This window comes from Streptomyces sp. NPDC007896, from assembly GCF_042959425.1.
Classification (GTDB): domain Bacteria; phylum Actinomycetota; class Actinomycetes; order Streptomycetales; family Streptomycetaceae; genus Streptomyces.
Genome location: NZ_JBIBKX010000001.1, coordinates 617,113 through 801,983, shown reverse-complemented (window position 1 = coordinate 801,983; position 184,871 = coordinate 617,113). Strand labels below are relative to the sequence as shown.

General features: G+C 70.8%; 172 protein-coding genes, 1 other RNA gene, 4 pseudogenes and 2 riboswitches. Of the genes and pseudogenes, 70 read left to right on the top strand and 107 right to left on the bottom strand.

The genetic code is table 11. From position 1 onward, the window contains the following. Nucleotides 1–60: 60 nt before the first annotated feature. The gene (locus ACFZDJ_RS03680) at nt 61–816 is read left to right on the top strand and encodes a UTRA domain-containing protein (RefSeq protein ID WP_391055837.1); all 756 of its coding nucleotides are present in this window, start codon (nt 61–63) and stop codon (nt 814–816) included. A gap of 372 nt (nt 817–1,188) precedes the next feature. Here the strand turns inward: ACFZDJ_RS03680 and ACFZDJ_RS03675 are convergent, their stop codons facing one another. Beyond that, nucleotides 1,189–3,159: a SpoIIE family protein phosphatase gene (locus ACFZDJ_RS03675; RefSeq protein WP_391055835.1), complete on the bottom strand. Its 1,971-nt coding sequence runs from the start codon at nt 3,157–3,159 to the stop codon at nt 1,189–1,191. Nucleotides 3,160–3,269: 110 nt separating this feature from the next. On the opposite strand from ACFZDJ_RS03675, the gene ACFZDJ_RS03670 reads away from it, so the two are divergent. Both ACFZDJ_RS03670 and ACFZDJ_RS03665 read left to right on the top strand, forming a co-directional pair. After that, the gene (locus ACFZDJ_RS03670; protein WP_390927754.1) at nt 3,270–3,494 is read left to right on the top strand and encodes a hypothetical protein; all 225 of its coding nucleotides are present in this window, start codon (nt 3,270–3,272) and stop codon (nt 3,492–3,494) included. A 62-nt stretch (nt 3,495–3,556) separates the two neighbouring features. Then, on the top strand, nt 3,557–4,084 hold the full coding sequence (locus ACFZDJ_RS03665; protein WP_391055832.1) for a GNAT family N-acetyltransferase: 528 nt from the start codon (nt 3,557–3,559) through the stop codon (nt 4,082–4,084). A 148-nt stretch (nt 4,085–4,232) separates the two neighbouring features. Here the strand turns inward: ACFZDJ_RS03665 and ACFZDJ_RS03660 are convergent, their stop codons facing one another. Beyond that, nucleotides 4,233–5,120 carry a nuclease gene (locus tag ACFZDJ_RS03660; RefSeq protein WP_391055829.1) on the bottom strand — a complete coding sequence of 296 codons (888 nt, stop codon included), beginning with the start codon at nt 5,118–5,120 and terminating at the stop codon, nt 4,233–4,235. Between the two features lie 74 nt (nt 5,121–5,194). Continuing rightward, entirely contained in the window at nt 5,195–5,536 is a 342-nt protein-coding gene (locus tag ACFZDJ_RS03655; RefSeq protein ID WP_121416268.1) for a hypothetical protein, read from the bottom strand. Between the two features lie 109 nt (nt 5,537–5,645). On the opposite strand from ACFZDJ_RS03655, the pseudogene ACFZDJ_RS03650 reads away from it, so the two are divergent. Then, a pseudogene (locus ACFZDJ_RS03650) lies at nt 5,646–5,984 on the top strand (alpha/beta hydrolase); the annotation flags it as partial. Here ACFZDJ_RS03650 and ACFZDJ_RS03645 read toward each other — a convergent pair. After that, nucleotides 5,946–7,475, bottom strand: coding sequence for a hypothetical protein (locus ACFZDJ_RS03645; RefSeq protein WP_391055826.1), 1,530 nt, complete (start codon nt 7,473–7,475; stop codon nt 5,946–5,948). The pseudogene ACFZDJ_RS03650 and the gene ACFZDJ_RS03645 overlap by 39 nt on opposite strands. 145 nt (nt 7,476–7,620) lie before the next feature. On the opposite strand from ACFZDJ_RS03645, the gene ACFZDJ_RS03640 reads away from it, so the two are divergent. The 3 genes from ACFZDJ_RS03640 to ACFZDJ_RS03630 are packed head-to-tail and all read left to right on the top strand — an operon-like array spanning nt 7,621 to nt 10,132. After that, nucleotides 7,621–8,127: a MarR family winged helix-turn-helix transcriptional regulator gene (locus tag ACFZDJ_RS03640; RefSeq protein WP_384905219.1), complete on the top strand. Its 507-nt coding sequence runs from the start codon at nt 7,621–7,623 to the stop codon at nt 8,125–8,127. Next, on the top strand, nt 8,127–9,539 hold the full coding sequence (locus ACFZDJ_RS03635; RefSeq protein WP_391055823.1) for an MFS transporter: 1,413 nt from the start codon (nt 8,127–8,129) through the stop codon (nt 9,537–9,539). Before ACFZDJ_RS03640 ends, ACFZDJ_RS03635 begins: the two co-directional genes overlap by 1 nt. Nucleotides 9,540–9,541: 2 nt before the next feature. Then, complete coding sequence (locus ACFZDJ_RS03630; RefSeq protein WP_390927766.1) at nt 9,542–10,132, top strand: hydrolase; 591 nt, start codon at nt 9,542–9,544, stop codon at nt 10,130–10,132. 13 nt (nt 10,133–10,145) lie between these two features. Here ACFZDJ_RS03630 and ACFZDJ_RS03625 read toward each other — a convergent pair whose 3' ends face one another. Continuing rightward, nucleotides 10,146–11,120, bottom strand: a complete 975-nt coding sequence (locus tag ACFZDJ_RS03625; protein WP_391055821.1) for a 2-dehydropantoate 2-reductase — start codon at nt 11,118–11,120, stop codon at nt 10,146–10,148. Between the two features lie 117 nt (nt 11,121–11,237). Here ACFZDJ_RS03625 and ACFZDJ_RS03620 point away from each other — a divergent pair, with 117 nt between their 5' ends. Continuing rightward, a complete protein-coding gene (locus ACFZDJ_RS03620) occupies nt 11,238–11,471 on the top strand; it encodes a DUF2277 domain-containing protein (protein WP_101405402.1) in 234 nt (77 codons plus the stop codon). A gap of 69 nt (nt 11,472–11,540) precedes the next feature. Here ACFZDJ_RS03620 and ACFZDJ_RS03615 read toward each other — a convergent pair whose 3' ends face one another. From ACFZDJ_RS03615 to ACFZDJ_RS03595, 5 genes are all read right to left on the bottom strand, one after another. Then, nucleotides 11,541–12,176 carry a DedA family protein gene (locus tag ACFZDJ_RS03615; protein ID WP_384905211.1) on the bottom strand — a complete coding sequence of 212 codons (636 nt, stop codon included), beginning with the start codon at nt 12,174–12,176 and terminating at the stop codon, nt 11,541–11,543. 259 nt (nt 12,177–12,435) lie between these two features. Continuing rightward, a complete protein-coding gene (locus ACFZDJ_RS03610; protein WP_168491019.1) occupies nt 12,436–12,891 on the bottom strand; it encodes a DoxX family protein in 456 nt (151 codons plus the stop codon). Nucleotides 12,892–12,977: 86 nt separating this feature from the next. Further along, nucleotides 12,978–14,936: an FAD/NAD(P)-binding protein gene (locus ACFZDJ_RS03605; protein WP_391055819.1), complete on the bottom strand. Its 1,959-nt coding sequence runs from the start codon at nt 14,934–14,936 to the stop codon at nt 12,978–12,980. Between the two features lie 277 nt (nt 14,937–15,213). Continuing rightward, complete coding sequence (locus ACFZDJ_RS03600) at nt 15,214–16,899, bottom strand: alkaline phosphatase D family protein (RefSeq protein ID WP_391056819.1); 1,686 nt, start codon at nt 16,897–16,899, stop codon at nt 15,214–15,216. Between the two features lie 145 nt (nt 16,900–17,044). Next, entirely contained in the window at nt 17,045–17,689 is a 645-nt protein-coding gene (locus ACFZDJ_RS03595; protein WP_168491015.1) for an HNH endonuclease family protein, read from the bottom strand. A gap of 453 nt (nt 17,690–18,142) precedes the next feature. On the opposite strand from ACFZDJ_RS03595, the gene ACFZDJ_RS03590 reads away from it, so the two are divergent. Further along, nucleotides 18,143–18,724: a TMEM165/GDT1 family protein gene (locus ACFZDJ_RS03590; protein ID WP_391055816.1), complete on the top strand. Its 582-nt coding sequence runs from the start codon at nt 18,143–18,145 to the stop codon at nt 18,722–18,724. A 287-nt stretch (nt 18,725–19,011) separates the two neighbouring features. Next, nucleotides 19,012–19,671, top strand: a complete 660-nt coding sequence (locus ACFZDJ_RS03585; protein WP_384905201.1) for an HAD family hydrolase — start codon at nt 19,012–19,014, stop codon at nt 19,669–19,671. A 613-nt stretch (nt 19,672–20,284) separates the two neighbouring features. On the opposite strand, the gene ACFZDJ_RS03580 is transcribed toward ACFZDJ_RS03585, so the two are convergent. Continuing rightward, nucleotides 20,285–21,250 carry a peptidoglycan-binding protein gene (locus ACFZDJ_RS03580; RefSeq protein WP_391055813.1) on the bottom strand — a complete coding sequence of 322 codons (966 nt, stop codon included), beginning with the start codon at nt 21,248–21,250 and terminating at the stop codon, nt 20,285–20,287. Between the two features lie 189 nt (nt 21,251–21,439). On the opposite strand from ACFZDJ_RS03580, the gene ACFZDJ_RS03575 reads away from it, so the two are divergent. Beyond that, nucleotides 21,440–23,572 carry a DHA2 family efflux MFS transporter permease subunit gene (locus ACFZDJ_RS03575; protein ID WP_391055810.1) on the top strand — a complete coding sequence of 711 codons (2,133 nt, stop codon included), beginning with the start codon at nt 21,440–21,442 and terminating at the stop codon, nt 23,570–23,572. Between the two features lie 62 nt (nt 23,573–23,634). On the opposite strand, the gene ACFZDJ_RS03570 is transcribed toward ACFZDJ_RS03575, so the two are convergent. Further along, a complete protein-coding gene (locus ACFZDJ_RS03570; RefSeq protein WP_391055808.1) occupies nt 23,635–24,138 on the bottom strand; it encodes a GNAT family N-acetyltransferase in 504 nt (167 codons plus the stop codon). A gap of 133 nt (nt 24,139–24,271) precedes the next feature. On the opposite strand from ACFZDJ_RS03570, the gene ACFZDJ_RS03565 reads away from it, so the two are divergent. Together ACFZDJ_RS03565 and ACFZDJ_RS03560 are read left to right on the top strand one after the other, a co-directional pair. Beyond that, nucleotides 24,272–24,940, top strand: a complete 669-nt coding sequence (locus tag ACFZDJ_RS03565; RefSeq protein WP_390927778.1) for a hypothetical protein — start codon at nt 24,272–24,274, stop codon at nt 24,938–24,940. Between the two features lie 13 nt (nt 24,941–24,953). Beyond that, on the top strand, nt 24,954–25,679 hold the full coding sequence (locus ACFZDJ_RS03560; protein ID WP_391055805.1) for a hypothetical protein: 726 nt from the start codon (nt 24,954–24,956) through the stop codon (nt 25,677–25,679). A 102-nt stretch (nt 25,680–25,781) separates the two neighbouring features. Here ACFZDJ_RS03560 and ACFZDJ_RS03555 read toward each other — a convergent pair whose 3' ends face one another. Next, a complete protein-coding gene (locus ACFZDJ_RS03555; RefSeq protein WP_168491002.1) occupies nt 25,782–26,186 on the bottom strand; it encodes a DUF1992 domain-containing protein in 405 nt (134 codons plus the stop codon). A 141-nt stretch (nt 26,187–26,327) separates the two neighbouring features. On the opposite strand from ACFZDJ_RS03555, the gene ACFZDJ_RS03550 reads away from it, so the two are divergent. Next, a complete protein-coding gene (locus tag ACFZDJ_RS03550; protein ID WP_168508422.1) occupies nt 26,328–26,723 on the top strand; it encodes an FHA domain-containing protein in 396 nt (131 codons plus the stop codon). Between the two features lie 46 nt (nt 26,724–26,769). Here ACFZDJ_RS03550 and ACFZDJ_RS03545 read toward each other — a convergent pair whose 3' ends face one another. Both ACFZDJ_RS03545 and proP read right to left on the bottom strand, forming a co-directional pair. Then, nucleotides 26,770–27,441 carry a class I SAM-dependent methyltransferase gene (locus tag ACFZDJ_RS03545; protein WP_390927782.1) on the bottom strand — a complete coding sequence of 224 codons (672 nt, stop codon included), beginning with the start codon at nt 27,439–27,441 and terminating at the stop codon, nt 26,770–26,772. Nucleotides 27,442–27,496: 55 nt separating this feature from the next. Continuing rightward, nucleotides 27,497–28,876 carry a glycine betaine/L-proline transporter ProP gene (gene proP / locus ACFZDJ_RS03540; protein WP_384905183.1) on the bottom strand — a complete coding sequence of 460 codons (1,380 nt, stop codon included), beginning with the start codon at nt 28,874–28,876 and terminating at the stop codon, nt 27,497–27,499. Between the two features lie 376 nt (nt 28,877–29,252). On the opposite strand from proP, the gene ACFZDJ_RS03535 reads away from it, so the two are divergent. After that, nucleotides 29,253–31,304, top strand: coding sequence for a phosphatase PAP2 family protein (locus tag ACFZDJ_RS03535; RefSeq protein ID WP_391055802.1), 2,052 nt, complete (start codon nt 29,253–29,255; stop codon nt 31,302–31,304). Here the strand turns inward: ACFZDJ_RS03535 and ACFZDJ_RS03530 are convergent. Both ACFZDJ_RS03530 and ACFZDJ_RS03525 read right to left on the bottom strand, forming a co-directional pair. Then, nucleotides 31,258–32,883, bottom strand: coding sequence for a hypothetical protein (locus ACFZDJ_RS03530; protein WP_391055799.1), 1,626 nt, complete (start codon nt 32,881–32,883; stop codon nt 31,258–31,260). The genes ACFZDJ_RS03535 and ACFZDJ_RS03530 overlap by 47 nt on opposite strands. Before the next feature lie 199 nt (nt 32,884–33,082). Further along, nucleotides 33,083–34,318 carry a cytochrome P450 gene (locus ACFZDJ_RS03525; RefSeq protein WP_391056816.1) on the bottom strand — a complete coding sequence of 412 codons (1,236 nt, stop codon included), beginning with the start codon at nt 34,316–34,318 and terminating at the stop codon, nt 33,083–33,085. Between the two features lie 292 nt (nt 34,319–34,610). Here ACFZDJ_RS03525 and ACFZDJ_RS03520 point away from each other — a divergent pair, with 292 nt between their 5' ends. Beyond that, the gene (locus ACFZDJ_RS03520; RefSeq protein WP_168508418.1) at nt 34,611–35,780 is read left to right on the top strand and encodes a steroid 3-ketoacyl-CoA thiolase; all 1,170 of its coding nucleotides are present in this window, start codon (nt 34,611–34,613) and stop codon (nt 35,778–35,780) included. Here the strand turns inward: ACFZDJ_RS03520 and ACFZDJ_RS03515 are convergent. Together ACFZDJ_RS03515 and ACFZDJ_RS03510 are read right to left on the bottom strand one after the other, a co-directional pair. Further along, nucleotides 35,764–36,039, bottom strand: coding sequence for a DUF397 domain-containing protein (locus ACFZDJ_RS03515; protein WP_390927788.1), 276 nt, complete (start codon nt 36,037–36,039; stop codon nt 35,764–35,766). The two genes, ACFZDJ_RS03520 and ACFZDJ_RS03515, sit on opposite strands and share 17 nt — an antisense overlap. Continuing rightward, nucleotides 35,999–36,847 carry a Scr1 family TA system antitoxin-like transcriptional regulator gene (locus ACFZDJ_RS03510; protein ID WP_390927790.1) on the bottom strand — a complete coding sequence of 283 codons (849 nt, stop codon included), beginning with the start codon at nt 36,845–36,847 and terminating at the stop codon, nt 35,999–36,001. Before ACFZDJ_RS03510 ends, ACFZDJ_RS03515 begins: the two co-directional genes overlap by 41 nt. 93 nt (nt 36,848–36,940) lie before the next feature. Here ACFZDJ_RS03510 and ACFZDJ_RS03505 point away from each other — a divergent pair, with 93 nt between their 5' ends. Beyond that, nucleotides 36,941–37,402, top strand: coding sequence for an ATP-binding protein (locus ACFZDJ_RS03505; protein ID WP_391055796.1), 462 nt, complete (start codon nt 36,941–36,943; stop codon nt 37,400–37,402). 131 nt (nt 37,403–37,533) lie between these two features. Next, nucleotides 37,534–38,814: an esterase/lipase family protein gene (locus tag ACFZDJ_RS03500; RefSeq protein ID WP_391055794.1), complete on the top strand. Its 1,281-nt coding sequence runs from the start codon at nt 37,534–37,536 to the stop codon at nt 38,812–38,814. Nucleotides 38,815–38,888: 74 nt separating this feature from the next. Here the strand turns inward: ACFZDJ_RS03500 and ACFZDJ_RS03495 are convergent, their stop codons facing one another. Further along, complete coding sequence (locus ACFZDJ_RS03495; protein ID WP_391055791.1) at nt 38,889–39,575, bottom strand: DUF1275 family protein; 687 nt, start codon at nt 39,573–39,575, stop codon at nt 38,889–38,891. Between the two features lie 205 nt (nt 39,576–39,780). Here ACFZDJ_RS03495 and ACFZDJ_RS03490 point away from each other — a divergent pair, with 205 nt between their 5' ends. Next, nucleotides 39,781–41,517 (top strand): PE-PGRS family protein, encoded by a 1,737-nt coding sequence (locus ACFZDJ_RS03490; RefSeq protein WP_391055788.1) that lies wholly within the window; start codon nt 39,781–39,783, stop codon nt 41,515–41,517. Between the two features lie 115 nt (nt 41,518–41,632). Here ACFZDJ_RS03490 and ACFZDJ_RS03485 read toward each other — a convergent pair whose 3' ends face one another. From ACFZDJ_RS03485 to ACFZDJ_RS03460, 6 genes are all read right to left on the bottom strand, one after another. Then, nucleotides 41,633–42,049, bottom strand: coding sequence for a transglycosylase SLT domain-containing protein (locus ACFZDJ_RS03485; RefSeq protein WP_168490979.1), 417 nt, complete (start codon nt 42,047–42,049; stop codon nt 41,633–41,635). A gap of 374 nt (nt 42,050–42,423) precedes the next feature. Next, nucleotides 42,424–43,245 carry an ECF transporter S component gene (locus tag ACFZDJ_RS03480; protein ID WP_391055786.1) on the bottom strand — a complete coding sequence of 274 codons (822 nt, stop codon included), beginning with the start codon at nt 43,243–43,245 and terminating at the stop codon, nt 42,424–42,426. Beyond that, nucleotides 43,242–44,900 carry an ATP-binding cassette domain-containing protein gene (locus ACFZDJ_RS03475; protein WP_391055783.1) on the bottom strand — a complete coding sequence of 553 codons (1,659 nt, stop codon included), beginning with the start codon at nt 44,898–44,900 and terminating at the stop codon, nt 43,242–43,244. Before ACFZDJ_RS03475 ends, ACFZDJ_RS03480 begins: the two co-directional genes overlap by 4 nt. Beyond that, a complete protein-coding gene (locus ACFZDJ_RS03470) occupies nt 44,897–46,012 on the bottom strand; it encodes a CbiQ family ECF transporter T component (protein WP_391055781.1) in 1,116 nt (371 codons plus the stop codon). Before ACFZDJ_RS03470 ends, ACFZDJ_RS03475 begins: the two co-directional genes overlap by 4 nt. Nucleotides 46,013–46,027: 15 nt before the next feature. Next, nucleotides 46,028–46,729 (bottom strand): SCO2322 family protein, encoded by a 702-nt coding sequence (locus tag ACFZDJ_RS03465; RefSeq protein ID WP_391055778.1) that lies wholly within the window; start codon nt 46,727–46,729, stop codon nt 46,028–46,030. Then, nucleotides 46,726–47,961 carry a prenyltransferase/squalene oxidase repeat-containing protein gene (locus ACFZDJ_RS03460; protein WP_391055775.1) on the bottom strand — a complete coding sequence of 412 codons (1,236 nt, stop codon included), beginning with the start codon at nt 47,959–47,961 and terminating at the stop codon, nt 46,726–46,728. The genes ACFZDJ_RS03465 and ACFZDJ_RS03460 overlap by 4 nt, the downstream gene beginning before the upstream one ends. Nucleotides 47,962–48,072: 111 nt before the next feature. Further along, nucleotides 48,073–48,202: riboswitch (cobalamin riboswitch) on the bottom strand. Nucleotides 48,203–48,438: 236 nt separating this feature from the next. Between ACFZDJ_RS03460 and ACFZDJ_RS03455 the strand changes: the two genes are divergently transcribed. Then, complete coding sequence (locus ACFZDJ_RS03455) at nt 48,439–49,605, top strand: M48 family metalloprotease (RefSeq protein WP_391055772.1); 1,167 nt, start codon at nt 48,439–48,441, stop codon at nt 49,603–49,605. Nucleotides 49,606–49,617: 12 nt separating this feature from the next. On the opposite strand, the gene ACFZDJ_RS03450 is transcribed toward ACFZDJ_RS03455, so the two are convergent. Continuing rightward, nucleotides 49,618–50,727, bottom strand: a complete 1,110-nt coding sequence (locus tag ACFZDJ_RS03450) for a SpoIIE family protein phosphatase (protein WP_391055770.1) — start codon at nt 50,725–50,727, stop codon at nt 49,618–49,620. A gap of 159 nt (nt 50,728–50,886) precedes the next feature. Between ACFZDJ_RS03450 and ACFZDJ_RS03445 the strand changes: the two genes are divergently transcribed. Beyond that, nucleotides 50,887–52,980: an NB-ARC domain-containing protein gene (locus ACFZDJ_RS03445; RefSeq protein ID WP_391055767.1), complete on the top strand. Its 2,094-nt coding sequence runs from the start codon at nt 50,887–50,889 to the stop codon at nt 52,978–52,980. 210 nt (nt 52,981–53,190) lie between these two features. On the opposite strand, the gene ACFZDJ_RS03440 is transcribed toward ACFZDJ_RS03445, so the two are convergent. Further along, nucleotides 53,191–54,228, bottom strand: a complete 1,038-nt coding sequence (locus ACFZDJ_RS03440; protein ID WP_391055765.1) for an MBL fold metallo-hydrolase — start codon at nt 54,226–54,228, stop codon at nt 53,191–53,193. A gap of 181 nt (nt 54,229–54,409) precedes the next feature. Here ACFZDJ_RS03440 and ACFZDJ_RS03435 point away from each other — a divergent pair, with 181 nt between their 5' ends. Further along, nucleotides 54,410–55,867, top strand: coding sequence for an aldehyde dehydrogenase family protein (locus ACFZDJ_RS03435; protein WP_391055763.1), 1,458 nt, complete (start codon nt 54,410–54,412; stop codon nt 55,865–55,867). 2 nt (nt 55,868–55,869) lie between these two features. After that, nucleotides 55,870–56,103: a ferredoxin gene (locus ACFZDJ_RS03430; protein ID WP_054230941.1), complete on the top strand. Its 234-nt coding sequence runs from the start codon at nt 55,870–55,872 to the stop codon at nt 56,101–56,103. Between the two features lie 103 nt (nt 56,104–56,206). Beyond that, a riboswitch (TPP riboswitch) is annotated at nt 56,207–56,382 on the top strand. 23 nt (nt 56,383–56,405) lie between these two features. On the opposite strand, the gene ACFZDJ_RS03425 is transcribed toward ACFZDJ_RS03430, so the two are convergent. Further along, nucleotides 56,406–57,065: a TetR family transcriptional regulator gene (locus ACFZDJ_RS03425; RefSeq protein WP_390927821.1), complete on the bottom strand. Its 660-nt coding sequence runs from the start codon at nt 57,063–57,065 to the stop codon at nt 56,406–56,408. Nucleotides 57,066–57,315: 250 nt separating this feature from the next. On the opposite strand from ACFZDJ_RS03425, the gene ACFZDJ_RS03420 reads away from it, so the two are divergent. From ACFZDJ_RS03420 to ACFZDJ_RS03410, 3 genes are read left to right on the top strand one after another with little or no spacing between them, the layout of a single operon-like run. Then, entirely contained in the window at nt 57,316–58,893 is a 1,578-nt protein-coding gene (locus ACFZDJ_RS03420; protein WP_391055761.1) for a glycosyltransferase, read from the top strand. Further along, a complete protein-coding gene (locus ACFZDJ_RS03415; RefSeq protein WP_054230938.1) occupies nt 58,887–59,633 on the top strand; it encodes a class I SAM-dependent methyltransferase in 747 nt (248 codons plus the stop codon). Before ACFZDJ_RS03420 ends, ACFZDJ_RS03415 begins: the two co-directional genes overlap by 7 nt. Further along, nucleotides 59,630–60,706 (top strand): prenyltransferase, encoded by a 1,077-nt coding sequence (locus tag ACFZDJ_RS03410; RefSeq protein ID WP_391055759.1) that lies wholly within the window; start codon nt 59,630–59,632, stop codon nt 60,704–60,706. The genes ACFZDJ_RS03415 and ACFZDJ_RS03410 overlap by 4 nt, the downstream gene beginning before the upstream one ends. A 28-nt stretch (nt 60,707–60,734) precedes the next feature. On the opposite strand, the gene ACFZDJ_RS03405 is transcribed toward ACFZDJ_RS03410, so the two are convergent. Further along, entirely contained in the window at nt 60,735–61,028 is a 294-nt protein-coding gene (locus ACFZDJ_RS03405; RefSeq protein ID WP_390927826.1) for a hypothetical protein, read from the bottom strand. Nucleotides 61,029–61,184: 156 nt separating this feature from the next. Between ACFZDJ_RS03405 and ACFZDJ_RS03400 the strand changes: the two genes are divergently transcribed. Continuing rightward, on the top strand, nt 61,185–61,748 hold the full coding sequence (locus tag ACFZDJ_RS03400) for a hypothetical protein (RefSeq protein WP_168508401.1): 564 nt from the start codon (nt 61,185–61,187) through the stop codon (nt 61,746–61,748). Nucleotides 61,749–61,810: 62 nt separating this feature from the next. Here the strand turns inward: ACFZDJ_RS03400 and ACFZDJ_RS03395 are convergent, their stop codons facing one another. The 5 genes from ACFZDJ_RS03395 to ACFZDJ_RS03375 all read right to left on the bottom strand — a co-directional run bounded on the left by ACFZDJ_RS03395 (nt 61,811) and on the right by ACFZDJ_RS03375 (nt 67,532). Next, complete coding sequence (locus ACFZDJ_RS03395; protein WP_384905131.1) at nt 61,811–62,821, bottom strand: LLM class F420-dependent oxidoreductase; 1,011 nt, start codon at nt 62,819–62,821, stop codon at nt 61,811–61,813. 129 nt (nt 62,822–62,950) lie between these two features. Continuing rightward, nucleotides 62,951–63,784 (bottom strand): DUF5336 domain-containing protein, encoded by an 834-nt coding sequence (locus ACFZDJ_RS03390; protein ID WP_168508399.1) that lies wholly within the window; start codon nt 63,782–63,784, stop codon nt 62,951–62,953. Nucleotides 63,785–63,941: 157 nt separating this feature from the next. Continuing rightward, nucleotides 63,942–64,943, bottom strand: coding sequence for an N-acetylmuramoyl-L-alanine amidase (locus ACFZDJ_RS03385; protein WP_391055756.1), 1,002 nt, complete (start codon nt 64,941–64,943; stop codon nt 63,942–63,944). Nucleotides 64,944–64,965: 22 nt separating this feature from the next. Then, nucleotides 64,966–65,616, bottom strand: a complete 651-nt coding sequence (locus tag ACFZDJ_RS03380) for a class I SAM-dependent methyltransferase (RefSeq protein ID WP_168500983.1) — start codon at nt 65,614–65,616, stop codon at nt 64,966–64,968. 170 nt (nt 65,617–65,786) lie between these two features. Next, nucleotides 65,787–67,532, bottom strand: a complete 1,746-nt coding sequence (locus ACFZDJ_RS03375) for an MFS transporter (protein WP_391055754.1) — start codon at nt 67,530–67,532, stop codon at nt 65,787–65,789. A gap of 208 nt (nt 67,533–67,740) precedes the next feature. Between ACFZDJ_RS03375 and ACFZDJ_RS03370 the strand changes: the two genes are divergently transcribed. The 4 genes from ACFZDJ_RS03370 to ACFZDJ_RS03355 all read left to right on the top strand — a co-directional run bounded on the left by ACFZDJ_RS03370 (nt 67,741) and on the right by ACFZDJ_RS03355 (nt 71,962). Beyond that, the gene (locus ACFZDJ_RS03370) at nt 67,741–68,934 is read left to right on the top strand and encodes a beta-ketoacyl synthase N-terminal-like domain-containing protein (protein WP_390927831.1); all 1,194 of its coding nucleotides are present in this window, start codon (nt 67,741–67,743) and stop codon (nt 68,932–68,934) included. A 95-nt stretch (nt 68,935–69,029) separates the two neighbouring features. Then, a complete protein-coding gene (locus ACFZDJ_RS03365) occupies nt 69,030–70,457 on the top strand; it encodes a DHA2 family efflux MFS transporter permease subunit (protein ID WP_391055751.1) in 1,428 nt (475 codons plus the stop codon). A gap of 129 nt (nt 70,458–70,586) precedes the next feature. Continuing rightward, nucleotides 70,587–71,126 (top strand): SigE family RNA polymerase sigma factor, encoded by a 540-nt coding sequence (locus ACFZDJ_RS03360; protein WP_101405446.1) that lies wholly within the window; start codon nt 70,587–70,589, stop codon nt 71,124–71,126. Continuing rightward, a complete protein-coding gene (locus ACFZDJ_RS03355; protein WP_391055748.1) occupies nt 71,126–71,962 on the top strand; it encodes a hypothetical protein in 837 nt (278 codons plus the stop codon). The genes ACFZDJ_RS03360 and ACFZDJ_RS03355 overlap by 1 nt, the downstream gene beginning before the upstream one ends. A 34-nt stretch (nt 71,963–71,996) precedes the next feature. Here ACFZDJ_RS03355 and ACFZDJ_RS03350 read toward each other — a convergent pair whose 3' ends face one another. Then, nucleotides 71,997–72,629 (bottom strand): response regulator transcription factor, encoded by a 633-nt coding sequence (locus ACFZDJ_RS03350; protein ID WP_168500982.1) that lies wholly within the window; start codon nt 72,627–72,629, stop codon nt 71,997–71,999. A gap of 326 nt (nt 72,630–72,955) precedes the next feature. Between ACFZDJ_RS03350 and ACFZDJ_RS03345 the strand changes: the two genes are divergently transcribed. Beyond that, nucleotides 72,956–74,470 carry an arabinofuranosidase catalytic domain-containing protein gene (locus ACFZDJ_RS03345; protein WP_391055746.1) on the top strand — a complete coding sequence of 505 codons (1,515 nt, stop codon included), beginning with the start codon at nt 72,956–72,958 and terminating at the stop codon, nt 74,468–74,470. Here ACFZDJ_RS03345 and ACFZDJ_RS03340 read toward each other — a convergent pair. From ACFZDJ_RS03340 to ACFZDJ_RS03330, 3 genes are read right to left on the bottom strand one after another with little or no spacing between them, the layout of a single operon-like run. Then, complete coding sequence (locus ACFZDJ_RS03340) at nt 74,448–75,728, bottom strand: histidine kinase (protein WP_391055743.1); 1,281 nt, start codon at nt 75,726–75,728, stop codon at nt 74,448–74,450. The genes ACFZDJ_RS03345 and ACFZDJ_RS03340 overlap by 23 nt on opposite strands. Nucleotides 75,729–75,757: 29 nt before the next feature. Then, nucleotides 75,758–76,477, bottom strand: coding sequence for an ABC transporter permease (locus tag ACFZDJ_RS03335; protein ID WP_391055740.1), 720 nt, complete (start codon nt 76,475–76,477; stop codon nt 75,758–75,760). Further along, the gene (locus tag ACFZDJ_RS03330) at nt 76,477–77,388 is read right to left on the bottom strand and encodes an ATP-binding cassette domain-containing protein (protein ID WP_391055738.1); all 912 of its coding nucleotides are present in this window, start codon (nt 77,386–77,388) and stop codon (nt 76,477–76,479) included. Before ACFZDJ_RS03330 ends, ACFZDJ_RS03335 begins: the two co-directional genes overlap by 1 nt. A gap of 254 nt (nt 77,389–77,642) precedes the next feature. Here ACFZDJ_RS03330 and ACFZDJ_RS03325 point away from each other — a divergent pair, with 254 nt between their 5' ends. Genes ACFZDJ_RS03325 through ACFZDJ_RS03315 form a run of 3 tightly spaced genes read left to right on the top strand, consistent with a single transcriptional unit; the run spans nt 77,643 to nt 80,614 of the window. Continuing rightward, nucleotides 77,643–78,500, top strand: a complete 858-nt coding sequence (locus ACFZDJ_RS03325) for a MaoC/PaaZ C-terminal domain-containing protein (RefSeq protein WP_391055734.1) — start codon at nt 77,643–77,645, stop codon at nt 78,498–78,500. A gap of 45 nt (nt 78,501–78,545) precedes the next feature. Beyond that, on the top strand, nt 78,546–79,622 hold the full coding sequence (locus tag ACFZDJ_RS03320; protein ID WP_351697536.1) for a Zn-dependent alcohol dehydrogenase: 1,077 nt from the start codon (nt 78,546–78,548) through the stop codon (nt 79,620–79,622). A 53-nt stretch (nt 79,623–79,675) separates the two neighbouring features. Beyond that, nucleotides 79,676–80,614, top strand: a complete 939-nt coding sequence (locus ACFZDJ_RS03315; protein WP_391055732.1) for a 3-oxoacyl-ACP reductase — start codon at nt 79,676–79,678, stop codon at nt 80,612–80,614. Nucleotides 80,615–80,641: 27 nt separating this feature from the next. On the opposite strand, the gene ACFZDJ_RS03310 is transcribed toward ACFZDJ_RS03315, so the two are convergent. The 3 genes from ACFZDJ_RS03310 to ACFZDJ_RS03300 all read right to left on the bottom strand — a co-directional run bounded on the left by ACFZDJ_RS03310 (nt 80,642) and on the right by ACFZDJ_RS03300 (nt 82,624). Beyond that, entirely contained in the window at nt 80,642–80,896 is a 255-nt protein-coding gene (locus ACFZDJ_RS03310; RefSeq protein WP_391055729.1) for a helix-turn-helix transcriptional regulator, read from the bottom strand. Between the two features lie 211 nt (nt 80,897–81,107). Further along, complete coding sequence (locus tag ACFZDJ_RS03305; RefSeq protein WP_391055726.1) at nt 81,108–81,275, bottom strand: hypothetical protein; 168 nt, start codon at nt 81,273–81,275, stop codon at nt 81,108–81,110. Nucleotides 81,276–81,337: 62 nt separating this feature from the next. Then, on the bottom strand, nt 81,338–82,624 hold the full coding sequence (locus ACFZDJ_RS03300; RefSeq protein WP_391055723.1) for a hypothetical protein: 1,287 nt from the start codon (nt 82,622–82,624) through the stop codon (nt 81,338–81,340). A 256-nt stretch (nt 82,625–82,880) separates the two neighbouring features. Here ACFZDJ_RS03300 and ACFZDJ_RS03295 point away from each other — a divergent pair, with 256 nt between their 5' ends. The 3 genes from ACFZDJ_RS03295 to ACFZDJ_RS03285 are packed head-to-tail and all read left to right on the top strand — an operon-like array spanning nt 82,881 to nt 85,768. After that, nucleotides 82,881–83,747 carry a Nif3-like dinuclear metal center hexameric protein gene (locus tag ACFZDJ_RS03295; RefSeq protein ID WP_391055720.1) on the top strand — a complete coding sequence of 289 codons (867 nt, stop codon included), beginning with the start codon at nt 82,881–82,883 and terminating at the stop codon, nt 83,745–83,747. After that, nucleotides 83,744–84,487: a C4-type zinc ribbon domain-containing protein gene (locus tag ACFZDJ_RS03290; RefSeq protein WP_391056814.1), complete on the top strand. Its 744-nt coding sequence runs from the start codon at nt 83,744–83,746 to the stop codon at nt 84,485–84,487. The genes ACFZDJ_RS03295 and ACFZDJ_RS03290 overlap by 4 nt, the downstream gene beginning before the upstream one ends. A gap of 12 nt (nt 84,488–84,499) precedes the next feature. Continuing rightward, complete coding sequence (locus tag ACFZDJ_RS03285; RefSeq protein ID WP_391055718.1) at nt 84,500–85,768, top strand: bifunctional RNase H/acid phosphatase; 1,269 nt, start codon at nt 84,500–84,502, stop codon at nt 85,766–85,768. Nucleotides 85,769–85,814: 46 nt separating this feature from the next. On the opposite strand, the gene ACFZDJ_RS03280 is transcribed toward ACFZDJ_RS03285, so the two are convergent. Next, entirely contained in the window at nt 85,815–86,627 is an 813-nt protein-coding gene (locus tag ACFZDJ_RS03280) for a helix-turn-helix domain-containing protein (protein ID WP_390927852.1), read from the bottom strand. 115 nt (nt 86,628–86,742) lie between these two features. Between ACFZDJ_RS03280 and ACFZDJ_RS03275 the strand changes: the two genes are divergently transcribed. Further along, a complete protein-coding gene (locus ACFZDJ_RS03275; protein ID WP_390927854.1) occupies nt 86,743–87,759 on the top strand; it encodes a zinc-binding dehydrogenase in 1,017 nt (338 codons plus the stop codon). Here the strand turns inward: ACFZDJ_RS03275 and eda are convergent. Together eda and yaaA are read right to left on the bottom strand one after the other, a co-directional pair. Continuing rightward, complete coding sequence (eda, locus tag ACFZDJ_RS03270; protein ID WP_390927856.1) at nt 87,743–88,393, bottom strand: bifunctional 4-hydroxy-2-oxoglutarate aldolase/2-dehydro-3-deoxy-phosphogluconate aldolase; 651 nt, start codon at nt 88,391–88,393, stop codon at nt 87,743–87,745. The genes ACFZDJ_RS03275 and eda overlap by 17 nt on opposite strands. A gap of 86 nt (nt 88,394–88,479) precedes the next feature. Next, nucleotides 88,480–89,262 (bottom strand): peroxide stress protein YaaA, encoded by a 783-nt coding sequence (gene yaaA, locus ACFZDJ_RS03265; RefSeq protein WP_390927857.1) that lies wholly within the window; start codon nt 89,260–89,262, stop codon nt 88,480–88,482. Between the two features lie 138 nt (nt 89,263–89,400). On the opposite strand from yaaA, the gene ACFZDJ_RS03260 reads away from it, so the two are divergent. Then, nucleotides 89,401–90,837 (top strand): RNB domain-containing ribonuclease, encoded by a 1,437-nt coding sequence (locus ACFZDJ_RS03260; protein WP_391055715.1) that lies wholly within the window; start codon nt 89,401–89,403, stop codon nt 90,835–90,837. Here ACFZDJ_RS03260 and ACFZDJ_RS03255 read toward each other — a convergent pair. Then, nucleotides 90,788–91,390, bottom strand: a complete 603-nt coding sequence (locus ACFZDJ_RS03255; protein ID WP_391055713.1) for a hypothetical protein — start codon at nt 91,388–91,390, stop codon at nt 90,788–90,790. The two genes, ACFZDJ_RS03260 and ACFZDJ_RS03255, sit on opposite strands and share 50 nt — an antisense overlap. After that, nucleotides 91,387–92,163, bottom strand: a complete 777-nt coding sequence (locus tag ACFZDJ_RS03250) for a MerR family transcriptional regulator (protein WP_391055710.1) — start codon at nt 92,161–92,163, stop codon at nt 91,387–91,389. Before ACFZDJ_RS03250 ends, ACFZDJ_RS03255 begins: the two co-directional genes overlap by 4 nt. A gap of 113 nt (nt 92,164–92,276) precedes the next feature. Here ACFZDJ_RS03250 and ACFZDJ_RS03245 point away from each other — a divergent pair, with 113 nt between their 5' ends. The 4 genes and pseudogenes from ACFZDJ_RS03245 to ACFZDJ_RS03230 all read left to right on the top strand — a co-directional run bounded on the left by ACFZDJ_RS03245 (nt 92,277) and on the right by ACFZDJ_RS03230 (nt 96,178). After that, a complete protein-coding gene (locus tag ACFZDJ_RS03245; protein WP_390927864.1) occupies nt 92,277–93,104 on the top strand; it encodes an AraC family ligand binding domain-containing protein in 828 nt (275 codons plus the stop codon). Between the two features lie 49 nt (nt 93,105–93,153). Next, nucleotides 93,154–93,981 (top strand): annotated as a pseudogene (locus tag ACFZDJ_RS03240) (DMT family transporter); the annotation flags it as partial. A gap of 94 nt (nt 93,982–94,075) precedes the next feature. After that, nucleotides 94,076–94,491, top strand: an RNA gene (gene rnpB / locus ACFZDJ_RS03235) — RNase P RNA component class A. An 871-nt stretch (nt 94,492–95,362) separates the two neighbouring features. Beyond that, on the top strand, nt 95,363–96,178 hold the full coding sequence (locus ACFZDJ_RS03230) for an SAM-dependent methyltransferase (RefSeq protein WP_391055708.1): 816 nt from the start codon (nt 95,363–95,365) through the stop codon (nt 96,176–96,178). Nucleotides 96,179–96,198: 20 nt separating this feature from the next. On the opposite strand, the gene ACFZDJ_RS03225 is transcribed toward ACFZDJ_RS03230, so the two are convergent. Next, nucleotides 96,199–96,363, bottom strand: coding sequence for a hypothetical protein (locus ACFZDJ_RS03225; RefSeq protein WP_391055706.1), 165 nt, complete (start codon nt 96,361–96,363; stop codon nt 96,199–96,201). 141 nt (nt 96,364–96,504) lie between these two features. Here ACFZDJ_RS03225 and ACFZDJ_RS03220 point away from each other — a divergent pair, with 141 nt between their 5' ends. Further along, nucleotides 96,505–97,044, top strand: a complete 540-nt coding sequence (locus ACFZDJ_RS03220) for a hypothetical protein (RefSeq protein WP_391055704.1) — start codon at nt 96,505–96,507, stop codon at nt 97,042–97,044. 155 nt (nt 97,045–97,199) lie between these two features. Here the strand turns inward: ACFZDJ_RS03220 and ACFZDJ_RS03215 are convergent, their stop codons facing one another. The 14 genes from ACFZDJ_RS03215 to ACFZDJ_RS03150 form a co-directional block, all read right to left on the bottom strand. Further along, nucleotides 97,200–98,003 (bottom strand): hypothetical protein, encoded by an 804-nt coding sequence (locus ACFZDJ_RS03215; RefSeq protein WP_391055702.1) that lies wholly within the window; start codon nt 98,001–98,003, stop codon nt 97,200–97,202. Between the two features lie 48 nt (nt 98,004–98,051). Then, complete coding sequence (locus tag ACFZDJ_RS03210; protein ID WP_391056811.1) at nt 98,052–98,510, bottom strand: hypothetical protein; 459 nt, start codon at nt 98,508–98,510, stop codon at nt 98,052–98,054. A 113-nt stretch (nt 98,511–98,623) separates the two neighbouring features. Beyond that, nucleotides 98,624–99,913 (bottom strand): MCE family protein, encoded by a 1,290-nt coding sequence (locus ACFZDJ_RS03205; RefSeq protein WP_390927871.1) that lies wholly within the window; start codon nt 99,911–99,913, stop codon nt 98,624–98,626. Next, nucleotides 99,910–101,199 carry an MCE family protein gene (locus ACFZDJ_RS03200; RefSeq protein WP_390927873.1) on the bottom strand — a complete coding sequence of 430 codons (1,290 nt, stop codon included), beginning with the start codon at nt 101,197–101,199 and terminating at the stop codon, nt 99,910–99,912. The genes ACFZDJ_RS03205 and ACFZDJ_RS03200 overlap by 4 nt, the downstream gene beginning before the upstream one ends. Then, nucleotides 101,196–102,320, bottom strand: coding sequence for an MCE family protein (locus ACFZDJ_RS03195; protein WP_391055700.1), 1,125 nt, complete (start codon nt 102,318–102,320; stop codon nt 101,196–101,198). The genes ACFZDJ_RS03200 and ACFZDJ_RS03195 overlap by 4 nt, the downstream gene beginning before the upstream one ends. Further along, complete coding sequence (locus ACFZDJ_RS03190; RefSeq protein WP_391056809.1) at nt 102,317–103,297, bottom strand: MCE family protein; 981 nt, start codon at nt 103,295–103,297, stop codon at nt 102,317–102,319. Before ACFZDJ_RS03190 ends, ACFZDJ_RS03195 begins: the two co-directional genes overlap by 4 nt. Nucleotides 103,298–103,578: 281 nt before the next feature. After that, nucleotides 103,579–104,679, bottom strand: a complete 1,101-nt coding sequence (locus tag ACFZDJ_RS03185; protein ID WP_391055697.1) for an MCE family protein — start codon at nt 104,677–104,679, stop codon at nt 103,579–103,581. Continuing rightward, a complete protein-coding gene (locus ACFZDJ_RS03180) occupies nt 104,676–105,911 on the bottom strand; it encodes an MCE family protein (RefSeq protein WP_391055695.1) in 1,236 nt (411 codons plus the stop codon). Before ACFZDJ_RS03180 ends, ACFZDJ_RS03185 begins: the two co-directional genes overlap by 4 nt. A gap of 5 nt (nt 105,912–105,916) precedes the next feature. After that, on the bottom strand, nt 105,917–106,720 hold the full coding sequence (locus tag ACFZDJ_RS03175) for an ABC transporter permease (protein WP_121416332.1): 804 nt from the start codon (nt 106,718–106,720) through the stop codon (nt 105,917–105,919). Between the two features lie 3 nt (nt 106,721–106,723). Beyond that, the gene (locus tag ACFZDJ_RS03170; RefSeq protein ID WP_391055693.1) at nt 106,724–107,494 is read right to left on the bottom strand and encodes an ABC transporter permease; all 771 of its coding nucleotides are present in this window, start codon (nt 107,492–107,494) and stop codon (nt 106,724–106,726) included. Further along, nucleotides 107,491–108,435, bottom strand: coding sequence for an ATP-binding cassette domain-containing protein (locus tag ACFZDJ_RS03165; protein ID WP_390928684.1), 945 nt, complete (start codon nt 108,433–108,435; stop codon nt 107,491–107,493). The genes ACFZDJ_RS03170 and ACFZDJ_RS03165 overlap by 4 nt, the downstream gene beginning before the upstream one ends. A 191-nt stretch (nt 108,436–108,626) precedes the next feature. After that, a complete protein-coding gene (locus tag ACFZDJ_RS03160; RefSeq protein WP_391055690.1) occupies nt 108,627–109,670 on the bottom strand; it encodes a sigma-70 family RNA polymerase sigma factor in 1,044 nt (347 codons plus the stop codon). A 54-nt stretch (nt 109,671–109,724) separates the two neighbouring features. Then, on the bottom strand, nt 109,725–110,783 hold the full coding sequence (locus tag ACFZDJ_RS03155; protein ID WP_390927883.1) for a lytic murein transglycosylase: 1,059 nt from the start codon (nt 110,781–110,783) through the stop codon (nt 109,725–109,727). Nucleotides 110,784–111,187: 404 nt separating this feature from the next. After that, complete coding sequence (locus tag ACFZDJ_RS03150) at nt 111,188–112,000, bottom strand: LysR substrate-binding domain-containing protein (protein WP_391055687.1); 813 nt, start codon at nt 111,998–112,000, stop codon at nt 111,188–111,190. A 118-nt stretch (nt 112,001–112,118) separates the two neighbouring features. On the opposite strand from ACFZDJ_RS03150, the gene ACFZDJ_RS03145 reads away from it, so the two are divergent. Then, nucleotides 112,119–112,997, top strand: a complete 879-nt coding sequence (locus tag ACFZDJ_RS03145; RefSeq protein ID WP_391055685.1) for an NAD(P)H-binding protein — start codon at nt 112,119–112,121, stop codon at nt 112,995–112,997. A gap of 155 nt (nt 112,998–113,152) precedes the next feature. Here the strand turns inward: ACFZDJ_RS03145 and ACFZDJ_RS03140 are convergent, their stop codons facing one another. Further along, a complete protein-coding gene (locus ACFZDJ_RS03140; RefSeq protein ID WP_391055683.1) occupies nt 113,153–114,157 on the bottom strand; it encodes a Gfo/Idh/MocA family oxidoreductase in 1,005 nt (334 codons plus the stop codon). 146 nt (nt 114,158–114,303) lie between these two features. Further along, entirely contained in the window at nt 114,304–115,068 is a 765-nt protein-coding gene (locus ACFZDJ_RS03135) for an SDR family oxidoreductase (RefSeq protein WP_168508335.1), read from the bottom strand. A gap of 178 nt (nt 115,069–115,246) precedes the next feature. Here ACFZDJ_RS03135 and ACFZDJ_RS03130 point away from each other — a divergent pair, with 178 nt between their 5' ends. Continuing rightward, nucleotides 115,247–116,284, top strand: coding sequence for a substrate-binding domain-containing protein (locus ACFZDJ_RS03130; protein WP_390927889.1), 1,038 nt, complete (start codon nt 115,247–115,249; stop codon nt 116,282–116,284). A gap of 32 nt (nt 116,285–116,316) precedes the next feature. Here ACFZDJ_RS03130 and ACFZDJ_RS03125 read toward each other — a convergent pair whose 3' ends face one another. From ACFZDJ_RS03125 to ACFZDJ_RS03110, 4 genes are all read right to left on the bottom strand, one after another. Next, nucleotides 116,317–116,982 (bottom strand): histidine phosphatase family protein, encoded by a 666-nt coding sequence (locus tag ACFZDJ_RS03125; RefSeq protein WP_391055679.1) that lies wholly within the window; start codon nt 116,980–116,982, stop codon nt 116,317–116,319. A gap of 218 nt (nt 116,983–117,200) precedes the next feature. Next, nucleotides 117,201–118,595 carry a hypothetical protein gene (locus ACFZDJ_RS03120; RefSeq protein WP_391055676.1) on the bottom strand — a complete coding sequence of 465 codons (1,395 nt, stop codon included), beginning with the start codon at nt 118,593–118,595 and terminating at the stop codon, nt 117,201–117,203. A gap of 103 nt (nt 118,596–118,698) precedes the next feature. Then, the gene (locus tag ACFZDJ_RS03115; RefSeq protein WP_391055674.1) at nt 118,699–119,031 is read right to left on the bottom strand and encodes a MazG-like family protein; all 333 of its coding nucleotides are present in this window, start codon (nt 119,029–119,031) and stop codon (nt 118,699–118,701) included. A 59-nt stretch (nt 119,032–119,090) separates the two neighbouring features. Continuing rightward, nucleotides 119,091–119,636 (bottom strand): DoxX family protein, encoded by a 546-nt coding sequence (locus ACFZDJ_RS03110; protein WP_168508330.1) that lies wholly within the window; start codon nt 119,634–119,636, stop codon nt 119,091–119,093. A 142-nt stretch (nt 119,637–119,778) separates the two neighbouring features. Between ACFZDJ_RS03110 and ACFZDJ_RS03105 the strand changes: the two genes are divergently transcribed. After that, nucleotides 119,779–120,105 (top strand): nuclear transport factor 2 family protein, encoded by a 327-nt coding sequence (locus ACFZDJ_RS03105; protein WP_384905035.1) that lies wholly within the window; start codon nt 119,779–119,781, stop codon nt 120,103–120,105. Nucleotides 120,106–120,219: 114 nt separating this feature from the next. Here the strand turns inward: ACFZDJ_RS03105 and ACFZDJ_RS03100 are convergent, their stop codons facing one another. Both ACFZDJ_RS03100 and ACFZDJ_RS03095 read right to left on the bottom strand, forming a co-directional pair. After that, nucleotides 120,220–120,936, bottom strand: a complete 717-nt coding sequence (locus ACFZDJ_RS03100) for an ABC transporter ATP-binding protein (RefSeq protein WP_101405487.1) — start codon at nt 120,934–120,936, stop codon at nt 120,220–120,222. Nucleotides 120,937–121,045: 109 nt separating this feature from the next. Beyond that, nucleotides 121,046–122,521: an ABC transporter permease gene (locus ACFZDJ_RS03095; protein WP_391055672.1), complete on the bottom strand. Its 1,476-nt coding sequence runs from the start codon at nt 122,519–122,521 to the stop codon at nt 121,046–121,048. A 337-nt stretch (nt 122,522–122,858) separates the two neighbouring features. Here ACFZDJ_RS03095 and ACFZDJ_RS03090 point away from each other — a divergent pair, with 337 nt between their 5' ends. Continuing rightward, complete coding sequence (locus ACFZDJ_RS03090; protein ID WP_391055669.1) at nt 122,859–124,067, top strand: D-alanyl-D-alanine carboxypeptidase family protein; 1,209 nt, start codon at nt 122,859–122,861, stop codon at nt 124,065–124,067. A 299-nt stretch (nt 124,068–124,366) separates the two neighbouring features. On the opposite strand, the gene ACFZDJ_RS03085 is transcribed toward ACFZDJ_RS03090, so the two are convergent. Further along, nucleotides 124,367–125,152: an SDR family NAD(P)-dependent oxidoreductase gene (locus ACFZDJ_RS03085; RefSeq protein WP_391055666.1), complete on the bottom strand. Its 786-nt coding sequence runs from the start codon at nt 125,150–125,152 to the stop codon at nt 124,367–124,369. 166 nt (nt 125,153–125,318) lie between these two features. After that, entirely contained in the window at nt 125,319–126,326 is a 1,008-nt protein-coding gene (locus ACFZDJ_RS03080; protein ID WP_391055664.1) for a Gfo/Idh/MocA family oxidoreductase, read from the bottom strand. A 110-nt stretch (nt 126,327–126,436) separates the two neighbouring features. Here ACFZDJ_RS03080 and ACFZDJ_RS03075 point away from each other — a divergent pair, with 110 nt between their 5' ends. The 3 genes from ACFZDJ_RS03075 (at nt 126,437) to ACFZDJ_RS03065 (ending at nt 130,263) form a co-directional block, all read left to right on the top strand. After that, nucleotides 126,437–127,783 carry a Bcr/CflA family efflux MFS transporter gene (locus tag ACFZDJ_RS03075; protein WP_391055661.1) on the top strand — a complete coding sequence of 449 codons (1,347 nt, stop codon included), beginning with the start codon at nt 126,437–126,439 and terminating at the stop codon, nt 127,781–127,783. Beyond that, nucleotides 127,738–128,910 (top strand): serine hydrolase, encoded by a 1,173-nt coding sequence (locus ACFZDJ_RS03070; protein WP_390928686.1) that lies wholly within the window; start codon nt 127,738–127,740, stop codon nt 128,908–128,910. The genes ACFZDJ_RS03075 and ACFZDJ_RS03070 overlap by 46 nt, the downstream gene beginning before the upstream one ends. A gap of 357 nt (nt 128,911–129,267) precedes the next feature. Beyond that, nucleotides 129,268–130,263: a small ribosomal subunit Rsm22 family protein gene (locus tag ACFZDJ_RS03065; RefSeq protein WP_390927903.1), complete on the top strand. Its 996-nt coding sequence runs from the start codon at nt 129,268–129,270 to the stop codon at nt 130,261–130,263. A 74-nt stretch (nt 130,264–130,337) separates the two neighbouring features. Here the strand turns inward: ACFZDJ_RS03065 and ddaH are convergent, their stop codons facing one another. Beyond that, on the bottom strand, nt 130,338–131,159 hold the full coding sequence (ddaH, locus tag ACFZDJ_RS03060) for a dimethylargininase (RefSeq protein ID WP_384905021.1): 822 nt from the start codon (nt 131,157–131,159) through the stop codon (nt 130,338–130,340). Between the two features lie 261 nt (nt 131,160–131,420). On the opposite strand from ddaH, the gene ACFZDJ_RS03055 reads away from it, so the two are divergent. Both ACFZDJ_RS03055 and ACFZDJ_RS03050 read left to right on the top strand, forming a co-directional pair. Then, nucleotides 131,421–132,077, top strand: a complete 657-nt coding sequence (locus tag ACFZDJ_RS03055) for a TetR/AcrR family transcriptional regulator (RefSeq protein ID WP_168508321.1) — start codon at nt 131,421–131,423, stop codon at nt 132,075–132,077. A gap of 195 nt (nt 132,078–132,272) precedes the next feature. Continuing rightward, the gene (locus tag ACFZDJ_RS03050; protein ID WP_391055658.1) at nt 132,273–133,010 is read left to right on the top strand and encodes a bifunctional DNA primase/polymerase; all 738 of its coding nucleotides are present in this window, start codon (nt 132,273–132,275) and stop codon (nt 133,008–133,010) included. A gap of 28 nt (nt 133,011–133,038) precedes the next feature. On the opposite strand, the gene ACFZDJ_RS03045 is transcribed toward ACFZDJ_RS03050, so the two are convergent. The 4 genes from ACFZDJ_RS03045 to efeO are packed head-to-tail and all read right to left on the bottom strand — an operon-like array spanning nt 133,039 to nt 137,326. Then, the gene (locus ACFZDJ_RS03045) at nt 133,039–134,052 is read right to left on the bottom strand and encodes a hypothetical protein (protein ID WP_391055655.1); all 1,014 of its coding nucleotides are present in this window, start codon (nt 134,050–134,052) and stop codon (nt 133,039–133,041) included. Continuing rightward, on the bottom strand, nt 134,009–134,884 hold the full coding sequence (gene efeU / locus ACFZDJ_RS03040) for an iron uptake transporter permease EfeU (protein WP_384905015.1): 876 nt from the start codon (nt 134,882–134,884) through the stop codon (nt 134,009–134,011). Before efeU ends, ACFZDJ_RS03045 begins: the two co-directional genes overlap by 44 nt. Before the next feature lie 3 nt (nt 134,885–134,887). Next, the gene (gene efeB / locus ACFZDJ_RS03035; protein WP_391055652.1) at nt 134,888–136,165 is read right to left on the bottom strand and encodes an iron uptake transporter deferrochelatase/peroxidase subunit; all 1,278 of its coding nucleotides are present in this window, start codon (nt 136,163–136,165) and stop codon (nt 134,888–134,890) included. Nucleotides 136,166–136,177: 12 nt separating this feature from the next. Continuing rightward, nucleotides 136,178–137,326 (bottom strand): iron uptake system protein EfeO, encoded by a 1,149-nt coding sequence (gene efeO / locus ACFZDJ_RS03030; RefSeq protein ID WP_391055649.1) that lies wholly within the window; start codon nt 137,324–137,326, stop codon nt 136,178–136,180. A gap of 703 nt (nt 137,327–138,029) precedes the next feature. On the opposite strand from efeO, the gene ACFZDJ_RS03025 reads away from it, so the two are divergent. Further along, the gene (locus ACFZDJ_RS03025) at nt 138,030–138,677 is read left to right on the top strand and encodes a PhzF family phenazine biosynthesis protein (RefSeq protein ID WP_355487905.1); all 648 of its coding nucleotides are present in this window, start codon (nt 138,030–138,032) and stop codon (nt 138,675–138,677) included. A 353-nt stretch (nt 138,678–139,030) separates the two neighbouring features. On the opposite strand, the pseudogene ACFZDJ_RS03020 reads toward ACFZDJ_RS03025, so the two are convergent. Together ACFZDJ_RS03020 and map are read right to left on the bottom strand one after the other, a co-directional pair. Next, nucleotides 139,031–139,159 (bottom strand): annotated as a pseudogene (locus tag ACFZDJ_RS03020) (biliverdin-producing heme oxygenase); the annotation flags it as partial. Nucleotides 139,160–139,283: 124 nt separating this feature from the next. Next, nucleotides 139,284–140,141: a type I methionyl aminopeptidase gene (gene map / locus ACFZDJ_RS03015; RefSeq protein ID WP_067363301.1), complete on the bottom strand. Its 858-nt coding sequence runs from the start codon at nt 140,139–140,141 to the stop codon at nt 139,284–139,286. 59 nt (nt 140,142–140,200) lie between these two features. Here map and ACFZDJ_RS03010 point away from each other — a divergent pair, with 59 nt between their 5' ends. Further along, nucleotides 140,201–140,431, top strand: coding sequence for a hypothetical protein (locus tag ACFZDJ_RS03010; protein WP_075026519.1), 231 nt, complete (start codon nt 140,201–140,203; stop codon nt 140,429–140,431). A gap of 319 nt (nt 140,432–140,750) precedes the next feature. On the opposite strand, the gene ACFZDJ_RS03005 is transcribed toward ACFZDJ_RS03010, so the two are convergent. Next, nucleotides 140,751–142,115: an MFS transporter gene (locus ACFZDJ_RS03005; protein ID WP_391055645.1), complete on the bottom strand. Its 1,365-nt coding sequence runs from the start codon at nt 142,113–142,115 to the stop codon at nt 140,751–140,753. Between the two features lie 132 nt (nt 142,116–142,247). Then, nucleotides 142,248–142,850, bottom strand: a complete 603-nt coding sequence (locus ACFZDJ_RS03000) for a hypothetical protein (protein ID WP_384905007.1) — start codon at nt 142,848–142,850, stop codon at nt 142,248–142,250. 80 nt (nt 142,851–142,930) lie between these two features. Between ACFZDJ_RS03000 and ACFZDJ_RS02995 the strand changes: the two are divergent. The 3 genes and pseudogenes from ACFZDJ_RS02995 to ACFZDJ_RS02985 all read left to right on the top strand — a co-directional run bounded on the left by ACFZDJ_RS02995 (nt 142,931) and on the right by ACFZDJ_RS02985 (nt 145,114). Further along, nucleotides 142,931–144,099: pseudogene (locus tag ACFZDJ_RS02995) on the top strand (exo-alpha-sialidase). A gap of 47 nt (nt 144,100–144,146) precedes the next feature. Then, nucleotides 144,147–144,851 carry an NADPH-dependent F420 reductase gene (gene npdG, locus ACFZDJ_RS02990; protein ID WP_391055642.1) on the top strand — a complete coding sequence of 235 codons (705 nt, stop codon included), beginning with the start codon at nt 144,147–144,149 and terminating at the stop codon, nt 144,849–144,851. A gap of 83 nt (nt 144,852–144,934) precedes the next feature. Next, on the top strand, nt 144,935–145,114 hold the full coding sequence (locus ACFZDJ_RS02985; RefSeq protein WP_101405507.1) for a hypothetical protein: 180 nt from the start codon (nt 144,935–144,937) through the stop codon (nt 145,112–145,114). On the opposite strand, the gene ACFZDJ_RS02980 is transcribed toward ACFZDJ_RS02985, so the two are convergent. Further along, complete coding sequence (locus ACFZDJ_RS02980; RefSeq protein ID WP_168490819.1) at nt 145,104–145,907, bottom strand: site-2 protease family protein; 804 nt, start codon at nt 145,905–145,907, stop codon at nt 145,104–145,106. The two genes, ACFZDJ_RS02985 and ACFZDJ_RS02980, sit on opposite strands and share 11 nt — an antisense overlap. Before the next feature lie 130 nt (nt 145,908–146,037). Here ACFZDJ_RS02980 and ACFZDJ_RS02975 point away from each other — a divergent pair, with 130 nt between their 5' ends. Beyond that, on the top strand, nt 146,038–149,418 hold the full coding sequence (locus tag ACFZDJ_RS02975; RefSeq protein WP_391055640.1) for a BTAD domain-containing putative transcriptional regulator: 3,381 nt from the start codon (nt 146,038–146,040) through the stop codon (nt 149,416–149,418). A gap of 53 nt (nt 149,419–149,471) precedes the next feature. Here ACFZDJ_RS02975 and ACFZDJ_RS02970 read toward each other — a convergent pair whose 3' ends face one another. The 3 genes from ACFZDJ_RS02970 to panB all read right to left on the bottom strand — a co-directional run bounded on the left by ACFZDJ_RS02970 (nt 149,472) and on the right by panB (nt 152,427). Further along, entirely contained in the window at nt 149,472–150,296 is an 825-nt protein-coding gene (locus ACFZDJ_RS02970) for an ABC transporter permease (protein WP_168490818.1), read from the bottom strand. Beyond that, the gene (locus ACFZDJ_RS02965; RefSeq protein WP_391055637.1) at nt 150,293–151,321 is read right to left on the bottom strand and encodes an ATP-binding cassette domain-containing protein; all 1,029 of its coding nucleotides are present in this window, start codon (nt 151,319–151,321) and stop codon (nt 150,293–150,295) included. The genes ACFZDJ_RS02970 and ACFZDJ_RS02965 overlap by 4 nt, the downstream gene beginning before the upstream one ends. Before the next feature lie 218 nt (nt 151,322–151,539). Then, a complete protein-coding gene (gene panB, locus ACFZDJ_RS02960; protein ID WP_060902016.1) occupies nt 151,540–152,427 on the bottom strand; it encodes a 3-methyl-2-oxobutanoate hydroxymethyltransferase in 888 nt (295 codons plus the stop codon). Nucleotides 152,428–152,654: 227 nt separating this feature from the next. On the opposite strand from panB, the gene ACFZDJ_RS02955 reads away from it, so the two are divergent. The 4 genes from ACFZDJ_RS02955 (at nt 152,655) to ACFZDJ_RS02940 (ending at nt 157,607) form a co-directional block, all read left to right on the top strand. After that, nucleotides 152,655–154,247, top strand: coding sequence for a DHA2 family efflux MFS transporter permease subunit (locus tag ACFZDJ_RS02955; protein ID WP_390927922.1), 1,593 nt, complete (start codon nt 152,655–152,657; stop codon nt 154,245–154,247). Nucleotides 154,248–154,299: 52 nt separating this feature from the next. Continuing rightward, a complete protein-coding gene (locus tag ACFZDJ_RS02950; protein ID WP_168490806.1) occupies nt 154,300–154,920 on the top strand; it encodes a TetR/AcrR family transcriptional regulator in 621 nt (206 codons plus the stop codon). 213 nt (nt 154,921–155,133) lie between these two features. Then, entirely contained in the window at nt 155,134–156,192 is a 1,059-nt protein-coding gene (locus ACFZDJ_RS02945; RefSeq protein WP_391055635.1) for an endonuclease/exonuclease/phosphatase family protein, read from the top strand. A gap of 191 nt (nt 156,193–156,383) precedes the next feature. Beyond that, entirely contained in the window at nt 156,384–157,607 is a 1,224-nt protein-coding gene (locus ACFZDJ_RS02940) for an MFS transporter (protein ID WP_390927926.1), read from the top strand. Nucleotides 157,608–157,786: 179 nt separating this feature from the next. On the opposite strand, the gene ACFZDJ_RS02935 is transcribed toward ACFZDJ_RS02940, so the two are convergent. From ACFZDJ_RS02935 to ACFZDJ_RS02920, 4 genes are all read right to left on the bottom strand, one after another. Continuing rightward, complete coding sequence (locus ACFZDJ_RS02935) at nt 157,787–159,541, bottom strand: NAD+ synthase (RefSeq protein ID WP_391055632.1); 1,755 nt, start codon at nt 159,539–159,541, stop codon at nt 157,787–157,789. A 248-nt stretch (nt 159,542–159,789) separates the two neighbouring features. After that, the gene (locus tag ACFZDJ_RS02930) at nt 159,790–161,736 is read right to left on the bottom strand and encodes a protease pro-enzyme activation domain-containing protein (protein ID WP_391055629.1); all 1,947 of its coding nucleotides are present in this window, start codon (nt 161,734–161,736) and stop codon (nt 159,790–159,792) included. Between the two features lie 758 nt (nt 161,737–162,494). Continuing rightward, the gene (locus ACFZDJ_RS02925) at nt 162,495–163,127 is read right to left on the bottom strand and encodes a DUF305 domain-containing protein (RefSeq protein ID WP_390928687.1); all 633 of its coding nucleotides are present in this window, start codon (nt 163,125–163,127) and stop codon (nt 162,495–162,497) included. A gap of 5 nt (nt 163,128–163,132) precedes the next feature. Then, complete coding sequence (locus tag ACFZDJ_RS02920; RefSeq protein ID WP_168508304.1) at nt 163,133–163,801, bottom strand: DUF3105 domain-containing protein; 669 nt, start codon at nt 163,799–163,801, stop codon at nt 163,133–163,135. Nucleotides 163,802–163,996: 195 nt separating this feature from the next. Here ACFZDJ_RS02920 and ACFZDJ_RS02915 point away from each other — a divergent pair, with 195 nt between their 5' ends. Then, nucleotides 163,997–164,452, top strand: a complete 456-nt coding sequence (locus tag ACFZDJ_RS02915) for an Rrf2 family transcriptional regulator (RefSeq protein WP_168508303.1) — start codon at nt 163,997–163,999, stop codon at nt 164,450–164,452. Nucleotides 164,453–164,596: 144 nt separating this feature from the next. Here the strand turns inward: ACFZDJ_RS02915 and ACFZDJ_RS02910 are convergent, their stop codons facing one another. Beyond that, a complete protein-coding gene (locus ACFZDJ_RS02910; protein WP_391055627.1) occupies nt 164,597–165,787 on the bottom strand; it encodes a globin domain-containing protein in 1,191 nt (396 codons plus the stop codon). A gap of 328 nt (nt 165,788–166,115) precedes the next feature. Between ACFZDJ_RS02910 and glnA the strand changes: the two genes are divergently transcribed. Continuing rightward, entirely contained in the window at nt 166,116–167,477 is a 1,362-nt protein-coding gene (glnA, locus tag ACFZDJ_RS02905) for a type I glutamate--ammonia ligase (RefSeq protein WP_054230834.1), read from the top strand. A 75-nt stretch (nt 167,478–167,552) separates the two neighbouring features. Here glnA and ACFZDJ_RS02900 read toward each other — a convergent pair whose 3' ends face one another. The 6 genes from ACFZDJ_RS02900 to ACFZDJ_RS02875 all read right to left on the bottom strand — a co-directional run bounded on the left by ACFZDJ_RS02900 (nt 167,553) and on the right by ACFZDJ_RS02875 (nt 172,644). Next, a complete protein-coding gene (locus ACFZDJ_RS02900) occupies nt 167,553–168,821 on the bottom strand; it encodes a tyrosine-type recombinase/integrase (protein ID WP_391055623.1) in 1,269 nt (422 codons plus the stop codon). Nucleotides 168,822–168,899: 78 nt separating this feature from the next. Then, nucleotides 168,900–169,145: a helix-turn-helix domain-containing protein gene (locus ACFZDJ_RS02895; RefSeq protein WP_391055621.1), complete on the bottom strand. Its 246-nt coding sequence runs from the start codon at nt 169,143–169,145 to the stop codon at nt 168,900–168,902. A gap of 88 nt (nt 169,146–169,233) precedes the next feature. After that, a complete protein-coding gene (locus ACFZDJ_RS02890; protein WP_391055618.1) occupies nt 169,234–170,655 on the bottom strand; it encodes a phage/plasmid primase, P4 family in 1,422 nt (473 codons plus the stop codon). Continuing rightward, nucleotides 170,652–170,993: a hypothetical protein gene (locus ACFZDJ_RS02885; protein WP_391055615.1), complete on the bottom strand. Its 342-nt coding sequence runs from the start codon at nt 170,991–170,993 to the stop codon at nt 170,652–170,654. Before ACFZDJ_RS02885 ends, ACFZDJ_RS02890 begins: the two co-directional genes overlap by 4 nt. Before the next feature lie 86 nt (nt 170,994–171,079). Further along, complete coding sequence (locus tag ACFZDJ_RS02880; protein ID WP_391055612.1) at nt 171,080–171,994, bottom strand: bifunctional DNA primase/polymerase; 915 nt, start codon at nt 171,992–171,994, stop codon at nt 171,080–171,082. A gap of 89 nt (nt 171,995–172,083) precedes the next feature. Further along, nucleotides 172,084–172,644, bottom strand: coding sequence for a hypothetical protein (locus tag ACFZDJ_RS02875; RefSeq protein WP_391055609.1), 561 nt, complete (start codon nt 172,642–172,644; stop codon nt 172,084–172,086). A gap of 158 nt (nt 172,645–172,802) precedes the next feature. Here ACFZDJ_RS02875 and ACFZDJ_RS02870 point away from each other — a divergent pair, with 158 nt between their 5' ends. After that, on the top strand, nt 172,803–173,174 hold the full coding sequence (locus ACFZDJ_RS02870; RefSeq protein ID WP_391055607.1) for a hypothetical protein: 372 nt from the start codon (nt 172,803–172,805) through the stop codon (nt 173,172–173,174). Between the two features lie 7 nt (nt 173,175–173,181). On the opposite strand, the gene ACFZDJ_RS02865 is transcribed toward ACFZDJ_RS02870, so the two are convergent. From ACFZDJ_RS02865 to ACFZDJ_RS02825, 9 genes are all read right to left on the bottom strand, one after another. After that, on the bottom strand, nt 173,182–173,652 hold the full coding sequence (locus ACFZDJ_RS02865) for a hypothetical protein (RefSeq protein ID WP_391055604.1): 471 nt from the start codon (nt 173,650–173,652) through the stop codon (nt 173,182–173,184). A 204-nt stretch (nt 173,653–173,856) separates the two neighbouring features. Then, the gene (locus ACFZDJ_RS02860; protein WP_391055602.1) at nt 173,857–175,986 is read right to left on the bottom strand and encodes an ATP-binding protein; all 2,130 of its coding nucleotides are present in this window, start codon (nt 175,984–175,986) and stop codon (nt 173,857–173,859) included. Nucleotides 175,987–176,093: 107 nt separating this feature from the next. Further along, nucleotides 176,094–176,411 carry a hypothetical protein gene (locus ACFZDJ_RS02855; protein WP_143614645.1) on the bottom strand — a complete coding sequence of 106 codons (318 nt, stop codon included), beginning with the start codon at nt 176,409–176,411 and terminating at the stop codon, nt 176,094–176,096. Nucleotides 176,412–176,413: 2 nt separating this feature from the next. Beyond that, nucleotides 176,414–176,599 carry a hypothetical protein gene (locus ACFZDJ_RS02850; RefSeq protein WP_385383164.1) on the bottom strand — a complete coding sequence of 62 codons (186 nt, stop codon included), beginning with the start codon at nt 176,597–176,599 and terminating at the stop codon, nt 176,414–176,416. After that, nucleotides 176,596–177,000, bottom strand: coding sequence for an RRQRL motif-containing zinc-binding protein (locus ACFZDJ_RS02845; RefSeq protein WP_358241931.1), 405 nt, complete (start codon nt 176,998–177,000; stop codon nt 176,596–176,598). The genes ACFZDJ_RS02850 and ACFZDJ_RS02845 overlap by 4 nt, the downstream gene beginning before the upstream one ends. Further along, nucleotides 177,000–177,869, bottom strand: a complete 870-nt coding sequence (locus ACFZDJ_RS02840) for a protein spdB (protein ID WP_391055598.1) — start codon at nt 177,867–177,869, stop codon at nt 177,000–177,002. The genes ACFZDJ_RS02845 and ACFZDJ_RS02840 overlap by 1 nt, the downstream gene beginning before the upstream one ends. After that, the gene (locus tag ACFZDJ_RS02835; RefSeq protein WP_391055596.1) at nt 177,866–178,135 is read right to left on the bottom strand and encodes a DUF6284 family protein; all 270 of its coding nucleotides are present in this window, start codon (nt 178,133–178,135) and stop codon (nt 177,866–177,868) included. The genes ACFZDJ_RS02840 and ACFZDJ_RS02835 overlap by 4 nt, the downstream gene beginning before the upstream one ends. 185 nt (nt 178,136–178,320) lie before the next feature. Next, a complete protein-coding gene (locus tag ACFZDJ_RS02830; RefSeq protein ID WP_391055593.1) occupies nt 178,321–178,539 on the bottom strand; it encodes a hypothetical protein in 219 nt (72 codons plus the stop codon). Between the two features lie 115 nt (nt 178,540–178,654). Then, nucleotides 178,655–179,038 (bottom strand): ATPase, encoded by a 384-nt coding sequence (locus tag ACFZDJ_RS02825; protein WP_391055591.1) that lies wholly within the window; start codon nt 179,036–179,038, stop codon nt 178,655–178,657. 457 nt (nt 179,039–179,495) lie between these two features. Between ACFZDJ_RS02825 and ACFZDJ_RS02820 the strand changes: the two genes are divergently transcribed. Further along, on the top strand, nt 179,496–180,254 hold the full coding sequence (locus tag ACFZDJ_RS02820) for a helix-turn-helix domain-containing protein (RefSeq protein WP_391055588.1): 759 nt from the start codon (nt 179,496–179,498) through the stop codon (nt 180,252–180,254). A gap of 2 nt (nt 180,255–180,256) precedes the next feature. After that, nucleotides 180,257–180,730, top strand: coding sequence for an NUDIX domain-containing protein (locus ACFZDJ_RS02815; RefSeq protein ID WP_391055585.1), 474 nt, complete (start codon nt 180,257–180,259; stop codon nt 180,728–180,730). On the opposite strand, the gene ACFZDJ_RS02810 is transcribed toward ACFZDJ_RS02815, so the two are convergent. Both ACFZDJ_RS02810 and ACFZDJ_RS02805 read right to left on the bottom strand, forming a co-directional pair. Further along, a complete protein-coding gene (locus ACFZDJ_RS02810) occupies nt 180,718–181,284 on the bottom strand; it encodes an HD domain-containing protein (RefSeq protein ID WP_391055582.1) in 567 nt (188 codons plus the stop codon). The genes ACFZDJ_RS02815 and ACFZDJ_RS02810 overlap by 13 nt on opposite strands. A gap of 1 nt (nt 181,285) precedes the next feature. Next, complete coding sequence (locus tag ACFZDJ_RS02805; protein WP_391055579.1) at nt 181,286–181,747, bottom strand: GntR family transcriptional regulator; 462 nt, start codon at nt 181,745–181,747, stop codon at nt 181,286–181,288. 214 nt (nt 181,748–181,961) lie between these two features. Here ACFZDJ_RS02805 and ACFZDJ_RS02800 point away from each other — a divergent pair. Next, nucleotides 181,962–184,871, top strand: a 2,910-nt coding sequence (locus ACFZDJ_RS02800) for a tetratricopeptide repeat protein (RefSeq protein WP_391055578.1), incomplete at its 3' end; no start/stop codon positions are given.

Sequence of the window (184,871 nt, the reverse complement as noted above, 5' to 3'; positions counted from 1 at the left end):
GGCGATCACTTTGAGTGAAGCTAGTTAACTAGATTAGAGCTAGTGGACTAGATTTTCCACATGTCTGAGCAACCGCCCTACCTCCGCATCGCCGACGAGCTCCGGCGGCGGATCGGGGAGCACGTGTGGGAGCCGGGAGACCGACTCCCCTCTCGCGCCCAGATCGGCCAGGAGTTCGGCGTAGGCGAGAACGTGGTCCGTCGGGCGCAGGAGCTGCTGATCTCCCAGGGACTGCTGGAAGGCCGTGCCGGATCGGGCACGTACGTCGCCGAGCCTCAGCAACGGGTTCGAGTTGTTCGGTCCTCAGCGCGCGAGCAGCCCAACGGATCGCCGTTCCGCGCGGACATGAAAGCCGTCGGCAAGCTGGGCGACTGGGAAAGCCGGACCGATGCGAAAGTGCCGGCCCCTGCGGACATCGCGGCACGGCTGGGTGTCGACGAGGGTGCCATGTGCGTCCGGACGTCGTACGAGTTCCTGGCCGACGGCAGGCCAGTACAGCTGTCGACGAGCTGGGAGCCCTACGACCTCACCGCAGGCACGCTCGTCGTCCTCCCTGAGGGAGGGCCGCACGCCGGGGCAGGCGTCGTGAACCGCATGGCCGCGATCGGGATCACCGTCAGCCACGCCGTGGAGCAGCCGGAACCCAGGCAGGCGACCGCCGAGGAAAGCTCGCTTCTCGGCATCCAGAAGGCCGCGCTCGTCACGCACATCCGGCGGACCTACTACAGCAACCAGGGGCGACCCGTAGAGACGGCGGACATCGTGGTGCCCGCCGCTCACTGCGAGATCGTCTACGAGATTCCGATCGGTCGTTAGCAGCGTCGTCAGTGGCTCAGTTGGCTCAGTGGGGAAGCGGGCGTACTCAGCCCAGGACGTGCCAGCTTCGTGCCACATGCGTGCCAAATCGTGCGGTCAACCACGGTCAACGGCGGTTCGCCGCAGTCGGAATGCGCGGACGACCTGGGCAGCTGCTACGGCGGGATTGACCTGCGCCGTCCCGATCAACAGTCACGCCGCCCTTACAAGGCGGATGTCGGCGGTTCGAAACCGTCCGCGCCCACCAGTCTCAGGACACGAGAGAGGCCCAGATCAGCGGGTGGGTACCCGGAGATCTGGGCCTTGGTCTTTACTTGGCGAGATCGAGCAGCGCTCGACGGGGGCGGCGGGGGTGTGAGGGCGAGGGTGCCGTCATGCGCGTCGGATGACCAGCACGGCCACGTCGTCGAGGTGGTCTACCGCGACCGCGGCGTCGAGGACGCGGTCGGCGGTCTGCTCGGCGTTCAGTCCGTCATGGAGGGCCGCGCCGGCCAGTGCTCCGGCTCGCTCCAGTCCGGCGTCCAACGTGAGGCCCGGTCCTTCGACCAAGCCGTCGGTGACCATGACCAGCGCGGCGTCCTTGTCCAGGGTGAAGGTCTCCTCGCGGTACTCGGTGCCGGGCACGATTCCAAGGACCGGGCCGCCCGGCAGCTCGCGGATGCTGTGGCTGCCGTCCTTGCGCGCACACAGCACCGGCACGTGGCCGGCGCTGGCGCCGGTGACCTGTCCGTCGACCGGGTCGATATGCAGCATGGTGCAGCTGGCGAACCGTGCCGCCTCCATCGTGACCAGCAGTTCGTTGGTGCGCGTCAGCACGGTTGCGGGATCCGTTTCGTGGGCGGCGATCGTGCGCATGGAGGCGCGTACCTGTCCCATGGCTACGGCGGCGTCCACGTCGTGCCCTTGGGCGTCGCCGATCTCCAGGGCTACCGCGCCGTCGGGCATCACGAAGGCGTCGTACCAGTCTCCGCCGATGTCCAGCCCGTCCCGGCTGGGCCGGTAGCGGGCGGCGACCTCCAGGCCCGCGAGGTGCTCGGGCAACGTGGGGAGCATGGTCTTCTGCACGGCCGTGGCCAGCTCGACTCGCGCCTGCTGCAACCTGATGCGCCTCAGTGCCTGGCCTGCCAGGTCGGCCAGAGTGCCCATGAGGGTCTGCTTGTCCAGCGACGGCCGGTATCCGCTGCCGTAGGTCACCAGCCACGCCCCGAGCGGTTGATTGCCGTGCTCGCTGAGGGGGGTGATGGAGACGGCGTAGTCGGAGCCGAGTCGGCCGAGCCGCGGAAATTCGGCCCCGTCTGGCCAGCGGTGGATGTAATCCTTCCGGTCGGCGATGAACTGCGGCTTGCCGGTGCGGATCGCTTCGGGCAGGGCGCTCGGATGGTTCAGCGGCAGGCCGTGCAGGGCTGTGACCTCCCACATGGCTATCCCGGCATCGGTGGAGACGCGCAGGCGGCCTTCGTCGACGAGTGCGAGCAGGGCGCCGGTGGCGCCGAAGGTTGCGGCGAGCCGGGTCAGGGCGACCTGCTGCAGTTCCTGTTCCGTGGCTGCGGTGATCAAGGCGGAGGAGAAGTCGGCGATGTCTTTGGCGCGTTGTCGCTCGGCAGTCAGTGCGGCCTGCGCCTTCCTCTTGCGTTTCTCCTGCTTGGTGTCGTCGCGGACCACCCCGAAGACCCTCTCGGGGCCGTCGTATCCCAACTGGATCCGACGGGTCTGGGCGGCCAGTTGGTGCCAGCCCTCGTGCCGGGGAAGGTACAGCAGCCTCACCCAGGGAGACTGCTGGGCCGAGGCCGAGCGCAGGAGTTGCTGCAAGGCCTCCCGGTCGTCAGGGTGCACTGCCGAGATCACACTGGTGAGCGACGTAGTGGGATCCGGGAAGAGCGCGGCCACGGCGGGTGCGCCACCGAGCCACTCCAGCAGGCGTCCCTGAGGTGAGTACATCCACAGGCCGAGGTTGGCGGCCGTGGTGGCCATCCGGAACGGGATCAGTAGGCTGGCCAGGTCGTTTCGCGCATCCAGTTCGTGCACCCAGACCAGCTGCTCGTCACCGGTCGGATCCTCGACCGTCCGCGCCTCGATCAAAGAGGTAACGGGTGCTCCGGCGCGCCCGGGGAAGTCCAGCACCCGCATCGCGACCGTCTTCGTCCTGGCGGCGTGGGTCACGAGACTCTCGGCCGACGTCTTCTGGTTTGCGGGCCACATATCACCGAAGTCACGTCCCAGGCACTCCTCCGCCGACCTGCCCAGCGCCGTGGCCATCGCAGCGTTGAGACTGCGGATGGCACCGTCCAGCGTCAAAAGAGCCGCTGGCTCAGCCCTTCGAAGGAGATCGTCCGAGGCGTACATCTGTGACTCCCTGGCACAGAACAAAACAGCCCTTTCGTCCATAATCGCGCATTTTTCCGCGCCTTTGGGTCCACCAGGTTCAGGACGTGAGTTGGCTATGCTCGTCCGCCATGCGTGCTGCAGTGATCGTGTCCAAGGCCGTACTTGTCGTTCTCGGCACGTGGACCGTTCTCGTCGTGGGCTTGGGGCTGGTCGCGCTCCTGCCTGAGCGCGTGCAGTACTACGCGATCTCCCCCTTCACCATGTTCCTCTGGGTCTGCGCCCTTGTCGTGTGCCCCGTGATCTCCTGCCTGGTGCTCCGCCGCTGGATCAGGACCGTGCCGGGCATGCCGTAGCGGGACCCGTGGGCCCCGGAAATTCGGTGGTCGCGCCCGTGGGTGCTGGCCATACTGCTGCCATGGATCCCGTGACTCTGGAGACCGCGCGACTTCTGCTCAGGCCCTTCGGCCTCTTGGACGCGGACGCGGTGTACGCGGCCTGTCAGGACGAGGACATCCAGTTCTACACGCCGGCGCCGTCGCCGTTTCGGCGTGAGGATGCCGAGAAGTACGTCGGGGAGACCGCGCCCCAGGGCTGGGCAGGGGATCGCGACCACATTCTGGGTGCCTTCCGATCGGACAACGGTGCCCTGGTCGGTTCGTACTGTCTGACGAGGCTCTCCGAGGGGGTCTACGAACTCGGCTACTGGGCGGCCAAGGAACAGCGCGGCCGGGGGTACTCCGCGGAAGCGGCCCGGGTTCTGTGCGACTGGGGTTTCGCCGTGCTCGGGGCGCACCGGATCGAGTGGTGGGCGATGGTCGGGAACGTGCCCTCCCGCGCACTCGCGGAGAAGCTCGGCTTCACCGTCGAGGGAACCCTGCGCCGTCGCACCGTGGTCCGGGGTGAACCGCGTGACTGGTGGGTGGGCGGACTTCTGAAGTCCTGACGGTCGAGAGTCTTGACGGTCGAGAGTCTTGACGGTCGAGAGTCTTGACGGTCGAGAGTCCTGACGGTCGGGAGTTCGGACGGTCGGGAGTTCGGACGGGCGAGAGTTCTGGCCATCGAGAGTTCTGGCAGTCGAACGTCCGGCCTCGTCATTCCTCGGCGAAGACCAGATCCTCGATCGGGTGGGTCATGCGTACCGTTCCGGCGTTGACCTCGACCACGTGGTGCAGGCCGGTGAGGGTCTTGGCGGTGGGGCCCTGGGAGAGGATGCGGAATCGGTCGGCGCCGCCGAAGAGGTAGCTGGGGAAGCAGTCCAGCGAGGAGTCGGGCGCGAAGCGCAGATGGTCCGCGAGGCGGCGGAAGAGCTTCGGGAGCAGCACCAGGTCGTCCGTGAGGGAGGACAGGCCGGTGATCGCCGCGCCGGCGGTCGTCCTGTCCTTGGCCCATACGCCGAGCCCCGCCGACCTCGCCTGCTGGGACACCGCGGTCAGTTCGGTGCGCAGGTCGGGGAAGAGGTCCGAGTAGAAGGTCGGGAAGACCAGGCCGAGCGCGAGCAGGTGGTGGTTGGCGGTGGTGCGCAGCAGCGGTACGTCCACGGTGATCCAGTCGCCGCTCTTCTTGCCCGCGGGTGGCGCGCCGCGACCTGCCAGCGCGACGCAGCGGCTGTGCACGTCGATCGCGCTCGCCAGGACGAAACCGGGCACGCTCTCCGGGGTGCTGGCGGTGACCTTCTCGCCCGCGTGCTGGACGGTGGTGAATCCGAGCCAGTCGAGCAGCTCGTCGCGGGCGGCGTGGGCGAGGTCGAGTGGCTGGTGCACCTCGTGCGGGCCCGCGCCCAGATAGTGGGTCTCCAGCGCGTCGATCGCGTCGAGCCGCAGGTTGGCGCCGCCACGGCTGTTCCGGTGCGTCTTGTCGATCTTGTGCGTGCCGGGGATCTCGTACCAGAAGGCCGCGTCGTGTGGGTCGAAGCGGACGGTGTCGCCGTCCGGTTTCGCGTTCAGGATCCGGTAGTCGCCCTCGATGAGGAGCATGGGCATGAGTACCTCCGCGTCAACGCCGGTGACTCATTGTTGCCGCGTGGCGGCTCCCTTGTACCCGGAGTGACGCGGATTTACGACGTTTGTGGCGGGCCTTCGTGGGCGTGCTTCAGCTTCGCGCGGGCGTCCACCGTGTCCGGTGGGGCGACCTCCGACCAGAAGCGGTGGCAGGTGACGAAGACGGCGAGTTCTCGTTCGCGCTGGCGGAGCTTCTCGACCTCGGCCTGTTCGTCGGGTGTCCAGCCGGGGGAGGCGGGGCGTTCCACCTTGCGCCAGCCCTTGTCGTCGCTGAAGCCGTCCAGGGGCTCCACCGACCAGGGGAGCTTCTTGAGCAGGGCCAGGAGCTCCGCCCGGACCTGATGCAGCTCCTCCTGGCCGGCCAGGAGGTCACTCGGGAAGTCATAGGTCGCAGCCACGCGGCAATGGTACGCCTGTTCGAATTTGAGGTGCGAGTTCCTTCGGGGACTTCACGCGAACGGGTAGGGCGTCCACGTCGGACGGCGTCCTGTCGCGGCGGCCCGAACTGTCCGTGACGCCTTCGTCCACGCGTACACCGGGACCGAGGCCCTGCGCTGCGCCTTCTCGTACCACCGGGCCCTGCCCGAAAGCGCCCGGCAGATCCAGGAAGCCGTCCGGACGGTCCGGCCGGCCGTGCCCACCACGGCCATCGGCGCCCACCCCGTGGGCAGCGCGCTCGAACGACAACTGCGGCCGGTGGCCGACCACTTGATCGGCCACGTCATCGAGAACTGCGGACACATCATCCCGCTGCACCGCCCGGAGCGGCTCCTCGGCCTGCTGGAGCCGCTCCTCGGCCTGGAGGGATCAGGGGGTCAGCTTCGCCATCACGGCCCGCGGCAGTGACGGATTGGCCGCGGCCGCCTCCGCCACCCGCCCCTCGTCGTCGCCGAGCAGTTCGACGATGACCTCCGCGGGGAGGGACGGGTGGGCGGCGGCTGCCGGTCGCGCCTGTCGGTCGGTCAGACAGGCGAGCAGGGACGGCGCCGTCGCGCCCGGGTGGCGGGCCACCTCGCGGAACGCCTTCTGGACCGGTGGGTCGTGTCTCGTCACGTGCTCCAGGAGGGACGGCGACGCGTCCGGGTTCGTCGCCACCCTGGCCAGCACCCGGACTCCGTGACGGTCGATCATGGCGCGCAGCCTGGCCTCGGAGAGGCCGGGGTGAGGGGCGATGGACTTGAGCACCTTCGCGTCGGTGTCGGCGGCCAGCGCGTCGCGGATCCCGGGCGGCAGATCGCGTCGTGCGGCGAGGAGCATCCGTACGACCGGGTCGCGCGACTCGGCCAGTTCCTCGACCTCGGTAGGGGTGGCGGCGGCGATCCGCGGCAGCAGGGTCGCGCCGATCTTGGCGGTGCCCGCCAAGGAGGTCAGCACGTCCAGTGGTACCTGGGGATTGTGGGCCACGCTGCGCCGTACGTCGGGACTCACGTCGGTGGCCAGCGCGCGCAAGTGGGCGGCGTCGAGCGCGGGGTTCTCGGCGAGGTCGGCCCGTACGCCGGGCAGAGGGTCCTCGGCCAGCCGGCGCCCTGCCTCCGGGGGCAGGTCGGGGCGGGCGGCGAGGGCCCAGCGCAGCAGGCCGGAGGAATGGTCGGCGAAGCCGGCGGCGGCCCGGGCGGGAGTAGCCGGGTTGCTCAGTGCCTGCCGCCCCATCTCGTGCAGGGTGGACTCGTGGGAACCGGTGCAGAACGCGCCCGGCGGCAGGTCGTCGGCCGGGCGCGGGCGAGCGTGGGCGGCCGGAGTCCGCTCTCGGTCGCAGACCAGGCAGCGCCGCGCCGGAGGCAGCCCGTCCCCGGTCAGCAGCATCTCCAGTACGGCCGGTGGTGTCGCCTCGTTGGCCGCCACCGCGCGGCGGACCTCGGCGTGCGGGTGTCGCGCGAGCCGGGCGGCCATGTCCGGCGTAGTCCACAGCGCGAGCTCGGCCACGACCGCGATCTTGGAGTCGGCGGCGAGCGTGTCCGTCACATCGGGTGGCAGGTCCGGGCAGGCGGCCAGCTTCTCGCGGCGCTCGGTGACCGGATCCGTCGCGAAGCGGCGTGCCCACTCCGGGGGCCCGGCCCCCGTGTCGAGCAGGGCGAGCGCGGCCTGCGGCTGGGCCACGGGATCGATGTCGGCGGACGTCAGCCGTCCCTCGTACGCGAGGTGTACGGCGATGTCCTCGGCGTGTGCGGCCAGCGCGCGTGCCTGTGCGTGGCCGAGGTCCGGGCGGGCGGCGAGTTCCGCGGCGATCTCCGCGCCCGCGCCCGCGTCCGCGTCTGCGATCGCGACCGCGATCAGTCGGTCGACCAGCTCGGCGGGGAGGGCCGGGTTTGCGGCGAGCCCGCACAGGATGTGGTTCACGGGGGCACATCCTGCCCGGGGCGTGCGGGAAGCGCCCGTGGATTTCTCTTCGGCTCCGTCGGCTCTCCCCGTACCACGGAATTGCTCAGCCCAGGCTGCGCAGCCTCAACTGGACAGTCTGGACTGAAGGTCCTAGCGTGGGGGCATGGACGGCAGCAGTGACAGCAGTGACAGCGGAGACAGCAGGGATGACACCGAAGGTGTCGACGGCGTCTCCGGGTCCGCCGCGCGTGCCGCGCGGGATCTGCGGGTCGCGTTCAACCGGCTGCGGCGGCGGATCCGGGAGGTCGCCGAGACGGAGGGGGAGGCGCAGGACCTCACGCCCTCCCAGGTGTCCGCGCTCACGCTGGTGAGCAAGAGCGGCGCCGCGACGGCCAGTGGACTGGCGGCCGCCGAGGGGGTGCGCCCACAGTCGATGGCCGCCACGCTTGCCGCGCTCGACCAGTACGGGCTGATCGAGCGCAACCCCGACCCCGGGGACGGCCGGCGGCAGCTCGTCACACTCACCGACGCGGGGCGCGAGCGCATCGAGGGCACCCGGCAGGCCCGTGCGGAATGGCTGGCCAGGGCCTTCGAGGACCGCTGCACGGAGGCCGAGCGGCAGACCGTCATCGAGGCCATGGCGGTACTGGAACGGCTCACCCGGCCGTGATGCCGAAGATATCCGGACTCACTCGCTCCGACCGGCCCTCGCGCCCCCGCCCCGCGGACTCCTTCGACCTGCGGCTGATCGCCCCGATGGTCCTGGGGTCCGTACTGAATCCCATCAACTCCGCCATGATCGCGGTGGCGTTGGTGCCGATCGGGGCCGCGCTCGGGGCACCGCCCGCGCAGACGGCCTGGCTGGTCACGGGGCTCTACCTGGCCACCGCCGTGGGGCAGCCCGTCATCGGACGGCTCGTGGACACGTACGGACCTCGTCGTCTCTATCTCATCGGGACGGCGCTCGTGGGGATCGCCGGGCTGCTCGGCGCCCTCGCTCCGAGCCTCGGCGCGCTGGTCGCCGCCCGGGTGCTGCTCGGATTCGGCACCTCCGCCGCGTACCCCGCCTCGATGAGCCTCACCCGCAGTGAGGCCGAGCGCACCGGGCGGGACAGCCCGGCCGGGGTACTGACCGCGCTCGCCGTCTCCGCCCAGACCGTCTCCGTCGTCGGCCCCACCCTGGGCGGAGTGCTGATCGGCGTGGGCGGCTGGCGCACCATCTTCCTCGTCAACGTGCCGCTGTCGGTGGCCTGTCTGGTCCTCGGTGTGCTGCGGCTGCCGAAGAGTCCGGGCGGGCGGCGGGAGAAGCGGAGCGTCGACCCGCTCGGCATGGCGCTGTTCGCCGGCCTGCTCGCCGCCCTCATGTTCTTCCTGATGAAACCGCGGGCCGACCACTGGTGGCTGCTCGTGCTCGCCGTCGGCGCGGCAACGGGCTTCGCCCTGCGGGAAGTTCGCGTCGCCGAGCCGTTCATCGATCTGCGGGTGCTCGGCGGCAACGTCCCCATGCTGGCGACGTTCCTGCGTCAATTCCTCAGCTTCACGACGGCGTACGCGTTCCTGTACGGCTTCACGCAGTGGCTGGAGGAGGGGCGGGAGCTGTCCGCCGCCACCGCCGGACTCGTACTGCTGCCGCTGTCGCTCAGCGCGCTGGCCGTCTCCGCCGCCACCGGGCGCCGCGAGGCGATCCGGGGCAAGCTCGTCGTGGGCAGTCTGGTTCAGATCGCCGCGTGTGCCGCGCTGTTGGGCGTGGACTCCGACAGTGCGATCTGGCTGCTCGGCGCCGTCGGGATCGTCATGGGCATCCCGCAGGGCCTCAACGGCCTCGCCAACCAGAACGCCCTCTACCGGCAGGCCGACCCCGCCCGCATGGGCTCCGCGGCCGGACTCCTGCGCACCTTCATGTACCTCGGCGCGATGGTCGCCTCCGCCGCCGACGCGGCCGTCTTCCCCCATGGCGCCGACACCGGGGGCCTGCACCACCTGGCTCTCTTCATGCTCGCCGGAGCCGCGCTGCTCCTGGCGGTGACCCTGCTCGACCGATCCCTGCGCACCCTCGCGCCCTCCACCCCCCGAAAGGCCTGACCATGGCTGTCACCACGCTCGACCCGAACACCGCGCTCGTCGTCATCGACCTGCAGAACGGCATCGCCGGAAACCCGGGCCTCGCCCCGAACCCGGCCGCCGAGGTCGTGGAGCGGGCGGCCCGGCTCGCGGACGCCTTCCGCGAGCAGAGCCTCCCCGTCGTCCTCGTCCGGGTCACCGCCGCCGCCGACGGCGCGGACGGCGTCCCCGGGCGCATCGACGGCCCCGCCCGCGCCCCCCGTGTCTGGCCGGAGGGCTGGGACGTCCTCGTCGACGAGCTCGCCGGTCACCCGGAGGACATCGTCGTCACCAAGCGGAACTGGGGCGCGTTCTACGGCACCGACCTCGACCTGCAGCTGCGCCGCCGCAAGATCACCCAGATCGTGCTGGTCGGCATCGCCACCAGCATCGGCGTCGAGTCCAGCGCCCGCGCCGCCCACGAGCACGGCTACCACGTCACCCTGGCCACCGACGCCATGTCCGACATCGACGCCGAGACCCACCGCAACAGCGTCGAGCGGATCTTCCCGCGTCTCGGTGAGACGGGCACGACGGACGAGATCCTGGAAGTGCTGGCCAAGACCCACGCCTGAGCCGTAGGCAGGGTCAGCGGCGGCGGTTGCCCTCCAGCTCCTCCAACTCCCTCACCAGCCCCCGCGCCACCGGCACGGCCACCCCGTGCCGGTCCGCGGCCCGCAGCAACGCGCCGCCGATCGCGTCGAGTTCGAGCGGACGGCCCGCCTCGGCGTCGCGCTGCATGGAGGACTTGGTGTCCGGCGGGAAGGCGTCGTAGCGGGCGAGGGCCACGGCAGGGTCCGCCGGGGCGCCGCACGCCCGGCTGACGGCGGCCGTCTCCGCCACCAGGGACGTCAACTCCTCGCGGTGGCGCGCACGGACCTCGCCGAGCGGCACCCCGTAACGGGTCGTCAGCAGCGCGAACGGCGCGAGGAACGACATCTTCGCCCACAGCGTGGCCGCCTCGTCGTCCAGCACGCGGACGGTGGGGCCTGCCGCAGCCAACACCCCGGCGAGCGCGTCCAGCCGGCCGCGCGGCACGTTCTCGCCGGTCAGGTCGATCTCGGCGAAGGGGCTGCCGTGTTCGATCACCCCGGGGGCGGTCCGGGTCGACTCGACACGGATGACGGCAGGGGCGACACGGGCGGCACCGTAGCGGGCTCGCAGGGCCGCCGGGTGTTCGACACCGTTCAGGAACGGGACCAGCAGGCCGTCGCCGAGCACCTCCGGCCGTACCCGCTCCAGGGCCGCGTCCAGCGCGGTGTGCTTGACCGAGATCAGGCAGGCGTCGACCGGTTCGCGCAGTTCGGTGTCGGCCTCCACGGCCGCCGTGAAGTCCCCGAACCGGCCGCTGCGGACGCGGATGCCGTCCGTGCGCAGCGCCCGCGCCGTCTCGTCCCCGGCCAGACAGATCACCCGGTGTCCGGCCCGGGCCACCAGCGCGGCCAGCAGTCCGCCGACGCCGCCCGGGCCCAGTACCGCCACGGTCGACCGGTCTGCGACCCGTTCCGCGTCCCGTTCCTCGGCCTGTTCCGCGGCCCGTTCCTTCGACTGGTCCTTGGTCATGACTGTTCGATCCTCTCGTCGGTCGGCCCCGGAAGGTGGCCGCCTCGACGTAGATCATCCCGCTACGGCAGCAGGACCGATGCCCCGGGTTCCGACCGGCCGCGCGAGACTGGACGCATGTGCCGCAGCATCAAGACACTCCGCCCGCCCGTGCTCCCCGAAGAGGCCACCGAGGAGGAGATCCGGGCCGCCGCCCTCCAGTACGTCCGCAAGGTGTCCGGCTTCCGCGCCCCGGCCGCCCACAACCGTGAGGTGTTCGACCGCGCGGTCGAGGCGATCGCCGCCGCCACCGCCGAACTGCTGGACGGCCTGGAGGTACGCGGGGCCGCTCAGCCCGGCCGCGCCGGATAGCGCCCCGCGTGTCCGCAGGTCCGCATATCCGCAATATCCGCAATATCCGCAGGTCCGTGCGTTCGTGGGTCAGGCGCCGGTGCCCGACTCCTGGGGTGCGGGACGGCGCATCAGGTAGGCCGCGCCCGCCCCCGCGCCGAACAGCGCCAGGAACGACACCCCGGTCGCGAGCCAGCTCGCGCCCAGCCACTGGCCGCCGAAGTAGCCGAGAGCGACGCTGTAGGCGGCCCAGGCCAGGCCCGCCACGATCGACCACGGCAGGAACTCGCGGACCCGGCGGTGGGCCGCGCCCGCGCCGAGTGAGACGACCGAGCGTCCGGCGGGCGCGAAGCGGGCGAGGACGACCAGCGCGCCCCGGGCGCCGCCGCCGCGCGCGAGGACCGCGCCGAGACGTTCCTGCGCGCTGGACAGCCGGCGCGAGCGGGCTATGGCCCGGTCCAGGCGTTCGCCGCCGCGCCAGGCCAGCCGGTAGGCCACCAGATCACCGAGGACCGAGGCGGTGGCCGCGGAGAGGGTGAGCGCCATGATGTTGGGCACCGCCTGCCCGACGACGGCCCCCGCCGAGCCCGCCGCCGCTGCCGTGGCCGCCGTGATGACGAGGACGCCGCTCGGCAGGACCGGCAGGAAGACGTCCAGCAGGACCGAGACGGCCACCGCCGCGTAGATCCATGGGCTGCCCGTCAGCGGCCCCACACTCTCCAGCACCGAAACTCCCCCGTACTCCCCCGTTGGCACGACCTCGCCGCTACTCGCGGGGAGCGGCAGGCGGCCTGTGACAGCCATACAGCGTACGCGGCGGGTGTGACAGGAGGGTCACTGGGGGTTCATGTGCTCCTCACGGCGGGAGCGACCGGTCACCCGCAGCCCCACGGTCGTGGCGCCGGGACGGCCTGAGGGAGCGCGGTACGGGACGGCGCCCACCTCCGGGTGCGGGAGGCGGGCGCCGGGCCGGGCGGTGGCAGGGTCAGGCCGCGACGGGCTCCGAGGCCCGCTCGTCCGCGCGGGACGCGGCCGTGCGCCCGGCGAGGAGCCGGTCGAGGCCGAGCGCGCCGGAGCCGGTGAAGACCAGCAGCAGCATGGTCCAGCAGAACAGCACGGAGAGCTCGCCGCCGTTCTGGATCGGCCACAGGGCCGTCGACTGGTGCACGTCGAAGTACGCGTACGCCATCGAGCCCGACGCGATGAACGCCGCGCCGCGGGTGCCGAGGCCCAGCAGCACCAGGGCACCGCCGACGAGCTGGATCACGGCCGCGTACCAGCCCGGCCAGGTGCCGGACGGGATGGAGCCGCCGTCGGTGCCGGCCGCGCCGCCGAGGACACCGAACAGCGAGGCGGCGCCGTGCACGGCGAAGAGCAGGCCTATGACGATGCGCAACAGGCCGATGGCGTACGGCTGAGCGCTGTTGAGGCGGTCGGTCATGTGGGGGACTCCTTCGGTCTGGTCCGGTCCGTGGGGAACCGGATCCTGGGGGGCGGAACCGAGTGAGTCATCAACGTTAGGGGAACCTAATCAATGCTTGCAAGTTCAACATTTAGCCATGGTCCAGGTTCCGCTTGGGCTTCCGTTTCGGCTGTCGCCGCACGTAGTGAGGCCCGCGCCACCGCGTCGGCGTCCGAAAGCGTGACCGAATCCACACCCGGCCGGGCCCCGGCCGCGGTCACCCAGTGCACGCCCTCCGTGGGCACCCCGAAGGCGAACCGCCGTTCGTGCGGCCGACCTTGACGGTCAATCAGGCGGTAGGGGCGCGGTGTTACGTCCAGCCCCCCGGTTTCGTAACCGTCGCTCGTGTGCGGGCGGCACTCGCCCGTCCTCAGCAGCCGGGTGAGCAGTTCGTCGCCCGTCCGCCTGAGGTCCGGTTCCGGCAGCCGCGCCTCTATCAGCGTCGTCGCGCGGACGGTCGAACCCGGCACGTCGGGGGAGTGCGCGACCCATCCCCCGTCCTCGGCCCGCACTTCCAGCCGGGGGCCCAGGACGTCCAGGACACCCGCCTCGATCAGCGCGGCCATCTCCTCGACGCGGCGGCGGGGCGGTCCGATGGAGAGGAAGGCGTTGAGCGGCGTGTACCAGCGGTCCAGGTGCTCGCGCCGCGAGCCACCCGGCAGGCCCCCGTGGTCCACGATCCGCCGCACCTCGTTGCGCAGGTCGCGCAGCACGTCCAGGGCGGCCTTCAGGGGACCGTCGACGTTCCCGAGCGCGGCCTGCTCGGCGTCCTCGCGCAGATGCGCCAGCAGCCAGGAGCGCCAGGCGTCCGGCGTGGCGAAGTCGTGACCGGCGTACGGGCGCGAAACGCGGTCCCAGCACCAGCGATCGCCCTGCGGGATGCCGAACTCGTCGAGGACGCGGGCCTCTTGAGGGCTCCGGTGTGCGGCGGCGAGGAAACGGTCCCTGAACTCCAGCAGCCTCGGACGCTCCCACCGCCCGACGCACACACCCTCGTAGTAGACGGTCTCCACCTCCTTCGCGATCAGCGGCCATATCTCGCCCAGGAAGTCCGGCGCCTCACCGGAGTCGGCGCGCTTGCGGAAGCCGGCGATGACCTCGTCGGTGAGGACGAGGGGCAGATGGCGGCCGTAGGGACCCTTCGCGTTGTCGCCGCGGGCCTGGTACGGGACACCGCGGCGTGAGCCCGCGTACAGGCGGGGCTCGTGGCCGGAGGGGAGGTAGCGCAGGCCCTCGGCGGTGCGGGTGAAGCGGCCGCCGCGGCCCGTCGTGAGCAGGGCCATGTGGTCGAAGAAGTTGAGACCGAGGCCGCGCAGCAGGACCGGTTCGCCGGGAGCGGGGGCGGACAGGTCGACGTCCGCCGGGTTGGCGGGCGGGATGTGGCGCAGGCCGTGCCGTTCGGCGTACGCCGTGAGGTCGCGGTGGGCGCGGTCCGGGGCCGTCGGCAGATGGCCCTGGGCGAGGACGACCGCGGACAGCTCCGGCAGCGCGCGCCCGTTGTCGAGGGTGAGGGTCTGGCGGCCGTCGGGAGCGTCGTCGAGCCGTACCGCGCGCGCCGCGTGCACCTCGACGCGCACTGCGGGCGGCGCCCCGCGCACCACCTCGGCGAACACCCACTCCAGGTAGCGGCCGTAGTGCGCGCGGGTCGGGTAGTCGTCCGGGCCCAGTTCGCCGCCCGCCCAGGTGTGCAGGCTCGGCCCGGGGCGGACCGGGCCCGAGCAGTCCACGCTGTCGTCGGTGAAGAGGGTCACCTGCGAGGCCACGGTGTTCATCAGTAGATGCGGCGACTGCGCGGTGCGCCAGACGCGGCCGGGGCCGGGCGGCGACGGGTCGACCACGTGGACCGTCAGCCGTGCTCCGGGCGGGAGCAGCTCCGGCGCGGAGGCGCACAGGCGTTCAAGGACGCTGGTGCCCCGCGGTCCCGCGCCGACGACGGCGAGGGACACATCGACGGCAGGGGTGGTCCCGGAGGGCGCGGCGCTCACTGCAGACAAAGGTGTGACTCCCGGGCATGGGGGGCGCATGACGGCGAACCGCCCGCTGGGAGCTCCACGGGAAGGTCCCCTGGAAGCGGACGGTCCGCCTCATCATGCCGTCGGCGAGAACCCGAACCGAGCCCCGGGCGGGAGGATCGCCGTCCGCTGTGGGATGCGTCACGGGTATCTCACGGGTCCCTCACGCACCCCTCGCACCGCTATCACGCTTGCTTCACAGGCGCGTTGCGGACGACCGAGGGCGACCGAGGGCGACCGCTGACGCTCACGAACCGATCTGGGACGCTCATGAACCGATCTGGCACGCTCATGAACCGATCTCGGACGTTCGTGAACCGATATCGGACTCCATGACCGTCCGCAGCCGGGCGGCGCCCCCGCCCTTCCCCGCGCGGGCCTGCTCCAGCCGCAGCCGGGCCGAACGTCCGTGCAGGGTCAGGGTCATGAGCTGGTTGCCGAACCAAGGGCCTCCCGTCTTACGCCAGTCGACGGGTGGCCGGTCGCACTTGCCGTGCCCGGCGAACCGGCGCCCGATCGCCCGCCCGACCGCGCTCCACCCGAAGCGGAAGCCGAGCCGTATGGAGAGGGGGATGGAGTTGTGGACGGGGGAGCAGGTCAGCTGGAGGACGCGGGCGTCGGGGGAGCGGGAGTCGGGCGTCCCAGAGGTCCCGGAAGGCCACTGGGGCTCGGCGATGTAGGCGTGGTGGACGTCTCCGGACAGCACGGACACCGTCGCCGGGGCGTCCGGCCCGGAACCGGCCTCGGCGATCAGCTCCGCGAGCGCGGCGAAGGACGCGGGGAAGGCAGCCCAGTGCTCCAGGTCGGCCCGGCGGCGCAGCTTCTCCCCGAACCGGGCCCAGCGCGGGCCCCGTTCACCCCGGCACAGGGCGGCGTCCCATGCCTCGGCGTCGTGCACGAGGTGGGGGAGCAGCCAGGGCAGTGAGGTGCCGATCAGGAGGTGGTCGCAGGAGCCCGGCGCGTCCAGGGCCTGCTCGCGCAGCCACCGCTCCTCGCCCGCGTCCAGCATCGCCCGCCGGTCCTCGGCCAGCACGCGGGCCGCCCGGGTGTCCACCATCAGCAGCCGTACGCGGCCGAAGTCGCGGCGGTAGCTCCAGCGGACGGAGGCCGGATCGGCGTCGGACTGGGCGGCGAAGGCGCTCAGCACGTCGGTGCCGTCGGGGGTCTCGCGGACGGCGGCGTACAGGGCGTCCTCGGCGAGTTCGCGCGGTGAGAGGTTGCCGAGGTGCTGGTGGACCCAGTACGACATCAGGCCGCTCATCAGCCGCTCGCGCCACCACACCGTGGCCCGCATGTCGGCGAGCCAGGAGGCGCTGGTGTTCCAGTCGTCGATCACGTCGTGGTCGTCGAAGATCATGCAGCTGGGCACGGTCGACAGCAGCCAGCGGACTTCCGGGTCGAGCCACGATTCGTAGTAGAGGCGGGTGTACTCCTCGTAGTCCGCGACCTGGTCGCCCGGGGGGTCCGCGAGGTTGCGGCGGGCGGCGAGCCAGCGCTGGGTGGCCTTCGAGGTCTCGTCGGCGTACACCTGGTCGCCCAACAGGAGCAGGACGTCCGGCCGTTCGCTCCCGGGCTCGCTCGCGACACGGGCCGCCAGCGTGTCCAGCGCGTCGGGCCCGACCGGGTCCTTCTCGTCCGCGGGCGGCGCGGCCCAGCGGCAGGAGCCGAAGGTGACACGGACGGCGTCTCCCTCGCCCCGGGTGCGGACGACCGAGGGCGGGAAGGGGGAGCCGGGCAGCGGCCAGACACCAACGCCGTCCAGCAGTACCTCGTAGGCGGTGTCCGTGCCCGGGGTCAGACCGCTCACCGGCACCAACGCGTAGTGGTGCCCGGCGACTTGGAAGGTGCGGGCCGAGCCGCGGGCGCCGTCGGCGCAGCGCACCTCGGCGGTGCACGGACGGCTCGCCTCGACCCAGAAGGTCGCGGACGAGCCGTCGACGTACCTCAGCAGCGGTCCCAGGCGCAGTTCCGCCAAGGTGATCACCCCTCTCCGTCGCCCCGTACGGTACGGAACGACGGAGATGAACGGGGAGGTTCCGGGAACTGCGCCGGATTCCGTGGGGGGAGGGGACCGGTGGGGAGATCCCGTGGGGGGAGAGGTGCGGGGATCGGTGCGGGGATCAGCAGCCGCTGAGGACCGAGCTGAGCTTGCTCTTCTCCGCCGAGTCGACCTTGAGGTTGTAGTAGTACTTCACCTGGACCCAGGCGCGGACGTAGGTGCAGGCGTAGGAGCTGAGCGGGGGCATCCACTCGGCCGGGTCCTGGTCGCTCTTCTGCTGGTTCACGTTGTCCGTGACGGCGATGAGCTGCGGACGCGTCACGTCGTTGGCGAAGGCCTGGCGCTGGGCGGTCGTCCAGGCGCTGGCGCCGGAGTCCCAGGCCTCGGCGAGCGGGACGAGGTGGTCGATGTCCAGGTCGGAGGCGGCGGTCCAGGTGGCGCCGTCGTAGACCGAGTACCAGGTGCCGCTGGTGGCGGTGCAGGCGGAGTTGGTGACGACGTTCGAACCGTCGCGCTTGAGGACGTACTCACGGGTGTTGCAGGTGCCGCTGATGGTGATCCAGGTGGGGAAGAGATCACGGTTGTAGCCGGTGCGGTTCTCCGTCGCCACGGTGAGCGAGGCGAGGTAGGTGCGCGCGGTGGCGGCGCTGACCGGGGTGGGGAGCGCGGCGGAGGCGGTCGGGCCGTTGAAAATCCCGACCATGGCTATCAGGCCGGTGAAGGCTGCGAGTATGCTCAGCCGTCGACGCGCGTAGACCTTTGGCATGCGAACTCCCTTGAGGTGGGGGGACGTTGGGGCGAGCGGGCCCATGCTCGCGGTGCCGCATTTCCGGAAGGTGTGAGGCAGGTAAGAAGCTAGTGACGTGGGCATGACATGCCAAGGGGTTCGGGGTCATCGTTTTCTGTGGATCGGGGCGGGTGTCGAGGTGTGCTGTGAGGGGCTTGGGACCTATGGCCCTGTCCGGCCCGTTTCGTCATCCCGTACGATGGGTGGCGCAGAAGGGGAGTAGCTCTTCGCCGGACCGTCGACATACTGCTCAGCTCGTCTGAGCCGGCGCCCGGAGGCAGACCGTCACGGTCGGCCAGCGAGACCTTCGGCAGAGCAGTGCACTGTCCGCGCGTACGTCCTCGTGCGGGCGCCGATGTGTGCTGCCGTGCCGAGGTGTCGCGCAGCAGTCACAGCACTCTCGGTGGGGCAGCCCCGACCGATTGAGGGATTTTGATCAGCATCACCGTGATGGCGCTCGTCTTCGGCGTCGTCTTCCTCGCCGAGCTGCCGGACAAGACCGCGCTCGCCGGGCTCGTCCTCGGCACCCGCTACCGCGCCTCGTACGTCTTCGCCGGCGTCGCCGCCGCCTTCGCCGTGCACGTCGCGCTCGCCGTCGCCGCGGGCAGTGTGCTGACCCTGCTGCCGCAGCAGATCGTGCACGCGGTCACGGGTGTGCTGTTCCTCGCCGGTGCCGCCGTGCTGCTCCTGAAGAAGGGCGAGGACGAGGAGGAGATCCGCGATCCCGCGAACCAGAGCTTCTGGAAGGTCTCGGGGGCGGGCTTCATGCTCATCCTGGTCGCCGAGTTCGGTGACCTCACGCAGATCATGACGGCGAACCTCGCGGCCCGGTACGACGACCCGCTCTCGGTCGGCCTCGGTGCGGTGCTCGCGCTCTGGGCGGTGGCCGGACTCGGCATCGTCGGCGGCAAGGCCCTGATGAAGCGGGTTCCGCTGGAGCTCATCACCAAGGTCGCGGCCATGCTGATGCTGGCGCTGGGGGTCTGGAGTCTGTACGGGGCGGTGGCGGCCTGAGCCGTCGGCGCCCCGCTCTTCGGGGTGTCGTCGAAGGGTCCGAGGCTCGTCCGTCGGGGTGGCGTCGATGGGTCCGAGGCTCGTCCGTCGGGGTGTCGTCGATGGGTCCGGCGCTCGTCCTGGTCGGAGGTGGTGGCGCCGGTCCCCCTCGTTTTGTATCGTAGAGAAACAAAGTGGCTCCCGTCCGCACTCCCTGACCGGCGGGCGGGGCCGCCTTGTCCCCGGGGGACCCGGTGCTGATCCAATGGACGCCCCCGGCCCCTTCCCCCGCGCCCTGGAGCCTGCCGATGACGGCCACCACCGTTCTGACCGCCCGCGCCCTCCTGCTCGACATGGACGGCACCCTCGTCAACTCGGACGCCGTGGTCGAGCGCTGCTGGCGCCGCTGGGCAGAGCGGCACGGGCTGGACGGGGACGAGGTCATGAAGGTCGTCCACGGGCGGCAGGGGTACGCGTCGATGGCGGTGCTGCTGCCGAACCGGCCGATGGAGCAGAACTACGCCGACAACGCGCGCATGCTCGCCGAGGAGACCGCCGACATGGACGGGGTCGTCGCGATTCCGGGTGCCGCGGAGTTTCTTGCCTCGCTGGGCGGGGTGCCGCATGCCCTTGTCACCTCAGCGGATGTGGGGCTGTCCACGGCGCGGATGGCTGCCGCCGGGCTGGGGCTGCCCGATGTGCGGGTCACCGCGGAGTCCGTCGGTGCGAGCAAGCCTGATCCCGAGGGATTTCTGAAGGGTGCTGCCGAGTTGGGTGTGGCGCCTGAGGACTGTGTGGTCTTCGAGGACTCGGGGGCCGGGATTTCCGCTGGGCGGGGTGCGGGGATGCGGGTGGTCGGGGTGGGGCCCCGGGCCGGCTTCCATCGTCCGGATGTCGTCGTGCGTGATCTGACGCAGGTGCGGGTGGAGGTTGTCGGGGACGGGACGATACGCCTGCACGTCGGCTGACACCGGGTTTCCTCGCCCCCGCCGCCCCTACCCTCCCCCAAGCTCTCGGCTTCGCTCGAGCAGGGGGACCCCCATCATCCCTACCTGGGGGCTCCGCCCCCAGACCCCCGGGGTGTGTCCGTCGGCTGCGGGCGGGTGGGGGCCGATCGCGCAGTTCCCCGCGCCCCTGGGCCACGGGGCTACGCCCCGGCCCTCCCATCGGCCTGAACGGCCTCGTCCTCAACGCCGGGCAGGCTGCACACACGAACCGGCGCCGACAAGAGCCCCCGCCTCAGGGGCGCGGGGAACTGCGCGCCTAGCCCCCACCGGCCGACAGTCGAACGGATCGGGCGGGTGGGGGATGGGGGGCGCAGCCCCCTCTTGGGGGCGCGGGGAACTGCGCGCCAAGCCCCCACCGGCCGACAGCCGAACGGATCGGGCGGGCGGGGGATGGGGGGCGAAGTCCCCGCCTCAGGGGCGCGGGGAACTGCGCGATCGGCCCCCATCGCCCCGCAGCCAAACCAATCGCGCGGGCGGGGGATGCGGGGCGCGGCCCCGTCTTGGGGGCGTGGGGAACTGGGTGAACGGCTCTCGGCGGGCCGCAGTCGAGGAATTCACCGAACCCGCCGGACCGCTACGGCGTCCTCGTCTCGCCCTCGAGGCTCGTCCGTGTCGCCGCCCCGTACACCCCGGACTCGTCGCCCCTGATGCCACGCGCCCACTGATAGCGGCGTACCGCGTCCTCGACCTGGCCGGAGTACGTACCGTCGGCCTTGCCGGTGTAGAGGGACAACTGGCGCAGGCGCAGTTGGAGTTCGGTGACCTCGGAGCCCTTGTCGCCGCGGCGCAGGGTCCGGGCGGGCTGATCGCCCGTGGAGCCCTGGCCCGGCGCCAACGACGCGGCCGCGGTGGGCGTGGGTGTGGATGACGGTGAGGGCGTCGGCGGCTGTGATCGCGTCGCCGACGCCGACGCCGAGGGGGACGGGCTTCCGCTGGGGGACGGGGGTGGCGCGGTCGTTGTCGTTGCCGTGGCGGTGGGGGACGTGGCGCCCTCGGGGGCCGACCCCGAGTCTGATCGTGACGACGGGGACGACGGCGCCGACGTCGACGTCGACGTCGGTGACGGGTCCGGCACGCTCGCCCGTACATCGTCCGGCAGTGCCCTGTCCCGCGCGGGGGCGTCGTACGAGAACAGCCCGCTCGCGAACCCCGCCGCCGCCACGACCGCCACCGCGGCCCCGGTCACGGCCAGCAGGGCCGTACGCCGTCGGCGCCGGGGAGGTTCCTCCAGGAAGGGGGCCGGGGGCGGGTACGGGGGTTCGTTCCCGGAGTCGACGTGTCCTGCGGCGGTGGCGGCCTCCGACGGCACCGTACGCAGACGCATGGTGGCGGGGGAAGGGGAGGGCGAGGACTCGGTCGCCGGCAGATCCACGTACGGGCGTATGCGCAGGGGATCGAAGTCCTCCGCCGCTGCCGCCTCTGCCGTGCGCGCGTCGCGCAGGGCGTCGGACGCGCGCCGGGTGCAGGCGCAGGACGGGGTGCCGTCCGGCGTCCGGGGCGCGGCGCACTCTGGGCAGACATGCCCATTCGGTTCAGTCACGCGTTGGGTCCCTCCCCCTGAGACTCGCCCCCTCGGAACTCCCGAGGTTAGCCACATCCACCACACCATCTCCCAGGAGCCCCCGGAATCCCGCCTTCCGCACCCGTTACAAGCTTCAACAGGCCATAACCCGCCATACCGACCACCATGGAGGGTGACCGGCACCCCAGGGGCTCATGGGAGGTCCGCATGACGGGCGAGACACCCGGTGATGTGCACGACCCGGACGCGCCGCCGCACGACCCCCCGTACGGTGTGAACGAGTCGGCCGTGCGGAGGCGCTCGGCGGCCGCCGTCGACGCCAAGGAGGCGCCGGTGCACGGCAGCGTCGTCGTCTCGATCGGCGCGCTGCTGCTCGGCATGCTGCTGGCCGCCCTCGACCAGACGATCGTGTCGACCGCGCTGCCCACCATCGTCAGCGACCTGGGCGGGCTGGAGCACCTGTCGTGGGTGGTCACCGCGTATCTGCTCGCGTCGACCGCGGCCACTCCGCTGTGGGGCAAACTCGGCGACCAGTATGGCCGGAAGAAGCTGTTCCAGGCCGCGATCGTGATCTTCCTCGTCGGGTCCGCATTGTGCGGAATGGCGCAGAACATGGGTGAGTTGATCGGCTTCCGGGCCCTTCAGGGCCTCGGTGGCGGTGGGCTCATCGTGCTGTCCATGGCGATCGTCGGCGACATCGTCTCGCCGCGCGAACGGGGCAAGTACCAGGGGCTGTTCGGAGCTGTCTTCGGTGCGACGAGCGTGCTCGGGCCACTGCTCGGCGGGCTGTTCACCGAGCACCTCGGCTGGCGCTGGGTCTTCTACATCAACCTGCCGGTCGGCGTGGTCGCGCTCATCGTGATCGCGGCGGTCCTGCACATCCCGAAAAAGTCCGCCAAGCACGTCATCGACTACCTCGGCACGTTCCTCATCGCCGCGGTCGCCACCTGTCTCGTTCTCGTGGCCTCGCTCGGCGGCACCACCTGGCGGTGGAGCTCGCCGCAGATCATCGGTCTCGCGGTGCTCGGTGTCCTGCTCGCCGTGGCCTTCGTGGCGGTGGAGCAGCGGGCGGCCGAACCCGTCCTGCCCCTCAGGCTCTTCCGCGTCCGCACCTTCACCCTCTCCGCCGTCATCAGCTTCATCGTCGGTTTCGCGATGTTCGGCGCGATGACCTATCTGCCGACCTTCCTCCAGGTCGTCCGGGGTGTGAGCCCCACCCTGTCCGGCGTGTACATGCTGCCCATGGTGTTCGGGTTGCTGCTGTCCTCGACCGTCTCCGGGCAGATCGTCAGCCGTACCGGACGCTGGAAGGTCTTCCCCATCGTGGGCACCGGTGTCACGGCGCTCGGTCTGCTCCTGCTCCATCAGCTCGACGAGCACAGCAGTACCGGAGAGATGAGCGTGTACTTCCTCGTCTTCGGCCTGGGCCTCGGCCTGGTCATGCAGGTCCTGGTCCTGATCGTGCAGAACGCGGTCTCGTACGAGGATCTGGGCGTCGCCACCTCGGGCGCCACCTTCTTCCGGTCCATCGGCGCCTCGTTCGGCGTGGCCATCTTCGGCACCGTCTTCGCGAGCCGCCTCGGCGACAACCTGGTGGCCGTGCTGAGCGGAAGGCAACTCCCCGCCGGCATCACGCCGAACAGCCTCAAGGCCGACCCGAAGGGCATCGCAGACCTGCCGTCCGCGCTCCGCCAGCCCGTCCTGCACGCGTACGCCTCGTCGATCACCGACGTCTTCCTGTACGCCGCCCCGGTCGCCCTGCTCGGCTTCGTCCTGGCCTGGTTCCTGCGCGAGGACAAACTGCGGGGTTCGGTCACGGCACCCGACATCACCGAGACGCTCGCCACCAATCCCGTGGAGCGGTCGTCGTACGACGAGGTGTGCCGCGCGCTTTCCCTGCTCGGCACCCGGGAGGGGCGGCGGGAGATCTACGAGAAGATCACCGTGCGGGCCGGGTACGACCTGCTGCCCGCCGCGAGCTGGCTGCTGCTGCGGATCAAGAAGTACGGCTGGGCGGAACCCGCGCTGCTGGCCGAGCGCAGCACCGTACCGCTGCCCGTCGTACTGGCCGCGGCCCGGCAGTTGGAGGAGCGCCGCCTCGCCGCCCGCGAAGGGCTCGACCTCGTCCTCACGGACGAAGGCCGCGAGGTCGCCGGGAGGCTGGCCGAGGCCCGTGAGGAGTCCCTGGCGGAGCTGCTCGGCGACTGGTGGGGTCCGGACCGCCCGACCGATCTGACCAAGCTGGTCAAGGAGCTGAACGGCGAGCTGTGCGGCTCCGACGGGGAGCGGCCGCACGACGGGACGGTGCCGCGTGCGCATCCGCGCGGGACACCGGCGTGAATCCGCACACCGCCGTGAGTCCTCCGTCGGACTTCAGGGCGTCGGCCTCGTCGTGAACCGCTTCAGGGCGTCAGCTTCTTCGTGAACCAGTGGTCGGCGTAGGTCTCGTCGTTGTGCGGCTCGGTCTCCTCGTAGCCGTGCCGCGCGTACAGGGCGCGTGCCTCCGTCAGGTCGCCCCGGGTGTCGAGGACCAGCCGCTCGGCGCCGAGGCCGCGCGCCGCCTCCTCGGCCGCCGCGAGCAGCAGTGGCGCGCCGCCTCTGCCGCGCAGTTGCTCGCGCACGAACACGCGCTTCAGCTCACCCGTCGTGGCGTCGAGCATCCGCACCCCGGCCATGCCGCCGGGGGCGCCGCCGTACCGTGCGACCAGCAGCACCCCGCCGGGTGCCTGGAACTCGGCACCCGTGGTCGCCGCGATCTCCCGCTCCAGTTCCTCGGGGTCGGTCGGGTGCCCCTCGTGCAGCAGGTACCAGCGGTCGCTGACCTCCGTGTAGTACGCGCGCCACAGTGCGGCGGCGACGGAGGAGTCGAAGGGCTCGGGGGCGATGGTCCAGGTCATGGCGGTCATTGTCGGGAGGCGCGGCCCCTGGTTCGCAAGCGGATTTCGGCGGGGCGCCGGTGAGGGGTTCGTTTGAGTGCGGGGTTCCGGGCAACCCGGTCCTCGAACCGGCCCGTCGGGTCGAGAACCCCGGAAGGCACCCATGTCCACAGGCCTCATCATCGCTTTGATCGTGATCGTGGCGGTCGCCGTCGTCGCGGCCGCGCTGATCCTTTTGGCCCGCAGGCCGCAGGGCGGGCGCACACTGCGGCGGCGCTTCGGGCCCGAGTACGACCGTGCCGTCGCCCAGCACGACGGCGACGCCAGGGCCGCCGAGCGTGATCTCGCCGAGCGGGTGAAGCGGCACGGCTCGCTGCGTGAACGGCCGCTGGAGCCAGCGGCCCGCGACGAGTACGCGGCCCGCTGGGGGGCCGTTCAGGAACGCTTCGTCGACTCGCCCCAGGAGGCGGTGGCCGAGGCGGACCGGCTGGTCGCCGAGCTGGCCGGCGTACGCGGCTTCCCCGACGGCGAGCGCTACGAGGAGCAGCTCGACGCGCTCTCCGTCCACCACGGACACCATCTGCACGGCTACCGGCGCGTCCACCAGGCCACGTACGCCCCCGCCTCGGGTGCCGACGGCAGCACGGAGGAGCTCCGCGCGTCCATGGTGGACGCCCGCGCCCTCTTCGAGGAGCTGCTGGCCCCGGTTCGCGAGGACGCCCGCCAGGACACCGCCGACACCGCCCCGGCCGCGGAATCCGTCCCGGACGAGCGTTCCCACCGCGCCCATGTTCCGTCGGTACTGACCAGGCGTCATGCGAAGGGGAGTTGAGGAAGTGAAGAGGATGACTTCGGACAACGGGAATGAGAACACTCCGCGTCGCGAGGCGATGACGGGTCGCGGGGACGTCGACCCCCGCGTCCATCGGCACGCCCAGGACGCCCAGGTCGCTCCGGCGACCGGACCCGGCACCCCGGCCGACCCGGCCGTCCGCGACCCCGGTGAGGCCCCCGGCGGCATGGGCTCCCGCGAGACAGCGAACCCGTCCCGCTCGACAGCCGGCGGCGCGCCGGGTATGCGCGGCGAGGACCGCGCGACCCGCGACACCCGCACGGGGAGGGAAGAGCCCACCCGTACGGGAATCGACGAGCCCACCGGCAGGGGAACGGGCGACGCCTCCCGCGCCGCGCAGGGCGACCGCATGCGCGCCATGCAGCCGGATTCCGCCCGCGCCGGGCAGGGCGACCGCACCCGGGCCGGGCAGCGCGACACCGGTCCGCAGGGCGACGGCCACGGGGCGCTGCTGTCGCACGACGAGTGCGACAAGTACGCGTTGCGGCTGCAGCACGCGGTCGGTGGGTTCGTGGACGGCCCGCGGGCGTCCGTCGAGGAGGCGGACCACGTCCTGGAGGAGCTGACCACAGAGTTCACGGACGCCATGACCCGGCGCCGCCGCAACCTGCGGACGACCTGGCAGGCGGCCGGTGAGAGCGACACGGCCGACACCGAGAAGCTGCGGCTCGCCCTGCGCGACTACCGCGAGGTCACCGAGCGGCTCCTGCACCTGTAGGAGACAGAACAGGAGGCCGGACAGGAGGCCGAACCGTCGAGTGCCACAGCGAGGCCGCGCCCCGGACCATGTTCCGGGGCGCGGCCTCACCCGTCGACGGGGTCATCCGGCCCGGCGCTCGCGCCACTCCCGGACGATCTCGTCCACGTCGTACGGCTTGAGGCCGAGGGGAGGTCCCGGCGGCGGCTTGAACATGACCTCGCGGATCTTGGCGTTGATGTCCTCGACGATCCGGCGCACGACCCGCTCCGAGGGCGCCACCGACGCCGCCGCGAGCGCGTCCTCGGCCTCCTTGCGCAGGGCCAGCGTCGGCGGCAGGACCGACAGGCCCTCGCGGGCCATCTTCCGCTTGATCCACCACAGTTCGTCGTACGACGTGTCGGTCACCTCGGGCATGGGCTTGCCCGCACCGGGCAGGTCCGCGAACTCGCCGCGGGCCTCCGCCTCACGGATCTGTCGGTCGACCCAGGTCTCGAAGCTGACCCCGGGTGGCTTCCGTTCGGTCATGCGTCCATTGTGCCGTACGACACACGATCGGACGATCGGGCGAATTATCATGCGGCGGCGGCGCGTCAACCACACTCGGTACCAGGAGGGTTGAAGCGTCGCGCCGCGACCGGACGAACGCTGTAACTCGAAGGAGCGCACGTGCTCGAACTCACCATGGCCTCGGTCACCGGGGCGGACGCTGGTGCGACGGCCGGAATGCTGATGGCCGACGCGCCGAGCGACCCCGGAGCCGTGCTGAGGGTGGGCCGGGACCGGGCCGTGTGCCGGCTCGCGACCCCCGACGACTGGCTGTTCGTCTCCCGGGTCCACCTGGAGTTCCTGTGCGGCCCGGACGGCACCTGGCAGGTCACCTGGCTGCACGGGTCACGCCCGGAGCCCTCCGCCGAGGTACGGCTGACGCTGGCAGGACTGCCGACCCGGGCCGTCCCGTACGGCGGGACGGCGAAGCTCCCCGCGGGCGGTTCGGGGGAGATCGTCATCCTCGACCGCACAGGACCGCACAGCGTGAACGTGGGTTTCTACCACGAGACCTGAGCGCCCCCGGAGGGGGACCCGAGCGTCCCGGAGGGGGAAACGCGCGTCAGGCGAGCACGCGCGCCAGCGCGAAACCGTCGTACCCCTTGCTGCCCACCGTCTGGATCGCCGTACCGCTCAACTTCGGGTGGGTGGCGATCAGTTCGAGGGCGGCCCGGGTGCCCCGCACGCTCGGTTCGGCGCTGCCCGCCTCGGTGACCCGCCCGCCGCGCACGACGTTGTCGACGACGATCAGGCTGCCGGGGCGGGTGAGCTTGAGGGCCCACTCGACGTAGTGCGGGTTGTTCACCTTGTCGGCGTCGATGAACACGAAGTCGAACGGCTCCGGGTTCTCCTCGGCCAGCTTCGGCAGCGACTCCAGCGCGGGGCCCACCCGCACCTCGGCGATCTTGTCGAGGCCCGCGCGGGCGAGGTTGCGGCGGGCGACCTCGGCGTGCGTGGCGTCGTACTCGAAGGTGATCAGCCGGCCGTCGGCCGGGAGCGCGCGGCCCAGCCAGATGGTGCTGTAGCCGCCGAGGGTGCCGATCTCCAGGATGCGGCGGGCGCCCTGGATCTCGGCGAGCAGCTGGAGCAGCTTGCCCTGGTTCGGCGCGACAGCGATCTGCGGCAGCCCCGCGGCGTCGCTGTCGCGCAGGGCCGCCGTCAGTGTCTCGTCGGCGGGGGCGAGGAGGGTGGCGAAGTAGTCGTCGACTTCGTTCCAGAGCTGCGACTCGCTCATGAACCATGCCTTTCGTATGCCTAGTTAGATGCGCTAACTAGTCCCACGGGCAAAGTTACACGGCGGGTGCGGAGCCCGGCAGTGGGCGCCCCGCCGATTCGGTCATGAACCACACCGCGACACCACCGATCACGGCCGCGGCCATCATGTAGTAGGCGGGCATCATCATGTTCCCGGTCGCCCCGATGAGCGCCGTGGTCACCAGCGGGGTCGTACCGCCGAAGAGCGAGACGGAGACGTTGAAGCCGATGGACAGCGAGCCGTAGCGGACCTTCGTCGGGAAGAGCGCGGGGAGCGCGGCGGGCATCGCGGAGGTGAAGCAGACCAGCAGCAGGCCCAGCGCGCCCATGCCGAGCGCGACCGCGAGCAGACTGCCCTGGCGGATCAGCAGGAGCGCCGGGACGGACAGGGCGAGGAAGCCGACGCAGCCCGCGGCGATCACCGGGCGGCGGCCGATCCGGTCGGTCAGCGCGCCCGCGAAGGGCTGGACGACCATCATCAGCGCCATCACGCCGAGGACGACCAGCAGGCCGTGCGTCTCGTCGTACTTCAGCTCGCTCGTCAGATAGCTCGGCATGTACGACAGCAGCATGTAGTCGGTGACGTTGAAGACCAGCACCAGGCCGACGCAGAGCAGCAGCGCGCGCCACTGGCCCGCGACCATGTCGCGCAGCCGCACCTTGGGGCGGTCCGCCTCCTTCTTGGAGGCCTTCGCCAGCTCCGCCGCGAACGCCGGGGTCTCTTCCAGGCGCATGCGCAGATACAGGCCGATGATGCCCATCGGGCCCGCGATCAGGAACGGGACGCGCCAGCCCCAGGACAGCAGGTCCTCGGTGGACAGGAAGGCGGTCATGAGGGTGACCAGGCCGGCGCCGCCGATGTATCCGGCGAGCGTGCCGAACTCCAGCCAGCTCCCGAAGAAACCGCGCTTCTTGTCGGGCGCGTACTCGGCGATGAAGGTGGAGGCGCCCGCGTACTCGCCGCCGGTGGAGAAGCCCTGGACGAGCCGGGCCGCGAGCAGCAGCAGGGGAGCGCCGACGCCGATCGTGGCGTACGAGGGGATCAGGCCGATCGCGAAGGTGCCCGCCGCCATCATGATCATGGTGAGGGCGAGGACCTTCTGGCGGCCGACGCGGTCGCCGAGCGGGCCGAAGACCATGCCGCCGAGCGGGCGGACGAGGAAGGCCGCGGCGAAGGCGCCGAAGGTGGACAGCAGCTGCGCGGTGGGGTTGCCGGAGGGGAAGAAGACCTTGCCCAGCGTCACCGCGATGTAGCTGTAGACACCGAAGTCGAACCACTCCATCGCGTTGCCCAGGGCCGCCGCCTTGACGGCCCGCTTGACCAGGGCCGGATCGGTGACGTAGGCCTCGGGCGGCGCGGGGGTCCGGGGTCGGGGCACGGCGGGGGTGACTGCTGTGGCGGACGGCAAGGGCATGCCTTTCGTAGGGGACGGGGGCGTGGCTCACCCGGAAGTGGGCCGAAAAGCGACCATAGGGGCACTTGTCCGCGTTACGTGCCGTAGGCAACTCGATGCATAGTGCAAGTAAATGCGCCGTACGCAGGGGTGCAGGCCTGGCCGCGCACCGCTTTTCCGGGGCCTGTCTGTGAGCTATGTCGCGAACGAAGGGGGGAGCCGGAACCGTGCGCGCACTATCGTCATCCGGACAAAAGGCGGGAGGCCGTCAGGTGAAGAGGGGGTTGCCTGCGTCTCTCGATCGGGGCGTGCGAGCCTCGTAAGGGTCCGGGCGGAGTCCGGCCGCACGGGACGCACGGGGTGAACGGGACAAACGGGGTGGGAGGGTCGGCGGGGCGTGGCGAACGTTGAGCACGGCGGGACAGTGGGCAATGCCTTCGGGGCGGGGGCGGCGGAATCGGCGAGAGCGAGACTGCGCGCGATCCGCATCGGGCTGTGGGTGATCGCCGCGGTCCTCGCGATACGGCAGGTCACCGTCGTGCTCAGCACCCCGAAAGGGGAACGGCTGACGGACCTGGAGACCTGGGTCGGACCCAACGGCGTCCTGCATGTGAAGGGATCGCTGTACGACTCGACGCAGTTCACCGGCACCCCCTTCGGAGGATTCGTCCTCAAACCCCTCACCCGCGCCGCCGAACAGGCGCTCGGCTGGGGCTGGACCTTCGGCAGCCTCTCGCTGGTCGTCGTGCTCGGCCTGGTCGTCGCACGGGCTCTGCCCCAGCCGGTGAGCCGGCGCACCGCCCTGCTCGCCGCGCCCGTCGCGATCAGCCTGTTGATGCTGTCGCTGCCGGTGCGCAACGCCCTCTACCTCGGCCAGACCAGCATCATCCCGGTGCTGCTCGTCCTGCTGGGCTGCTTCGGCGTCCGGGGCGAGCGCGCCGGCGGCCTGCTGATCGGCGTCGCCGCCGCCCTGCAGCCCACCATGCTGCTCTTCGCGCCGCTGCTCTGGTTCACCGGTCGCCGCCGCGCCGTCGAGTCCACCGCGATCACCTTCGCCGGCCTCGGCGCGCTCGCCTGGGCCGTGATGCCGCACGACTCCACCACCTACTGGGTGCACCACCTGGCGGGCGTCGGCCTCGGCGGGGACGCGGACGACCTCTCCAACCAGTCGCTGCACGGCGCGCTGCTGCGGCTCGGCCTCAACGGCCCGCTGGAGATCGCCCTGTTCCTGCTGCTCGGCGCCGCGGTCGCCGCCCTCGGGCTGCGCCGCGCCATCCGCTACGCACGGGACGGGCAGCTGCTGCTGGCCGTGGCGATCACCGGCTGTGTCGCCGTCGTCGTCTCGCCCACGTCCTGGCAGCACCAGTTGCTGTGGGTGCTGCTCGCGCTGGTCGGCAGGGTCGGCAAGAAGACCTCGGACCGCCCCATGTGGCCCGTCGCCGTCATCCTTGTCATGACGCTGCCCGCGAAGATGATGCTGCCGAACATGGCGGCGCTCTTCCCGCTGCGCGACAACGTGGTGCTGCTCGCCGCGCTCGCCGCCGCCACGATCGTGCCGTTCCTCTCCCGCACCTCGGAGTACTACCGGGCGCCGATCCCCACCGACTACGCCCGGCCCGTCCCCACACGCTGGAAGCGGTTGCCGCTGCTCCCCTTCCTCGGCCGCGTGTTCACCCGCCCGAACCTGCTGCTCGAACTGCTCCTGATCCGCGTCGGCTACTCCGCCTACCAGCGGGTCAGGCTCGCCGCGACGGGCGGCACCAACGCGGGCGGCCGGACCACCGCCGAACACCACGGCGCCCAGATCCTCTCCATCGAGCGGTTCCTGCACATCGACATCGAGCACTGGGTCAACCACACCGTGTTCAAGGTCGAGTGGCTGCGGGACTTCTTCGACTTCTATTACGAGTCGTTCCACTTCGTCGTCCCGCTCACCGTTCTCGGCGTGCTCTACGTCCGCCGCCCCGGCGACTACCGCTGGGCGCGCTCGGCGCTCGGCTTCGCCACCCTGATAGCGCTCCTCGGCTTCTGGCTCTTCCCGCTCGCCCCACCGCGCCTGATGCCGGGCCTCGGCATCATCGACACCGTGCACGGCGTGCAGGACTTCTCCAAACCGGACTACGGCACGCTGACCGCGCTGACCAACCAGTACGCGGCGATGCCCTCGCTGCACTTCGGCTGGTCCCTGTGGTGCGGAGTCGTCATCGCGGTCCTTGCGCCCAAGTGGTGGATGAAGGCGCTCGGCCTGCTGCACCCGCTGTTCACGGTCTCCGCGATAGTGGCGACCGGCAACCACTGGGTGCTGGACGCGATGGGCGGCGCGGCCGTCGTCGGCGCGGGCTTCGGCCTGACCCACCTCCTCCAGGGGCCGCGGCCGAGGCCGCTGATGAAGCCCGTGGAGGTCAGCACGAAGGACCCGGTCCCCGTGACGGGGCGTACCCCGAGCTGATCCGGTACTCGCCCGGCTCGGTCACCGTCAGCCGCGTGAACTCGCCGTCCCGTGTCAGACAGCCGCCCGGCGCGCGCAGCCACGGTGAGTACGCGACCCGCACGGTCACCGGGCCGGGCACCGGCACCCGTACGTCCACCTCGGCGCTCGTCGTGCGCAGCACGGTGGCGGGCGCCGACACCAGCGGTACGGCGTCGCGCACCCGCAGCACCTGCCAGTTGGCGTCGCTCCACACCGGTTCCAGCCACGCGGGCCGGCTCCTCACCAGCCGCGCCTCCGCCTCGGCGAACCCGTCCGGCTTCCCCGCCGGCAGTACGACGAATCCCACCGCCCAGCGGTCCAGCCAGGCCCGATAGGTCGCCTCCGAGAACGAACCGTCGTAGAACAGCCGCCCCCGCTCCATGTCCAGCTGACGGTTCCAGCCGCGCGCCAGGTTCACATGCGGGGCGAGCGTGGAGGCCTCGCGGTGGTTGCGGGCCGGGACCACCTCGACACGGCCACGGCCGGCGCCGAGCCGCTCCAGCGTCCGTACGACGCCGTGGGTGTCGGCGGCCCAGGCGGGCACGGACGTGGACACCTCCAGGTCGTCGATGGTCTTCTGCCCGACCCAGACGACGGAGAGCACGAGCGCCACCACCAGCGCGATCCGCCGCACCAGGTGCGGCCCGGGCGCGGTGAGCAGCGCCGCAAGCAGCGCGGCGGGCGCGAACAGCTCCGCGAACCGCTCCACGTTCGTCCCCACCGGGGAGGCGATCAGATACGTCAGCACGGTCCCGGCCGCGTACACGACCCCGCACCACCGGGCCACCCGCCAGCCGCGCGGGGCCAGCGTGGCGAGGGTCAGCCCCAGCAGCACGGGCGGCCAGATCCGGCCCGAGGGCATCAACTGCTGTCCGGCGAAGGGGAACAGCAGCGTGGTCGCCCCGACGACGACCACCGGCGGCACCAGCAGCACCCCGGCCCGCACTCGGTCCCGTACGGCGAGATGTCCGGCGCCCACCACCACCAGGAACAGTCCGGCCACCGGGCTCGCCATGGTCGCCAGTGCCGCGTACGCCGCTGCCGACAGTGCCCGCCGCTCGCCCGTCAGCAGCACACAGGCGGCGAGACCGAGGGCGACGCCGAGCGCGAAGGTGGTGCGCCCCGAGGCGACGTTGCACCACAGCGCGAGCGAGGCCAGCAGCGCGGGGCCCACAGGCCGCCGTATCCCCGTGCGGGCGATCAGCACGGCGGCCAGCCAGGTGGCGGCGAGCCCGGAGACCACCGTCACCGGGCGCACGCCCAGCGCGGCCATCAGATACGGCGAGATCAGGCTGTAGTTGGCGGTGTGCATCCCGCCGTACCAGAAGAGGTTGTACGCCGATCCGCCGTGCCGCGCCACGAACTCCGCCCACGCCACCTGGGCCGCGAGATCACCACCGCCGGTCGCGAGGAAGGCCCACCACACCGCGTACAGCGGCAGCACGGGGAGGGTGACGAGGAGGGGGAGGCGGTGGCGCAGCCAGAACGCGTGATGCGGGCGTTTTCGGCGTACGGCCGGGTGGTCGGGCCGGACGGGGGTCAGCTCGGCAGAGACCACGGTGCACCGGTTCCGTTCGAAGCGTGGGTTGTCTTCGGAGGTGGGGGGATGGCTGAGCCACCGGTGAAGACGCGAAACGGAACGGTGACGTTCATCGGAGGTTCGTCTCGGGGGAGGCAGGGCCTGGGGGGATGCTCCTGCCTCCCGAGGGACGGGCCGACGGGCACCGGGAGTCCGTCGGCCCGAGCGTGCGGTGCGGTCAGCCGGCGTCGACCTGGAGTTCCTTGACGCCGTTGATCCAGGCGGAGCGCAGTCGGCGCGGGTCGCCGACCAGGGTGAGGTCCGGCATCGCGTCGGCGATCGCGTGGAAGATGAGGTCGATCTCGAGGACGGCCAGGGACTTGCCGAGGCAGTAGTGGGGGCCTCCGCCGCCGAAGCCGAGGTGGGGGTTGGGGTCGCGGGTGATGTCGAAGGCGTCCGGGTTCTCGAAGACCTCGGGGTCGTGGTTGGCGGAGGCGTAGAAGATGCCGACGCGGTCGCCCTTCTTGATCTGCTTGCCGCCGAGTTCGGTGTCCTGGGTCGCGGTGCGCTGGAAGGAGACCACCGGGGTCGCCCACCGCACGATCTCCTCGGCCGTGGTCGCCGGACGGGTGCTCTTGTACAGCTCCCACTGCTCGGGGTGGGTGAGGAAGGCGTGCATGCCGTGGGTGATGGCGTTGCGGGTGGTCTCGTTGCCGGCGACCGACAGCATCAGCACGAAGAAGCCGAACTCGTCGGAGCCGAGGTTGCCCTCGTCCTCGGCCGCCACCAGCGTGCTGACGATGTCCTTCGCCGGGCACTGCTTGCGGTCGGCGGCCATGTTCATGGCGTACGAGATGAGCTCGGCGGCCGACTCGGCGCCGACCTCCTCGGTGATGGCGTACTCCGGGTCGTCGTACGCGATCATCTTGTTGGACCACTCGAAGATCTTGATGCGGTCGTCCTGGGGGACGCCGATCAGCTCGGCTATCGCCTGGAGGGGCAGTTCGCAGGCGACCTCGGTGACGAAGTCGAAGGGGCCCGAGTGGGCGCGGGCGCCCTCGACGATCGCGAGGGCACGGGAGCGGAGCCGTTCCTCCAGCGCCCGGATGGCCCTTGGCGTGAAACCGCGTTGCACGATCTGGCGGACGCGGGTGTGCTCGGGTGGGTCCATGTTGAGCAGGATCAGCCGCTGGGCGTCGATCGCGTCGCGCTGCATGTGCTCGTGGAAGCGGATGATCGCGGTGTTGAGGGAGGAGGAGTAGATCTCCGGGTGCGTGGAGACGTACTTGACGTCCGCGTGCCGGGTGACCGCCCAGTAGCCCTCGTCCTGGAAGCCGGCCAGACCGGCGGGCTGGGGGATCCAGCGGACGGGTTCGGCCCGGCGCAGTTCGGCGAACTCCGGCAGAGGCACGCGGTGGTGCAGCAGATCGGGGTCGGTGAAGTCGAACCCGTCGGGCAGCGCGGGACAGGGCATCGGCGACCACCCACCATTCTGACGGTCCATCAGGAATCCGGAATTGCCGTGAAGGTAGTAACGGGTTCTATAAGTCGCAAGAGGTACGGCGCCCCGAATTCCGTGGGGAGTTCGTGCAGATCACGACTTCGAGCGCTGCACGACCCTTGCGGCGCGGGGGCTCCGATCCGCAGACTGCACACAGAACTGGTACGCGTTCTAGTTCTGCGCGGTGGGTGGGCCGGGACGCCCCGCGCTGCGCGGGTCAGCAGGGCCTGGCCGCCGGGCAGGCCTGAGGAGAGGACGAGCCCCCATGGCCGCGGAACCCGTGATCGTCGAAGCCGTACGCACCCCCATCGGCAAGCGAGGTGGCGCGCTCGCCAACCTCCACCCCGCCTATCTCCTGGGCGAGACCTACCGTGAACTCCTCGGCCGCACCGGCATCCACGCCGACTGCGTCGAGCAGATCGTCGGCGGCACGGTGACGCACGCCGGCGAGCAGTCCATGAACCCCGCGCGCACGGCCTGGCTCGCCATGGGCCTGCCGTACGAGACGGCGGCGACGACGGTCGACTGCCAGTGCGGCTCCTCGCAGCAGGCCTCGCACATGGTGGCCAACATGGTCGCGGCGGGCGTCATCGACGTCGGTATCTCGTGCGGCGTCGAGGCGATGTCGAGGGTGCCGCTGGGCTCCGGCTCCAAGCACGGCCCCGGAAAGCCGTTCCCGGACGAGTGGAACGTGGACCTGCCCAATCAGTTCGAGGCCGCCGAGCGCATCGCGCGGAACCGTGGATTGACGCGCGAGAACGTCGACTCGCTGGGGCTCGTCTCCCAGGAGCGTGCCGCGAACGCCTGGTCGGAGGAACGCTTCAAGCGCGAGACGTTCGCCGTCCAGGTGCCGACCACCGAGGACGAACAGCGGGCCGGACAGGGCATGTGGCGCCTCGTCGACCGCGACGAGGGACTCCGCGACACGTCCATGGAAGCACTGGCCGGCCTCAAGCCGGTGATGCCGACCGCCGTCCACACCGCGGGCAACTCCTCACAGATCTCGGACGGCGCGGCGGCGATCCTCTGGGCGTCCAAGCGGATGGCCCGGGCGCTGAAGCTGCGCCCGAGGGCGCGGATCGTGGCCCAGGCCCTGGTGGGCTCGGACCCGCACTTCCATCTGGACGGCCCGATCGACGCGACGCGCGCGGTGCTGGGCAAGGCCGGGATGTCCTTGAAGGACATCGACCTCGTGGAGATCAACGAGGCGTTCGCTTCAGTGGTGCTGAGCTGGGCCCAGGTCTTCGAGCAGGACCTGGAGAAGGTCAACGTGAACGGCGGTGCGATCGCGCTCGGGCACCCCGTCGGGGCGACGGGTGCCCGGCTGATCACTACTGCCCTGCATGAACTGGAGCGACGGGACAAGGAGTTCGCGCTGATCACCATGTGCGCGGGCGGTGGACTGGCCACCGGGACGATCATCCAGCGGTTGTAGTCCAGGAGACGAAGGTGGCGAAGGCGGCGGGGGCGATCGTGAGGATCGGGCCGGTGGGGTTTTTTGAGTCTCGTACGGCGATGGTGGTGTCCAGGGTTTCGGCGATCTCTAGGCAGTCGCCGCCCTGGTCGCCGCTGTGCGTGGACTTGCGCCAGGCCAGGGGGCCGAGGGGCGCGCATTCGATGCAGTCGCCGCCCTGGTCGCTGCTGTAGCTGGACTTACGCCACCGGGCCCCGGCCGGAATCGCGTTGATCGCCATACTCTTCCTCCATCACGCGCCGGATCAGCTCCGCCGAGTCCCTGAGGGAGAGCGCGGCGGCTCGCAGATGATCGTAACGGAGCGAACAGTCCCTGACGGTGTCCGGGTTGGCGGTCGGATGCCCGCTGCCGTACCCCTCGGTGTAGACGATGGTCGGATCGCTCGCGAAGCGGTAGAGGTTGAATGAGCCGGTCAGTCCCGCGTGCGCTCCGACCCTGTACGGCAACACCTGAATGTTGATCCGGGGATTGCTCTCGAATGACAACAGGTGGGCCAGTTGCTCCCGCATGGTCTCCGCTCCGCCGATCTCCTGGCGTAGAGCGGCCTCGCTGATGACCGCCCAGAGGACGGGCGGCACCTCCTTCTCGAAGATGCGCTGACGGGCCAGTCGTACGGCGGTTCGGTCGTCGAGGTCGCTGTCGTCCAGTGCGCCGAGCACGGCACGTACGTACGCTCCGGTCTGGAGAAGGCCATGGACCATGTGGGTCTGGAACGTGCAGATCTCGACCGCCCGCGCCTCCAACTCCGCCACCTGTTGGAACCAGGCCGGAAGTTGACTACGCATCACCAGTCCGACCAGCCGGGACAGTAACCCACCCGTTCCCAGCGCCGCGTCCACCCGCTCGCTGAACTCCGGCGTCGGTAGCTTCCTCGCCGTCTCGATCTGGCCGACCAGTGAGCCGGTGTAGTTGACGATGTCGCCGAGCTGCCGCTGTGTCAGGCCTGCGGACTCACGATGGCGCCGCAACTCGAACCCGTAGTAGTCGAGCGGGGACGCGCCCGGGTCGAGGATGTTGATATGGGTCACGTACGGCCCCTCTCGCGCGCAACTCGGTCCACTCCAGGACCCGTTGTATTCGGTCCGTAGCCGAGCGTAGTCGTGCGAGGTCAGTCTCGTAGCGTGAACGAACACATTCCCCCCACCCTCCTGGGCCCCCGCCCCGCCCAGTACACGATGCGGATCACCGTCGGCGCACACTCGGCCCGGCACGTCCGGCGGATCGTCAGGTCGCTGCTGGAGGAGAGGGACTTGGCCGAGCTGACCGACTCCGTGGAGCTGGCCGTGACCGAGCTGGTCGCCAACGTCGTACGCCATGTCCCGGACCGGCGCTGCGCGTTGCTGGTGCTGCGGCAGGCGGCCGGAGTGAGGGTGGAGGTCGCGGACGGCTCCCCGCAACCACCCCGCGTGCCCACCGAGTTGTCGCCGGAGGCGGAGGGCGGTCGCGGGCTCGTGCTGCTCGACGCGGTGGTCGACAAGTGGGGTGTGGGGCCGGGGCCCGGGGGCGGCAAGACGGTGTGGTTCGAGTGCCGACCGGCTCGGCCGCCGGGCCAAACCCGTGGGGCTGGGAATCACTCATGGTGATGATGATCGTGCGAGGGAACCCGAACATCCGTTTTTGTCCCCTGATGATGAGCCCCACATCCAAGTCGCACGACCCCGGGGCATATGCCCTCGGGGTCTTCGTGCGGCCCGAAGGAAGGGGATCGACCGCAGTGAGCAATGAGAAGGCGGCCCGCGAGCAGCAGTACGTCGGTTCGATCGGGCTGATGGCCCCGCTGGACCAGCCGAAGCCGCCGCCGGCTAAGGAGCCGGACGAGACGTGGCACTTCGGCCGTCACCTGAACCCTCATGAGGAGGGCCAGGAAGGCTACGTGCCGGTCTACGACGGCACCGCCTGGGTGTACTACGGCAAGGGCCACAGCGGTGTGCAGCGGCCGGTGCTGATGTCCGACGGCTTCAACATGGGGCCCAGCAGTCTGGACGAGCTCTACGACGGCTTCGAGCGGGGCGAGTACCCGCTGATGAGCCAGTTGCACGAGCGCGGGCGGGACGCGGTCATCTTCGGCTACGGGGAGCGCTCCGCGTCGATCCTCGACAACGCCGGGTACGTGATCGAGGCGATCACGAGGCTGATCGACGAGCGCAAGGGCAAGGAACCGCTGGTGGTCGGCGGGTTCAGCATGGGCGGTCTGGTCACCCGCTATGCCCTGGCGCGGATGGAGACCCAGAAGATGGACCACCAGACCGGGATGTACTTCTCCTACGACAGCCCCCACCGGGGCGCGTGGGTGCCGATCGGTCTGCAGGCGTTCGCGCACTACATCAAGCGCGGCAACCCGGCCAACAGCGCCCTGTCGGACCAGATCAACAGCCCGGCCTCGCGCGAGCTGATGTGGCGGCACATCGAGACGGTGGACGGCACTCCCGGGCAGGACAAGGCCCGCTCCGACTTCCTCGCCGCCCTGGAGGGCGTCGGCAACTGGCCGAGGCGACCGCGGAAGATCGGTGTCGCCAACGGCACCGGGAACGGCCGGGGCACGGGGATCGCGCCCGGCGCGGAAGCGTTCCGCGCCACCGGGATTCTGTTCCCCGGCACCACCATCTACACCCAGTCCGAGGGCGACGACGCCGTGGTCGCCGAACTGAAGGCGAACTTCGGGAAGGACGAGACGATCACCACCGACGGGTTCCCGGAGATCGACGGCGCTCCCGGCGGGACGCTGGCCTCCTTCGGTATCGCCGCCAACGTCATCAACAAGCTGATCCCCGGCAGCGCGGTGGCCCCGGTCCCCGAGATCTGTTTCGTGCCCTCGGTCAGCGCGGTGGCCGTCCGCGACGTGGACACCACCGCCCTCCTGAACACCGACATCGACGCCCTCGACCCCAGCGAGAGCGAACTCGACGCGTTCCTGTGCGCCTCCCAGAACGAGGAGCACACCAAGATCACCGAACGGCTGTGCACCTGGCTCCTCGCCGAACTCGACCAGCGGTAGCCCCGCCCGGATCAGTAACGGTCACAGCCGCCCGGCCGCGGCAGCACGCTGGTGCTGCCACGGCCGGTTTCGCGTCACTCCCGCCCCGAAGTAGCGACCGCCAGAACCCCCGCCAGCACTGCCGCGAGCAGCAGGGGGATGCCCAGGCCGTGGTGGATCACCAGCCATGCGCCGAGCGTCGCGCCCGCCAGCATGGCGAGGACGGCCGCCGTGCGGCGGGGGGAGCGGTGGCCCGAGCCGTCGCCGGCCGCGGACTCGGAGGCGAGGCCGGTCAGGGTCATCGTCAGGACGGTGGTCGTGAGGTCCGGCACGCCGAGTTTGCGCACGGTCGCGTTGCGCAGGCCCATCGCGAAGGCCGTGAGGGCGATCAGGGCGTAGGTGGTCGCGGTGGCGCCCGGCGCGACGATGGCGACCACCGCGGAGGCGCCCACGAACACCGCCTCCGCGGTGAGTGTGACCCGCGCCCAGGTCCGGCGTGAGCCGCCGCCGTACCGCCCCGCGATCCGGCCCCCGGCCGCGGCGCCCGCCAGGAAGAAGGCCAGCGAGGTCGAGGTGTGCGGGATCGAGAAGCCGGGGGCGCCGGCCGCGGCGAAGCCGAGTACCACCACGTTGCCGGTCATGTTCGCCGTGAAGACGTGCCCGAGTCCGAGATAGCTCACCGCGTCGATCAGCCCGCTGACCACGGTCAGCGACAGCAGCACCACCACCAGACGCACCCCGCGCGCCTCGGGGTCGTGCGTCTTCTTCGTCTCGGTGCTCATACGGCCTCCGGTCAGCGGGACGGGCCCGGCGCGCCGCGCCCCTGGGGCAGCCGTGCCCGTGGGGTCCTGCGGGCTGCCCCTTGTGTCCTTCCCTGCGCGCGTGTCCCGGAGCCACCATGACCCCTTACACCTTCGGGGGCAACGGAAGCGGGCGCTCAGGCGTACGACGGGAGCCCGGTGGATGAAGAGGTGGGTGGAGGGGCGTATGGACAGGCGGCAGTACGGCGAGGGCGGGCGCTCACGGGCGGGATCACCGGCACGTACCGCGCCCCTGCCGCGCCCCGCCTCTCCGGGCCCCCACCGGACCCGGACCGGGTCGGACGCCACGCCCAGGACGCCCGCCGAGATGGCGGCGATCCAGCGCACGGCCGGCAACCGGGCGGCGTCCGTCGCCGTGCAGAGGGTGGGGGAGTCGAGCACGAGCGCGCCTCCCGCCGCCGAGGAGTCCGGCCGGGAGGTGCAGGGCGCGGCCGTGATCACGCGGCTGAGCCGGTCGATCGAGGGCCATGTCGTCGTGGCGAAGATGAAGGTGAACCCCCTGGCGCCGGGCACGTGGTGGCCGGAGCACTGGATGCCGGAGGGGCCCGCGCGCCTGAAGCGCACCCTGGAGCGGCGGGTGATCAGCGGCGAGCTGTTCGGCGCCCAGGACCTGGAGGACATCAGGACGCTCTCCCAGGTGAACCCCCAGTGGCTCGCGAAGGTGGGTATCGGCACCTTCAAGGAGTCCGAGGAGTACATCAAGGGCGACCACAAGGACTGGCTGAGGAACCTTCCGGGCAAGCGCATCCTCGCCGCGACCCTGGCCTTCCAGCGAAACGCGCCGGGCACGCGCCCGGTGGGCGCGCCCACCCCGATCGCCCCGGACTACACCCTCGGCCGTTTCATGACCACCAAGGCTCCCGGAGTCCCGGACGAGGAGAAGCAGCCCCTGCGGGCCGAGCGGGACGAGCAGATACGGCAGACCGCCGTCGACACCCTGTACCCGGCCGGACTCCCGTCCGAACGCCTCCACCCCGACGCGGACAAGGCCGAGACGGTGAAGCACGCGGCGAGGGACGCGAAGGCCCGTGATGTCTTTACCTCCGTCCTTCTCCTGCTGCAGCACGGACTGAAGACCTACGACCCGGGGGCGGGCGTGGCCGCGCATGTCGACTACCGCGAGGGTGACGTCGTGCGGGCGCTCGCTCACGGCGGCCGGGTCAACATCCGCATCCCTGCCCTGCGCGGGGGCGAGTCGCCCCAGTCGTTGACGGACTTCCTGGGCGTCACGGACCGGGGCCGGCGCGCGGGGTTCGTCGACAAGCGTGATTTCGCCACGCACCGCACCGCCATCGAGAAGAACAAGGAGGGCGGCGAGCCGGGCAAGTTCCAGGAGAAGGGCGGTATCGGCGCGTCCGTCGCGAACTTTCTGACGCCGGCCGTGCCCCATGTCGGGCCCGAGCGTCCGCAGCTCATGGGCATGGACATCTCCGGCGGCGGGTTCGGCTCGCAGGACTGGAACGGCGACGTGGTCCTGCCGAACGGCTCGTACGGCCACATGCTGCTGATTCTCACCCCGCCGACCGCCGCCAAGGACGGCTCCCTGCTGGTCGGCATCGAGACGATCAAGCCCCATGCCGAGAGCCCGGTCGGCTATGTGCACAACGCCCGGTCCACCGAGGCCACGGCCAACCCCGAGTCGGTCCTGCACGGTCACAAGGGGGACAAGGTCGGCACCGGCGGGTTGAAGCACAACGAGCGCCTGGTGGAGCTGCGGGAGCTGGGGAAGGCCCAGGGAAGCGGGGACTGGCGGGCGTTCCTGGACCGGATCAAGCGGGAGTGGCTCGACGAGCTGGAGAAGAACAAGGGCGACGTCGCCGGGCAGCGGAAGATGTACGAGCGGCTCGTCGGCCGACGGCGGCACTTCTACGAGCAGACCGAGCAGGGCGAGCAGGCCGAGTAGGCCGATTCGTTCGACGTTCGGTGGGCATGGCGAAGGCGGCGGCCCCGGGGATCGGGGGGCCGCCGCCTTCGCGTATACGGGTGCCGTGTGGCTCCGGTGGTCACCGGTGGGCCGCTCAGTACCAGTTGTGGGCCTGCCAGAAGTTCCAGGCGGCGGCCGGGCTGCCGTAGCGGGAGTTCATGTAGTCCAGCCCCCACTTGATCTGGGTGGCCGGGTTCGTCTTCCAGTCGGAACCGGCAGTCGACATCTTCGCGCCGGGCAGGGCCTGGACCAGGCCGTAGGCGCCGGAGGAGGAGTTCGTGGCGCTGGGGTTCCAGCCGCTCTCGTGCTCGACGATCTTGCTGAAGGCACTGAACTGCGCGGCGTCCGGGATCATCTTGTGCGCGATCGCCTGGGCGGAGGAGGCCTGGCCGGTGGCGGCCTGAGCGGGGCTCGCGGCGAGGACCATGCCGGTGGCGGCGGCGGCCACGGCGGCGGTGGTGAGGACCTTCTTCGGGGAAGCGGCGATGTTGCGGATGAAGGAGACGGACACGCGGAGAACCTCTCTTAGGAAACAGGGCGGTCGCGGTGCGCCGTGACCACACGACGTGTGGTGGGGGCGTACATCGGCGCCGCGGCCCGGGTGGGCTCGTGGCGCCTGGCGACTGCTCCAGAGAAACAGGCTCAGGGGGCGTCCGCAATGACCCCTTTTACTAGTGGTGGTCGCATCCGGGGGAAACGTCCCTTGTGTGACCTGGGTCTCAAACCCCAGGTCAGAGGGGTTGACGACGCGTCCATGCCACGCCTTCAGGGCTACTAGCCCGCTTCGTATGTGACGTGGGTCCTATGGGGTGCTTCACCCCGCGACTGACAGAAGGTGTGCGGGTGCCTACGGGGCGCGTCCGGACGGTGTGACCTGGACCGCACTCACCGGGGTTCGAAGGTGACCGGTGTCTCAAAGGCGGCCCGTCGCGTTGCCCTGCGCAGCGCCTTGAGGAGGGGCGCGCCGAGCGTGAGGGTCAGGACGACGGTGACGACGGCCCGGCCCAGGTCCCAGCCGAGGGAGGTGGCCAGGCAGTAGGCGAGGAAACGGGCCAGGTTCGCGGTCACGTCGGCATGCGGGTCGAAGGCGACGTTCGAGGCCAGCGCGCCCATGAAGGGCCAGCCGGCCAGGTTCATGACCGTGCCGTACGCGAACGCGGCGCAGAACCCGTACGCCGCGAGCAGGGCCAGTTCCCCGCGCCCGCGTAGCTGGTCGGGGCCCGGCAGCAGCCCGGCGCCCATCGTGAACCAGCCCATCGCGAGCATCTGGAACGGCAGCCACGGACCCACCCCACCCGTGAGCAGCGCGGAGGAGAACATGGTCACGGACCCGAGCACGAACCCGAACCCCGGTCCGAGCACCCGGCCGCTCAGCACCATCAGGAAGAACATCGGCTCGATCCCGGCCGTCCCCGCGCCGATCGGCCGCAGCGCGGCGCCGGTCGCGGCCAGCACCCCCAGCATGGCCACCGCCTTCGGACCGAGCCCGGACTCGGAGATCGTCGCCGTGACGACGGCGACGAGCATCACCAGCAGCCCCGCGAACAGCCAGGGCGCGTCCTGCGCGTGCGCGACGACCTGCGAGGTGGGGTCGGCGAAGAGCGGCCAGCCGAACCCGGCGACCCCGACGGCGCTCACGAGGCAGAGGGCGGCGAGGGAGCGGGGGCCGAGGCGCACGGCTCTGGTCCGGACCTCCGGTGTCGTCATGTGAGGGCCTCCCTGACCTGGGTGACCGTGAGCCACGGCTGCGGCGCGAGCACCTTCGTGACCTGGGGGGCGAAGGACGGGGAGGCGACGACCACCTCGGCCGTGGGGCCGTCGGCGACGATCTCGCCGTCCGCGAGGACGACGACACGGTGTGCGAGCTCGGCGGCGAGTTCCACGTCGTGGGTGGCCAGGACGATCGCGTGACCCTCGGCGGCCAGGCCGCGCAGGACCGTGACCAGGCGGGCCTTCGCCGCGTAGTCCAGGCCGCGGGTCGGTTCGTCGAGGAGCAGGAGCGGGGGGCGGGCCGTCAGGACGACGGCCAGCGCGAGCGCCAGCCGCTGCCCCTCCGACAGGTCACGGGGGTGGGTGGCGTCCCCGATGTCCGGCAGCAGCTCGGACACCAGGGCCCGGCAGGTGCCGGGCTCGGCCCCCGCGTCCTCGTCGGCCGCCGCGCACTCGGCGGCGACCGTGTCGGCGTACAGCAGGTCGCGCGGTTCCTGCGGTACGAGACCCACCCGGCGTACGAGGTCCCGTGGTGCCGTGCGATGCGGGACCGCGCCCCCGACCAGGACCGAACCGGCCGCCGGTTGGACCAGGCCGACCAGCGTGCCGAGGAGGGTGGACTTCCCGGCTCCGTTGCGGCCCATCAGCGCGATGATCTCGCCGGGGGCGGTGGTGAGGTCGACGCGCCGGAGCGCCTCGACGCGGCCGTGGCGGACGGCGAGGGCTTCGATCGAGGCCGGGGCCGTCGCCCGTGGAGTTGTCGGCTGCGGAACGCTCGCCCGCGGAACTGTCGGCTGCGGGGTCCTAGGTTGCGGGGTCCTCGGCTTCGGGACGAGTTCCGCGAGCCGCTCCCGCAGGGACCCCGCCCTGCGCCGTGCGTCGCGCACCGTGAGGGGGAGCGGGGACCAGTCGGCCAGCCGGCCCAGGTCCACCACCGGCGGGTACACCGGGGACACGGTCATGATCTCGGACGGGGTGCCGAGGAGCGGCGCGGCGCCCGGGGACGGGAGCAGGGCGACCTGGTCGGCGTACTGGATGACGCGTTCGAGGCGGTGTTCGGCCATGAGGACGGTCGTGCCGAGGTCGTGGACGAGGCGTTGCAGGACGGCGAGGACCTCCTCGGCGGCGGCCGGGTCCAGGGCCGAGGTGGGCTCGTCGAGGACCAGGACCCGCGGGTGGGGGGTCAGGACCGAGCCGATGGCGACGCGCTGCTGCTGGCCGCCGGAGAGCGTGGCGATCGGGCGGTCACGGAGGTCCGCCAGGCCCAGCAGGTCCAGGGTCTCCTCGACGCGTCGGCGCATCACGGCCGGCGCGAGGCCCAACGACTCCATGCCGTAGGCGAGTTCGTCCTCGACCGTGTCCGTCACGAAGTGCGACAGCGGGTCCTGGCCCACCGTGCCGACCACGTCCGCGAGCTCGCGCGGCTTGTGGGTGCGGGTGTCCCGTCCGGCGACCGTGACCCGGCCCCGCAGGGTGCCGCCCGTGAAGTGCGGCACGAGACCGGAGACCGCGCCGAGCACGGTCGACTTGCCGACGCCGGAGGGCCCCACGAGCAGCACGAGTTCACCCTCCGGGACCTCGAAGTCCACGCCCTGGACGGTGGGTTCGACGGCTCCGTCGTACGTCACGGAGACATCCTCGAAGCGGATCATGAGGGGTCCTTGGGGGTGGAGGGTTCCCGTGAGGGGGGTGTCGGGGCCACGAAGGCGGGGAGCAGGCCGAGCATGATCGCCGCCGCGGGCCAGAGGGGCAGGGCCGGGGCGGTCAGCGGGAGGACGCCGGGGCTCAGGGCCGCGGCGTCGTACGTGGCGGAGACGATCAGTCCGGCGGCGACCGCGACTCCGGAGCCCGCCACCAGCCAGGCCCTTACGCCCCACACGTCCGGGCAGTAGCGCGTACGGACCGAGCGGCGCCCGCCCAGCCACAGCCCGCCGAGCGCCGCGGCCACTCCGGCGAGCAGCACGGGCAGGCCGTAGGTGCCGCCCTCGGCGGTCAGCACTCCGTACGTGCCCGCGCAGACGCCGAGCAGACCGCCCAGCGTCAAGGCGGTGGTCGTACGGCGGACGGCGGGCGGTACCTCGGCGGTGCGGCCGTAGCCGCGGGCGTCCATCGCCGCCGCGAGGGCGACCGAACGCTCCAACGCGCCCTCCAGGACCGGGAGTCCGACGTGCAGCAGGCCGCGCAGCCCACGGTCGGGGCGGCCGCGCAGACGGCGGGCGGCGCGCAGTCGCCGGCCGTCCGCGATCAGGTTCGGCGCGAACGTCAGCGCGACGACCACCGCGACGCCCGCCTCGTACAGGGCGCCCGGGAGTGACTTCAGCAGCCGTGCCGGGTTCGCGAGGGCGTTCGCCGCGCCGACGCAGATGAGGAGCGTGGCCAGTTTCAGGCCGTCGTACAGCGCGAACAGCAGGCCCTCGGCGGTGACCCGGCCGCCGATACGGATGCCCTGGGCCCAGTGGGGGAGGGGGAGTTCGGGGAGGGTGACGAGGAGGTGGGTGCCGGGGATGGGGGAGCCGAGGAAGACAGCGAACGCCAGCCGGATTCCGAGGACGGCGATACCGAGTCTGACGAACGCGGTGTAGGAGCGGGCCCAGGGGGCGTCGGTCCGGCGGGCGGCCACCACATAGCCGGCCACGGCTATGAGGAGGGCGAGCAGGAGGGGGTTGGTGGTGCGGGAGGCGGCGGTTCCCAGGCCCAGGGCCCAGATCCACCAGGCTCCTGGGGGGAGGGCGTTGGAACGGTGTGCCTTCGGCGCGCGTGTCATCGTCGGTCGCCGTACTCAGGGCCGGCGGCGGCGGGTCTGCCAGACCGCCGCCCCGCCGAGCGCGGCGACCGCGACGACTCCCGCGAGCAGGCCCAGCGACGGGCCGTGCCGGTCCGGCTCGGACTTGGCGTCGGCCTTGGCGTTGTCCTTGGCGTTGTCCTTGGCGTTGTCCTTGGCGTTGGCTTTCGAGGTGGCGGAAGGCGCAGTGTGTGACGTCGCGACCTGGTCGCCGCAGCCCGTTCCGGGGTAGCCCGCGATGGCGCACAGGAGGGCGTTGGTGTCGTACCGGAGGGGCTTGGCGACCGTCGCGAGCGCCTCGGCCGTGGTCGCGTCGGCGGGGACGCGGGCACAGACCGTCCGCGGAGCGGGCGGCGTCTCGCCGCCCGGGGCGTCCGCGGTCGTGCCGGAGTCGATGACGAGGGCCACCCGCTTGTGGCCCGCCTGGGCGGGCGTCTTCGCGCAGATGGACGCGAAGTCGGCGTCGCCGCGCGGCTTGGAGGCGTCCTGCGAGTCCGCGCTCACCGCGAATCGGAAGCCCTGTACGTCGCCGTCGGACGGCCGCGCGGTCGACGGGCCCTGCGTCGCGTACGTCCACTTCCCGCCGGTCAGGTCCCAGAACGACCAGTAGCGGTAGCCGACGGCCTGGGCCTGTCCCGCGCCGCCGAGTACGAGCAGGAGCAGGGACAGGACCAGTGCGCACGTCCGACGGCGGCTCACGGCTGCTGCTTCTTGTTCCGGGCGCTGATCAGGAAGCCGATGCCGATGCCGCCGACGAGACCGACGCCGATGATCCACCAGACGCTGACGCCGCTGTCGTCCTTCTTCTTCGCGGCTTCCGCGGCGGACGCGGAGGCCGTGGGCTCGGCCGGGAGGGACGCGGGCGCGGGGCCGGTGGCGTTGAGCTGCTTGACGAGGTCCCGGCCGCCGAAGTCGCGCGGGTCGAACGTCGCCGCGTCGGCGGCGAGGACGAGCTGCGCGTACGCGGCGGGTCCGCTCTGCTCGGCCCACTGCGCGGAGTGGGCCTCCAGCCAGCGCATCGCGTCGGCCGCCTTGTCGCCGTGCCCGGCGGTCGCGAGCGCGACGACCGCGTCCGCCGTGTTGCCGTAGTCGGGCTGGTTCTTGGCGCCGGGCATCACCGACGTGAGGTGCTGGTCCTTGGCGAGTGCCTTGACGAGGTACGCGGCGCCGTTCCGGGCCGTCTGTTCGGCGCTGGTGGCGGCCTTGCAGGAGAGGGGGTCGGCCACGGGCTTCAGGGGCTCACCGGCGAGGCCCTTGCCCAGGGCTCCGACCACGGCCGCCGCCGTCGCGTCCGCGTTGGCCGCGAGCTTGCCCTTCTTGTCCGGCTGGTAGGCGAACGCGCCCCCGTCGGCCCCGCCGCACGGGATCGACAGCTTCGAGAGTGCGTCGTACGGCGACTTGCCGCCCTTGGAGACATCGTTCGGCTTCTTGCCCACCGCCGCCAGCGCCCCGATCACCACGGACGTGGAGTTCGCGTCGCTCGCGCCGCCCGCGGTGTAGCCCCAGCCGCCGTCCTTGTTCTGTACGGACTCCAACCATGCGACGGCCTTGCCCGTCTCGCCGCCGTGGCCGCCGAGCGCGGCGAGGGCCTGCACGGCCGCCGAGGTGCTGTTGGTGTCGACCATCGTCTTGGCGTCGCACTTCGCCGACGCGTCGGCGCGGTACGCCGCGAACGCCCCGTTCGCGCACTGCTGCCCGGCCAGCCAGTCGACGGCCTTCGCCGCGGGCTTCACACCGACGGTGTGCTGGGCGAGCAGCGCGAGGGACTGCCGCCAGACACCGTCGTAGGTGGGGTCGGTGGTGCCGTAGAGGCCGGAGGGTATCGCCGGGGCAGGCGAAGGCGAGGCGCCTTCGGCCACGGCGGCCGGGGCCAGGGCCGTACCGATCACTACGGTGGCGGCCAGTACCGCGGCGCTGCGGCGAACAATCATGACTCTCCCTGCGGAAGCCGGGCAGCACCGGGCGCAGGCTTGGCCCCGAGCGGCTCCGGCCCCGTATCCCTCGACGGTGCCGGCCACCGACGGGCTGCCGGTGGCACGAGCCGGTCACGTCCCGGACGAGGCGATCCGGCTTGCCACGTTTGTGGGTGGCTCACGGTTGCGGGTCAGCGCCGGAATTGCACCGGCTTCTCCGCGTACGGGTGTGATGACGACCTGCTTACTGTACCGGCCCGTAGGAATCGCCTGAGGAGTGGCTGCGAGCGCCGACTCGCGGGCCTATGCTGCGCTCTCGATGTGCTCTGTTCGAACACGTCGACATTCGCCGGTCCCTGGGGGGAACCGGGGTCCAGGGGGGACACGAAGATGCGCGGCACTGTGGACGAGAAAGCTCAGTCGTGCCCGGAATGCAGCACTGAGGTGCGCACCGACCCGCGGTTCACGGCGTGGTGTGCGGCCTGCGGATGGAATGTGGATCCCGGCGAGCCGGAAGAGAGATCGGGGCGGCTGGAGGGACTGCGGCGGTCGCTGGCCCGACAGCACGGGGAGGCACTGCTGGCCGAGGTGTCGGCCGACGGCGATCCGCGTCCGCGCCGCGATACGGCCGCTGTCCTGGCGTACGCCGTCGCGCTGGCCATCCACGGCGCCACGATCGCCCTGCTCGGAACGGGGATCCTGCTGGTGATACTCGGCTGGGGCACCGCTCTGCCGGTGGTCGGAGTGATCCTTCTGCTGCTGGCCTGGCTCCTTCGGCCCCGCTTCGGACGGCTGCCGGACGACGCGCCCGTGCTGCACCGGGCCGAGGCGCCCCAGCTGTTCGCCCTGGTCGACGAGATCGCCTCCGTCGTCGGTACGACCGGGGTCCACGCCATCGCCCTGACGACCGACGTCAACGCGAGCGTGACCACCTACGGAGTGCGCCGACGTCGCCTGCTGACCATCGGGCTCGGACTCTGGGAGATCACCACCCCGCAACAGCGGATCGCGCTGCTCGGACACGAACTCGGTCACTACGCCAACGGGGACACCCGGCAGGGACTGGTCATCGCCAACGCGCTCCAGTCCCTCGCCACATGGCGCTACCTGATGCGCCCGATCTCTCACCCCACCGTCCCCGAGATGGCGCTCAACGTGCTCTATCTGCTGCCCTACGGAGCCGCCCAGGGCCTGCTGATGCTGCTCGACCAGCTGACGATGCGCGCGAAGCAGCGCGCCGAGTACCTGGCCGACGCCGCCGCGGCCCGGGCCGGTTCCAGCGAAGCCGCCGTGGCACTCATGGACCGCCTCCTCGTGACCGACTCGGCGGAGACCCTGCTGCTCCGCATGTCCAACGTCGGCCAGGTGATCCGGGCCCAGGACGCGGAGCGTCGCGAGCCGTGGCGCGATCTGTGGGACCAGTTGGCCGCTCACGTGGACTCGATCCCCGAGCACGAGTACGAGCGCCAGCGCCGCGTCGGAATCCTGCGCGGACACAGCGTCGACTCCACCCACCCACCGACGCACCTGCGCCGGGCCTGCCTGCTCGCCAGGCCCGCCGTGGCCGCCGCGGTGGTCACGGACGACGAACGACAGCACGCCCTCGACACCGAACTGGCCCCGTCCCGAGCCCGCCTCGCCCGCCACGTACTCGCCCGGTAGTAGTTCCGTCGGTCACGGCACGGGTGCCGGAATCGTTGCCTCCGTGGGCTGGCACAGGACCAGGGCGAGATCGTCGGCGAGGGCGGTGCCGGTGTGGGCGAGCAGGCGGGCGTGCAGGGACCGCAGAGCCTCGTCGGGGAGCGGCTCGCGCAGGGCGAGCGTCGCCTCGCCGAGGAGGGGGAACGGGGCGCCCTGCGGGTCACGGGCCTCGGTGAGGCCGTCGGTGTAGAGGAGCAGCCGGTCGCCGGGCTGGAGCCGTACGCGGTACTGGCGCGGGTCGGGACCGAGGCCCAACGGCGGGGTGGGGACGAGGGGTTCGAGGAGTTCGATGCGGTGGCCGGAGCGCAGCGGGGGCGGATGGCCGCAGTTGACGAGCCGCACCTCGCCGGGCGCGAACTCGGCGAGCACCGCGGTGACGAAGTCCTCGGGGCCCAGCTCGGGGGTCAGGCGGGCGTCGAGCTCGGCGGTGAGGGTCACCAGGTCCGGTGCGGTGTAGGCGAGTTCACGGAAGGCCGTGATGGTGTCGGCGGTCAGCCGGAGCCCGTCGACGCCGTGGCCGCGTACGTCACCGACGAGGACCCGCAGGCCGTACGGCGTCACCGCGACGTCGTACAGGTCGCCACCGACGGTCGATTCGTGGGAGGCGCTGTGGTACCGGGTACAGACCCGGGTGCCGTCGAAGGTGCGGGAGATGGGCCGCAGGATCGCCGTCTGGGTGACCCGGGCCACCTCGCGGGCCCGCGCCAGCCGGTCGCGGAGGCGGTCGCGCTGCCGGGCCGCGTACACGGTGAGCGCGCAGCCGACGAGGAGCCCGCCCCAGCGGATGCCGAAGCCGGTGCTCGGCACCGCGTCGTTGCCGATCCCCATGGCCAGGCCCAGGACCGCCGACCAGCAGCACACCAGCACGGTGTGCCGGACGCCGAGCCGGGCGCTGGCCAGCAGCGGGCCGATGAGCAGCAGGGTGATGAGCGGCGGTACCTGGTCGAAGAGCAGATCCGGCACGGCGATCAGCAGACAGGTGACGAGCGGCGCGAGCAGCGCCCGCCGCTCCCGCTGTTCTTGACGTCCTCGGTCTTCTTGGTGTTCCCGGCGATCTCGCCGCCCCTGCTCCTTCGTGCCCATCACCCGACGATCTCCGAACATCGACCGCCGCACCCTCACCAACAGGGAGTTGATCGCATCTCGTCGAAAGGTGCCCGGAACTGTCGTAGTGCCGACGCTCTTCTGTCCGAGTTCTCGGACAGCCGCCGGAGCCGGTGTGATCCGTCCAGACTGGTTGTTGTGTCCGACAAAACGACCGAGCCGACGCATCCGACCGGCGGCGGGCCCGGCAATCTGCCGCCCGAGACGCACAGCTTCGTCGGGCGACGGGAGGAACTCCACTGGCTGGAGACGGAGCTGGACCCCTCGATGGGCACATACCGGCTCCTGAGCCTCGTCGGCGTCGGCGGAGTCGGCAAGACCCGGCTCGCCCTGCGCGCCCTGGGCCGGGTCCAGGAGGCCTACCCCGACGGCGTCTGGCTGGTGGAACTCTCCCCCCTGCACACCGCGGGCCTGGTCGGCCTCGCCGTCGTGGAGGCGCTGCGGCTCGCCGACCAGTCCACCGGCCCCGTCACCGAGGTGGTGGCCGAATGGGCGGAAGACAAACGGCTGTTGCTGGTGCTCGACTCCTGCGAACACGTCCTCGCGGAGTGCGCCGCACTCGTCGAGACCCTGCTGCCCGCCCTCCCCGGCCTGCGCGTCCTCGTCACCAGCCGCGAACCGCTCGGACTGCCCGGCGAACTCGTGCTGACCCTGGACCCGCTGCCGATCGCCGACGACGCGGTCACCCTGTTCGCCGACCGTGCCACCACCACCGGGTTCACCCTCGACGACATCAACCGCCCCACCGTGGAGGCCGTCTGCCGCCGCCTCGACGGCATCCCGCTCGCTCTCGAACTCGCCGCCGCCCGACTGTCCGAACTGTCCCTGGCCCAGCTCCACGGCCGGCTCGGCGAACGCCTGCCGTCCCGGCTCGACCTGCTCAGCGCCCCGCGCGACGGCGCCGGACCGCCACGCCACCAGACACTGCGCACGGCGATCGGCTGGAGCCACGAACTGTGCGCACCGCTGGAGCGGCTGCTGTGGGCGCGGCTCTCGGTGTTCGCGGGCGGCTTCTGTGTGCGCGCCGCCGAGGAGATCTGCGCGGGCGGCCCGCTGCCCGCCGGGCGGATCGCCGCACTGCTCGCCCGGCTCGTCGAGCAGTCCATCGTGCAGCGCCACCGCACCGACCCCGCCCGCTTCCGACTCCTCGACACCGTCAGGGAGTTCGGCGCCGACTGGCTGCGCGCCCTCGGCGAGGAACACGCCGTACGGCTGCGCCACCGCGACCACTTCCGACGGCTGGTCCGCCAGGGATGGACCGAGTGGAACACCGGACGGCAGGTCGCCTGGTGCGAACTCACCCTCACCGAGCACGCCAACCTCCGTGCCGCGATGGACTGCGCGCTCGCCGAACCCGACAGCCGTTTCGTCCTGGAGATGGCGACCGACGTCGGTTTCCTGTGGCGGCACTGCGGCTATCTGCGCGACGCCCAGCACTGCCTGGATCTCGCGCTCGCCGCCCACCCGGGGCCCGGCCCCGACCGGACCCGCGCGCTGTGGGTACGCGGCGCGGTGGCGCTGCTCCAGGGCGATCTGGAGGCCGCGGCCACCTGGGCGGAGCGCTGCACGGACGCGGCGGACGCGCGGGCCGATCCGGCGACCGTGGTGGCCGCCGCGTGCCTCACGGGCAGCCAGTTGGCCCTGAGCGGGCGGCTGGCCGAGGCGATCGACGTGCTGTCCGCCATGCCCCGACTGCCCATCAGGGAGGACGGGTTCGGGGGCGCCCAGCTCCACGTCCGGGTGGTGCTCTCCTTCGCGTACCTGCTGAGGGGCGAGTACGGCCGGTCGCGCGCGGTGGCAGAAGAGGCGCGCGAGGCCAGCGTGGCGTGCGGGGAGTCGTGGGCGGCCGCTTTCGCCGACGTGATCGTGGCGCAGACGGACCTGGCCCGCGGTGACGTCCACGCCGCCGTCGACAACGCCCGCACCGCGCTCGCCGGGCACGGCCTGCTGCACAACACCGTCGGCACGGCCATGGCGCTGGACGTCCTGGCCGCCGCGGTCGTCGCGGCCGGCGACGGCCTGCGCGCCGCCCGGCTCCTCGGCATCGGCGAACGCGTCTGGGAACTCACCGGCCGCGCCCAGATGGACTCGCCCGACCTCCTCGCCACCCGCCGTTCCCACGAACTGCGCATCCGCGCCGAGATCGGCGACAGCGCCTACCGCGCGGCGTACGAGGAGGGGTTCGGGATGCCGTACGAGGAGGGGCTCGACTACGCGGCGCAGGGCCGGTGACGGGGGGTGGGGCCGCCGAACGGCAGGAACAGGGTGCGGGCCGAGAGCAGCCACTGCCCGTCGACCCTGCGGAAGGTGTCCTCTCGGCGAGAAGCTGTTCGAGGGCGGGCTGTTCGAGAGGGTCCATGAGCTGTTGCTGTCAGCCCCGGGCTTGCCGTCACCAACGCATGACAACGCCACGCGAACGCGGTACAGCGGCACGCGAACGCGTTACAGAGCCACGTACGTCACCGGATCACTCCCCGTCACCGCCTCCGCCCGGCCCAGTTTCACCAGGCGGCGCACATGGGCCTCGGCCTCCGACACCGCGATGTTGCGGGAGGTGAAGGGGATCTGGTCCCACGGGCGGTTCCACTCCATGCGCTCGGCGAGCTGCCAGGAGGTGAGCGGGGTCGACAGCAGGGCGAGCAGGCCGGTGAGCCGCTCCTCATGGTGGGCGAGCAACTCCCGTACGCGGCCGGGCGCGTCGGTGAACGCGTGCTGGTGGGCCGGGAGCACCTCGGCCGGGTTCAGCCGGCCGACGCGCTCCAGGGCGTCCAGATAGTCCCCGAGGGGATCGGCGACGGTGGCGTCGTCGGGATCCTCGTACAGGCCGATGTGCGGGGTGATCCGCGGGAGCAGGTGGTCGCCGGAGAAGAGGCGGCCGTTGCCGGGGAGAGCGGCCGGGTGGGTCTCCTCCAGGTGGAGGCAGACGTGGCCGGGCGTGTGGCCCGGGGTCCAGATCGCGCGCAGGCGGCGGCCCGCCAGGTCGAGGAGCTCGCCGGGGACGATCTCACGGTCGGGGAGCGCGGGGGCGAAGGCGGGCAGGCCGGTGGAGAGCCGGGCCGTGCGGGCCTCGCGCAGCAGCGCCACGTGCTCCTCGGGGGCGCCCGAGGACGCCAGCTTGTCCGCCATGTAGGAGAACCAGCGGTCGGGCCGGTTCTCCCGGGTCCGCCGCACGATCGCGGCGTCCAGCGCGTGCATCGCGATCCATGCCCCGGACGCCTCCCGCACCTTGCCCGACAGACCGTGGTGGTCGGGGTGGTGGTGGGTGATGACCACGCCGTGCACCTCGGCGACGGAGACGCCACAGGCGGTGAGCCCGGCGGCGAGGGCGTCCCAGGAGGCCGGGTCGTCCCAGCCGGTGTCGATCAGCACGGGGCCCAGATCGGTGTCGACGAGATGGACCAGCGTCGTGCCGAGCGGGTTGTCCGGGATGGGGACCCTGATCGACCGTACGCCCCCGCCGTGATCGGTCACCTGCGTCATGGATCCCCACCAATCGCCGTGTTCTCGCCACTATAACTAGAACCGATTCCATTGGGTGCTCGAACCAACCGTTCTGTGGGCGGTACGCGCGTCATGAGTCCGGCCCGTGGACTCCGTCGACCGGAGCTGGTATCAGTTCTCATATCTGATGAAGCGTCAGAAACCAGGGAGGCGGTCGGCCATGACCGAGCTCGTGGAGCACGGACAGCTGTTCATAGGCGGGGAGTTGACGGACCCCCTGGGCAAGGACGTGATCGAGGTGATCTCGCCGCACACCGAGGAGGTCATCGGGCGCGTCCCGCGCGCGTCGACCGAGGACGTGGACCGGGCGGTCGCCGTCGCGCGCCGGGCGTTCGACGAAGGACCCTGGCCTCGGATGAGCCTCGACGAGCGGATCGAGGTCGTCACCCGGATCAAGGACGGGATCGCGGTACGGCACGAGGAGATCGCCCGGGTCATCTCCTCCGAGAACGGCTCCCCGTACTCCTGGAGCGTCCTCGCGCAGGCCCTCGGCGCGATGATGGTGTGGGACGCGGCGCTCACGGTCGCGCGGAACTTCACCTACGAGGAGACACGCGACGGCGTCCTCGGGCGGATCCTCGTCCGGCGCGAGCCGGTGGGCGTGGTCGCGGCCGTGGTGCCGTGGAACGTGCCGCAGTTCGTGGCGGCCGCCAAGCTCGCGCCCGCGCTGCTGACCGGCTGCACGGTCGTACTGAAGCCGTCGCCCGAATCGCCCCTGGACGCCTATCTGCTGGGTGAGATCGCGAAGGAGGCCGGGCTGCCGGAGGGCGTCCTGTCGATCCTGCCCGCCGACCGCGAGGTCAGCGAGTACCTGGTCGGACACCCCGGCATCGACAAGGTCTCCTTCACCGGATCGGTCGCGGCCGGCCGGCGCGTGATGGAGGTGGCCTCGCGCAACCTCACCCGTGTGACGCTGGAGCTGGGCGGGAAGTCGGCCGCGGTGGTCCTGCCGGACGCGGACCTCGCCACCGCCGTCCCCGGAATCGTCTCGGCGGCCTGGATGAACAACGGGCAGGCGTGCGTCGCGCAGACCCGGATCCTGCTGCCGCGCTCGCGCTACGACGAGTTCGCGGACGCCTTCGCCGCGGCGGCGGGCGCGCTGGTCGTCGGGGACCCGCTGGACCCGGCCACCCAGGTCGGACCACTGGTCGCCAGGCGCCAGCAGCAGCGCAACCTCGACTACATCCGCATCGGCCAGGAGGAAGGCGCCAAGATCCTCACGGGCGGTGGCCGTCCGCACGGGCTCGACCGGGGCTGGTACGTCGAGCCGACCCTCTTCGGAGACGTCGACAACTCCATGCGGATCGCTCGGGAGGAGATCTTCGGGCCGGTGATCTGCCTCCTCCCCTACGGCGACGAGGACGAGGCCGTGAAGATCGCCAACGACTCCGACTACGGGCTGAGCGGCAGCGTCTGGACGGCGGACGTCGCGCACGGCATCGACGTCGCGCGGCAGGTCCGTACCGGCACGTACTCCGTGAACACCTTCAGCCTCGACATGCTCGGCCCCTTCGGCGGCTACAAGAACTCGGGGCTGGGGCGGGAGTTCGGGCCCGAGGGGTACGGCGAGTTCCTGGAGCACAAGATGATCCACCTGCCGGCCGGCTGGGAGGCCTGAGCATGGGCGACCGCTGGGGGGTCGAGGTCGACCGCTCCGTCTGCATCGGCTCCGCCCAGTGCGTCCACCGCGCCCCGGAGGCCTTCCGGCTCGACACCGCCATGCAGTCGCATCCGGCCGAGGCGGAGACCGACGCCAACGAGAAGATCCTGGAGGCGGCGGAGAGCTGTCCGGTGGAGGCCATCATGATCACGCTGCTGGGCAGCGGGGAGCCGGTGTTTCCACCGGAGGACTGAGACGGGGATCGAGGCCGGGACCGAGGCCGGGCGCGGTCTCGAAAAAAAGTCCTCTTTGAGTGGTTCCATCCGGCCGTGGGCGTTCTATTCTGGTAGTGGCCTACGAGGCGAGTGAGGGAGTTCAACCGGAGTAGCCGACTTTGGCGAGAGGCAGCAACTTCCGCCGGGGCCGACGTCGACGGTCGGGCTGAGAGGCCTGAAGGTAGTAGTCGGACCGGAAGGCGACCTCCATCACCTGATCCGGACCATGCCGGCGAAGGGAACCCGTCTCGTAGGTTTTCGCGTGCCTCCGTGCGCCGACATCATGCCTGGGGCTTCTCGGTCGGCTCCGTCGGCTCCGTCAGGTCGATCAGGCGGCACACCGTCTCGATGTCGATCTTGACCTGGGCGATGGAGGCGCGGCCGGAGAGCCAGGTGATCAGGGCCGAGTGCCAGGTGTGCTCGATGACCCGGACCGCGGAGAGCTGCGCGGGGCTCGGGTCGTCCAGCCCCATCGCGTCCAGGATGATCACCGTGGTCTGCCGGGACACCTGGTCGACCTCGGGGCTCACACTGCGGTCCGCGAAGGTCAGCGCGCGGACCATGGCGTCGGCGAGGTGCGGCTCGCGCTGCAGGGCGCGGAAGGCCCGCATCAGCGTCTCCGCCACCCGCTCCGCCGCCGTGTCCCCGGCCGGCGGCTTCTTGCGGAGGGTGCCGTGCATGTGCTCCAACTGGTCCTGCATGGTGGCGACCAGCAGATGGACCTTCGAGGGGAAGTAGCGGTACAGCGTGCCGAGGGCGACCTGCGAGGACTCCGCGACCTCGCGCATCTGCACCGCGTCGAAGCCGCCCCGGCTGGCCAACTGCGCGCTCGCGTGCAGGATCCGGCGGCGGCGTGCCTCCTGCCGCTCGGTGAGCGGGGGAGAGGCCGGCTGCGCGGCGGGTCGCGCGGACTTGGCTTCCACCTTGACTTCCGCAGGCATGGGTCCCGTTCCGTGGTTCAGCTGGAGGAGCGACGAGACAGCATGGCAGACACTTCCGTGGGTCAGAACACATCCGTCATGTCATCCGTCCCGACGCTTTCGTCGTGGCGCGGATCACCTGATCCACTGCTCACAGAGACGCTACCTGCCGGTAGATTCAGTGCTCCTCGAACGATCAAGTCTGAAACTTGTTCTAGATTAGCGTCCCGGCGTAATCTCGCGGGAAAGTGCAGGGAGAAGGGGGCCGTAAGTGACCGCTGAGGCCATGGAGGCGGGCCCCGGAGCGGGCGCGGCCACCAACGGTGACGGACCGTTGCGCATCGCGCTCCTCACGTACAAGGGGAACCCGTTCTGCGGCGGTCAGGGCGTGTACGTACGGCACCTCTCGCGCGAACTGGCCCGCCTGGGCCACCGGGTCGAGGTCATCGGCTCCCAGCCGTACCCCGTGCTGGACGAGAACCTCCCCGGGCTCAGCCGCAACCTCACCCTCACGGAACTGCCCAGCCTCGACCTGTACCGCCAGCCGGACCCCTTTCGCACCCCGAAGCGCGAGGAGTTCCGCGACTGGATCGACGCGGTCGAGGTCGGCACGATGTGGACCGGCGGCTTCCCCGAACCCCTGACCTTCTCCCTGCGCGCCCGCCGCCATCTGCGCGCCCGGCGCGGGGACTTCGACGTCGTGCACGACAACCAGACGCTCGGGTACGGGCTGCTGGGCGACGTCGGCGCGCCGCTGGTCACCACCATCCACCACCCCATCACCGTCGACCGCCAGTTGGAGCTCGACGCCGCCGAGGGGCGCCGGCGCCGCGCGTCCGTACGCCGCTGGTACGCCTTCACGCGCATGCAGAAGCGGGTCGCGCGCCGTCTGCCGTCCGTGCTCACCGTCTCCGGCAGCTCGCAGCAGGAGATCGTCGACCATCTGGGCGTCGCCCGGGACCGTGTCCACGTCGTGCACATCGGCGCGGACACCGACCTCTTCTCGCCCGATCCGTCCGTGCCGCAGGTACCGGGCCGGATCGTCACCACGTCCAGCGCGGACGTGCCCCTCAAGGGACTCGTCCACCTCGTCGAGGCGCTCGCCAAGGTGCGCACCGAGCACCCCGGCGCGCATCTCGTCGTCGTCGGCAAGCGTGCCGAGGACGGGCCGGTCGCCCAGGCCATAGAGCGGTACGGCCTCGAGCGCGCCGTCGAGTTCGTCAAGGGCATCTCGGACGCGGAGCTCGTCGACCTCGTGCGGTCCGCCGAGGTCGCCTGCGTGCCGTCCCTGTACGAGGGGTTCTCCCTGCCCGCCGCCGAGGCGATGGCCACGGGGACGCCGCTGGTGGCCACCACCGGCGGGGCGATCCCGGAGGTCGCCGGACCCGACGGCGAGACCTGCCTCGCGGTTCCGCCCGGCGACTCGGGGGCGCTGGCCGCCGCGCTGGGCCGGGTGCTGGGCGACCCGGAACTGCGGGTACGGCTCGGCTCCGCCGGACGCGCGCGGGTACTGGACCGCTTCACCTGGGCCCGCGCCGCCGAGGGCACGGTGGCCCACTACCGCGAGGCGATGGCGCTTTCCCACGCTCGGCTTCGCTCGCGCGGGGGGACCCCCGTCGCCCCGACGGCCACTGCGCCGGGCGCCGCCCTGTCGGGCGCTGCCGCGCGGGGGGCCTTCGCGCCGGACGCCCCCGCCCCGGCGGTCGTCGCCACGGTCGGTGCGGGCACTGTTTCCGCCCCCGGCGCCGTCTCCACTCCCGGCCCCGCAGGGACCCCCGGCCCCGTTGATTTCGGCCCGGCCACGGGCGTCACCCCCACCTCCGATCGTGAAAGCAGGGCCACGTGCTGACCGTCGACTTCTCCCGGTTCCCGCTCGCCCCGGGCGACCGCGTACTGGACCTCGGATGCGGTGCCGGCCGGCACGCGTTCGAGTGCTACCGGCGCGGCGCCCAGGTCGTCGCGCTGGACCAGAACGGCGAGGAGATCCGTGAGGTCGCCAAGTGGTTCGCGGCGATGAAGGAGGCGGGCGAGGCCCCGGTCGGCGCCACCGCGACCGCGATGGAGGGCGACGCGCTCGCGCTGCCCTTCCCCGACGCCTCCTTCGACGTCGTGATCATCTCCGAGGTCATGGAGCACATCCCGGACGACAAGGGCGTCCTCGCCGAGATGGTGCGCGTGCTGAAGCCGGGCGGACGCATAGCGATCACCGTGCCGCGCTACGGCCCGGAGAAGGTGTGCTGGACGCTGTCCGACGCGTACCACGAGGTCGAGGGCGGTCACATCCGCATCTACAAGGCGGACGAACTGCTGGGCAAGATGAAGGAGGCCGGGCTCAAGCCGTACGGCACCCATCACGCCCACGCCCTGCACAGCCCCTACTGGTGGCTGAAGTGCGCGTTCGGCGTCGACAACGACAAGGCGCTGCCCGTGCGGGCGTACCACAAGCTGCTGGTCTGGGACATCATGAAGAAGCCGCTGGCCACCCGGGTCGCCGAGAACGCGCTGAACCCGCTGATCGGCAAGAGCTTCGTGGCGTACGCGACCAAGCCCCACCTGCCCCTCGACTCCGCCGCGGTGGACGCTTCGTGACGACTCCGCGCACGCCCCGGACAGAACACCTCGTCCTGCCCGGGGTCCTCACCGCCGAGGAGGCGGCCGCCACGGTGCGGGCCGTCCTCGGGGTGCAGCGACCCGACGGCGCCATACCGTGGTTCCGTGGGCACCACCTCGACCCGTGGGACCACACCGAGGCGGCCATGGCACTGGACGCGGCGGGGGAGCACGAGGCGGCCGAGCGGGCGTACGAGTGGCTGGCCCGGCACCAGAACCAGGACGGTTCCTGGTACGCGGCGTACGCCGACGGGGACGCGGACGACGTCACCGACCGCGGCCGGGAGACCAACTTCTGCGCCTACATCGCGGTCGGCGTCTGGCACCACTACCTCGCCACCGGCGACGACGCCTTCCTCGACCGGATGTGGCCCGCGGTCTACGCGGCCGTGGAGTTCGTGCTGCGCCTCCAGCAGCCCGGCGGTCAGATCGGCTGGAAGCGCGAGGACGACGGCACGGCGGTCGAGGACGGCCTGCTGACCGGGAGTTCGTCCATCCACCACGCGCTGCGCTGCGCGCTCGCCATCGCCGATCAGCGTGAAGAGCCGCAGCCCGACTGGGAGTTGGCGGTCGGTGCGCTGCGGCACGCGATCCGCAGGCACCCCGAGCGGTTCCTCGACAAGGACCGCTACTCGATGGACTGGTACTACCCGGTGCTCGGCGGCGCGTTGACCGGCGCCGAGGCCGAGGCCCGGATAGCGGAGGGCTGGGACCGGTTCGTGGTCCCGGGGCTCGGCGTGCGCTGTGTGGTGCCCAACCCGTGGGTGACCGGCGGCGAGTCGGCCGAACTCGCCCTGGCGCTGTGGGCCGTGGGCGAGTCCGACCGTGCCCTGGAGATCCTCCAGTCCATCCAGCACCTGCGCGACCCGAAGACGGGCCTCTACTGGACGGGCTACGTCTTCGACGCCCGGACGATCTGGCCCGAGGAGCTCACCAGCTGGACGGCCGGCTCGGTCCTGCTCGCCGTCGCCGCGCTCGGCGGCGACGAGGCGACCTGCGCGGTCTTCGGCGGCGAGCGCCTGCCGCTGGGGCTCGACGCGGAGTGCTGCTGAGCCCTGCCGGCAGCCGGGCGGGGACCGCTCAGTGGCGGTGCATGCGGTTGGCGATGGCGTGGCCGACGAAGAGGTACACGACGGCGGCCAGGCCGTAACCCGCGACCACGCGTGCCCACGCCCTGTCGAAGGTGAACAGGTCGCGGGACCAGCCGGCCAGCCAGCTCGCCACGTTGTGGACGAACTGGACCAGGTCGTTGGCCCGGTTCGCGTCCAGGAGATACATCAGGATCCACAGGCCGAGGATGACGGCCATCACGTCGGCGACGATCGCGATGACCATGCCCGCTTGGTTGGAACCGTTGCGATATCGAGGGGACATGCCCTCCGGGTTGCCGCGTATCCGTGGATGAAACCCGCGGGGTACGGCACCCGAACGGGTCGCTCGAGTGGCGCAGTGACCGTGTTCGGGTGAGCCTGCTGGAAGAGCCGTGTCTCCCGGAAACCGGGAGAACCGTTCCCTTCCCCGGAGGACCCCGTGCCCGTACCGATACGGCGCCTCGTCGTGGCGCTCACCGTCTGTTGCGCCCTGCTCGCCGGCGCCACGGCCTGCGGCAGTGGCAGCAGCGCCACCAAGGACACCGCCGCCGTCGTGGCGGCCACCACCCCGTCCAGCAGCAGCACCGTGGAGAAACAGAAGCTCTCCAAGACCCGCTTCGTGGCGAACGCGGGCCTGGCCGCCGGAGCCACCTACCAGTGGATCGTGAAGCCCTGGAAGGCCGGCAAGTTCAAGAAGGGCGCCAAGGGCCGCAGGACCGCCCTGATCAAGGCGGCCGTCGCCGGCACGTTCGCGTACAACCGGCTCAAGGCCGCGAGCAGGAACGCCCAGGGCGACCCCACGCTCTCCAAGGCCGTCGCCCCGCTCACCGCGGGCATCGACGCCCTCAAGAACCTGCCGTCCAAGCTCCGCAAGGGTGACTCGACGGACGCGACCGTGGGCTCGTTCGACGACATCATCAACAAGGTGAAGGACGCGGGCAAGAGCGCGGGCGCCCCGGTCACCGACAAGGTGCCGTCGGCCTCGCAGCTGTCCGGCGGCTGAGCCCCGACCGCCGTGCCGTTCCAAGAAGTTGAGCTCGGCGAGGACCGTGGACCGTACCGCCCCTAGGAGTTGAGCTCGGCGAGAACCCGCAGCGAGTGAGGGTCCGGTGACAGCGCCAGCAGGTCTGTCACCGGGCCCTTGCGCCACAACTCCAGCCGCTCGGCGATGCGTTCACGCGGTCCGACGAGAGAGATCTCGTCGGCGAACGCGTCCGGGACGGCGAGCACCGCTTCCTGGCGGCGCCCCGCGAGGAACAGCTCCTGGATGAGCCGGGCCTCCTCCTCGAACCCCATCCGTGCCATCAGATCGGCGTGGAAGTTGCGCGCCGCGTGCCCCATCCCGCCGATGTAGAAGCCGAGCATCGCCTTCACGGGCAGCAGCCCTTTGCTGACGTCGTCGCAGACCCGGACATGGGCCATGGGTGCGACGAGGAAGTCGGCGGGGAGATCGCTCAGCGCGGCCTCGTAGGCTCCTGGGCGGGTCGGCGACCAGTACAGCGGCAGCCAGCCGTCCGCGATCCGGGTCGTCTGCGCAATGTTCTTCGGCCCCTCGGCGCCGAGCAGGATCGGCAGGTCGGCGCGGAGCGGATGCGTGATCGGCTTCAGCGGCTTGCCGAGCCCGGTGCCGTCCTCGCCCCGGTAGGGGTGCTTGTGGAAGCGGCCGTCGAGCTCGACGGGACCTTCGCGTCTGAGGACCTGGCGTACGACATCGACGTACTCCCGGGTCGCGGTCAGCGGCGACTTCGGGAACGGACGGCCGTACCAGCCCTCCACGACCTGTGGCCCCGACAGCCCGAGGCCGAGCATCATGCGCCCGCCCGAGAGGTGGTCGAGGGTGAGCGCGTGCATCGCGGTGGTGGTGGGGGAGCGGGCGGCCATCTGCGCGACGGCCGTGCCGAGCCGGATGCGGGTCGTGTGCGCGGCGATCCAGGTCAGCGGGGTGAAGACGTCCGAGCCCCAGGACTCGGCGGTCCACACGGAGTGGTAGCCGAGCCGCTCCGCCTCCTGGGCGAGCGGCAGATGGTCCGCGGAGGGGCCGCGCCCCCAGTAGCCGAGTGCGAGGCCGAGCCGCATGAACCCTCCAGGAGTTAGGTTCTGACGATGCGTCAGTCATGTGCACGCGCGAGCCGACTGTACGGCAACGGCCCCCCGCCCGGAAGGACGAGGGGCCGTGGGAGGCCGTAGGGGAGCGGACGCGGCCGGTCAGCCGCGCTGGATCCCGGAGGTGTCCTGCAGCACGCCGCGACGGCCGTCCTGCGTCTGCGCCACCAGGTTCGCACCGCGCTGTTCCACGGCCAGGTACCAGGTGCCCGGCGCGAGTTCGGCGATCGGCGCCTGCGAACCGTCCTCCGCGAACAGCGGACGCGGCACCGGCACGGCGAACCAGAACGGCGAGAAGTCGCCGGCGGGCGGCTGCGGTTGCGGGGCCGGCGCCTGCTGCGGCTGGCTGGGCTGGCCGCCGAACGCCTGCCCCTGCTGCGGCTGACCCCCGAAGGCCTGACCCGGCTGCTGGGCGCCGGGGTAGCCGTAACCCCCGGGCGGCTGGGCGCCGTAGGGCTGGGGCGCGGCGGGCTTGGGGGCGGGGACGAGCGCGGCCTGCAGGGCCGGGACGAGCGGGGTCGCGATGGCGGCGCCGGCCATGATCAGCGTCGCGATGAACGCGAGGATGAGGCCGGTGCCGGCGCTGACGCCGCTGTCCCCGCTGCCGGCGTTGTCGACACCACCCATCGGGTCGAAGACGTTCCCGAGCGCGCTCCACGCGGCGAAGACCGTGAAGGCGACGCCGAACTGGCCGAGGTCGAGTCCGACGATCTTGGGCACCTGCGGCAGGCCGTGGGAGACGACGACCAGCGCGGCCCCGATGAGGCCGGCCAGGACGACGCTCAGCAGGAGCGGTCCGCTCGACCAGGCGCTGGGGATCTTGGCACTGCTCAAGGCCCCGTCGATCGAAAAAATGTCGAGGAACGACGCGATGAACAGCAATACCGCTGCTCCGATCACCACGCCGTCGCCTCGAGTGAGGGAGCGGATATTCACTTCAGGTCCTTCGTCAGTCGTCTCGTCGTCGGTGGAGGCGTCGCTGACACCATGTCGCCGTGAGGCCCTGGTGTGAAGCGGCGGGGGGCCCCTCATCGTAGGGACGACACTATCGCCCGTCCGATCTGGGTGTCCGTCGGGTTCGATCCGCCGATCACTACCCGTGCAGGAAACTCACGATTCCCTCAGAGATCCCACGCGCCGCCTTCTGCCGCCATGCGCCGCTGGTCAGCAACGCAGCGTCCTTGCTATCGCGCATGTTGCCGCACTCGATGAACACCTTCGGAACCGTTGACAGATTGAGACCGCCGAGATCACCGCGGACGTCGAGTCCGGTGCCGCCGCCGATGTAGTTGGAGGGCGCGCTGCCGGTGTCGCGGACGAAGTTGCCCGCGATGCGCTCGCCGAGATCGCGGGAGGGGGCGACGATCGCGCGGGTGTCGGCGGTGCCGGAGTGGACGGACGCGGGGAGGATGACGTGGAAGCCGCGGTTGCCGGCCGCGGAGCCGTCCGCGTGGATGGAGACGACCGCGTCGGCGTGCGCGTCGTTGCCGATACGGGCCCGCTCGTCGACGCACGGGCCCCAGGAACGGTCGCCGTCCTGGGTGAACTTCACCGTGGCGCCCTCCTGTTGCAGGAGCGTGCGCAGCCGGCGGGCGACGTCGAGCGTGAACCGGGCTTCCGTGTAACCCGCGTTGGTCGACGTGCCGGTGGTGTCGCACTCCTTCCAGTTCGTGCCGATGTTCACCTTGCGGTTGATGTCGGCCGAGTGCTGGAAGTTGCCGGGGTTGTGGCCCGGGTCGATGACGACGACCTTGCCCTTGAGGGGCCCCGCGGCGGCGGGCAGGTCCGAGGCGGCGGGAGCGGCGGGGCCGGAGAAAGTCGAGCTCGGCGGCTTCCCGTCGTCCGTCCCGGACGCGCTCGGTGTCCGCGTCGCGGCGGAGGCGGACCCGGGTGCCGCGGAGGAGGACCCGGGTGCGTCGGCCGAGGTCGTCGACGTGGCGGACGTACTGCCCCCGCTGCCCGGGTCACCCACCGCCTGCCACACCAGCCACCCCACCAGCGCACCCGGCACCAGCGCGGCGACCGCCACCGTCATCGGCCCGCGCCGGGAGCGACGGGGGCCGGGAGGATCGAAGTCAGGACCTACGTACGACACGTCAGCGACTCTAACCGCGCTCTCAGATCCCCGCTCCCGTTCGCCGCAGGACGCGCAGCGAGTCGGTCACCGAGACCTCGGTGAACGCGCCGGACTCCAGGGCGCGGAGGTAGACGCGGTAGGGGGCCTGGCCGGTGAACTCGTCGGCCGGGTCGGGGAACACGTCGTGGATGAGGAGGAGGCCGCCCTCGGCGACGTGCGGAGCCCAGCCCTCGTAGTCACCGGAGGCGTGCTCGTCCGTGTGGCCGCCGTCGATGAAGACGAGACCGAGGGGCGTGCGCCAGAAGGCGGCGATCTGCGGCGAACGGCCGACCATCGCGACCACCTGGTCCTCCAGGCCCGCCTTGTGGAGGGTGCGGCGGAAGGTGGGAAGAGTGTCCATCCGGCCGATCTCGGGGTCGACCGTGGCCGGGTCGTGGTACTCCCACCCGGGCTGCTGCTCCTCGCTGCCCCGGTGGTGGTCGACGGTGATCGCCGTCACCCCGGCCGCGCGCGCCGCGTCCGCGAGCAGGATCGTGGAGCGCCCGCAGTACGTGCCGACCTCCAGGAGGGGCAGTCCGAGCCGGCCCGCCTCGACGGCGGCCTCGTACAGCGCGAGCCCCTCACGGAGCGGCATGAACCCCTTCGCGGCCTCGAAGGCGGCCAGGATCTCCGGCTTGGGCGCCGCGGGCATGGGGTCCTGCATCGGGGTCCTCCGTCGGGTGCGAACGGCAGCGTCGCACGTCTGCCTGTGCGGGTCCGCGTGTACGTGCCTGTGAGCGCCCCATGGTGCACCACACCCCCGCCGCGTCGGCGACGGGGGTGTGGTGCGGACGGGCCGGGCCCCAGGGCCTTTCGTTCGGATCAGGCCTGGGCCGGAACGGTCTCGCTCGGCAGCGCGAGGTCCAGTTCAACGGGGCGGTCGTCGCCGGAGTGGGTCGCCGAGGAGGCGAGCGGGCCGTGGCCCGGTGCCCTGGCGGCGAGGACGTACGCGCCCTCGGCGGGCACGGCGAGCGCGTAGCTGCCGTCCGCCTCGGAGAGCGTGGCGCCCGCCTGGCGGCCCCGCCGGTCGATCAGGGTGACCTTGGCACGGGCGACCGTGCCGCCGTCGGCGTCCAGCACCCGGCCGCGGAAGCCGCGGAGCACCTCTTGGGCGCGTTCCAGGGCCGCGTCCTCCTCGCTGCTCGCGCGCAGCTGCGGCTTGGTCGCCGGGCGTCGGCCAGGCAGCAGCAGGGCGAAGAGCAGACCGATGGCGACCGCGCCGGTGGCGATCAGGAAGGAGACCCGGAAGCCGTGCATGGTGGGGACCGCGACGCCGCCGACGTTGTGCGCGGTGTTGGCGAGGACCATGCCGATGACGGCGCTGGAGACCGACGTACCGATCGAGCGCATCAGGGTGTTGAGGCCGTTGGCCGCGCCCGTCTCCGAGGCCGGGACGGAGCCGACGATCAGCGCGGGCAGCGAGGAGTAGGCGAGGCCGATGCCCGCGCCCAGGACCACCGAGATCACGATCGTCTGCCAGGCGGCGCTCATCAGACCGAGGCCGGCGCCGTAGCCGATCGCGATGATCAGCATGCCGAGGATCAGGGTGACCTTGGGGCCGTACTTGGCGGAGATCCGGGCGTAGACCGGCGCGGTGAACATCATCGTCAGACCGAGCGGCGCCACGCACAGACCCGCGACCACCATCGACTGGCCGAGGCCGTAACCGGTGGCCTTCGGCAGCTGGAGCAGTTGCGGCAGGACGAGCGAGACGACGTAGAAGGAGACGCCGACCATGATCGAGGCGAGGTTGGTGAAGAGCACCGAGCGGCGGGCGGTGGTGCGCAGGTCGACCAGCGGCGCCTTCACGCGCAGCTCCATCACGCCCCACAGGAGCAGGACGACGGCCGACGCGGCGAACAGGCCGAGCGTGGTGGTCGAGGTCCAGCCCCAGTCGCTGCCCTTGGTGATCGGCAGCAGGAAGAGGACGAGGCCCGCGGAGAGGCCCGCCGCGCCCAGCCCGTCGAAGGTGCCCTCGGCGCGCATCGGGGACTCCGGTACGGCGACGAGGGTCAGGACGATCGCGACGGCGCCGAGACCGGCGGCGAGGAAGAAGAGTGCGTGCCAGTCGGCGTGCTGCGCGACCAGGGCCGCGACGGGCAGCGCGAGTCCGCCGCCGACGCCGATGGAGGAGCTCATGAGGGCCATCGCCTCGCCGAGCTTCTCGCGGGGCAGCATGTCGCGCATCAGGCCGATGCCGAGCGGGATCGCGCCCATGGCGAAGCCCTGCAGCGCGCGGCCGACGATCATCACCAGCAGTGTGCTGGTGAAACCGGCTATGAGCGAGCCGACGACCATCACGGACAGGCTCGCGAGCAGCATCCGCCGCTTGCCGTAGAGGTCACCGAGCCGGCCCATGATCGGCGTGGCCACGGCTCCCGCGAGCAGCGTCGAGGTCATCACCCAGGTGGCGTTGCTGGGTGCGGTGCCCAGCAGCTCCGGCAGGTCCTTGATGACCGGAACGAGCAGGGTCTGCATCACCGCGACAACGATGCCCGCGAAGGCCAGTACCGGCACGATCGCGCCGCCGGGCCTCCGGGTGGGCTGGTCGGTCGTCGTGTGCGTCATTGCGTGAGGCCTCCAGGCCAGAAGAGAGAGGGAGGAAGGTGGAGAAAGGGGGTGGGCGATCCGTGCGGGATACGTGCATCAGGAACCCGGTGTGCCCGGGCAACTATTCCGATGCTTCGGCGTACTAACAAAATCTTGACCTTCCCGTGAAGAACTGATCCGGCGTCAGGCCTGGCGACCAACTGAAACGTGTTCTAGTCTGCGCGCCATGAAGGCCTACGTCGCCGGGGTCGGGATGACCAGGTTCGAGAAGCCCGAGACCCGTGATTGGCAGTACTGGGACATGGTGCGGGAGGCGGGGGGTGCCGCGCTCGCGGACGCCGGGATCACTTACGCCGAGGTGGAACAGGTTCCTGTCGGCTACTGCTTCCAGCCCTCGACCGCCGGCCAGCGCGCCGCGTACGAACTCGGCCTGACCGGCGTCCCCGTCTACAACGTCAACAACAACTGCGCCACCGGATCGAGCGCGCTGATGCTGGCCCGGCAGTTCGTCGAGGGCGGGGTCGCGGACTGTGTGCTCGCGCTGGGCTTCGAGAAGATGAAGCGCGGGGCGCTGGGGGGCGGTGCGGACGGGGGAGACTTCTCGACGTCCCCGGTGGCCCGCCACTACGGCGTCATGGCCGCCCGGCACGGCTTCGAGATGTCCCCGCCCACCGCGCAGATCTTCGGCGACGCGGCGCGCGAGCACATGGAGAAGTACGGCACCACCGAGGCGCAGCTCGCCGCCGTCGGCGCCAAGAACCACCGCCATTCGGCGAACAATCCGTACGCCCAGTTCCAGGACGTGTACGGGGTCGACGAGATCCTCGCCGCCCGGGTGGTGCACCGGCCGCTGACGAAACTCCAGTGCTCGCCCACCTCCGACGGGGCCGCCGCCGCGGTCGTCGTGTCCGAACGGTTCGTGGAACGCCATGAGCTGGCGGACAAGGCCGTCGAGATCGTCGCGCAGGCCATGACCACCGACACCGAGGAGTCCTTCGCGTCCGGCTCCTGCGTCGACGTCGTCGGGCAGCCGATGTCGCGGGAGGCCGCGCGCCAGGTGTACGAGCGGTCGGGACTTTGCATCGACGACGTGGACGTCGTGGAACTGCACGACTGCTTCTCCATCAACGAGCTGCTGACGTACGAGGCGCTCGGGATGTGCGAGGAGGGGGAGTCCGGCAAGCTCGTCGAGTCGGGGGCCACGACGTACGGCGGGCGGTGGGTCGTGAACCCGTCCGGCGGGCTGATCTCCAAGGGGCATCCGCTGGGGGCGACCGGGATCGCCCAAGTGGCCGAGCTGGTGTGGCAGTTGAGAGGCGAGGCGGGGCCCCGGCAGGTGCCGGGCGCGCGGGTCGGACTCGCCCACAACATCGGGCTGGGCGGGGCGGCGGTGGTCACGCTGCTGCGGGCGGCGGGCTGAGTCACCGCCCGACCGACGCGGCCGGGCCTAGGTCCCGTGGCCGAGGAGCGGGTGCGGCGAAATCCCGATGCAAGGACCGTAGGGCGGTTGAGAGCATGACACCCATGCTTCGAGCCGCGGAAGACACCCGAATATCAGCTCGCGTCGCGCCGCCCACCTGGCTGGTGGTGGCGCTCGCCTGCGCCGGACAGTTCCTCGTGGTGCTCGACGTGTCCGTCGTGAACGTGGCGCTGCCGTCCATGCGGACCGACCTGGGGCTGAGCGCGCCGGGCCTGCAGTGGGTGGTCAACGCGTACGCGATCGCCTTCGCCGGGTTCATGCTGCTGGGCGGGCGGGCCGGTGACCTGTACGGGCGCAAGCGGATGTTCCTGGTCGGGCTCGCGCTGTTCACGGTGGCCTCGCTGGGCGGCGGGCTCGCCCAGGCGGGCTGGCAGCTGCTGGTCGCGCGGGCCGCGCAGGGGCTCGGGGCGGCGGTGCTCGCGCCCTCGACGCTGACGATCCTCACCTCGGCGGTCCCGGAGGGCGCCGCCCGCGCGCGGGCCATCGCGACCTGGACGGCGGTCGGCGCCGGGGGCGGGGCGGCCGGTGGTCTGGTCGGCGGACTGCTGGTGGACGGGCTGTCGTGGCGGTGGGTGCTGCTGATCAACGTGCCGGTGGGCGCGGTGGTGCTGGCGGGCGCCGCACGGTGGCTCGTGGAGAGCCGGGCCGGGGACGGGCGGCGGCTCGATCTGCCGGGCGCGCTGCTGGTGACGGCGGGGCTCGCGACCCTCGCGTACGGGATCGTGCAGACCGAGGCGGAGGGGTGGGCGGCGGCCGCGACCCTCGTGCCGTTGTGTGCCGGGCTCACGCTGATCGGCCTGTTCCTCCTGGTCGAGGCGCGGACGCGGGTGCCGCTGATGCCGCTGCGACTGCTCGGTGTGCGGGCGGTGGCGTCGGCGAACGCGGCCATGTTCGTGTGCGGCTCCGCGATGTTCTGCATGTGGTTCTTCATGACGCTGTACGCGCAGAACGTGCTCGGCTACTCGCCGCTGGGCGCCGGGCTCGCGCTGGTGCCGAGCTCACTGGCGGTGGTCCTCGGCTCGAAGCTCGCACCGCGGCTCATGCCGGTGGTCGGGGCGCGCAACGTCGCCGTCATCGGGTCGCTGGTCGCCGCGGCGGGCTTCGGCTGGCAGTCGACGATGACGGCCGACGGCTCGTACCTGACGGCGATCATGTTCCCCGGGATCCTGATGATGGCGGGCGCGGGGCTGGCCGCCACCCCGCTCGCCTCGCTCGCGACCTCGGGCGCGGCGCCGGGGGACGCCGGTCTGGTGTCGGGGCTGGTCAACACCTCCCGCACGATGGGCGGTTCACTCGGACTCGCCGTCATGTCGACCATCGCGGCCTCGCGTACGGGAAGCGGCTCGTCGGCCGAGGCGCTGACGGCGGGGTACGCGCTGGCCTTCCGCACGGGCGGGTACGTGCTGCTCGGCGGGGCGGTGCTGATGCTGCTGTGGCTGCCCTCGAAGGTCCCCGCTCGCTGAGGCGAGGAAAGATCTCCGCTCGCCGAGGCGAGGAAAGATCTCCGCTCGCCGAGGCGGCGAAAGATCTCCGCTCGCCGAGGCAACGAAATCCGGTCCTCGTGGACTCCTTTGTACATCTAGGAGGTGCCCATGGGGGATCGGAAGCAGGCTCGGGACGAGGAGTTCCAGCGCTTTGTCATCGGCCGCTGGCCGCGGTTGATGCGTACGGCATTTCTCCTTACGGGGGAGCAGCACGCCGCCGAGGACCTGGTCCAGACGACGCTGGAGCAGGTCTATGTGGCCTGGCGCAGGGTCGGCGCGGCCGACGACCCGGAGGCCTACGTACGGCGCGTGATGATCAACGCGCACGCCCGGAAGCACCGCAGAAGGCTCAAGGAGTTCCTGGCGCCGAAGGACGACTCGGGGCTCACGCACGAGCTGCCCGACCACGGTGACCGCATCGCCCAGGCCGACGACCGCAGCGCCCTGCTGACCGCGCTCGGCCAACTGCCGCCGCGCCAGCGGGAGGCGGTGGTCCTGCGGTACTGGGAGGACCTGAGCGAGAGCCAGGCGGCGGAGGCGATGGGCTGTTCGGTGGGCGCGGTGAAGAGCAACGCGGCGAAGGGGATCGCGAAGCTGCGCGCCATACCGGGCCTGGCGGACATGGTGACGCACGGAGGGCGGAAGTGATGAGCGCGGACCGGGAGACGAACCACGACATGACACACAGGGACATCGCCTTTCTGCTGGCCGACGCCGCGGACGAGGCGGAGATCGGCATAGCCCCCTACCAGGCGGTGATCCGCGGCGGCCGCCGCCGCAAGGCCCGCCGCTGGGCACTGGCGGCAGCGGCGGCGCTGGTGATCGCCGGTTCGACGGGGACGCTGGCGCTGGCCGGGGCGACGGACGGTGACGCACGGCGGGTCGCGCCTGCGGCGACGCGGCCGCCGGTGAGCGACGAGCGGCATCTGTACGAGCCGCAGCACAGCGACCTGGCCAGGGGAACCGAGCACGGCAAGAAGTGGAAGGTCGTCATCGACGTCTGGGGAGCGCCCCGGAACAAGGCGGAGGCGCAGGGCCAACTGGACGCGATGACCGGGTCCGGGCTCGGCAAGCCGTGGGTGAACGTGCGCGATGCCTCCGAGCTCATCGGCAAGAGTTCGTACTTCGTCCGCCTGACCTTGGACGGCAAGACGTCGATCAAGTTGCTGGGGGCGTTCGAGAAGGGCGACACCATGGCGGGCACGGACCTCAAGTCCGGCGCGATGCCCCTGGAGACCAGCAGGACGGCGACGAGCGGGACCGATCAGCGGCTCGTGGTCGGTCAGGTCGCCACGAGCGCCCAGGAGGTCACCTGCACCTGGGACGACGGCACGACGACCGAGGCGTCGAGGCCCGCCCCGGGCACGGGCATCGTCGGGGACTTCGAGGATGCGATCCGCCCGGCGGACGGTTCCCGGTCCGACTGGTTCGTGTGCCTGGGACCGGAGGGAAGGACCTTCAAGGCGGTGGCGGTGACGAAGTAGGAGCTTCGCGAGCGGTGAGGCGGGAGGCCGGCGGTCAGAGCCAGCCCTGCTGGCGGGCCTCCCGCATGGCCTCCATGCGGTTGCGGGTGCCCGTCTTGCCGATCGCGGAGGAGAGGTAGTTGCGGACGGTCGACTCGGAGAGGTGGAGCTTCGAGGCGATGTCGGCGACGGTGGCGCCGTCCACCGAGGCCTTCAGGACGTCGCACTCACGGGCGGTGAGCGGATTGGGTCCGGCGCTCAACGCGGCGGCGGCGAGCGCCGGGTCGATGACCGTCTCGCCGGTCAGCACCCGCCGGATCGCCTCGGCCAGGTCCTCCACGGGGCCGTCCTTGACCAGGAACCCGGCGGCGCCCGCCTCCATCGCGCGCCGCAGATACCCGGGCCGGCCGAAGGTGGTGAGGATCAACACCCGGCAGTCGGGCGCCTCTTCGCGCAGTACGGCGGCGGCGTCCAGGCCGCTCATCCCGGGCAGTTCGATGTCCAGCAGGGCCACGTCCGGGCGGTGCGTCAGCGCCGCGTCCACGATGGCGTCGCCCGCCGCGACCTGGGCGACGACCTCGATGTCCGGCTCCATCCCCAGCAGCAGGGCGAGCGCGCCCCGCATCATTCCCTGATCCTCGGCGAGCAGGACACGTACGGACTTCGTGGGCCGGTGGTCCCGGGGCATCTCGTTCACGGGGCCAAGAGTAGGGCGAGGGAAGGCGCGTGACCCGTCGTGGTGCGCACTTCGCCGGTCGTTAAAAACTCTCCATGGTTCGACTCCGCGCGTCTTGACGGCCCTTGACTCCGGGCAAACAATCGCCTCGACATTCCGTGATCGCTTTTGCCGTTCCTGTGCCGAGCCGATATTCGCAAACGTTCGACATTTCGACCGGGAATGGGTTCGGTATTTCGATCGAACGACGTCCGGTATTTCGACCGGTACCCGCACTGTCCTACCAGGAACGGAAGAGGTACACCGTGTTCCCAAGATCGTCGCGCTTAAGAAGTGCCGTGCTCGCTGTGCTGTCGGTGCTGGCGGCCGTCGTCGCGCTCGCCGTCGGCGCCCCGGCGGCCACCGCCGCGGGATCGCTCCCCTGTGACGTCTACGCCGCCGCGGGCACCCCCTGTGTCGCCGCGCACAGCCTCGTCAGGGCGCTCTACTCGTCGTACAACGGCTCGCTCTACCAGGTGCAGCGCGCCTCCGACAGCGCGACCGCGAACATCGGTCTCCTGGCGGCCGGCGGATACGCGAACGCGGCGGCACAGGACTCCTTCTGTACCGGCACCACCTGCATCATCACCAAGATCTACGACCAGTCCGCGCGCCACAACGACCTCACCGTCGAGGGTGCGGGCGGGGCGGGCGCGGCCGATGTCGGGGCGCCCGCGGACGCGCTGCCGGTGACCGTCGGCGGCCACCAGGTCTACGGCCTGGAGATCTCGGCCGGTATGGGCTACCGGGACAACTCCACCTCGGGCGTGGCCACCAACGGGGCGGCCGAGGGGATGTACATGGTGACCTCCGGCACCCATGTGAACGGCAGCTGCTGCTTCGACTACGGCAACGCCGAGACCAACAACAAGGACACCGGCAACGGCCACATGGACGCGATCAACTTCGGCACCGAGTGCTGGTTCTCGCCCTGTTACGGCCAGGGCCCCTGGGTGCAGGCCGACCTGGAGAACGGGCTGTTCCAGTCGGACTCCGGCTACAGCAAGAACACGTCGAACACCGGAACCGGGTCGATGCCGTTCGTGACCGCTTTGCTGAAAAACAACGGTCAGGACCATTTCGCGCTGAAATACGGCAACGCCCAATCGGGCAGTCTCACGACCACTTATTCCGGGGGTGAACCCACCACGAGTGGTTACTCGCCCATGCATCAGGAGGGCGCGATCGTCCTGGGCACCGGCGGCGACAACAGCAACGGCTCCATCGGGTCCTTCTTCGAGGGCGTCATGACCTCGGGCATTCCGACGGACGCCGCCGACGACTCCGTCCAGGCCAACATCGTCTCCGTCGGCTACGGCGGTGCGACCGGCAGCACCGGTTCGCTGACGGCCGGGTCGGAGATCTCGCTGCGCGCGACCACCTCGTGCTGCACGACCGACTACATCCGCCACCAGAACAACGCGGCGGTCATCTCGGCCATCACGTCGAGCAGTTCGGCGCTCGACAAGAGCGACGCCACCTGGATCGTGCGCAAGGGCCTCGCCGACAGCTCCTGCTATTCCTTCGAGTCACGGAACTACCCGGGCGACTTCCTGCGGCACTACAACTACCAGCTCTACCGGCAACCCATGGTCGGCACCACGCAGTTCAGACAGGACGCCACGTTCTGCGCCGGGACCGGCAAGAGCGGGACGGGGACCTCGTTCGCGTCGTACAACTACCCGACGAGATACCTCCGGCACTACAACTACAACGTCTACATAGCGAGCAATGGCGGCTCGAACACCTTCGACAGCGCCACCTCGTGGACGGACGACGTGAGCTGGGCGGTCACGGCTCCCTGGGCGCCGTAGCCACCGAAGAAGACGCCAAGTCCGCCGCTTCCACCGGGAGTTCGGCGGTGACCGTGAAGCCGCCGCGTGGCGACGGGCCGGCCCTGAGCGACCCGCCCGCCGCCGCGAGGCGTTCCGTCAGGCCCTTCAGACCGGTGCCGCCGACACCCTCGGCGGGACCGGTCTCAGGGGCGCCCGTGCCGGCGCCGTCGTCCGTGACGGTCAGGCGGACGTGGCCGTCCAGTACGCCCTCGACGGTGATCTCGCAGCGGGTCGCGCCGCTGTGCCGTACGACGTTCGTCACCGCCTCCCGGACCACCCAGCCCAGCAGGGCCTCGTTCTGCGGGGTCAGCGGGGCACCGGACTGGCGGACCACGGGGTCGACGCTCGCCGCGGACAGGGCGGAGCGTGCCCGGTCCAGTTCTGTGGTGAGGCTGCCCTCGCGGTAGCCGGTGACCGCCTCGCGGATCTCGGTCAGCGCCTGCCGGCCCACGGACTCGATGTCCGTGATCTGGGTGAGGGCCGCGTCCAGGTCGCGCGGGGCCAGCCGACGGGCCGCCTCCGACTTCACCACGATGACGGAGAGCGTGTGACCGAGCAGGTCGTGCAGGTCGCGGGAGAAGCGCAGCCGCTCCTTCTCGACGGCACGGCGGGCCAGCTCCTCGCGGGCGGCACGCAGTTCCCGTACCGCCTCGGAGAGGGAGAGGATCGCCGCCGTCACCATCGTGGACAGGAAGGTGCCGTACGCGACGTTCACCGCGTCCCAGCCCGCCCGGACGAAGGAGACCACCGCCGCCAGCACGGTCAGGCCGAGACCGATCTGACCGAGCCGCGGGCCCCGCAGCACCGCTCCGGTGGCCAGGCCGAGGAGCGGGAAGAAGTACAGCCAGCTGCCGCCGTACCCGAGGGCCAGCCCACAGGTGACCAGGCCCATCAGGACGAGCGCCACCCTGGTGGAGCGGGCCTCGCGCGCTTCCTTCACGAAGGCGCGGAACGTCACGTAGATGTAGAGGGAGTTGAAGGTGAACAGACCCAGGCCGCCGATCCAGGGGTTCGCGGTCTTGCCCTGGAGGAGGTTGGAGAAGGCGCCCATCCCCATCAGCAGCCACGGCAGCAGCGCGAAGCCGGTGGGCGGAGGGCCCGGGTCCTCGGGCATCTTCCCGCCGCTCTTGCGGGCGGCCCGCCGCTCGGCCTTGAAGCGCTCCATGTCGGACCGCCAGCGCGCCCGCGCCGCCCGCCACTCCTTCACCTGGCAGGTGACCTCTCGCATCCAGGACATGTCCCCGCTCCCCCTTCGGACGGTCCGCTTCAGATGGTCCGCGTGGCCCTGCGGTACGAGACCACAGCGTACGAACCGAAGACCAGTAGCCAAGCCGTGAGAACCACCACCGCATCGAGCGCCGGTGCGGTGCCGTCGGCGACGGAGGTGCCGAGCTGGGCGATGCGGTTCGTGGGTGTGAAGCCGGACAGGGACCGGAGCCAGCCCGGGAAGAGCGTGAGCGGGAACCACAGGCCGCCGACCACCGAGAGCCCGAGGTTGCACACCATGTTCGCGACGCCGGTCGTCTGCGCGGTGAGCCGGTAGCCGTTGCCGAGGCCGAGCAGGGTGAAGGGCATCGAGCCGAGCCACAGCAGCACCGCGACCGCGGCCCACTGCCAGACCTCCAGCCGTACGCCGTTGACCAGGCCGCCCGCAGCCAGCACCGCGGCGATCGCGGGCAGCACGGTCACCGAGCCGGTCAGCGTCCGCCCGAGCACCACCTCGCGCGGGGTCATCGGGGTCACCCGCAGCTGCCGCAGCCAGCCGATCACCTTGTCCTCGGCGACCCCGCCGCCGGTGTTCAGGGCTGAGCCCACCGCCCCGTACGCGGCCATGCCGATCATCGAGCCGGTCTTCCAGCCGCCGTCGCTGCCGTCACCGAGGTTGGTGAACAACAGGTACATCATCACGGGCATCGCGATGCCGCCGATGACGAAGCCGGCGTCGCGCAGCGTCCGGCGCACTTCGAGCCGCAGATAGTCCAGCATCACACCGTCTCCAGAACATGCGAGGTGAGCGCCATGAAAGCGTCGTCCAGGGACGTGGGGACGACCTCCAGGCCGCGGACCGCACCGAGCTCCGCCAGCGCGAGCACCGTCGCGTCCGAGTCGTCCGTGCGCAGCCGGGCCCGGTCCCCGCGCACCTCCACCGACACCACACCGGGCAGCAGGGTCAGCCCCTCGGTGCCCCGGCCCGCGAGGTCGAAGGAGACCAGATTGCCGCCCACCGACCGCTTGAGCTGCTCGCCGGTGCCGTCGGCGACGAGCCGGCCGTGGTCGATGACGAGGATCCGGTCGGCGTGCGCGTCGGCCTCCTCCAGGTAGTGCGTGGAGAACAGGACGGTGTGGCCACGTCGCGCATAGGACCGCATCGAGTCCCAGAACGCGCGCCGCGCCTCCACGTCCAGCGCGGCGGTCGGCTCGTCGAGCACGATCAGGTCGGGGTTCCCGGCGAGCGCCACCGCGAACCGCACCCGCTGCGCCTGTCCGCCGGAGAGCCGGTCGACGCGCCGCCCGGCCAGATCCCCGATCCCCGCGAGCTCCAGCGCGTCGGCGACCGGGAGCGGCGCGGGATAGCGGCCCGCGACGAAGGAGACCAGCTCGCGGACGGTCACGCGGGGCACCGGCCGGGTCTCCTGAAGCATCGCGCCGACCCGCCCGGCACGCACCGCCGCCTGCGGGGGGCCGCCGAAGAGCGCGACCGTCCCCTCGTCCGGCTCGTTCAGACCGAGCAGCAGGGAGATCGCGGTCGACTTCCCCGCGCCGTTGCGCCCCAGCAGCGCCACCGTCTCGCCGCGTCCGATCTCCAGATCCACCCCGTCCACCGCGCGCACCGCGCCGAACGCCTTGACCGCCCCCGTGAAGGACACGGCACGCTCTGTCCCACCTGTCTGTGTCATGCCTCAGACGGTACGAATCCGCGCCCCCTGCCCGGCAGATGCGCTTGTACGGACTCCGGCAGGACAAATGTCACGGCCGGGCGGACGGACCGTTGACCTGACGCAGCGTCAGGAGCCTTCACAACTGCCGAGTGCTGGGCTATACAAGGGTCGCCGGACTGGAACGCGTTCTAGATCGGCCAGTGTCGACCTCGGTGCGGCCGACGGTGCGGACGGCCGCACCGAGGTCTTTCGCGCTACTGATCAGGAGCCCCATGCCCATCGACGCCGCCAAGGCCCTCGCCGCCGAACCCCGCAGCAGTGAGCTCACCTGGGACCGCAAGGACGTCCAGCTCTACCACCTCGGCCTCGGAGCGGGCGTCCCGGCGACGGACCCCGACGAGCTGCGCTACACCCTCGAATCGAAGCTGCACGTCCTGCCGAGCTTCGCCACCGTCGCGGGCGCCGGTTCCCCCGGAGTGATCAGCGGCCTGTCCATGCCCGGCGTCGACGTCGACCTCGCCCGCGTCCTGCACGGCGGCCAGACCATCGAACTGCACCGCCCGATCCCGGTCGAGGGCGAGGCCGTGGCCACCGGGCGGATCGCCGCCGTGTACGACAAGGGCAAGGCGGCCGTCCTCGTCATGCGCACCGAGGTCGCCGACGCCGAGGGACCCCTGTGGACGAACGACGCCCAGATCTTCGTACGGGGAGAGGGCGGCTGGGGCGGCGACCGCGGCCCCTCCACCCGCCTGGAGGAGCCCGCCGGCGCGCCGGACCGCACCGTCGAGCGCCCGGTCCGCGAGGAGCAGGCGCTGCTCTACCGGCTCTCCGGCGACTGGAACCCGCTGCACGCCGACCCCGAGTTCGCCAAGCTCGCCGGGTTCGACCGGCCGATCCTGCACGGGCTGTGCACGTACGGGATGACGCTCAAGGCGGTCGTCGACACGCTGCTCGACGGGGACGTGGCGCGCGTCCGCTCGTACACCACGCGCTTCGCCGGGGTCGTGTACCCGGGGGAGACCCTGCGCATCCGTATGTGGCGGCGGGAAGGCAGCGTCCGGGTGGCCGTGAGCGCCGTCGAGCGGAACGACGCGCCGGTCCTCGCCGACACCGTCGTCGCACACTCCTGAGCCCAGCCCATCAGTGACCAGCCCGTTGTCGAGGGGAGCCGCACCATGCGCGCAGCCGTACAGCACGAGATAGGCCAGGACAAGCTGGAAGTCCTCGACGACATCGAGGCGGTGGGCTTCGGGCCGGGCAGGGTGCGGATCCGGGTACGGGCCACCGGGCTGTGCCACTCCGACCTGTCCGCGATGAGCGGCGTACTGCCGCAGCCCGCGCCGTTCGTACCCGGCCACGAGGGCGCCGGGGAGATCGTCGAGGTCGGCGAGGGCGTCACCCACCTCAAGCCCGGCGACCGGGTCGTCGTCTGCTGGCTGCCGGCCTGCGGCGTCTGTCCCGCCTGCAAGCGCGGCCAGAGCCAGCTGTGCCTGGCCGGGTTCATGAACGCAGGCACGCCCAACTTCCGGCGCCCCGGCCAAGACGTCTTCGGCTTCGCCGGTACCGGCACCTTCACCGAGGAGGTCGTGGTCGACGCGGGCTGCGCCGTGCCGATCCCGGACGACGTGCCCTTCGACATCGCGGCCCTCATCGGCTGCGGAGTGACGACCGGCCTCGGCGCCGCCCTCAACACCGCGGACGTGGCGGCCGGTTCGTCGGTCGCCGTGATCGGCTGCGGAGGCGTCGGCATCTCCGCGATCCAGGGCGCGCGCCTCAAGGGCGCCGCCGAGATCGTCGCCGTCGACCCGGTCGCCTCGCGCCGGGAGGCCGCGCTGCGGTTCGGTGCGACGAAGGCGGTCTCGCCCGACGAACTCCCGGGCGCGAAGCAGTCGGTGACCGGCGGCGAGGGCTTCGACTACGTCTTCGAGGTCGTCGGCCGCTCCGCCACCGCCCGCACCGCGTACGAGAACACCCGCCGCGGCGGCACCCTCGTCATCGTCGGCGCGGGCGCCATGGACGACTTCCTGCAGCTCAACATGTTCGAGCTGTTCTTCGACGAGAAGCGGATCCTGCCGTCCATGTACGGCGGCGGAGACGTCCTTCGGTCGTACGAGCGGACGGTCGCCCTGTGGCGTGCGGGCCGCATCGATCTGGAGAGCCTGATCACCCACCGGGTGCCGCTGTCCGGGATCAACGAGGCGCTGGACCAGATGCGGACGGGAACCGCGCTGCGTACGTGCATCGAGATCTGACCCCCCGCGACCGCCGCCACCCACGACCACCGTCACGACTGCTGAGGACTTCGATGTCACTGCCACTTGAAGGGCTCGCCGCGATCGTCACCGGCGCGGGGCGCGGGCTCGGCCGGACCGAGGCACTGGAACTGGCCCGCCTGGGTGCCGCCGTCGTCGTCAACGACTACGGGCAGCCCGGGCGGGACGGCTCCGGCGCGGCCTCGGCCACCCCCGCCGAGGAGGTCGCCGCCGAGATCAGCGCCGCGGGCGGCCGCGCCCTCGCCCACACCGGGGACGTCTCCGACCGTGACCGGGCCCGTGAGCTGGTCGACCTGGCGATCGGCGAGTTCGGGAAGCTGGACATCCTCGTCAACAACGCGGGCATCCTGCGCGACCGGATGGTCTTCTCGATGTCCGAGGACGAGTGGGACTCCGTCATCCGGGTCCACCTGAAGGGGCACTTCAACACGACCCACTTCGCGTCCGCGCACTGGCGGGCGCGGTCCAAGGCGGCGGACGGGCCGGTGTACGGGCGGATCGTGAACACCTCCTCGGAGGCGTTCCTCGCGGGCTCGGCGGGACAGCCCAACTACGCGGCGGCCAAGGGCGGGATCGTCGGGCTGACCACCTCGACCGCGCTGGCGCTCGCGAAGTACGGCGTGAGGGCGAACGTCATCTGCCCGCGCGCCCGGACCCGGATGACCGAGGACGTGTTCCACGGGTTCGAGGTGCCCGAGGAGGGCCTCGATCCCCTCGCCCCCGAGCATGTCGCGCCCCTCGTCGGCTACTTGGCCTCGCCCGCCGCCGCGCACGTCAACGGACAGCTGCTCGTCGTGCACGGCGGCATGGTCGCGGTCGTCGAACGGCCCCGGGTGGCCGCCAAGTTCGACACCAAGCAGGACGCCTTCAGCTACGACGAACTCGACGCACTGCTCGGCCCGTACTACGCGGAGCGGCCACCGGGGGAGACGTTCGCCGCGGCGGAAGTACTGGGACTCAAGCACACCTAGTCCGCCCGGCAGTTCCGAGTCCGCTCACTACCCCTGGCCGTCGTGCTCCGGGCTGAGCAGCCGGCCGTCGGTCGACAGGGGCGGGTGTGCCGGCTGGGTCACGTAGTGCCGGAAGAACAGTTCGGCGACCAGCTCGCGGCGGCTGCGCACCCCCACCTTGCCGAAGACCTGCTTCAAGTGGTCCTGCACCGTGTACTCGGACACCCCGAGGTGCCCGGCGCCGCAGTCCACGCCGGACAGCAGCAGCGAGCGGCGCAACGCGGCGCACGCGGGCACGCTCACGGCCTCGGCGACGGCGAGTTCGGCCGCGGAGAAGGGGCGGGTGTGCGCGTCCCGAACGCCGGGTCAGCGCCCGCAGGTCGTCGCGTGTCCCGGAAAGCTGGACTCCGACAAGAGGACGTCGCCCGCACGTGGGGTTCGGGGGAGGCCCCACACAGAACGGCCCCGCTCGCGCCGAGCGCGAGCGGGGCCGTATCGCTGGTTCTGCTTACCGTCAGGCCGATGGGTTCTGCTGGTCGGACGGTTTGCGGTGGCGGCCATGGGGGGTCGCCTCGTCGTCCCGGCCGGAGACCGGGCCGCGGTGCTTGCCGTGGCCTTCGTCCTGGGCCGTCGCCTCGTGGGCGTCGGTGGCCGGTGGTTCCATGGTGCTGGTTTCGCTCATGTGGAAGTGTTCACCCCGTCAACAAGATCCTTCTTTGTAGCCGGGGGATTCTAACCGGTCGCTCACGCGGGAACGGGGGCGGGTGACCTGTTCTCGCCCCCGGGCCCCCCGTCGGCCCGGAAGGCCTCGTCCTCGGGCACCGGGCGGGCGAAAAGGGGCCGCCTCTTCACGGGGGACTGCCCGCTCAGCGGCGCCTGTTGGAGGGGGACCGGGCGCGCCGCGGGCCGTTCCGGCGGAGGGGGCGCCTCCGACGTCACCGCGGCGACGGGTGCCGTCACCTTCGTCACCCCGCACGGCACCGCCCCCGTCGCGTACGGCAGTCGCAGGACCCCCTCCCTGGTCCACAGGCCCGTGCCCGCCAACCAGCCCTCCGGGGGTGGGAGATGGTGGACCTGGCGTTCGACCGGCCGCCACACACCCACCCAGCTGCCGGCCGGGCCGTCGATGCGCAGGGCCACCGCGCAGCGCTCCGGGGTCAGTACCTGCCCCGGCTGGATCGCGAACGGCGTCACCGCGCAGTCGGTGGCGCGCAGACAGTCGGGGAAGCGGATCGGCAGGGTGCTGCCGAGGACGCCCCAGCCGAGACGGTCGTGGCCCGGGGACGGCGCGTCGGAGCGGATCAGCAGCAGTCCGCTGTCGGCGTCCGCGAGCAGCAGCCGGTCGTCGCTGTCCTCGGCGATCTGCAGCAGTGGCGTTACTTCACCGCCGCGCCCCAGGTCGACGACCACCGTCTTGGTCCGGCCGTCCCGGCAGCGGTCCAGGGCCAGCAGGCGCCCCGTGCCGTCCAGCCAGACCCCGCCCGAGCAGCGGCCCGGCACCTCGGCCAGGTGCTCGGGCCCGAAGGCCCCGCCCGCCACCAGCCACACCGCCGTGGAGTCCCGGCCCACGGCGAGGGCGTACGCGTGCTCCCCGTCCGGCGCGGGCGGCAGCAGCCACAGCCGGGTGTCCTCGTCGTGGCACTCCACCGCGCCGAGAAGCAGCTCCCCGGTGCCGGGCCCGGTCGGGTACAGCAGTGAGAACGTGTGCCGCCCGTCCGCGACGCGGTGGATCAGCACCCGCCCGTCGGTCATCGGCAGCACCTCGGTGCCGGGCTCCTCCGGCTGGTGGGACGGCAGCGGTACGGCGTAGGGCTCGGGGCCGTCCAGCGTCCAGCGCTCCGGGAACCAGCATTCGCCGTCCAGGGCGAGGCGGGCCGCGTAGGTTCCGTCCGCGGCGATCACACAGGTGGGGCGGGCGATCACATCTCTGGGGCACGCGGTCGCATCCGCGGGGCGGGCGGTCACGTCTGCGGGGCCAGTGGCCCGCTCGTCCCCGGGTTCCGCCGCAGTCTCGGTGGCACAGGCCGTCATCGTTCGGTCACCTCCGGCGACGAAGCTAGTTTTCGTACGCACAGACGTGGGACCGGCGGGCGGGCGCTTCACACATAAGGGTGGCCGTCCCGCGATTCGCCTGAGGGAACGGGGACGCGTGTGCTGAGCGGGGCCGGGAGAAGGCGGTGAGGCCCGGGTCACCGGGGTCCGACCGCCGCCGGGACCCCTGGTCGCGCACCTCGGGACCGGCCCGCGACCGGTGGGGCACCGGCCCAAGCCAGGTAGCCTTTTCCCCGTGCCCCGTCTGTCTGAAGTCATCGCCGCGCTCGACGCCCTCTGGCCCCCCGAGAGGGCCGAGGGATGGGACGCGGTCGGCACCGTGTGCGGCGAGCCCGACCAGGAGATCACCCGGGTCCTGTTCGCCGTCGACCCCGTTCGGGAAATCGTCGACGAAGCGGTGAAGCTGGACGCGAACCTGCTGGTCACCCACCATCCGCTCTATCTGCGCGGGACGACGACGGTCGCGGCCGACACCTTCAAGGGCCGGGTCGTGCACACCCTCATCAAGAACGACATCGCGCTGCACGTCGCCCACACCAACGCCGACCGCGCCGACCCGGGAGTCAGCGACGCCCTCGCCGGGGCACTCGACCTCCGGGTCGTACGGCCGCTCGTGCCGGACCCCACCGACCCCGAGGGCCGCCGCGGCCTCGGCCGCGTCTGTGAGCTGGACCACCCGCTGACCGTCCGTGAACTCGCCGCGCGCGCCGCCGGGCGACTGCCCGCCACCGCGCAGGGCATCCGCGTCGCCGGTGACCCCGAGGCGGTCGTACGGACCGTCGCGGTCAGCGGCGGCTCCGGCGACAGCCTCTTCGACGACGTGCGCGCCGCCGGCGTCGACGCCTTCCTCACCGCGGACCTGCGCCACCACCCGGCATCCGAGTTCATCGCGGATCGCGCCCACAGTCCTCTCGCGCTGCTCGACGCGGCGCACTGGGCCACCGAGTGGCCCTGGTGCGAGCTGGCCGCCGCCCAGCTCGACGAGATCTCCGACCGCAAGGGATGGGGCCTGCGGGTCCACGTCTCCAAGACGGTCACCGACCCCTGGACCGCCCACGCGGCGTCCACCGAAACACCTAACGCAATGGGAGCCCCCAACTGAACGCCGCGCCCGCCGACCAGATCCGACTTCTCGACGTCCAGGCCCTCGACGTACGCCTGCAGCAGCTCGCGCACAAGCGCAGGTCCCTTCCCGAGCACGCCGAGATCGAGTCGCTGAACAAGGACCTCACGCAGCTGCGCGACCTGCTCGTCGCCGCGCAGACCGAGGAGAGCGACTGCGCCCGCGAGCAGATCAAGGCCGAGCAGGACGTGGACCAGGTGCGCCAGCGCGCCAACCGCGACCAGCAGCGCCTGGACTCCGGTGCCGTCACCTCCCCCAAGGACCTGGAGAACCTCCAGCGCGAGATCACCTCCCTCGCCAAGCGGCAGGGTGACCTGGAGGACGTCGTCCTCGAGGTCATGGAGCGCCGTGAGTCCGCGCAGGAGCGGGTCGCCGAGCTGACCGGGCGGACCTCCTCCGTGCAGTCGAAGATCGACGACGCGACCGGCCGCCGGGACACCGCCTTCGAGTCCCTCGACGGCGAGGCCGCCTCGGCGACGAAGGAGCGCGAGGTCGTCGCGGCCTCCGTCCCCGCCGACCTGCTCAAGCTCTACGACAAGCTGCGCCAGCAGCAGGGCGGCGTCGGCGCCGCGCGGCTCTACCAGCGCCGTTGCGAGGGCTGCCGCCTGGAGCTCAACATCACCGAGGTCAACGACGTGAAGGCGGCCTCCCCGGACACCGTGCTGCGCTGCGAGAACTGCCGCCGCATCCTGGTGCGTACGTCCGAGTCCGGTCTGTAAGGGGCGCGGGGCGTGCGGGAGTTCATCGTCGAGGCCGACGGCGGTTCCCGGGGCAACCCGGGGCCCGCGGGGTACGGCGCCGTGGTCATCGACGCGGCCACCGGGGAGACACTGGCGGAGCGTGCCGAGTACATCGGCATCGCCACCAACAACGTCGCCGAGTACCGGGGCCTGGTGGCGGGTCTGCGCGCCGCCCACGAACTGGACCCGGCCGCGCGCGTCCGGGTCCGGATGGACTCCAAGCTCGTGGTCGAGCAGCTGTCCGGCCGCTGGAAGATCAAGCACCCGGACATGAAGCCCCTGGCCGCGGAGGCGGCCCGTGTCTTCCCGCCCGACCGGATCACCTACGAGTGGATGCCGCGCGAACAGAACAAGCACGCGGACCGACTGGCCAACGAGGCGATGGACGCGGGGCGGCGCGGCGAACAGTGGTCCCCGTCGGCATCGACGGCGGAACTGCTGACGCCGGGTTCTGCAGCGCCCCGAAAGGGGCGCGGGGAACTGCGCGACCAGCCACACGCGGCCCGCACTTCCACGACTTCCGTCTCCACCCCGTCACCCCGCGGCGAAGCCGCGAAGTCCGAGGACGACGCGCGGGCCGCACACAACGTGGCCACGCCGGCGCCGTCGACCGGCTGGGGCGCGGCCCCAGACATGGGCGCCCCCACCACCTTCGTGCTCCTGCGCCACGGCGAGACCCCCCTCACCCCCCAGAAGCGTTTCTCCGGCAGCGGCGGCACCGACCCGTCGCTCTCGGACGTGGGCCGGGAACAGGCCGAGCGCGTCGCCGCCGCGCTGGCCGCGCGCGGCACCGTCGAGGCGATCGTGGCGTCGCCACTCACCCGTACCCGCCAGACCGCCGCCGCCGTCGCCGCCCGCCTGGGACTGGACGTCGCCATCGAGGACGGCCTGCGCGAGACGGACTTCGGCGCCTGGGAGGGCCTCACCTTCGCCGAGGTGCAGGAGCGGTACCCCGACGACCTGAAGACCTGGCTCGCCTCCCCGAAGGCCGAACCGACCGGCGGCGGCGAGAGCTTCGCGGCGACCGCCCGCCGTATCGCCACCACCCGCGACAAGCTCATCGCCTCCTACGCCGGCCGCACCGTCCTGCTCGTCAGCCACGTCACCCCGATCAAGACCCTCGTACGACTCGCGATCGGTGCCCCGCCGGAGTCCCTGTACCGGATGGAACTGTCCGCGGCCTCCCTGTCGGCGGTGGCGTACTACGCGGACGGCAACGCCAGCCTGCGCCTCTTCAACGACACCTCTCACCTGCGCTGAGCGCCCCGAGCCCGGAGGTCACCCGCGCCGAGCGGCCCGGGGGCGGTCACCCGCGCCGAGCGGCCCGGGCCCGGAGGATCTCGGCGGTTTCCCGGTCCGCCGGGAGGAACGCCTCCAGGTGGAGCTCGGCGAGCGTCACGTCGACCGCGGTCGCGAAGGACGTCAGCGTGGTGAGCAGTCTCAACTCGCCCTCCGCGCACCGCAGTCGCAGCGGCACGGCGAAGCCGAGATAGTCGGCGCCGGGCTCACTCGCCGGTACGTAGTCCGCCAACTCATCGGCCAGGGAGCCGAGTCGGGGATCGGGACTGCGCACGGCACGGGCCCGCAGACTCTCCACGATGTGCTGCCCCCACGCGTCCAGGTTCACCACCCGTGAGCCCATCCCGCGCGGATGCAGCGCGAGCCGCAGCACATTGACGGGCGGCGCGAGCAGCGCGGGGTCCGCGCCCTCGGTGAGCACGTCGAACGCCTCGTTCGCCGCGACGAGTTCACCCCGCGGCCCGGCCACCACCGCCGGATACGGCAGATGCCCTTCGAGAATGCTGTCCAGCGCCTCCCGTACGGGCTTCAGCGCGACCGCGTCGAGCGGTGACTCGGCGAACGCGGGCGCGTAACCGGCCGCCAGCAGCAGCGAGTTGCGCTCCCGCAGTGTCAGGCCGAGCGACTCGGCGAGCCGGATCACGATCTCCCTGCCGGGCACCGACCGTCCGCGCTCGATGAAACTGACGTACCGCTGGGTCGTCCCCGCCCGGGAGGCGAGCTCCAGCTGACTGACCCGGCGTGCGGTGCGCCAGCGCAGCAACTCGCGGGCGAAGGGCGGGGGTTCGGTCACCGAGGCGGCCGCGGTGCTGATGGTCATGGCTCAGTTGTACGTCACGGGTACGACAGTCCCGCCATACCTCACCGGGAATTGAGCGGCGTACCCCGTCCGAGCAGCATGGACGCGTCCACGGAGTACACCCCAGGGAGCCGACATGCGCGCCTACCACCTCGAAACGCCCGGCACCGTCGACGGCATCGCCTCGCGCGAGACGGACCGCCCCGAACCCGGCCCCCGCGACATCCTCGTCCGCGTCCGCGCCGTCTCCCTCAACAAGCGCGATCTGCTGATCCTGAAGGGGACCTATCCACTCAAGGCCGTGCCGGACGTGATCCCGGTGAGTGACGGCGCGGGCGAAGTCGTCGCGGTGGGCGCCGAGGTGACCCGGTTCGCGGTCGGGGACCGGGTGGCGAGCACGTACTTCCCGAAGTGGATCGACGGCCGGATCACGCCCGCGCTGATCGACCAGCCCGGCGCCACCCTGCCCGGCATGCTCACCGAGTACGCGTGCCTCGACGAGAACGCGGCGGTGCGGGTGCCCGACCACCTCGGCTGGGAGGAGGCCGCCTGCCTGCCCTGCGCGGGCGTCACGGCCTGGCACGCGCTGACCGGCGGCGAGGCGGTGGTCCCCGGCGAGACGGTGCTGACACTCGGCACGGGCGCGCTCTCGCTGTTCGCCGTGCAGTTCGCGAAGCTGCTGGGCGCCGAGGTCGTCGCCACGACATCGAGCCCGGAGAAGGCCGAGCGACTCAAGGCCCTGGGCGCCGACCACATCGTGCGCTATGCCGACCACCCCGCATGGGGACGGACGGTCCGCGACCTCACGGGCGGGCGCGGCGTGGACCTCGTCGTCGAGACCGTGGGCCCGGAGACGATCGAGCAGTCGGTCCGCGCCTCGGCGCTCTACGGCAGGATCGTCCTGGTCAGCGCCAACAGCCCGCGCAAGGCCTCCCTGGAGATCACGACGGACGCGCTCGCGTCGAGCCTGGTGACGATGCGGCGGCTCTTCGTCGGCAGCCGTACCCAGTTCGAGTCCATGAACCGGTCCCTCACCCTGCACGGCACCCGCCCGGTCATCGACCGGGCCTTCGGCTTCGACGAGGTCCACGAGGCGTTCCGCCACTACGAGTCCGGCGTGGCCTTCGGCAAGGTCGTCATCCGCGTGGCCTGAGCGCGGCCGCCTCGCGCGCCAGGCTCTCCACGCGCCCCCAGTCCTTCGCCGCGATCGCGTCCTCGGGAAGCATCCACGTCCCGCCCACGCAGCCGACGTTGGGGAGGGCGAGGTAGTCCGGCGCGTAGGTGGGGCCGATACCGCCCGTCGGGCAGAACCGGGCCTGCGGCAGCGGTCCGGCGAGCGACCTGAGGTACGCCGTGCCGCCCGCCGCCTGCGCCGGGAAGAACTTCATCTCCCGCACCCCGCGCTCCAGCAGCGCCACCACCTCCGAGGTCGTGGACACCCCCGGCAGGAACGGCACCCCGGACGCCTTCATGGCCTCGAGCAGTACGTCGGTCCAGCCGGGACTGACCAGGAAGCGGGCGCCCGCGGCCACGCACTCCGTCACCTGCGCCGGCGTGATGACGGTGCCCGCGCCGACCACCGCGCCCGGCACCCCGTCCGCGATCGCCCGGATGGCGTCGAGCGCGCAGGGCGTCCGCAGGGTCACCTCTATCGCGGGCAGCCCACCCGCGACGAGTGCCGCAGCCAGGGGTACGGCGTCCTCGACCTCGTTCACCACGACGACGGGAACCACGGGGGCGAGATCCAGCACGGAGGCGGCGGGAACCGAGGGCAGCGGTGAGCTCATGGCCTCATCGTGCCCTCGTCGTGCAACATGCGCAAAGAGCATTGCGTATGTTGCAACAGCGCATCTGGTGCACCTCTAGCGCACCCCTAGTGCACCTCGTTCACCAGCACATCCAGCGCCCAGGCCGTCCCCGCCCGCGCGGGCGGGGACACCTCCACCTCGTACCCGAGGTCCCGCAGCGCCTCCACGAGCTCCGCCGGATCGGCGGGCGCCGCGCCCGCCGCCAGCAGACTCCGTACGATCCGCCCCTTCGTCGCCTTGTTGAAGTGGCTGACCACCTTCCGGGTGGGCGCGTGCAGCACCCGGACCGTCGCCGTCCGCCCGGCGACCTCGCCCTTCGGCTTCCACGCGCCCGTGTACGCCGAGGACCGCAGATCGAGCACCAGCCCGTCGCCGGCCGCCTCGGGGAGCGCGGCGGCCATCGGCGTACGCCAGTGCGCGCCCAGCGCCCCGAGCCCCGGCAGCCTGACTCCCATCGAGCAGCGGTACGACGGGATCTTGTCCGTCACCCGGACCGCGCCCCACAGCCCGGAGAAGACGAGCAGCGACCGGCCCGCGCGCCGCTTGGCCGCCGTGTCCAGCGAGGCCAGGTCCAGGGCGTCGTACAGCACTCCCGTGTAGATCTCCCCGGCCGGGCGCGCGCCCGAGGTGCGCAGCTCCGTGTTCTTGGCGATCTCGCCGCGCAGGCCCTCGCTCAGCCCGAGCACCTCGCGGGCCTTCTCCTCGTCGCCCGCGCACAGCTCGGCCAGCTCGTCGAGGACCGCCCGGCGTGCCTCGGTGAGCCCGGGCAGGGACAGCGACTCCAGCTTCAGCGCGGTTCCCCGGCCGGAGGGCGCCTTGCCCTCGGAAGGCGGCAGCAGCACGAGCACGGTGGTGTTCTCCTAACGGTGGGTATGGCCCGGCGCCAGCCTAAGGGGTCCTCCCGGACGTCGAACGCGCTCGGGGCGCTGCCCATATGCCCGGACGCTCGGGGTGCCGCCCGCAGGCACGCGACCTACGCTCGACCCATGCCGTGCCGCCACATCCGCGCCACCTGCGTACCGGGGGCTCCTCTGCAGGCCGCCCTGTGCGCCCTGCGGACCGAGCTGGGTGTGCCCGCGAGTTTCCCGCCCGGCGTACTGGAGGAGGCCGCCCGGCCACCCCGCCTGCCTCCCCACGACGCGACGGACATCCCCTTGTTCACCATCGACCCGCCGACGTCCACCGACCTCGACCAGGCGATGCACCTGTCCCGCCGCGAGAACGGCCGCGGCTACCGCGTCCGGTACGCGATCGCCGACGTCGCCGCCTTCGTCGCCCCCGGCGGCGCCCTCGACGCCGAGGCGCACCGCCGCGTGACGACCCTCTACTTCCCGGACGAGAAGGTCCCCCTCCATCCGACCCGGCTCTCCGAAGGCACCGCCAGCCTCCTGCCCGACCAGACCTGCCCCGCCGTGCTCTGGACGATGGACCTGGACGCGGACGGCCGCACGGAGCGCGTCGACGTACGCCGGGCCCTCGTCCGCAGCCGCGCCAAGCTCGACTACGCGCACGTACAGAAGTCGATCGACGACGGCACGGCGGAGGAACCGCTCGCCCTCCTCAAGGACATCGGGACGCTGCGCGAACGCCTGGAGGTGGAGCGCGGCGGGATCTCCCTCAACGTCCCCGAGCAGGAGATCGTCGAGACGGACGGGACGTACGAACTCGTCTACCGCGCCCCGCTCCCCGCCGACGCCTGGAACGCGCAGATCTCCCTGCTCACCGGGATGGCGGCGGCCGACCTGATGCTCGCGCACGGCACCGGCGTCCTGCGCACGCTGCCCGCCGCCCCCGACGGCGCGGTCGGCCGCCTTCGCCGTACGGCCAGGGCCCTGCACATCGACTGGCCGCACCACGTCTCGTACGCGCGACTCGTCCGCTCCCTCGACCCGCGTCTGCCGCGCCACGCCGCCTTCCTCCAGGAGTGCACGACGCTGCTGCGCGGCGCGGGCTACACGGTGTTCCGAGGCGGCGTCCTCCCCGACGTCACCTCCCACGCCGCCGTGGCCGCGCCCTACGCCCACTGCACGGCCCCCCTGCGCCGTCTCGTCGACCGCTACGCCTTGGAACTCTGCCTGGCCGCCGCCGCGGACGAACCGCCCCCCGACTGGGTCCTCGCCGCGCTCGACACCCTCCCCAAGGAGATGGCCGAGGGCTCCCGCCGCGCGGGCGTCGTGGAACGCGAGTGCGTCGACATCGTCGAGGCCGCGCTCCTCAAGGACCGGGTCGGAGACATCTTCGACGGATCCGTGGTGGACGTGATGGAGCGTCAGCCCACGGTAGGCACCGTCCAGTTGGAGTCCCCCGCAGTCGTCGCCCGCATCGAGGGCGGCACGGTGACGCTGCCGCTGGGGGAACGACTGCGGGTCCGCCTCACCCAGGCCGACCCGGGGACGGCGAAGGTGCAGTTCGCGCCCGCGTGAGGGCCCGTACGAGTTCGTCGGGGTCGTCCGCGTGCAGCCGCACGAGACGAATGCGACGTTCCCGGCCCAGGAAGGTGAAGTGCGTTACGGGGGCGACCAGTTCGAGGGTCACATCGGTCTGGGCGCCCACGGCGAGGTTCAGTTCGCCCTCGGCGGGCTCGTGCGTGGTGCGCAGCTCGCGGCGCACCGTCGCGATGTCCGCCAGGGGTATCCGCAGGTCCACGTGCGCGCGGTCGCGGACGCGTAGGTGCGTGGAGTCGAGGATGTGCGGGCGCGTCACGCAGGCCGCGTACATGCCGACGACCATCAGCACGGTGTAGACGTCGAGGACGAGAACGACCGCGTGGACGACCGGCCACCCGCGCAGCAGCACCGCCATCCCGACCGTCTCGACGACGCACACGAAGGCGAGCCCCCACATCATGGCGCCCTGGCCCCGCGCGTGACCGAAGGGGCGGCCCTCGCGCGTGCCGTGCGTCCGCCGGGTCACCCACAGCAACAGGCTCGCGAACAGGCGCAGTTCATGCCGTACGAGGGCGCGCGCGATCCTCATCGCCCGCGCTCCGTGAACATCAGCATCGCCCGCCGGATCGCCTCCGCCTGGGCCGGGGCGACGTCGGCGTAGAGGGCGCGCAGAAAACTGTCGTCGAGGCCGGGAGCGAGGTCGGCCTCCGTGAGCAGGGAATCGGGCAGGCAGTCGGCGAGTGCCCGGGCCGCCTCGTCCACGCGCGGGTCGTCCCGGTCGTCCCGGTCGTCCGGGTCGGCGTCGGCGAGCGCGTCGAGGAGCGCGTACACCTCGTGCGCCCGTGCCACGGCGGAGGGCGTTTCGAAGGCGTTGCCCAGCGCTGCCATCAGCCGCTTCCGGTTCTCGGGCGAGGCCACGGTGTCGATCAGAGCGAGCACCTCGCGGTCCCTGGCGGCCATGGGGGACTCGGGGCCGTGCGCCATCCCCGTGAGCAGCGCGGCCAGTTCGGGAGAGACGGGGCCCTCGGCGGGCAGGTTCCCGTCCCGGTCCAGCAGGGCGCGCAGCCGCTCCCGCCGCTCCCGGATCGCCGCCTCCTGCCGGGCGAGATCGGCGTCGAGCTCCTCCAGCACTTCGGCGAGATCGCGCCCCGCGTCGTCCGCGAGCACGTCCCGCACCTCGGCGAGCCCCAGTCCCAGTTCGGTCAGCCGCCGGATCCGGGCGAGCACGACGGCGTGCCGCAGTGTGTAGTCCCGGTAGCCGTTGGGGCGCCGCTCGGGCTCCGGCAACAGCCCGAGATGGTGGTAATGCCGCACCGTCCGCGTGGTGACACCGACGGCGACGGCGAGTTCTCCGATCCGCATGCCCTCAGTAGAAACGTTGACGTTGCGGCAAGGTCAAGCGAGGAGGTCCTCGTCGGCATGAAAACGCGGGCCGCCGGCGTTGCACCCCTGACGAGACGACCGGGGAGGCGGCCATGGGGGCACGACGTGAAGAGGCCCGCTGGACCCGGGCCGCTCTCGGCCGTGACGGTCCGCCCCTCGACCTGCTGACCGCACACTTCGACCAGCACCGCTACGCACCGCACGCCCACGACGAGTACACCATCGGAGTCTGCGTCGGCGGCTCCGAGATCATCGACTACCGGGGCGGCCGCATCCACACCGGCCCCGGCTCGATCGTCGTCCTGGCTCCGGGCGAGATGCACACCGGCGGCCCGGCCGCTTCCGACGGCTACGCCTACCGGGCCCTGTACGCCGAGCCTTCCCTGCTCACCGAGGGAATTCTGGGCAGCCCCCCGCACTTCCGGGACCCCGTCCTCGACGACCCCGAACTGGCCGCGGCCCTGCGCGCCGCCCACACGGACCTGAGCGCCTGCCCCGACCCCCTGGAGGCCGAGTCCCGTCTCCCCTGGCTGCTGACCGCCCTCGCCCGCCGCCACTCCACGGCCCGCCCGGCGTGCGACACGGTCCCGGGCGCGGCGCACATCGCCTTCGCCGTACGCGACCGTCTCGCCGACGAACTCCAGGCACCCCCGTCACTCGCCTCCCTCGCCATCGACCTGGGCCTCTCCCGCTACCAACTCCTGCGCGCCTTCCGTACGACGATGGGGATACCGCCGTACGCCTGGCTCGCCCAGCACCGGGTGAACCGGGCCCGCGCCCTGCTGGAGAGCGGCCTGCGCCCCGCCGAGGTCGCCCCGCTCGTCGGCTTCGCGGACCAGGCGCACCTGACGCGCTGGTTCCGCAGGGTGCTCGGGGTGACCCCGGCGGCGTACCGGACAAGCGTGTCGCCGACGGCGTAGCGCAACAGCGTTCAAGACAGCTGACCGCACGGCAGCCGAAACTCCCCCCATGAGTGCACGCGGCTGGTTCCTGTTCTCCCTGATGGGAGTGGTCTGGGGCATCCCCTACCTGATGATCAAAGTGGCGGTGGACGGCGTGTCCCCGTCGACGGTGGTGTTCACGCGCTGCGCGGTGGGCGCGGCGCTGCTGCTTCCCTTCGCGATCTGCCAAGGGGGCCTTACTCGGACCGTACGAACGTACTGGCGCCCGATGCTGGCCTTCGCGTGCATCGAGATAATGATCCCTTGGTGGACCCTCACGGACGCCGAGCGTCACCTCTCCAGCTCCACGGCGGGCCTGCTGATCGCCGGGGTGCCGATCGTCGGCGTGGCCGCGGCCCGCCTCTTCGGCGACACCGAACGCCTCGGCGCCCGCAGGATGACCGGCCTGGCCCTCGGCCTGTCCGGCGTCGCGGTCCTCACCGTCCCGCACCTGACCGGCGGCGACGCCCGCTCGCTCGCCGAGGTACTGCTGACGGTGATCGGGTACGCGACCGCCCCCGTCATAGCCGCCCGCCACCTCAAGAACGTCCCCTCGCTCCACCTCACGGCCGCCTGCCTGACCCTGGCGGCCCTGGTCTACGCCCCCGCCGCAGCCCTCACCCACCCCTCCGGGCTCCCCTCCCCGCAGATCCTGGCCGCCCTCGCCGGCCTCGGCGTCATCTGCACCGCGGTCGCCTTCGTGGCCTTCCTGGAACTGATCAAGGAGGCGGGCCCGACGCGGGCGACGGTGATCACGTACGTCAACCCGGCCGTCGCCGTCGCCGCGGGCTCCCTGTTCCTCGACGAACGCCTGACCCCCGGCACCGTCGCGGCCTTCGCCCTGATCCTGGCGGGCTCGGTCCTTGCGACGGCGACGGCGAAGGCGAAGGTGACGTCAGCGGCCGGACCAAGGCGCACCCCACGCCCGGTACCATGGTCCACACGGCAGACGAGCCGGGCGGACGGCCGCGTGGAGGTCCTTGTGGACCTTCCCGAGGAACGTCCGGGCTCCACAGGGCAAGGTGGTGGCTAACGGCCACCCGGGGTGACCCGCGGGACAGTGCCACAGAAAACAGACCGCCGGGGACCGTATTCGTATGGGCCTCGGTAAGGGTGAAACGGTGGTGTAAGAGACCACCAGCGCCTGAGGTGACTCAGGCGGCTAGGTAAACCCCACCTGGAGCAAGGTCAAAAGGGGCCGCTTGGTGACAGGCGGTCCTGCGCGGACGATCGAGGGCTGCCCGCCCGAGTCCGCGGGTAGACCGCACGAGACCGGCGGCAACGCCGGTCCTAGATGGATGGCCGTCTCCCCGGCCGCCGCGAGGCGACCGGGCGACAGAACCCGGCGTACAGCCCGACTCGTCTGCCGTTTAGGGGCTCTGATCAGCGAACGGGCTGGTCAGGGGCCCTTTTCGGGCTTAAGTTGAGAACGCTGGAGGCGTTCGTACTGGCTGCCACCCCGTCCCAGTACGCCGCTTCGATCTCCCATCGCACCGGCTCCAACAGCGCGAGCAATTTCTCCTCGGCCAGTGCCCTGCCGAGGCTGCCCAGCCGGTGGCCTGGTGGACAGCGATGCCGATGCCAGGCCCTGCTCGGCGGCGAGAGATAGGACAGCAGCCCCAACCGGCGCGAGCTGCGCCGGCGCCGGATCCTGCCGCTGATCTCCCGCAAGGGTGCCCGGAATGTCAAGGACCCAGGCAAACTCCGCTACGTCGTCGAGCAGACCTTCTCGCTCCTGCATCAGCTCAAGTGCTTGGCCGTCCGCTGGGAGAGTCGCCTCGACCTGCACGACGCGCTCCTCAATTGGACCAGCGGCACGCTCCTGACTTGTTGAATCGAGCCCAGGCGCTCGTTCTGCAGCCGTAGCGTCCAGGGTGTCGGTCGGCACGGGCCCGCAGTGCTCCTTGCTGCCCTCGGGCTGGCTCACTGATAGCGTGCCGCCGCCGGCCGACACCCGCGTGGGGCAGCGAAGAAACGAGCCGGATCACCGGTCGACAGGATCCTGCCACCGGAAGGCGGTACATCAAGCACCAACCACCCAAGGCGGCTTCCGCCTGTGTCCACCCGCCGATCGCCAACAGCCTGACACCGGCGCAACGGCTCCGGTCGGTCGAGGGCCCGGCGCCGCTGGCCCAACCACTCGGAAGGAAGGCATGAACTAGCAAGCAAGAAACGGGAGTTCGATCGTAGGATGTGCGGCGAATGATCCCGCCCCGGTTGAAGGACGTACACGACTCATGAGTGACCCTGTGACGACGCCCGAACCGGCGGAGCAGCAGAAGATCGACACGTCGGTGCCGCACTCCGCCCGTATCTGGAACTACTGGCTCGGTGGCAAGGACAACTACCCCGTCGACGAGGCGGCCGGTGATGCGTACACCGAGGTCTTTCCCGGGATCGTCACCATCGCCCGTTCCAGCCGTGGCTTCCTGCGTCGCAACATCGCGTATCTCGTCTCCGAGGCGGGCATCCGGCAGTTCCTGGACGTCGGTACCGGCCTTCCGACCGCGCAGAACACCCACGAGGTCGCCCAGGGGCTCGCTCCCGAGGCGCGGATCGTCTACGTCGACAACGATCCGATGGTGCTCGCCCACGCCCGCGCCCTGCTGTACTCCACCGAGGAGGGCGCGACCGCCTACATCGACGCCAACGTGACGGACCCGGATCGCATCCTTGAAGTCGCCGCCGAGACGTTGGACTTCGGTCGTCCTACCGCGCTCATCCTCAGCAACATCCTGGGCCATGTCGCCGACTACGATCAGGCCCGTTCCATCGTCACCCGGCTGATGGGCGCCCTGCCCTCGGGTAGTTACCTCTCCATCAACGACGGGTCGCGCGGCATCGACCCGGTCTTTGAGCAGGCCCAGGACGCCTACAACAACAGCGGCGCCGTTCCGTACAACCTGCGCTCCATTGATGAGATCACCGCGTTCTTCGACGGTCTGGAGCTTGTCGAGCCCGGTGTCGTCTCGGTGACGGAGTGGCGTCCGGAGCCCGGTTCGGGCGTCCCGGAGGTCATCGCCGAGCACGGTGGACTTGCGCGTAAGCCGTAACGACAGGAGTGGTGCGGCGGTCAGGCCGACGGTAACGGGTCGGCCTTGCCGGAGGCGGCGGTGCTACCGCCGTACCGTTTTCCGCGCTGTCGGCACAGGCCGATGTGGGCGATGTCGAGCGCGCTGCACGCGATGTCCAGACCGAGGTAGAACGGCAGGAAGAGCAGCGTCAGGCGGCTGCGCACGCGGAAAACGCTGAGGTCTCACGGGGCGGTTGGTGCTGGACGGGCCTCTGCGCCGCAATGGGCTACTCCACTGTGCACAACCTTCCGGAAGGCCGCCGGTCTGAACAGACACACACCTACGCGAGCTACCGGGGGGTAGTCATGCGACGGATAGGTACTGCACTGGCCGCGATGATGCTGGCGGGTGGCGGCCTGTTGGCCGGCACGGTTCCGGCGGTGGCCGCGCCGACGGCCGTGGACTGTGCCGTGACGTGGGGGAGCCTGGACAAGACGGGTGACTCCGTTGCCTCCAGGCGACTGACCGACGTGAGGGCCGGACAGCACGAGTGCTTCGACCGGCTGGTCTTCGACGCCCAGGGGACGGGGGCCGACCCGATCGGTTACACGGTCCGCTACGTCGACGTACTGCACCAGGACCCGAGCGACGTCGTGGTTCCGATCAAGGGCGGAGCCATTCTGGAGATCTCGCTGTTCTCCTCGCGCTACGACCCGGCGACCGGACAGCCCTACCCGCCGCTTCCGTCCGTCAACGTCACCGGGTACCGGACCTTCCGGGAGTTCAAGTTCACAGGTGGCTCCGAGGGCTACACCCAGGCCGGACTGGGCGTCCGCGCCCGGCTGCCGTTCCGGGTCTTCCAGACGGCCAACCATCTCGTAGTGGACGTGGCGCACACCTGGTGATCCCGTACGGCCGGGGGTGCGCCCGCCTCTGATCGAGCGGTACGTCGAACACGGCGATGCCCGCACCTACGCCGACCAGGCCGGGCAGGCGGCGTCCGCGATCGGAGCTCACAAACCCGCCTCGTCTGCCCTTCAGCCCCCGGAAGAAGCAGATGTCAGAGCGCGTCGACCCCGCTCACCCTCCAGCCGTCGGACGTAAGGGCCACCGTCATCCGCACCCGGTTCAGGTCCACGCGGGAGCCCGAGACCTGGGTGCTCGTGGTCACCTGGTTGACGAAGAGGAGGACCACGGCCCGGTCGGCCGAGGCCGAGATCACGGAGGCCGCCGGGGAGCCGCCGGTGGGCTGCGCCACCGTGGCCTTCACCACCCCGTGGTACTTACTGGCCGTCGGCCCGACCACCGTCGTGGTGGTCTTCCGGTACTCGTCGCGGAAGTGCCCGGTGAGCCGGGCGCGGGCCGCGGCGAAGTCGCGGTCCAGGTGCCTGTAGTCGTACGACAGCACGACTGGCGCCGCCTGGCGTGCGGCCGCGAGTGCCTGACCGCGTGCCTGTTCGGCCCGCACGCCCTCCCGGTAGCGCCACCCGAGAACGGTGGCCGCGACCAGGCCCGCCAGGAGCAGGACACACAGGGCGGCGGTGAGCAGCCGCCGCCGACCGTGCCGCATAGCCGTACCGGGGCCGGGCTCGCCCTCCTCCTGCCGCGGGTCCTCCTCGAAGCACTCCGGCGAGGGCTCGGGCGGGTCGTCCCAGCCGTCCTCAGCGGGGGCCTCGATGAGCACGGTGCGGCCGGCGGTCGGTGCCTCGGGCCGTCCCGGGACCTCCTCGTCGGTGGACGCCGGGTCCGGTTCGGGGTGGCCGCGCTCCGCGCGCTTGGCCGCCGCGCGGGCGGCCGCGGTCATGGTGCGCCGGGTGCCGGATCCGGAACCGGAGCCGCGGCTTCGGGTGGTCGTCTTCGCCACGGTCTTACTCCTCATGTCCTCAGGGGTTGTATGGCGGGGAGGGCGCGGTCAGCCGACGAACTCGACGTCGGAGGTCAGCCAGCGGCCGTTTCGGTGCACCAGGTCGAGCTGTAGGCGGTAGGTGCGCGCCTCGCCCTTGGGGGCGGCGGTGTTGGTCACCTTGCTGTCGGCGACCACCAGGACGCGGGCCGAGTGCTCGTCGGAGCGGACGATGCCCGCGTCGAGGATCTGGCCCTCGGACACGGACTCGTTCGCGGCGACGAGCTTGGTCAGCTGCTCGGTCTGCGCGGCGAACTGCTTCTTGAAGTCGCCGGTGGCGCCCTGGAGGACGTTCGCGCTGTCCCGGTCGTAGTGCCGGTAGTCGAGCGAGGTGAAGTTCAGCGCCGACTGGCGGGCCGCGGCCAGGACGTCCTGGCGCCGCTGCGCCCTGTCGTGCTGGTCGTAGAGCCCAAGGACCAGCCAGATCGTCAGCGCCGTCGTGAGGACGGTCGCCACGGCGAGCGCCACCGACCACGCCCTGCCCGACCACGCCCTGCTCGACAGAGCCTTGCCCGACAGGGCCTTGCCCGACAGAGCCTTGCCCGACACGGTCACGCTCATGGTCCTGTTCATGGTCCCGCTCATGCCATCGGCCCTACTAGCAGCCATTGCCACGACTCCTTTCCGAACACCGCCTGTTGGCCGCCCGTCGAGCCGATCTCGACCGGTCTGCCGTCCGGGCCGGTCGCGGTGCCGGTCTCCGGGTCGTAAGGCGTGACGTACGGCGTCACGTACGCCGCCTGGTTCGCATCGCCGGAAGCGGCCGACGCGCCGGGGGCGTTCTGCGCGCCCCGTACCGACGTCTTGCTTCCGCGCGGGGCCGTGCAGCGCGCGTCGGTGTTCGCCTCGCGCGGGCTGGTGTCCGAGGGGTCGCGCCGTGCCGTGCCGTACCCCTGGGTGCACGGCGGCGGGTCGTCGGCGTTCACCACCAGGCCGAAGTGGGTGGTGCCGTCGCCCGGGACGACCGTGTAGCTGCCCGCGACCAGTGCCGGGAAGGTGACCAGGGACTGCTCCACGCCGGGCAGGTTGGCCAGCGTGACCTGGCCGCCGCTGATCAGATTGGCCAGCAGGACCGACAGCCGCGGTGAGATGTTCTTCAGCAGCGAGTTCACCTGCTGCGCGGCCGGTGTCGCGTTGCCGATCAGCTTGCGCAGGTCTCCGTCGCTCGACTTCAGCTGTGCCGTGAGAGCCGCCAGGTCGTGCGCGAACGACTTGATGGACGAGCCCTGGTCGGACTGCGTCTTGAGGACCTTTCGCGAGTCCTCGATCAGCGAGATCGTCTGGGGGAGTGACTCGGAGGCCGACTCCACGAGCGCGTTGCCCGAGTCCACCAATCGGCTCAGATTCGGGCCGGTACCCGAGAAGGCCTTGCCCAACTCGTCAACGGTGACTCGCAGATCGTCCTTGCCGACCGAGTTCACCAGCCGGTCCAGGCTCAGGACCAGGTCCGTCGTGGGCAGTGGCACGCGCGTGCTGCCGCGCGGGATGGCGCTGCCGTCGAGGAGGTATGGGCCATGCGCAGTACGTGGCTGCAGATCTACGTATTGCTCGCCCACCGCCGAACGGTTTGCCACCACGGCGAGGGTGTCCGCCGGGATGCGTGGCGTGCCGTCCTTGATGTCGAGAGCGACCGAGACGCCGTCGGAGCCGGTCAGCCGCAGCGCACCGACGCGACCCACCGGCACCCCGCGGTAGGTGACCTCGGCGCCGGTGAAGATGCCCCCGGAGTCGGCGAAGTCCGCTTGCACGGTGTAGCCGCGGCCCAGGACGTCGTCCACCAGACCGGTGTACTCGGCGCCGACGTACGACACCCCGACGGCGGTGACGGTGGCGAAGGCCAGGAGCTGGGCCTTGACCGTACGGGTGATCACGGCTGAACCCCCTTCAGCATCAGCTCCGCGAGCGCGAGGTCTATCCCCTCGGGCAGCCCGCCTTGGGTGGTGTAGCCGCTGGTGCACACCGGCGGGCACAGCGGCCCGCCCCCGCCCGAGGGGCCCGACGGCACCGAGGGGGACGACGGCAGGCTCGGTGTGCTCGGCAGCGCGGTGGGTGTCGGCACGCTCGGCAGATCGGGGAGATCCGGGAGACCGGGGAGATCCGGTACGTCGGGAGTGCCGGGCTTCTGGGAATCGCCCTTGCCCCGGCCGGAGTTGCCGTCCGCCAGGTTTCCGTAGAGGTCGGACAGATTGAGGTCGGCCGTGATGTCGAGGTTGACGTAGTCCCCCTTGATGGCGTCCACCACGTTGCGCGGGAAGGGGTAAGTGGTCAGCAACTCAAGGGAGTTGGGCAGATCGTCACCTGCCTTGTTCAGCTGCTGCAGGATCGGCCGCAGCTGCTTGAGGTTCGCGACCGTGTCGTCGTGCGACGCCGTGATCACCTTGGATCCTGTCTTGCCGAGCTTCGAAAGGGCGGTGAGCATCCTCGTCAGATCGCGCCGCTGGTCGGCCAGGACCTTCAGGGCGGGTGGCATCGCGTCGACGGCCTGGGCGATCGTCTTCTTCTCCTTGCCGAGCCGTCCCGCGAGCCGGTCGACGGCCTCGAGGGCGTGGACGATGTCCTTCCGTTGGTCGTCCAGGCCGCCGATGAAGGTGTTCAGCTCCTTGAGCAGCGATCTGACCCGGTTCTCCCGGCCGTTCAGGGCCTTGTTCAGCTCCACGGTGATCGTCTTGAGCTGGGCCACTCCGCCGCCGTTGAGCAGCGCGGAGAGCGCGGACAGCACCTCCTCGATCTCCGGATTGCGGCCGCTGCGGGACAGCGGGATGCGGTCGCCGTCGCCGAGCCGGCCCACCGGGGCCGTGCCGGTCGGGGCGGAGAGCGCGACGTACTTCTCGCCGAGCATGCTGGTCTGCCGCAGCTCGGCGACCGCGTTGGCGGGCAGCTTCACCGAGTCGGCGACCCGCAGCCGTACACGCGCGTGCCAGCCGTCCAGCCGCACCTTCTCGACCGCGCCCACGGTGACGTTGTTGACCTTCACCGCCGACTGGGGTACCAGGTCGAGGACGTCGCGGAACTCGACAGTGACGTGGTACGCGTGGCCGTCGGCGGCGGCTCCGCCGGGCAGCTGGACGTCGTACCAGCCGTTGAACTCGCACCCGGAGAGCAGCAGCGAGCCGACCGCGGCCCACGCGACCGCCCCGGCCTTGCGCAGTGCGCTCATGCGCTCGCCCCCAGAATTCCGCCGAGCGTCCGGTCGACCGTTCCCGTCACCGCGGAGCCCTGAGGCACCTTCGGCAGGGAGTCGAAGAGATCCTTCAGCTCCTTGCAGTCGGGGTTCTTGCCGCCTTCGTCGCCGGTCGTCCTCAGTACGGAGCACAGCAGCGAGGCCGGATCCTGCGCCTGCTGGGCGTTGTTGCGGGTGTCGAGGGTGCCCGCGGACGGGTTGTAGGCGTTGTTCAGGTTCGACAGACCCGTGGGGGCGACCTCCAACAGCTCGGCCAAAGCGGCCCTTTGGGTGACGAGCACCCGGGTCACCTTGCTGAGGCCCTGCACGTTCGAGGTCAGCGACTTCTTGTTGTTCTTCACGAAGTCCGACACGTCACCGAGCGCCGTTCCCAGGTTCTTGAGCGCGTCCGCGAGGTCCTTGCGCTCGCCCGCGAGCTGTCCGGCGACCTCGGCGAGGTCGGTGTTGAACGACCGCACGCTCTTGTCGTCGGCGGCCAGCGCCGCCGTGAACACCTGCAGGTTCCGTACTGTGCCGAAGAGGTCCGTGCGGCCGTCGGACAGCGTGGTGACGGCCTGCGAGAGGTCCTCGACCGTCTGGTTGAGGTTCTCGCCCTGGCCGTCGAGGTTGGCCGCGCTCACCGAGAGCAGCCGCGACAGCGAGCCGTCCTTGTTGGCGCCGTTGGGGCCGAGCGCGTCGGCCGTCGTGTGCAGACTGTCGAAGATGCGATCCAGCTCGACCGGCACGGCCGTCCGCGTCTCGGGGATGACGGCGCCGTTCCGCAGTACCGGGCCCTTTCGGTACACCGGCAGCAGTTGTACGTAACGGTCGCTGACCACCGAGGAGTTGATGATGGCGGCCTTGGCGTCCGCCGGCACCTTGCGGCCTTCGTCGTACTTCAGCTCCACCCGTACCCGGTCGCCCTCCGGCGTGATCTTCTCGACCTCGCCGATCCGGACGCCGAGGACACGGACGTCCGAGCCGGGATAGATGCCGACCGTGCGCGGGAAATACGCGGTCACGTGCACGGACTCGGAGCGCGGCCACAGCACGTAGGTGAGCGCGGCGACGAGGGCGAGTGCGGTGACCACGGCCACGCGCCTCTTCAGGTTCTTCACTGCGTGCCTCCCGTGCGCGGCACCACCGGAGCGGCGACCAGGTTCTGGACGTAGCTGTCGAACCAGCGGCCGTTGCCGAGGGTGTTGCTGAAGACCCGGACGTACGGTGCGAGCAGCTTGACGCTCCGGTCGAGGCTCGACTGATTCCGTTCGAGCATCTGCACCACGCGATTCAGGCCCTTGAGCGCGGGCCCGATCTCCTTGTCGTTGTCCTCGACCAGACCGGAGAGCTCGATGCCCAGCGCTGCGGAGCTCTTCAGCAGCTTGTGGATCGCCTCGCGCCGCTTGCTGATCTCCTTGAACAGCTGGTCGCCGTCCTTGACCAGCGCGGTGAAGTCCTCGGAGTGCTCGGCCAGCACGCCCGTGACGCCGTTCGCGTGGTCGAGGAGTTCGCCCAGCGCCTTGTCGCGCGAGGCGACCGTCCGGGAGATCTTCGACAGGCCCTTGATGGACGCCCGTACCTCGGCGGGCGAGTCCTGGAACGTGGTGGAGATGGTGTCCAGGGCCTTCGCCAACTGGTCGGTGTCGACCTTCTCCGTCGTCGTAGTGAGATCGCTGAACGCCTGCACGACGTCGTACGCCGGAACCGTCCTCTTCAGCGGTATCTCGCCGCCGGGCTTCAGCTGTCCCGGTCCCTTGGGACGCAGCGCGAGGTACTTCGCGCCGAGGATCGTCTTGACCCGGATCGAGGCGCCGGTCTCGGTGCCGAACCCCGGATCGCCCTTGATCTTGAAGGTGACCTTGACGTGGTCACCGTCCAGATCGACGTCCTCGACCTTGCCGACCTTGACGCCGGCGATCCGCACCTCGTCGCCGGGCTTGAGGCCGCCCGCCTCCGAGAAGGCCGCGCTGTACGTCTCGCCGCCGCCGATCAGCGGCAGGCTGTCGGCGTTGAACGCGGCCGCGGTCAGCAGCGCGAGGAAGGTGAGACCGACGGCTCCGATCACCACGGGGTTGCGCTCGCGGAACGGGGTCAGCCGCGGGCGGCGTATCCGTATGCGGGGCAGCTTGGGCGGGTCGATGCGGACTTTGACCAGGGGTTCCGGGCGGCGGGGGCGGGGTGCCCGGCGCGGAAGCAGCCGTATCTTCGGGAGCTTGGGCGGGTCGATGCGGACCTTGACCAGGGGTTCCGGGCGGCGGGGGCGGGGTGCCCGGCGCGGAAGCAGCCGTATCTTCGGGAGCTTCGGCGGGTCGATGCGGACCTTGACCAGCGGCTCCGGGCGGCGCTTACGGGTCCTGCGCGGAAGGAAGTGCTTTGTCATGCGCCGCACCTCGCCCTCGCCACGTGCAGCTCGGGAGTGAGCACCTGCTTCGTCTTCGGCAGCACGATCCGGCCGTCGAAGTCGCAGAGGTAGAAGTTGAACCACGAGCCGTAGGACGCCGTCCCCGTCAGCTCGCCCAGCTTGTTCGGCAGCCGCTTCAGCACGCCCTCCACGGTGTTCTCGTTCTTGTTCAGCGTTCCGGTGAGATCGGTCAGCTCGGCGATGTCGTCCTTCAGGGGCGGACGCGCGTCCTTGAGCAGCCCCGAGGTGGCGTCCGTCAGATCGCCGATGCCCACCAGGGACTGCCCGATGGGCTTGCGGTCGGCGGACAGCCCCGAGATCACCCGACGCAGCTGCTTGAGCAGCCCGGAGAAACGGGCGCCGCGCTTGTCCAGCGTCCCCAGCACGGTGTTCAGGTTGTCGATCACCGAGCCGATCAGCTTGTCGCGGCCGGCCAGCGTCGTGGTGAGCGAAGCCGTGTGCGCGAGCAGGCTGTTGACGGTGCCACCCTCGCCCTGGAGGGTCCGGATGATCTCGGTGGCGAGCTGGTTGACGTCCTGCGGGCTGAGCGCCGCGAACAGTGGCTTGAAGCCGTTCAGCAGCGCGTTGAGGTCCAGCGCGGGCTGGGTGCGCGACAGCGGGATCGTGGCGCCGGGCTTCAGCCGGGTGCCGTCTCCCGCGCCCTCGGTCAGGGCGACGTACCGCTGTCCGACCAGGTTCCGGTAGCGGATGACCGCGCCGGTGCTGTTCAGCAGCGGCCGGTCCTCACCGACGGTGAAGGTGACCTCAGCCAGCGTCCGGTCCTTGATCCGGATGCCCTCGACCTCGCCGACCCGCACCCCGGCCACCCGGATGTCGTCGCCCTTCTCCAGGCCCGTCACGTCGCTGAACACCGCGCGATAGGTGTGCTCGGGGGTGAGGGAGATGTTGACGATGGTGGCGGCGAGCAGGGCCGTCGCCAGGATCGTCACCAGGGCGAAGAGGCTGAACTTGATCAGCGGGGCGGCGGCCTGCCGGGCTCCTGACGACCTCGTGGTCCTCGTGGTCCTCGCGGTCCTCGCGGTCCTCGCGGTCTTCGTGATCTTCGTGATCCTCATGCGACGCTCACCGCCGTCCCGCGCGCCATCGGTCCGAACAACAGCGTCGCGACCGGCGGTACCTCGTCGGCGGGTACGCCCATGACGGGCGCGACGAGCGAGCCGACGGAGCGCTGCTCGGCCCGGGTGGCGGAGACGCCGAGAGGACTGGAGGAACTCCCCTTCTTCGACCCGTCGTTGAGGTGCACCCCGGGTGCGGGCACCTGGGGATGGGGCAGGTCGCGGCAGTTGGGCCCCGACCGGTCGTCGTAACGCGGCTCCTCACCCGGCTCGTACGCCGCCTGCTGTCGGACGACCTCGAGCGTGATGTGCATCTTGCCGCCCCGGAACGCCTGCTCGGATGCCTGCTCCTCGCGCACCAGGCCGGCAAAGAGGCAGGGGTACTCGGGCGAGTAGCGGGCGAAGAGATCGAGCGTGGGGCGCGAGACCCGGCCCAGGGTGATCAGCCGGTCGCCGTTCGCGTCGAGGAAGTCGTCCGCGGTGCCCGCGGCAGTGGCCGTCGTGGTGAGCGCGGACGCGAGCCGGTCCCGCTGCTCGACCAGGGTGCGGCTGGTGGTGACGGTGTTGCGCAGGATCTCCATCAGGTCGGGAGCCGCGTCGCCGTACACCTCGGCGACATCGGCCAAGCGGGCGAAGTCCTCGGTGAGGGACGGCAGGTGCGGATTGAGCCGGTGCAGATAGTCCTCCACGCGCGTGAGGTTGTCGCCGATCCGGTCGCCGCGCCCCTCTAGGGCGCTGGCGAACGCGGAGAGCGTGGCGTTGAGCTTGCCGGGCTGCACGGTCCGCAGCAGCGGCAGCAGGTCGTTCATCAGCTGCTGGAGCTCGATGCCGACGCGGGTGCGGTCCTGGGTGATGACGTCCCCCGCGCGGATGGGCCTGGCCGAGGAGCGCGCGGGCGCGACCAGGTCGACGTACTTCTCGCCGAACAGGGTCTTGGGCAGCAGGCGTGCGTGCACGTCGGACGGGATGGACGCGACGTACTCCGGCTTGAGCGCGATGTCGAGCGTCGCCTTCGTCCCGTCGGCGTGCACCGCGCGCACCTCGCCGACCAGCAGCCCGCGCAGCTTGACGTCGGCGCGGGGATCGAGTTGATCGCCGATGCTGTCGGCCTCCAGCTCGATCCGTACGGCCGGGGTGAACACCTGTTGGTACACGGCGACGGACAGGGACAGCAGCAGCGCGAGCACGGCGAGGAACACGACGCCGTACAACCGCAGTCTCAGCACTCTCATACGGCTCACCCCGCAATCCGTACGGTCGTGTTGGCGCCCCAGATCGCGAGCGACAGGAAGAAGTCCAGGACGTTGATCGCGACGATCGAGGTGCGCACGGCGCGGCCCACGGCGATGCCGACGCCCGCCGGGCCGCCGCTCGCGTAGTAGCCGTAGAAGCAGTGCACGAGGATGATCAGGACGGCGAAGACGAGCACCTTCCCGAAGGACCACAGCACGTCGACCGGCGGCAGGTACTGCTGGAAGTAGTGGTCGTAGGTGCCCGCCGACTGCCCGTAGTAGCCCGTGGTGATGGTGCGGGCGGCAAAATACGAGGACAGCAGTCCGACCACGTACAGCGGGATCACCGCGACGAAACCGGCGATCATCCGGGTGGTCACCAGGAACGGCAGCGAGGGCACGCCCATGACTTCGAGGGCGTCCGTCTCCTCGCTGATCCGCATCGCGCCCAGCTGCGCCGTGAACCCGGCGCCCACCGTCGCGGACAGCGCGAGCCCCGCCACCAGTGGCGCGATCTCCCGGGTGTTGAAGTACGCCGAGAGGAACGCCACGAAGTTCGAGGTGCCGAGCTGGTTGAGCGCGGCGTAGCCCTGGAGGCCCACCTCCGTGCCGGTGAAGAACGACAGGAAGGCGATGACGCCGACCGTGCCGCCCACGACGGCGAGGGCGCCGCGTCCGAAGCTCACCTCGGCGAGCAGCCGCAGGATCTCCTTCTTGTAGCGGCGTACGGTGCGGCCCGTCCACGCCAACGAGCGGCCGTAGAAGGACAGCTGGCTGCCCAGTTCCTCCAGACGATTCAGCAGCGCCATGACTCAGCCCCTCTGCGGAACGACTTGGAAGTACACGGCGGTCATCACGAAGTTCGTCACGAACAGCAACATGAAGGTGATGACCACCGACTGGTTCACCGCGTCGCCCACGCCCTTCGGGCCGCCCTTCGCGTTGAGTCCCTTGTACGAGGCGACGATCGCGGCGATCGCCCCGAACACCAGCGCCTTGATCTCGGCCGCCCACAGGTCGGAGAGCTGGGCGAGCGTGGTGAAGGAAGCGAGATACGCGCCCGGCGTGCCGTTCTGCAGGACGACGTTGAAGAAGTAGCCGCCCGCGACGCCCACCACCGACACCAGGCCGTTGAGCAGCACCGCCACCACCATCGACGCCAGGACCCGCGGAACGACCAGCCGGTGGATGGGGTCGATGCCCAGCACCTGCATCGCGTCGATCTCCTCGCGGATCTTCCGCGCCCCGAGATCCGCGCAGATCGCCGTGCCGCCGGCGCCCGCGATCAGCAGCGCGGTGACGATCGGCGAGGCCTCCCGCAGCACCGCGAGGACCGAGGCGGCCCCGGAGAAGGACTGGGCGCCGAGCTGCCGGGTCAAGCTGCCGATCTGCAGCGCGATGACCGCGCCGAAGGGGATGGACACCAGGGCCGTCGGCAGGATGGTGACGCTCGCGACGAACCAGGCCTGCTGGATGAACTCCCGCGCCTGGAACGGCCGCCGGGGGATGGTCCGGACCACGTCCAGCGCCATCGCGAAGAGGTTCCCCGAGTGCCTCAGCGCCCCGGCAGGTGACAGCCTCATGCGCCGGTCACCGCCTTCCGGTGCAGCTCGGCCTCGCGTCTCGCGATCGCCTCCCAGCGGGGCGGACGGGCGATGCCGGGGCCCGGCATCAGGCGCGGCGTCATGTCGTTGCCGACGTGGCGGGGTTTCCGGTCCGCGTCGCCGAGCCGCGCCAGCTCCTGCTCGACCTGCGCGGCGTCCTTCTCCTCCGCCATCCCGATCGGCCCCTGCATCCGGCCGTTCAGAAACTGCCGTACGACGGGCTCGTCGCTGGTCAGCAGCTCCTCACGGGGCCCGAACATGACCAGCTCACGGCGGAACAACAGCCCGATGTTGTCCGGCACCTGGCGGGCCGAGGCGATGTCGTGCGTGACGATCAGGAACGTCGCGTTGATCTGCGCGTTGAGGTCGACGATCAGCTGGTTGAGATAGGCGACGCGTACGGGGTCGAGGCCGGAGTCGGGTTCGTCGAAGAGGATGACCTCGGGGTCGAGGACCAGGGCTCGGGCGAGACCGGCTCGCTTGCGCATGCCGCCGGAGATCTCGCCGGGCAGCTTCCCCTCCGAACCGATCAGCCCGACCATGTCCATCTTCTCCAGCACGATGCGCCGGATCTGGCTCTCGGACTTGCGGGTGTGCTCGCGCAGCGGGAAAGCGATGTTGTCGTACAGGCTCATCGAGCCGAACAGCGCGCCGTCCTGGAACAACACCCCGAACAGCTTCCGCACCTCGTACAGCTCGTGCTCGCGCAGCTTGGTGACGTCCCGGCCCGCGACCTTCACGCAGCCCCGGTCCGGCTTCAGCAGTCCGACGAGCGTCTTGAGGAACACCGACTTGCCCGTGCCCGAGGGGCCGAGCATGACCGAGACCTCCCCGGCGGGCAGCGTCAGCGAGACGTCCTGCCAGATGACCTGGTGACCGAAGGACTTGGTCAGCCCTTCCACACAGATCTCGACACCCATCCGGTCCACCCTTCGGCCGTGGAGCAGCTCCGACATCTGCTCTACGGGGAGGGGCCGGGCGTCCGTCGCGGCGGAGACGGTTTTTTTCGGGGATCTTGCGGCCGGGTTTCCGGCGGCTCGACGGCCGCGCTTTTTCCGCTGGTTCTACGGCAGTCCTTTTCCGGCGGTTCTACGACAGCTTTCCGGCGGTTCTACGGCAGCGCGGTCGGGGTCGGTACGTCGACCGGGGCGGAGGACGTGGCGGGAGCCTCCGGGAGGGCCGGAGGCGTCGTCGGGACCGTGGACGTGGCCGGCAGAGCGGGGAGGCCGGGCACGCTCGGCAGGTCGGACACGCCGGGGACGCCGGGGACGGACGGCACCGGTGACAGCGAGGCGTCCGGCAGCGGTGGCACCGACAGAGGCAGCAACGACCGGTCGTCCTCGCCGGGCGGCACCGTCGGCGTCGCCGCGTGGGACGCCGAGGCGGCCGACTGATCACGGGCGTTCGGGGCGGCCACCCGGCCGACGCCGTCGGGCCGGACGGTCTGCGTGGTCGCCTGGGCCATGCGGGACACGGAGGGTCGGGGAGCCGTGCCCGGCCTGTCCCCGTCGTGGACGTACGGCAACACGAACCCCGCCACCACCAGGGTCGCGGCCGTCGAGGTCACCGCCACGGCCTGCGCGTGTCCGCCCGCGCGTAGCTTGCCGCGCCCCCACAGGAACAGGGCGAGGCCCAGCGTTCCGGCCAGCGAGTTGCGCAGTGTGCGCCGGGCCCGGGCGAGCAGCGACTCGACGGTGCGATAGCTCAGCTCCATGCGCACGGCGACCTGGCCGACGTCGAGCCCCTCGGACTTCAGCCGGAGCGCCTCGGCCTGGCGCGCGGGCAGCTCCCCGCTGCGCACGGCCAGCCATCTGGCCTCGGCCCGGTCGCACACCGCCTCCTCGACGGGCACCGGACCCGGCGCGGTGAGCGTGGGGCTGCGGTGTACCTCGGCCTCACGGTTGACCTGGCGATGCCGATCGACGCACAGCCGCATGGTCACGGTCGTCAGCCAGCCGCCGAGGCGCTCGTCGTCCAGCTCGGGGCGCTCCGCGGCGCGCAGCATGGCCTCGTGCACCGCGTCCTCGGCGTCCTCCGGGCTCATCGACCTGCGCCGGGCCACCTTGAGCAGTTGCTCGCGGTGGCTCCACATGCGCTGCCAACGGTCGTGGGCCGCCTGTATCTCCGCAGGCATGTCCGGCATGTCCGTCGCCATGAGGGCCCCTTTGCGCTCACCCGCCGGTCCTGTGCCGTCCGGCGGGTGGTGACATTACCGCCCGGTAGTCGCGGTTGTGGAGGGGGCGGAGGTCGTCGAGTCCCGGCTGTTACTGGTCAGCGGACCGCCGCTGGGCAGCAGGTCGCCGCCGGGCAGTTCGATGTCCGCGCCGGGCGAGGGGAGTTGGGGCTTCTCCGTCGGAGTGGCCCCGCCCGCCGGACGGGACGTGCCGGGGGTCGGCGAGGGACGTGCGGACGGTGTCGGGGAGGGGACGGCGCTCGGACGGGCGGACGGTGTCGGCGAGGGCTTCGGCGTGGACGGCGGCCGCGACGGCTCCGGGTGCGCCGAGGACTTCGCGGAGCTGTCCGGCACCACCCGGTACCCTTCCAGGAAGTACGCGTACCAGGCCCTGACCGTGCGCAGATACGCCTCCGAGTGGTTGTAGCCGAGGACCGCCCGGTCCAGCTCGGCCGGGTCGGAGAGGTCTCGTCCGCCCGCACACAGGTAGCGCCCGGCGGCGAGCGCCGCGTCGAAGACGTTGTCCGGGTCGGCCCGCCCGTCGCCGTTGCCGTCCGTGCCCCAGCGGGCCCAGGTCGACGGGATGAACTGCATCGGTCCGACCGCCCGGTCGTAGGCCGCGTCCCCGTCGTACGCGCCGCCGTCGGTGTCCCGCACGACGGCGAAGGCGCCGCCGTCCAGCCGCGGCCCGAGGATGGGCGCCACGGTCGTACCGTCCGCCGTCACCCGACCGCCGCGCGCCTGCCCGGACTCCACCTGGCCGATCGCGGCCAGCAACTGCCACCGCAGCCGGCAGCCGGGCGCGGTGCGTGCGAGTTCCGCCTCGGCGTGCCGGTAGGCGGCGAACACGCTCCCCGGCAGCGCGGCGCCCGCCACCGACACCTCGCCCTTGCGTTCCCGGGTCCGCAGCGGCGGGAGGTCGGTGCGGTACCGGGTGTCGCCCGACACGCTCGGCCCCTGCTCGGCGGGCGCGTGCCGCGGGGATACGGAGGCCCGTGCCGGGACCGCCCCCGGCGCCTGTGACGCGGTCAGCGCCGCCATGGCCGCCGCCGCGATCACCGTACCCCTGGCGCCTCTGACTCTGTGCCCTGCCACGTCGCGTTCCCCTCCCTGTGAGCTGATGTCGTCTGCTCTACGGGGCAGGGCGGCGGGTCCGTCGCACGGAGCGGGGCGATTTCGGGAACAGGGTCCGCACGCGCGTCCGTCACGATCTCCCCGAGCGGCCGGGGCGGCGCGGTCTCGAGGACCCGGCGGACGCGACCATCCCTGAGCTGACGGCACATCAAGTACGTAACCTGGGCAGGGCGGATAGAAGTAGGCGCAGCCTCGCCGAGGCGAACCTCAAAGCGCCGGCCGACGCCCGTTCCTTCGAGCGCGGGCTCGGGTACCTCGACGCGGTGTCCGGGGTCGAGGTCGGTGACAGCTCGGTCACCGGGACCGTCCACGGTACGGAGCGGTACGAGGTGGAGCGCTGGTCGCGGCCGACATGGCCACTTCCGTCAGACGCGGTGTTCCGACAGTGCGTGTGCCGCGGTGGTCAGGAAGTCGTTCACGTGCCCGTCGCGGCGGCCCTCGAGTACGGCGAGGCAGAACTCGGTCGGCGGGACGTCGGTCACCGGCCGGTGTACCAGGTCGGGGCGCGAGTAGGAGCGCGCGATACTGCGTGGCAGCAGCGCGATGCCCTTCCCGGCCGCGACGAGTTCGAGTTTCTCCTCCACCGTCGCGGTGCGGCGCGCGTGGAAGTCCAGGATCGTCTCGCCGTCGAGGGCGGCCAGGGTCAGCCGACGGCGGGACGCCAGGGGGTGGGTGGTGGGGAGGCATACGACCTTCGGTTCGCTGCCCACCGGGATGGTGCGGATCCCCTCCGCGTCGAAGGGGTGGCGCAGGAAGCCGACGTCGGCCCGGCCGTCCCGGAGCGCCTCGCCCTTCTCGTACCAGTTCAGGTGGAGCAGTTCGACCTCGATGCCGGGGTGGGTCCGGGTGAAGGCGCGGACCGCGGGGGAGACGCTCAGACCGGGGGCGAAACCGACGACCAGACGGTCGGTGCGGGCGGCGCCGTGCACCCGGCGGGTGGCGGCCTGCGCGGCGGCGAGTACGCCCGGTGCGTCTTCGTAGAGTTGCCGGCCGGCCGGCGTCAGGCGCACGCTGCGGGTCGTACGCACCAGCAGTGTGCAGCCCAACTCCTGTTCCAGCGCGCGGATCTGACGGCTCAGCACGGGCTGTGCGATGTGCAGTTGCCGGGCGGCGCGGCCGAAGTGCTCGTGCTGCGCGACCGCCGTGAAGTACCGCAGTTTGCGCAGGTCCAGATCCATGCCCTGAGGGTATCAATGTGCCGGAAGAGGTATTGGACGCGTGACGTCGGGCGAGCGCAGAGTGACGGGGCACGGTGTTCGGGCAGCCCGTTCGCCGGTAGTCAGGAGGTTCCTTCTCGTGATCGTCATCACTGCGCCCACCGGTCAGATCGGCAGTCAGGTCCTGGACCGCGTCCTCGACGGCGGGGAGTCGGTTCGGGTGATCGCGCGCGATCCCTCCCGGCTCTCGCCGCGGGTGCGCGAGCGGGTCGAGGTCGTGGTCGGCTCGCACGGCGACCCCGGCGTCGTCGACGCGGCGTTCACCGGAGCGGACAGCGTCTTCTGGCTGGCGCCGCCGAACCCGCGGGCCGAGCGGGTCGAGGACGTCTATGTGGACTTCAGCAGGCCCGCTTGCGACGCCTTCAAGAGGCGGGGGGTTCGGCGGGTCGTGGGGATCTCGGCACTGGGGCGCGGGGTGCCCGGCAACGCCGGGCTGGTGTCGGCGTCCCTGGCGATGGACGACCTGATCGCGGGTACGGGCGTGGGCTACCGGGCGCTGACGCTGCCCTCGTTCATGGACAACCTGCTGCGCCAGGTCGAGGCGATCAGGAGTCAGGGCGTGTTCTTCCAGCCCGTCGCCGGGGATCTCAAGGCGCCGACCTGTGCCACCCGCGACATCGCCGCCGTGGCCGCCGGGCTGCTGCTCGACCACTCCTGGAGCGGGCAGGGCGAGGTCCCGGTGCTCGGGCCCGAGGACCTGTCCTTCGAGGACATGGCGCGGATCATGTCCGAGGTGCTGGGGAAGCCGGTGCGGTTCCAGTACGTCCCCGTCGAGTCGTTCAGGGACACGCTGACGCAGCGGGGGATGTCCGAGGCGATGGCGCAGGGCATGGCGGACATGGCGACGGCCAAGGACCGTGGCCTCGACAACGCCGAGCCGCGCACCCCGGGGGCCACCACCCCCACCACGTTCCGCCAGTGGTGCGAGGAGATCCTCAAGCCGGCTGTTCTCGCCTGACGGCCGCGACGTACGAGGGCCGCGACGTACGAGGGCCGCGACGTACGAGGGCCGCGACGTACGAGGGCCGCGACGCACGACGGCCGCGACGCACGAGGGCCGGGCGGCGGCCCCGGGTCCTCGGGCGCGCCGTCCGGCCCTCCCGCGTCCGGCGGTCAGGCCTCGCGTACCTCCTGCAGGCGTACGGGCCGGTGCTCGGCCAGCGAAAGGGCGCAGGCCTCGGCGATCCAGCCGGCCTCGATGGCGTCGGCGACCGTGCACGGCGAGGTGGCGCGGCCCGCGACGACCTCCGTGAAGGCGGTGAGTTCGGCGCGGTAGGCGGGGGCGAAGCGGTCCATGAAGAAGTCGTGCGGCGGGCCCGCCGGGAAGGTGGCGCCCGGCTCGACGGAACGCAGCGGCAGCTTGTCCTCCAGGCCCACGGCGATGCTGTCGCGCATGCCGTGCAGTTCCAGGCGGACGTCGTAACCCCGCGCGTTGTGGCGGGAGTTGGAGACCAGGGCGAGGGTGCCGTCGTCGAGGGTGAGGATCGCGGAGGCGGTGTCGACGTCACCCGCCTCGGCGATGTACTCGGCACCCCGGTTGCCACCGGCCGCGTACACCTCGACCACCTCGCGGCCCGTGACCCAGCGCACGATGTCGAAGTCGTGCACGCTGCAGTCGCGGAAGATGCCCCCGGAGACCGCGACGTACGCGGCGGGCGGCGGCGCCGGGTCCAGCGTGGTGGACCGTACGGTGTGCAGCTTGCCGAGTTCGCCGCTCACCACGGCCTTGCGGGCGGCCACACAGCCCGCGTCGAAACGCCGGTTGTAACCGATCTGCACCTCGACACCGCTGTCCCGGACGGTTTCCAGCACGTCGAGGCTCTCCTCGACGGTCCGCGCCACCGGCTTCTCGCAGAACACCGGGACGCCCGCCTTGACCGCGGCGAGGATGAGCGCGGGGTGCGCGTCGGTGGCGGCCGCGATGACGATGCCGTCGACCCCGGCGGCGAGCACCGCCTCGGGGGAGTCCACCGCCGTCGCCCCGAACCGCTCCACCGCCGCCGCGGTGGCCGCCGCCACCGGGTCGCTGACGACCAGGGTGTCCACCGCGTCGAGCCCGGCGAGGGTCGCCGCGTGGAAGGCGCCGATCCGGCCCAGTCCCAGGATGCCGATACGCATGAGATTGCTCCTAAAGCCAGTGAGGGTGTGCCCGCCGGGGGAGGGGCGAGCGGGAACGGAGGAGGGGGAGGAGGAGTACGGGGAGGGGGAGGAGGAGTACGGGGAGTCCGAGGAGGAGTACGGGGAGTCCGGGGAGGGGCAGGGGATCAGTCGAGTCCGCCGAAGACGATCTGGTCCCAGTCGATGACCGAGCCCGTGACCACCCCGCTGCGGTCGGAGAGCAGGAAGACGACGAAGTCGGCGATCTCGTCGACCTGGCCCAGCTTGCCCATCGGCTGGGTCTTCGCCGCCTTCTCCCGCCAGTCGTCGCCCGCGCCGTGGAAGGTGCGCTGGATCTCCTCCTCGCCCTCGGTGTCCGTCCAGCCGATGTTGAGGCCGTTGATCCGGACCCGGTCCCAGCGGTGCGCGTGGGCGGCGTTGCGGGTGAGGCCCATGAGCCCGGACTTGGCGGCGACGTACGGGGCGAGGAAGGACTGCCCGCCGTGCGCGGAGGACGTGATGATGTTGACGACGGTGCCCGGCGCCCCGCGGTCCACCAGGTGCTGGACGGCGGCCTGCATCGCGAAGAACGGCGCCCGCAGGTTGATCGCCATGTGCGCGTCGAACAGTTCCGGCGTGGTGTCCAGGAGCGTGCCGCGTGACGTCAGCCCGGCCGCGTTCACCAGGCAGTCGATCCGCCCGTGGGCGGCCACGACCTGCTCGACACTGCCGCGCGCCTGCGCGGGATCGGTCAGATCGGCCTGTACGAACGTGGCGCCGGTCCGAGCGGCGAACTTCTCGCCGAGCTCGGTGCGGCGCCCGGTGAAGGCGACCGTGGCGCCCTCGCGCAGCGCCGCGCGCACGATGCCCGCGCCGACTCCCTGGCTACCGCCGTTGACGAGGACGACCTTGTCCTCGAGCAGTTGGTTCATGAGTGTGCTGCCGTCCTCTTCCGTTCCAGCCACAGCCACAGCTACGGGTACGTCCACGACTTCCGGCGCGGTGACATTTCTGCCAGTCTCATGAGGCCGGGACCGTCAATCAATCCGCAGAGAACCATCAAAAACCCCTCATCGATCTCCGTGGTCACGGGACGCAGCGAAGGAACCCATGGGACATCCGTATACGATCCGCGAGATCGCCCGGCAGGCCGGACTGAGCGAGGCGACGGTCGATCGGGTCCTCAACCATCGCGGCGGCGTGCGGGAGAGCACGGCGCGGGAGGTGCAGCAGGCCATCAAGGACCTGGACCGGCAGCGCACCCAGGTCCGTATCGGCGGCCGCACCTTCATGATCGACATCGTGATGCAGACCCCGGAACGGTTCTCCTCGGCGGTGCGCGACGCCCTGGAGGCCGAACTGCCGTCCCTGCACCCGGCGATCGTGCGCTCACGGTTCCACTTCCGTGAGACGGACCCCGCGGCGGAGCTGGTGAAGGACCTCGACAGGATCGCCGCGCGCGGTTCGCAGGGAGTGATCCTCAAGGCCCCGGAGGTCCCCGAGGTCACCGCCGCGGTCGGCCGGCTGGTGGCGGCCGGCATCCCGGTGGTCACGCTGGTGACGGATCTGCCCAGCAGCCCGCGCCTTGCGTACGTCGGCATCGACAACCGGGCCGCCGGAGCCACCGCCGCCTACCTGATACGCCAGTGGCTCGCCGACCGTCCGGGCCATGTGCTCGTCACGATCAGCCGGGGATCCTTCCGCAACGAGGAGGAGCGCGAGATGGGGTTCCGCAGCGGGATGCGTGCCGGCGGGCCCGTGCGCCGACTGGTCGAGATCACGGACAGCGACGGGCTGGACTCCACCCAGCGGGCCCTGGTCCTGGCGGCTCTGGAGCGGGATCCGGAGATCAACGCCGTCTACTCCATCGGCGGCGGCAACACCGCGACCATCGACGCCTTCGCGGCGCTCGGCCGGGGGGTGCTGGCGTTCGTCGCGCACGACCTGGACCACGACAACACCCGGCTGCTGGCGGAGGGGAAGCTGTCCGCGGTGCTCCATCACGACCTGCGCCAGGACATGCGGCGCGCCTGCCAGACCATCATGCGGGCCCAGCAGGCGCTGCCGGACGAGGGCCCGTTCCTGCCGTCGGCGATCCAGGTGGTGACGCCGTACAACATGCCGCCGTACAACATGCCGACGGTGTGAGGACCCCGTATCCGCGGGATACAGGCGGACGTCTACGCGGTCGGGCCCAACGGCTGTCCCGCGGGGCCGCTCTCCCGCGCGTGTGCCACGCCGCCGATGTCGGTGCCTGCCCAGGTCAGCGCCGTCCAGCCCTCCTCGGGTGAGCCCTCAAGGATCACGATGTCGGTGTTGTCCAGCCGGTGTTCGGTCGCGAAGGACATGTCGACGTTGTGCGCCCGGGCCGCCGTCCACACCCGGATCGCGGCGCCGTGGCTGACCATGGCGACGCTGCCCGCGCCGGTCGCCGCCGCCTCCGCGACCACCGCGTCGAACCGGCCCAGCGCCTCGGTGCCGTTCTCGCCGCCCGGCATCCGCAGCCCGGTGTCCCCGGCCACCCAGGCGAACGCCGTCGTGAAGTACGTCCTGGCCGCCTCGGTGTCGCCGCGCATCATCTCCAGGTCCCCGGCCTCCAGCTCACGGATGCCGTCGCGTACGACCATCTCCAGGCCGCGGGCGGCCGCCAGCGGGGCGGCCGTCAGCTGGGTACGGGTCAGTGTGGAGACGTACAGCAGGTCGATGTCCACGTCCGCGAGCGTCTGGGGCAGCGCTGCGGCCTGCTTCTCACCGAGGGCGGTCAGACCCGGGCCGGGGACTGCGGTGTCGAGGAGGAACGCCACGTTGGACGGGGTCTGGCCGTGGCGGATGAGGATCAGGCGCATACGGTCACCCTCTCAGACGGTGCTACGACGGACGCGGTGGCCTGGGCGGTGGGGGCAGCCCCACGGCCCCGGCGGACCGGGCAGTCGCAGGGCCCGGGCGGTCGGGGCAGTCGCAGGGCCCGGGCGGTCGAGGCAGTCGCAGGACTCGGGCGGTCGAGGCAGCCCTGCTGGGCAGAGCCGCCCCGCACCCCGCTCGCCCGCCCCGTCCGCCCCGCGCTTCAGCCGCCGACCGTGAACCAGGTCGCCCGGGACTTCTTCCACTCGGGGTGGGTGAGGTCCTTGGCCTCCGTGCCGTCGCCGTACAGGTCGGCGGAGCCGTCGTCGGTGATCAGCTGGGCGCGGGTGCCGGGAACGGTGAGGTCCGGGACGTCGACGACCGACTCCCAGCCGCCCGGGTCCGAGGTGGGCAGGTCGAGCCGCTTGACCGGGGCGTGCGCCGGGTCGCCGTCCCAGGAGTAGAGGGCGTACGGGTCGGAGTTGTCGTCGGCGGCCCAGGAGCCCGCGACGATCAGGTACTGGTTCGCGGCGTTCTTGCGCAGGTCGCGCACGGAGAGACCGCCGAGGTCCAGCTCGACCGGCGTCCCGAAGACGGCCTTGGCGCCGCTGCCGACCACCTTGTCGATGTTCGTGACGGGCACGAGGAGCGCCTTGCCGCCGGCGACCGCAGGGGCGAGCGGCGCGCGGAAGCCGAGGTACGCGGTCGTCGTCGACCCCAGCGCGAACTCCAGCCCCTCCACGTTGAACCCGTCGATCTGCTTGGGGACCTGGCCGTCGGCGGTGCCCGCCGCGAAGCCGTAGCGGTCACCGTGGGCCTCGTCCCAGGCGACGAGGTCGTCGCGGAGCTTCCCGTACGAGCCGCCGTACGACAGCACGGTCGCCGCGCCCGAACCGCTGACCTTGGTGGTGAAGACGGTGTTGCGGGCGGACTTGTACTCGCCGTCCTTGTTGTTGCCCAGCGAACCCGTCCAGTAGATCGTGTCGCCGACGCGCGTGCCACCCTCGATGTCGATCTCCTTCGAGACACCGATGTCCGAACTGAAGTCCCAGGTCTTCACGGGCGCGCCCGAGGCCGAACGGTCGTACAGGCGCAGGGTGTTGGACTCGTCGTCCGCGACCACCGCGTAGCCGCCACCGACGTCCACGGCGGCGGAGGCGTCGCTGGAACCGGTGAAGTACCTGCTGTCCGCGGCCTGTTGGACGGCGGCCGACGCGGCGTAGTGCAGGGTCTTGGTGGCGGTCGTGCCGTCCACGCCGGTGACCTTCACGGTCAGGTCGGTGTAGCCCCGGCCGCGCGCGGCGATGGCGACCTGGCGGGTGGCGCCGGTGCCGGTGACCGTGACGTCGGCGGTGGTGGCCACGGAGGTCTTGCTGCTCTTGGTCACCGTGACCGTGAGCGCCCCGGCGTCCGCGCCGCTCTGTGCGACCGTCACCTTCACGACCGGATCCCCGCTCGCCCCCACCGCGCCGGACAGATAGGCCGCCGACAGCGACAGCGTCGGAGTCCCGAAACTCGCCGCTCGGGCCTGGCTTCCCAGCCCCGTGACGGCGAGCGCGAGCACCCCACTGGCAACGGCGAGCGTCCTGCGGCCACGGAGGACAAGGTAGTCCTGCACGGGGACCCTTTCGTCGGCGTGATGTCGACGAGAAGGCTCGGCCGTCCCCACCAACTGCCGACGGCCCGCACACGTCCACGGGGTGAACAAGTGCGGGCGCGGCTCACCGAGTTGGATCTGCCCCGAGCGACCGCTCCGTGACGCCCGCCAGATGGGCCATGAAGACCTCGCGCGCGTCCGGCGTCAGCGTGCGCAGGGCGATCAGCGCCGTGATGACGACGTCGCAGAGCTCGGACCGTACGTCGTCCCAGGTGTGGCTGGCGCCCTTGCGCGGGTTCTGGCCGGTCGCGCCGATCACCGCCTCGGCGACCTCGCCGACCTCCTCCGACAGTTTCAGGATGCGCAGCAGCAGGCCCTCCTGGCCGCCGTGCGTGCGGTGGGCGTCCAGCCAGGAGCGCAGGCGGTCGATGGATTCCCAGACGTCGTCATCAGCCATGGGGCAAGCTTCCCGCACCGGCCGCGGGTCCTCGTCCACGCCTACCCCCGCTCCTGCGCCTACTCTTCGAACAGTGCCTCCTGCTTGCCCTCGGCCGCCTCGCGCACCCTCTTGTTCCGGGCGCCCACCACGGCCAGCGTGGCCGCCGCCGTCACGCCGAGCGCCACGGGGACCATCCAGCCGCGGTTCACGGCGTGGCCGAGCGCGTGGTCCAGCGAGAGGCGGCCGGGGCCCGCCACCGCGAGGCCCGCCGCCGTCAGGGCCAGCGACGCCGCGTACTCGTAGCCGCCGTTCATCGCGAAGAACCCGTTGGGCAGATGGACCGCGGCCGCGCCCACCATCGCCCCGGCCGCCGCCGCGCCCGCCGCGGGGGTCGCGAGGCCCAGCGCCAGCAGGGTGCCCCCGCCGGCCTCGGCCAGCCCCGCCGCCGTCGCGCTCGCCTTCCCGGGCGTGTAGCCCATGGCCTCCATGGCGGTCCCGGTCCCCTCCAGGCCGCCCCCGCCGAACCAGCCGAACAGCTTCTGCGCCCCGTGCGCGGCCAGCACTCCGCCCGTGCCCAGACGGAGCAACAGCAGTCCCAGATCACTTCGGTCGTAACAGGTCACGGTGGCTCCCAGAGCAGACGGCCGGCGGCAACGGTCAACGGTCCCTCCCGTGTCTCCACCGTCGCACCGATGACGCGTGACCGGCGTGTTCGGGGTGTCGTTCGGGTGGCGGGCGCACAGGACCGGTGTGAGGGTGACTCCCATGACGATTCAGGTAGCGAAACTCAGCGACCCGGCCGTCCGGGCCTTCGTCACCGCTGTGAACGCCCATGACCGTGACGCCTTCGAGGCCGTCCTCGCACCCGGCGCGACCATGTCCGACGACGGTGCCGACCGCGACCTCGCCGACTGGACCGACCGGGAGATCTTCTCCTCCCGCGGCCACATGGAGGTCGACAACGAGTCGAACGGCGGCCGTGCCCTCATCGCCCGCTACAACAACGACACTTGGGGCGAGATGAAGACGAGGTGGAGCTTCACCGTCGACGACGGCGGCAGGATCACCCGCTTCGAAACCGGCCAGGCGTAGCCCGACCGCCCTGGCGAGCATCAACCAAGGCCCGCTCGCCATGGGGCCGCTCACCGCCGCGCGGCCGGCCGAGGCCGACCGCGTGCTGGGACGGTGAGCGGCCCCGGGCCGCGCCTACTGCTGGACGTACTGCTGCTGGGACAGGGGGCGCCGGCCCCCCTGCTCGGTCAGTGTGATCTGCCCGGCCTTGATGGTCGCGAGGCGCGGCGCCCGGCGGGCGATCGACGAGTCGTGGGTGACCATGATGAAGGTCAGCCCGTACTCGTGCCACAGCCCTTCCAGCAGCCCCATGATGTCGTCGCGGGTGCCCTCGTCGAGGTTGCCGGTCGGCTCGTCCGCCAGGAGTACCTTCGGCTTCTTGACCAGCGCGCGGGCGATGGCGACACGCTGCTGCTGACCGCCCGACAGCTCGGACGGCGCATGCGTCAGCCGCTCGCCGAGACCGACCGAACGCAGCGCCTCGGCGGCCCGCTCGCGCCGCTCCGCGGGCTTCACCCCGAGCGGTACGAGCGCGGTCTCGACGTTCTCCTGCGCGGTCAGCGTCGGGATGAGGTTGAACGACTGGAAGATGATGCCGATCTTCTCGGCGCGCAGCCGGGTCAGCTTGGCCTCGCTGATGGAAGCGAGGTCCACGCCGTCCAGTTCGACGCTGCCGGCGGAGGGACGGTCCAGACCGCCGATCATCTGGAGCAGGGTGGACTTGCCGCCGCCCGTGGGGCCCTGGATGACGAGCTGGTCGCCGTCCTCGATGGTGAGGTCGATGCCACGCAGCGCCTCCACCGTGTCCTTGCCCCGCGTGTAGCGCTTGGTGACGCCGGTGAGCTTGTACATGAGGTTCTCCGAAGATGAAGCAGGCGTTGAAGTGGAAGAGGAGAGGAGGAGAGGAGGAGAGGAGGAGAGGAGGAGAGTAGGAGCGAGGGAGGGGGATCGCTCGCGGGGACTAGGACACGCTGCGCAGCGCGTCCGCCGGACGCATCCGCGAGGCGCGCCAGCCGCCCATCGCACCGGCGATCAGACCGCCCGCGATGGCCAGGCCCGCGGCGAGCGCGATGGTGGTCACCGAGACCGGCGCGGAGAGCGCGATCTCCATGGTGTTCTTGACCGCCTGCTGGCCGGGACCGCCACCGCCGGGGCCGCCGCCCATGCCGCCACCGCCACCGGTGTTGCCGAGCTCCGCGGTCAGCTTCGGGCTGATCGCGGTCACCGCGTACGCCGCGCCGAGGCCGATGGCGATGCCGAGCGCGCCGCCGATCAGACCGTTCACGATGGACTCGCCGACGACCTGCCGGGTGACCTTGCGGGAGGGCCAGCCGAGTGCCTTGAGGGTGCCGAACTCACGCACCCGGCGGGACACGGCGGAGGAGGTCAGCAGCGCCGCCACCAGGAACGCGGCCACGAGCACCGCGATGGACAGCCACTTGCCGACGCTGGTCGCCAGGTTCGAGGCGGTCGACAGGGAGCCGGAGACGGTGGAGGCGAGGTCGGCGGAGGTGGTGACCGTCGTACCCGAGATGTTCTTCTGGATGGTCGCCTTGACCGTGGTGATCTGCTGGGAGTCGGTCGCCTTGACATAGATCGTGGTGACCTTGTTCTTCGCGTCGCCCAGCGTCTGCGCCTGCTTCAGCGGCAGGTAGACGTCGGTCGTCGACTCACTGCTGTCCGGCGTCGCGATCCCGATGATCGTGTACTTGGTGCCGGAGATCTTGAAGGTCTTGCCGACCGTGTACTTGTTCTCCTTGGCGTACGACTTGCTGACCACCGCGACCTTCGCGTTGGTCTGCGCCGCCGTGAAGGTCTTGCCCGAGGTGATCTTCGAGGTGGCGAGCGGGCCGAGGTCCTGGTCGGTGACGTCGACGCCCGCGACGGAGTACGAGTTCACGTCGAAGGAGGCGCCGCCGCCCTGCACCTGGGGCGCTCCCGTGCTGCCGCCGCCCTGGCCGCCGCCGGGGCCGCCCTGCTGGGAGGAGCCGCTGGACCCCGAGGAGGTCGAGGACTTCGCGGTGCCCTGGGTGAAGGAGCCGTCGACCTTGGTGACGTTCAGGGTCAGCGCGCCCACCGTGCTCGCCACGCCCTTCTGCGCGGCGACCTTGGTGACCAGGGAGGAGGCCAGGGACTGCCCGCCCTGCGTCATCACGCGGTCCGAGCTCTGCTTGGTGGAGCTGCTCGACTTGGCGTTGAAGTCGAACTTCGGTCTGCCGGACGAGTTGCTCGAAGGCGCCGCCTGGGCCTTGGTCACCGTCATGTCGGTGCCGAGCCCGTACAGCGACTTCAGGACTTTGTCCTGCGCCTGCTGCATGCCGGCCGACACCGAGTTGACGGTGATGACCAGCGCGATTCCGAGCGCCAGACCCATGGCGATCACCAGGGCCGCCTTCTTGCGCCGGCTCAGCTCACGCTTGAGATAGATGCCAAACATCCCGTTCCCCAAAGGTTCTTGGCGCCCGCTGTGGGCGCGGCCACAAGCTATGGAGAAACCTTTGAGTGTGGCTGAGTAAGAGATGTGTGAGAGCTGAGAAAGTAGGGTCCGGAATCAATATTCCGTAAGACAGCTGATTCCTAAGGTCTGGAGGGGCTATTGCCAGGAAACCCCTGTTGGGTGGGGTGCTGAGGGCAGGAGTCGGCCGGGCGTACGGGCGGGGGTGTTCCTTTGTCCTGCCTTTGGGCGCGCCCTGACCTTTCTTTGAGGCCCCGCCGCGTGGCGACTTCGAGGCCCCGGCGTACGGACCCGCGAACTTCTTTTGTACGGTCCCGGGATGCGCGATTCTTCTCCCGTCCCCCCGCGTGCCGCTCAGCTGTCCCGCCGTGCCGCCCTCGGCCTCGCCGCGGCCGTCCCGCTGGCCGCGGCCTCCCCGGCGTCGGCCGCCACGCCCGTGATCGGCGGTGAGCGGCTCGCCCGCGCCGGCGTCCAGGTGCGCGGCGCCTCGGGGCTGCCCAAGCGGCTCACCGCCCGCTCCTGGCTCGTCGCCGACCACGAGAGCGGCGAGGTGCTCGCCTCGTACCACGCGCACACGCACCTGGCGCCCGCCTCCACGCTGAAGATGCTCTTCGCGGACACCGTGCTGAAGAACTTCGAGCGGACCGAGCGCCACAGGGTGACCGACGCCGACCTCGCCGACATCCCCTCGGGCTCCAGCATGGTCGGCGTCAAGCCCGGCATCACCTACACCGTCGAGCAGTTGTGGCTCGGTGTCTTCCTGCGCTCCGGCAACGACGCGGTGCACGTCCTCAGCCACATGAACGGGGGCGTCGCCAGGACGGTCGCCCAGATGCAGGCCAAGGCCCAGGACCTGCAGGCCCTGGACACCCACGTGGTCAGTCCCGACGGCTTCGACCACAAGGGGCAGGTGTCGTCCGCGTACGACCTGACGCTCTTCGCCCGCCACGGCCTCGCCGACGCCGACTTCCGCGCCTACTGCCACACGAAGACCGCGAACTTCCCGGCGGGCGGCAGGAAGACCTTCCAGATCCAGAACACCGACCGCCTGCTGACGGGCGCGTGGGGTGTGCCGACGTACGACGGACTCATCGGCGTGAAGAACGGCTACACCAGCAACGCCGGCAACACCTTCACCGGCGCCGCGACCCGCGGCGGGCGGACCCTTCTCGTCACCGTGATGCACCCCAAGAGCGGCGGCAGCGGCGTCTACGAGGAGACGGCCGCGCTGCTCGACTGGGGGTTCAAGGAGGGCACGAAGGCCCAGTCCGTGGGCGCCCTCGTCGATCCGCTGAGCGAGGGCGGTGCCTCCGTGGCCCCCACCCGGAAGGCGGCGGCGGCCGGAGCGCCCGCGACGGCCGCGGGCGGCGGCTCGTCGTCGTGGGGGCTGGTCGGCGGGGCCGGGGGAGCGGTCGCGCTGCTCGCGGGCGGGGCGTACGCGTGGCGCAGGCGGCGGCGTGTGGTGGGGGACGAGGCCTCGGAGGGACGCCAGGAACGTCAGGACGGTCAGGACCGTCACCAGGGCTGACTGCGGTGGCCGCTGGTTGCCGGCCGATGTCGGGACAGCCGTTCCGAGGCCCGGAGCTCACCTCGCGGTCCCGCGCGAGGTCCGCCCCCCACCCGGGCCGCGGAACGGCTGCCACCACCCCCCTCGGTGTGGACCGTGGTCGTACCGAAGTCCTCCACTCCAAGTGTGAAGCTCTGGTGGAGAAGTCACGAGCATAAGCCCGCCACCGGCCCGAACGGTACGGAGGTTCAGCTTCCGTTTGTGTAGGTTGAGCCGTTGACGAGCCGTTGACGAGCCGTTGACGAGCCGTCCGGGGCCCGTCAGCCGCGCCCGACATACGGCATCGCGGTGGCCAGTACCGTCGCGAACTGCACATTCGCCTCCAACGGCAGCTCCGCCATGTGCCGCACCGTGCGCGCCACGTCCGCCACGTCCATCACCGGCTCGGCCACGGTTTCCCCGTTCGCCTGCAGCGCTCCGGTCTGCATGCGCGCGGTCATGTCGCTCGCCGCGTTGCCGATGTCGATCTGGCCGCAGGCGATCCGGTACGGACGCCCGTCCAGGGACAGCGACTTGGTCAGCCCCGTCAGTGCGTGCTTGGTCGCCGTGTACGCCACCGACAGCGGGCGGGGCGTGTGCGCCGAGATCGAGCCGTTGTTGATGATCCGGCCGCCCTGCGGGTCCTGCTCCTTCATCTGCCGGTACGCGGCCTGCGCGCACAGGAACGCGCCGTTGAGGTTCGTGTTCACGACGTGCAGCCATGCCTCGTAGGGCAGTTCCTCGACCGGGACGCCGCCGGGTCCGAACGTTCCCGCGTTGTTGAAGAGCAGGTCCAGCCGCCCGAAGCGCTCGCGCGTCGCGTCGAACAGGGCCGCCACGTCGTCGGGCCGCGAGACGTCGGTGCGTACGACGAGGGAGGGCGCCTCGGGGACGAGGGCGGCCGTCTTCTCCAGCGTCTCCGGCTTGCGTCCGGCGAGCGCCACCGACCAGCCGGTGCGCAGCAGTTCGACGGCCACCGCGCGGCCGATGCCGGAGCCCGCGCCGGTCACCACCGCGATTTTCGTCGGCGAGGCGGGCAGGGCGTTCGAGTCGTTGAGGGCATTCATGGGCCCGCAGCGTACGGCCTGGCCCGGCGGGTGGACGGGCGCCTCCTGCGGCGTCGGCGCCCTGGGTCCTGTCCGGCGGATCATGCCGCAGACGCGGGGCTTGGCACGCTCGCCTGTGCTGATGAGGCGCCGTCGTTTCCCTCCGACTTGATCCGCCGGACAGGCCCTAGTCGGTCTCTCCGGGGTAGCGGACGCCGATCTGGGCGCGGATCGTGTCGAGCGTCCGCATCACGGCGAGGCTGCCGTCGAGGGGGACGAGCCGGGACTCCTTCTCGTCGGCCCGCAGGGCGCGCATCACCTCGGCTGCCTCGTGCTTGAGGCTGGTGCGCGGGCCGTGCGCCGGGTCGGCCGTGAACTCCTCGGGGTCGCGGCCGTCGCGGTGCAGCACGAGCCGGTCCGGGAAGAAGAAGCCGCCCGGTATGTCGATGCGGCCCTGGGAGCCGGTGACGGAGGCCGAGACGGAGGTGCCGCCATTGACGGAGCAGTGCACCGAAGCGAGAGCGCCGCTCTCCCAGGTGAGCAGTGCTCCGGTCTGGAGATCGACGCCCTCGCCGGAGAGTACCGCTCTCGCGGTGATGCCCGAGGGCTCCCCGAGCAGCAACTGCGCGAACGACACCGGATAGACGCCGAGATCGAGCAGCGCGCCACCGCCCTGCGCGGGGTCCCGCAGCCGGTGCGAGGGCGGGAACGGGCCATTGATTCCGAAGTCGGCCTGAATCGTGCGGACTTCGCCGATCACGCCGTCGTCGACGAGGCCCTTGAGCTGCCGGACCAGCGGATTGCAGTACATCCACATGGCCTCCATCAGGAAGCGGTCGTGCTCCTTGGCGAGCGCGACCAGTTCCTCCGCCTCGCGCACGTTCAGCGTGAACGCCTTCTCGCACAGCACATGGCGCCCCGCCTCCAGACACATCCCGGCGGCGACCCGGTGCGCCGAGTGCGGAGTGGCGACGTACACCACGTCGACGTCCTCGTCCGCCGCGAGCGAGGCCCAGTCCCCGTACGCCCTGGGAATCCCGAACCGCTCGGCGAACGCCTTCGCCGAGGCGTCCGTCCGCGAGGCCACGGCCACGACCTCGGCGTCCGGCATGTCCACCAGATCCGCCGTGAAGGCCGCCGCGATCCCGCCGGTCGCCAGAATCCCCCACCGCACCCGCTCGCCCACGCCCGTCATTCCCGGCCCTTCGCTCTGCCACTCGCTCTGCCACGTGAAGTTCTGTGACCCCGAACACTCCGTTCGAACTGAGAGCATAGGTGGCGGATTACTCGAAGAGGGAGGGGCTCATGCCCGAGCGCGGGCACACCGGACGGGACCCGAAAGGCCCACGGGCCCCGGAGGGGCACATACCGAACACGGCGGTGGCCGACGTACCGGAGGCGCGGGAAGCGCCGGACCCCGGTGCCCTCCGCCGCACCGGCCTCCTCGTCACCCTGATCCTCGGCGGACTCACCGCCACGCCCCCGCTGTCGATGGACATGTACCTCCCGGCCCTGCCGGAGGTCACCCGCTCCCTGCACGCCCCCGCCGCCACCGTCCAGCTCACGCTGACCGCCTGCCTCGCCGGGATGGCGCTCGGCCAGCTCGTCGTCGGACCGATGAGCGACAAGTGGGGCCGCAGACGCCCGCTCCTCGTCGGCCTCGTCGTCTACGTCCTCGCCACCGCCCTGTGCGCCCTCGCCCCGAACGTCGAACTCCTCGTCGCCTTCCGCCTCGCCCAGGGCCTCGCGGGCGCGGCCGGCATCGTGATCGCGCGAGCCGTCGTACGCGACCTGTACGACGGCATGGCGATGGCCCGCTTCTTCTCCACCCTCATGCTGATCTCCGGCGTCGCCCCCGTCGTCGCGCCCCTCATCGGCGGCCAGATCCTGCGCGCCACCGACTGGCGGGGCGTGTTCGTCCTCCTCACGGCGGTCGGCATCGCACTCACCGCGCTCGTCTGGAGGAGGCTCCCGGAGACCCTCCAGCCCGCACAGCGCCACGGCGGCGGCGTCGGTGAGGCGCTGCGCGCCATGCGCGGACTGCTCGCCGACCGCGTCTTCACCGGCTACACCCTGGCGGGCGGCTTCGCCTTCGCGGCACTGTTCGCCTACATAAGTGCCTCTCCTTTCGTGATCCAGGAGATCTACGGCGCGTCCCCGCAGACCTTCAGCCTGCTCTTCGGGATCAACTCCGTCGGCCTGGTGATCGTCGGCCAGATCAACGGCAAGATCCTCGTCGGCCGGGTCAGCCTCGACAAGGTCCTCGCCGTCGGCCTCGGCCTCATCGCCCTCGCCGCGACGGCGCTGCTGCTGCTCTCCACAGGCGTCTTCGGCAAGGCGGGCCTCGTCCCGGTGGCCGCGGCCCTCTTCGTCCTCATGTCCGCCATGGGCCTCGCCATGCCCAACACCCAGGCGCTGGCCCTGATGCGGGTACGGCACGCGGCCGGTTCCGCGTCCGCGCTGCTCGGCACCTCCTCCTTCCTCATCGGCGCGATCGCCTCCCCGCTCGTCGGCATCGCCGGGGAGCACACCGCGGTCCCGATGGCCGTCGTCCAACTGGCGGCGGTACTGGTGGCCATCGCCTTCTTCGTGGGACTGTGCCGTCCCTGGCAGACGGGACACACCGTGGACGGAAAGGCGGCGGGCAGCTGAGCGCACCGAGACTGCGCGCGGACACCCCGGAACGGGCCGGACTCGACCCGACGGAACTGCGCCACCTCGTACGGGACGTCCGCACCCTCACCCGTGGGCCGCGCCCCTGGACGGCGGGCGTCGTGCTGGTCGCGGGCCGCGGCCCGGTCATCGCCGTCGAGGAGGCGGCGGGCTGGGCTGTGCGCTACTCCTCCTACGACGAGAAGACCGACACCGGGGTCGAACTGCCGCCCGGGGATCGGCGGCCGATGACCGTCCACACCCCCTTCGACCTGGCCTCCCTCACCAAGCTGTTCACGGCGGTCGCCGCGGTGCAGCAGCTGGAGCGGGGCACGCTGGGGATCGACGCACGGGTGGGGGCGTATCTGCCGGACTTCCGGGCGGCCTCGGCCCACGACATCACCGTACGACAGCTGCTCATGCACACCTCCGGGCTGCGCCCCGAACTCCCGCTGTACGACTGCCCGGACGACGCGGCGCGTCTCGCCCTGCTGCGGGCCGAGGCCCCCTCGTCCCAGCCGGGCGAGTACGTGTACTCCGACCTGAACCTGCTGCTCCTCCAACACGTCCTGGAACGGATCACCGGCCGCACGCTCGACGTCCTGGTCCGCGACGGGATCACCCGGCCGCTGGGGATGACCGCCACGTCCTTCGGGCCGTGCGCGGGGGCGGCGGCGACCGAGGACCAGCGGCGGCCGTGGGGCAAGGCGGACCGGGGGATGCTGCGGGGGGTCGTGCACGACGAGAACGCGTGGGCGCTCGGTGGGGTGGCCGGGCACGCGGGCCTCTTCTCCACGGCCCATGACCTCGCGGTCTTCTGCCGGACCCTTCTCGCGGGCGGCTCCTACGGCCCCGCCCGCATCCTCGGCCCCGACTTCGTCGAGCTGATGCTCACCCCGCCGGGCCTCGGCTTCGCCGTCGACCAGCCCTGGTTCATGGGGGCGCTCGCCGGACGGGGCGCCGCGGGGCACACCGGTTTCACCGGTACGTCCCTTGTGCTGGACCCCGCGACGGACACGTTCCTGGTGCTCCTCGCGAACACGGTGCATCCCCGCCGCCGCCCGCCGGACAGCGCGCCGCGGGCCGAGGCGGCGACGCGGCTGGCGCGGGCGGTACGGGGAGCGTGAGCGGGGGTTCTGTTTCGCCTGCGGGTGCGTCGTGGCTGGTCGCGCAGTTCCCCGCGCCCCTGGGGCCGGGGCTGCGCCCCGGATCCCCCGCCCGCCCGATTCGTTTGGCCGCGGGCCGGTGGGGGCTGGTCGCGCAGTTCCTCGCGCCCCTAAACGCCCGGGGTCGTCCGGCGTTCCAGGGCGAGGCCGGGTGCCGCACCCCACCCACCCCGGCCCGCATCTCCAGCCCGTCCGGCGTTTGAGGACGAGGCCGTTCAGGCCGATCGGGGGGCTGGGGGCGGAGCCCCCAGGTCGAGGACGGGACGGGTAGGGGCGGCGGGGGCGAGGACGCTGTTGCGGCGACCGTAGAATCGGCGGGTGAACGTCCCCGTACATCCCGCCGAGACCCTGCGTACCGCCCTCGCCGGACTCCTCGACGGCCTCCCGCCGAAGGCGGCCACACAGGCGGTCGACCGGCTGATCGCGAACTACCGGGGAACGACCCCCACCCACACCCCGGTCCTCCGCGACCGCTCGGACGTGGTCGCGTACGCCGCCTACCGCATGCCGGCGACATTCGAGGCGGTGCGATCGGCGCTGGAGGCGTTCGCGGACGCGGTCCCGCAGTGGACGCCGGCGAGCCACGTGGACGTCGGCGGCGGCACGGGCGCCGCGACCTGGGCGGTGAACGCGACCTGGGCGGGCGCCCGCCCCGTGACCGTGCTCGACTGGGCCGAGCCCGCCCTCGCACTGGGCCGCGAGATCGCCGCGGCGAACCCGGAGCTGAAGTCCGCCGAATGGCACCGCTCTCGTATCGGATCAGCGCTCACCATCGAGAGCACTGATCTCGTCACCGTCTCCTACGTCCTCGGCGAGCTCACCGACGCCGACCGCGCCTCCGTCGTGACCGCCGCCGCGACCGCCGCCCAGGCCGTCGTGATCATCGAGCCCGGTACGCCCGACGGCTACGCGCGCGTCATCGAGGCGCGGGAGCGACTGATCGCCGCCGGGTTCCACGTCGCCGCCCCCTGCCCGCACAGCGCGGCCTGCCCGATCGTCCCCGGCGAGGACTGGTGCCACTTCTCCGCCCGGGTCGCGCGCTCCTCCCTGCACCGTCAGGTCAAGGGAGGCTCCCTGCCCTACGAGGACGAGAAGTTCAGCTACGTCGCCGCCACCCGCTTCCCGCCGACCCCGGCCCCCTCCCGCGTCGTACGCAAGCCGCAGATCCGCAAGGGCCAGGTGCTCCTGGACCTGTGCGGACCCGACGAGGCCCTGCACCGCGAGACGGTGACCAAGCGTCACGGGCCGCTGTACCGGGCGGCCCGCGACGCGGACTGGGGCGACGCCTGGCCACCGCCGCCCGCGCAGGACTAGCAGCCGGGGCTCAGCTCCTCAGCTCCTCAACACCTCAACACCTCAACACCTCAGCTCCTCAGCTCCTCCGCTCCTCAACACCGCAGCTCCTGTGTGCAGCACTTCACGCTGCCGCCGCCCTTGAGAAGCTCGCTCAGATCGATGCCGACGGGCTCGAAGCCACGCTCGCGCAGCGGACCGAGGAGCCCCGTCGCGGCCTGCGGCAGCAGCACGTGCAGGCCGTCCGAGACCGCGTTGAGGCCGAGCGCGGCGGCATCCTCGTCACCGGCGATCAGCGCGTCGGGGAACAGCCGCCGCAGCACCTCCCGGCTGCCGGGGGAGAAGGCGGGCGGGTAGTACATGATTTCGTCCGTCGTGTCGTCGAGGACGGCGAGGGCGGTGTCGAGGTGGTAGTAGCGGGGGTCGACCAGGTCGAGCCCGATCACCGGTCGCGCGAAGAACTCCTGGGCCTCGCCGTGCGAGAGAGGGCTCGCGCGAAAGCCGCGGCCGGCGAGTACGTAGGAGGCGGTGACCGCGAAGTCGCCCTCGCCCTCGTTGACGTGGACCGGCTCGTGGACGTGCGGGAAGCCGTGCGCGCGGAACCACTCCAGGTGGGCCGCCGCCTCCGGTTCCCGCTCCCGGTGCGCGAACCGGGCGCCCAGCACCCGGCCGTCGACGACCGTCGCCCCGTTCGCGGCGTAGACCATGTCCGGCAGGCCGGGGCGCGGGGTGAGTTCCTCGACCGTGTGGCCGAGCGCGCGGTACCGGCTGCGCAGGTCCTCCCACTGGGCGACGGCGAGCGGCACGTCGACCGGCTTGGCGGGGTTCATCCACGGGTTGATGGCGTAGGTGACGTCGAAGTGTGCGGGTGGGCACATCAGATAGCGCCGGGGTGTGGCGCGGCGGGGAGGCTGCAAGGAGGGCTCCTCACGTACCGCAGGGGTAGGTGATGCCCATGGTGCGGTCCGCGGGGCACGTCGGCAGCCTGGCGAACGGGTGGACTTCGCAGGGCCACGACGGCTCTCGCCCCCGCCGCCCCCACCCGTCCCATCCCGGGGGCTGCCGCCCCCACCCCCCGCATCGGCCTGAAGGGCCTCGTCCTCAAACGCCGGACGGGCTGGAGGGTGTGGGCCTCTGTCGCGAGACGATCCGTCTTGTCAACCTGTTAAATTCACCCCATGGCCCACACGCCCCGCCCCTCCGCCAAACCCACCCCCGACTCCACCCGCCGCAGCGAGAAGTCCCGCCGCGCGATCTTCGACGCCGCCCTCGCCCTCGTCGGCGAGGTCGGCTACCCCAAGACCACGATCGAGGGCATCGCCGCCCGCGCGGGCGTCGGCAAGCAGACGATCTACCGGTGGTGGTCGTCGAAGGCGGACGTCCTGCTGGAGGCGTTCATCGATCTGAGCGCCCAGGCGGCGCAGGCGGCGGGTCGGCCGGAGGTGCTGGGGGAGCACGCGGAGTACGGCATCCCGGACACCGGTGATCTCGCGGCCGACCTCAAGCAGGTGCTGCGCGCCACCGTCGACGAACTCCTGAACCCCAAGTTCGAGATCCCCTCGCGGGCCCTGGCCGCGGAGGGCCTCGTGAACGAGGCGCTCGGTGTCGAGTTCGTTTCCAAGCTCCTCGAACCCCAGCTCCAGCTCTACGTGAAGCGGCTGCGGTCCGCCCAGGACAAGGGCGACCTGCGGCCCGACATCGACCCCCGCATCGCCCTGGAACTCTTCGTCTCCCCGCTCGCGCAGCGCTGGCTCCAGCACACCGGCCCCATCTCGTACGCGTATACGGACACCCTCGTCGACTACGCGCTGTACGGCCTCGCTCCACGGGGATGAATCATGCCAAAGCGCCCCGGATGGGGGGCTCTGTACATCCGGGGCACAAGAGGGTGGGACCATAGAGGTTGTTGAAGGCGTTTGTCAGCACGATTCATCGACGTAATCGACGTAATCGACGTAATCGACGTGAACGTGCTGGACGTGACGCCGCGACACGACCGCTGTCGGCACAACTGCTTGGCGAGGGGATTGATGAGCGCAGAGTTCGGCCGCCGCTCCGGCGCGCAGGGCAGGATCTCCCAGTGGCTGCGTGGTCGCCGGTCGATGGGGACCGTGGAAACTGCCGGCGGTGGGCGCGAGGCCCTGCTGGTCGCCGCTGCCGCCGCGGGGCTGCCGCTCGCGCAGGCCGCGTACCCCTCCGGCTACCGCTGTTCCTGTGACCGCGTCGGCTGTCCCACCCCCGCGCGCCACCCCGTCTCCTTCGCCTGGCAGACCCAGTCCACGACCGACCGCGCCCAGATCGAGCGGTGGGTCCGGCACCAGCCGCAGGCCAACTTCATCACCGCGACCGGCATGGTGCACGACGTCCTCGACGTGCCCGTCGACGCGGGCCGCGAGGCGCTGGAGCGGCTGCTCGCCTCCGGCGTGGAGGTGGGGCCCGTCGCGCAGAGCGGCGACGGCCGCATGTTCTTCTTCACACTCACCCGCGGTACGCCCGAGGACGAGGACGAGTGGTGGCCGTGCGAGCTGGACTCGCACCCCGAGACGACGGACGAGCACCCCGGTCTGCGCTGGCACTGCCGCGGCTCGTACGTCCTCGTGCCGCCGGCCCAGCTCCCCGGCGGCCTGACGGTCGACTGGGTACGAGGCCCGGAACACCCACTCCCCGACCCCCTGAGCCTGCTCGAGGCCCTGACGGACGCCTGTGCCCGTTACGCGGGCGAGAACGAGTCGGACGACCAGCTGGCAGCCTGGCCCCACCGCAACTAGCCGGCAGGAGCCGGCCGGGCCGGGCCGGTCATCCGCCCTTCGCCCCCGTCAGCCCCTCGATCCGGCCCAGCACCGCTACCTGTTGCTTCTGCGCGCTCTTCCCGGGGTCCAGGACCGCCTGGTTGGAGACGAACTCCAGGGTGAGGGACTGCTTGATGTCACCGATGGTCAGCGCCTTGACGTCCGCGCTGGGGGCCGGGATCTCGGTGCCCTGAGCGGCGGTCTGCTTCTCGTAGCGGCGGGTGGTGAAGAAGACCAGCGCGCCGCCGTCCGTGGTGCGCAGCCCCACCGGGGCGTAGTCGCCGGAGGACAGCGGCTCGTCGATGTACTGCCGGGCGAGACCGGGCTTGGTGGCGTTCTTGGCACGCTGGGTCCGCCACTGCGAGGTGTGGAGGCCCGGTGCGAAGGTGTCGCCGCCGCTCTTCAGATAGGTGGTGTACGACTGACTCAGCTTGTCCGGCTCGACGGCGAGAGCCGTGTCGTCCCCGGTGACGGGCTGCGCCCAACCGTCCTTGTCCTGCTGGAACTTCGGTACGTCGGTGGCGGCGAGGACGGTCAGATACGAGGCCTGCCACACGTCGTTGGCGCTGCCCCGGGTGAAGACGAGCAGCCAACGGTAGCCCGCCACACCCTTGTTGGCCGCGGCGTCGGCCACGAACCAGCGCGGCCAGCCCGCCTTCGCCGGTATCGAGAACTTCGCGTCGGTCAGCGACAGCGGCGAATAGGCCGGGTTGCCGCCCGGATTGTTCTTCTGCCCGGCCGTCAGCTTCGCGCCGTCGATGGCGCCGAGGGCGCCGGTGACGTGGTCCGCGTCCAGGGAGCTGTCGTTCGCCTTGTCCGCCTTGTTGTAGGCGGCGGTGAAGTCCTTGAGCGCACGGGCGGCCTCGGTCCGGGTCGCCGTCGGTACGACCTCCCGCTCCCCGTGCACCACCACGCAGCCGCTCGCCGACAAGGACAGAACGGTCACCGCCCCTGTCGCCAGGGCGAACCGGTTGAGACTACGAAGCCTTCGTGGGCTGCGACCCGCGCGATCCCTGCTCATCAGGTGCCTTCACCTTCCCCTTCCCGGAGGCGAACCCTACCGGGGCGAGGAAGATCGCGAGTGTCGGGACCAGGTACAGCGCCCACACCGTGACCTGAAGGACCGTCGGGTCGGGCTGGAAGTTCAACACGCCCTTGAGGAGCGTGCCGTACCAGCTGTCCGGCGGGATCGTGCCACTGATGTCGAAGGCGAGATTCCGCAGCCCCGGGATCCAGTCGGCCTCCTGCAGGTCGTGGACGCCGTACGCGAGCACACCCGCCGCGACCACGACCAGCATGCCGCCGGTCCAGGTGAAGAACTTCGCGAGGTTGATCTTCAGTGCGCCCCGGTAGAAGAGCCAGCCGAGGAAGACCGCGGTGGCCAGGCCCAGGGCGACACCGATCAGCGGGCGCGGGGTGCCGTCGCTCGCCGCGTGCACCGACGCCCACACGAACAGCGCCGTCTCCAGACCCTCCCGGCCGACGGCCAGGAACGCGGTCGCGACCAGCGCTCCCGTGCCCATCGCCAGTGCCGCGTCCAGCCTGCCGTGCAGTTCGGACTTCAGATGCCGGGCGGTGCGCCGCATCCAGAAGACCATCCACGTCACCAGGCCGACCGCGACGATCGACAGCGAACCGCCGAGCGCCTCCTGCGCCTCGAACGTCAGCTCCTGGGAGCCGAACTCGAGCGCGCAGCCGAAGCCGAGGGCGAGCGCGATCGCGACGCCGATGCCCATCCAGATGGGCTTCAGGGCGTCCTTGCGGTCGGTCTTCACCAGGTAGGCGATGAGGATGCAGACGACGAGACTGGCTTCCAGCCCCTCGCGCAGACCGATCAGATAGTTGCCGAACACGGGCTATGCCTCCTTGGAGAACAGCGCGCGCCCCCACCAGTCGTCCTTGTCGCGGACGCCTGGCGGGACGGCGAAGACCGCCGAACTCACGTGCTGGATGTACTCGTTGAGCGCGTCGGAGCGCGCGAGGCTGCGCTGCACCGGGATGAACCCCTTGCGCACGTCACGCTGGTAGGCGAGGAAGAACAGCCCGGCCTCCAGCCGGCCGAGGCCGTCCGTGCCGTCCGTGAAGGAGTAGCCCCGGCGCAGCAGGGTGACCCCGTCGTTGGAGTCGGGATGCGCGAGCCGTACGTGCGCGTCGGGCTTCATCGCCTTCAGGAACGGCTCGTCGCGCTCCTTGGCCTTGCCGACCGGCGCGCCCTCGCCCTTGTCCCGGCCGAAGACGTCCTCCTGCTCCTGCAGCGAGGTCCGGTCCCAGGTCTCGATGTTCATCCGGATGCGGCGCGCCACGAGGTACGAGCCGCCGGTCATCCAGGCCGGACCCTCGCCCTCGCCCACCCACACGAACTTCTTCAGCCGGTCCGGCTCGGTGCCCGCGATGTTGCGGGTGCCGTCCTTGAACCCCATGAGGTTGCGGGGGGTCTGGGCGTCGGGGGTCGTCGAGGAGGTCTTTCCGAAGCCGAGCTGCGACCAGCGGACGGCGACCTTGCCGAAGCCGATCCGGGCCAGGTTGCGGATCGCGTGCACCGCGACCTGCGGGTCGTCCGCACAGGCCTGGACGCACAGGTCGCCGTCACTGCGCGACTTCTCCAGGTTGTCACCGGGGAACGCCGGCAGGTCGACGAGGGCCTCCGGCCGCTGCCCCGTCAGCCCGAACTTCTCGCCGTACTTCTCGAACAGCGAGGGCCCGAAGCCGATGGTCAGCGTCAGCCGGGACGGCTTGAGACCCAGCGCCTCGCCGGTGTCGTCCGGCGGCGCCTCGGCGAGTCCGCCGTACGCGCCCTCGCCGACCGCGTGCCCCCCGGTCATCCGGCGCGCGGCGGCCGTCCAGTCCTTCAGCATCTGGACGAACTCGGCGCGGTCGTCCGTCTTCACGTCGAACGAGGCGAAGTGCAGCCGGTCCTGCACCGGCGTCGCGATGCCCGCCTGGTGCGCGCCGTGGAAGGCGACCGCGGCGCCGGTCTCGGCACCCGCCGGTTCCACGTCGTTGCCGGTACGGGTCATCGCCACCGCGCCGCCGGCCGCGGCGGCCCCGAGCGCGAGCCCGGCACCGCCCCAGCCGATCAGCGAACGCCGGGAGGGCGTGGGGCCGCCCGTTGCTTCCGTGGTGTCAGTCGTCATGATGCGTTCCGCCTACTTCACAACAGCCGCGGCGAGCTTGGACAGGGGCTCGGCGAGCGCGTTGACCGCGTCCGAGAGTTCCTTGCGCTGGTCCTTGGTGACCTTGTCGTACGACACGAAGCCGTTCTGCGCCTTCTCCTGCGGATCGTCCGTGCGGTACTTGTCCAGCAGCGTGTTCAGCGCCGTGAACTGCTTGTCGAGCTCGGTGGTCAGCGCCTTGTCGTTCTGCTGTGCGACCGGCTTGAGCAGCTCGTACGACTTCTGCGCGCCCTCGACGTTGCCCTTGAAGTCGCTGAGGTCGGTGTGCGAGTAGCGGTCCTCCTCGCCGGTGACCTTGCCGGTGGCGACCTCGTCGAGGAGTTCCTTGGCGCCGTTGGCCATGGAGGTCGGGGTGATCTCGGCCTTGCCGACCCGCTTCTGCCAGTCCTTCAGGTCGGTGACCAGCTCATCGGCGAGGGTCTTCTGCTCCGCGCCGATCTTCTTGTCCTGCCAGAGGGCCTTCTCCAGGGCGTGCCAGCCGGTCCACTTCTGGCCCTTCTCCAGGTCGTTGACGCGGGTGTCGGTCTTGGGGTCGATGTCCCCGAAGGACTCGGCGATCGGCTCGGTGCACTCCCAGCCGAAGCGGGAGGGGGCGTAGGCCTGCTTGGCGGCCTCGATGTCGCCGGCCTTGATGGCGTCGGCGAACGTCTGCACCTTCGGGATCGTCGCGTCGGCCTGCTCCTGCGCGTACTCGCGGTAGGCGGCGACGGCCTTGTCGAGGCGCGGGTCGCGCTTGGCGACCGTGCCACCGGTCACGGTGAGCTTCTGGCGGACGCCGAGGCCCTTCATGCCGGGACGGCAGGCTATCTCGTACGAACCGGCCTTGACTTCGGCGGTGAGCGTGTACTTGGTGCCCGGGCCGATGTTCTCCTTCTCGGAGACGATCCGGTCGTCCGGGAAGAGGATCTCGACCTCGGTGGCCTTCGAGCCCTTGTTCTCGATGTTCAGGGTGACCTGGCCGGCCGGGACGGACTTCGTGGAGGTGTCGCACTTGGAGTCGGCGGCGGTCACCTGAATCGCGTCGCCGGACCCGGCGTCGCTCTTCTCGGTGCAGCCCGTGACGGCGGCCAGAGCGGCCGCGGTAGCGGCGGCGGTGACAACTGAGAGTCGGACGGCTCGCATTCAGGCTCCAAGAGAACGACGGACAAACCAGGCGGAAGATCCCCGCTGGCATGGTGAGGCTGGCCTAACTTACCTGAGGCTTACCTCACTCTTACCCACCCCTACGGTGATTCAGCTCTCACAGTTGACCCACGGACACGGCCTGATCACGGTGGCCAAAAGTAAACGCCATGGAATAGTCAAGCGTTGGTCAATCGTCCCGTTGGGGGTGAGGGGGTCCAGGGCAAGTGACGTGAGCGGGGCGCTCGCCTCTACCAGCTCAAAAGTCCCGGTCGGGCGCCCGGCGCGGCGGCCGCGGGCGTGTGGTCGCGGTGCGCGGGCGGCGCACGGAGTGATCCGTCTCGGCTTCGTGCGTCCTGGCTCAATCCATTGGCGTCGTACTGCCGCGTCCACCGTCGCCGCCGGATGGGAGCTGCGTTCCTTCCGCGCGCCGACCGCCCCGTTCGTGGTTGCCCCGCCTTCCGGGTGTCCGATCCGGACGCGGCTACGCGTGTCGCCCGTGGACCTGACGGAGGCAGACTGGCAAGCGGAGTTGGACAGTTGGAGTGAGGAATGGTCGGCACGGCGGATGTCTTTGACCGCGGACGGGGAGGCGGGGGCGCCGTTAGGGAACCACACCATCAGCATCACCCCCACCGACGGCACCAACGCACGCTGTTCGGGATGTCTGATAGGCCGACACCGGCCGATTACCATAGGAACGGTGACTGATTTCGACGTACTGCGCGTCTTCTGCGGGCCCGGTGGTGAACACGGCAACGAGCTCGGTGTGGTGCGCGAGGGTTCGGTGATGCCGGATCCGGAGGAGCGGCAGGCGTTCGCCGCGAAGCTCGGGTTCAGCGAGACCGTGTTCGTCGACGACCCCGAACGTGGGGTCGTCGACATCTACACACCGACCCTGCGGCTGCCGTTCGCCGGGCATCCCTGTGTCGGAGTGGGATGGCTGCTCGACATCCCCGAGCTGGTCACGCCCGCCGGGGTCGTGGGGGTGCGGCTGGACGGGGAGTTCAGCTGGATCGAGGCGCGGGCCGAGTGGGCGCCGGGGCGTACGTTGCGGCAGTACGGGTCCGCCGACGAGGTCGACGCGCTGGCCGTGCCGGAGTCGGGGGAGTGGGTGTACGCCTGGGCCTGGGAGGACGAGTCGGCCGGGCGCGTGCGGGCCCGAGGCTTTCCCGGGCGGGACGACGGGATCGTGGAGGACGAGGCGACGGGGGCGGCGGCGCTGCTGCTCACCGACCGGCTGGGCCGGGCCCTGAACATCGTCCAGGGCGCCGGCTCCCAGATCCTCACTGCACCGCAGCCGGGTGGGTGGGTGGAGGTGGGGGGCCGCGTACGGCTGCTTCGAGCCTGAACGGCTTTAGGTGCGGGTGTCGCCTGCGGGCCGGTGGGCGGGGGCTTCGCCCCGCATCCCCCGCCCGCCCGGATTCGTTCGCTGCGGGCCGGTGGGGGCTGGTCGCGCAGTTCCCCGCGCCCCTCAAGGGGCGCCGGCGCGCATCTTTCAGCCCGTCCGGCGTTTGAGGACGAGGCCGTTCAGGCCGATCGGGGGTCTGGGGGCGGAGCCCCCAGGTACGGATGGGACGGGTAGGGGCGGCGGGGGCGAAGGAAGTTGTCGCGTGCCGGGTCAGGCCGTGAGGGGGAACTCCTCGCCCAGGGCCTGGAATGCCGCCGCGTTGAGGGCGAACGCCCGCCTGCACTCGGTGCCGCACCCCGCAGATGCGTGAGGTCACGCTCCAGCGCACCGCGACGCGGCAACTCCGGCCGGACGAACGGCCCGGCCACCGGATCGGACGCCAACCGCTCGGCGTCCGTCTCCAGCGCCTCGTACACGAACCATTCTCGACAGGTTCCCGTCATCCTGTCGGTAAAAACGTACCCCGCCGGGCGACAAAAAAAGCCCGCCCTGTGATCAGGGCGGGCTGGGCGCTACGGCTACGGGCTATGAGCCACAGGCGCGCGGCTACGGCAGGGTGAGGATCTCCGTACCGCTCTCCGTGACGACCAGCGTGTGCTCGAACTGCGCCGTCCGCCTGCGGTCCTTCGTCACGACGGTCCACCCGTCGTCCCACATGTCGTAGTCGTGCGTACCGAGCGTGAGCATCGGCTCGATCGTGAAGGTCATCCCGGGCTGGATGACGGTCGTCGCGTGCGGGCTGTCGTAGTGCGGGATGATCAGTCCTGAGTGGAACGAGGAGTTGATCCCGTGCCCCGTGAAGTCCCGCACGACCCCGTATCCGAACCGCTTGGCGTACGACTCGATCACGCGGCCGATGACATTGATCTGGCGGCCCGGCTTGACCGCCTTGATCGCGCGGTCGAGGGACTCACGGGTCCGCTCGACGAGGAGCCTCGACTCGTCGTCCACGTCCCCGACCAGGTACGTCGCGTTGTTGTCGCCGTGGACGCCACCGATGTACGCCGTCACGTCGAGGTTGATGATGTCGCCGTCCCGCAGCACCGTGGAGTCGGGGATGCCGTGGCAGATGACCTCGTTGACCGAGGTGCACAGGGACTTGGGGAAACCGCGGTAGCCGAGGGTGGACGGATAGGCGCCGTGGTCGCACATGTACGCGTGCGCGACCCGGTCCAGCTCGTCCGTCGTCACGCCCGGCGCGATGAGCTTCGCCGCCTCGGCCATCGCCTGCGCGGCGATCCGCCCGGCGATCCGCATCGCCTCGATGGTCTCGGGGGTCTGTACCTCCGGGCCGGTGTACGGCGTGGGGGAGGGCTTGCCCACGTACTCGGGGCGCCTGATGTTTCCCGGAACGGGACGGGTGGGAGAGAGCTCTCCTGGTACGAGCAGCGACTGGCCAGACATGCCAGCGAGTCTAACCAGCGGGCATGGGGGCACTATGTCCGTGGCGAAAGGAGCAGGTCATGGCCCTCTTCAAGAAGCGGACCGTAGGGAAGCCGGGCGAGTGGTACTACTGCCTCGTCCACCAGAAGGTGGAGGAGGGCCCCGAGTGCCCCGCGAAGGACCGCTTCGGCCCGTACACCACCCGTGAGGAGGCCGAACACGCGATGGAGACCGCCCAAGAGCGCAACCTCGAGTGGGAAACGGACCCCAAATGGCACGACGCAACGGGCCCGACCCCAGAGGACGACTGACGAGACCCGAGACCCGAGACCCGAGACGCTGGACGCGCCGGCCGGCGGGCGCTGAGGGGCAGGGCCAGTCGGGCACCGGACGCCGAGGCACAGGTGCCCAGGCACCGAGGGGTTGGAGCAGCACGCGCTGAGGCATCGAAAGGCGGGACGGCGGGGCACCGAGGCGCCGGGCGCCCAGACACCGGCGGCTCAGCCACCGGGGCGCCGGGGCGCCGAGGCGCCGGGACGGCGTGAGGGCGCTGAGCCATAGTGGCGCTCGGACCCGCGGGCGCCGACGGCGGCCGGCCCCCGCGGGCGACCCGCACCACCCAAGTGACCGTCACGGGTGGTGCGGGTGGGAGAGCACCGCCTCACCCCGAGCGGAGCGCATCCGTACCGCGTGCTCATTCGTCCGTACGTCGTAGCTCATCAGCTGCGGCAGGCACCACGCCAACGCCCCCACCGCTCCCACGCAGAGCACACCCCCGGCCCAGATCGACGCCCGTACCCCCGTCCAGGCCGCCATCCCGCCCGCCCGTACCTGCCCCAGCTGGGGCCCGACGGAGTACGAGAGCAGCTCGATCCCGGCGAGTCGCCCCCGTAGCTCGTCCGGAATCGTCTGGTCCCACATCGCGCCCCGGAAGATCCCGCTCACCATGTCGCAACAGCCGCCGAGGGCGAGGAAGAGCAGCACCAGCCACACGTTGTGCACGGCTCCCGCCCCCACCATCGCCAGCCCCCAGCACGCCGCCGCGAACGCCACCATCCGCCCGTGCCGGTGCACACGCGAGGTCCACCCGCTGGTCAGCGTCACCAGCATCGCCCCGGCGGGCAGCGCGGCGTACATCAGCCCGAGCGACCACGCGGCGTGCAGCTCGTCGGCGAGGAACGGCAGCACCGCGAGCGGCATCGCGAAGAACATCGCGGCCAGGTCGATCACGTACGTGCCGAGGAGTTCCTTGCGGTTCCACGCGTACCGCGCGCCCTGAGCGATGGAGGCGAGCGACGGCTTCGCGGCCTCGTGCGCGGCCGGTGACGCGGCGAGTCCGACGATCAGTACGACCGACACCACGAAGGTCACCAGGTCCACGGCGTACGCCCAGCCAAGCCCGGCGTACGCGACCACGACGCCCGCGAGCGCCGGCCCCGCGACCCCGCCGACCGACCAGCGCAGGGAGTTCAGGGAGGCCGCGGCGGGCAGGTGCTCGTGCGCCACGATCCGGGGGACGAGCGAGTCAAGGGCGGGCCGCTGCACCGACCCGAGCGCGGAGGACAGCGCGGCGACCACGTACAGCGGCCACACGGCCGGACGCGGCATCAGCGCGTTGACGAGCAGTCCGCCGCACAGCAGCCCCTGTCCGGCCTCCGTGTAGAGGATCAGCTTCCGTTTGTCGAGGGCGTCGGCGAGGGCCCCGCCGTACAGCCCGAACACGATCAGCGGTACGAGTTCCACGGCCCCGATCGCCCCCACGGCCACCGCCGACCCGGTCAGCACCTTCATCTGCACCGGCAGCGCGACGAAGGTCAGAAAGCTGCCGAAGTTGGTGATCAGCCCGGCCAGCCACAGCCGCCGGAAGTCGGCCGACGCCCGCCAGGGTGCGAGATCGGGCAGCAGCGACCGCAGTCGCGCACCGGCACCGGCACCGGCGGCGGGTTCAGCGTGCGCGGGCAGCGCGGCGGGGGATACGGGGGCGTCGTCGGTCACGACGGCTCATGCTGAGCGGCCGCCCACCGCGGCGGCAACTGCTTTTCCGTCGCCCAGCCGCCCCGCCGTCGTTCCTCCCGTCACGTCACCACCCGCCGTCGTCCCTCCGGTCATGTCGCCGCCCGCCGTGTCCTACCACCGTGCCGCCGGCGGAGCCGTCAACTGGTCCGCGAGGCGGGAGAGCCGGTCGCGGAACCGGCGCCGCCCCCGCGGGGAGGGCAGGGAGTTCTCCCCGGCCGCCGCGCTGACGAGGTGCTGCACGGTGTCGAGGTCGAGTTCCTGATCCGGCGGCACGGTCAGCGACTCGTGCGCCATCGCTCCCAGCTCCCGGTCACCGGCGTCGAGCGCGAGCACGGTCGCCCCGGCTCGCCGCGCGTCGTGGACCCGCTCCAGGAGCGGCGCCCCGGGTGCGGCGGGCGACACCACGAGCAGCGTCTCGCCGCGCCGCGCCGCCTCGATACGGCCGAGGCCCACGGCGAGATGGGCCGGGTCCGAGGCCCGCGCCCCGTGCCGCACCAGCGTCGGCGCCAGCTCCGGCGTCCCCGACCAGGCCGCCTCGTCCACCAGGTGTGCGGCCAGGTGCCACGGCTCGTACTCCGCCGTGCCCACGAGGAGCAGCCCGCCCCCGTACGACACCACGGACCCCCTCAGGCCCTCCGCGAACCGCCGCGTGGCCCCCAACCACTCGGTCCCGGCGAGGACTTCGCGCAACAACGCGACCCGTACGGCATCCATGCGCACGCATCCTGCCCCAATCGACAACTGATCAGGCGGAGTTCACCATGAATTCGCCCAAGTGGGGCAGACCCCGGCGCATGACGGAAACAACCGGAACCACCACGGCAACAACCGCGGTCACCAGCACCCCCTTCCACGCGGGCCGCGAAGGCTACGCGAGCTTCCGCATCCCGGCCGTAGTCGCCACCCGTACGCACCCACCGCACCGCCCGCACTCACCACCGTGCCCGGCCCCAGCACCACCCCCACCCCCATTCCTACCCTGCTCGCCTTCTGCGAGGGCCGGGTCGACTCCGCCGCCGACCACGGCCACATCGACATCGTCCTGAAGCGGTCGACGGACGGCGGCCGCACCTGGGGCCCGCTCCAGGCCGTCGCCCGGAACGGGAACGATCTCGCCGGCAACCCCGCCCCCGTCGTCCTCGACACCGGCCGGATCCTGCTCGTGCACGTCCGCGCCGCCGCCGGAGCGACCGAGGACGCCATCCTGCGCGGCAGGGTGAAGCCCGCCGACGGGCGCCGCGTCTGGGTGCAGCACAGCGACGACGACGGCGTCACCTGGTCCGCCCCGAAGGAGATCACCGGGCAGGTGAAGAAGGCGGACTGGCGGTGGTACGCGACCACGCCCGGGCACGCCGTGCAGCTCGGCACCGGCCGGGTCGTCGTCCCCGGCAACCACACTCTGCCGCCCACCGGTTCGGACACCGGCACCGAGGCGAAGTACAACAGCGGCCACTGCCTGCTCAGCGACGACCGCGGCGAGACCTGGTCGCTCGGGTACATCGACGAGAACACCGACGGATACGTCAACGCCAACGAGACGACCGCCGCCGAACTCCCCGACGGGCGCGTCTACTTCAACACCCGCAACGACTCCCCGTCCCCCGGCAACCGCGCCGACGCCCACTCCACGGACGGCGGCAGGACCCTGACCAAACCCTTCCGGCCACAGGCCGGCCTGGTCACCCCGGTCGTCCAGGGCAGTCTGCTCCAGCTCCGCGACCCGGACCTGCTGCTGTACTCGGGGCCCGCCGACCCCGCAGCCCGCGCCCTGATGACCGTCCGCGCCTCCGCCGACGGCGGCACCACCTGGCGGCCCGCGCACACGGTCGACGGACTGCCCGCCGCGTACTCCGACCTCGTCCGCGTCGACGCGACGACCGTGGGGCTCCTCTACGAGACGGGCGACTTCGGGCCGTACGAGACGATCACCTTCCGCCGTATCCCCGTGACGGCCCTCACCTGAGCACCCGAAGCCCCCGGGGCGGGAACCGCGCCACGTAAAGTCGGCCCATGACCTCTACTGACAGTGCACAGAAGGCCCCCGCGAAGGACCCCTGGGACCTTCCCGACGTGTCCGGGCTCGTCGTCGGCGTGCTCGGCGGCACCGGCCCGCAGGGCAAGGGCCTGGCCTACCGGCTCGCCATGGCCGGCCAGAAGGTGATCATCGGCTCGCGTGCCGCGGAGCGCGCGCAGACCGCCGCCGAGGAGCTGGGCCACGGTGTCGAGGGTGCCGACAACGCCGAGTGCGCGCGGCGCAGCGACATCGTGATCGTCGCCGTACCGTGGGAGGGGCACGGCAAGACTCTGGAATCCCTGCGCGAGGAGCTGGCCGGCAAGCTCGTCGTCGACTGTGTCAATCCGCTCGGCTTCGACAAGAAGGGTGCCTACGCCCTGAAGCCGGAGCAGGGCAGCGCCGCCGAGCAGGCCGCCGCCCTGCTGCCGGACTCCCGGGTCGCGGCCGCCTTCCATCACCTGTCGGCCGTCCTTCTCCAGGACCCGGAGGTCGACGAGATCGACACCGATGTGATGGTCCTCGGCGAGGAGCGCGCGGACGTCGAGATCGTGCAGGCGCTGGCCGGCCGCATCCCCGGCATGCGCGGTGTCTTCGCCGGCCGGCTGCGAGGCGCCCACCAGGTCGAGGCGCTGGTGGCGAACCTGATCTCCGTGAACCGCCGCTACAAGGCCCACGCCGGCCTCCGGGTGACGGACGTATAGCGGGCGCACGGGCATGGGGGACATGAGGGACACTGGACGCCGTACGACCTCGCTCGAACCGTCCCGACAGGAGCAGACCCCCCATGCCCCGCCTCGCGCTCTATGCCCTCACCGTGTGCGTCCTGTCCGTCGCCGCGGCCGTCGTCTCCTTCGTCCAGGGCAGCTGGCTGGGGATCGTGTGGGTGCTGCTGGCCGGACTGTCGTCCAACATGACTTGGTACTACGCGCGGCGCGGCCGCAGCGGGTCCTCGGTCAGCGGCTGATCGTGCAGTACTCGTTGACGCCGTCCCAGAAGCGGTACAGGTTCTGACCGCAGTAACGCTGTACGTCGTCGATGCCCAGGGCGCCCAGGATCGAGTAGATCGCGTCGAAGAACGCCGTGTTCACCGAGGGGATCCACAGCACCGCGAACACGGCGAGCAGGCCGAACGGCGCGAACGGCTCCACCTGGCGGCGGATGTTGTACGACAGCCAGGGCTCGATCACGCCGTAGCCGTCCAGGCCCGGGACCGGCAGGAGGTTCAGGATCGCGGCCGTGACCTGGAGCAGCGCGAGGAACGCCAGCGCGTAGCGGAAGGTGTCCGGGACGCCGTCCAGGGCGTGCAGCCAGAACGGCGCGGTGCACACGACGGCGAACAGCACGTTCGTCAGCGGACCCGCCGCCGAGATCAGGCTGTGCTTCCAGCGGCCCTGGATCCGGCCCCGCTCGATGAAGACCGCCCCGCCCGGCAGACCGATCCCGCCCATGATCACGAAGATCACCGGCAGCACGATGCTCAGCAGCGCATGCGTGTACTTCAGGGGGTTGAGCGTCAGATAGCCCTTCGCGCCGATCGAGATGTCGCCGCTGTGCAGGGCGGTGCGCGCGTGCGCGTACTCGTGCAGGCACAGGGAGACGATCCACGCGGCCGTCACGAAGAGGAACACGGCGAAGCCGGGCTGGTCGGCGAAGCCGGTCCAGATCGCCCAGCCGGTCACCGCCATCACGGCCACGATCCCGAGGAAGACGGGGCTGATCCTCCGGTCGCTGCTGCGACGGGAAGCGGCGGTGGTCATGGGTCTCCTCGGACTGGTACGCATGGTGCTGGGCCTGCCCGACCGTACCGGGCTCACGGGGAAAACGTCTCGCGGTCGGTCATTGGTTCCGGAGAAGGTAGGGGCTGAGATCGTCACGCCACCGGAGACAATGGACCCCGTGCGCTACCGCATCCTTGGCACCACCCAGGCACTGCGCCCCGACGGCACGCCCGTCGTGCTCGGCGGGGCGCGGCTGCGCGCCCTCTTGACCGTGCTCGCGCTGCGGCCCGGACGGACCGTGCCCGCGGCCGTTCTGGTGGACGAGGTGTGGGACGGCGATCCGCCCGCCGACGCACCGGGCGCGCTCCAGGCCCTGGTGGGACGGCTGCGCAGGGCGCTCGGGCCGCAGGCGGTGGACTCGGGGGACGGCGGCTACCGGCTGGCCGCGGGCGCCGACGACATCGACCTGTACCGTTTCGAGCGGCTCGCGGGGGAGGGCGCACGCGCGCTCGCCGACGGCGACCCCACGAAGGCGGCCGAGGCCCTCGAAGACGCCCTCGCCCTGTGGCGCGGCCCGGCCCTCGCCGACCTCCCGGACCGCGCCGCCGAGTCGGCCCGCTGGGAGACCCGCCGTCTCGACGTACGGCGCGCCCGGTTCACGGCGGCCCTCGCCCTCGGCCATGCCGAACAGTCCCTGCCCGAGCTCACCGCCCTGTGCGACCTCCACCCCTTGGACGAGCCCCTGCACGTCCTGCGTCTGCGCGCCCTGCGTGACGCCGGCCGCTCCGCAGAGGCCCTCGCCGCGTACGAGTCCGTACGGGAGCTGCTGGCCGACCGCCTCGGTTCCGACCCAGGACCCGAACTACGCGCCCTGCACGGGGAGTTGCTCAGTCCGGCCGACGGTGGCGGCGGGGCACACGCCCAGGGACCGCGACCCGGCGCCGCGGGCCGGACCGCGGGCCGGACCGCGGGCGGGTCCGAGAGCGGGTCCGAGAGCCGGCCCGCACCGGCCGGGCCTGGCCGCTCCGAGCCCCCGCCCTCGCCCTCGCCCCCCGGCAACCTCCGCGCCCGGCTCACCTCCTTCGTCGGGCGGGCCGCGGACATCGACACGATCCGGGGAGATCTGGCGGCGGCACGCCTCGTGACCTTGCTCGGGCCCGGTGGGGCCGGCAAGACGCGGCTGTCGCAGGAGGCGGCGGAGAGCGTGGCGGACACCGCGCCGGACGGGGTGTGGCTGGCCGAACTCGCGCCCGTCGACGACCCGGAGGCCGTGTCCGAGGCCGTGCTCACCGCCGTCGGAGCCCGCGAGACCGTGCTGCGCGGCGCCGGTGCCGAAGAGATGCGGGCCGCCGCCGACCGGCACGGTGATCCCCTGCAGCGGCTCGCCGAGCACTGCGCCAAGCGCCGCATGCTGATCGTCCTCGACAACTGCGAGCACGTCGTGGACGCCGCCGCGCGTCTCGTCGAGGAGTTGCTCGAACGGTGCCCGGGGCTGACCGTACTGGCCACCAGTCGCGAATCCCTCGGCGTACCGGGGGAGTTGCTGCGCCCCGTGGAGCCGCTGCCGGAGCCGTTCGCGCTGCGGCTGCTGGCCGACCGGGGGGCCGCCGCCCGCCCGGGTTTCCGGGTCGAGGACGACCCCGCGGCCACCGCCGAGATCTGCCGCCGTCTCGACGGACTGCCGCTCGCCATCGAACTCGCCGCCGCCCGGCTGCGGATGCTCACCCCGCGTCAGATCGCCGACCGGCTCGACGACCGGTTCCGCCTGCTGACCTCCGGCAGCCGTACCGTCCTGCCGCGCCAGCAGACCCTGCGCGCCGTGGTCGACTGGTCCTGGGACCTCCTCGACGAGGACGAACGGGACGTGCTGCGGCGGCTGTCCGTCTTCGCGGGCGGCTGCGACCTCGCCGCCGCCGAGGCCGTCTGCGGACCGGCCGCCCTGGAAGCGCTCGGTTCGCTCGTCGACAAGTCCCTCGTCGTGGCCGCCCCTTGGGGGGACGGCGAGATGCGCTACCGGCTCCTGGAGACCGTCGGCGAGTACGCGGGGGAGCGGCTCGACGAGTCGGGGCAGCGCCCCGCCGCCGAGCGCGCCCATCTCACGCACTACCGCGAACTGGCCCGCACCACCGACCCCCGGCTGCGCGGCCCGGGCCAGCGCGCCGCCATCGAACGGCTGGAGACCGAGTCGGAGAACATCCGCGCCGCCCTCCAGCACGCCGTCGCCGCCCGCGACGAGCAGGAGGCGCTCTGCCTGGTCCTCTCCCTGACCTGGTACTGGCAGATGCGCGATCTGCGGCTGATGGCCCGCCACTGGTCGCGCGAGGTCATGGCCCTCGGCCCGGACCCCTTCGCCGAGCCCGTGCGGCCGGCCGCCCCGCTGCCGGAGAGCTGCACCGACACCCCGCCGCCGATGCGCCCGGAGGTCCTCGAAGAGGCCCGCCGCGGTGTCCACCTCGTCCATCTCTCCTGCATGGACATGGACATGGCGGCCTGGGACACCCCGCAGGCCAAGCGGAAACTGAGCGTCATCAGCGAGACCTACCGCCCCGGCCAGCCGCAGACCTGCCGCACCCCCGGCAACCTCTGGTTCTACGCCGTGATCCTGACCGGCGACATCGAGCGGATGCGCTCCGTCATCGACGCGACCGTCCAGACCTGCCGCGAACTCGGCTACGAGTGGGAACTCGCCGTCGCCCTCCAGATGCGTGCCAACATCTTCGCCAACCGGGCCACCTGGGCGGGCGACGCGACCCGGGACGCCGACGAGGCACTGGAACTCTTCACCCGGCTCGGGGACGCCTGGGGCGCCGCCGAGGCGCTCTCCGCACGCGGTGAGGCCCACGAGCGCCGGGGCGAGTTCACGCTCGCCGCCGCGGACTACACGGAGGCCATGACCCACGCCGAAGGGCTCGGCGCGCACGCCCAGACGGCTGTCCTGAGCACCCGGCTCGGCGGTGTGCTCATCGAGTCCGGCGACACCGAACGCGGCGAGCGGTTGCTGCGGCAGGTCCTGGAGCGCGGCGACGGCGCGTACAACGAGGCCATGCCCGCCTCCCGGCTGTTCCTGTCGATGTGGCTGGGCCGCAGCGGCCGGGTCGCCGAGGCGCGCGAAGAGATGCGGTTGCTGCGCGCGAACTTCGAAGCGGTCACCTTCGTGGTCTTCGACGGCTTCGTGGTGGGCGTCGAGGCCTGGCTGGACGCGATCGAGGGGCTGCACGAGTGCGCCCTGGAGAAGGTGCGGCAGGCCCTGGCGCGGGCGGGCGACCCGCTGTCGCAGATCATCGCCCCGCACATGCCCTCCGCGCATCTGACCACCGCCGCCATCGCCCTCACCGGTCTGGACGGCGGCCGCCGTGTCCGCGACGCGGCCGTGCTGCTCGGGGCCGCCGACCATCTGCTGCCGCCCGGGCACTTCGTGGGCCCGATGGAGGACCAGGTGCGCGCACAGGCGGAGGCCGACGTACGGGCCGTGCTGGACGACGCGACGTACGAGGCCGCGTACGCCGAGGGCGGCGGGCTCTCCCTGGAGGAGGCCGCCGCCCTCGTATGACGCGGACCGGGGGTTGACGCGGACCGGGGTGTGCGTGGTCCCGCGAGCGAACGTCAGCTCTTGGTGCGGAACTTGTGGATCGCGATCGGCGCCATGACCAGGGTGAGCCCTGCCGTCCAGGCGAGGGTCACCCACAGGCTGTGCGTGACCGGGCCGCCCACCATCAGGCCGCGCGTGGTGTCCGCGAGCGCGGACAGCGGGTTGTAGTCGGTGAAGTTCTGCAGCCAGCCGGGCATGGTCCGGGTCGGCGAGAAGATGGACGAGCCGAACTGCAGGGGCATCAGCACCAGGAAGCCCATCGCCTGCACGGACTGCGCGTTCTTCATCGTCACCCCGAGGACCAGGAAGATCCACATCAGGGACGAGCCGAAGAGGACGGAGAGCCCCACGGAGGCGAACAGACCCGGCCAGTTCGTGATGTCGAAGCCGACCAGCACGCCGACGATCATGAGGATCGTCGTCGCGACGAGCATCCGCATCAGCTCCACCACGATCTTGGCGAAGAGCACGGAGCCCTGGCCGATCGGCAGGGTGCGGAAGCGGTCCATCACCCCCTTCTGGAAGTCCTCGTTGAAACCGGTGCCGACGGCCGTGGCGATGTTCATCGCCGTCATCGCCATCAGACCGGGCACCACGTACTGCACGTACCTGTCCTGCCCGCCGCCGAGCGACTGCCCGATGGAGCCGCCGAAGACGTACACGAACAGCAGGGTGAAGACGACCGGCATCAGGACGGCGTCGAACATCGACTCCGGGTCCTGGCGGATCCACAGCAGGTTGCGGCGGACGAGCGCGCCGATGTGGCGCGCGTGCGCGCGGGGCGAGATACGGGGGTCGCCCTTCGCGGCGAGGGGGGCTTCGGCGACGGCGGTACTCATGCGGAGACCTCCTCGTAGACACGGGCGGGGGTCTCGTCCTGCGGGGCACTGGCCTTGTGGCCGGTGAGGGACAGGAACACCTCGTCCAGACTGGGCAGTTCGGTGGAGATGGAGCCGATCGTGATGCCGCGCGCGGTGACCGCGCCGACCACGGCGGTGAGCTGTTCGTCGCTGAGGATCGGGACCAGCACGGTGCCGGTCCCGGTGTCCACGACCGAGGCGGCGAGACCGGTGAGGCCCAGTTCGTCGAAGAGGGCGGCCAGCGGCCGCAGCTCCAGCGGGTCCACCGGGCGGATGCGCAGCGTGCGGCCGCCGACCCGGGCCTTCAGCTCGTCGATCCGGCCGCTGGCGATGACCTTGCCGCGGTCGATGACCGTCAGCTCGGAGGCCAGCTGCTCGGCCTCCTCCATGTACTGGGTGGTGAGCAGCACGGTGGCGCCGTCCGCGACCATCCGCTTGACCTCCTTCCACACCTCGTTGCGGGTGCGCGGGTCGAGCCCGGTGGTCGGCTCGTCCAGATAGAGGACGGACGGGTGGCCGATCATGGAGGCGGCGAGGTCGAGACGGCGGCGCATACCGCCGGAGTACGTCGATGCCGGGCGCTTGGCCGCCTCGGTGAGCGAGAAGCGCTCAAGGAGTTCGTCGGCGCGCCGGCGGGCGTCCTTGCGGGGCAGGTCTAGCAGTCGCCCGATCATGTACAGGTTCTCCCAGCCGGGGAGCTTCTCGTCGACCGAGGCGTACTGACCGGTCAGCCCTATCACGCGGCGCAACTGGCGGGGCTGCGTGAGCACGTTGTAACCGGCGACGGTGGCCTGGCCGGCGTCGGGGGTGATGAGGGTGGACAGGATACGGACGAGGGTGGTCTTGCCGGCACCGTTGGGACCCAGCACCCCGAGGACGGTTCCCTCGCGGACGTCCAGGTCCACGCCGTCCAGAGCCTTGGTCTCGCCGTAGTGCTTGACCAGCCCCCGCACGGAGACGGCGCTGCGGGCGCCGCTGTTGGGGTTCTTGTCGATTCGCGTCATGCCCATCAAGGTGCCAGCGCCCACCGACAAACCACCTACAGCTCGCCTACAGCGGCGCACGCTCACCGATATATCGCCGACAGACGTTCGCGCGTATCACCGTGGTGCGTGCGCTGCGCGCACGGCGACAGCCCGCCGACGGGGGAAATCGGCGGGCTGTCTTGGTGCCGCAGTGGTTCAGAGGGCCTCAGGTGTTCATGAGTCCCGGGGCCAGGTCCTCAGTGGACGGAGTGCTCCTCAAGAGGGAACGTTCCGCCGACGACGTCGTCCGCGAACGCGCGCGCCGCGTTGCCCATGACCTCGCGCAGATCGGCGTACTTCTTCACGAACTTCGGCATCCTGCCGCCGGTGAGGCCGAGCATGTCGGTCCACACCAGGACCTGCGCGTCGGTCTCCGGACCCGCGCCGATGCCGACGGTCGGGATGTGCAGGGTGCGCGTGACCTCGGCGGCGAGCTCCGCCGGGACCAGCTCCAGGACGACCGCGAACGCGCCCGCGTCCTGGACCGCCTTGGCGTCACGCAGCAGCTGCTGGGCGGCCTCCTCGCCGCGGCCCTGGACTCGGTAGCCCATGGAGTTCACGGACTGCGGGGTCAGGCCGATGTGCGCCATCACGGGGATGCCGGACTCCACGAGCAGCTCGATCTGGCGGTGCGAGCGCTCGCCGCCCTCCAGCTTCACCGCGCCGACCCCGGCCTCCTTGACCAGGCGGGTGGCGGAGCGCAGGGCCTGGACGGGGCCCTCCTGGTAGGACCCGAAGGGCAGGTCGCCGACGATCAGGGCGCGGCTGGTGCCGCGTACGACCGCGGCGGACAGCATCGTCATCTCGTCGAGGGTGACGGGGACGGTCGTCTCGTACCCCAGGTGGCAGTTGCCCGCCGAGTCGCCGACGAGCATGACCGGGATGCCGGCCTCGTCGAAGACGGACGCGGTCATCGCGTCGTAGGCGGTGAGCATCGGCCACTTCTCGCCGCGCTCCTTGGCTGTGGTGATGTCGCGGACCGTGATGCGGCGGGTGCTCTTGCCTCCGTACAGCGCCTTGCTGCTGTCGGTGGTCGCCCGCGCACCCTCCACGGGCTGCTTCGGGGCAGCCGAAAGCTGCGTCATCGCAACGGCTCCTTCTGTCATCTCGAGGCACCCTGACGGCGTCCCCGGACCCCCTACATGGTGGCACCTCGTGCCACCGGGGGCCAGACCGGGTCGAGCGATGTACGTCTCGGGTGCGCCCGCGACGGACGTGTCGGGCGGACCGTAGACCCATCACTTCGTAAGGTCTCTGTAAAGGATTTACGATACGAGACGGTCCCGTATCGAAAATCGCTAGGCTCGGCCCCATGACAACTCCCGCAGCCCACGTCGAAGGGCGCGTGCCTGAAGCGGTCCATCGGCGCCGCTGGGCCATTCTCGGCGTGCTCATGCTCAGCCTGTTGATAGTGGTGCTGGACAACTCCATCCTCAACGTCGCGATCAAGACGATCTCGACGCCGGCGCCCACAGGACTCGGCGCCACCCAGAGCGAGCTGGAGTGGGCCATCAACGCCTACACGCTCGTCTTCGCGGGGCTGCTGTTCACCGCGGGCCTCTTCGGCGACCGGTTCGGCCGCAAGAAGGTCCTGCTCGCCGGACTCGCCGTCTTCGGCACCGGCTCCGCGCTCGCCGCGGAGGCCGGCTCGCCCGTCCAGCTCATCGTCTTCCGCGCGCTGATGGGCTTCGGCGCCGCCTTCGTGATGCCCGCCACCCTCGCCGTCCTCATGAACGTCTTCGAGCGCGAGGAGCAGCCCAAGGCCATCGGCATCTGGGCCGGCGGCGTCGGCATCGCCATCGCCATCGGCCCGATCACCGGCGGCGTGCTCCTCGCCCACTTCTGGTGGGGCTCGGTCTTCCTGATCAACGTGCCGATCGTGCTGCTCGCGCTCGGCCTGATGTTCTGGCTGGTCCCGGACTCCCGCGACCCGAACCCCGGCCGCATCGACATCGTCGGTGTCGTCCTGTCCGTCATAGGGCTCGTCCTGCTCGTCTACGGCATCATCAAGGGCGGCCAGCTCGCCTCCTTCACCGACGCGGCGGTCCTCGCGACCATCGGCGCCGGAATCGCCGTCCTCGCCTGCTTCGTCATCTACGAGAAGCGCAGCGACCATCCGTCCATCGACATCACCTACTTCAAGAACAAGGTCTTCTCGGCCGCCATCGCCGCCATCGCGCTCGTCTTCTTCGCGATGATGGGCGTGACCTTCTTCTCCGTCTTCTACACCCAGAGCGTGCGGGGCTACTCGCCGCTGAAGACCGGTGTGCTGCTGCTGCCGCTCGCCGCGGCCCAGCTCTTCTTCGCACCGCGCGCCCGCCTCGTCGTCGACCGCTTCGGCAACCGGGCCACGTGCACGGCGGGCCTACTGCTGCTCGGAGCGATGCTCGGCGCCTTCGCGACCCTGGACGCGGACACGCCGATCTGGCTCCTGGAGGTCATCTTCTTCCTCATGGGCACCGGCATGGCGCACATCATGACCCCGACCAGCGTCGTCATCATGCAGGCCCTGCCGCGCGAGAAGGCGGGCTCCGCCTCCGCCCTGAGCAACGTCTTCCGTCAGGTCGGCGGCGCCCTCGGCATCGCGGTCCTCGGCTCGGTCCTCTCCTCGGCCTACCGCAACGGCATCGAGGACAAGCTCACCCTCGTGCCGGCCGGCCTGCGGCACACCGCGGGCGAGTCCATCGAGGCCACCCTCGGCGTCGCGGCCAAGCTCGGCCCCCGGGGCGACGCCCTCATCGCCCCGGCCAACGACGCCTTCCTGCACGCCATGCACGTCACCGCCCTGTGTGGTGCGGGCATCGCGCTGGTGGGCGCCGTGATCGTGGCCCTGTTCCTGCCGGGCCGCGGTTCGACCCCGCAACAGGGCAAGGAGGAGACGGAGTTGGTGGCCGCCGAGCACTGACAGGGCGCGGCAGGGAGAATTGCGCCAGTACCACCGAGGAAAGGAGCGACACGTGAGCCTCGCGGACAGCCGAGCCAGGCAAGAGGGGTCCCCCCGGGGGCGGCCCCGCAGCGAGGCCGTGGAGCGCTCCATCATCGAGGGCGCGATAAAACTCCTGGAGGACGGCGTCCCTCTCGCGGATATCTCCATCGAACGCCTGGCCAGGACCGCGGGCGTCGGCAAGGCGACCATCTACCGCCGTTGGAGTGGCAAGGAGGAACTCTTCGTCGACGTCATGCGCGCCACCGAGCCCCCGGATGCCGAACTCCCCGGCACCTCGATGCGCGACGACCTGATAGCCCTTCTGGAGCCGCTGCGCCAGCGGGGCCTGGCCAGCCGCTCCTCGGCGCTCCTGCACAACGTCTACGCCCAGATCAAGTCCAGCCCCAAGATCTGGGACGCCTACCAGGCGATCGTCATCGAACCGCGGCGCCTGACCACGTTCGAGGTCCTGCGCCGCGGACAGCGGGACGGCGAACTCCGCGACGACGTGGACATCGAGGTCATGAACGACCTCTTCGTCGGCCCCATGCTGGTACGCGCCGTCATGCGCCCGGACGCCGAACTCCCCGAGGACCTGGCCGAACAGATCGTCGACACGGTACTCGCGGGACTGCGTCCCGCCAGGCCCTAGTTCATCCTCTCGTTCATCCTCTCGGCCCATGCGCCGAATGTGCGCGTTTCGTCACAGAGGCCGCGCTCCGCCCCGTATTCGGAACTCCGAACACCGAGTTGTTCGTCCTCGTGCCCGTACGGCCGTCCCCGGACGGCGAGATCGATGCCGATCATCCCCTAGGGTCGTAGCCGAGGGGCTGACGGTGTGCACGGCAGGTTGTGAGGCGACGGTATGGCGCAGGCGTACGTGACGGAGACGGGCAGCGACGGCTCGGGGCCCGAGCGTCGAGGTCCCCGGCTTCGGCGCCTGCTGGACAAGCTCCGGCGCTCGCTGGGCTCCTGGCGCGGCGACCGCGGCATCTGGCGCCGCGGACTGATCCTGGCCGCGCTCGCCCTGATCCTCGCCCTGGTGATGCTGCTGCACGCGCAGATCCCCAACAGGATCGGCAACCTCGGCAGTCTCACCGAGACGTTCCTGCCGTGGCTCGGCATCCTCATCCCCGTCCTGCTGGTCCTCGGCCTCGTGCGGAAGTCCGCGACCGCCCTGATCGCCGTCCTGCTGCCCGCGATCGTCTGGCTGAACCTGTTCGGCGGACTGCTCACCGACCGGACCGGCGCAGGCGGCGACCTGACCGTCGCCACGCACAACGTCAACGCGGAGAACCCGGACCCTTCCGATACCGCCCGTGACGTGGCCGCGTCCGGCGCCGACGTGGTGGCCCTGGAGGAGCTGAAGGCCACGGCGGTCCCCACGTACGAGAAGGCGCTCGCCCCGACGTACAAGTACCACTCCGTGGAGGGCACCGTCGGGCTGTGGAGCAAGTACCCGATGACCGGAGCCGAGCCCGTCGACATCAAGCTTGGCTGGACGCGCGCGATGCGCGCCACGGTGACGACCCCGAACGGCCAGGTCGCGGTGTACGTCGCCCATCTGCCCTCGGTCCGGGTGAAGCTGCAGGCCGGGTTCACCGCCCGCCAGCGTGACCGGAGCGCCGACGCGCTCGGCGAGGCGATCGCCGACGAGTCACTGCAGAAGGTCATCCTGCTCGGCGACCTCAACGGCACGATGAACGACCGCGCGCTGAACGCCGTCACCTCGCAGATGCGCTCCACTCAGGGCGCGGCGGGCAGCGGCTTCGGGTTCAGCTGGCCCGCGTCGTTCCCGATGGCCCGGATCGACCAGATCATGGTCAAGGGCATCGAGCCGGTGACCTCGTGGACCCTGCCCGAGACCGGCAGCGACCACCTCCCGGTCGCCGCCCGCGTCAAGCTCGCGGCAACCGGATCTTAATCTCCTGGAATACTGGGCCTGCGAGACTTTGTTCCATAGCTGAACTTACGGAGCCCGTGCACACCGGTGTGCACGGGCGCGTCCGTGCGCGCAGGTACCCGGGCCACTGGGACACCGGTGTGCACGGACCCGGGCTCGTCCCCGCCCGTCCTCTTCTCCTTTGTGCACTCCGCTCCTCTGAAAGGCCCCTCATGCCACTGGCCCTGCTCGCCCTAGCCGTGGGCGCCTTCGGCATCGGTACCACCGAGTTCGTGATGATGGGCCTGCTGCCCGACGTCGCGGACGACCTCCACATATCCATCCCCAGCGCCGGACACCTCGTCTCGGCCTACGCCCTCGGCGTGGTGATCGGCGCCCCGCTGCTCGCCGCGGCCACCGCCCGGATGTCCCGCCGCAAGGTCCTCATCGCCCTGATGGGGCTCTTCGTGGCCGGCAACGCGCTCTCCGCCTTCGCCCCCGACTACCACTGGCTGCTCGCCGCCCGCTTCGTCAGCGGTCTGCCGCACGGGGCCTTCTTCGGCGTCGGCGCCGTCGTCGCCACCAACCTCGTCGCCCCCGAGCGCAAGGCGCGCTCCGTCTCGCTGATGTTCCTCGGCCTGACCGTCGCGAACATCGCGGGCGTCCCCGTCGCCACCTTCATCGGCCAGCACTTCGGCTGGCGCGCCACCTTCCTCGGTGTGAGCGCGATCGGCCTCGCGGCGATAGCCTCGCTCGCGTTCCTCATCCCGCGCGACCACACGCACGCCCCCACGGGCGGCCTGCGCGGCGAGCTGGCCGCCCTGCGTTCGCTCCCCGTGTGGCTGGCGCTCGGTACGACGGTCGCGGGCTTCGGCGCCCTCTTCTCCGCGTACAGCTACATCACGCCGATGCTCACGGACTCCGCCGGGTACGCCGACTCCAGCGTCACGCTGCTGCTCGCGCTGTTCGGCGTCGGAGCGACGGTCGGCAACCTCGTGGGCGGCCGCCTCGCGGACCACTCCCTGCGCGGCACCCTCTTCGGCGGACTCGTCTCGCTGGTCACGGTCCTCGCCCTGTTCCCCGTCCTGATGAGCGCCCAGTGGAGTGCGGCCGTCGCGGTCACCCTCCTCGGTACCGCCGCCTTCATCACCGGCTCGCCGCTCCAGCTGATGGTCATGGAGAAGGCCTCCGCGGCGCCGTCCCTGGCGTCCTCCGCCAACCAGGCCGCGTTCAACCTCGCGAACGCCGGCGGTGCGTGGATCGGCGGCATCGCGCTGGCCGCGGGCTTCGGTACGACGTCGCCCGCGCTGGCGGGGGCTCTGCTCGCCGTCCTCGGCCTCGCGGTCGCCGCGACGGCGTACGCCGTGGACCGCCGCCGCGCCGAGGTCCCCGCCCCCACGCCGGGCCGCCTGGTCGCGACCCACGTCCCCCCACACCCGGAACACGCCCCTCACTGACCTGCTTCGCCCGTAAACGCCGGACGAGCGCAGGCTTTTAGGGGCGCGGGGAACTGCGCGACCAGCCCCCACAGTCCCGCAGGCAAGGAACTCACCCGGGGGTCTGGGGGCGGAGCCCCCGGTTACGGGATGGGACGGGTAGGGGCGGCGGGGGCGAAACACCCCCCGCCCCGACGGGGTCACGCGTGCTCGCGCCACCGATTGGTGATCGGAAGCCGCCGGTCCTTCCCGAACCCCTTGGCGGAGATCTTCGTGCCCGGCGGATACTGCCGGCGCTTGTACTCCGCCGTGTCCACCATCCGCAGCGTCTTCACCACCAGCTCCCGATCGAACCCCGCCGCGACGATCTGGTCCGCCCCCTCGTCCCGGTCCACATACCGCTCGAGGATCGCGTCCAGCACGGGATAGTCGGGGAGGGAGTCCGTGTCGACCTGGTCGGGACGGAGCTCCGCGCTCGGCGGCTTGGTGATCGAGTTCTCGGGGATCGGCGGGGTCTGCCCCCGCTCGGCCGCCGACCGGTTCCGCCACTCCGCCAGCCGGAAGATCGACGTCTTGTACACGTCCTTGATGGGCCCGTACGCGCCCACGGAGTCGCCGTACAGCGTCGAATACCCCACCGCCAGCTCGGACTTGTTCCCCGGCGCCAGCACGATGTGCCCCTCCTGGTTGGAGATGGCCATCAGCATCGTGCCCCGCAGGCGCGACTGGAGGTTCTCCTCGGCCAGTCCGGTCAGCCCCAGCGACGACATATACGCGTCGAACATCGGCTCGATCGGTACCGTCCGGAAGTTCAGCCCCGTCCGCCGCGCCAGCTCCGCCGCGTCCCCCTTGGAGTGGTCGGAGGAGTACTTCGACGGCATCGAGACCCCGTACACGTTCTGCGCGCCCAGCGCGTCGCACGCGATCGCCGCGACCAGCGCCGAGTCGATGCCGCCGGACAGTCCGATCAGCACGGACCGGAACCCGTTCTTCGCGACATACGCCCGCAGTCCGACGACCAGTGCCGAGTAGACCTCCTCGTCGGCGTCGAGCCGCTCCGCGTACCCGCCGGCGAGCTCCGGCTCGTACGCGGGCAACGGCTCCTGCGACAGCACCAGCCGCTCGATGCGCAGCCCGTCGTCCACCACACCCGTCACCGGCTCGGCGGCGCCCGCCGGCAGGTCCAGGTCCAGTACGACACACCCCTCCGCGAACTGCGGCGCCCGCGCGATGACCTCCCCGTCCCGGTCGACCACGATGGAGTCGCCGTCGAAGACCAGCTCGTCCTGCCCGCCGATCATGGCGAGGTAGGCGGTGGTGCAGCCGGCCTCCTGGGCCCGCTTGCGCACCAGTTCGAGGCGGGTGTCGTCCTTGTCGCGCTCGTACGGCGAGGCGTTGATGGACAGCAGCAGCCCGGCCCCGGCGGACCGGGCCGCGGGCACGCGTCCGCCGTCCTGCCAGAGGTCCTCGCAGATGGCGAGGGCCACGTCGATCCCGTGCACCCGCACGACCGGCATGGTGTCGCCTGGCACGAAGTAGCGGAACTCGTCGAACACACCGTAGTTCGGGAGGTGGTGCTTGGCGAAGGTCAGCGCCACCCGGCCCCCGTACAGTACGGCGGCGGCGTTCTGCGGGGCGCCGGCCGGCTGCCCGTACTTCGGCTGGGCGGTCTCGGACCGGTCGAGGTAGCCGACGATCACCGGCAACTCCCCGAAGCCCTCGTCGGCCAGCCGTGCGGCCAGCGCGCGCAGCGCCGCGCGGGAGGCCTCGACGAAGGACGACCGCAGGGCCAGGTCCTCGACGGGATACCCGGTCAGCACCATCTCGGGGAACGCCACCAGATGCGCTCCCTGCTCGGCGGAGTGCCGGGTCCAACGGACGATCGCCTCGGCGTTGGTGGCGAGATCGCCGACGGTCGAGTCGATCTGATTCAGGGCGAGGCGTAGTTGAGGCACGGGCCCAGTGTAATCGTCAGAGCGACACAATGGGGTGTGGGGCGCCCCACGTGGAGACGCCCGGCCTCCGGCGCGCCGGCGCGGTGAACAGCGTCGGCTGTCCCCACCGCTCCAGGCTCCTCGTCGTCACTCCCGGGCGGCTTACCCCCACGGGGTATCCGGCACACGCTGGCCGCCGGACCGCCCGGAAACGCGGACGCCCGCCCCTCGTCGAGGGGCGGGCGCAGCGGAGATGCGACGGAGGACCGTCAGTGACCGTGGTCGGAGCGGTACGACTCGACGTAGCCCGAGGTGGGCGTACCCACACCGGTGACGTCGTCGTAGCCGCGCACGGCCTTCAGGGAGCTGTCCTTGCCGAGGCTGCGGACGGAGGTGAGCAGACCGCCCGACGCGTCGAGGGAGTTGGCGAAGTCCACGCGCGCCACGGCGAGTTCGGAGCCCGTGGGGGTGTCCGTCACGTCGTGGTACGCCTTGGAGCCGTACTTCGCGTAGATCGACGGGTTGGCGAAACCGATCGCCTTGCCGCGCGCCTCCTGGGCCAGGGCCTGGACGGCCGCGATCACCGGCGCGGCGAGCGAGGTGCCGCCGATCCGGTACTCGCTGTACTGCTGGGACCCGTCCGGGAAGGTCTGCGTCTGGCCGACCTTGAAACCGGTGTTGGGGTCGGCGACCGCCGCGATGTCCGGCACGGTGCGCATGGCCGTCGTGCCGTTGGCCTTGGCGAGCGCGCCGGGCACGACACCCTTCTGGTAGAAGGGCTGCGCCACGGTCTTGCTGGTGCCGCCGCCCGCGCCCGAGGTGAACGCGCCCGGGAAGCCGGTCCAGCTCTTGCCGTCAGCCGCGAGGGCGGCCTTCTCGGTGCCCCAGCCGGTCTCGAACTGGTACTTGTCACCCTTGCCGACCGCCAGCGAGGTACCGCCGACCGCCGTCACCCACGCCGAGTTGGCCGGGGTGTCGACCTGCTTCGTCTTGGTGTTGGCGACCTCGTCACCGTTGTCACCGGAGGAGAAGTAGAAGCCGATGCCCTCGACCGCGCCGAACTGGAAGGTCTGGTCGTAGGCCGCCGCGAGGTCCGGCGTCTGGTTGGCCTCGATGTCGCCCCACGAGTTGGAGACGATGTCGGCCAGGTGGTTGTCGACGATCTTGTTCAACGAGTCGAGCAGATCGTTGTCGAGGCAGGACGCGGCACCCACGTACGTGATGTTCGCGTCCGGCGCGACGGCGTGCACGGCCTCGACGTCGAGGGTCTCCTCGCCGTACCAGCCGGCCGCCCCGCACGCCTCGGTCTGCGTGTAGGTGCCGGGCAGCACCTGACGCAGCTGGCTGCTGCTGTACGCCGAGTCACCGTGGTTCTTGGCGTACGTGGCCGCGTCGAACGCGATGGTCGGCGAGGCGTACGCGTCGGTGATGGCGACCCGCACACCCTTGCCGGTGCGCTTGCCCGCGCCGTAGGCGGCGCGCAGCTGCTTGCCCGTGTAGCCCTGGATCGCGTACGGGATCTTCGTGCCGTACGCGTCCGGCAGGGTGCTCGCGATGTTCGAGCCGAAGTACGAGGAGAACGGCCCGGAGTTCTTGAACACCGCGTCCGGGGGCGGCAGCGTGTCGTCGTGCGTCGCCTTGTGCGGGGCGTTGTCCAGGCCGGTGACGGTCAGGACGGCGCCGTTGAGGGCGGCCGGCGCGGAGGCCGTCCTCGACGGCGCCCGGTAGGTCTTGTTGCCCTTGGCGTAGTTGTGGAGCTGGGTGCCGAACGCCTTCTCGGCGGCGGCCACGTCACCGGCGACGGAGACGTAGTGCTGCGTGGTGCCGGTGACCTTCAGGCCCGCCGACTTCAGCCACGAGGTCACCGCGGCGACCTGCGCCTTGGTGGCACCGAAGCGGGCCTGCGTCTGCTTGGCGCTGAGGTACTTGCCGTACGAGGCCGAGTTCGGGTCGGACACGGCCTTGGCGTACGCGGCCAGACCGGAGGCGTTCCGGCCGGCGAAGTAGACCCGGGCGGAGACCTGGGAGTTGTCGGACGAGGCCCCCTTGTCCGCCTTCGCCGTGGCCCACGCGGGCTTGGTGCCCGTGAGGGTGTCCCTGCTGGGACCGTCCGCGGCGTTGGCCGTGGGTATACCGAGCGCCAGCGCGCCGGCGAGCAGCGGCAGTGTCGCTGCCATGCTCACCCCGGCGCGCATGGTGGCGCGATTGGATCTCATAAAACCCCCTGCGATGCGGTTCGTCGCATGTGTGGTCGTTCGTGATCTGCGAAACCGTGTGTCGGAACCGAGGACACGCGGAATGGATCACGCTGGGGGTCACTCTGGCGATGAACCGTTCATGCCAGGGGAATGGGAAGGCCAAGGAAACACCAAGTGGCCGTGATTGAAGGGTATTTGGGACGGTATGCCGTCACCCTCACCCTGGATGTAGGGATATCCCTCGTTTTCTTGTAAAGGGGTTCCCCACTTCTGTGAGCGTATTGCGACATCGGCAGGTTCGTGGTTCGTCCCGGCGACGGTAAGCGCTTCGCGGCCCGGGGCGTGCGGGGGCTTTGAAGCAGCTGGAGTTCGGCGAGTTCCACCGGCACGACAGGGGCGTCCGCCCGGGCCTTCGCCAAGGTCTTCGCCAAGGTCTTCGGCAAGGTCTTCGGCAAGGTCTTCGCCGCCTGACCCCGGGTGCGGCTGCGTCCCGCCCCGCGCGCGTCGATCGTGCGGACGGCGCTCAACACCGGCGCTCAACACCCGTATCCCGGGGTGGCGTCGGCGCGACCGCGATGATCAGGACGACCCGGCGGATGCCGGACCGGGCGGCCACGACCCGGCGCCGCCGGCCGTGCTCCGCGGACTGCCGCGGCGCCGGTGGGAGGTGGTCGCCCTGCGGGTCTTCCTCGACCTCGACACCGCGACCACCGCGACCACCGCGAGGGCTCTCGGGATCGCCCCGCGAGGACCGTCACCGCCCGTCCATCCAGGCCCTAGTCGCGGGCCTTCGCGCCCCGTTCCTTGAGCATGTCCGCCATCAGCTGGATCTCCGACTGCTGCGCGTCGACCATGCCCTGGGCGAGCTTCTTCTCCACGCCGACCGTGCACTTCGCGACGCAGCCCTCGGCCATGTGGATGCCGCCCTTGTGGTGGTCGGTCATCAACTGCAGGTAGAAGACCTCCGCCTGCTTGCCGCTCAGCGTGTTCAGCTTCTTCATCTCGGTGTTGGTCGCCATGCCGGGCATCAGCGAGCCGTCCTTGCCGGACGCCATGTCGCCCATGCCCATCCACGTCATGGGCGCGTCCGCCGACACCTTCGGCAGCTCCCACAGGTCGAGCCAGCCCAGCAGCATGCCGCGCTGATTGGCCTGCGTCTGCGCGATGTCGTACGCGAGCCGCCGTACCTCCACGTTGTCCGTACGGTCACGCACGATGTACGACATCTCGACGGCCTGCTGGTGATGGACCGCCATGTCCCGCGCGAATCCCGCGTCCGCCGAGTCGGCCGACGGCACCTTCGTCCCCGAGGACCCCGAGCCGTCGCTCTCGGCGACCGCGTACGTGATCGCCCCGGCGGCCACCAGCGCCGCCGCCGCGGTCCCCGCGATCCAGCCCACCTGGCGCATCTGGCTCACTGCGACAGACCGTTGGTGCAGGCGGCGCCCGGCTCGGGCGTCTGCTTGCCCTGCACGAACTCCGAGAAGAACTTGTCGACGTTCGGGTCGCTCGCGCTCGTCACCGTGCGCTGCTTGCCCCACGCGCTCAGCATGATCGGGTCCTTCTGGTCCTCGACGGGGCTCATCAGGGTGTAAGGCGTCTTCTTGACCTTCGCTTCGAGCGCCTTCACATCGGCGTCGGAGGCCTTGCTGTTGTACGTCACCCACACCGCGCCGTGCTCCAGCGAGTGCACGGCGTTCATGTTGTTGATCGCCTTGCTGTAGACGTCGCCGTTGCAGTTCATCCACACCGGGTTGTGGTTGCCGCCGACCGGGGGCTCCATCGGGTACTTCACGGTCTTGGTGACGTGGTTGCGGGACAGCGTCCCCGACCAGGTCTCCACGCCGTCCTTGCCCGTGACGAAGTGCCCCGAGCCGCCCTTCGAGTCGCTCGCCGAGGTGCCGCTGTCGTCGGACTGCGACCTGACCAGGACGACACCGCCGACGACGAGACCGGCGACTATGACCGTGCTGGCCGTGATCGTGAGGATCCGGTTACGACGCTCCCGGGCACGCTCGGCCTTGCGCATCTCTTCTATGCGCGCCTTGCGCTGCGCGGAGGTGGTGTTCTTGGCGGAACCCATGGCGAGTCCTTATGGGGATGGGACGGTCGGGTCCGCTGATCGTAATGGGGCGAGGGTGCTCAGTACGAAGGCAGGGCACAGAATGTCCAAGGGAGACACCCTGTGGCGCAGCTCCGCAAAGGTGGGACGCGGCCCTCTTCGGTTGCTCCGTATGGATAATTTGAGTGGTAGATGCGTATTAACTACGCTGGCGGCATGAGGCTGCTGCGCTCCACCGACCTGGCCCTGCGCGTCCTGATGCGGCTCGCCGTCGCCGACGGGTCGACCCCCACCACCCGCGAGGTCGCCGCGGACATGGACGTCCCCTATACCCATGCCGCGAAGGTCGTCGCCGAGCTCCAGCACCTCGGACTGCTCGCGGCCCGCCGCGGCCGCGGCGGCGGCCTCGGCCTCACCGAAGCGGGGCGTACGGCTTCGGTCGGCGCGATCGTCCGCACCTTCGAGGGCGACGGTGACGTGGTCGACTGCGAAGGAGCCGCGCCCTGCCCGCTCCACACCGGCTGCCGACTGCGGGGTGCGCTGCGGCGGGCTCAGGAGGCGTTCTTCGCCTCGCTGGACCCGCTGACGGTGGCGGACGTGGTCGCCGCGCCTACGGGGCCGCTGTTGCTGGGGATTTCTGGCAGGCCGACCTCGGCTCTGACATCCGAATGACGGCTGACACCTGACGAAATCTGTCATCTGTCATCTGTCATCTGTCATCTGCTATCTGACATCTGACGTCTGATATCTGTTGCCTGAAGTCCGCCGCCTGCTATCTGCCGCCTGCCGTCAGGTACCGGCCATCCGTCAACCGCCTCAGCCCTGCGCGAGCCACAGGTCGGGCCCGAACACCTCGTAGTGAATGTCGGCCGGAGCCACCCCCTTGTCGATGAGCTGCCCCCGCACCGCCCGCATGAAGGGCAGCGGCCCGCACAGGTATGCGCGCGTTCCCGGCGCGACGGCCACGGAGGAGAGGTCCGCGCGCCCGGGGCGGCCGGCACCCTCGGCGTCCTGCTCGTACCAGAAGTGGACGGCGGCGTCCGCGAGCTTTGCCGCGTACGCCTCGTGGTCGGAGCGCAGCGCGTGGTCGGCGGGGGAGCGGTCGGCGTGGACGACCGTCACCGGGGCGCGGTGTCCGGTGAGCGCGAGCTGTTCCAGCATGGCGATCACCGGGGTGACGCCGATGCCGGCGGAGGCGAGCAGCACCGGCGCGTCCGTGTCGTCGAGCACCAGATCGCCGTACGGCGCGGAGAGCTCGATCGTGCTGCCGACGTGCACACGCGTGTGGAGGTGGTTGGACACCTCGCCGTCGGGGCCCGAGGCCTCACCGTGCACCCGTTTGACGCCGATCTGCCGTACGGGGGAGCCGGGGGCGCTGGAGAGGCTGTACTGGCGTATCTGGTGGGCTCCGTCCGGCAGCTCGACGCGTACGGACACGTACTGGCCCGCCCGGAAGTCCGGCGGCGGCCCCCCGTCGGCCGGGCGCAGTCGGAAGGTGGCGACGTCGGCGGTCTCCTCGACGCGCTCCACGACCTCCCAGACCCGCCACCCACCCCTCGCGTCGCCGTGCTGCGCGTACAGCCGCCGCTCGATGGCGATGAGGGCGTTCGCCATCAGCCAGTAGACCTCGTCCCAGGCGGCCGCGACCTCGGGCGTGACCGCGTCGCCGAGGACCTCGGCGATCGCCGCGAAGAGGTGCTCCCGCACGGTCGCGTACTGCCCGGGGGCGATTCCCAGGGAGGCGTGTTTGTGCGCGATGCGGTTCAGCAGCACGTCGGGGCGCTCGTCGGGCCGCTCGATGAGGTGAGTGGCGAAGGCGGCGATGGATCCCGCGAGGGCCCAGCGCTGGGTGCCGGAGGCCTGGTTGCCTCGGTTGAAGAGGTCGCGGAGCAGTTCCGGGTGGGCGGCGAAGAGCCTGTCGTAGAAGCGGTCGGCGATTTCGCCGATGGCCGCGCCGACGGCGGGGAGGGTGCCGCGCACCGTGGCGGCGGACTGCTCGGACAGCATGGGGACTCCTCAAATGCCTGGGTCGGAACGGGGATTGCGGTCCCCGTGTCTGCCCCGCACAGTAGTAAAACTTGCATCTAAGATGCAAATTAAAGCTCCCGGGGAGAGAGTCTGGGGGTCGGCCATTACAGACAGGCGGATGAGCAGGCAGTATGGGCACCAGAGCAGGACACCTGCCGTACGCGAGGCGTTCAGACCGCGGTCGCCCGGGCGATCATGGTCCGCAACGCGCATGAAATGGTGTTGTGGTGGGATGCTCAGGTGCCCCGACCGTCCCCGAGGCGTGGGAGCAGGCGACCTGACCAGCAAGGATGGGTGGAAGCGGAAGATGGACAAGCAGCAGGAGTTCGTGCTCCGGACACTGGAGGAGCGGGACATCCGGTTCGTTCGGCTGTGGTTCACGGACGTGCTGGGCTTCCTCAAGTCGGTGGCCGTGGCTCCGGCCGAGCTGGAGCAGGCCTTCGACGAGGGCATCGGCTTCGACGGCTCGGCCATCGAGGGCTTCGCCCGTGTGTACGAGTCGGACATGATCGCCAAGCCGGACCCGTCGACGTTCCAGGTGCTGCCGTGGCGCGCGGAGGCCCCCGGTACGGCCCGCATGTTCTGCGACATCCTGATGCCGGACGGCTCCCCGTCCTTCGCGGACCCGCGCTACGTCCTCAAGCGCGCCCTCGCGAAGACCTCCGACCTGGGCTTCACCTTCTACACCCACCCGGAGATCGAGTTCTTCCTGCTGAAGGACCGCCCGCTGGACGGCTCGCGCCCGACCCCGGCCGACAACTCCGGCTACTTCGACCACACCCCGCAGAACGTCGGCATGGACTTCCGCCGCCAGGCGATCACCATGCTGGAGTCGATGGGCATCTCGGTCGAGTTCTCCCACCACGAGGGCGCCCCCGGCCAGCAGGAGATCGACCTGCGCTACGCCGACGCGCTCTCCACGGCCGACAACATCATGACGTTCCGCCTGGTCATGAAGCAGGTCGCGCTGGAGCAGGGCGTCCAGGCGACGTTCATGCCCAAGCCCTTCTCCGAGCACCCCGGCTCCGGCATGCACACGCACCTCTCCCTCTTCGAGGGCGACCGCAACGCGTTCTACGAGTCGGGCTCGGAGTACCAGCTCTCGAAGGTCGGCCGCTCCTTCATCGCGGGCCTGCTGAAGCACGCTGCGGAGATCTCCGCCGTCACCAACCAGTGGGTCAACTCCTACAAGCGCATCTGGGGCGGCTCGGAGCGCACCGCGGGCGCCGGCGGCGAGGCCCCCTCGTACATCTGCTGGGGTCACAACAACCGCTCCGCCCTCGTCCGCGTCCCGATGTACAAGCCCGGCAAGACCGGCTCCGCGCGCGTCGAGGTCCGCTCCATCGACTCGGGCGCGAACCCGTACCTGGCCTACGCCCTGCTCCTGGCCGCAGGCCTGAAGGGCATCGAAGAGGGCTACGAGCTCCCGCCCGGCGCCGACGACGACGTCTGGGCCCTCTCCGACGCCGAGCGCCGCGCGATGGGCATCGAGCCCCTGCCCCAGAACCTCGGCGAGGCCCTCACCCTCATGCAGCGCAGCGAACTGGTCGCCGAGACCCTCGGCGAACACGTCTTCGACTTCTTCCTGCGCAACAAGAAGTCGGAGTGGGAGGAGTACCGCTCCGAGGTCACGGCGTTCGAGCTCCGCAAGAACCTGCCGGTGCTGTAAGCGCAGGTCAGAGCGGCTTTCCCGCCAGAACGGCACGTAGGGCCGACGGTCGCCGACCGTCGGCCCTACGGCGTCTTACAGGCCCTGGGCCGTCTGTGGGCCGTCAAGCGGTGAATCGGTGCCCGCGTACATGCTGTCCACTGCCTTCCGGGTCCGGCTGTCGCTGCTCGGCATGAGGTGCGTGTACACCCGGAGCGTGAACCCCGGATCGGTGTGCCCGAGGTACGTACTCAGTGCCTTGATGTTCTCGCCGGCGTCCAGCAGGACCGACGCGTAGAAGTGCCTCAGCGCGTGCATGCCGTGCTCGCGAGCGGCCTGGTGCCGCATACCCGGTTTCGGCTCGGGGATGACTCCGGCGGCAACGAGAGCGGACTTCCACACGTGCGTGTTGAAGTCGGTACGGCGGACCGCACCGTTACCGTCTGGCCGAGTGAACAGCAGCCGCTTCGTGACGAGCGGCCCGTCCGGCCGCAGCCACGGCAACGTCACTTCCACCGGAGGCACCGTCTCCCGATGCCGCTTGAGTACGTGGGCGACGCGGTCGGGCAACGGCACGTCGCGCACCTTGTTGCACTTGGGAGGGCCGAACACCAGACGCCCGTTCGCGACCTTCACTTGGTACGCGATGTGGAGCCATCCGGAATCGAATTTGATCTCATCGTCCGGAAGTCCAAAGATCTCGCCTTGCCGGAGCCCGCAGCCGCCTCCCAGGTCGACCACGGCGCGGTAGCACTCGGGCAGTGCTGAGCGCACGGCGAACGTGCGCTCAGCGGTCCACGGGACGATGCGGCCCTTCCCGGGCTCGGGTGGGCGTACTGACCGCGCATGGCACGGGTTCTTCGTCAGGTGCGTGTCGTCGACAGCCGCGTTGAAAACCGTCGAGACGCTGTTGTAGATCACGCGCCTGTACGACGACGCGGGGACGGTGCGTTCCAATTCGCTCAGCCAGTCGCGGATGTGCTCGGGCTTGAAGGACCCGAGCGGGCGCGATCCGAGGTAGGGAATCGCGTGGCCGCGGAGCTGGGACACGACTGATTCCCTCGTGGTCAGGTCGGTCGTTTGCGTCGTGAGCCACTTCTCGGTGTACTCACGGAAGGTCACGCGCCCGGCAGACGGGTCTAGGTACTGACCCCGCGACATGTCGGCCTCGATGTGGGCGAGCCACTGGTCAGCGAGACGCTTCTGTCCGTCGGGGAAGGATTTGCTCTTCTCGGTGCCGTCGGGACCGATGTACCGGGCGCGATAGCGGAGGCCGGACCCGTGGCGTTCAGCCTTCACTCGGATGGTCCGGCCCGCGGCGTTGGTCTCGGTCTTGAACCAGCGGTCTTGAATATGGCCTGCCATGCGGAGGCGTTCCCTTCTGGGCATGGAGAAGGGAGGGCCACGGTGTGGCCCTCCCTTGGGAAGCAGTGTGGTGCGGTGTCAGGCGGCGGCCAGGTCGGCGCTCTTGCGTTCGCTGACATAGGCGCGGACGTCGACGGGGTCGTATCGGAGGTGTTTGCCGATGCGGAAGCCGGGCGGGCCGGTCCGCTTCTTGCGCCACTGGTAAACGGTCTCGATGGGCACTTCGAACATCTCGGCGATGTCGTCGGGTGTGAGGTACCGGTCCGGCAGGCCATCCCGGAGGGTGGCGCGGGGGTCGGCTCGGACGGGGGCGGGTGCGCTCACTGCGTCCTCCACAGTTGGAATCACATTGCTCTGAGTCGCGACTCATCGCGACTCAGAGCGGGTTGGCGGGTGCTTGAGTCGCGATGAGTCACGACTCAGGCAAATGTGGTTCGGACGGCTTCAGCGTGATTCCGGTGTAGGTGGCCACCTGCCGGTTGTAGGCGTCGCGTGGCCGGGTGCGGTTGAGCTGGGGCACGACGGAGAGCAGGTTGCGGCCGAAGATCTGTTTCGTGCCGTGGCGGACGCCGTTGTCTTCGGCCCACTCGCGCCAGACGTTCCACAGGTCGTCCACGGGGATGCTGCACGTCGGGCCGGTGGTGCAGCGTTCGCGGACGAATGCGCTGGTGGGTGAGGCGGTGTCCTGCATGGTGGTGATTGCCTCGCGGCTGGATTTCGGCTGTGTGATCCGTCCGTTGCGTTGGAGGCGTGCAAGTCCGTCCAGGGCCCAGTTGAGGATGCCTGGCATCTCTGCGGTGAGGCGGTCGGTGAGGGTGGGATCTTCCTTGCCGAGCCACGACAGCCGGGTGCTGAGCAGGATGAACCGGTTGGCGATGACGCCGGAGGAGTCGCCGAAGTGCGGCAGTTCGTTGGACAGGATCATCAGCCGCGAGGGCACCCGTCCCGTCCACGGTTCGCGGTACTTGCGGTCGATGTCGATCGTGTCGTCGCCGGAGATCGTCAACAGTCGCTCTACGACTTGGCTGTTGTCGTTGCCGGACAGTCGGGCGTCGGAGATGATCGCGAGGGATTTGCCGATCAGGGTGGACAGGCCGAAGTTCGTGCCGAGTCCGGCCAGGGTCGGGCCGGCCAGGTTCTCCTTGCCGACCAGTGCTTTCAGTACGCGGGCGATGGTGCCTTTGCCGGAGCGGGAGGGGCCGACGATGAGCAGGATCTTCTGCTGGTCGGTGCGGCCGGATAGGACATAGCCGAACCACTCCTGAAGTGCGGCGATGGAGTCGGGGTCTTCGGGCCAGAGCTGTGCGAGGAACCCGTGCCATGTGGGCGCGTTCGCGTCGGGGTCGTAGGCGAACGGTACGGAGACGAGGTTGAAGAACTCCGGTCCGTGTGGCAGGAGCGCCCGGTCGCGGATGCGCAGCAGGCCGTTTTCACAGGCGACGATGGGGCCTTCGTCGCGTCCGGTGTCGCCCTGGTCGTCGACCCAGGCGGGGGCGTCGGTGTCGGTGGGCAGCAGGGTGATCGATCCGAGGGCATCGAGCAGGTTGCCGATCTTCTGTTTGGTGGGTGCCCAGTCGCGTTCCTCGGGCTGCCCTTCCTTGCCGGGGGCCTGGTAGACGGCGTGCTCGAGGCGGGTGTACATCGCCTTGCGGATCTGTGCTTCCTCTGCCTCGCGCCAGCAGGAGCCGTTCCAGCGCATCCACGATGCCCGCCAACGCCGGCACACGAGCCGTCCGTCCTCGGTCTGCCAGTCCGGCAGCAGCCTGCGGGCCACGGCCAGGGGGTTGGTGGGCGGGGGCAGTTCCTCGGTCTCGGTGGCGGGGCGGTTCATCATGCGGCCGTCCTCCCTTCGGTGAGCGTGGGTGTTCCGGTGCAGGCGTCCTTGTGGGCGCCGTAGTCGGCGACCAGGGCAGCCACGGAGTGGGCTCCGGTGGCGGTGCGGGTCTGGCCGCAGGCGCAGGCATAGGCGGCGTTCGGGGTGTCGCCGTGCCGTTTGGACCAGCGGGCCCCGTCGTCGTGGGAGCGGTAGACCGGTGGTGCGTAGATGCGGATGCCGGGCTGGTCCGGCGTGGGGTCGTCGCTGTTGCGGCGTCCCTGGTCGGCGGGGAATCGCTTCGAACGAGGAAGAGCAGAAACGACGCCCTGACGGGCGGCGCCTTTCGGTTCGCCCACGGCCGTCGTGTCCACAGGCTGTGGAGCGGCGTGTGGTCCGACCGGAGTGGCGGTGGTGCTCTTCAGAGGAGGGCGGGAAGGGGCGGTCATGCCGCGTCCCGCCGGCGCTGGTTGTGGGCGATGGACCAGTTCAGCGCGCTGCGGAGGGTGGCGCGGCACTGCGACGGTGGCAGTCCCACCGCCTCGCCCGTCTCCTGAAGAGCCTGCTCCACCTCGTGCCGGGCGAGGTCGCCCCACGCGATAAAGCGCCCCATGGCTCGCGCCGCCCGAAACAACCTCGCCTCGCGCTGGCCGAGTTGGGCCCCGGAGACGTTGCGGACTTCATTGGCGAGCGCCGTGTCCGCGTATCGACGGGATTGCGCCGTTACGGGCGCCGAGGGTGCCTGTACGGGCTTGGGGGCCGGTTTCAGGATGCTCAGCAGCCACGACGGCAGAGAAGCCGTTACGGGGCCGCTGATGGCTTCGTAGGGTCCGGCGGGGGTGATGCTGCCCGCGGCGACGACGTAGCCGCCCCATGACCGGGTGTCGACCAACGGGGCGATCGTTCCTGCTGTGTTGGCCAGCCGCACCCCCGACGGCGCCGCGAAGTACAGGTGCTGTCCGCCGCTCGCGGTCCGTGTCCGGTAGGTGTCGGGGACGGCGTGACCGGTGCGCTCGCAGAGCGCCCCGAAGGTCGCCGCGCCGTCAGGCGCGTCCCCATTGCTGTGGTCCTTGGGCATGTCGAGGTCGACGACCAGCAGCCCGGAAGGGCCGGTGGCGATGCCGACGTTGAACGCGCCCTGCGACCAGGTGGCGCGGATGCGCTCGGGGTCGGTCGTCGCGCGCTGTTCCCACTTGAGGTGGCCTGCCTCGCACGCTCCGGTGCGCGGGCAGGTGGCTTCTCCGTGGAGGGCGGGGCGCTTGGTGCCGGGACGGAGCGGGAAGACGTGCCAGCCGCGGCCGGCAGCGCTCAGCGCGGCGGCGAGTAAGACCTCTCGCCGGTTGTCCGTGGGTTGGGTCATGCTGGAGGTCTCCAGTTCCTGTGTTGGGTTCTGGCTGGCAAGGGCGACCCCGGTTCTTTGGCGAGATGCGGGGGTCGCCCTTGGCGTAGCTACTGGTTCTCGGCCCAGACGGCGTATTCCTGGCGGACGTAGCCGCGCGGGTGGGCGAGCGTGGCCGGGTGCTCCGGCCCGTACGGGGCGCCGCTGTAGTCGCCCTCGGTGTCCTGGTCGGCCTCGATGAGCTGGCGAGCGGCGTTGGCCGCGACCTCGTCCGTGTCGTTACGGACGCCGTCGGCTTCGTACTCCAGCGCGATGCGGTCCAGCAGGGCGGCTTTGCGCAGCCAGTACTCACGGTCCACGTCGTCCCTGTGCTGGTTCTTGGCGAGCGTCCTGGCCGTGGAAGCGGTCCACGCGATCTCGTAGGTGATGCCGGGGGCGGTGGCGTAGGCGTCTTCCGGCGTGGGCCATGCTGTCGGCCCCACCTCGGTCGCCTCGGGAGCGTCGTTGAGCAGCGCGGCGGGGTCGGGGTGGAACGCCTTGGTGTAGAGGCGGACGCGGTGGCCGTTGTGGGCGGGGCGGCGCTGGATGGGGTCGCAGTCGAACGCGGCGGTCAACGCGCGGGTGATGTCCGGCTCGTCGGCGGGGTCGCAGATGATGCGGATGTCGAACACGGTTCTCCTCTTGGGGTGTTCAGCCGTGGAAGTGGCTGCGTTTGATGACGGCTTTGCGGATATTGACCGTGGTGGCGCCGTGTGGGCCGCTCGCGCTGAACACCTGCACGGCGATTCCTCCGCCGAAGATGACGGCGGTGAGGATGATGAGCTGGTGGATGAACGTCGCGAGGGCGGCCCGGGACTTTGGTGAGAAGTGGGTCGCCCTCTGGATGGACCAGGGGGACGGTGTGGCCGAGGACGAGATCAGTGCGCGTCTGCACGAGCGCATCCGGCGCGACTTCCCGGACGCCGACACTGCGCGGGGAGTCGTTGGTGCCCTGCGGATATTGGCGGTCGAACTCGAAGACTCGCGGCAGAGCATGGAACGGCTCCTGACCGCGGCCGTGGTGATCGCCGCGGGAGACGTCGACCGGTTTCGTTCGGCGGTCCGACTGGCTCGGTCCGACTGGCGCGACCTGCTCATGGCGGGATACCTGGGGCGCGAGGACTGGCCGCGCGTACTGGATGAAGAACTCGGTCACCAGTAGCTGTTGGTCAGCGATGGAAGTGGTTGCGCTTGATGACGGCCTTGCGGATGTTGACCGTGGTCCCGTCGCCGCGGTGGCCGCTCGCGGAGAAGACCTGCACGGCGACCCATCCGCCGAAGATGACGGCGGCGAGGATGATGAGTTGGTGGATCAGCGCGGCGAGCGCGGCGATGAACGTGGTGAGCAGCACGAGCCCGCCGCACACCGCGCCGAACCCGATGCCCCCGAGCGCGATGTTCACCGCGGCGCGGGAGACGGCGGGTTTGGCGGCGAGGGGTTCGGGCTGTATCGGGGTGATGGCGTAGCCGGTGACGACCCGGCCGTCGGGCAGGACAACGGACGCGACCGCCGGCACGGTGTGCGGCTGGACGGTGGCCAGGGGCGCCAGGTACGGCGCCATAGCGGGGGTGAGCGGGGTGGGCTGGTGGACTTCCGGGGCCCGTACGGCGGGCGCGCGGTCGGTGTGCTCGGGGTACATGCGGAATCCCTTCTGGTGCTGGGGTGGGGAGGCAGGGACACCCCCTTGCCGGGGGCACGTGGAGGGGGTTTTCGGGGTCTGACCTGGGGCGCATCCCCGCCTCCCCGAAACGGTGTTTTCGCTGATCAACGTGGGGGAGGAGGCCCGGGGAAGGGGTTGGGGAGTTCTCCCCGCCTCCCCGGGCCGGACGGCCATGCCTCCCCGCTACTCGGCGGCGGAAGCGGAACCCTCGGCGTCGCGGTTGGCGAGCGCTCGCAGGACGTGATCGCGGTGGACGACCATGACCCCGTGCGACTTCTTCGGCTCCTCGCCGTGCTCCTCCAACAGGCTCTTGAGCCGGTCGTTGGTCCACTGGTCGCCGTAGGTGCCCGGGTCCAGGGCGTGCAGCCGCTTGAGGACCTCGTTGGTCCGCAGCCGGGGCGCGTCGCCCAGGACGGCGGCGACGTCGGCGAGCGCGTCGCGCTCCTCGCCCCGGTCGACCGCGCGCAGGGTGGCGACGCCGTCGCGCAGGGCCTTGGCCCGTGCGGCGATCTCGGCGGCCGGCTCGTCGTCGATGAAGTGCGTACGCACGGTGATGGACGACTGGCCGGCCGGGATGTCGATGCCGTCGGAGGCGACCACGAGGGTTCCCTTGTCCAGACCCTGACGCAGCAGGTGCGGGGCCGCGCCGGCGTTGACGGCCTTGGCACCGAGGGCCATCTCAGCCTGAGACTCGGTGCCCACCACGAGGGAGGCGCGGGTGTGGGCGCCCTCGCGGACCAGCTTGGGAAGGTTCTGGTCGGTGGGGTCCTGCGTTCCCTGCCACATCAGCACGTCGACCGCACGCCCCTGGTTGTGGATCTCACGGACGGCCATGAAGTACCGGGACGTGGCCTTGGACCCGCCGTAGGGCCGCTTGTCCTCGCCCTTGGCCGGGCACATGAACGCCTTCTGCGCTTCGTCGACCAGCACGATCAGCGGCGGGAAGACGACGCTCGGGTCCCGGCGTTGAGCCTCGATCCGCCAGTTCATCTCCTCCACCGCGTCCTCGACCATCTCGGTCGCCTGGATGCAGTGGTCGTCGGCCGGGCCCTCGATCAGCATCTTCGCGATGCCCTCGAACACGGCCCAGTCGCCGATTCCCTTCAGGTCGGCGATCCAGAACTCCACGTTGCGGTCCAGGGCCAGCCACAGGGCGAGGGCGCGCAGGGCGGCGGTCTTGCCCTGGTTGGACAGGCCCGTGACCAACAGGTGCCGCTGATACAGGCTGATCGCGGCGGCGTCGCCGCGCAGGTCCTGCCCCCACGGGGCCTTACCGGTCTTGTAGTTCGCCGTCATCGTCTCGTCGATGACCAGCGGAGAGGGGCCGATCGGCTCGTCCAGCGCCCCGGAATCGGCGATCCACAGCCGGACCGTGCGGGCCGCTTCCGGGATGGTGATGAACACCTCGTGCTCGTGCCGGGTGAGGTTCTCGGCGAGCTTGCGGCGCTTGGCCTGCACCTCGTTCGTCGCCACCCCGGACGGGAGCGTGACGTCGACCTCCACGCCGCATCCGGCGATCCGGATCGGTCCCAGCATGGACGCGCCGGCGTCGCCCATCTCCTTGATGGCGTTGCGCAGCGCGGGCACCCCCAGGTCCCGCAGGGCCTTGACGACGATCGAGGGGGTGATCGGCTCGCCCTCACCGTTGCGGACGTTCGCGGGCAGGGCCCACTGTGGGGCGGCTTGCTGCTTGCTGCCGACGGTCCACAGGGCGAGCAGGGCGAGGAACGGGCCGATCGTGAGAGCCGGACCCCATACGACCTGCACGATCCGGATCAGCAGGGCGATGAACTCGATCGTCGCTTTCAGTGGGGTGATGACGTCGGTGACGTCGTGGTTGTTGATGGCCATCACCACTCCGAGTGCGACCAGTACCCCGATGCTCACCCCGGTGCCGACGGCAATGCCCTTGGCGGCCTCTACGGGCGAGTGGAGGAGGTCCATGCGGCGGTGGTGGCGGGCGGCGCGGAAGCGCTGCAGCCGCTCTTCCCACTCCTCGGCCGCTTCCAGGTTCCCCGCGGCTTCGGCCGTGCGGATCATGCGCTCGTAGCGGGCTCCGGTCTTGCCGTCCCAGGTGCGGCGGGCCACGATCCGGCCCCCGTTGAACGTGTAGAGGCTGTGCCGGGCGACGGCGCGGGCGGTTGTCTTGGTGGTCTCGTGTGTGACCGCGGTCTTGACCGCGCGGCCGGAGCGCACCCACAGCGGCACCGGGGGCGCCGGCGGGGTGTCGGGTACGACGGTCAGCACCGTGGGCGCCGCGGGGTCGGTCGGGGGGTCGGTGGGCTTGTGGAGGTGAACGACGTTCTCGGACATGCTGAGGGTGCTCCTGACTGCCCCTTCGCGGGCGGGAGTTGAGGAGGGCGCCGGGGTGGCCGTGTCCGTGGCAGGGGGCGGTCACCCCGGCGGGTTGTGCGGGCTGGTCAGAACCAGCGGGAAGACTTCTTGGCGGCCTTGGCGCGGGCGGCCTCGGTGATGAGGCGCTGGCGCTCGCCGTGCAGGGCGGTCAGTTCCGCGTTCAGCCGCATCTCAGCGGCGGACCCGGTGGTGTCCATCCGCTCCTCGGCACGGCCCGTGCTGCGGCCGCGGGAGGCGCGGTAGGCGCCGCCGGCCAGTGCGCGGGCCATGGCGCGGCGCTCCGAGCCGTTCAGCGGCCACCACTCACCCCGGCGAACGGCTTCCAGCTTCTTCTGCGTCTGCTGGATCTCGCGGTCCAAACGGCGGATGTCGGAGTTGGCCATGGTCATCCCTTCCTGGGGTAGGTGTGGCCGGCGGGCGGCTGGTCGCACCGGTTGGCGTACAGGGCGCAGGCGACGGTCTGTTCGAACTCATCCGGCTCGCGGTCAGGGGGCAGGGAGTCACCGAGGGCGGCCATCAGGCCCACGGTGCGGGCGCAGTCGTCGGCGGCGGTCTCGCGGCAGATGCTCAACAGGCCCCCTGGTGGGCGGAGTCGTGGCTGTCGGGGTAGGCGCACAGCACGCACATGCCGAGCGAGCGCGGCATGCAGTAGCTGTAGGTGAGGTGGCACTTGGGACAGGTGCGGCGGGCGAGCATCGCCAGCGCGAGCGCGCCCCACTTCCGCGAGGTCATCGGCCGGACGGGCTTGGCGAGGTCGATGCGGTAGAGGTAGGCGACCCGGACGTTCCCGGCGCGCCGGTTGATGCGCATGACCTGCGCCGCTATCGGCTGACCGCCCGGACGCAGCCCCCGGGCCCGTAACTGCCGGCGGGTGGCCAACTGGTCGTCGTCGGGGGCGAACTTCCAGGGGTAGGTCGGGATGCCGTAGCGGGCGCCGGACGGGTCGAAGCACTTGCCGAACGCGGCCGACATCAGGCGACCCGCTTCCACGCCGCCCGCAGCCGGACCTCAGAAGCTGAGTGGCCGGATGACCGGAAGCGGGTGGCCATCTCGCGGTAGGACAGGGCGGGGGTTTCGCTGTGGCGGATCTCGTCGACGAGCGCGTCGAGCGCGTCGTCGGTGAGGGCGGGCGCCGCGTCCAGCGTGAACGCGGATACGGGCTCGGTGGGTCCCCAGACGGGCAGTTGCCAGCGGGGTGTGACGTCGGGTGTGACGCGGGCCGTCACACTGGTCAGGGCCCTGCCGGTGTCCTCGCCGTCCCGCGCCGTCTCCAGCGTCGACCACGCCCGCGAGAGGGTCTGCGCGGTCTTGGCCTGGACGCGTGCGACGCGGGCGCCTGCCTGCGTCACGGCCGTCAGCCGGGTCTCCTCGGTGACCGCTTCGGCCCGCAGGCGGGCGCGGGCCACGGCGGCTTCGTCGCGGGCTTCCTGCTGGATTCCGCGGATCGCTCCGAGCGCGTTCGGGGTGAGTGCGGTGCGCTCCCACAGTCCGTGGACCAGCCACAGTGCCTTGGCGGCGATGGGCAGCCAGGCCACGGCCAGCCACGCGCCGGCGGATGCCTCGGCGGTGAGTGCGTGGGCGATCAGGACGCCGGCGGCGATGAGGCCGAAGGACCAGCCGACTCCGGTGACGGCGTGGCTGTGGTCGCCTTGGGCTGCGAGGCGGCGTTCGTAGGCGAGGGTGGCCAGCCATCCGCCGTCGATGCCGAGACCGACGACCAGGGCGACGGGCCACGGCATCGCCGTGCCCAGCCACATCACGACCACGGCCAGGGTGAGGACCATGGACACGGCCGTCATGGCGACGGCGGGCAGCACGGTCTTGGTGGTCCTGGCGCTCATGCCGCACCTCCGGCGGCCATCTCGTCGGCGGTGCGGTTGGCGAGGATCCGCCACTCCGTGAGGACCCGGGCGAGGGCGCGGCGCACGCGGCGGGTGTCGACCTCGTTCGGGCTGTGGTCCATGGCGATGATCTGCGCGTCGATCAGGTCGACGTCCGCCAGGATCAGCGGCATTTCCGACTCGATCGCGGCCAGTTCCGCATCCGTCGGCTCGTTCCAGTCGGCGAACGCGGTAACAGCTTCCTGAACAGTGACGATGTGGTTCATTGGGTCGTGTTCTCCCTAGTCGGTGGTACGGCCCGAAAGCGGTCCCCGGGGTGCATCCCGGGGACCGCGCGCCGTTGAGGTGAGAGCCGCACTCGAGTGGTGCGGCGGGCTGCAGAGTTGCGGCCGGTGCCCCGGGCCGGATTCGATCCGGCGCCCTTCGCGGCAGGTGGCCGGGGCTGCCCGCGTCAGAAGCGGCGGGAGATGGTGCCGTGGTTGTCGCCCTCGACGACGGTCATGCCCTTGCCGGAGAACGTGCGCTGGCCGGTGTCCTTGCTGTCCGTGCCGGTGTCGCCGTCGTGGATGTCGCCGTTCATCGCCACCGGGCCCGTATTGCCCGAGATGACCGTGCCGCCGATGTCGCCGGTGTGGTCGCCGTTGACGATGATCGTGTTCTTGCGGGCCATGTCTGCTCCTTGGGTGAGGGCCGGCCGGTGGTGGCCGGAGTGCCCGGGCCGGATTCGGTCCGGCACTGTCGCGGTCCCCGTCGCAGTGCGGCGGGTCCGAGGCGAGAGCGGGCGGTCAGTGCTGGACGACGTCCTTGCCGAGGTCGCGGTGCCAGACGGTGACGTCGTGACCCGCGTCGCGCAGCAGTTCGGCGAGTGCACGGGCGAACGTGGGGGCGCGGTGCCGGCCTCCCGCGCACCCGTCGGCGACGGTGACGGTTCCGGCGGACGGGCCGGACGTGAACGCGTTCACCGCCGCGGCGGTCGCGAGCACGAGGGCCGCGATACCCGGCGTGGTCAGCACTGCCGTGCGTACCGGCTCGTCATCCGCGGTCATGTACCGGAGCTCCGGGCTCACGTGCGGGTCGCGGAAGTGGTGACGCAGGTCGATGGTCAGATGCGCGGCGGGCGGCTCGTCGTGCAGGTAGCCGAACGAAACGATCTCAACAGCAGCAGTCATGAGGGACTCCTAGGAAGCGAAGGGGGCAGTTCCGGGCTCCCCTCACCCGCCCCAACATTTCGGTGGGGCGGGATCGGGCAACCGGCAGCGGCACGTTCGGCCGCTGAGCCATTGCGTACGAGGTGTGCGCGGCTCTTTCGCCGCGCGGACCGCCCACTTGCTCGCAGAGGCGGGGCGGTTTGCCTCAGACACACTGTTGAGTTCTCAAGTAACGGACGCTTCCTTTGAACCCGTTTCACGGGGTTCTCCGGGCGTTGGGTCATGCGGTACCTGTTTTACAGGTACCGCATGGGGGGCCGTCAAGTGCACCGACGGAACCTCTTGGCTTCGCGCCAGGACTTCTTGGCGCACCATCAGAATCGGTGCAGGTCAGGGGAGTTGGTGACCCCATGCGTAGACAGCTCGGGGAGATCTGACTACCGTCAAGAGCTCCCTAGACGTCCCATCGGGAGTGCAGATGTCCAACGAACGCTTGCGGTCCGCTCTCCTGGCGCAAGGCATGAGCGTTCAGGACCTGGCGGAAGTGATCGAGGTCAACCCGAAGACTGTCGAGCGCTGGATCACTCAGGGGAAAGTGCCGTACCGGCGCCATCAGTACGCGACGGCCTCGGCGCTCAAGGTCGACGTGACCACGTTGTGGGACGACAACCGAACCGTCGACAGCGCGATGGACCTGAGCAAGGCTGAGATCGTCGCGGTCTACCCGCACCGGCATACGGTGCCCGCCGGACTCTGGCGCGAAATCTACGCGCGGGCGGAGAAGCACCTAGACGTGCTCGTCTACTCCGGGCTCTTCCTGTCTGAAGATCCCGTGTTTCACGACCTCTTGAAGGCGAAGGTGGCTGGGACCACGCAGGTGCGAATCCTGCTTGGGGACCCCGGCTGTGAAGCGGTCCGGCAACGTGGCATAGACGAAGGGCACCGGATCATGGACGGCAAGATCCGCAATGCCTTACTGAACTATCGCCCGCTCTTCGAGAGCCACCCGGACATCGGCTTCCGGCTGCATGACTCGACGCTCTACAACTCCATCTACCGGTCTGATGACGAGATGCTCGTGAACCCGCACGTCTACGGCATTGGCGCCTACCTGGCCCCTGTCCTCCATCTGCGTCGCATGCCGGGCGGCGGCCTGTTCGACACGTACGCGAATAGCATCGAACAGACTTGGGGCGGCGCTCGCCACATCACGGACCGCGACATCACGGGAGCTTGAACATGGGACGCATCGACTACCTGCACGATCCCGACGCCCCGCCGGCCAATTCGGTTGTGCCCTCGGTGGTGGCGTTCGTCCAGAACGATGCGGGGGAAGTGCTGATGATCCAGCGGTCCGACAACGGCCGTTGGGCGCTGCCCGGCGGTGGCCACGACGTGGGGGAGTCCATCAGCGACACCGTCGTGCGCGAGGTCTGGGAAGAGACGGGCATCAAGGCGGAAGTCGTCGACATCTCCGGGGTCTACACCGACCCTGGGCACGTGATGCGGTACGACGATGGCGAGGTCCGCCAACAGTTCAGCATCTGCTTCCGCGCCCGGCCGATCGGCGGCGAGGTTCGCACGAGCAACGAGACGACACAGGTCCGCTGGGTCGCCCCCGCGGACCTGTCGACGCTGGACGTGCACCCCACCATGCAGCTCCGGATCGAGCACGCGATGGACCATACGCGGACGGCCCCCTACATCGGCTGACGCTTGGCGACAGCGACCCGTTCGAGGACGCGGGCTGTGCTTGCCAGGATCTCGGGTTCGGCGCGGCGGATGAACGTACCGATGAGGCTGTCCGGCCCGTAGCGTCCGGTGATTTCGTTGATCCGATCCACAGGATTCGTTGGCGTGCCGTCCGGCGTGGTGTTCATGTCGCAGTAGCAGAGCGCGTCATTGAGGTCAGCGCTCTCGCGGGGGAACTCGTCCTCCAGCTCCTCACGCATCCCTCGTGCTTCCGCCTCCATCCACGCACAGGAATGGTGAGCCACCAAGTGCACGACCCGCTCGTCGGCCTGTGCTACATCCCGGAGATAGCGGGCCCCATCGAGTGGATGGAAGCCAGTCTTGACAAGATCCGGCGCGTAGCCGATGTCATGAAGTACAGCTGCGGACTCCAGCAACTCGGCATCCTTCCCGAGGACGAGCGCAATGGTCCGTGCCCGCTCGGCGACCCCCAATGAATGCTTCCAGCGCCGCGGTAGCGGCTCGGCGAGCAAAGATTCTGCGAGCGGGTAGGCCCACTCTGTCAGCTCGGACAAGCTACGAACACTCCCCTCGAATCGGCAAGGCGCGGACTGTTCGCACCTTCCCCTGTCCTCCACTCACCAGCACGCCGGCGGCTTCCAACTTGTCGAGAGCCTTGGTCACGGTGGGTCGGGAGACTCCGAACTTTGCCGCCAGTACTGTTGCGCTTGGGAAGGCTGCCCCCACCTCAAGCCCCTCATCCGTGATGATGTCGGTGAGTCGCGCTTCCAACGGGCGCCGGTCCGCTCGTTGCCCTTGCCGGATCACACGCCAACGGCCACCAGGCACCGGCTCGGCGACGCCATCTTTCTGTAGAACGCCGAAGGCACGCAGCGCGACCCCGCGTGAAATCCCGTGGTCGCGCATCAGGTCTGCGGCCGACGGAAGCTCCGTCAACTCCGGGTCCGCCTCGATCTGAGCCTTCACCGCGTCCGCGACCTTCAGAAAGGTCCCCCGAGGGCTGGCCTGCTGCGACACTCGCTCTCCCTCTCTGTCTGCTCGTCGTCAAGAGCTCAAGTTTCCCACGCTGGGCTCACCTGTCTTGTGACAGTGAACGCTGAGCGCAGGCCGTCGGAGGTTGAGTAGACCGGCGGCCTGCAAGATCAACGATCTGTGCTCCGTCGACCGCGGCGCGAGCGCGGAAACCTATCGAGGTGGACCGTATGCCGCCTCTCCCGAGGTGCGAGCTGTCATGCTGGTGGCGGGGGTGGTGTGGGTGGCTGGTAAGAGGCCGTCGCGGCAGGAGTTGAACCGACGCCGACGCCGAAGCGGCTTCGTTGGTCGGCACGGCGAATTGAGCGCCTTCCGCGATAACTTCGCCCACGACCCGGGAAGCGAAGCCTTCCAGTACCTATTCCACATCCACGGTCACGCCGGGGTAGGCAAGACGTCACTGGTCAGGCAGTGGGAGACAGCGGCGCGTGACCTGGGCGCGGCAACTGCCTACCTCGACGATGACGTGCACAGCGTCATCGAGGCGATGGAGGCAATCAGCACGCAATGTGGTCGACAGGGGGCTCCGCTCAGAAGGTTTGAGAAGCAGTTGGCGGCCTACCATCAGCGCCTTCATGAAGCAGAGACGCCCGCAGACCCGTCAGTGCGTGGGGAGGCTGACGGCGCAGGGGGGCCTGGCTCACCGAATGCGGCGTCGGCGACCAGTACGGTCCTGGCTCACGCAAGTCTTGCCGGGCTTGGAATGCTGCCTGGGATGGGAGCGGTTGCCGGCGCCATGGATCCCCAGCAGGTGGCACAGGGCACTGACCGGTTGCGCGCTGCACTCAGCGCCCGGTTCCGCAATCACACCGATGTCCAACTGGTGCTGTCCCCGGTGCGGGTGCTGACGCCGGTCTTCCTGGAAGATCTGGCTGAGTTTGCGGAGCGACGACCCTGGGTGGTGCTGTTCTTCGACGTGTTTGAGCAGACCAGTCCGGTGTTGAACGAGTGGTTGCGTGATGTCCTGGTGGGCGAAGAGTACCCGGGGCTGCCTGACAACGTTCTTGCGGTGTTGTCAGGCCAAGGACGACTAGATGCCCGGTACTGGGGCGACTACTTAGATCTCGTGGCCCAAGTCCCACTGGACGTGTTTACCGACGACGAAGCCCGACAGTTGCTGTCCGCCAGAGGCGTAACCGATGAGCACGTCATCCAGGTAATTTTGCAATTGACGGGCAGGCTGCCCGTGCTGGTCGACACACTCGCCCAGAATCGTCCCCAGGATCCAGCCGATGTGGGAGACCCGTCGGACACTGCGGTCGAGCGTTTCCTTAAATGGATTACCGACCCTGACCAGCAGAGGGCCGCCCTCGCGTGCGCACTACCCTTGCAACTGGACGAGGATATCTACCGCGCTGCCGTGCCCGATACTGCGGCCGACCAGTACGCGTGGCTACGCAGCCTACCCTTTGTCTCCGGCCAAGCCGGACGCTGCCGCTATCACGACGTCGTCCGTACCCCCATGCTCCGTCTGCAACGCACACAGTCCCCCAGCCGCTGGCAGCAACAGCACACCCGCCTCGCAGACATCTATCAGCAGCGACGCGAATCTCTAGAAAACACGCTCCCGGCCAATGAGTACTGGGAGAGCCCTACTTGGCGTGAACACCGACTCAGCGAGACCTACCACCGCCTGTGCGCCCAGCCCCATCACGCCTTGCCTGAAGTGCTTCGGGACATCGTGCACGCTTGTGATGGGGGAGCGTCCGTTCTGCGACGCTGGGCTCAGGTACTACATCAGTCCGGACAGGACACCGACATGTCGGTCCTCGCTGCCTGGGAAGAGCGACTCCAGCCCACAGGACCAGACGCCGACGATGCGGTCAGTCTCATTACCGCCTTAAGCCAATTGCTAACGAGCGCGGAGCTGACCAACGATGATCGCGCTTTGGCGCACGCCATCCGTGGCCGCGAGCACCGCAATGCGGGCCGGTATGAAGATGCCCTCATCGACTTTTCCGAAGCTTTGGTGTTGGCGCCTGACTTTGACCGTGCTCACTACGGTCGTGGGGAAACGCACCGTCTCATGGGCCGCTACGACCAGGCTCTCGACGCCTTCAGTCGCGCTATCGAAATCGCCCCCAACGATGTCTGGAACCTTGGGAGCCGTGCGCAGACTTTTCGGGCTCTTGAGCGTTACGACGAGGCGCACGCCGACTACACCCGAGCCATTGAAGTCGACAATACTCACGTCTGGGTAATTTTTGGCCGCGGACAGACTTATCGGCTAATGCGGCGTTCTGGTGAGGCGCTCGCAGACTTCAGTCACGCCATCGAACTGAGTCCAAATGCACCAAGTGTAGTGATCGCTCATCGCGGCCTCGCCTATCAGGATCTAGAGCGCTACAGCGAGGCTATCGCAGACTACAACCGTGCCATCGAACTCGACCCTAATGCTGACTGGGTTATCGCCAATCGAGGGCAGGCTTATCACGATCTGGAGCGCTATGGCGAGGCCCTCGCGGACTTTAACCGTGCTATTGAACTCGATAGTGATTATGTTTGGGCGATAGCCTGCCGCGGGCGGACCTTGCGAGTTCTTAAGCGCTATGACGAGGCTCTCGCGGACTTTAACCGTGCCATTGAACTCGAAAGTTCTTATGTCTGGACGCTCACTGGTCGCGGAGAGACGTATCGTCTAATGGAGCGCTATGGCGAGGCCCTCGCGGACTTTAATCGTGGCATTGAACTCGATAGTGATTATGGTTGGGCGATATCCTGCCGTGGGCAGGCCTATCGAGCTCTTAAGCGCTATAACGAAGCCCTCGCGGACTTCAACCGCGCCATCGAGTTGGACTCCAATTCTGACTGGGCGTTTGCTGGTCGCGGAGAGACGTATCGTCTAATGGAGCGCTATGGCGAGGCCCTCGCGGACTTTAACCGTGCTATTGAACTCGATGGTGATTATGGTTGGGCGATAGCCTGCCGTGGGCAGGTCTATCGAGTTCTTAAGCGCTATGGCGAGGCCCTCGCGGACTTCAATCGTGCTATTGAACTCGATAGTGATTATGGTTGGGCGTTTGCTGGTCGCGGAGAGACGTATCGTCTAATGGAGCGCTATGGCGAGGCCCTCGCGGACTTTAACCGTGCTATTGAACTCGATGGTGAT

What these genes read in the sequence shown, in the direction of transcription:
- ACFZDJ_RS03675 (WP_391055835.1), bottom strand. Translation starts at nt 3,159, where the DNA reads ATGTACGCCTCGGACGATCTCCTTCGAAGGGCTGAGCCAGCGGCTCTT.
- ACFZDJ_RS03115 (WP_391055674.1), bottom strand. Translation starts at nt 119,031, where the DNA reads ATGGCTGATGACGACGTCTGGGAATCCATCGACCGCCTGCGCTCCTGG.
- ACFZDJ_RS03180 (WP_391055695.1), bottom strand. Translation starts at nt 105,911, where the DNA reads ATGAGAGTGCTGAGACTGCGGTTGTACGGCGTCGTGTTCCTCGCCGTG.
- ACFZDJ_RS02840 (WP_391055598.1), bottom strand. Translation starts at nt 177,869, where the DNA reads ATGAGCGCCAGGACCACCAAGACCGTGCTGCCCGCCGTCGCCATGACG.
- ACFZDJ_RS02855 (WP_143614645.1), bottom strand. Translation starts at nt 176,411, where the DNA reads ATGGCCAACTCCGACATCCGCCGTTTGGACCGCGAGATCCAGCAGACG.
- ACFZDJ_RS03490 (WP_391055788.1), top strand. Translation starts at nt 39,781, where the DNA reads ATGGACAGGCGGCAGTACGGCGAGGGCGGGCGCTCACGGGCGGGATCA.
- ACFZDJ_RS03440 (WP_391055765.1), bottom strand. Translation starts at nt 54,228, where the DNA reads ATGACGCAGGTGACCGATCACGGCGGGGGCGTACGGTCGATCAGGGTC.
- ACFZDJ_RS03460 (WP_391055775.1), bottom strand. Translation starts at nt 47,961, where the DNA reads ATGATTGTTCGCCGCAGCGCCGCGGTACTGGCCGCCACCGTAGTGATC.
- efeB (WP_391055652.1), bottom strand. Translation starts at nt 136,165, where the DNA reads ATGACGACTGACACCACGGAAGCAACGGGCGGCCCCACGCCCTCCCGG.
- ACFZDJ_RS02910 (WP_391055627.1), bottom strand. Translation starts at nt 165,787, where the DNA reads ATGCTGTCCGAGCAGTCCGCCGCCACGGTGCGCGGCACCCTCCCCGCC.
- ACFZDJ_RS03430 (WP_054230941.1), top strand. Translation starts at nt 55,870, where the DNA reads ATGGGCGACCGCTGGGGGGTCGAGGTCGACCGCTCCGTCTGCATCGGC.
- ACFZDJ_RS03670 (WP_390927754.1), top strand. Translation starts at nt 3,270, where the DNA reads ATGCGTGCTGCAGTGATCGTGTCCAAGGCCGTACTTGTCGTTCTCGGC.
- ACFZDJ_RS02940 (WP_390927926.1), top strand. Translation starts at nt 156,384, where the DNA reads ATGCCACTGGCCCTGCTCGCCCTAGCCGTGGGCGCCTTCGGCATCGGT.
- ACFZDJ_RS03570 (WP_391055808.1), bottom strand. Translation starts at nt 24,138, where the DNA reads ATGACCGCCATGACCTGGACCATCGCCCCCGAGCCCTTCGACTCCTCC.
- ACFZDJ_RS03220 (WP_391055704.1), top strand. Translation starts at nt 96,505, where the DNA reads ATGCGACGGATAGGTACTGCACTGGCCGCGATGATGCTGGCGGGTGGC.
- ACFZDJ_RS02975 (WP_391055640.1), top strand. Translation starts at nt 146,038, where the DNA reads ATGGACCCCGTGCGCTACCGCATCCTTGGCACCACCCAGGCACTGCGC.
- ACFZDJ_RS03135 (WP_168508335.1), bottom strand. Translation starts at nt 115,068, where the DNA reads ATGAACCAACTGCTCGAGGACAAGGTCGTCCTCGTCAACGGCGGTAGC.
- ACFZDJ_RS02970 (WP_168490818.1), bottom strand. Translation starts at nt 150,296, where the DNA reads ATGAGTACCGCCGTCGCCGAAGCCCCCCTCGCCGCGAAGGGCGACCCC.
- glnA (WP_054230834.1), top strand. Translation starts at nt 166,116, where the DNA reads ATGGACAAGCAGCAGGAGTTCGTGCTCCGGACACTGGAGGAGCGGGAC.
- ACFZDJ_RS03255 (WP_391055713.1), bottom strand. Translation starts at nt 91,390, where the DNA reads ATGAGGATCGCGCGCGCCCTCGTACGGCATGAACTGCGCCTGTTCGCG.
- ACFZDJ_RS02930 (WP_391055629.1), bottom strand. Translation starts at nt 161,736, where the DNA reads ATGAGATCCAATCGCGCCACCATGCGCGCCGGGGTGAGCATGGCAGCG.
- ACFZDJ_RS03450 (WP_391055770.1), bottom strand. Translation starts at nt 50,727, where the DNA reads ATGGGCACGAAGGAGCAGGGGCGGCGAGATCGCCGGGAACACCAAGAA.
- ACFZDJ_RS03325 (WP_391055734.1), top strand. Translation starts at nt 77,643, where the DNA reads ATGCCCATCGACGCCGCCAAGGCCCTCGCCGCCGAACCCCGCAGCAGT.
- ACFZDJ_RS02925 (WP_390928687.1), bottom strand. Translation starts at nt 163,127, where the DNA reads ATGCGCCAGGTGGGCTGGATCGCGGGGACCGCGGCGGCGGCGCTGGTG.
- ACFZDJ_RS03105 (WP_384905035.1), top strand. Translation starts at nt 119,779, where the DNA reads ATGACGATTCAGGTAGCGAAACTCAGCGACCCGGCCGTCCGGGCCTTC.
- ACFZDJ_RS03320 (WP_351697536.1), top strand. Translation starts at nt 78,546, where the DNA reads ATGCGCGCAGCCGTACAGCACGAGATAGGCCAGGACAAGCTGGAAGTC.
- ACFZDJ_RS03365 (WP_391055751.1), top strand. Translation starts at nt 69,030, where the DNA reads ATGACACCCATGCTTCGAGCCGCGGAAGACACCCGAATATCAGCTCGC.
- ACFZDJ_RS03355 (WP_391055748.1), top strand. Translation starts at nt 71,126, where the DNA reads ATGAGCGCGGACCGGGAGACGAACCACGACATGACACACAGGGACATC.
- ACFZDJ_RS03080 (WP_391055664.1), bottom strand. Translation starts at nt 126,326, where the DNA reads ATGACGGGCGTGGGCGAGCGGGTGCGGTGGGGGATTCTGGCGACCGGC.
- ACFZDJ_RS03200 (WP_390927873.1), bottom strand. Translation starts at nt 101,199, where the DNA reads ATGAGCGCACTGCGCAAGGCCGGGGCGGTCGCGTGGGCCGCGGTCGGC.
- ACFZDJ_RS03525 (WP_391056816.1), bottom strand. Translation starts at nt 34,318, where the DNA reads ATGCCCTGTCCCGCGCTGCCCGACGGGTTCGACTTCACCGACCCCGAT.
- ACFZDJ_RS03395 (WP_384905131.1), bottom strand. Translation starts at nt 62,821, where the DNA reads ATGCGGCTCGGCCTCGCACTCGGCTACTGGGGGCGCGGCCCCTCCGCG.
- panB (WP_060902016.1), bottom strand. Translation starts at nt 152,427, where the DNA reads ATGACGCAGCTTTCGGCTGCCCCGAAGCAGCCCGTGGAGGGTGCGCGG.
- ACFZDJ_RS03230 (WP_391055708.1), top strand. Translation starts at nt 95,363, where the DNA reads ATGAGTGACCCTGTGACGACGCCCGAACCGGCGGAGCAGCAGAAGATC.
- ACFZDJ_RS03085 (WP_391055666.1), bottom strand. Translation starts at nt 125,152, where the DNA reads ATGAATGCCCTCAACGACTCGAACGCCCTGCCCGCCTCGCCGACGAAA.
- ACFZDJ_RS03480 (WP_391055786.1), bottom strand. Translation starts at nt 43,245, where the DNA reads ATGACGACACCGGAGGTCCGGACCAGAGCCGTGCGCCTCGGCCCCCGC.
- ACFZDJ_RS03610 (WP_168491019.1), bottom strand. Translation starts at nt 12,891, where the DNA reads ATGACCGACCGCCTCAACAGCGCTCAGCCGTACGCCATCGGCCTGTTG.
- npdG (WP_391055642.1), top strand. Translation starts at nt 144,147, where the DNA reads ATGACCTCTACTGACAGTGCACAGAAGGCCCCCGCGAAGGACCCCTGG.
- ACFZDJ_RS03380 (WP_168500983.1), bottom strand. Translation starts at nt 65,616, where the DNA reads ATGCCCGCGGCGCCCAAGCCGGAGATCCTGGCCGCCTTCGAGGCCGCG.
- ACFZDJ_RS03315 (WP_391055732.1), top strand. Translation starts at nt 79,676, where the DNA reads ATGTCACTGCCACTTGAAGGGCTCGCCGCGATCGTCACCGGCGCGGGG.
- ACFZDJ_RS03405 (WP_390927826.1), bottom strand. Translation starts at nt 61,028, where the DNA reads ATGTCCCCTCGATATCGCAACGGTTCCAACCAAGCGGGCATGGTCATC.
- ACFZDJ_RS03275 (WP_390927854.1), top strand. Translation starts at nt 86,743, where the DNA reads ATGCGCGCCTACCACCTCGAAACGCCCGGCACCGTCGACGGCATCGCC.
- ACFZDJ_RS03125 (WP_391055679.1), bottom strand. Translation starts at nt 116,982, where the DNA reads ATGCGCCTGATCCTCATCCGCCACGGCCAGACCCCGTCCAACGTGGCG.
- ACFZDJ_RS03175 (WP_121416332.1), bottom strand. Translation starts at nt 106,720, where the DNA reads ATGGCGCTGCTGAATCGTCTGGAGGAACTGGGCAGCCAGCTGTCCTTC.
- ACFZDJ_RS02860 (WP_391055602.1), bottom strand. Translation starts at nt 175,986, where the DNA reads ATGTCCGAGAACGTCGTTCACCTCCACAAGCCCACCGACCCCCCGACC.
- ACFZDJ_RS03375 (WP_391055754.1), bottom strand. Translation starts at nt 67,532, where the DNA reads ATGACGCACACGACGACCGACCAGCCCACCCGGAGGCCCGGCGGCGCG.
- ACFZDJ_RS03055 (WP_168508321.1), top strand. Translation starts at nt 131,421, where the DNA reads ATGGCCCACACGCCCCGCCCCTCCGCCAAACCCACCCCCGACTCCACC.
- ACFZDJ_RS03045 (WP_391055655.1), bottom strand. Translation starts at nt 134,052, where the DNA reads ATGAGCAGGGATCGCGCGGGTCGCAGCCCACGAAGGCTTCGTAGTCTC.
- ACFZDJ_RS03360 (WP_101405446.1), top strand. Translation starts at nt 70,587, where the DNA reads ATGGGGGATCGGAAGCAGGCTCGGGACGAGGAGTTCCAGCGCTTTGTC.
- ACFZDJ_RS03475 (WP_391055783.1), bottom strand. Translation starts at nt 44,900, where the DNA reads ATGATCCGCTTCGAGGATGTCTCCGTGACGTACGACGGAGCCGTCGAA.
- ACFZDJ_RS03170 (WP_391055693.1), bottom strand. Translation starts at nt 107,494, where the DNA reads ATGAGGCTGTCACCTGCCGGGGCGCTGAGGCACTCGGGGAACCTCTTC.
- ACFZDJ_RS02965 (WP_391055637.1), bottom strand. Translation starts at nt 151,321, where the DNA reads ATGACGCGAATCGACAAGAACCCCAACAGCGGCGCCCGCAGCGCCGTC.
- ACFZDJ_RS02890 (WP_391055618.1), bottom strand. Translation starts at nt 170,655, where the DNA reads ATGATGAACCGCCCCGCCACCGAGACCGAGGAACTGCCCCCGCCCACC.
- ACFZDJ_RS03130 (WP_390927889.1), top strand. Translation starts at nt 115,247, where the DNA reads ATGGGACATCCGTATACGATCCGCGAGATCGCCCGGCAGGCCGGACTG.
- ACFZDJ_RS02980 (WP_168490819.1), bottom strand. Translation starts at nt 145,907, where the DNA reads ATGACCACCGCCGCTTCCCGTCGCAGCAGCGACCGGAGGATCAGCCCC.
- ACFZDJ_RS03595 (WP_168491015.1), bottom strand. Translation starts at nt 17,689, where the DNA reads ATGCCAAAGGTCTACGCGCGTCGACGGCTGAGCATACTCGCAGCCTTC.
- ACFZDJ_RS03300 (WP_391055723.1), bottom strand. Translation starts at nt 82,624, where the DNA reads ATGACGGCCTGTGCCACCGAGACTGCGGCGGAACCCGGGGACGAGCGG.
- ACFZDJ_RS03305 (WP_391055726.1), bottom strand. Translation starts at nt 81,275, where the DNA reads ATGAGCGAAACCAGCACCATGGAACCACCGGCCACCGACGCCCACGAG.
- ACFZDJ_RS03185 (WP_391055697.1), bottom strand. Translation starts at nt 104,679, where the DNA reads ATGAGGATCACGAAGATCACGAAGACCGCGAGGACCGCGAGGACCGCG.
- ACFZDJ_RS02900 (WP_391055623.1), bottom strand. Translation starts at nt 168,821, where the DNA reads ATGGCAGGCCATATTCAAGACCGCTGGTTCAAGACCGAGACCAACGCC.
- ACFZDJ_RS03585 (WP_384905201.1), top strand. Translation starts at nt 19,012, where the DNA reads ATGACGGCCACCACCGTTCTGACCGCCCGCGCCCTCCTGCTCGACATG.
- ACFZDJ_RS03335 (WP_391055740.1), bottom strand. Translation starts at nt 76,477, where the DNA reads ATGCTGGACTATCTGCGGCTCGAAGTGCGCCGGACGCTGCGCGACGCC.
- map (WP_067363301.1), bottom strand. Translation starts at nt 140,141, where the DNA reads ATGTCTGGCCAGTCGCTGCTCGTACCAGGAGAGCTCTCTCCCACCCGT.
- ACFZDJ_RS03665 (WP_391055832.1), top strand. Translation starts at nt 3,557, where the DNA reads ATGGATCCCGTGACTCTGGAGACCGCGCGACTTCTGCTCAGGCCCTTC.
- ACFZDJ_RS03630 (WP_390927766.1), top strand. Translation starts at nt 9,542, where the DNA reads ATGGCTGTCACCACGCTCGACCCGAACACCGCGCTCGTCGTCATCGAC.
- ACFZDJ_RS03090 (WP_391055669.1), top strand. Translation starts at nt 122,859, where the DNA reads ATGCGCGATTCTTCTCCCGTCCCCCCGCGTGCCGCTCAGCTGTCCCGC.
- ACFZDJ_RS02825 (WP_391055591.1), bottom strand. Translation starts at nt 179,038, where the DNA reads ATGACTGCTGCTGTTGAGATCGTTTCGTTCGGCTACCTGCACGACGAG.
- ACFZDJ_RS03435 (WP_391055763.1), top strand. Translation starts at nt 54,410, where the DNA reads ATGACCGAGCTCGTGGAGCACGGACAGCTGTTCATAGGCGGGGAGTTG.
- ACFZDJ_RS02915 (WP_168508303.1), top strand. Translation starts at nt 163,997, where the DNA reads ATGAGGCTGCTGCGCTCCACCGACCTGGCCCTGCGCGTCCTGATGCGG.
- ACFZDJ_RS03605 (WP_391055819.1), bottom strand. Translation starts at nt 14,936, where the DNA reads ATGCGCCCCCCATGCCCGGGAGTCACACCTTTGTCTGCAGTGAGCGCC.
- ACFZDJ_RS03140 (WP_391055683.1), bottom strand. Translation starts at nt 114,157, where the DNA reads ATGCGTATCGGCATCCTGGGACTGGGCCGGATCGGCGCCTTCCACGCG.
- ACFZDJ_RS02945 (WP_391055635.1), top strand. Translation starts at nt 155,134, where the DNA reads ATGGCGCAGGCGTACGTGACGGAGACGGGCAGCGACGGCTCGGGGCCC.
- ACFZDJ_RS03520 (WP_168508418.1), top strand. Translation starts at nt 34,611, where the DNA reads ATGGCCGCGGAACCCGTGATCGTCGAAGCCGTACGCACCCCCATCGGC.
- ACFZDJ_RS02920 (WP_168508304.1), bottom strand. Translation starts at nt 163,801, where the DNA reads ATGGGTTCCGCCAAGAACACCACCTCCGCGCAGCGCAAGGCGCGCATA.
- ACFZDJ_RS03635 (WP_391055823.1), top strand. Translation starts at nt 8,127, where the DNA reads ATGCCGAAGATATCCGGACTCACTCGCTCCGACCGGCCCTCGCGCCCC.
- ACFZDJ_RS03370 (WP_390927831.1), top strand. Translation starts at nt 67,741, where the DNA reads ATGAAGGCCTACGTCGCCGGGGTCGGGATGACCAGGTTCGAGAAGCCC.
- ACFZDJ_RS03165 (WP_390928684.1), bottom strand. Translation starts at nt 108,435, where the DNA reads ATGGGTGTCGAGATCTGTGTGGAAGGGCTGACCAAGTCCTTCGGTCAC.
- ACFZDJ_RS02865 (WP_391055604.1), bottom strand. Translation starts at nt 173,652, where the DNA reads ATGTACCCCGAGCACACCGACCGCGCGCCCGCCGTACGGGCCCCGGAA.
- ACFZDJ_RS03425 (WP_390927821.1), bottom strand. Translation starts at nt 57,065, where the DNA reads ATGCCTGCGGAAGTCAAGGTGGAAGCCAAGTCCGCGCGACCCGCCGCG.
- ACFZDJ_RS02845 (WP_358241931.1), bottom strand. Translation starts at nt 177,000, where the DNA reads ATGTCGGCCGCGTTCGGCAAGTGCTTCGACCCGTCCGGCGCCCGCTAC.
- ACFZDJ_RS03260 (WP_391055715.1), top strand. Translation starts at nt 89,401, where the DNA reads ATGCCGTGCCGCCACATCCGCGCCACCTGCGTACCGGGGGCTCCTCTG.
- ACFZDJ_RS03470 (WP_391055781.1), bottom strand. Translation starts at nt 46,012, where the DNA reads ATGACACGCGCGCCGAAGGCACACCGTTCCAACGCCCTCCCCCCAGGA.
- ACFZDJ_RS03575 (WP_391055810.1), top strand. Translation starts at nt 21,440, where the DNA reads ATGACGGGCGAGACACCCGGTGATGTGCACGACCCGGACGCGCCGCCG.
- ACFZDJ_RS02815 (WP_391055585.1), top strand. Translation starts at nt 180,257, where the DNA reads ATGGGACGCATCGACTACCTGCACGATCCCGACGCCCCGCCGGCCAAT.
- ACFZDJ_RS03660 (WP_391055829.1), bottom strand. Translation starts at nt 5,120, where the DNA reads ATGCCCATGCTCCTCATCGAGGGCGACTACCGGATCCTGAACGCGAAA.
- ACFZDJ_RS03245 (WP_390927864.1), top strand. Translation starts at nt 92,277, where the DNA reads ATGGGGGCACGACGTGAAGAGGCCCGCTGGACCCGGGCCGCTCTCGGC.
- ACFZDJ_RS03545 (WP_390927782.1), bottom strand. Translation starts at nt 27,441, where the DNA reads ATGAGCGAGTCGCAGCTCTGGAACGAAGTCGACGACTACTTCGCCACC.
- ACFZDJ_RS03680 (WP_391055837.1), top strand. Translation starts at nt 61, where the DNA reads ATGTCTGAGCAACCGCCCTACCTCCGCATCGCCGACGAGCTCCGGCGG.
- ACFZDJ_RS03150 (WP_391055687.1), bottom strand. Translation starts at nt 112,000, where the DNA reads ATGGATCTGGACCTGCGCAAACTGCGGTACTTCACGGCGGTCGCGCAG.
- ACFZDJ_RS03000 (WP_384905007.1), bottom strand. Translation starts at nt 142,850, where the DNA reads ATGGATGCCGTACGGGTCGCGTTGTTGCGCGAAGTCCTCGCCGGGACC.
- ACFZDJ_RS02880 (WP_391055612.1), bottom strand. Translation starts at nt 171,994, where the DNA reads ATGACCCAACCCACGGACAACCGGCGAGAGGTCTTACTCGCCGCCGCG.
- ACFZDJ_RS02985 (WP_101405507.1), top strand. Translation starts at nt 144,935, where the DNA reads ATGCCCCGCCTCGCGCTCTATGCCCTCACCGTGTGCGTCCTGTCCGTC.
- efeO (WP_391055649.1), bottom strand. Translation starts at nt 137,326, where the DNA reads ATGCGAGCCGTCCGACTCTCAGTTGTCACCGCCGCCGCTACCGCGGCC.
- ACFZDJ_RS03050 (WP_391055658.1), top strand. Translation starts at nt 132,273, where the DNA reads ATGAGCGCAGAGTTCGGCCGCCGCTCCGGCGCGCAGGGCAGGATCTCC.
- ACFZDJ_RS03010 (WP_075026519.1), top strand. Translation starts at nt 140,201, where the DNA reads ATGGCCCTCTTCAAGAAGCGGACCGTAGGGAAGCCGGGCGAGTGGTAC.
- ACFZDJ_RS02870 (WP_391055607.1), top strand. Translation starts at nt 172,803, where the DNA reads ATGAACGTCGCGAGGGCGGCCCGGGACTTTGGTGAGAAGTGGGTCGCC.
- ACFZDJ_RS03340 (WP_391055743.1), bottom strand. Translation starts at nt 75,728, where the DNA reads ATGTCCTGGATGCGAGAGGTCACCTGCCAGGTGAAGGAGTGGCGGGCG.
- ACFZDJ_RS03515 (WP_390927788.1), bottom strand. Translation starts at nt 36,039, where the DNA reads ATGGCGATCAACGCGATTCCGGCCGGGGCCCGGTGGCGTAAGTCCAGC.
- ACFZDJ_RS03620 (WP_101405402.1), top strand. Translation starts at nt 11,238, where the DNA reads ATGTGCCGCAGCATCAAGACACTCCGCCCGCCCGTGCTCCCCGAAGAG.
- ACFZDJ_RS03075 (WP_391055661.1), top strand. Translation starts at nt 126,437, where the DNA reads ATGCCCGAGCGCGGGCACACCGGACGGGACCCGAAAGGCCCACGGGCC.
- ACFZDJ_RS03640 (WP_384905219.1), top strand. Translation starts at nt 7,621, where the DNA reads ATGGACGGCAGCAGTGACAGCAGTGACAGCGGAGACAGCAGGGATGAC.
- ACFZDJ_RS03555 (WP_168491002.1), bottom strand. Translation starts at nt 26,186, where the DNA reads ATGACCGAACGGAAGCCACCCGGGGTCAGCTTCGAGACCTGGGTCGAC.
- ACFZDJ_RS03625 (WP_391055821.1), bottom strand. Translation starts at nt 11,120, where the DNA reads ATGACCAAGGACCAGTCGAAGGAACGGGCCGCGGAACAGGCCGAGGAA.
- ACFZDJ_RS03100 (WP_101405487.1), bottom strand. Translation starts at nt 120,936, where the DNA reads ATGTACAAGCTCACCGGCGTCACCAAGCGCTACACGCGGGGCAAGGAC.
- ACFZDJ_RS03495 (WP_391055791.1), bottom strand. Translation starts at nt 39,575, where the DNA reads ATGAGCACCGAGACGAAGAAGACGCACGACCCCGAGGCGCGCGGGGTG.
- ACFZDJ_RS03160 (WP_391055690.1), bottom strand. Translation starts at nt 109,670, where the DNA reads ATGGCGACGGACATGCCGGACATGCCTGCGGAGATACAGGCGGCCCAC.
- ACFZDJ_RS02820 (WP_391055588.1), top strand. Translation starts at nt 179,496, where the DNA reads ATGTCCAACGAACGCTTGCGGTCCGCTCTCCTGGCGCAAGGCATGAGC.
- ACFZDJ_RS03350 (WP_168500982.1), bottom strand. Translation starts at nt 72,629, where the DNA reads ATGCCCCGGGACCACCGGCCCACGAAGTCCGTACGTGTCCTGCTCGCC.
- ACFZDJ_RS03330 (WP_391055738.1), bottom strand. Translation starts at nt 77,388, where the DNA reads ATGACACAGACAGGTGGGACAGAGCGTGCCGTGTCCTTCACGGGGGCG.
- ACFZDJ_RS03250 (WP_391055710.1), bottom strand. Translation starts at nt 92,163, where the DNA reads ATGCGGATCGGAGAACTCGCCGTCGCCGTCGGTGTCACCACGCGGACG.
- ACFZDJ_RS02835 (WP_391055596.1), bottom strand. Translation starts at nt 178,135, where the DNA reads ATGAACCACATCGTCACTGTTCAGGAAGCTGTTACCGCGTTCGCCGAC.
- ACFZDJ_RS02955 (WP_390927922.1), top strand. Translation starts at nt 152,655, where the DNA reads ATGACAACTCCCGCAGCCCACGTCGAAGGGCGCGTGCCTGAAGCGGTC.
- ACFZDJ_RS02830 (WP_391055593.1), bottom strand. Translation starts at nt 178,539, where the DNA reads ATGGCCCGCAAGAACACGATCATCGTCAACGGCGACCACACCGGCGAC.
- ACFZDJ_RS03560 (WP_391055805.1), top strand. Translation starts at nt 24,954, where the DNA reads ATGACTTCGGACAACGGGAATGAGAACACTCCGCGTCGCGAGGCGATG.
- ACFZDJ_RS03280 (WP_390927852.1), bottom strand. Translation starts at nt 86,627, where the DNA reads ATGACCATCAGCACCGCGGCCGCCTCGGTGACCGAACCCCCGCCCTTC.
- proP (WP_384905183.1), bottom strand. Translation starts at nt 28,876, where the DNA reads ATGCCCTTGCCGTCCGCCACAGCAGTCACCCCCGCCGTGCCCCGACCC.
- ACFZDJ_RS03095 (WP_391055672.1), bottom strand. Translation starts at nt 122,521, where the DNA reads ATGTTTGGCATCTATCTCAAGCGTGAGCTGAGCCGGCGCAAGAAGGCG.
- ACFZDJ_RS03565 (WP_390927778.1), top strand. Translation starts at nt 24,272, where the DNA reads ATGTCCACAGGCCTCATCATCGCTTTGATCGTGATCGTGGCGGTCGCC.
- eda (WP_390927856.1), bottom strand. Translation starts at nt 88,393, where the DNA reads ATGAGCTCACCGCTGCCCTCGGTTCCCGCCGCCTCCGTGCTGGATCTC.